Source organism: Bordetella sputigena (assembly GCF_965137885.1).
GTDB classification, from domain to species: domain Bacteria; phylum Pseudomonadota; class Gammaproteobacteria; order Burkholderiales; family Burkholderiaceae_B; genus Bordetella_C; species Bordetella_C sputigena.
Genome location: NZ_CBCSCA010000002.1, coordinates 195,351 through 425,462 on the forward strand (window position 1 = coordinate 195,351; position 230,112 = coordinate 425,462).

Genomic DNA, 230,112 nt, shown 5'->3' on the forward strand with positions numbered 1-230,112 from the left:
GTTGATAGCCAGGCTACCCGCATCGATCTGCGACACCCCGCTGACAAACGTCGACCACGTATTCGTCTGTCCCAGGCTGGAACTCGTGCTGGCCGTGGTACTCGTCAGATTGACATCCCGTCCCGCCTGCAAGGCGACCGTATCGCCCTTGATCAGCGCCGCGATGTTATTCAGATCCTGGCGCGCATTCAGATTGACGTAGCTGCCCTGGATCGTCCCCGCCGAACTGTTGATGATGTTGTCGGCCACCATGATCGTGGCGTCGCGTGATCCCACGGTGCCCGTATTGGTGATGGTCCCGCTGGCCTGCAGCGTGGTGTTGCGACCGGCCATGAGCGTGCCGTCGCCCTTCAGATCGCCGTCCTGCACGACCAGATAGACCTGCGGGACCAGCACGGTCTGCGTGCTGCCGTCCGGCAGCGTGACCGTCTGGTCGACCAGCCACACCATGTCGCTGGTCAGGTGCTTCATCTGCTCGTCGCTCAGCGGCGTGCCGATTTGCAGGCCGTATTGCTGCGCGAAGGTGGCGCCGGCGGTCAGCAGGGCCTTGTATTGGGTTTCGTTGTCGGTGTAGTCGCCAACGAAGCGCTGGCCGGTGGCGGCGATGATCTGGTCGGTGACCAGTTTCTGTTCGTAGAAGCCGTCGCCCAAGCGCTTGAGCGTGTCGGCGTTCTGTAGATAGGGATTGGTGCCCGACGATCCGGTCGTGGCCCCTGACGTCACTGCGGACGTCGCCGCGGCGGCGATCGCGGCTTGCGTGGGCGACTGGTTGGCTGCCGACGTGCCGCCAGCCGGAAACGACGTCGCCGCGGATGCGCCAGCACCCGGGCCGCGCACCGATACGGAACCCGGGGCAGCGACAGCGCCCGGCCCAGAGACTACGCCGGCACCGCCCAACAGCGCGAGCAAGTAGTCGCTGGATATCGTCGGCTTGTTGCCCGTGAAGCGGCTATCGGTCGCTACCAGATAAGGCGAGTTCGCCGCCGGCACGACGGTATAGAGCTGGTTGTTCGGCACGCTGGACGGCGGCGTGACCGTGCGGACGATGCCGGAATTTGGCAGCGATACGCTGGTGATCGTCGGCGGGCGGACCGTGCTTACCGGTGCGACGGCGCCCGGCGCAGTGACGCCAGTGGCCGGCAGCGTGGCATTGCCGCCGTAGCTGGCGACGGCCAGTTCGATGGGCTGGATGCTGAGCGTGCCGCTGTACGGGGCGATGTCGTAATGACGGCTGTCGTTCTTTTCATAGGTGTAGAGCTCGCGGCCGGTGGCGTCGACGCGTCGTTCGCCGGTGGCGCCGATGTTCTGGATCGTCGCTCCGCTGGCATTCAGCGCGCCGCCCGCCACGATCTGGCTCTTATCGTTGACGACCGAGCCGGATAAAGAGGCGTTGCCGCCGACGATGATCTTTCCGGGATCGGTGGAAACCGTGCGGCTTTCGCTGACGTTTTCCGCGACTTCGTAGATGGTGAAATCTTTCACCAGGCGGTTGTTGAAGTCCTGGTTGAAGGCCAGGACCTTGGCGTTCAATTCCAGGTAGGCATCCAGGAAAGGCTTGTGCGCGGCGTCGTAGACCGCCTGCATGGCATCGCAATTGATGGTGCAGTTTTCACCGTACACGGGCACCGGCGGGAGCGGCGCCGCCGGCGGTTGGACGCCGAATATCTGCCAGATCTTGGCGTCCAGCGGATAGGTGAATTCTTCCGGCGACGTAACGCACCAGGAATCTTCCGCCGTGCAGGACTTGATGGGTTCGTAATACGGCAGCCGGACGGGCGAGTCGTAACCCTTCTTGCCGCGTCCGCCGGCCGCGTAGTCGAATGGCGGGCCGAAACGGTCTTCCGGATAGGTCGTGGACGGCAGCAGCAGCCGGCGCTCCTGATCGTCATCCAGCCATGCCGGATCCTTGCTGCATTGGGGCGTGGTCTGGTCGCACAGCCAATAGACGCTGCCATCCAGCATGTCGGTGGAGCCGTTCAGGCGGTAGTACACCTTGTCGCCCGAACTGACCTGCACCACTTCGCTGGAAAAATGGTTGTTCTTGTTGTTGATCGCCACCGCCGCGATGCTGGCGTTGCCGTCGGCCTGTATGGTGGCGGATTCGTTGTTTACTGACTGAGCCTGGCCGATGGCCTTCCAGTTGCCGTCGACACCACCGCCGATGGCAAGGTTGCCCGCGGCATAGATCAGGCCATGTTCCAGGTTGTCCAGCCTGCCGACGCCCAGATCCATGTCGCCGCGCGAGGCAATGACGCCCGCGCCCGCGGCGCCGACATCGTTGAGCAAGTAGCCGGTGGAAATGGCGAGCGTATCGCCGTAGATGCGGCCGGTGTTGTGGACGCTGCCGGCCTGGATGCGGGTGACCTTGCCGTCGATCAGGCCGGCGTTGTCCAGCGCCTGCGAAACGCTCAGTGTGGTAATGCCCCCGGAGACGATCTCGCCGCCGGCGCGGTTAGTCAGGTTCTGCGCGCCGATGCCCAGGTTGCGGCCGGCGGATATCTTGCCGCTGTTGTCCAGGTTGCCCGCGATGGACAGCGTGGCGTCGCGCCCCGCCGCCAGTACGCCGGTGTTGTTCAGGTTGCCGTTCACCATCAAGCCCAGATCACCCTGCGATTGCAGCGTGCCGGTGCCCGTCAATGCATTGGTCGTGACGGACAGGCGCTGGCCGGCGGCGACATTGCCTGCTTCGTTCGCCAGCGTGCCCACGGTGATGTCCGCGGTGCCGCCGGAGCTGATCAGGCCCGCCGCGTTCTGCAACTGGCTGGCATTCACAGTCATCACCTGGCTCGCGGCCAGCGTGCCGCGCGTGTTGTCTATCGCGCCCGCGCTGATGGTGACGGTCTTGCCGACGACGCCCAGGGGCTGGGCGGGATTGCCGGACGGGGTGTCCGTATTGAGCAGGTTCGATGCGGACAGGGACAGCACGTTGTTGGCCTGCAGCAGGCCGCCGACGTTGTCGATCGCACCGGGCGTCGTTACAGTCAGGTCGCTGGCGATCATCTTGCCGCCGCGATTGATGACCTGGCTGCCGCTGGCCTGCAACGCGCCGTTCGTGGCGATGGTGCCCGACTGATTGTTCACCGTGCCGGTAAACGTCAGCGACATATCGCCGCCGGAGGAAAGGTTGCCGCCGCGGTTGTCCAAGGTGCTTCCCGACAGCGCCATGGTGCCGCCGTAGAGCGAAGCGCCACGTGCATCGATCGCGCCGGCGGTACTGGCTTTGAGCGCCTGCGTGGCGGATACCGTGCCGCCAGCCAACATCAGGTTGGCGGCGTTAAGGGTGACGTTAGCGCCGGCGGTGGCCAGGCCACTGTTGGTGAACGTACTGCCGGAGACGGTCAGGCTGCCCGGCAAGGCGATCTGGCCCTGGTCGTTCAGGCCGGCAATCAGCCGGCCGGTGTTGTTCACGGCTGCATTGGTGGTCACACTGGCGTTGCCCGCCGATACGACCGTGCCGCGGTTGTTCACATCGCCGCCGGCCTGCAGCGTGGCGGCTTGGCCGCCTGACAGCAAACCGTCGTTGTTCAAGCTTGAACCGGTGTTCAACGCGAGCGTGCCGGACGCCTGTGCGCGCGCATCGGCGGCGACGGTGGTGGCGCCGCCGGCTGTCGTGCGCAGGTCCCCGCCCAGCGCGGCGGTGACGCCGCCCAATGCCAGGTCACGCGCGGCGCCTAGGACGATGCCGCCGTTGGAAGACGTGGTGCCTTGGACACGCATGTCCCGCGCGGCGTTGGCCGTCAGTGTGCCTGCTGCCTGGGTGCGGGCGGCCGCATCCAGGACGATGTCGCCGGCGGTCGATGCCAGGCCAAGGGTGTTGTTCATGGACGCGGTGGTGCCGGACAGCCCCATGTTGCCCGCGGACCGCAGCGTGACCGCGCCATCGGAGACCAGCTTGCCAGCGGAGGTAAGCTGGCCAGCCGCATCGATGTTCATTCCGCTGGCCGACTGGACGACACCGGTGGCGTTCACATTCAGGTTTCGGCTATTCAGCTTCAGGCTGGCATCGCTGGAGGCGATGCCGCTGACCGTGGCGTCGCGCGCGGCGCGCAGCGTAAGGTCGCCGACCGAAGAAAGCGCGCCCGCCAGCGATAGGTCCCGGCCCGCCTGGGTATCGAGCGTCGTCGCGGCCTGGACGCGGCCAGCGCCGCCAATCAGCACGTCATTCCCGCCTGCCAGCGATAGCGCGCCACCCAGGGCGGCGATGGTGCCGTCAACGCGCGTGTCGCCGGCCGCGTTCACGCGCGCGGCTTTGTTGGCCGACAGAATGCCTGACGCGGCCAGATTGCCGCCCGACTGCACGGCAATGTCACCAGCGGCCTGCGCTCGGCCGTTGGCGCCGACGGTCATGTCGCCACCGCTGCTCAGCGCGAAGTTGCCTACCGTCGCCAATGTGGTGCCGTCGATCTGCAGATTGCGCGAGGCCGCGATGGTCAACGGACTGTTGGCGGAAACCGTGCCGGCGATCGCCATGTCCCTGCCCGCGTTCAGGGTCAGCGCGCTGCCGCTGGGGGCGACGCCCGTGGTGCCGACCAGGCCGGCGATGGACATGTTCGCCGCCGCATCGGCGCGCACGTTGCCGTCCGCCTGGACCTTGGATGCGTTGCCCAGGACGATGTCAGCGCCGGCGTTCAGCGTCGCGTTGCGGCCGCTGGCCACCTGCCCGTTGACCGTCATGCCGGCCAAGGATTGCAACGCGACGTCGCCCAGCGCGGCGGATGAGCCCGACAGCGCCATGGCGCCGCCGCTCGACGCGACAAGGCCGCCATTGGCCTGCATGCCAGCGCCCGCGAGCTGCGTCAGGCCACCGGCGGCGTTCAGCGAGATGTCGCTGCCCGCCGACACTTGTCCGCCCAAGGTCAATCCGTTAGCCGATCGGAGCGCGACGACGCCCTTTCCTACCGTGACGCCGGACAGGGCCATGGCCCCCGTCGAAGAACCTGAGATCGATCCGTTGGTCTCCAGCCGACCGTTGCTGCCCTGCGCCAGGCTGCCGCCGGCATTCAGCGCGATGCCGCCGCCCGACGACACGCGCCCGTCCACCGACATGGCGCCCGGCGAACGCAAGTTGACGACGCCGCCGGCCGACGTCGTACCCGCCAAAGCCATCGCTGCGCCGGACGTAGCGGCGATCGCACCATTGGTTTCGATGCGTCCGCCTCCGCCCTGCGTAAGGTTGCCGCCAGCATTCAAGGAAATATCGCGGCCCGCGGATAGCTGACCGTCCGCGGACATCGCGCCCGCGGACTGCAACGTGGCCGTGCCTTGTGCGACCGCCGCACCGGCCAAGGCGATCGCGCCGCGCGATGAGGCCGCCAGGGCGCCGTTGGTTTCCATGCGGCCGCTGCCGCCTTGCGTGAGGTTGCCGCCCGCGCCCAGCGAGATATCGCCGCCCGCGGATACGCGCCCGTCCATGGCCAGGCTACCCGGCGCCTGTACCGTGACGGCGCCCAGCGCCACGCTGGTGCCGGACAAGGCGATTGCGCCGCCCGATGCGGCGGACAAGGCGCCGTTGGTCTCCATGCGGCCGGCGCCGCTTTGCGTGAGGTTGCCGCCGGCATTCAAGGAGACATTGCCGCCCGCCGACACCAGGCCATCGACCGCCATGCCGCCGCGCGATTGCACGCCCACAGCGCCTTGCGATGCCGCGGTGCCGGACAGCGCCGCCACGCCGCCGGCCGAAGCGGTCAAGCCCGCGTTGGCCTGCATGCGTCCATTGACGCCCTGCACCAGGTTGCCGCCCGCGTTCACCGCCATACCGCCAACGGCGCTGACCGCGTTGCCAACCGCCACATCGCCGGCGGCGTTCAGCCGCACATCGCCGCCCGCCGCGACGGTGCCGTCCACCGTCATGGCGCGCGCGCTGTCCAACTGCAGATTGCCGGCCGCCTGCACCTTCCCGGACGGCACGATGCGCACGTCGCCCGCCGCGCTGACCTGCAGGTCGCCGGTCATCGCCGTCAAGTTGCCGCCGATATTCACGCCGACGCCGGCCTCGGTGCCGATCAGGCGGATGCTATTGGCGTACATGCCGCCCAGGGCGGCCATGTCCAGCGCGACGGCGGGCGCCGCATCCTCGCCGGCCTTGGCTTGCACGCTGCCGTCGTTGTAGCCAACGTTAGCGGGACCCGCCACCAGGTTCAGCCGGTTCGCCCACACCGACGCATTCAGCGACAGCGTACGCGCGATCAGGTCGACTTGATCCAGGTTATCGCCATACAGCCCCTTGCCTTCCACCGACAGGCGGCCGCGCGTGACATCGAAGCCCTGCACGCTGCCGTCCGGCCCGAGGATAGGCATCCCCGTCGTCAACGTGCCGCGATTCGCGTTCAGGAAACCGCAGCCGTCGCAGGTAATGCCCGCCGGGTTGGCGACGATGACGTTGGCGCGATTACCCGCGACTTCCATGAAGCCGCGCAACTGCGAAGGGTTATTGCCGGTCACCTGGTTCAGGATGACGGCCGCGCGGCTGTTGCCCAGCATCGGATTGCCGCCGATCGCGCCCGCCAGCTGACTCTGGCTGCCCGCGCCGCTGTTGTTCAACACGACCCCGGACGGCCCGACGTTGAATTGCGTAAAGCGGTTATTCGAAACCCCACCCGCCGAAGGCGGCGCGATGTTCACGATAGGCACGCCGTTCCCCGCCACGCCCACTACGGGCCGCGGCCCGCCGCCGGTCTTGTCGACGGAGATAGGCAGCGTCTGCGCCAGCACGGGCGTCCAGACCTGGGTGAATATGACGAGCGTAACGATCGCGGAGCGCAGCGAGAACATGATGTGATCCGGTCAGAATTCGAACAGCACGGAAAAGGCGATGGTGGGCGAGTCGGTCTTCAGGGCGTCGGGCTTTTTCAGCGGCCAGCCGGCGGACAAGTCGTAATTGGCGGCGACATAGGGCACCGCCACGCGCCCACGCACGCCGACCACGGCGCCGACCAGCGTCTGGCCCGCCAGGAACTGCGCGGCGGGACCGCTGACACGGCCGGCATCGATGCCGGCGTATAGCTGCTGGCCGCTATCGCCCAGCGCCAGCGACAAGTCGTTGCGCCAGGACCAGCCGCTTTCGGCGGACAAGGTCATCTGCCCGTCGAAGCCGCGCACCGAATAGCGGTTGCCGATCGTGAAGTAGTCGCTGGGCACCAGCGGTGTCTTGGCGTGCTGCCATTGCCAGCCGGCCTGATAGGCCAGACGCTGCCCCGCCAGTTGGAAAGGCAGATAAACGCCCAGGTTGGCGAGCAGCACTGTGCTGCGCCCGTTCCAGTCGGGATCGCCGATGACGACGCCCGGCTGATTCGACATGCCGGGCAAAGTGCTGCGCACCCCGCCACCGGCATCCAGCGCGGCGCTGCCGATGTACTGCCGATGCGACAAGTTCAGCTCATAACCAACGACGTCGCGGTGCTGCACGTCGATGTCGATGTCATCGATGCTGTTGCTCGACCACTTGCGGAACATCTTGGCGGTGACGGTGCCCTTGTAGTCGGTGCCGCGATACGGGACCACGCTGATGCCGCCGTCGATCTGTTTGCTCGTACCCTTGTAGAGTATGGGTTCGTCGAAGCCCGCGACGGTCTGCCGATAAGTGGATTTGCTGGCGTCGGCGAACAGCGTCCAGTAGCCGAACGGGATGCTGTAGCTGATGGAGGACGAGCGCGCGCCGGCGTCGTCGTTCTTCATGTCGGCATTGCTGTTCCACGCGACCGAAAGCTGGTCGTAAAGGAATAGCGGCGAATCCAGGACCAGGGTGGCATTGACCTGATTCTTGCCGGTGGAATCGAGGCCGGCGTTATCACCGCCGACGTAGGCATGCCAGCGTTTGCCACTACCCGGGTGCAGCACCAGGTCCGTCTCGCCCAAGGCGGCGCCGGGCACCAGGTCGATCTTGGCGTCGGCCTGGCCCGCCAGCCGGCGGATGTTTTCCAGCGCCTGGTCCAGGTCGCGCTGATCGAGCGCGCTGCCGGGGCCGCTGGGCAGCGCCATGCGCCACCAGCCGGGCATGCCCTCGCTTTGGACCTTGGCGATCGTGCCGGGGATGTAGCGCAGGGTCAGCGTGCCCGCGGCCAGCGACTGCTCGGGGACCAGGACGCGGGAGGTCACATAGCCATGGTCGATAAGGCGGGCCTGCAGGTCCTTCTGCAGCGCCTGGAGTCCACGCCCACCGACGCAGCGGTCGACGGCCTGGGTGGCGGCTTCAGCCAGCCATTCAGGCGGCTGGGGGTCCTGCCAGGTGACGGCGCGGATGGCGAAGCATGGTTTTTCTTCGGGGAACTGCAGTCCGGAAGGCGCTTTCGTTGTCGCCGGTGGTGTGAAGACGTCCGGACGTTCGGCGGCGCGTGCACGCTGCGCTTCGGTTTCCTGGTCCTGGCGGCGCTGGAGTTCGGCGCCGGCATTGGCGGCACTCGTGGCACTTGTGGCACTCGGGGCATTTGACCGGTCGGCCGTCTGCGCCGAAGTGTCATTCTCGTTCAGAACACCGGCGGCAAGTGTCAGGGCCAGGAGCCACGATAGTTTGGCGCGGGGCGCGCGCTTTATGTCCGGCAGTAGCGTCATTTCCTATTTTGTATACATTTATTTCCTTATAGTTCTTAATATATCCAAAATTGGAAGCATTATGTCGATTAGTAATCGTTTAATTCCAAAGACTAAGTCAGTGCGATTTAACGGAAGCTCCGTGCGCGAGCCTGGAAACCCGTTCCACATCAATTACTTATTCAGAATCGTCCTACCGGCCGTTCGGAATCAGACGTCACCCACAGGAACGGATCCGCCGCTCAGGCGTAGTCAACCGCCCTCTCGAGACACATCTGGCAACAACGCCGCCAGCGTCTCCAAGGTGTCCGCATCCTGCGGCGTCTTGTCCTGCCGCCAACGCAGCATGCGCGGGAAGCGCACCGCGATGCCGCTCTTGTGGCGCGCGCTGCGGGCTATGCCTTCGAACCCGAGTTCGAATACTTGTGTGGGTTCCAGGCTGCGGACCGGGCCGAATTTCTCGACGGTGGTTTTGCGCACGATAGCGTCGACCTGACGGATTTCCTCGTCCGTCAGGCCGGAGTACGCCTTGGCGAAGGGAACCAGCCGACGTTCCGGGGCTTCCGGCGGTGCGTCCCAGACGGCGAAGGTGTAGTCGGTATATAGACTGGCGCGGCGGCCGTGGCCGCGTTGGGCGTAGATCAATACGGCGTCGACCGAAAACGGATCGACCTTCCATTTCCACCAGACGCCGCGGTCCTTGGTGCGGCCGACGCCGTAGTGGGAGTCCGCCGCCTTCAGCATCATGCCTTCGACGCCCAATGCTCGCGAGGCCTCGCGTTGGCGCGCCAGCTCTTGCCAGTCCGCGCCGTGCAATAGCGGCGACAACACCAGCGCGGGATCCTGGATGCCGGCGGCCAGGCGTTCGAGCATGGCGCGACGTTCGGCCTGCGGTCTACCGCGCAGGTCTTCACCATCGAGTTCGAGCAGGTCGTAGGCGAGCAGCACGACAGGCGCGTCGGCGAGCAACCTGGCGCCGACCGTTTTACGGCCCAGGCGCTGTTGCAGGTGGGCGAAGGGCTGAACCCTGTCCTCTTTCCAGACGACAATTTCGCCGTCCAGCACCGTGCCTTCGGGCAGGCGATTGCCCAGGCGCAGCAGCTCCGGAAAGCGTTCGGTGACCAGTTCCTCGCCGCGCGACCAGACCCAGGTCTGTTCGGCGCGGCGCACCAGCTGGGCGCGGATGCCGTCCCACTTCCATTCGATCTGCCAGCGCGACGGCGGGCCGAGCAGGTCCGGAAAGGCAGCGGGATCGCTGTTCAGGGGATGGGCCAGGAAGAAGGGATAAGGCTGGCCGTCGAGGCGAGCCTGACCTTCATGCGTGACGGGTTCCAGCAGGCGCTGGAACACTTCGGCCTGCGGACGGGCGCCGATATCGGTATAGCCGATCAGCCTCTGCGCCATATGCCGGGTTTCGACGCCGGCAACTTCGGCCAAGGCGCGGGTCAGCAGGAGCTTGGAGACGCCCACTCGCATGGAGCCGGTCATCAGCTTGGCGCAGACGAAGCGGCCGTGCTGGTCCAGGCGCGTGAACAGGTCGTTCAGGCGATAGAGGATTTCGGCGGGCGGCAGGCCGCGTAGCGGCAGCAATCTTTCCTCCACCCATTCCGCCAGGCTGGCGGTGTCCGAGACGCCGGGGTCGGGCAGCAGCAGCGACAAGGTTTCCGCCAGGTCGCCGACCGCCTGGTAGCTTTCTTCGAACAGCCACTCGGGAATGCCGGCCGTTTCGGTGATGAACTGGCGCAGGACCTTGGTCGGGACCAGTTGGCGCGGCTTGCCGCCGGCCAGGAAGTAGGCGGCCCACGCGCCGTCGGCGGGCGGGGCGGTACGGAAGTAGTCACGCATCGCCGCCAGCTTGGCGTTGCTGGAGGTGGTGGCGTCGAGGCGGGTGTAGAGGTCGGCGAAGTCCTTCACGGGGCTGCGTCCTCCCGCCCGTCCGCGCCGGCGGCCGGCGAGCCGGCCGCTCCCGCGTCAGTATCGGCGTCGGCACCCGTTCCGGCGCCAGCGCCGGAACGGGCATCGACATCGGCATCTGCATCGACGGCAGCCGCATCCGCATCCGGCCCGCCGCCCTGCTCCTTATCCGGACCGCCCTCATCCTCTTCCGCACCGTATTCGGTGGTGAAGGACTCCGCCTGCAGCCCTTGCTCATTCAACCAGCGCACCAGGACGGCGACGCTGCCATGCGTGACGATGACGCGCTCGGCGCTGGTGGCGCCGATGGCCTTGCCCAACCCCGGCCAATCCGCATGATCGGACATCACGAACCCCCGATCCACGCCGCGCCGCCGGCGTGCGCCGCGCAGGCGCATCCAGCCGCTGGCGAAGGCGTCGGCATGCTCGCCGAACCGCCGCGTCCATGGCGTGCCGCGCGCCGACGGCGGCGCCAGCACCAGCGCGCGGCGCAAGTCCGCCGGATCGGCGATTTCCGAAACGGTGAGGGTCGGCGGCATGGATACGCCGGATGCCCTGTACACGCGATTCAGTCCTTCGACCGCGCCATGCGCGACGATAGGCCCGATCGACGCATCCAGCCCATGCAGAATCCGCTGCGCCTTGCCAAAGGCATAGCAATACAGGATCGAGGCCCGGCCTTCCGCGGCATTGGCGGCCCACCAGCCATTGATGGCGGCCCGCACGTCCGCCACGTCATCCCAGCGGTAGACCGGCAGGCCGAAAGTGGACTCGGTAATAAAGACGTCACACGGTACCGGTTCAAATGGGTCGCAGGTGCCGTCTTCCTGCAGCTTGTAATCGCCCGAGGCCACCCAAACCTGGCCGCCGTACTCCAGCCGCACCTGGGCCGACCCCAGCACGTGGCCGGCCGGGTACAGCGTAATGCGCACGCCGTTGTGCACCCGTGTCTCGCCATAGGGAACGGCATCCAGGTCGACATCGCCGACCCGTGCGCGCAGCACGCCGGCGCCCGGCGCCGCCGCCAGGTAATGGGCGTGGCCGGACCGTGCGTGGTCCGAATGCGCGTGCGTAATGATGGCGCGTTCCACCGGACGCCAGGGGTCGATGTGGAAATCGCCCGGCGGGCAATACAGGCCTTCGGGTCTTGCGACGATCAAGTCCATAGGTTCAACGGCAGGCTGCGCGGAGCGCGACCACAGGATGCGTGGCCGGTTGATCAATCTCAAAGCGCCCGCCTGATGGCCGACTTAGTCTGACCGGGCAAAGCGCCGCAGGCGCAGAGCAAGCCGCAAGCCGCGATGACGTCCCCCGGGTTACCAAAGTACACATCGTGGCAGGCTGTCCATGAGCAAAATAGCCAGTATTCGCCGTTCCCAACTCCCCTGGGCACGCTGCTTGCCAAGATACATGCATCCGGTCCCTGGCCGGTTGCGGATAGCAGCGAAGTATCGCGTATAGAAATTACGTTGCGTGTCATTTCCTACGCGAGAGACAGTAGCAATCGTTACCCGCGCCGTCTTCCGACCTTTCGTTGTCTTCGCCTGGCGCGTCCCACTTTTTCCCGGACGCGCTTTCTTTGGAGTAGGTAATCGTGTCGCGAAAAATCCTGGCTGTTACGTCGGAAGCGTATCCCCTGGCAAAGACCGGGGGCCTGGGGGACGCCGTCAGCGGCATGGCGCGCGCCCTGCATGAAAGCGGCACATCCATTACGCTGATGCTGCCCGCCTACCGCGGCGCCATCGACAAACTGACCCAGGTAAGGGAAATCGCCCGCTTGCGCCGCCTGCCGGGCGGCGAAGCCCGGCTGCTGCATGGCATATGTCCCGCGCTGGGCGGCGTGCCGGTGCTGCTCCTGCGGAACGACAAGCTGTACGACCGCGACACCTTGTACACCGACGCGGAAGGCCGCGAATACGAAGACAACGCCATCCGTTTCGCCGCGCTGGCGCACGCCGCCGCCCGCGTGGCCGCCGGCACCACGCGCATCCCCCGCCCCGACATTGTGCACGCCCACGACTGGCACACCGGTCTGGTGCCATTGCTGGTGCGCGATAAGGGCATCAACGTACGCACCGTGCTGACCATCCACAACATGGCCTTCCAGGGCGTGTATCCGATGGACATGGCCGGCGCGCTCGGCATACATCCCAGCCACCTGTCGGTGGAAGGCATCGAATACTGGGGCAAGCTCAGCTTCCTGAAAGCCGGCATACGCCACGCCGACCGCATCACCACGGTCAGCCACACCTACGCGCGCGAGATCCTGACGGAACGCTTCGGCTGCGGCCTGGAGGGCGTACTGGCCACGCGACTGCACGATCTGCTGGCCGTACCCAACGGGATCGATCCGGAAGAATGGGATCCCGCCAACGACATACATCTGGACGGCTATCAATTCAGCGCGGGCGACATGGACAACAAGCCGCGCTGCAAGGTCCGCCTGCAGCGGCACTTCGGCCTGACGGAAAACCCGCGCGCGCCGGTCCTGGTCATGGGCAGCCGCCTGACCTCCCAAAAGATGGCCGATCTGGCGGTACAGGCCATTCCCCGCGCGCTGGACGATTACCCGGACCTGCAGGTCGCCGTGCTGGGCCAGGGCGAAAAATGGATAGAAGCGTCGCTGCGCCAGTTGCAGCGCTGCTACCCCGGCCGCTGCGCGGCGCGCATCGGCTTCGACGAAGAAACCGCCCACATTCTGCACGCGGGCGGCGACATGCTGCTGCATGGCAGCCGCTTCGAGCCCTTCGGGCTGACCCCGCTGTACGCGATGCGCTACGGCACCATCCCCATCGGCTCACGCGTCGGCGGGATGGCCGACACCATCACGGACCCCGGCGTGCGCGCCGGCCGGGACGCCATGCGCAACGCCACGGGCGTGCTGTTCGACGGTGACAACGCGGAAGCCATGGCCGGCGCCATCGCCCGCGCGATGAGCCTGTATCGCCGGCCGGCCATCTGGCAGGCCATGCGCCATCGCGCCATGACCACCGACTTCAGTTGGGAGCGCGTGGTGCCCAGCTACGACAGCCTTTACCGCTCTTTGATGCCGGACGGTACGGTGCAGCATGCGCCCGCGGCCGCGCCCACCGTGTCGCGCCCGTCCTTGCTGGACCAGGTCACCGCCGCGGCTCGCCCGCTGGCCGTGGTCGGGATCGGCGGACGATCCAACAAGGATGGCGCGTCCAGCGCGCTGAGCGCCGGCGCCGCCTGAAGCGCATCTCCCGCGAGGCCCCGCCCACGGGCTGAGCCGGCTGTCGAACCATGCCGTGGCCCCGCCGGGTGTATTCCGCCCGGCGGGGCCGTCCTTGCAACCCCACCATCGCGTCCGGGCCCTGCGCTTGCGACGCGATCGCCGCGTCCGGGCCTCCGGCTTGCGACGCCGCGATCGCGGCCCGCGGCCTTGCCCGTCACTTATCGATCAACGAGACAATCTACGAGCCCTCAATGCGCATTTATTACGTCCATCCCGTGCTCGCCGGTCCGCTAACCAATAATGCCGCCGGGCGCTGGCCGGCCATCTGCGCGCGCGCCAAGGCGCTGGGCTTCGACACGCTGATGGTGGCGCCGCTGGGCGCGCCGGACCCCGCCGGCAATCCTTACGTGCCCAGCGATCCCGGCCGCCTGAATCCGGCGCTGGGGGAGCTGGCCCTGGACGAAACCCTGGCCACTTTGTCCTCGCTATGCGACAAACACCGGCTTGCGCTGATGGTCGATCTGGTGCTGGACCGCGTGGCCGCCGGCGGCGCGATGGCCCATGCCCATCCGGATTGGTACGAGCACCCCGACGGCGTGGATGCGCTGCGCGATCCGCGCAAGCCGTTGGAAGAACGCCATGCGCTGCCGCTGCGCCGCGATGGCGGCGTGGCGCCGGCAGGGTTCATCGCCGATTGGGTGGAACGCCTGGGCCTGTGGGTGCAGAACGGCGTCGCGGGTTTTCGGTGCATGTCGCCGCATCACCTGAACGCGCCGGAATGGCGCGATTTGATGGAGGGCGTGCGGGCGGTGCGTCCGGACACCCGTTTCCTGGCGTGGACGCCGGGCCTGAATCCCGAGCAGACCGGGCAGCTGGCCGGCGCCGGCTTCGACGGCGTGTTTTCCTCGCTGCCGTGGTGGGACTATCGTTCGCCCTGGCTGATGGAAGAGTACACACGGCTGCGCCTGGTGGCGCCGGTCATCGCCGCGGCGGAAGCGCCCTATGCCAAGCGCGTGGCGGCCTGGCGCCATGACCAGCATGGGCGCTACCTGAACGCGGCGCGCGCCATCTGGACGGCGGCCGTGGTCGGCGACGCCGGGATTTTCGTGCCCATGGGCTTCGAGGACAGCGCCGTCGAAACCATCGAGCTGGACGGCGGCGACGGCAATCCCGACCAGTGGTACGGCGAAAGCTCGGTGGAAGCCGCAAGCCGCGAAACGGCTGCCCCGGGGCGCTCGCCCAGGAAACGCGGCAGCGATATTCCCGAAAGCGATCCCCACCCTACCCTGCATGGCGACATCGCGATGGTGAACCAATGGCTGACCCGCACGGCGGGCGCGGCCGGGCCGCTGCGCAGCCTGCTGGGGCCGTTGTCGCCCGTCACCGCGCTGTTCCGCGGCGATGGCCACCCTTACGCCCTGCCCGGCAACGGCCGCGCGGCCGCGCGGCTGGTCGTGCTGAATCCGGACGACTACCGCGACGCTCCTGTCGATTGGGATGCGCTGGGCAGCCGCCTGCCCGATACCTACGCCCGCCTGGACATGTGGGACGCCGACCAGCCTGCCCGCGACCTGCCCGAGCGCCTGGCGCCCGGCGCCATCGTGCGGCTGGGCGCCAGCCGCCTGCCGCCGGTGCGCATGCCGGCCTCCGACGAAGGCCGCACGTCCGTCACCGCCGCCATGCGGGCGCCGCGCGCCGTCATCGAACGCGTCACGCCGGCGGTGGACGACGGCGCGTTCCCGGTCAAGCGCGTCGTGGACGAGCCCATCCAGGTCGAAGCCGACGTTTTCATGGACGGGCACGAGCACATTGCCGTCGCCCTGTTGTGGCGCGCGGCCGACGAACGCGAGTGGCGGCGCGAGCCCATGACGCTGCTGAATAACGACCGCTGGCAAGGCGAGTTCGTGCCGCGCCGCAACGGCCGCCATTATTTCGTGGTGCAGGCATGGTCCGATACCTGGCATTCCTTTACGGAAGGCTATGCCAAGAAACATGAGGCGGGCGTGGACGTCGCGTTGGAAACCGCCGAGGGCCGGCAGGCCATCGCCGACGCGGTGGAACGCCTGCCGGCCGATTCGCCCGCCGCGCAGGTGCTGCAACACGCGCTGCGCGTGTTGGGCCACGAGCCCGAAGCGGCCAAGCCGCGCCGCGGCCGCCGCAAGACCGATGCGGCGCCGCCGCCGGTGTTCGCCGCGCCCACGCCCGAACAGGTGGCCGTGCTGCTGGCGGAGGAAACCACCGAAGCCATGCGGCACGCCGACGCCCGCCCCTTCGAAACGACCACGCCGGTGGAGTATGCCGTGACGGTGGACCGCCCGGCCGCGCGCTTCTCCAGCTGGTACGAAATTTTCCCCCGATCGCAGACAGACGATCCACGGCGCCACGGCACCTTCGACGACGTGATCCGCGAACTGCCGCGGATACGCGCCATGGGCTTTGACACACTGTATTTCCCGCCCATACACCCGATCGGGCGGCGCAACCGCAAAGGCCGCAACAACACCCTGAAGCCGGGGCCCGACGATCCCGGCAGCCCCTACGCCATCGGCGCGGAGGAAGGCGGCCACGACGCCCTGCACCCGCAGCTCGGCACGCTGGCCGACTTCAAGCGCCTGATCGATGCGGCGCACCGCCATGAACTGGAGATCGCGCTGGACTTCGCTATCCAGTGCTCGCCCGACCACCCCTGGTTGAAAGAGCATCCGGAATGGTTCGACTGGCGGCCGGATGGTTCGCTGAAGTACGCCGAGAACCCGCCCAAGAAATACGAAGACATCGTGAATGTGGATTTCTACGGCCCGCAGGCCGGCGCGTCGCGCCAGGCCGGGCTGTGGCGCGCGCTGCGCGACGTCGTGCTGTTCTGGGTGGCCCAGGGCGTGCGTACCTTCCGCGTCGACAATCCGCACACCAAGCCGCTGCCCTTCTGGCAGTGGCTGATCGCCGACGTGCAAAGCCGCCATCCCGAAACCCTGTTCCTGTCCGAGGCGTTCACGCGGCCCAAGATGATGTACCGGCTGGCCAAGGTAGGCTTCAGCCAGTCGTACACCTACTTCACCTGGCGCGACACCAAGCAGGAGCTGACGGAGTATCTGACCGAGCTGAACGCCGCGCCGCCGGCGGAGTTCTTCCGGCCGCATTTCTTCGTGAATACGCCGGACATCAATCCGCGCTTTCTGCAGTCGTCGGGACGCGGCGGTTTCCTGATACGCGCCGCCCTGGCGGCCACGCTGTCGGGACTTTGGGGCGTCTATAACGGCTTCGAACTGTGCGAAGCCACGCCGGTGCCGGGCAAGGAGGAATACCTGGATTCGGAGAAATACCAGATCCGCATCTGGGACCATGACCGCCCCGGCAACATCGTGCGCGAAGTCACGCAACTGAATGCGATACGGCGCGCCAACCCCGCGTTGCATACGCATTTGGGCTTGCGATTCCACAGCGCATTCAACGATAACGTGCTGTTCTTTTCCAAGGCCACGCCGGAACGCGATAACGTGGTGCTGGTGGCCATCAGCCTGGATCCCCACAACCCGCAGACGGCGCAGGTCGACCTGCCATTGTGGGAGTTCGGACTGCCGGATCACGGCACACTTTATGCCGACGATCTGGTCGACGGTGGCCGCCAGTCCTGGCAAGGCAGGCAGCAAACCATTTATCTGCATCCGGGTCAGCCCTACCGGATTTGGCGGGTCGCGGGCATGGCTTGATCCCCGGAGTCGGGGCGGCCCGTGAAAACAACAGAGACACGCAAGCGAAGCAAACCATGACCGACAGCACCGTCAATACTCCCGACCGCGATGACCCGCTCTGGTACAAGGACGCGGTCATTTATCAGTTGCACCTGAAATCCTTCTATGACGCCAACAATGACGGCGTCGGCGATTTCGCGGGGCTGATCGAAAAGCTGGACTACATTTCGCAGCTGGGTGTGAATACCATCTGGCTGCTGCCCTTTTATCCATCGCCGCGGCGCGACGACGGCTACGACATCGCCGACTATCGCGGCGTGCATGCGGACTATGGCTCGCTGCCGGACGTCCGCAAGTTCATCCGCGCCGCGCACGCGCGCGGCCTGCGCGTGATCACCGAACTGGTCGTGAACCATACCTCCGACCAGCATCCCTGGTTCCAGCGCGCGCGGCGCGCCAAGCCGGGATCGGCGGCCCGCAACTACTACGTCTGGTCAGACAACGACCAGGCCTATGCCGGCACCCGCATCATCTTCCTGGATACGGAAAAGTCGAACTGGACCTGGGACCCGGTGGCGGGCGCGTATTTCTGGCACCGCTTCTATTCGCACCAGCCGGACCTGAACTACGACAATCCGCAGGTGCTGAAAGAAGTACTGGCCGTGATGCGCTATTGGCTGGACATGGGCGTGGACGGACTGCGGCTGGACGCCGTTCCCTACCTGGTGGAACGCGAAGGCACCAACAACGAGAACCTGCCGGAAACGCATGACGTCCTGAAGAAAATCCGCGCCACGCTGGACGCCGACTATACGAATCGCATGCTGCTGGCCGAAGCCAACCAGTGGCCCGAGGACGCGCAGGAATACTTCGGCAAGGGCGACGAATGCCATATGTCCTTCCACTTCCCGCTGATGCCGCGCATGTATATGGCCATCGCGCGGGAAGACCGCTTTCCCATCACCGACATCATGCGGCAGACGCCGGATATTCCGGAAAACTGCCAGTGGGCCATCTTCCTGCGCAACCACGATGAATTGACGCTGGAGATGGTGACCAGCAGCGAGCGCGACTATCTGTGGGACGTCTATGCCGCCGACCGCCGCGCGCGCCTGAACCTGGGCATCCGCCGGCGCCTGGCGCCGCTGATGGAGCGCGACCGCCGCCGTATCGAGCTGATGAACAGCCTGCTGTTCTCGATGCCGGGGACGCCGGTCATCTATTACGGCGACGAACTGGGCATGGGCGACAACGTGCACCTGGGCGATCGTGACGGCGTGCGCACGCCCATGCAGTGGTCGCCCGATCGCAACGGCGGGTTCTCGCGCGCCGACCCGGAAAGGCTGCCGCTGCCGCCATTGATGGGGCCGCTGTACGGCTATGAGGCGGTAAACGTGGAAGCGCAGCAGCGCGACCCGCATTCGCTGTTGAACTGGACGCGCCGCATGCTGGCCACGCGCCGGCAGACGCGCGCCTTCGGCCGCGGCACGCTGCGCTTCCTGTTCCCCGGCAACCGCAAGATCCTGGCTTACCTGCGCGAATACGAAGACACCGTGATCCTGTGCGTGGCCAACCTGTCGCGCGCCCCGCAGCCGGTCGAGCTGGACCTGTCCAGCATGAACGGCCGGGTGCCCGTGGAATTGCTGGGCGGCACGCCCTTCCCGGCGATCGGCGAGCTGCCTTATCTGCTGACCTTGCCGCCCTACGGCTTCTATTGGTTCGAACTGAGCACGGTGGCGTCGCCGCCATCCTGGCATGCGACCCATCCGGAACAAATGCCCGAGTACTACACCCTGGTGCTGCGCGGCCGCACCGGCTATGACCTGACGGAAGGCGCGGTGCGCTCGCTGCGGCAGGACGTGCTGCCCCTGTATCTGGCGCGTCAGCGCTGGTTCCCCAAGGACCGCAAGGTCAACTTCGCCCAGGCCGCCTATGCGGTGCAGCTGAAGGACACCGAGTACGAATGCTTCATCGCCGAGCTGGAGATGGACTTCGACGGCAAGCCGGCGCGCTTCCTGTTGCCGGTGGCGCTGATCTGGGGCGAAACGCTGCCGCCGATGGCGCAGCAGTACGCCCTGGCCCGCGTGCGCCGTGCCGCCGAAATGGGCATGCTGACCGACGCCTACACACTGCCCACCTTCATCCACGCGCTGGTGCGCGGCCTGCGCCGGCGGCTCGAACTGCCCGTGCCGCGCGCCAATCCGCCCTGCGTGCTGCACTTCCGCGGCGAACCGGGCCTGGACGCGCTGGACTTGCCGGACGATCCGGAAGTGACCTGGTTCACCGGCGAACAATCGAACAGTTCCATGACCGTCGGCGGCGTGGCGATGCTGAAACTGATCCGCCACGTCGTGCCGGGCGTGCATCCGGAAGCCGAAATGACGCGCCGCCTGACGCAGGCCGGCTACACCAACAGCGCCCAGTTGCTGGGCGAGATCGTCCGCGTCGATGAAGACGGCACGCCGCACACCCTGGCCTTGATGCATACCGTCATCACCAACCAGGGCGACGCGTGGAGCTGGACGCTGGAATACCTGAAGCGCACGCTGGAAGCCGCGGCGCTGACAGCGGAAAGCGCGGAGGATTATGCCGAAGACCTGAAGGGCTACACCGCCTTCGCCTGCGCCATCGGCAGGCGCCTGGGCGAACTGCACGCCGTACTGGCCCAGCCCAGCGACGATCCGGCCTTCGAACCGCACAAGGCCACCGCCGCCGACGCCCGCAAGCGCGCGGCCGACGTCACCGCCATGCTGGACCGCGGGCTGAAGCTGCTGAAGGAAAACGTCAGCAAGCTGGAAGCCGCTTGCGCGGACAAGGCACGACGGCTGATCGATCTGCGCGACGAACTGGCCGCAGCCGTCAAGACGCTGGCCCAGAGCGAGATCGGCACGCTGCATATCCGTATCCACGGCGACTTCCACCTGGGCCAGGTGCTGGTGGCGCAGAGCGACGCCTACATTATCGACTTCGAGGGCGAACCGGCCCGCTCGCTGGAAGAACGCCGGGCCAAGAGCAGCGCGTCGCGCGACGTGGCCGGGCTGTTGCGGTCCTTCGATTACGCCGCCGCCACCGTCGCCAATGGCTTCGGCGATGCCGAAGCCAACGTCACCGAAGTCCAACCCGCCGAAACGGTGCTGCGCCATCGCCGCCGCGATCTGATCGTGCATTTCCGCGAAGTGGCCAATCAGGCATTCCTGTCGGCATACCGCGAGGTTTCGCGCAATGCCGAGCCCCGTTGGATGGATGAAAGCCAGGAGGACGCGCTGATCGACCTGGCCCTGATCGAAAAAGCCGCTTATGAAATCGCGTACGAGGCAGCCCACCGGCCCGACTGGGTCAGCATCCCGCTGAACGGCCTGGCCGCGCTGGCGGATCGCCTGCTCGCCAAAGAGCCGGCCGGGCCCGCCAACGCTGAATAGGAACACCGGAATCAACATGACGTCCGCCTCTACCTTCGAGACCATACCCGATGCCTTGCATGGGGATATCGACGCTTTGCTTACCGGCCGGCATGCCGATCCCTTCGGGGTGCTGGGCCCGCACCGGGATGGCGACCGCACGGTGATCCGTGTCTTCGCGCCGAATGCGCAGGGTGTCGTTCTGCTGCGCGCCGGCTCAGGCGCGGAACTGGAACTGCGGCACGTGCGCAACGGCTTCTACATGGCCGACGCGGGCGATCTGCCGGTCGGCCAGCCCGACGCCTATCGGCTGCGTATCGACTGGGGCGGCGCCCAGCAGGAAACCGCGGACCCCTACGCCTTCGGCCCGCTGCTGGGCGATCTGGATCTGTACCTGATCGGTGAAGGCCGCCATGAATCGCTGGCCGATTGCCTGGGATCCCACGTCATCACCACGCAGGGCGTGGATGGCGTACGCTTCGCCGTATGGGCGCCCAATGCGCGGCGCGTTTCCGTCGTCGGCGATTTCAACTCCTGGGACGGCCGCCGCCATCCCATGCGGCTGCGGCACAGCGCCGGGGTCTGGGAACTGTTCATCCCCGGCCTGCAGGCCGGCGAACGCTACAAGTACGAGATCATCGGCGCGCACGGCAACCTGCTGCCGCTGAAGGCCGATCCCCTGGCACGCCAGACGGAAATGCCGCCGGCCACGGCGTCGGTCGTGCCCGAGCCGGGCGATTTCAGCTGGACCGACGATGAATGGATGGCCGGCCGCGGCGCGCGCCAGGCGCCCGAAGCACCCATGTCGATCTACGAAGTCCATGCCGGCTCCTGGCTGCCGCGCGACGGCGACCATGAAGACAGCGTCTGGGAGCGGCTGGGCGACCGCCTGGTGCCCTACGCCAAGGACATGGGCTTCACGCACATCGAGCTGATGCCCATCATGGAGCACCCGTTCGGCGGATCCTGGGGCTACCAGCCGCTGGGGGTCTTCGCGCCCACGGCGCGCTATGGCACGCCCGCCGAGTTCGCCCGCTTCATCGACCGCTGCCATGCGGCCGGGCTGGGCGTCATCCTGGACTGGGTGCCGGCGCACTTCCCCACCGATACCCACGGCCTGGCGCAGTTCGACGGCACCGCGCTGTACGAATACAGCGATCCGCGCGAAGGCTTCCATCCGGACTGGAACACCCTGATCTACAACCTGGGCCGCACGGAAGTACGCAACTTCATGGTGGCCAGCGCGCTGGAATGGGTGCGCCGCTACCACGTGGACGCCCTGCGCGTGGACGCCGTTGCGTCCATGCTGTACCGCGACTACAGCCGCAACGCCGGCGAATGGATACCGAACCGCTACGGCGGCCGTGAAAACCTGGAAGCCGTGGACTTCCTGCGCGACATGAATGCGACCGTGGCCAAGTTGTGCCCCGGCGCGATTACCGTGGCGGAGGAATCCACCGCCTGGCCCGGCGTGACCGCGCGTCCGGAAGACGGCGGGCTGGGGTTCACCTACAAGTGGAACATGGGATGGATGCACGACACGCTGCGCTACATGCACCACGAGCCCGTGCATCGCGCCTATCACCATCACGACATGACCTTCGGCATGGTGTACGCCTATTCGGAGCGCTTCATCCTGCCGCTGTCGCATGACGAAGTCGTACACGGCAAGGGATCGCTGCTGAACAAAATGCCGGGCGACCGCTGGCAGCAGTTCGCCAACCTGCGGGCCTACTTCGGTTTCATGTGGACCCATCCGGGACGCAAGCTGCTGTTCATGGGCGGCGAGATCGCCCAATCGCGCGAGTGGAACCACGATGCCAGCCTGGACTGGCCGGCGCTGGACGATGGCCTGCACCGCGGCGTGCAGCAGCTGGTGCGCGACCTGAACCAGCTGTACCGCGAATTGCCGCCGCTGCACCGCCACGATGGCGATCCGAGCGGTTTCGAATGGGTGGTCGGCGACGATGCCGGCAACAGCGTCTTCGCCTACCTGCGCAAAGACGGCGACCGGCATGTACTGGCCGTCTGCAACTTTACGCCCGTGCCCCGCCAGGATTACCGTATCGGCGTGCCGCGCCCGGGATGGTGGCGCGAACGGCTGAATACCGATGCCGGCGACTACGGCGGATCGGGCGTCGGCAATGGCGGCGGCCGCCATACGGAAGAGATCGGCTCGCACGGGCAGGCGCAGTCGCTGTCGCTGACGCTGCCCCCCTTGGCCACGGTGATATTCGAGCAAGAAGGATAGACCGCCCATGCCTGGTCCGCTACCCGACCGGCTTTCGCCTGGCCTGCCCTACCCTCTGGGCGCCACCAGCGATGGGCTGGGTGTGAACTTCGCCGTTTTCTCGGCCAATGCGACGCGTATCGACCTGTGCATTTTCGACGCCCGCGGCCGCAAGGAAATCCGCCGGATGCCGCTGCCGGAATGCACTGACGAGGTGTGGCACGGCTATCTGCCGGACGCCGCGCCGGGGCTGGTGTACGGCTACCGCGCCTACGGGCCTTACGATCCCAAGCAGGGGCATCGCTTCAATCCCCACAAGCTGCTGCTGGATCCTTATGCGCGGCAGCTGATCGGCCCGCTGCGCTGGACCGACGCCCTGTTCGGCTATCGCGCCGGCCACGCCCGCGCCGACCTGACGCCGGACCGGCGCGACAGCGCGCCGGCCATGCCCAAGGGGGTGGTGACGGACGACGGTTTCAACTGGGGCGAGACGCGTCCGCCGCGCACGTCCTGGGAAAACACCGTCATCTACGAAGCCCACGTGCGCGGCGTGTCGATGCGGCGCGACGATGTCTGGCCGCATCTGCGCGGCACGGTCAGCGCGCTGTCGGCGCCGCGCTTCATCGACCATCTGCACAAGATCGGCGCGACGGCCATCGAACTGCTGCCGGTGCATGCCTTCCTGCAGGATAAATTCCTGGTGGAAAAAGGGCTGAACAACTATTGGGGCTACAGCACGCTGTCGTACTTCGCGCCTGAACCCGCCTATCTGCCGCAGGACGATCCCAACGAGCTGCGCATGGCCATCCGGCGCCTGCAGGCGGCCGGCATCGAGGTCATCCTGGACGTGGTCTACAACCACACCTGCGAGGGCAACGAACTCGGGCCCACGTTGTCCTGGCGCGGCCTGGACAACGCCAGCTACTACCGCCTGATTCCGGGCGACGAGCGCTACTACATCAACGACACCGGCTGCGGCAACACGGTCAACCTGTCGCATCCGCGCGTGCTGCAGATGGTACTGGATTCGCTGCGGCACTGGGCGACGTCCTATCGGGTCGACGGCTTCCGCTTCGACCTGGGGGTGACGCTGGGCCGCGAAGGCACCGGTTTCGACCCGGGGTCCGGGTTCTTCGACGCGATACTGCAGGATCCCGTGCTGTCGCGCCTGAAACTGATATCCGAACCGTGGGACATCGGCCCGGACGGCTACCAGCTGGGCCAGCATCCGCCCGGCTTCGCCGAATGGAACGACAAGTTCCGCGATACGGTGCGCCGCTTCTGGCGCGGCGATTCGGGCCAGCGGGGCGATCTGGCCGAACGCATGGCCGGCTCCAGCGACCTGTTCGACCGCCGCCACCGGCGCCCATGGGCCTCGGTGAATTTCGTGGCCGCGCATGACGGGTTTACGGTGCGCGACGTGGTCAGCTACAACGAGAAGCACAACGAAGCCAATCTGGAAGACGGCCGCGACGGCCACAACGAAAACTGCAGCCGCAACTGGGGCGCCGAAGGACCGACGGACGATCCGCAGATCCAGCATGTGCGGCGGCGCCTGCAGCGCGCCTTGCTGGCCACGGTATTGCTTTCCTACGGCACGCCCATGCTCCTGGCCGGCGACGAGTTCGGCAACAGCCAGGACGGCAACAACAACGCCTACTGCCAGGACAACGCGGTGTCCTGGCTGGACTGGGACCTGGCCGGCACCCAGGAAGGCCGGGACCTGATCGCCTTCGTCGCCCGCATCGCCGCCTGCCGCCGGGAACATCCCAGCCTGCGCAGCACGCGCTATATGAATGCACATCAGGAAGCCGCGCCGGGCATGGCCGGGGTGACGTGGTTCGACGTGAACGGCCAACCGATGACGCAGCAGGCCTGGCACGATCCCGAAGGCCGGGTCCTGGGCTTGCGCAGGGCCATCGGCACGCGCGACGGCTTCGACGTCACCTTGACCTTGATGAACGGCAGCGACGTCGACGCCTCGTTCGCGCTGCCCCACGACATGACCTGGCGCATGCTGGCCGACTCCACGCGGCCGGACGTACCTGAACACAACGTACACGGCCACCACGTGACCGTGCACGCGCACGGTATCGCACTATTAAGCGGGTACCCCCGCAGCAGGGAGCACGCATGACTAGCACCAACACATCCGCCCGGACGGACCGACACGACGGCGCCGCGGCGCGCCAGGATGCGAGCTCATCCACCGGCAACCCAGGTCTACTGCCATGCTTTGGCGCCTGGCATCTGGCCAACGGACTCACCCGGTTCCGCCTGTGGGCGCCCAATGCCGAGCAAGGCGTCAAGCTGGAAATCGCCGACCGCGAGCCGCTGCCGATGACCGACGTCGGCGACGGCTTTTACGAGATCCAGACGCCCTGCCCGCCCGGCACGCGCTACCGCTATCGCGTCGGCCCGGAATTGAGCGTTCCCGACCCGGCTTCGCGCCTGCAGGCCGGCGACGTGCATGACGACAGCGTGGTCACCGCCCCCGACTCCTATGCCTGGACCAACACCGGATGGCGCGGCCGGCCATGGCGCGAGACGGTGCTCTACGAACTGCACGCCGGCCTGGCCGGCGGCTATGCCGGTATCGAGGCCAAGCTGCCCGAGCTGGCCGCGCTGGGCATCACGGCGGTCGAGCTCATGCCCATCGCCGACTTTCCCGGGCCGCGCAACTGGGGCTACGACGGCGTGCTGCCCTATGCGCCCGACCGCGCCTATGGCACGCCGGACGAGCTCAAGCGCATGATCGATACGGCGCACGGGCTGGGCATGATGGTGTTCCTGGACGTGGTCTACAACCACTTCGGTCCGGACGGCAACTACCTGTCGGCCTATGCCAGCGATTTCTTCCGTGACGATGTGCATACGCCCTGGGGCGTGGCGATCGATTTCCGCCGCCGCGCGGTGCGGCAGTTCTTCGCCGAAAACGCGCTGTACTGGCTGACCGAGTTCCGCTTCGACGGCCTGCGGCTGGACGCCGTCCATGCCATCAAGGACGTGGGCTGGCTGGAAGAAATGGCCGGCTTCGTGCGCACGCATCTGCCGGCGGACCGTCTTGTGCACCTGGTGCTGGAGAACGACGACAACCAGGTCCACCCGCTGGAAAACGGCTACCAGGCGCAGTGGAACGACGATGGCCACCATGTGCTGCATCAGCTGCTGACGGGCGAAAGCGAGGGCTATTACAGCGACTACGCCATGCATCCCGCGCAACGCCTGACGCGCGCGCTCAGCGACGGCTTTATCTACCAGGGCGAGGCCTCGGAGCACCGCGGCGGCGTGCCGCGCGGCGAACCCAGCGCCCATCTGCCGCCGACGTCCTTCGTGCTGTTCCTGCAGAACCACGACCAGATCGGCAATCGCGCCATGGGCGAACGCCTGCTGGCCCTGGCGCGCCACGATACGCGGCCGGTGCGCGCGGCGGTGGCGCTGCTGCTGCTGGCGCCGCAGATCCCGCTGATCTTCATGGGCGAAGAACGCGGATCGACCGCGCCTTTCCTGTACTTCACCAGCCATACCGACGCCAAGCTGGCACAGGCGGTGCGCGACGGCCGCCGCAAGGAATTCGAGAAATTCCGCGCCTTCGCCCATCCCGAGACGCGCGACCGCATCCCGGATCCGAACGACGAGGCGACCTACAAGCGTTCCGATCCTTTCCAGGCGCCGCCCGATCCAGAGTGGCAGGACTACTACCAGGCGCTGCTGCAACTGCGCCAGCGCGTCATCGTGCCGCGCCTGGACGGCGCGCATTCGCTGGGCGCCCACGTCCTGGGCCTGCGCGCGGTGGTGGCGCAATGGCTGCTGGGCGATGGCGCGGTATTGTCGATCTACATCAACCTGGGCTCGGTGGACGTGCGGCCGGACTGGCTGCAGGAAGACCGTTCCGATGAAACCCTGCTGTTCGAAAGCGAGACCGGCGCCGGCCGCGCGCTGCGCGATGGCCTGCTGCAGCATGGCGTCACGGTCGCCTTGTTGAAGGAATTGGCATGAATGCCCCAGCCATACCGGATGACGAAGCACAGGCTTTGGCGATGCTGGCCGACCGGGCCGGCATCGCCGTGGACTGGAAAGACGCCCGCGGGCGGCCGCAGCGCGTGCGCGAAGAGGTGGTCCGCACCCTGCTCCATGCGCTGGAGCTGCCCGCCGGCAGCCTCGAACAGATCAAGGACAGCATAGGCAGGCTCGCGGAGGAAGGCGGCGAGCACGACGGCTTCAGGATCGTCGATGCCGGCACGCCCATCGTCCTGCATGGCGTGCGTGACATGCGCTTCGAACTGGTCGACGAGACCGGCGAGACGCATTCCCTGAACGCCCACGGCATGGAGGGCGGCGACGCCCACTTGCCGGCGCTGGACACGCCCGGCTATTACCGCCTGCGCGGCGACGGCCGTGAATGGACCCTGGCGGTCGCGCCGCAACGCTGCCCCAGCGTGGGCGATGTGCTGGAAACGGCGACGCCGCGCGCCTGGGGCGTGGCGGTCCAGTTGTACAGCCTGCGGCGCGCGCACGAAGGCAAGGCGGCCCGCGCCGCCGGCATCGGCGACTTCACCGCGCTGGCGCGGCTGGCGGAGGCCGCGGCGGGACGCGGTGCCGAGGCCGTCGCGATCAGCCCCGTGCACGCCATGTTCGCCGCCGATCCCAGCCGCTACAGCCCCTACGCGCCATCCAGCCGGCTGTTCCTGAACAGCCTGTATGCCGACCCCTGCCAGTTGCTGGGCGAGGCGGCCGTCGGGGCCGCGCTGAACGCCCTGAACCTGGGCGAGGAAATCATGCGCCTGGACGACCTGCCCCTGGTCGATTGGCCCGCGGTGGCGCGCCTGCGCATGAAGCTGATGCGCAAGCTCTACGAAGAATTCCGTACCGACGGCACGGCCGCGCTGCACGCGGATTTCGAGGCTTTCCGCGCCGCGGGCGGCGAACCGCTGGAAAGCCACGCGCGCTTCGAAGCCCTGCATGCGCGCCACCTGCCGCCGCTGGGCGATGCCACGGACTGGCGCCATTGGCCCGCCGACCTGCGCGACCCGGCGGGCCGCGGCGTCAAGGCATGGGCCCATGGGCACGACAAGGAGGTCGCCTACCACGTGTTCCTGCAATGGCAGGCCGCGCGCGGCCTGCAGCGGGCCCAGCGCGCCGCGCTGGATGCCGGCATGGGCATAGGGCTGATCAGCGACCTGGCGGTAGGCACCGATCCGAGCGGCAGCCATGCCTGGAGCCGCCAGGCCGACATCCTGTCCGATCTGTCGCCCGGCGCGCCGCCGGACGTCTACAACCCCCTGGGCCAGAGCTGGGGACTGACCGCGTTTTCGCCTCGGTCGATGCGCCTGAACGGCTATGCCGCCTTTCGCGAAATGCTGCGTGCATCGCTGGCCTACACCGGCGGCGTGCGCGTCGACCACGTGCTGGGCCTGGCGCGCATGTGGCTGGTGCCGCGCGACGCCTCGCCCAAGGATGGCGCCTACCTGCGCTATCCGCTGGACGATATGCTGCGCCTGGTGGCCCTGGAAGCCTGGCGCCATCGCGCCATCGTCGTCGGCGAGAACCTGGGCACCGTGCCGGAAGGCTTCAACGACCGCATCGAGCGCGCCGGCATGCTGGGCATGAACGTGCTCTGGTTCCAGCGCGACGGCTGGAGCGATCCCACGCCGTTCATGCCGCCGGCCGCGTGGTCCGCATCGTCGATCGCGTTGAGCACCACGCACGACCTGCCCACCGTGGCCGGCTGGTGGACCGGCACGGACATCGGCTGGCGCGCGCGCCTGCAATTGTTGGGCGACGATGAAACCGAAGACGGCCTGCACCAGCAACGCGCCCGCGATCGCGGCGCGCTATGGCATGCGGTGCGGCAGGCCGGCTGCGCGCCGGCCGAGGCCCCCCACGAGCCCCCGCAGGAAGCGCCCATCGAGGACGTCCTGCGCTTCGTCTCGCATACGCCTTCGCCCCTGATGGTGGTCCCCACGGAAGATCTGCTGGGCCTGAACGAGCAGCCCAATCTGCCGGGCACCATAGACCAACATCCCAACTGGCGCCGTCGCCTGGGCGCCGACGCCGCCCGACTGTTCGAAAGCGAGGCCGTGCGCCGCCGCGCCGACGCCGTCGCCGATACCCGGAGCAAGCGATGACCGCGCCCCGCGCAACCCCCCGCGCAACCATAAGGCTGCAACTGCACAAGGGCTACACCCTGGCCGATGCGCGCAGCCACGTGCCCTACTTCGCCCGCCTGGGCGTCAGCCATCTCTATCTTTCGCCGATTACCCGCGCGCGTCCGGAATCCACGCACGGCTATGACGTCGTCGACCATACCCAGGTCAATCCGGAGCTGGGCGGCGAACAGGCTTTTCGCGAACTGGCCGCCGCGGCGCGCGAGGCCGGACTGGGACTGATCGTCGACATCGTGCCCAACCACATGGCGACCAGCACGGACAACCCGTGGTGGCGCAGCGTGCTGGAACTGGGCCGCGGCAGTCCGCATGCGCAATGGTTCGACATTACCTGGGACAGCACCGACAAGGATCTGCATGACAAGGTACTGGCGCCTTTCCTGGGCAAGCCCTATGGCGAGGCGCTGGCCGCCGGCGACATCGCGTTGCGCCATGATGCGGGGACGAACCGCTACTACCTGGAGGTCCATGGCACACCCTATCCGCTCGATCCGGCAAGCCTGCGCAGCCACGGGCCGCGCGATGCCGGCGCGCTGAGGGACTTCGACACGGCCACCGAGGCCGGACGCGAACGGCTGCACGCGCTGCTGGAGCTTCAGCATTACCGGCTGGCCTGGTGGCGCGCGGCGCCGGAAGAGATCAACTGGCGCCGTTTCTTCGAGATCAGCGACCTGATCGGCGTGCGGGTGGACCAGCCGGAGGTCTTCGACGCCGTGCACGCCATGATCCTAGGCTTCTATGAGGAAGGCCTGATCGACGGCGTGCGCGTGGACCACGTCGACGGCCTGAGCGATCCCATCGCGTATTGCGCGCGCCTGCGCGCCGCGCTGGAGGAGCGCGTAGGGCGCCGTCCCGCGCAGCTGCGCGACCCCGACCCGTATCTGGTCATCGAGAAAATCCTGGCCGACGACGAAACCCTGGACGATCGCTGGAAGGTGAACGGCACCACCGGCTACGACTTCATGAGCCAGGTCGGCGCGGTGCTGCACGATCCGACGGGGGAACAAACGCTGACCGAATTGTGGGAAAGCGTCTCCGGCGATCCCCGGCCCTTCGCCGCCGTCGCCAACGAGGCGCGCGACCTGATAATGCTGCGCCATTTTCCGGCGGAACGCCTGGCGGCGGCGCGCGCGCTGCACCGCGTGGCGCGGCTGGACCTGCGCACGCGCGACTGGGGCGAATCCGCCATCCTGCGTGTGCTGTGGGAGCTGCTGGCGGTGTTCCCGGTGTACCGCATCTACGCCGACGAGCGCGGCTGGCACCATATGGATCGCGTGCGCTTCGAACACGCCGCCACCCAGGCCCATGCCCGCATACGCCTGGACCGCGACGGCGACGATGGGCCGCTGCTGGAACTGATGTCGGGCTGGCTGGGCGGCGAAGCCCCGGCCGACTTCCCGCCCGAGGAATGCCTGGCGCGCCGCGAAGCCATCCGCCGCTTCCAGCAATTGACGCCGCCGTTGACCGCCAAGTCGCTGGAGGACACCGCTTTCTACCGCTACGGCCGGCTGTTGTCGCGTAACGAGGTGGGCGCCGACCCCGGACTGTTCTGCATGGCCCCGGAAGTGTTCCACCGCCGCTGCTCCTCGCGCGGCCGGCATTTTCCGCATGCCATGGTCGCCACCGCCACGCACGACCACAAGCGCGGCGAGGACACGCGCTCGCGCCTGACCGCGCTGAGCGAAGTGTCGGCGCAATGGGCCGATACCGTCCTCGACTGGATGAACCGCCACGTGCCCGCGACCTATAGCGGCGCGGGCACGTTGTCGCCGCACCCCGGGGACGTCTACATGCTGCTGCAGACCCTGGTCGCCGCCTGGCCGCTAACGCTGGCGCCAGACGATGAAAAGGGACTGCAGGCCTTCGGCGACCGCGTCTCGGCCTGGCAGCAGAAGGCCCTGCGCGAGGCCAAGCTGCGCACCAGTTGGGTGGTGCCGGATGCCACCTACGAAGCCGCTTGCGAAGACGTGCTGCGCAAGCTGCTGCAGCCCGCCACCGAGGCCGACTCGCCGGCGCGCGAAATCGCCGCCTTCGCCAACCACATCGCCCCCGCCGGCATCGTCAACAGCCTGTCGCAGACGCTGCTGCGCATGACGGTGCCCGGCGTGCCGGATCTGTACCAAGGCACGGAATTCTGGGACTTCAGCCTGGTCGATCCGGACAACCGCACGCCGGTGGATTATGCGGCCCGCATGGCGGCGCTGGATGCCGGCGACGCGCATGATCCGGATGCGCTGCTGACGAACTGGCGCGACGGCCGCTTGAAGCAGGCCATCGTCCGCGGCGCGCTGCGGGCGCGGCGCGATTATGCGGATATCTTCGAGCACGGGAACTACGTCCCGCTGCCCATCCTGGGCTCGCGCGGCGCGAATATCCTGGCTTTCCTGCGCTGCCTGGAGGATCGCTGCGTGTTCGTGTTGGCTCCGCGTCTGTGCAGCCAGGGCCTGCGGCTCGAAGCGGGCGACGATCCGTCCGCGCCGTCCACGGCGCTGCCGCGTATCGACGGCGATTTCTGGGACACGACGGCCGTCGTGCTGCCGCACCGCTACGCGGGGGCGGTGCTGCGCGACGCGCTCAGCGGCCGCGAACGCCGCGTCGGGGCCGATAGCATCCTGCCCCTGGCCGAAGCCCTGGCCGATTTTCCGGTCGCGCTGCTGGTGGCCGACTAAGCCCAGCTCCCCGGCACGGGGCACGCCGCATGCGGTTCAGCCGGACCGCATGCGGCCGCCTGCCTTCCTGGCGCCTGGCCGTGCATGCCGGGTTCTGCTCATGTGGGCTGCTCATGCCAGGCGATTTCCATAGATCCCTGCTGGGAAAAACCCCGCCAACGGGAAAGTGTTTTCCACGCGTGCAATTCGATAGGAAGCTAATAATTAGCTTAGAATCTTTTGCATGAAAAAGCCCCCCGACGCCCGCCTCGCGGTCCTGACCACTCACTTGCTCGTCATACATCGCGCCTATCGCGCCGCGGCCGACAAGGCGCTGGCCGACTACGGCCTGTCGCAGGCCACCGCCTGGCCCGTCATCTGGCTCGGGCGGCTGGGCGACGGCGTGCGCCAGGGTGTGCTGGCCGAAGCCATGGGCGTGGAAGGTCCGTCGGTGGTGCGCGTGGTGGACCAGCTGGAAGCCGCCGGTTTGGTGGAACGGCGTGAAGACCCGCTGGACCGCCGCGCCAAGACGCTGCATATGACACAGGCGGGGCATGTCCTGCGCGCGCGCGTGGAAGAGATGCTGGTGCATCTGCGCCGCCAGGTCTTCCGCGGCGTGGATGCGGCCGATGCCGAAGCCTGCATCCGCGTCTTCGAAAGCATCAAGACATCGCTGGTGCATATCGAACCCATTCCGGTCAGCGCGGCCCGGCAGGAGCGCGCGCAATGAAACTGCCGACGGCGGAAGAAACGCTGTTTTCCATCAAGGCCTATATCGGCGCGATGGCGGCGCTTTACCTGTCCATGCTGATCGACCTGCCGCGCCCGTTCTGGGCGGTGACGACGGCCTATATCGTGTCGCAGCCCTGGGCCGGCGCGGTCCGGTCCAAGGCGTTGTTCCGGCTGGGCGGCACCTTCTTCGGCTGCGCGGCCGTGGTGTATCTGGTGCCCAGGCTGGCGAATTACCCGGTGCTGATGGTGCTGGCGCTGTCCTTGTGGGTGGGCGTATGCCTGTACCTGGCGGTGCTGGACCGTACGCCGCGCTCCTATCTGTTCATGCTGGCCGGTTATACCGCCGCGATGATAGGGCTGCCCAGCGTGACGGCGCCGGAAACGGTATTCGATACCGGCCTGGCGCGGGTGGAAGAAATCACCGCCGGCATCCTGTGCGCGATGCTGGCCCATGTACTCATCCTGCCGCGCGGCATCGGCGGCGCGGTGGTCGGCAAGCTCGACCAGGCGCTGCGCGACGCCCGGCTTTGGGTGCAGGATGCGCTGCGCGGCGACACGGCCACGCAAAGCGCCAAGGATCGCCGCGCCCTGGCCAACGACATTACCCAGCTGCGCCTGCTGTCCACCCACGTGCCCTATGACACCGGCAATATCCGCTGGACGGCGGGCTCGGTGACCGCCATGCAGGACCGCATGGCGGCCCTGACGACCACCGTATCGTCGCTGGAAGACCGGCTGCGTGCGCTGCGCGCATCGGGACGGCCGCTGCCGGCGGAACTGCCCGCACTGCTGGATGACATCTCGGCGTGGATCGAGGCCGGGCCGAGCGGCGATCCCGCGCGGGCCGCGACGCTGCGCGAGCGCGCGGGCGGGCTGATGCCGGACATCGACGCCGGCGCGGACTGGCACGATCTGCTGCTGGTCAGCCTGTCGGCGCGGCTGCGCGAGCTGGTCGGCCATTGCGAACGCGGTTTCGCCCTGCGGCGCGACATCCAGGCGGGGCTGTCGGGCGCGCCCGCGCGCCTGTCGCGTTACGCGGCGACGTCGAATCGCGCCTTGCATCACGATCACGGCATCGCCCTGTTGTCTTCGGTATCCGCGGCGGTGGCCATCAGCGCGGTGTGCGCGTTCTGGATCGGCGCGGCCTGGACCAACGGCGCCACGGCGGCCATGATGGCGGCGATATTCAGCTGCTTCTTCGCCACCCAGGACGATCCGGTGCCCGGCATCCGCCAGTTCCTGACCTACACCCTCGTCTCCATCCCGATATCCGCGGTGTATCTGCTGGTGGTGCTGCCGTCGATCCATTCCTTCGAGATGGTGGCGCTGGCGATGTTTCCGGTGTGCTTCGTGTGCGGCGTCTACATCGCACGCCCGGCGCACGCCGGCAAGGCGATGGCGGTGTTCTTCGGATTTTCCGGCACGCTGGCGCTGCACGACACCAACACCGCCGATCTGGTGTCCTTCATGGACACGATGATCGCGCAGATCATCGGCGTGGGGGCCGCCGCGGTGGTGGCCGCGCTGCTGCGCCGGATCAGCGGCGAATACAGCGCCCGCCGCATCCAGACGGCCAACTGGCGCGAACTCGCGACCATGGCGGCGGCCGACCGGCCGCCGGCCGGCAACAGCTACACCGTGCGGATGCTGGACCGTATCGGCCTGCTGTATACCCGCCTGGCCGTGCGCGGCAACAACGATGCGCCTGTGGAAGAAGACACTTTGCTCGATCTGCGCGTCGGCAATGAAATCGCCGAACTGCAACGCGCACGGCGCGAACTGCCCGTGGCGGATGCGGCGATCCGGCCGGTGCTGTCCTGCCTGGCGGATTGGTTCCGCGGTCGCATCCGCGGGCGCAACGCCATGCCCGATACCTTTCTGTCGCGGCTGGATCAAGCCCTGGCGCGCGTCAACGCCGCGCCGGCGGGGTCGGCCCGCGAGCGCGCCATCGTCGCGCTGGTCGGCCTGCGGCGCGGGCTGTTTCCGCAAGCTTCCGACTATGCGCCCGCCTTCGCGACGGACACCGCCGCGCCGCGGGTCCAACCGGGAGCCCCGTCATGATCGGCGAAGTCAGTCTGTATGGCATCTATATGCCGTGGATGCTGGTACTGGCGGTCGTGACGCTGGGCGTCTCCTGGTTCGTGCGGCGCCTGCTGGCGCTGACAGGCATCTATCGGCTGGTCTGGCATCCCGCCTTGTTCGATCTGGCGCTGTACGTCGTGCTGCTGTACGGCGTGGTCCGGATTTCACCGTACGTTTTTTGAGATTGTCATGAAGGTCCCTTCCCTGCCTGGTCCCATTGCATGGGTGCGATTCGCCGTTACCGCCTTGCTGGTCGTCGCCGCCGTGATCGCCGGCCGCCATCTGTGGACGCATTACGAGCTGGATCCCTGGACGCGCGACGGTCGTGTCAAGGCCTATGTCGTCCAGGTGGCGCCGGATGTGTCCGGACTGGTCACCGCCGTGCCCGTGCATGACAACCAGGACGTGCGGGCCGGCGACGTGCTGTTCGAAATCGACCGCGCGCGCTTCCAGCTGGCCTATGACCAGGCCAAGGCCGCCGTCGGATCGCAGACGGTGGCCTTGCAGCAGGCCACGCGCGACGCGCGGCGCAATCGCGAACTGGGCCAATTGGTATCCGCGGAAATCCGCGAGCAGAGCCAGACCCGCGTCGAACAGGCCGAAGCGGCGCTGGCGCAGGCCAAAGTGTCCTTGAATGAAGCCAGCCTGAATCTGGAACGCAGCCGCGTGGTCGCCGCCACGAACGGACGCGTCACCAATCTGGATCTGCGCGTGGGGGCCTATGCCTCGGCGGGCCGGCCGGTCATGGCGCTGGTGGATTCCGCCAGCTTTTATGTCGAAGGCTATTTCGAGGAGACCAAGCTGCCGCGCATCCATGAAGGCGACGAGGCGACCATCGCGCTGATGGGCGAACCGCGCGCGCTGCGCGGCCACGTCGAGAGCATTGCCATGGGCATCGCCGATCGTGACCGCACCCGCGCGGCCAATATGCTGCCCAACGTGAATCCCAACTTCAACTGGGTGCGGCTGGCGCAGCGCATACCGGTGCGCCTGCATATCGATCATGTGCCGGAAGGCGTGCGCCTGGTCGCGGGGCAGACCGCGACGGTGTCGCTGGTGGGCGGCGACAAGCTGGCGGCACAGGGGTTCTAAGGACGATATCATGCAAGCCATACGTTTCGTCCTTGTCGCAGCCGCGGCGGCCACGCTGGCCGCCTGCACCACTGTCGGGCCCGACTACCACGTGCCGGATGCAGCCATCGCCGGACGCCCCGCGGCGTCCGCGCCTTTCGATGGCGCGCGCGACAGCGCGGTTTTCCAGGCCAACGCGGTGCCGGGCGAATGGTGGCGGCTTTATGACGATCCGGCCATGAACGCGCTCGTCGCCAAGGCCATGGACGCCAATACCGACCTGCGCGTCGCCGCGGCCAATCTCGAACGCGCCGATGCCATCCTGCGCGAAACGCAGGCGCAGACCCGGCCTTCCGCGACGCTGAATGCGTCGCCCAGCTATGGCCACGTGTCGGGCATCCAGGAGCTGGCGCCGGATTACCGGCCACCCAATGCCTGGTCGTACAGCGGCAGCGCCGGCATCTCGTATCAGGTGGACCTGGTCGGCCAGATCCGCCGCGCCATCGAGGCCGCCGGCGCCGATCGCGATGCCGCCCAGGCCGCCTACGACGCCACGCGCGCGGCGGTGGCGGCGCAGACCATCCGCGCCTACACGACGGCGTGCGCGGCCGGCATGCAATTGGCTTCGGCCCAGCATTCCGTCGATGTGCAGAATGAATCGCTGCAAGCCACCGAAAGGCTGCAGCGCCTGGGCCGCGGCACCACGCTGGACGTGACGCGCGCGCGCAGCCAGCTGGAGCAGCTGCGCGCCAACCTGCCGCCGCTGCAGGCGCAGCGGCGCACGGCCTTGTTCCAGCTGGCCACGCTGACCGGCGATACGCCGGCCCAGTTTCCGCCCGAGCTGGCCGACTGCGCCGCCGTGCCGACGCTGCGCCAACCGATCCCGGTGGGTGATGGCGCCGCCCTGCTGCGCCGCCGCGCCGACATCCGCCAGGCCGAACGCAGCCTGGCCGCGGCCAATGCGCGCATCGGCGTGGCCACGGCGGATCTCTATCCCAAGATCACGCTGGGCCTGTCGGCAGGGTCGGCCGGCCCGGCGCAGTACTTCGGCAACGCCAGCACCTTTGCCTGGAACATCGGGCCGCTGATCTCCTGGACGATTCCGAACACGGGCGCGGTGCAGGCGCGCATCGCCGAAGCGGAAGCCGGCACCCGCGCCGCGTACGCGCGCTTCGACGCCACCGTGCTGAACGCGCTGCGCGAAACGGAAAGCGCCCTGGAGAACTACGCGCGCGAACTGGACCGCGATGCATCGTTGCGCGCGGCGCGCGACCAGGGCGCCGAAGCGGCCCGGCAGGCGCGTCTGCTGTACCGGTATGGCAAGACGGATTACCTGACCGTGCTGGATGCGGAACGGACCCTGGCCAGCAATGAAAGCGCGCTGGCCGCGTCGCAGGCGCAGCTGGCCAATGACCAGATCACGCTCTTCCTGGCGCTGGGCGGCGGCTGGCAGACGGCACGCTGACGCGCGCCGATCTAATGCAGCACCGTTCCCGGCGGCGCCGCCTGGTTCAAGCCCAGCGCCGCTTCCCAGCTGCGCAGCGGCACGCAGGTCTGCAGGCGCACCACCGCGCGTTCGATCAGCGCCGGATGCAGCTCATGCCCCACCCGCGTGGCGATGTCGATGGTCGAATCGCCATGCAAGGCATCCAGCCTTGCCTGCGCCTGCCGCGCATGATCGGCCGGTATGACGTTGTCGTCGGCGCCATGCAGCAGATGGATGGTGGTGTATTGCGGCGGGCTGTGCGGCATGGACGCATAGCGTCCTGAGAACGCCAGCACGCGTCCGGCCAGGCCGTCGTGCGCGGCGGTGGCTTCCAGCGCCATGATGGCGCCCTGCGAAAACCCCGCCAGCGCGGTGTCGCTTTGCAGCAGGTGGAAGCGCAGCTGCGTGGCCCGTATGTACGCCACCAGGGCCGGCAGGGCCGACGCCACGCGCGTGGGTCGATTGTCTTCGTCGATGCCGCGCGTGGAAAACCACTGGCGGCCGTCGCCGATGCCGTCGTAGGGCTCGAAACCCGCCGGCACCACGATGGCCGATTGCGGAAACGCGCGGCGCACCGCGGCCGCCAGGTCGCGCATGTCGGCGGGTGTACCGCCGACGCCATGCAGCAGGATGAACAACTGCCGCACCTCGCCCTCGACGGGCACGTATTCGATATCGCTGGCAAAACTCATAGGCTGCTCCGGTTCGGCAGCGGCGGCCCGGGCCGCCCATGAGCGTCATTCTAGGCCTGTTCGGCGATGCGCCGGCAAGCCCCAGCCCATCAGGAGCCGAAGCCTTCCAGCACGATCTTGCCGCGCGCCTTGCCGCTTTCCTGCACCGCATGGGCGCGCCGCAGGTTGGCCGCATCGATGCGGCCGAAATGCTCGCCCAGCGTCGAACGCAGCATGCCCTCATCCAGCAGGCGCGATACGCGCTCCAGGATCTCATGCTGACGGATCATATCGGGGGTCTGGTACAGCGACCGCGTGAACATCAGCTCCCAGTGCAGGGAGAGGGCCTTGCGCTTGAGCGGCACGGCGTCCAGCGTTGCGGGATCGTCGATCACGCCCAGCCTGCCCTGCGGCGCCAGGGCCTCGATCAGTTGCGGATAGTGCGCGTCGGTATGCGTGAGGCTGGCGACATGCGTGACCGACGGCACGCCGACACGCTTGAGCTCCTCCTGCAAGCCGCGATGGTGATCGACGACGTGGTGGGCGCCCAGGCGCCGCACCCAGTCCTGGGTTTCGGGACGCGAAGCCGTACCGATGACCGTCATCCGGGTCAGGCGGCTGGCGATCTGGGTCAGGATGGAGCCGACGCCGCCGGCCGCGCCGATGATCAGCAGCGTCTGGCCCTCGCCGCCGCCTTCCGCCACGCCGAGCCGGTCGAAGAGCAATTCCCAGGCAGTCAGCGAGGTCAGCGGCAAGGCGGCCGCGTTGGCAAAGTCCAGCTTGGCCGGCTTGTGGCCGGCGATGCGCTCGTCGACCAGCGCGTACTCCGCATTGCAGCCGGGACGCACCAGGGAGCCCGCGTAGAACACTTCATCGCCCGGCTGGAACAGGGTCACCTCCGCACCCACCGCGGTGACGATGCCGGCGGCGTCCCAGCCCAGGATGCGCTGCCCATCCGGCGCCATGCCGCGCCGTACCTTGGTGTCGACGGGATTGACCGCGATGGCATGGATGCGCACCAGCAGATCGCGCGGACCCGGCGTGGGCACGGCGACCTCGGCGTCGTACAGCGCGCGGGGATCTTCCGGCTCCAGGCCGGCCTGGTCGTAGACGATGGCTTTCATGATTACCTCTGCATCAGGATGGTGGGCCGCATTATGTCCGCGCATTGGACGGCGGAAAAAGCGCGCCCGCGCGGAAAGAGCTGCTCTGGAATCAGGATAATTCCAACCGCCCGTCGATGGGGCGCGCGCGGCCCCGCGATTCAGCGGCGTTTCAGACGGCGCCGCGCGGCGCCCGGTATCCCAATTGCGCCGACAGGCCGCCGGCGGCATCGCGCAAGGCGCCAATGATGCGTTCGGCATCCGCGTGCTCCCAGCGGAAAGTGGGAATCAAGAATCCCAGGCTGCCCACGACCTGCCCTTCCGCGTCGAAGAACGGCGCGCCCACGCCGACGGTATTCGGCGTGCGGTGCGAGTAGGTGACGGCATGGCCGTCGCGGCGTATCCGCTCCAGCGCGGCCATGATCTCCGCCGGATCGGGCGTCAGGCCCCGCACCGGCGACGGGCCGCTGGCGGCGATGGCGGCGTCGATTTCCGCCGGGCTCAGATGGGCCAGGATCACCCGCGCCGTCGCGCCCCAGACCAGGGGCTCCAGCACATTCAGGCCGATGTTGTAGCGCATGGGATCGTCGGGCGATCCGCTGGCGGCATGGAACATCTTCAGTTGACGGCGCTCCAGCAGTGTCAGCAGCGACGTTTCGTGAAAGCGCTCCGACAACTGCTGCAGATAGGGTTCGGCCAGCCGGCGATAGGGCATATGCCCGCCCAGCTTGGCCGCCATGCGATAGATCTCCAGCCCCGGACCGAAGGTGCCACCGGGTTCGTGGCCGGCGTATTCGTTGTCGCGCAAGGTGGCCAGCAGGCGATGCACCGTGCTGCGGGGCAGATTCAGGCGATTCGCCAGTCCCTGCGCCGATTCGCCGGGATGGTCGACCAGGCACTGCAGCAACAGCAGGATGCGCTTGACCGTGCTGGTTTCCTTGGCTTCGCCCGCCGCGGTCCCTGCGGCGCCTGGCGTCGTCGTTTGTTTCATCGCACTCCGGTGACTGGATCGATCCGGCGGGCATTGTAGAAGCCCGCCGGGGGCCGCGAGCCGACGTTGACAAAACAGACGGGGCTCGCGCAGAATTATCATCAATCGGACATATGTCTCATTCAATGAGACAAAAGCAGAATAACACCGGGCGTGGACACCCGCAACGCCCCTACGCCGGCGCCCCGCCGGCCCACCCTTCCAGGCAGAGAGACACCATGGAATTGAATTTCGAAGGACGCACCGCCCTGGTTACGGGCGCCAGCCAAGGTATCGGCCGGACGACGGCGCGCATGCTGGCCCTGTCCGGCGCCAACGTGGTCGCGGTCGCACGGCGCGTCGAGCTGGTCGAACAAAGCGCGGCGGAAATCGCCGGGCAGGTCGCCAGGGAGGGCAAGGGCGGCAAGATCATCCCGCTGCAGGCGGACTTCTACGATGAAGCCGCGCCGGACCGCGTCGCCGCCGACGCCCAGCGCCTGCTGGGCCGCGTCGACATCCTGATGAATGCGGCGGGCGCCAGCCGTCCGGTGCCCTTCGAGGCCACGCGCGACCAATGGCACGAAGGCATGCTGCTGAACTTCTTCCGCATCCGCGAACTGACGCACGCCATCGTCCCCGGCATGAAACAGCACGGCTGGGGCCGCATCGTCACCTTCACCGGCACGTCCGAGCCGCGCATGCTGAACGCCGCCTTCACCGCCAAGGCCGCCGTGCACGTGTGGTCCAAGGGACTATCGCGCGAAGTCGCGCCCTACGGCATCACGATGAACTGCCTGCAGCCGGGCCGCATCCGCAGCGAACAGATTTCCAAGCGCTATCCCACCCCGGAAAGCGAGCGCGAATACGCGCAGGCCGAAATCCCCGTGGGCCGCTTCGGCGAGCCGGAAGAGATCGCCGCGGTGGCGCTGTTCCTGGCGTCGGACCAGGCGCGCTACGTCACCGGCACCGTCATTCCCGTGGATGGCGGTTCCAGCCGCTTCGCCTTCTGATCGACATGGCCGCGCCTTCCGCCCCCACCGTGCTGCAGCAGCTGGCCGCGTTCGTCCACGATGTGCGCTACGAGCAACTGCCGCGCGAAGTCGTCGGCTACGCCAAGCGGCTGATCCTGGACACGCTGGGCTGTGCCTTCGGCGCGCTGGACAGCGACGTCGCCACCGCCCTGCACCGCTACGCGGAAGACGCGGGCGGCGCGCCGCAGGCCACGCTGATCGGCAGCGGCCGCCGGACCAACGTGGCGCTGGCCACGCTGGTGAACGGCGGCCTGCTGCGCTATCTGGATTGCAACGACTACTACTTCGGCCGCGATCCGGCTCATCCCAGCGGCAACCTGGCGCCGGCGCTGGCCATGGCGGAACGCCAGGGACGGGGCGGCAAGGCGCTGATCGAGGCGTTGGTGGCGGCCTATGAGCTGCATCTGCGCTTGGCCGACCATGCCGGGGAACCATCGCTGTGGCGGCGCGGCTGGCATCACGGCACCAATGCGCAGTTCTCCAGCGCCGCGCTGGCCGCGCGCCTGGCGGGGCTGGATGCGGACCGCACGGCTCACGCCATGGCGATCGCGGGCAGCCACCAGAACACGCTGGCGCAGCTGCAAAGCGGCGCGATCTCCATGATCAAGGCCACGGCGGAAGCCTGGGTCGCCAAGGCGGGCGTGGAAGCCGCTTTGCTGGCGGGCCACGGCATGACCGGGCCGCTGGCGCTGGTGGAAGGCCAGAACGGCTGGGCCGCCACGGTGGCCGGGCAGGTCGGCGACCAGCTGGACCTTGCCGGGCTCACCGGCCCCTTCGACGGCCGCTATCGCCTGCTGGAAACCAGCATCAAGCCCTACCCGGTGGTCGCCACGGCGTCCGCGCCGGTACGAGCCGCCATCGATCTGCATGGACAGGGCCTGCCGGCCTTCGACGCCATAGATCGCATCGTCGTGCGGCTGCCCGGTTTCGCCTTGCGCACGCCATCGGCGAATCCCGACCGCCGCTATCCGGCCGGCATCGAAAGCGCGCAGCACAGCTTTTATTTCTGCGCGGCGGTGGCGCTGCGCGACGGCGCCTGCGGCGATGCGCAGTTCCAGGACCAGGTGCTGGACGATCCCGCCCTGCGCGACTTGCTGGGCAAAGTCGAGCTGCGGGAGGACGCCGAACTGGACACGCGCTGGCCGCGGGCCGCCGGCGGTGGCATCGAACTGCATCTGCGCGACGGCGCTGTCGTACAGCGCATGTGCCCGTATCCGCCCGGCCACCCGCGGCTGCCGATGGGCGACGAGGCGCTGGCCGCGAAGTTCCTGGGCTATGCCGAGCCCGTGCTGGGGTGCAAGCGCGCGCATGCCCTGCGCGACGCCGTGTTGCGTCTCGACGAATACCACGACCTGCGCGAATTCACGCCGCTGCTGGCGCCGGATTGAACGCAGCGCAACGACAACCACAAAGGCATCACCGCCAACAAAGGAGACAGAGATGAGGGGACAAATATTCAAACGCGCCGCGTTACTGGCGGCGGCATTGCTGCTGCCCATCGCGGCATCTGCCCAGTCCTATCCGGACAAGCCTATCCATCTGATCGTGCCCTTTCCGCCGGGCGGCGTCGCGGACATCATCGCGCGTCCCGTCGCGGAAAAGCTGTCCACCACGCTGGGCCAGCCGGTCATCGTTGAAAACCGCGGCGGCGCCACGGGGACGATAGGCGCCGCATTCGTCGCGCATTCGGCGCCCGACGGCTATACGCTGCTGCTGGGCACGACCAATGAAATCGCGATGAGCCCGACGCTGTACGGCACGCTGCCCTACGATCCGACCAAGGACTTCGCGCCGGTCTCCATCGTCGCGCAGTTTCCCAACGTGCTGGTCGTCGGTCCCAGCGTCAAGGCGGCCACGCTGGCCGACCTGACCACGCAGGCCAAGGCCAGACCGAAAAGCCTGACCTTCGCGTCTTCCGGATTGGGCAGCACCAACCATCTGACCGCCGAACTCTATCAAGGCGAAGCCGGCGTGCAGGTCACCCACATTCCTTACAAAGGCGGCGGCCCCGCGCTGGTGGACCTGACGGGCGGACACGTCGACGCCATGTTCGCCACCCTGCCCTCCGCGATTACGCTGATCAAGGCCGGCAAACTGCATGCGCTGGCGGTCACCGGCGACAAGCGTTCGCCCGCGCTGCCCGATCTTCCGACGGTGAAGGAATCCGGCCTGCCCGGCGTGGTGGTCACGACATGGAACGGCGTACTGGCGCCGGCCGGCACGCCCCAGGCCGTCATCGACAAGCTGGCGCGGGCGCTGAAGCAAGCGACCGGCGATCCCGGCATCCAGCAGAAGTTCGCCGCCGTCGGCGCCGAGACCAGCTACACGCCGCCGTCGGCGTTCGCCGGCATCATTCGCGACGACTACGCGCGCTGGTCGGCGTTGATCAAGAAGGCCGGCATCAAGGTCGACTGAGCGGCAACGATAAGGGCGTCCGCGGACGTTCGCGGCGCCCGGCGTACGGGCCGCCGCGCCGCGCGCGCGCCCATCACAAGGAATCGCAATGGCAGCAATGATAGGAAGCGGCGCGCTGGCGCTGTGGATAGACGTCGATCCCGCGCTCGATAAGGAAACCGACGCCTGGTACATCGTCGAGCACCTGCCCGAACGCATCGACATCGGCGGCTACCGCCGTGCGCGGCGCTACCAGGCGCTGGAAGGCGCGCCGCGCTACCTGACCTTGTTCGAAGCCGATACGCCGGATGCCCTGGCCAGCCAGGGTTACCTGAGCCTGGTGGGCAAAATCAGCGAACAATCCAAGCGCATCCGCGCGGGGTTTTCCAACGTCGCGCGCAATACCTTCCGCGTACGCGCCACACAGGGGCGCGGCCTGGGCGCGGTCACCATCAGCCTGCGGCTGCGCCTGGCCGCGGGCAGTGATGCAGCCGCCGCGCACCGCTGGCTGGAACAACGCCTGCGGGAAGCCATGACGCGGCATGCGATCGTCGGCGCGCACAGTCTGGAAGCCGCGCCCGAAGTACGCGCCCGCATGGACGCCGTGCGCGTGACCGGCGTGGGCGACGCCAAGGTCGAACAGGTGGTTCTCATCGAAGCCACGCGTCCCGAAGACCTGCATGCCTTGCGCGCCGATCTCTTCGCCGCGCGTGCCCTGGAAGAAGGCGGCTGGACCGAAGACGCCTACGGGATCTATGCGTTGTTGTATGAGGTTGCCGAACCAGGACGCTGAGGCGCGTCGAACAAATAATCAAAGAAACAGGAGACACTCATGACAAACGCCGCACCCTTCACGTCCGCAAGCGCGGCCGGCGACCGGCCGCCGCGCGCCGCGCGGCCACGCGCCCTGCGCTGGCTCGCCGCGCTGGCCCTGCTGGCCGGCTCGCAGGCAGGCCACGCCGCCGCCTACCCCGACCATGCCATCACCTGGGTCGTCCCCTACCCGCCCGGCGGCACCACCGACGTCATCGCCCGCAATCTGGCCCAGGCCATGGGCCCCATCCTGGGCCAGTCCATCGTGGTGGAGAACAAAGCCGGCGCGGGCGGCCAGACGGCCATGGCTTATGTGGCGCGCGCCACGCCGGACGGCTACACGCTGCTGGTCAGCGACGCCAGCGTCGCCACCGCGCCCAGCCTTTACCCCAGCATGCCTTTCGATCCGGCCAAGGATCTGCAAGCCGTCACGCTGTTCGTGACCGTGCCGCATCTGCTGGTGGTCAATCCGGCGCTGAAGGCGAATTCGCTGAAGGAGTTGATCGCGCTGACCGAGAAAGAGCCCGGCAAGATCAACTTCAGCTCCGGCGGCATCGGTTCGCCGCTGCACTTGGCCGGCGAAGCCTTGCGGCTGGAAACCGGCCTGAAGTGGACACACATTCCCTATAAGGGCGCGGGCCCGGCGCTGATGGCCGCGGTCAGCGGCGAAGCGCAGGTCGCCACGCCTTCGCTGCCGGCCGCGCTGCCACAGGTGCAGGCCGGCAAACTGCGCGCGCTGGCCGTCACCAGCCCCCAGCGCATCGCGCTGCTGCCCGATGTGCCCACGGTCGCTGAACTGGGCTATCCCAAGGCCACCGTATTCGGCTGGGTGGGCCTGCACGCGCCGGCCGGCACGCCGCCGCAAGTCCTGCAAACGCTGGACGCCGCCGCCCGCAAGGCCTTGCAGGATCCCGGCCTGATGGAACGATTGAAGGGCCAGGGCGCGGAGAATGCCTATCGCGACAGCGCCGGCTATGGCAAGCTCGTTGCTGAAGAAGCCGCGCGCTGGAAGCGCGTCGTGCAGGAGGCGGGGATCAAGCCGGAATAGGCTTTCGAGCGCCTCGCGGATGCCGCCATGAGCTCGCGCGCGGCCTGGGCTCCGCCGGCGCGCAGGCCTGCGTTGCCAACGCTGCCGGCGCTGCTGGCGCCGAACCCGCGCGGCTGGCGCGCGCGTCAGCTTTGCAGCAAGGACCGTCCCGTCAAGCGCTCCAACACCCGAAGGGGCGACAGTTCGGGGCGGGCCATCGCCGCCACGGGCACCAGCCAGGTCTGTTCCAGCATGAACTGGCCGCTCATGGCGGCATGGGCCACCTGGTCGGAGAAGCAAATCCAGCTGCTGCCTGGGCGAAACCCCACATCCGTCCATACGCCCCTGCGCTGATAATCCTCATCGCGCTTCATGCCGTCATGCAGCTGCAGCATCAGGTGATCGTATTCCGTGCGCCGGCGCTTGGTGATGCCCGCGGCGTGCATCAGCGCCGCCCGCCAGGGCCGCCATGGCTGGTCCAGCCGTGGCAGATAGCGCCGCGCGATAAGCTCGAAGGGCTCGCCCACGCGCCACGCGCGCGTCTGTTCACGATCCGGATGGATGTTGGTGAAGACGCGCAGAATGCGCTCCCCGCGCATGGGCCGCGACGGAAAAGCGTCCACATGCAAGCGACGGTCGTCCTTGCGCCAGGACGGCTGCCAGGCGCCGATGGCATGCAGCCGCAGGCTCGTAGCCGGCGCATGGCGGGCGTCCCGGTAAAGCGGGAACAACGCATCCAGCAGCATGGACGTGCAATCCCGGTAGCGTTGCAGCAGGCCCCGCAAGAGCGCCAGTTCGGCGCCCGTCGCCACCGAACCGGATACGCCAGCCGCCGACAAACTGATGTTCTTGCGCCTGGGATGCGTCAGCGCGGGATCCAGCAAGGCCGCTTCTTCCTTCATCAAGCCGAAATCGAGCAGCGGAAAATGCAGCACCTGTCCGTGCTCCAGGGCATCGATCGCGTACGCCGCCAATGCGGGCGCGCCCGGGGCGCTCCAGCTCCGCAGGGGAAAATCCACGACAGGGCCGCCACGCGGCGCATCGAACGGTGCCCGCGCGAGCCGGGCATGAGCGGTCATGGCTAGGGTCTCCTTGCCCGCCGTGGCGCGATCCGCAGGCCTTCCGGACCGCCTGGCCAGGCGGCTTCGCGCCGTACTGTAGCCATCCGATGTGACAACTCTCGGAATCAATAGCCGGTCATCTCCAGGTACCCCGTCCCGCCGGCCTGGCCGCCATCGCCCGCCAGCCGCACCGGCCCCTCCCAATACGGAAAGGACGTCGCCATCCAGGCGCGCGGCTGGACGGCATCGACCGTCACGTCCACCGCGCCGGCGGGCAAGTCCGCCACCCTGACGCGCCAGCGCGTCGGCAGCTTGCGGCCATCGTCCTGACGCGCCCAATCCAGCGGATCCAGGCTGATCTGCTCGCCCCGCAAGGGCCTCGCGCGCCCATCGGGGGCGATCCAGGTACCCGCCCGATACGGCGCACCGTCTTTCTGCCGCACCTGGAACAGCATCAGCTTGGCGCCGCCGGCCAGATGCAGCGAAAACCAGTCCCAGCCCTGCTGGTTGGCGGACAGCGGCTGGCTGCTCCACTCCCGGTCCAGCCAGGCCCGGCCTTGCACGCGATGGCGCTTGCCGGCCCGTTCTATTTCACCGGTGACGGCATAGAAAGGCTGGCTGTAGTAGTACGACGCCTGCCCTTCGCCTGACTTTTCGCTGTAGCCGGCATCGCCATGCAGCACCAGCGGTCCCTGGCTGCGCAGGGACAGCCGATAGCCGAAGTCCTTGCCGTGAGCCTGCATGGTCAGGCTGTCCATATCGGGCCCTTGCAGCGACCAGTCATCTATCCAGGCGCGGAAGGGCGCGGCCTGCGCGCCCGCCTGGCCGATACCGCCGCGCGCCAGCTTTTCGGCGAACTGATGGGCGCCGGCGTCGGTCAGCGCCGCATGGGCCATCCAGACCTTGGCGCTCTCCCATCCCGCCTGATCCGGGCCCGGCCGCAGCGCCGAGCGGAACAGCGTCCATTGCACGCCCCAGTCATGCCCGTCCTCATCCTTCAGGTCGGCGGTGACGTACCACCATTCGATACGATAGCCGTCATGCGGCCCGTGGTCCGCCGGAAAGCGTAGCGGCTTGCCGCGCTGCACCTGCTTATACGCGGATGCCTCGCCGCCCAGGCCCGCATACCCCGCGCCGGACGTAGCCGGCTTGCCGTCGTCGCACGCCGCCAGCGAGAACAGCGCGCCCGCCAACAGCATGGCGGCCATCACTTTCGCTATTGCGCTCGCGATGCTAGGACTCATGGGCGAACTGCCTTAAGAGCTCGGCGGGCTGGCGTCGCCGCAACTGCCAGACCGGCCACGCGGCGGCCAGCAGGCTGGTCAGCAGTCCCAGCGCCGCCAGGCCGGCCAACTGCGACGGGAACACGTACAAAGGCAGACGCCAGCCAAAGGCCTGCACATTGACGATGGCCACCAGCGTCCACGCCAGCAGCACGCCCAGCGGCATGGCGCACAGGACGGTCAACACGGACAAGGTCAGCACCTGGCCCAGCGCCAGCCAGGCCAGCTTGCGCCGCGGTACGCCCAGCGCCCACAGGGGCGCCAATTGGGCCAGCCTGCTCTGGCTCAAAGTGAGCAGGCTGATGAACAGCGCAATGCCCGCCACGCCCAGGGTCAAGGTGTTCAACGCGCCGGTCGCGGCGAATGTGCGCTCGAATACCTGCGTGGACCAGAGCTTGATCGAGGCCTGGTCCACCACCTGCATGCCATCCGCGCCGTAGCGCTGTTCCAGCGCCGCGCGCAGCGATGGCAGGCGTTCCGGATCGGCATAGACGTTCACGCTGCGCACCGTGGCCTGCGGCAGGTACTGGCGCAGCACGCCAGCCTGCATCAGTACATGTCCGCGCGGGTTGCCGTAGTCGGCGTAGATGGCGGAGACGATGAATGACGGCTGCCCGGCGGCAGCGCCACGCGCCGCGGCGGCGCGGTCATCCGGCGGCGCGGCACCGCCGCCGAATAGCGCCAGGCCGGCCCCCAACCCGAGATGCAGGCGACGCGCCAACTGCTCGCTGATCATCACGCCGCGTCCGTCCGCCAGCAGTTCCCACGCATCGCCCGTGCGCTCCAGCAAGGGCCATTGCCGGCGCGTCTCGGGATCATCGATCACGCCCTGCAGCTCGACCGGCCAGCCCCGCACGTGCGTGGTCGTACGCCATTGCGGAAGCGCGGCCCGCACACCCGGCTGCGTGCGCAGCCATTCCAAGGCATCCACGCCCTGCGCGCTATCGCGCGGATTCAGATAGATATCCGCGGACAAGCGCTGGTCCAACCAGGTCACGAAAGTCTTGCGGAAGCCATCCGTCATGCTGCCCACCCCGACGCTGGCGCCCAGCGCCAGCAGCAGGGCCATCAACGCCAGGCTCAAGGCCGGCAGCTGCTGGCGGCTATCGGCGATGAACCAGGAGGCCAGCGGCCCGCGCACATGCCGTGCGCTCCACGCCAGTACGCCATCCAGCAAGGACGGCAGCAACAGCGCCGCCGCCAGCAATATTGCCGCCTGCATGGCGAAGGCGCTCGCCAGGCTATCGCCCCATGCGCCGCACGCCGCCGCGCACAACACCATCACACCGGCCACGCCCAATTGCCGCTTCTGCCCCGCCGCCTGCGCGCCGCGCCAGGCTTGCGGACGCGCCACCGCCAGCAGCGGCAGCCGGGCGGCGCGCACCAGGCTGCCCACGCCGGCGGCCAGCACGCCCAGCAGTGTCATGCCCACGCCCGCCAGCCACCACCATGCGGGCAGGCTCAAGCGGCCCGCCACTTCCGCCCCATACAGGCCGCGCAAACTGGCCGCCATATCGCCCAGCAACAGTCCGGCCAACAGATATCCGCTCGCCACGCCGGCCACGCCGCCGATCACCGCGAACAAGCCCAGCTCCACCGAAAGCGCGGCAACCAGCATGCGCAGGCTGACCCCCAATGCGCGCAGCGTCCGCAACAAGCCGCGCCGCTGCTCCAGCGCCAGGCCTATGGACGCATGCACGATGAACAGCCCGACGATGAAGGCCAGCATGCCCAGGGCCGCAAGATTCAAATGGAAGCTCGCGGCCAGGCGATCGAGGTCATCGCGGTCTTCCGCGGCCGGCGCGGGCGCCAGCACGTCGGCCCACGCAGCGGGCACCGCGGGCGCCGTCTTGCCGGGCAACAGCAGGCGCGAAATCCTGCCCTGCACATGCAACAGCGGCTGTGCATGGCCGATGTCCATCACCAGGATCCCAGGAGCGAGCCCCGCTTGCAGCCGCAGCGGCGGCAGGCGTTCGCCGTCCATCGTCACAGGGCGGTCGCCCTCTTCCATGCCCAGGCGCCGCAAGGTATCCGGTCCAGCCCAGGTCTGGCCGGGCTGGCCGATGAAGTCGCCCAGATTGAAGGCGGTGATGGCCTGTCCGCCCACCGCGCTGCCCGCGGGCAGGCTGAGCGGCTCTATGCCCAGCACCCGCAAGGCCAAAGGCGGATCGCCGGCGAAGCGCAGGCGCCCTTCCAGCACCGGCGATACCTGCCAGCCGTCCAGGCGCAGCCGCACATAGACGTCCTGGTCCAGATCGCCCTCGCGCCGCGGCAGCCATTGCGCCTGCGCGGGTCCGGCCAATACCTCGCCGGCACGCGCGTAATCCTGCCGCGCCTGCGCGTTCAAGGCTTGTACGCCGCTCCACAACGCCGTCGCCAGCCACAGTCCGCAGACGATGCTGGCGCACTGGAGCGGATGGCGGCGCCAATGCCCCGCCAGGGCGCGCAGGCAGGACAGGAATGCGCTCATTGCGGGCCGTCCGATGCCGCGCCCGCCGCGGTGCGGCCCGCGGTGTAGTCCGGCGCGCCGCGATGATCCTGAGGCGCGGCAGAGTCATCGCATACCTGTCCCAGATGCAAGGTCAGCCGGCGCGACAGGCGCGCGGCCAGGCGTCCGCTATGCGTAACCATCAACAGACCGCTGCCCGCATCGCGCACCAGTTCCAGCAACAGATCGAGCACGGCATCGCCGCTTGCTTCGTCCAGGCTGCCGGTGGGTTCGTCAGCCAGCACCAGCGCGGGCCGCGCGGCCAGGGCGCGCCCGATCGCCACGCGCTGCTGCTGCCCGCCGGAAAGCTGTTCGGGATAGCGCGACAGCAAGGCCGGCAACCCCAGCCGCTCCGTCAAATGCGCGACCCAGGCGGGATCGTGGCGGCCGGCCAGGCGCGCCTGAAAGCTCATATTGCTCGACACATCCAGGCTGCCGATCAGGTCGTATTGCTGGAATATCAGCCCGATGCCCGTCCTGCGCCATTGCGCCAGGCCGGCTTCGCCGCGCACGTGCAACGGCTCGCCATCCACCAGCACGCGGCCGCCGTCCGGCGACTCCAGCCCGGCGATGACGTGCAGCAAGGTGCTCTTCCCGCTGCCGGACTCTCCCATCAGCGCCAGGCTGGCGCCGGCATCCAGGCGCAGATTCACGCCACGAAGCACCGGCAAAGGCCCTTGCGCGGTCGCGAACGATTTGTACAGATCCTCGACGATCAGCACACCCGACTCCTTGCTGCATACGAAATAGCCCGCCTATCGTACCGCCCTCGGGTACAGGAACTTTAAAGGGGGGGCCCGCACTCAGCCGTCGCCACTGACCAACGCAAGGAGTCACACGTGAGCGCTTCCACTAATTTCTCTTCCGGCGCCGCCTCGACGCCGATGAATCCCACGGTCATACATGATGCCGACCTCATCCACGCCGCCGCACAACCGGGCGGTGCGGAACACCGCGGCGGCACGTCGGACACGGCATTCGCGTCGATCCTGGCCGGCGCGGCCTTCGAATCCGTACCCCCCACGTCAGAGCAGGCCGGGCACCCCACGACACTGATCCGGTATCGGCGTGACGGCGACTCGCCGGCGGCGGGCGCCCGCAACACCGCCATGCGTTGCCATTACCCCGTAAGGCCGGTGAACAATGTGACGCCTGACGCCGACGGCAGGATTCGTGGCGCGGACTTGAAAGGCACGCAGACCTATGAGCGGCTGGTGCATGCGCTCAGCGTCGATACGCGTCATCCATCCCGGACGCCGTCGGCCGCGAAAATCGCCAGCGCGGAAGCCGCCGTAAACGGAATGAAGCTGCCTTTGGGCAGCACCGTGGTGGCGCCATGCCATGAAGGCCACGATGCGGGCGACCGCCCCGTCGGCAGGTCGGCGCCCGCCTCCACCACGACGCCGGCGGCAAGAACGCGGCGCGCCGTTCCCGAAGGCATCGCCGCGGCCATGAATAACGGCGCCGCGCCGACCACATCCGCCGGCAACCAGCCCAACATCGAGCCGGTACCGGAGCAGGCCGGCACCGCCATCCTGCGCGGCATCGTGGACCCATGCCGGCCCATCGGACTATGGCAACGTGTTTTCGATGCCATCGCGCGCTTTATCGGCCCCTATCTGCATCCGTCCACCAACGGCGATGCGCCGTCCACATCCGATAGCAAGCGTGCCGATGCTTGTCCGGCCAAACGGGAAATGACGGAGGAAGACATCCGCAACTACGATAACTACCTGTTGGCCTGGAGCACCTCGTTCACCCGCAGGCGCCGTGCGGACGCCTAACGTCGACCAACACCCGGGCAACGTCCCGTCCATGGCGCGCGCCCACGGTCATCGCTCTTCTCAGATACAGTCCCGCATCATGTTCATCCGCGTAGCCGATGGCGCCATGGAATTGGACGACCTCCTTGGTTACGCGCAGGGCGCACGCCGCGGCACGATGCTGGGCCGCCGCGGCCGCCCAATCTTCCCGCCTCCCACCCCATGCCCGCGCGGCCTCGTGGACCAGCGCGCGGCTGGCCTTGCTATCCACATGGCACATCGCGGCCCGATGCTGCAAGGCCTGGAAGCTGCCGATGGGGACCCGGAACTGCCGTCGCAGACGCATGTAATCCAGCGCGAGCTTGAGCGCCTCCTGCGCCAGGCCGCTCAAATAAGCGGCATCCAGCAGCCATAGCAGGTGGCGGCCGCGCCGCCAGGCCAGCATGCCCGGCTCTCCATCGAGCACCACGGGCGCATCCCGCCAGGCGGACGCCGTGACGCGGACATCCGCCAGCGTGCTACCGTCGACGGCCACGCGCGTCTCATATCGCGTTCCCACCGTGTCCTTGCGAACCAGCCGGGCCTCGAACGAACTTCCCACGCCCGTGGCCAGCAGCCAGTGCGTCGCCGTAGCCGCATCCGGGACCAGCGTGGCGACATGGGCGCCGTCGCCATCGCCCGTGACCGGAGCCGGCACGACCAGCGCGTCACCCCGCAACGCGTCCTCCAGGACGGCATGCGCCGCATCGCCGCCCTGCGCCAGGATACCGGCCGCCACGATGCCCGCGGCGACTGGCGGCATCATCAAGGCGCGCCCAGCCTCCTCGGCGACCACCACGGCCGACGGCGCGAACCATCCCAGGCCATCCCGCGCTTCCGGTACGGCGATGCCAAACCAGCCCAGATCGGCGATACCCTTCCAGTCCTTCATGTCCCAGGACGCGCCGCCTTCATGGATGGCACGCGCCACGGCGGGACCGGCCTGGGCCGCGGCGAAATGCGCGGCGCTCTCGCCTATCATGCGCAACTGCGCTGCATACTCCATGTTCATTCCTTGCTCCCGGCGGACGGCAGCCCCAATACGCGCGTGGCGATGATGCTCCGCTGCACCTCGCTGCTGCCGCCGTAGATGCCCAGCCGGCGCGCCTGCAGGAACATCTCCGTGGCATCCAGCAGATCGTCGCCTTGGCGCACGGGGTCGCGCAATGCCGCCGCGGGACCGGCGACACGTCGGACCAGGTCCAAGAGCAGATGCACGGTATCGGTCGCCAGCAGCTTCAGATAGGCGCTTTCCACGCCATCCTGGCGCGTGCCGCCTTGCCCCTCGCCGCCCGCCTCCGCCGCCTCAAGGTACGCGGCGCACAAGGCCTGCACCTCCACCTCGGCCAAGGCCGCGTCTTCGCGCAGGCCGGCCGGCAGCTGATCGGCCGGCGTCGCGCGCAACATCATGCGCAGGCGTTCACGAGCCCGCAACGCCTGCGCCGGCGATCCGATCCGCAGTCTTTCCTCGCTGAGCACAGCCGTGGCCACGTCCCAGCCCCGGTTCAGTTCACCCACCACGTTTTCCAGCGGCACGGCGACATCGTCGAAAAATACTTCCGCGAATTCGTCATCGCCGGCAATGGTGCGTATGGGGCGGCAGCGGATACCCGGCGCGTCCATGGGGATCAGGACAAAGCTGATCCCATCGCGGGGCTTGCCCTCATTGGAGGTACGCACCAGCGCGAACATCCAGTTCGCGTGATGCCCCCATGTGGTCCATATCTTGTGGCCATTGATGACCAGCTTGCCGTCGCGCGCTTCGGCGCGCGTGGACAGGCTGGCCAGGTCCGAGCCCGCGCCGGGCTCGGAATAACCCTGGCACCATATCGCGTCGCCGGCGAGGATGGCCGGCAGATGCTGTTTCCGCTGGGCCGGGCTGCCGCGCGCGATCAGCAGCGGTCCGATGTGGTTCAGCCCTTGCGTGGGGATGTCGGGCGTCCCCGCCCGGGCCATTTCTTCCATCAGGATCAACTGCTCCATGGGCGAAGCGCCCATGCCGCCGTAGTCGCGCGGCCAGTGCGGCGCGATCCAGCCGCGCCGCCACAATGCCCTGTACCACTGCATGGCCTGTTCGGGCGAGGGACGAAACGTCGCATGGCGCAAGGGCGCCGGCACATGGTCGCGCAGCCAGTCTCGCACCTCCCGCCGGAAGGCCGCCTGCTCCTGGGACTCCGGTCTCAGCATCATGCCGCCCGCACCAGTCTGGACAAGGCCATTTCCCGCAGATCGCGTTTCAGCACTTTCCCGACGCCGCTGCGGGGCAGCGCTTCGACGAAGAACACATGCTTGGGCTTCTTGTAGCTGGCGATCCTTTCCCGCGCGTGGGCCTGGATCGCCTCCGCGCTGAGCGTGGCGCCGGGACGCAATTCGATGAAAGCCGCCACGGCCTCGCCGTAAATGGGATCCGGCACTCCCACCACGGCGACGTCGGCCACGGCGGGATGTTCGGCCAGCGCCTGCTCGACCTCCTTGGTGTAGATATTGAACCCGCCGCTCAGCACCATGTCCTTCTTGCGATCGACGATATACAGGTATCCGTCGCTATCGAAACGGCCCATGTCGCCGGTATGCACCCAGCCGTCCACGATGGTCTCCGCGGTGGCTTCGGGGCGTCCGAAGTAGCCGCGCATGGTCGTGAAGCGTCCGGCTTCGCCCGCGCGGACCAGGATCTCGCCGACGTCATCGACCGATACCTGCTGCCCGCGTTCGTCGACCAGCTTGACTTCCACGCCGGGCGACACCCGGCCCACCGAGCCGGGGTGGGTGAACTGTTCCTCGTGATTGAGCACGGTGACCGAGCCCACCTCGGTCATGGCGAAAAACGAATGCAGCCGCGCCTGGGGCAGCTTCGCTATCATCCGCCGCTTCAGCTCGATGGGAAACGCCTCGCCCGTCACGATGATGTGGCGCAGGCTGGCGCAACGCGCCGCCTGCTCCTCCAGGACCGGCATCAGCATGCGCGCGACCGTGGGGACCATGCCGGCGGCGGTGACGCCTTCGCGTTCGATGGTGTCGACCGCCTGCTGCGCATCGAAGCGCTCCATCACCACCAGCGTCGCGCCCAGGCCCATGGAATTCATCAGGCGCGCCAGCCCGGTGCGATGCGCCAGCGGGGTCGTGACCAGGAACACATCGCGCGCCGTGATGCCCCATTCCACCGCGTTGGCAAAAGCGTTGCCGATGACGAAGTTCGCATGCGTCAGGATCGCACCCTTCGGCTGACCCGTGGTGCCCGACGTATACATGATCATGGCGTCATCGGGATGCAGCGGCGCATCCGGCAGCCGTTCGTCGGAGGGCCGCATCAGCGCGGCCAGGGCCTGCGTATCGCCCGCGGCGGCGGCCTTGCCCTTGTCGTCGCGTTCGCCGACGACGACCCGCAGCATGCCCTTGAACTCCTCGCCGACCGCATCGATGTTCGCCGCGTCATCCGCATGGAGCACCAGCATGCGCGCCTGGCTATCCTGCGCGAAATAAGCCAGCTCACGCAGCGTGTTGCGCGTGTTCACCGGGATCACCACCGCTCCCAGCCAGAACGCGGCATACAGCACCTGGGCGATCTCGACGCAGTTCGGCAGGTAGACCACCACGCGATCGCCCGGCCCGACGCCGGACCTGCGCATGCCCGCGGCCAGCGAACGCGAGGTGGACAGCAATTCCGCGTAAGTCAGGGCCCGGCTGCCGCATTTCACCGCCGTCTTCGACGGAAAGCGCAAGGCATGCGCCGCCAGGAATTGTTCGAGCCGCATGATGTCGCCTTATTCCAATTCGAACGCCGGATAGGGATGCTCGGGCGCCAGATAATCGATGGCCAGCTTGACCCGCTTGCCCACGGCCAGGTCGCCCGGCTCGCAGTTCAGCACGTTGGCGATGATGCGCACGCCTTCGTCCAGCTGCACCGTGGCCACGCACAAAGGTATGCGCCCCTCCACCCCCGGCCCCGGGATGCGCACCACCGTGGCGGCGTAGATTTCGCCCTTGCCGGACACTTCGCGCCATTCCAGGGTGCGCCGCCCCGTATAGCTGCTGACCGGCTTCGGATAATGCTGGAAGCGGCCGGCGACGGTGCAGTATTGCAGTACCAGCCTGCCCCGCGCGATGCCGTCCCAGAACGGTTGGGTGTCGACGTAGACCCCCTGTCTGGGGATGGGGCGCGCGGGCGTGCTCGTGGCTATCTTGTCGTTCATGGTTTTCATGCCTCCAGGACCATGGCCGAACTGGTACCCCAGTTGCGGCCGTAGGGAATCACGCCGATGCCGGTGACCAAGGCGTTACTCGGATCGCGCACCTGGCGGCTGCCGCCCTCGCCGAACATCTGGCGCACGGCCTCGGCCAGGTTCAGCCCGCCGCTGGCCAGGCCCGGCTGGCCGGCGGAGATCTGGCCGCCCCCCGTATTCAAGGGCAGGTCGCCATTGAAGGACAGATCGGTGTCCAGGGTATAGGCCGCGCCTTCCCCGCGCCCGCAGAAGCCGAAGGCTTCGAACTGCATCATGACGGCGATGGTGAAGTCGTCGTAGGGCTGGAACATGCGCACGTCCTTGGGATCCAGCCCGGCCCTGCCCAACACCTCGGGGCCGATCTTGCTGAAGCCCGTATGGGTAATGTCGGCCAGCGGGTCGGCGCCGTTGAAATTGGTGACCTCGCCGTACGCCACGGGATACACCATGTTCTTCAGGCCCAGCCGCCTGGCGTTCGCCTCGCTGGTCACGATGAAGGCGTTCGCCCCGTCGCAGAACATCACGCTGTCCAGCACCCGCAGCGGATCGGCGATCACCCGCGAATCCAGGTATTCCTCCATGGACAGCGGCTTCTGGAATTTCTTCAGGGCGTTCGGATTGTGCAGCGCGTGCGCGCGCTGCGTGACGGCGATCTTGCCCAGCGCGCGCGGGTCCAGGCCATACTGATGGATGTAGCGGCTCATCAACAGCCCGAAGCTGGCGGGCGGCCCCTGCACCCCGGGGGGATCCTGGAATTCGCCGCGATACGCGCCGTAATTGGACCGCCAGTCGCTGCTGGGCGCGTCGGCCGACATGACGACGGCCAGCGTACACATGCCGTCGCGGATCGCCGACATGGCCCGCGCCACGCCGCCGGTCGCGGAGCACCCGCCCATGCCGCCATAGTTGAGCCAGGTAGGCGTCAGGCCCAGGGCTTCGGTCATGTAGACGGCGAAGAACGGATTCTGGGCCTCGGACAAGGCGGTGGTGACGGACAATCCATCGATTTCGTTCTTGTCGATGCCGGTACGCTCAAGCAACTGGTCCAGGGCCTCGCCGGCCAGGTCGTAGGCGCTGCGCCCCGTCTTGAAACCGACTGGCGTTTCGGCATAGCCGGCGATCACCATATCCCTCTTCTTCATGCTCTTACTCTCCTCGGAAGTCCGGCGTTCTTTTCTCGCGGAAGGCCGACAGGCCTTCGGCGCGATCGCGGGTGAAATACAGCATGAAGGAGACGTCTCCCTCCGCCGCCATGCCCTCGGCCAGCGGCAGATCCATGCCGCGATCGACCATCGCCTTGGTGAACATCACCGACAGCGGCGCGTTGCCGCCTATCGTGCGCGCCAGCTCGCGCGCCTTATCCAGCGCCTGGCCCGCCTCCGTCACATGGTTGACGAGGCGGTATTCGCGCGCCTCCGCGGCGCCCAGTCGCCTGCCTGTCCACATCAGCTCCTTGGCCAGCGCGGGACCGACCAGGCGCGGCAAGGTCTGGGTGCCGCCGCCGCCGGGCATCATGCCCAGGCGTATCTCCGGCAAGCCGAACTTGGCATTGGCGCCGGCCACGATCAGGTCGCTCACGAGGGCCAGCTCCAGCCCCCCGCCCAGGGCGTAGCCTTCGACGACACTGATGATGGGTTTGGAGTACGCGGGCAGTTCGCGGAACAGCCGGTTGACCTTGCGCAGGCGCCGCCGCTTGCGATAGAAGTCGAAGTACTCGTTATCGGCGATGGTGAATTCGCTGGTGTCGATGCCGGTGCAGAAGGCCTTGTCGCTGCCCTTCAGGATGATGGCCGCGACGTCGCGCGCCGACTCGGCTTCGTTCAGGACATCCGTGATTTCCTGCGCGGTCTGCTCGCGCAGTGCATTCATTTTGTCCGGGCGATTCAGGGTGATTTCCAACCACCCTTCGACGCGCTCGACAATAATGTCTTCGGTGTTCATCTTCATTGGATACTCGCTGTTCCGGTGCTTGGGGGTTCAGGGCTGCCGACTTCAGTGCACGGATTCGCCAAGGCGCGCGGGCGATGCCTGTTGCGGCGCGGAATGGCCGCCGATCGCCTGCTCGATCAGGCGATGCATGTCGGCCATGCATGCCGCGTCGGCGCGCTGCGTCGCGTCGATGGACAGTTCGAGCGCGACTCGGGCCGGCGCCGCCAGGACAAGGACGCGGTCGGCGATTTCCAGCGCGTCCTCGATGCGATGGGTCACGAATACGCAGGTCTTGCGCTGCTCCCTGACGATCTCCGCGAAATCGCGCCGCAGCGTGCGCGAGGTAACGTGATCGAGCTGGCTGAAGGATTCATCCAGCAGCACCAGGGCGGGATCCACCGCCAGCGCCCGCGCCAGGGATACGCGCTGCCGCATGCCGCCCGACAGCTCGATCGGGTATTTCTCGCAGGCGTCCTGCAGCTTCACGCGCGCCAGCCAATCGCGCGCCCGCTGCCGGGCCTGCTTTTTCGGCACCCCCAGCAGCAGCAGTCCCAGTTCGACGTTTTCCTGCGCCGTGCGCCAGGGCAATAGCCGGTCCGTCTGGAAACTCACGGCCAGCTTGCCGCGCAAGGCCGCGAAATCCTCGGCGGGGTCTACGCCGGCCACCAGGACCGATCCGGCATCGGCCACCGCGGTTCCCATCAGCAGCGACATGACGGTGCTCTTGCCGGCGCCCGTCTGCCCCAGCAGGGCCACCGTTTCGCCCTCCAGCACCTCCATGGTCAGGTGATCGATGGCGGTATGGCTGCCGAAGCGCTTGACGACGTCGCGCAGGGCGATGATGGTATTCAGGGTAGGATTCATCAGCGCACCTGTGCCTCTTTGCGCCAGCCCAGGAAGCGACGTTCCGCCCAGCCGGCCAGCCATTGGAAAACCAGGTTCAGCATGACCAGCAGAAAGGTCCACGCCATCACCTGGTCGATGCGGAAAGTGGATTGCGCGAAGCTCATGCGCGACCCTATGCCGACGGCGGAAGCCACCAGCTCGGCGAAGATCACCATGCGGATCGCATAGCCTATGACCGATTTCGTCGTCAGGAAGATGTACGGGATGATGTGCGGCGCCACCAGGAAGCGCAGCATCTGCCAGCGCGAAGGCCGGAAGCTTTCCAGCATGTCGACCCATTCCGTGGACAGCGCCCGCACGCCTTCATACACATTCAGCGCATAGAACGGCAGCAGGATGACGGCCAGGATGAAAAATATCCGCGCCTCGGGATCCTTGAACCAGAACACGGCCAGCAGCATCCACGACAGCGCGGGGATGCCGGTATCGATGATCACGACCGCTTTCAGATAAGGGCCGATGCGTTTGGACGTCCCCATCAGCAGGCCGATGATCACGCCGGCCAGCGCGGAGAACACGATCGCCGCGGCCAGCCGCGCCAGCGTGATCGCGACGTGGATCAGGTCCGTGCCGAACAGCCCCGCTAGCGCCTTGGCGATCGCTTCCGGCGATGGCATGACATAGTCGGGCACATAGTTGCTGGCTACTTGCATCGCAACCAGCAGCAGGACCACGACGCAGATCAGGGCCTTCAGATCGCGCCGGTCGCGGCCGCCGCGTTTATCCGGCTTGGCGGGAACGGCCGGCGCGCGATTGGGCATGGGGGCATGGCGGGACATGGGCTTCACGCTCCGTCCGGCGGGGATGTCGGCCTGGTTCATGACGCGAAGAACCCCCTGTCGACCATCTTCGGCAAGGCGCCGCTGCGCTGCAGGAATTCGTTGGCGACGAGTATCGATCGCCGCCCTTCTTCCGTTTGCATGGAGGCGTGCTTGAATTCCAGCCGTTTCGATTCGATCGCGGTCTTCAGCACCTGCGGCGAGCTGCCGGAGTTGGCGCCGGCGATCTTGAGCGCCTCGTCCGTGTGCGTCATGATGCCTTCGATGCTTTGCTGGAAAGCCCGGTTCAGGCGCTCCACCAATCCGGGGTCGCGGGCGATCGCCTCCTTGCGCACCGCCACGCCGAAGTACGGCAGGTCCAGATGCAGCTTCTGGCGGAAAGCCTCGCCGGCGCTATAGAGCACCCGCATATCGGGCATGCGCTCCAGCCCCATGGAGACATTGGGCTCCCAGGTCAGGGCCGCATCGGCGCGGTTGGCCATGACCAGGGTCACCGATGCCGCGGGGTTGTCGACGTTCTGCACCGTCGCCACCTTCTCCAGATCGATGCCGTCGATCTCCTGCATGACGGCGCGCATCATCCGGTAGGTTCCGGTCGATTGCGGCGCGGCCACGGTCCGGCCCTGCAAATCCTGCAGCCTGCGCACCGCCTGCGCGCGGGTCACGATGTTGATCATGTTGCCCGTGGTGACGGAACAGACATATTGCAGCGGCACGCCCGCCAGGTAGCGGGAGGCGAAGGTGTCCCAGCTGCCTATGCAGACGTCGTAATTGCCGGCGACGAAATCGTTGTAGTAGGTGCTGACCGCGGTGTACGAAGTGGGTTTGCCGAGCGCCAGGTCATTCGCCTTGGCGATCTGCTTGGCCGATATATAGTCGGTCAACAACGTCGTGAAGCCCGGCGTCAGATTGGCCCACTTCAGGGGCGTCTGGGCGTGTGCGGGACGGCTGATCCAGGACCCCATCCCCAGGATGGCTGCCGGCCCCAGGGCCGACACGGTCCGTAGCAGCGCCCGGCGCGATATTGCGCGTCCGTTCATGCCTGTCTCCGTTATATTTTTTCCCTCTCGTGATCGCTGGCGCGGCCGCCGGCGTCCGGTGAGTGAGGTGAATGGTAGGATAGGCGCGCGGTTCGGAATAGCCACGGAATCGGGACGGGCGTTCCAGCACTGGAACGCTGCACTGCGGCATTTATGGTGTCATTCGGGGTCTCATGCCGCGGCTCGATCCGTGTTGCCGCGCGGGCTCGAAGCGGCGCGCGGTGCGCCGCGGGCCGGCCGGCCATAGGGCTTGCTCCGTTTGGCCTCACCTCCACTTTCCGGGTTATGGCAGAAAAGCTCGATCTCAACTCGCTGCGCCTGTTCTATGAAGTGGTGAACGCGCAGAGCATTTCGCGCGCCGCGGCCGAACTGGGCCAGCCCAAATCGTCGATCAGCCGCAAGCTGAGCGAGCTCGAACGCGACATGGGAACGGCCCTGCTCAAGAAAGGGCCGCGCAAGCTGACGACCACGGAGATAGGCGCGCGTTTCTACGAGCACTGCCGGCGGGTGGTGGACGAGGTCGAGCAGGCGCGCAACGACTCCCTGACGCTGCAAAGCGAGATGCGCGGCGTGCTGCGCGTCAGCATTCCCATCGATTTCGGCATGTCCTGGATAGGCCGCGCCCTGGCCGAATTCGTGCAGGCCTATCCGGAAATCGAACTGGAAGTCGACGTCAACAGCCGCACCGTCGATCTGCGGGAAGAGCCCTACGACCTGACCATACAGCTAGGTCCGATCAAGGATACGGATCTGATCTACCGCCGGCTGGCCACCTTGACCCGCGGGGTTTATGCCAGCCCGGAATATCTCGCGCGCCGTGGCGTGCCCCTGGCCGTGGATGACCTGCACCGGCATGACTGCATCATCACCGCCCAGCAGCGGATCGATGGCATCTGGACCCTGCGCAATCAGGCGACCCACCGCTTCGCCACCATCCATGGCAAGGTGGTGGTCAACAATATTTCCATCGCGCGGGAGATGGCCATCGGCCATGTGGGCATGTGCATGCTGCCCAACCTGATGTGCGGCAACGACCTGCGCGCGGGCCGTCTGCGCCGCGTGCTGGAAAACTGGGAAAGCCCGTCCATGCACGCCACCGCCATGGTGCTGAGCCGCAAGGGCATGCCCAAGAAGATCCGCACCTTTCTGGATTTCTTTTCCGAGCGGATCAATATCGACGATCGGGCATTGCGCTAGGGTTCCCCGTGCCGGGCGATCCGGCGGACCCGCATCGCGTCAGCCCGCGCCTTTCCGTGCATCCCGCAGAATCATATCGGCGCCCTTTTCCGCCACCATCATCACCGCCGCCTGGGTATTGCCCGACACCATGGCCGGCATCACGGATGCGTCGACCACGCGCAGTCCCGCCAGCCCGCGTACGCGCAAGCGCGGATCGGTGACGGCGCCTTCGTCCGTTCCCATACGGCAGGTGCCCACCGGGTGATAGATGGTCTGGCCGTTGCGCCGCGCGAAATCCAGCCAGTCCTCGTCGCTATCCACCCGCGGTCCGGGACTGGTTTCCTGGGCCACATAGGCGCGCATCGCCGGCTGGCCGACAATGCGCCGGGCGATGCGCATGGCTTCGACCAGGCAGTCCCGGTCGACATCCGCGCTAAGGAAATTCGGCCGTATCGCCGGCGGATCATACGGGCTGGCGCTGCGGATATGGATGCCGCCCACGGATTCCGGCCGCAACTGCGCCACGCCTATCGTCATGCCGGGATGCCGGTCCAGTATGCGTTCCGCGGCATTGGCGTAGCTGGCGTGCACGAAAAAATACTGCGCGTCGGGCGTCGGCAGCCCGGGCCGGGTCTTGACAAAACCGTGGACCAGCCCGGTGCCCAGCGTCAGGATGCCGCGCCGCATCCCGTAGTATTTGCCCAGCTGATGCCACAGCCGCCAGCCGCGCGACATCTCGTTCAGCGTCACGGTGCCTTGCACCCGCCAATTCATCCGGGTGGCGTAGTGTTCGCGATAGTTCTCGCCCACCTGGGGCTGCGCATGCACCATCGGAATGCCCAGCGCCCCCAGCCTGCCGGGATCGCCGACGCCCGACAATTCCAGCAGCTGCGGCGATTGCACGGCGCCCATGCACACCAGCGTTTCGATGCGCGCCCGCACCTGGGTTTCGGTGACGCCCCTGCGGTATTCGACGCCTATGCAGCGGCGGCCGTCGAACAACAGTCGCGTGACGTGGGCGCCGGCGACGATGTGCAGGTTAGTCCGGCGCCGCGCCGGATCCAGATAGCCGTCCACCACGGTCCAGCGGCGTCCGCGATGCTGCAGGACCTGGTAGTAGCCAAAGCCTTCCTGGTCGCCGGCGTTGTAGTCGGGATTGGCCCGCTGTCCGTCTTCACGGGCTGCCGCCAGGAAGGCGTCGGACAGGGCAAAGCGTTCGCGCACCTGGGTCAGGTGCATCGGACCGCCCTTGCCGCGCGACTCGCCGCCTTGCGGATAATCCTCCAGCTTGCGGAAATAAGGTTCGACGTCGCGGTATCCCCAGCCGGTCGCGCCCTGCCGTTCCCAGCCGTCGTAGTCGTCCGGCTGCCCGCGCACGTAGATGCCGCCGTTGATCAGGGTGGAGCCGCCCACGCCGCGCCCGCGGGGCACGGCGATGACACGGTCGTGGACGTTTTCCTCCGGCTCGGTCTGGAAGCGCCAGTTGTAGACGGGGTCCACCAGCAGCTTGCTGAAGCCGGCGGGTATGGACACCCACATATTGGCGCCGTCGCGGCCCGCTTCCAGCATCAACACCCGGTAGCGGCCGTCGGCCGTCAAGCGGTTGGCGAGGATGCAGCCCGCCGTACCGCCGCCGGCGATGATGAAGTCGTACTCGTCCATGGCTTGCTCGATTCCGCGTTCGATCCTTGTTCGACTCTTTTCCGGATGGCGCCCCGTCGCGGCCGCCAGGCGCGGCCGGCCAGGCGCGGCCGGCCAGGCGCCTCAGGCCTTGCCGGCGCCCAGGAAGTCCGCCATCAGCGCGACCTGAGCGGCCAGCATGGGCGCGCCGTAGTGGATGGCGCAGCCGCGCTCGCGCGCGGCCAGCAGCAAAGCGGTTTCGCGCGGCTGCATGATGACTTCGCACACCAGCTGTCGCGGATCCAGGCGCGCGACGTCCAGCGGCAGCGCGTCGCCCTGGCGCATGCCCAGCGACGTGGCGTTGACGACGATGTCATGCCCGCTGGGGTCGTCCGAGCCCACGCGTACGTCGGCGGCGGGATGCAAGGCCAGGATGCGCTGGCGCAGATCCTCGGCCTTGGCGCGCGTGCGGTTGGCGACCGTCAAACGGGCGGCGCCGGCGCCCACCAGCGCGAAGGCGATCGCATTGGCGGCGCCGCCCGCGCCGGCCAGATAGGCGCTCGCGCCTTCCACGCCGCGGCCTTCCGCGCGCAGCCCGCCGACGAAGCCCTCGCCGTCCAGCATGGTCGCGACCAGGCGGCCGTCGGGCTCGCGCCGCACCACATTGGCGGCGCCGATCTTGCGCGTAACGTCCGAAGCCTCATCGCACAGCGCAAGAATCGCCGTCTTGTGCGGCACCGTGACGACCACCCCGCCCAGATTCTCCATGCCGCGCAGGCCGGCGACGACCGCCGGAAGATGATCCGGCCGCACGTGCATCGGAATCATGACCCCATCGAAGCCGACGGAAGCGAAGTACTCGTTCAAGCGCTGCGGCGCCTGTACGTGGTGTATGGGATCGGCCAGGATGCCGTATACGCGGGTCTTGCCGGTGATGGGCGTCATTGCTTGTCTCCGTTGTTTCGGGCGCCGATAAAAGCAGCTTGTGATATATCATATATAACCATTCGCGCCCACCGCCAGCTCATACAGCGGCATCGCGGGGCCGCGCGATAGAATCCCGACCTTTCCACCGCGCCGCGCAGTACGTTCCATGCCCAACCTAAAACCGGTCAAGAAAGAAAACCTGTCGGTCCGGGTCTACACCGAAATACGTGAAGCGCTCATCAACGGCCAGTACGAGCCGGGCGAGCGCCTCATCATCGGCGAACTGGCCCAGGAACTGGGGGTGTCCATCACGCCGGTGCGCGAAGCGATCTTCCGGCTGATCAGCGAACAAGGCCTGGAAATGCAGGCCGCCACCGCGGTCTACGTGCCCTACGTCAATTCGGAGAAACTGCGCGAGATCCAGCAGATCCGCTTCCACCTGGAAGGCATGGGCGCCGCCGAGGCCGCCACCAAGATCACCCGCCCGCAACTGGACAAGCTGATCGCGCTGCAGCGGGAATTCATCACCTACACGTCCAGCGATCCCAAGCGGGCCAGCTATCTGAATCGCAAATTCCATTTCGCCATCCTGGAAGCCAGCCGCATGCCGATTCTGCGCAACACGGTCGAATCCTTCTGGGTCATCACCGGCCCCATCCTGAAGGTCTTTCACGTCAAGACCGCCGGCCTGGACTACTCCGGCGGCCAGCACCGCCACGAAGCCGTCCTCGCGGCATTGAAGGCCCGCGACCCGAAAGCCGCCGCCAAGGCCATCCAGGCCGACCTGGTCTGGGGCGGCAAGATCATGATCGACTGGCTGGTCGAAAAAGAAAAAGAACAGGCCGCGCTGGCCGCCGCGTCCGGCCGCGGATAAGGCTGGCGGCACGCCGCCTGCGCGCGTTTCATCCGGCCGCAAAGTATTACTCCTGGACCCGCACGCGGGCGCCCTAGACTACGCAGCGTGTTCGCATGCCCACGGAGGAGACCATGTGCATCACTCGTGCGATCAGATCGGTGCGGCTCGGCGCCGCCATCGCGGGAATTGCAATAAGCGTCAATGTCATGGCGCAACCGGCGCCGGCGTCCGCCGCCAGCAAAGTCAGCTACAAGGTGAAATGCGATCTGTTGACCACCTCGCTCACATGCAAGGCTACGGATGGCTCTTTCACCTTCAGCGCCACGATGGATCGGTCGGTCAGTGCCGGAACCAACGGTGACGGCACCATGACGTTTGATTCGGATCTATCCCGCTACAAGAACATTGTGTGTTCCATCGATCTGGACCCGCAAACCGGCAAAGTGCACGGAGACATCTGGTGCGGCGCCCGCCATGCCGTACTGGACCAGCCTATCAGGAATTCCTTGTTCGGCAACAAGGTGCGCGGCCAGGGCACGTTCAGGTAAGTGGCGGCCGGGGGCCGGCGCATCAGAAGCCGACGTCGTCCTTGCCTTTCAATCCGAGCTTTTCCCGCGCGTCGTCCGGCGTGGCGATTTCCAGGTTGAGCGCTTCCAGGATAGTGCGGATGCGCTCGACCTGGACGCGGTTGGATTCCGCCAGCTGGCCCGGGCCTATCCACAGCGAATCCTCCAGCCCGACCCGCACGTTCGAGCCCATCGCCGCGCCTATGGTGGCCAACGGAATCTGGTTGCGTCCGGCGCCCAGGATCGACCATTCGTACTCGCTGCCGAACAGGCGGTCGGCCGTGCGCTTCATGTGCATCAGGTCTTCCGGATGCGGGCCGATGCCGCCCAGGATGCCGAACACCGATTGGATGAATGGCGGCGACTTCACCAGCCCGCGGTCGACGAAGTGCTTCAGGTTGTACAGATGGCTGATGTCATAGCACTCGAATTCGAAGCGCGTGCCGTTGGCATTGCCGATGGCAAGTATGGTCTCGATGTCCTGATAGGTATTGCGGAAGATCAGCGACCGGCTGTTTTCCAGGTGCTCCCGCTCCCAGTCGTGCTCGAACTCCTTGAACCGCTCCAGCATCGGGAACAAGCCGAAATTCATCGAACCCATGTTCAGCGATGCCACTTCCGGCTTGAAGGTGGCCGCCGGCCGCAGGCGTTCTTCCACCGTCATATGCGGGCTGCCGCCGGTGGTGATGTTCACCACCGCGTCGGTCTCCTGCTTGATGCGCTTCAGGAAGGGCTCGAACAGCGCGGGATCCTGGGAAGGCTTGCCGGTATGGGGATCGCGTGCGTGCAAATGCAGCACCGCGGCCCCCGCGCGGGCCGCGCCGATCGCGGCCTCGGCGATTTCGTCAGCCGTCACCGGCAGATGCGGCGACATGCTGGGCGTGTGGATCGCACCCGTCACGGCGCAGGTAATGATCACCTTCTGCTTGGGTTTAGCCATGCTCGTCTCCGCTCTGCTGTTTATGGCGCATCAAGCGCATCAGTTGTTCGTCGCGCCAGAAACGCCGCGACGCCAGTTCTTCCTCGGGCAGCGCCGCGCGCCGTTCACGCGATAGCGTTTCCACCAGCGCGGCGTCCCATGCCGGCGCCTCGGCCTGCGATGCGCCGATGGACGCGTACATCGCGCCGTAGCGCGCGCAATAATCGGCGATGCCGCCGGGCGCGTTCAGGTCTATGGTTTCCAGCGGCCCCATGAATGACCAGCGCAGTCCCAGCCCGTCCTTCATCGTGGTGTCGATGTCCTCCACGCTGGCGACGCCGTCGCGCACCAGGCGCATGGCCTCCTGCAGCACGGCGCCCTGCAGGCGATTCAGGATGAAGCCTTCGATCTCCTTGCGCACCACCACCGGGCGCTGGCCGACGGCATTCAGGATGTCCCGCGTCCGCGCGATCGCCTGTCCGGACGTCCATGGCGCCCCGCTGATTTCCACCACGGGAACCAGATAAGGCGGGTTGACGGGATGCGCCACGAGGCAGCGTTCACGATGCGGCAGGTCGCCGCTCCACAGGCTGGCCGGAATGCTCGACGTCGAGCTGGCCAGTATCGCGTCCGGCGCCGCCAGCGCGTCCATCCGGGCGAACAGCGCGCGTTTCGCGTCGACGCGTTCCGGAGAATTCTCCTGCACGTACGCCGCGCCGTCCAGGGCGGCTTCCAGGGTGGGAGCCGTTTCCACGCGCCGCGCGACGGCCGCGGCATCCTGCAGCAGGCCTTGGGCCTGCAGGGCATGCAACTGCCGCACCACCAGATCGCGCGCTTCGGCCAATCGATCCGCGGCCACATCATGCAGGCGGACCTGCCAGCCCGCGCGCGCGAAAACAATAGCCCAGCCCTGCCCCACCAGACCCGCGCCGACGATCGCTACGATGGACATGGCATGGCCTCAATAGAGTTTCTGCGTAAAGCCATCGACCGCGATGGCCTGGCCGGTGATGCTGCCCGCGGCCGGGCTGGCGTTGAACAGCACCATATTGGCGATGTCGCGCGCGGTGACCATGCGGCCCAGCGCCGCCTGGTCCTCGTATTGCGCGGCGATTTCTTCCACGGGCCGTCCCAGCGCGCGCGCCTTCGCATCGATGACCGCGCGAATGCGCGGCCCCTCCACGGCGCCCGGCAGGACGGCGTTGACGCGAATGCCGTGCGGGCCCAGCTCCAGCGCCAGGGTCTTGGTAAAGCCCACCACCGCCCACTTGGAAGCCGCATAGGCCGATCGCCCGGGAAATCCCAGATGCCCCGCCGCCGAAGACAGATTGATCATGACGCCCGCCGTCGATTGCTTCAACAGCGGAACGGCCAGGCGCGCGCACAGGAACTGGCCGGTGATGTTCACGGCCAGCGTGCGGTCCCAATCCGCCTTGGATAGCGTTTCCACGAAACCGGTCGGACCCGCTATGCCGGCGTTATTGATCAGGATATCCAGGCCGCCCAGCTTGTCGCCGACCGCCTTGAACAAAGTGGCGACGCTGGCTTCGTCGGCCACATCGGCAAGCGCCGTATGCAGGCCGGGCAGGTGGCGGGCCGCGTCGGCGAGCCGCGCCGCATTGATATCGCAAATCATGACGCTGGCGCCGGCGCGGTGGAAGGCTTGCGTCATCTCCCACCCCAAGCCATCCGCGCCCGCGGTGATCAGGACTTTTCTGCCGCGATAATCGACGTCGTCGAACATGCGCTTGTCTCCTCGTTATGGCCGGCCCGGGTAATCCCTCATTTACCGTGCTTGAAGCGCCACGACAGAATTGGGCAGCCCTCGGTCGCCTGCGCGGAAAATATATCATATATGTATTGCCTGGCCTGAAGACGCGCGCCGGTCCGAAGCAGCTTCATACAACGACATAACGGAGCGAGACATGCACACACTCACCAAGTTCGCCTTGGCGGTCGGCACATGCGGAATGCTGCTCAGCGCCGGTGCTTCGGCGGATATCAAGGTCGGCGCCGTCTATCCCTTCAGCGGCGCGCTGGCGCTGTTGGGCCAGGAAAGCTTCCGCGGGCTGGAAATCGCGGTCAATGAAGTCAATGCGGCGGGCGGCATCAACGGCGAAAAGATCCAGATTCTGAAAGCGGACGCCGTCGATCCGAATCAAGCCGTATCGGAAACCAAACGGCTGACATCCTCGGGCGTCGTGGCGGTATTCGGCAGCTATGCCTCGGGCATCTCCTATGCGGCGACGCCGGTGACGGAACTGGCTGGCATCCCGTATTTCGAGCTGGGCGCGACGGCCCACAAGATCACGCAGCGCGACTACAAGTACCTGTTCCGCAGCAACCCGAATACCGGCAAATACGGCTACGCCGTCGTCAATGCCCTGCATGACCTGGTCGCGCCCGGCATGGGCATGAGTCCCAAGGACATCGTCATCGGCATCATCCATGAGGATGGCCCCTACGGCACCGACGTCGCCGCCACGGAGCAGCAGCGCGCCAAGGAGCTGGGCTACAAGGTCGCGGAAGTACTGCCCTATTCGGCCAAGACGGTGGACCTGTCCTCGCTGATCCTGCGGCTGAAAGGCGCCAATGTGAATGTGGTACTGCAGACGGCCTACCAGAACGACGCCATCCTTTACTTCAACCAGGCCAAGTCGGCGGGCTTCACGCCCAAGGTGGTCATCGGCGCCGGCGGCGGCTATTCCCTGGCTGATACCGCCAAGGCGGTCGGCCCGGGCATGAACGGCGTGTTCGACCTGGACTTTCCGCAGGCGTCCATCAATCCGCAGGGCGCGCCGGGCCTGGACAAATTCCTGCAGGCCTACAAGACCGCGTACAAGAGCGATCCGCAGTCCGGCCATAGCCTGGCCAACTATGTGGGCGCCAAGGCCTTCCTGGAAGCCATGGCCAATGCCAGGTCCACCGACAAGGACAAGATCCGCGCCGCCGTGCTGGCCTATAAGAAAAAGCCCGGCGAAACCGCCAACGGCTGGGGCTTCGACTTCGGCCCGGACGGGCAGAACAACGCGTCGGAGTTCTATGTGATGCAGTGGCAGGACAACGGCAGGCTGGTCACCATCGCGCCGCCGAATCTGGCGCTGGGCAAGCCCGTCTTCAACAAATAACGGCAGCGGCCCAGGCCTGCCGGCGGCCGGGCCATGGGCCGGACACGACCCGGCTACCGCATACCCGCGGTAGCCGCCTCGGGCGTCAAGCAAACCAGACCGGCCGCCAGGCCGGACACGCGCGGGCGCCGGCCCGGCGCCCATGCGGAATCACGCGATGGATATATTCGTACAGCTGATCATCAACGGACTTTTGCTGGGCGGCGCCTACACCATCATCAGCCTGGGCCTGACGCTGATCTTCGGCGTGGTGCGCGTGGTCAACTTCGCCCACGGCGAATTCCTGATGATAGGCATGTACCTGGTCTACCTGGCGGCCAGCCAGTTCGGACTGCATCCGTACATCGGGCTGGCGCCCGTGGCCATCATCATGTTCGCGCTGGGCGCCTTCACGCAGCGCGCCATCATCCAGCCGCTGCTGAACGCCGACGAACACATCCAGATCTTCGCCACCGTCGGCGTATCGACGATCTTGCTCAACCTGGCCCTGGTGGTGTTCGGCGCCAATGTATTCCGCGCGCCCGTCGAACTGGGCACGGGCCCGGTGGCGCTGGGCAAGTACTCCATGGTGAGCGGACAGCTGATCACTTTCGTGGTGGCCATCGTGCTGGCGGTGCTGCTGCACATCTTCATGCATCGCACCTATCTGGGCCGCGCCTTGCGTGCCGTAGCCCAGCATCGCTACGCCGCCATGCTGATGGGCGTGAACGTCAGGATGGTCTACGTCATCGCCTTCGGACTCGGCACGGCCTTCGTCGGCATCGCCGCCGGCCTGCTGGCGCCCCAGTACCCGGTGTTCCCGACCGTCGGCACGTACTTCGTCCTGACCGCCTTCGTCATCGTCGTACTCGGCGGCATGGGTAGCCTGTATGGCGCGGTGGCGGGCTCCATGATCATCGGGGTGGTGGATGCGCTGGCGGGCTATTACATCGCCCCCGACCTGAAGGAAGTCGTCTATTTCGGCATCTTCCTGCTGATCCTCGTCTTGCGGCCGGCCGGCTTGTTCGGCGTGGGCACGGAATAAAAGGAGCAAGGCGTGTTGCCGGATTTCCGCGATCCCAAAGCCTATGTCAGCCTGATCCTGCTGGCACTCATGTTCATCCTGCCGGTCGCGCTGGGCACGCCGTTCTGGACCAATCTCTTCATCCTGCTGTTCGTATTCGCGGCCATGTCGGTGGCCTGGAACATCGTGGGCGGCTATGCCGGCAAGCTATCGCTGGGACATGCGGTGTTCTACGGCATCGGCGGCTACACCGCCACGCTGCTGACGCAGAATTTCGCCATATCGCCGTGGATAGGCATGGCCGCCGGCGCGCTGCTGTCGGCCATCGTGGCAGTGATCGTCAGCTATCCCACGCTGCGCCTGCGCGGGCCTTTCTTCGCCCTGGCCAGCATCGCCATCCTGGAGGTCTTCCGGCTGCTGGTCATCCATGAGGAGCGTTGGACGGGCGGCTCCAGCGGCATCAGCCTGCCGCTGAACATAGGCTGGAAGTGGATCGTGTTCCGCGAAAAGGCGAACTACGTCATCATCGCGTTCGCCCTGTTCGTCCTGGTGCTCTGGATATCCTGGCTGGTGCGCAAGTCGCGCATGGGCCACTACCTGATCGCCATCCGCGAACGCGAGGATGCCGCGCGGGCGGTCGGCATCCATACGACCCGCGTCAAGATCCTGGCGGCGGTCGTCTCCGCCGTGCTGACCAGCATCATCGGCACTTTCCACATCACTTATCTGACCTTCATCGATCCGGCGTCGGCATTCTCGCTGGACCTATCGGTGCAGATCGCCATGTTCGCGCTGATCGGCGGACTCGGGACGGTGGCGGGCCCCGTCGCCGGCACCTTCCTGGTCCTGCCCATCGCCGAACTGGCGCGCGGATGGCTCAGCGCGGTGGGCAACGGCATGCATGGGCTGATCTATGGCCTGATCCTGGTCGCCGTCGTGCTGACCATCCCGCGCGGCCTGGCCGGCGCGTTCGGCCCCGGCGTGGAGCGCCTGCTGGCGCGCCTGCCCTATCTGGGCGGGCGGCCGCGGCCGCATGTGGATACGAGCGCCGCGGCCGGGGTACCGGCAGCTGCCGCCCAGGCGCCCAGGCCCCTGGGCCCGCCCGTCCTCAAGGCGGAAAACCTGCACAAAAACTTCGGCGGCCTGCGCGCCACCAACGACGTCTCGCTGACCCTGCACGAGCACGAGATCCTGGGCATCATCGGCCCCAACGGCGCCGGCAAAACGACGGTATTCAATCTGCTGTCGGGCTTCCTGAGCCCCGACAAGGGGACCGTCCGGCTGCGCGACGCCAACGGCGCCTGGATCGGCTGCGACACGCCCGACGAATTCGCCCATCACGGCCTGGGCCGCACTTTCCAGATCGCCCAGCCCTTCACCGGCCTCAGCGTGCTGGAAAACATCATGCTGGGCGCCTACATCAATACCCGCGACCACGACGAAGCCGAACGCATCGCCCGCGAGGTCGCCGAACGCACGCACCTGACCCGATTCCTGGACACCGAAGCCCGCAACCTGACGGTGGGCGGCATGAAGCGCCTGGAGGTTGCCCGCGCGCTGGCGACGCGCCCGCGCATCCTGCTGCTGGATGAGGTCATGGCCGGCCTGAACCCCACCGACATCGCGCTGGCCATCGACCTGATCCGCGGCATCCGCGAAAGCGGCGTCTCCATCCTGCTGATCGAGCACATGATGCGCGCCACCATGGCCTTGTCCGACCGCATCATCGTCATCAACGAAGGCAGCGTCCTGGTCAGCGGCGCGCCGCGCGACGTGGTGGAGAACCCGGCGGTGATCGAGGCCTATCTGGGCAAGGAGTACCAGGATGCTTAAGGTGTCCCAGCTGCGCGCCGGCTATGGCAAGACCCAGGTATTGAACGGCCTGGATTTCGAAGTGCGGCCCGGCGAAATCGTCACCTTGATCGGCGCCAACGGCGCGGGCAAGACCACCACCTTGAAAACCCTGTGCGGCATCATCCCCTGCCAGGGCGGCAGCATCGAGTTCGAAGGCCGGCCGCTGACCAACCGCGCGCCCTACGACATCGTCGACGCGGGCATCACCATGATTCCCGAAGGACGCCAGCTGTTCCCGCACTTCACCGTGCGGGACAACCTGCTGATGGGATCCTACAAGCGCGCCGCGCGCGCGCAGGTGCGGCGCAAACTGGAAGAAGTGCTGCAGATGTTCCCGCGCGTCGAGCAGCGGCTGGGCCAATACGCGGGATCGCTGTCCGGCGGCGAACAGCAGATGGTGGCGATCGCCCGCGGGCTGATGGCCGATCCCAGGCTGCTGATGTTCGACGAACCCTCGCTGGGACTGTCGCCGCTGCTGGTGCAGCAGATGTTCGACATCATCCGCGGCATCACCGCGCACGGCGTGACGGTGCTGCTGGTGGAACAGAACGTATTCCGCACCCTGCGTCTGGCCGACCGCGGCTATGTGCTGGAGAACGGCGCCATCGTGCTGGCCGGCACGGGCGAGGAATTGCTGAACAACCCGCACGTAAAGAGGGCATACCTTGGCCACTGAGACAAATCACGGCTTGGCCGCCGGACCAGGGCATGCCCCGGCCGCCGGGCATCTATCCGCCGCGGCCGGCATCGCCGGCAAAACCGCCATCGTCACCGGCGCGGCCGGCGGCATAGGCGCGGCCATCGTGCAAGCCCTGCTGGACGCCGGCGCCAAGGTAGGCCTGGTGGACCGCGACGCGCAGGCGGGCGCCGCGCTGCGGACCCATCTGGCCGGCGCCGGCCATACCGCATGCTTCGTCCAGGCGGACATCCAGGACTATGCCGCCTGCGAAGCCGCCTACCAGACGCTGGCCGGCGCGCTGGGCGGCGCGGACATCGTGGTCAACAATGCCGGCATCTCACCCAAGACCGGCGGCCGCGCGCTGAAGGTATGGGAAATGCCGCCGCAGGAATGGGACGCGGTCATGCGCGTGAACCTGAATGCCGCCTTCTACCTGACGCGATTGGCGGCGCCGCACATGATGGCGCAAGGCTGGGGCCGCATCATCAACATGTCCTCGGTGGCGGGCAAGACCTACTGCGACATCGTGGCCGGCCACTATGCCGCCACCAAGGCCGGCCTGATCGGCCTGACCCGCCATTGGGCGGGCGAATTGGGCGAATACGGCATCACGGTCAATGCGCTGGCGCCCGGCCGCATCGCCACGCCGCTGCTGAAGACCGTGCCGGCCGAAGTCAATGAGGCCGTAACGCGGGTCACCGCCCTGCGCCGCCTGGGCACGCCGGAGGAAGTCGCCGACGCCTGCGTATTCCTGGCGTCCGAGCAGGCGCGCTTCATTACCGGGCAGACCATAGACGTCGCCGGTGGGTGGTTGATGACCTGACGCGGCGCCGGCCGGCTATTCCCGGTACAGCGCCAAACGGGACGCCGCATTGTTCAAATGCGCGGTGGCCGCCGCGCTGGCGCGTTCGGGATCGCCGTCCTCGATGGCCCGCAATATGGCCTCATGCTCGCGCTGCACCTGCCACACCAGTTCCATCGAACGATTGCGCGTATTCTTGCGCGCCGTGCGTATGAGTCCCCGCACGCGCGCATCGAGAAAATTGGCGAAGCCGATGAAGTACTGGTTATGGCTGGCCTGCACGATGGCGCGATGGAAGGCCTCGTCCTCGTCCGTCCCGTCGCCGAGATCGCGGGTCGCCTGGTACAGGCGCTGGTACGCCGACCTGATGGCTTCCAGTTCCGCGGCGCTGCGGCGCTGCGCCGCCAGCCGTGTTGCCGGTACCTCCACGGCCAGCAGGAACTCGAACAATTCGCTCAGGCCCTCCTCCGTGTCCAGCGGCGGCTCCATGCGAAACACCGAGCTGCCCTGCGGATTGATGAACTGCCCGCGCCCTTGATGCGAGATCACCAGGCCATCGGATTTCAACAGCGACATCGCTTCACGGATCACCGGCCGGCTGACGCCATAGGTGCGCGCCAGCGCGGCTTCCGAGGGCAGCCGGTTGCCGTCGGCGGCGATGTCGCGCCGTTCGATGGCCAGCCGCAGGCGCTGCGCCACGCCGGCGGCCAGGCCCGCGCCGCGGGGGATGGGCTGTTCGTCCAGCGCATCGATGCCGGGAGGAATATAGGGATGCTGCATGAAACCGACCCTCACACGAGCATCGCCACCGGATGCTCCAGGTACCAGGTAAAACGCGCCAGCCAGCGAGCGGCCAGCTCGCCGTCGATGGCGCGGTGATCGACCGCCAGCGTGTAGCGCATGACCGACGCGACCCGTATCGTATCGTCTTCCACCACGGCTTCCCGGCCGATCGCGCCGACGGCCAGCATGGCGGATTGCGGCGGATTGATGATCGCGGCAAAGTCGGACACGCCCGCCATGCCCAGATTGCTGATGCCGAAGCTGCCGCCTTCGTATTCGTCGGGGCGCAGGCCGCCGGCCCGGGCGCGCTCGATCAGCGCGGCCATGGCGCTGCTGATCGCGGGCACGCCCAGCCGGTCCGCGCCGCGCACGATCGGGGTCACCAGCCCGTTGCGCGTGGCGACGGCCACGGAGATGTCCGCATGGCGATAGCGCCGCAACGCGTCCTCCGTCCAGGTCACGTTCATCTCCGGCACGTCGCGCAGCGCGCAGGCGGCGGCGCGCACCACCAGGTCATTGATGGATACGCGGCCCGGCACGACGGCCTTCAGCTGGTCCCGCAGCCCCAGCAGAGCGTCGGCGCGGCACAGTCCGCGCAGATAGAAGTGCGGGATCGTCCGCTTGCTTTCGCTCAGGCGCCGCGCGATGGCGCGGCGCATCGAGCCGTGCGGCAGTTCGTCGTAGGCGGACGGCCGCGAACTTGCATCGTCGGTTCGCCGATCAAGGCTGCCCGCCGTGGCCGGCCGCGGATGCGGCTGGGCGCCGCCGAGCAGGGCTTGTTCGACGTCCCGCTTGATGATGCGCCCGCCCGGACCCGAGCCGCTCAAATCGGCCAACGCCAATCCCGCGTCCGCGGCCAGCCGGCGTGCCACCGGACTGGCGACAATCCGGTCGGCCGTCGCGGCGGAGTCCGTCGGCGCGCCGCGCGATGGCGCCGCTGCGCCACGCACGCCGCCGCCGTCCAAGCGCCCGGTTTCCAGCGGCTCGGCCGACGACCCGCCCGCGCCGCGGCCATCCGCCGCCGCCTCGGCGCGGCTGGCGGCCTCGGCGACGTCCTGCGGCGTTTCGCCCTGCCGCAGCAACACCGCGACCGGCGCGCCCACGGCGACGCGCGTGCCGGCGGCCACCAGCAACCGGCCGATCACGCCATCGTGTTCGGCTTCCAGATCCACCACGGCCTTGTCCGTCTCGATGCCGCCCAGGCTGTCCCCGGCGCGCACCGTATCGCCTTCCCTGACCGTCCACTCCACCAGCACCGCGTCGGGCGCGTTGGCCGATACCGCCGGCATGCAGACCATCGTGGCCATCAGGCTTCCCCCTTGTTGCGCAGGATCTCGCGCAGTCCTTCCACGACCTCTTCCGTACGCGCCGCGGCCGCGCGCTCCAGCACCTTGGAAATACTGGGCGCGGCCAGGCCGCCCGTCACGCGTTGCACCGGCTGATCCAGACTATCGAAATAACGCCGCTGGATCTCGTCGGCCAGCCAGCCGCCATACGAGGTGCCGCGCGCGCCCTGCTCGACGATCAGCACGTTATTGGTCTTGCGCACGCTGGCGCCCACGGTGTCCCAATCCAGGCTGGCGCGATCCAGCCAGCGCAGGTCGATCAGGTCCGCCTCCAGGCCCAGCTGGTCCAGGGCTTCCATGGCGTGGCCGACCATGGACAGATAGGCGATCACGGTGAGCGCCCGCCCCGTGCGGCGCAAGGCCGCCTGCCCTACCGGCAGCACGAAATCGTAATTCTCGCGCGGCGCCGGCGCGGTGGCGTTGTACAGGTCCACGTGTTCGATGACCAGCACCGGATCCTTGCAGCGCAGGGCCGCGTTCATCAGGCCGACGTAGTCGCAGGGAGTGGATGGCGCCACGATGCGCCACCCCGGGCAGGTGGCGAAGATGCCCGCCGGATCCATGGAATGCTGCGAGCCATAGCCCGTTCCCATCGCCACCTTGGTACGCAGCACCAGCGGCACCGCGTCGTCGCCGCCGAACATATGCCGCACCTTGCCGATCTGGTTGAACAGCTGGTCGGCCGCCACCCACATGAAGTCCGGATACATGAATTCCACGACCGGCTTGTAGCGGCCGTCCAGCGCGATGCCGCCCGCCAGGCCCACGAAGGCGTTCTCGCTGATGGGCGTGCCCAGGCAGCGGTCCGGATAGCGTTGCGCCAATCCACGCGTCGCGCCATTGGTGCCGCCCTTCAGCCGGTGAACGTCTTCGCCCATGACGACGATGCTTTCGTCGGCGGCCATGCGGCGATCCATCAGATCGGCGACGACGTCGATGAACTTGCGCGGCTCGGTCGCACCGTCGGCATCGGGATCGAAGCCGGCGTCCGCGCCGGCCACGGGGTCGATCATCTCCGACAGATCGCCCAGTATCCCGACATCGCGAAAGTCCGGCGACGGCCAGAGTCCGGGACGGATACGGCGCGCGATCTTGCCGCTCGCCGGCGACCCGTGTAGGTCGGCGCCGGGCACAGGCTCGATCAGCGCCTCCACCGCCTGCCGCATCGCCGCCGCCACGCGCTCGCGCAGGGCATCGACGGCCGCCGGCGTGATCAATCCCCTTTGCGTCATGCGCCGCGCCAGCAGCTCGAGCGGATCGCGCTCGCGCCACGCCTGTTCTTCTTCCTTGGCCCGATAGCCGAAGGCGCTGCCCGGGAAAGGACCATTCTGGTGGAAGTAGCGGTAGACGTCGGCCTCGATCAAGACCGGCCCCTTGCCCGCCCGCATATGCGCCAGCGCCGCCTGCGTCGCCAGATGCACCGCCAACGCGTCCATGCCGTCGACGTGCCAGGCGGGGATGTTGAAGGCCATGCCGCGCGCCGACAGCCGCGGTTCAGCGGTGATCTCCTCCACGCTCGTGGCCACCGCATAGCGGTTGTTCTCGATGAAGAAACACAAAGGCAGCTTCCATGCGGCCGCCAGATTCATGGTCTCCAGCACGGACCCTATGTTGATCGCGCCGTCGCCGAAATACGTCACCATGACGGCATCGCTGCCCGCCTTGCGGTTGGCCCAGGCCTGGCCGGCGGCCATGGGCACGCCGCCGCCGACGATGGCGTTGGTGCCCAAGGCGCCGGCCTCTGGCCAGCGCAAATGCATGGATCCGCCGCGCCCCTTGCAGAAGCCCTGCGCCAGCCCCAGGATTTCCGCCAGCGTGCGCTGGAGCAGCGCCCGCACCGGCGCGCCGATGTCGGCGTGGGGGTCTATCCCCCGCGGACACAGATAGGCCAGCGCCTTGGCCAGGAACTGGTGATGCCCGCGATGCGAGCCGCTCACGCCGTCGGCCGCGCGCAGCCCCACGATCGAGCCGGCGGCGCCGCCTTCCTGGCCGATGCTGGAATGCGCCGGACCATGCACCAGGCCTTCCGCGGCCAGCGCCAGCACGGTCTCTTCGAACCCCCGTATCAGGTGGCAGTGCGCCAGCAGGGTGCCCAGCAGGCCGGGATCGGCCAGCGCCCAATCCTCGTCGGTGGTCGTCAGCGCGACCCAGGGCGCGCGCGGTGTCAGGGAAATGTATTCCGGCATGGCGATTCAAAGATATCCATTGGCGGTCCACCCGCCGTCCGACAGCAAGGCGTGGCCGGTGGTGTAGCGGGCGGCGTCGGAGGCCAGGAACAGCGCCACCTCCGCCATTTCCCCGGGCGTGCCCAGCCTGCCCAGGGGCACGCGCGCGGCGATGCGATCCGCGTCCAGCGCGCCGCGGGCGATCAGGCCGTCCACCAGCGCGGTGCGGATGTAGCCGGGGCACAGCGCATTGACGCGTATGCCGGCGGACGCCCACTCCACGGCCAGCGATTTGGTCAGGGCGATCACCCCGGCCTTGGCCGCGCAGTAGGCGGCGCGTTCGGGCGCGGCGACCACGCCGTACATCGAGGCGGTGTTGATGATGATGCCGCCGCCCTGCGCCGCCATGATGCGGCCCGCCGACTGGCAGCAATAGAACACCCCGCTCAGATCGATGTCGATGGCGCGCCGCCACTCCTCGCCGGTGAGTTCCAGCGCAGGCTTGTTCATCGATATGCCGGCGTTGTTCAGCGTGATGTCGACCCGGCCGAAGCGGGACCGCGCATCGGCATAGGCCTGCTCCACCGCCGCATCGTCGCGCACCGACGCCTGCAGACACAGCGTCTGGACGTCGGGATAGCGGTCGCTGAGCTGCGCCTGGGCCGCCGCCAGTCCTTCCGCGTCCATATCCAGCAGCGCCAGGCGGCATTCATGCCGCGCGAAGGCATCGAGCATGGCGCGCCCTATGCCGTTGGCCGCTCCCGTGCACACCACCACCTTGCCGCGCAGATCGGCATAGGCCGCCGGCGCCGGGCCGGAATCGGCCATGGCTGTCTCCTGATCGTTGTTGTGGTCGCGATGGCTTGCATCCTATCTGCTTATCAAGTTGCCTTACAACCAGGGGTAAACCCGCAACCGCACGCCGGCCGCGTGACGCGCCGGGGCGGCCTGGCGGATACGCCTTCCGCGGCCTCGGCACGCCGCCGGAGAGCACCGTGCCGGCGCATAATGCGCCCATCCACCGGTTCGCTGTCCGATCGATCCCTTCAACAGGAGCACGCATGCCCGCCATCGTTTCCGTCGAAGTATTGCTGGTCAACCTGCGGCCCAAGGTCAAACGCACCGACGCCGTCCAGAGTTTCGAATGCCAGGAGACGCCCATGGTGCGCATCCGCGACGCCGACGGCATGGTGGGCACCGGCTACAGCTACACCATAGGCACCGGCGGCTCTTCCGTCGTCCGTCTGCTCGACGACCACCTGGCCCCGCTGTTGATCGGCCGCGAAGCCGACGACATCGAAATGCTGTGGCGCGACCTGTTCTTCCGCGTCCACGCCACGACGGTGGGCGCCCTGACCTCCATCGCCCTGGCCGCCATCGATACCGCCTTGTGGGACTTGCGCGCCCGCCGCGCCGCCCTGCCCCTGCACAGGCTGGCGGGCGGCGCCAAGGACGGCATCGAGATGTACTACACCGAAGGCGGCTGGCTGCACCTGGACGAAGCCCAGTTGGTGGACGAAGCCCTGCGCGCGCAGGAAGCGGGCTTCGGCGGCACCAAGATCAAGGTAGGCCGCCCGCACGTGGCGGAAGACATGGAGCGGCTGTCCGCGGTCCGCGACGCCGTCGGCCCCGGATGGGACGTCATGACGGATGCCAACCAGGGGTTCAGCCTGAGCGAAGCCATACGCCGCGCGCGTTGCTTCGAAGCCCTGGACATCGCCTGGTTCGAAGAACCTATCCATGCCGACGACGTGGACGCGCACCGCCGCCTGTGCGCGACGACCACGCTACCCATCGCCGTCGGCGAATCCTTGTACAGCGTGTCGCAGTTCAAGGACTATCTGCAAAGCGGCGCCTGCACCATCGTGCAGGTCGACGTGGGCCGCATCGGCGGCATCACGCCCTGGCTCAAGGTCGCGCACATGGCCGAAGCCTACAACGTGCCGGTATGCCCGCACTTCCTGATGGAAATCCACGTGGCCCTGTGCTGCGCCGTACCGAATAGCCGCTGGCTGGAATACATCCCGCAGCTCGATATGGTCACGACGACAGGGATGCGCGTGCAGGGAGGCCGCGCCATCCCGTCGCCCGAACCGGGCCTGGGCATCGAGTGGGACTGGGACAAGCTCGCGCATTACCAGGTGCACCGTACGGAACACCGCTAGCGCCGCGCCCGGCGCCCGGCCGCCGTCCGACGGATCGCCGGACGGCCGGACCGCGCCGCGCCTCACACATGCGCCAGCGCCTTGATGGATGAATGCAGGAAGCCCGTCAAGGCGTCCGCTTCCCTGGCCGGTTTGCCGCGCTTGCGCCAGACGATGCCGATATCCATGGTCGGCACCTCGTCGATGAGGTCGCGGCGCAGGATGCGCCTTCCTTCCAGGGACCACGGCCGGTACACCAGATCCGACAGTATCGTCACACCCTGCTGCAAGGCCACCAGGCTGCGCACCGCTTCCGGCGACCGGCTCTGGAAACGCACCCGCGGCCGCAGGCCGTGGCGCCCCCAGTACTTGCCCACGGTCTCGATGTGTTCATCCATGTCCAGCAATACATAGTCGGCGCGCGCCACGTCGGCCAGACCGACCTTGCCGGCATGCTGCAGCGGATGGTCGGGATGCGTCCACAAGCGGCGCGGGGACTTCAGCACGGTGTCGTACTGCAGCTTGTCGAAGCGCGTCAGGTTGGACACGATCACGATGGCCAGGTCCAGCTTGCCCGCCAGCAAATCGACTTCCACCACGGCGCGATCGCGCTCCACCACGTCCAGCCGCAGGTTCGGGAAACGCTGCCCGACCGCGGTGATCACCGCCGGCATCAGGTACGCGGAAATGGTTTCCGTGACGCCCAGCCGCAAATGCCCGGCAAGGTTATCCGGCTCGGCGCGCATGTCGTCCATGGCGCGGGTGAACGCCCCCGTGACATTGCGCGCATGGCGCGCGAACCGCTCGCCCGCGTCGGTCAGGCGCAGTCCCTTGGCATGGCGGTTGAACAGGGACGTGCCCACGCTTTCTTCCAGGTTGCGCAAGGCAATGGTGACCGAGGACTGCGACACATTGCAGCGTAGCGCCGCCTTGGACACCTGGCCCGTTTCGGCCAGCGCCAGGAAGTACTCCAGTTGCCTCAAGGTGATCTGCATGACCGTCGGATTCCTTTCAATGCCGCACCGCCCTCGCCCGCCACCACGCGACGCGCCTCTCGCAACTTATATATAGATAATCTATATTGCGATTTCAAAAATTTATATTAGCAATATTGTCGGCATGGTCCTAGTATCCCGCCCATCGATATCCATGACGCGAATATGGGGTAACGCCGGTGGTCACGGAAAAACGCGGCTATTGCACGCTATGCCGCTCGCGCTGCGGCACGCGCAACATCGTCCAGGACGATGCGCTGGTGCGCGTGGTCCCCGATGCCGACCACCCGACCGGCCAGGCGATGTGCATGAAAGGCCGCGCGGCGCCTGAGCTGGTGCACAGCCCGCATCGGGTGCTTTACCCCATGCGCCGCACGCGCCCCAAGGATGGCGGCGACCCCGGCTGGGAACGCATCGACTGGGAAGAAGCGCTGCGGGAGATCGCCACCCGCCTTGACGCGATCCGGCGCGAGAGCGGCGCCGAAGCCGTGGCCTTCGGCGTGACCACGCCCAGCGGCACGCCGCTGTCCGACAGCATCGACTGGATCGAGCGCTTCGTGCGCGGCTTCGGCAGTCCGAACATCTGCTACGCCACCGAAATCTGCAACTGGCACAAGGACTACGCCCACGCCTTCACCTTCGGCTGCGGCATGCCGACGGCCGACTACGCCAATAGCGGGCTTATCGTCCTGTGGGGGCATAACCCGGCCAACACCTGGCTGGCACAGGCCCACGCCGTGGGGGTCGGACGGGCCGCCGGCGCGCGGCTGCTGGTCGTGGACCCGCGCCGCACCGCGCTGGCCGCGCAGGCGGATTCCTGGCTGCAGGTGCGGCCCGGTACCGACGCGGCGCTGGCCCTGGGCCTGGCGCATTTGCTGATCGAGACACAGGGCTATGACGCGGCGTTCGTGCGCGATTGGACGAATGCGCCGCTGCTGGTGCGAGACGATACGGGCATGTTCCTGAAGGCGGGCGAGGTGGCCACGCGGGCCATCGGCGCGCCCACGCCGGCGCGCGGGTCGATGGCGAAATCCCGGCATCCCTCGCCGGACATGTCCATGAACGCGGACACGGCCGCGGACACGCCGGCCGTCTTCGTTGCCTGGAACCGCGTGTCCTCCGCGCCCACCGCCTACGACACCCGCTACGCCGCCGCCGAACAGGGCAGCGCCCGCTATGCGCTGCGCGGCGCGTACGAAGTCAGGCTGCGCGATGGCGGCGTCGTGCGTTGCCGTCCCGTATTCGACCTGCTGGCCGCGCAGTGCGCGGTCTATACGCCCGAACACGTCGCCGATATCACCGGCGTCCCGCCCGACCAGCTGCGGACCGCCGCCCGGCTCATCGCCGAGGCGCCCAGCGTGGCCTACCATGCATGGACCGGCATCGGCCAGCAGGGCAATGCCACGCAGACCGAACGCGCCGTCGCCGTGCTGTACGCGCTGACCGGCAGCTTCGATGCCCCCGGCGGCAACCGCATCTACCCACGGCAACCGGTCGCGGCGGTCAACGGCATGGACCTGATCACGCCACGGCAGCGCGCCAAGGCACTGGGATTGGCGGAGCGTCCGCTGGGGCCGCCCGAACAGGGCTGGATCACCGCGCGCGACCTGTACGGCGCCATCCTGCATGGCCGACCCTACCGCGTGCGCGCCATGGTCGCCTTCGGCACCAACCCGCTCGTTTCGCAGGCCGACGTGGACATGGGAGAAGCCGCCTTGCGGGCGCTCGAATTCCACGTCCATTGCGATCTGTTCGAAACCCCCTCGGCACGCTACGCCGACATCCTGCTGCCGATCAACACGCCTTGGGAACGCGAAGGCCTGCGCGTGGGCTTCGAGATCACGGCGCAGGCGCAGGAACTGGTCCAGCTGCGGCCGCGCATGGTGTCGCCACGCGGCGAATCGCGTTCCGACAACGACATCGTCTTCGACCTGGCATGCCGCCTGGGCATGGCGGACCAGTTCTTCGACGGCAGCCTTGAACGCGGCTGGGACCATATGCTCGCACCGCTGGGCATCACGGTCGCCGACCTGCGCCGGGCCGAAGGCGGCATACGCATGCCGCTGGCGCACCGCGACCGCAAGTACGCCGATGCGGCATCCGCGCCGGCCGAAGTGACGGGTTTCGCGACCGAAACGCGGCGCGTCGAACTCTATTCCGAACTGCTGCTGCGCCATGGCTACGCGCCGCTGCCCGCCCACCGCGAACCGGCGGACGCCCCGCGTCGCGATGACGGCGACTACCCCATCGCCCTGACCAGCGCGAAGAGCGGCTACTACTGCCACAGCCAGCATCGTTCCCTGCCCTCCCTGCGCAAGCGCGATCCGGTACCGCGCATCGGCCTGCATCCCGCGCTTGCCGCGCGACGCGACATCGCCGCGGGCGATTGGGTCCGCGTCCGCACGCGCTCGGGCCAGGCGCGCTTCGTCGCGCAGCTTCAGGCGGATCTGCAGGAAAACGTCGTCGTCGCCGACTATGGATGGTGGCAGGCCTGTCCCGAACTGGGCCGCGACGGTTTTCCCGTACAAGGCCAGGCCAGCAGCAACTACAACGCGCTGATCGCCGCCGACATGGCCGATCCGGTCAGCGGTTCGGTACCCATGCGCGCTTTCGCCTGCGACATCGCGCGGGATCCGGCCAGCGATCCCGCGCGCCGCGCCTGGACCGGCTTCCGGCCATTCCGGGTCGCCGCGCTGACGCCCCGCACGAACGACGTACTGGAGATCGCCTTCGCGCCGGTGGACGGCAAGGGGCTGCCCGACCCCGAACCGGGGCAGCACATCACCTTGCGCGTGGCCGCGCCGGAAGATCCCGACGCGACTTCCGGCCCGGTCACGCGCGCCTATTCCCTGATCGATCCTGTCGAGGCGCCCCGGCGCGACCGCTACACCATCGCCGTACGCCGGCAGCAAGGCAACACGGACGAAGGCCAGGCATGGGAAGGCCGGATGTCCGGCCACCTGCACGCCCGCTTGCGCGTCGGCGACGTCGTCGAACTCGGTGCGCCGTCCGGCGGTTTCATCGTGCCCATGCGATCGCCGCAGCCGGTGGTGCTGTTCGCCGGCGGCATAGGGATCACGCCATTCATGGCGTACCTGGAATCGCTGGCGGCCCTGCCCGAGGCGCAACGCGCATCCATGCCAGCGGTATGGCTGCATTACGCGAACCGGACGCCGGACAGCACCGCCTACGCCGGCCGGCTCGCCGAACTGGCGGCGCGCCTGCCGCGCCTGGCCATCCTTCACTACTACAGCGACGCCCCTGACATTGCCGGCGCCACCGGCCGCTTCGCCACCGCGGCCGCGGTGCCGGATGCCTTGATCCAGGCCCGCGCCCGCTTCTACCTGTGCGGGCCGGCGCCCATGATGCGCGCCATTACCGAAGGCCTGGCGGCGCGCGGCGTGCCGGCCTTCGATATCTTCAGCGAAGCCTTCCGCTCGCCGCCGCGCGTCGACGTGGATCCGACGCGCCAATATGCCGTGCGCTTCGAGCGCTCCCGGACCGAGGCCGCCTGGTCGGCGCCGCGCGGCACCTTGTTGTCCTTCGCCGACAGCCTGGGGCTGGCCTTGCCCAGCGGCTGCCGCGTCGGCCAGTGCGAAAGCTGCGCGGTGCGTATCATGCATGGGCAGGTACGCCATCTGCAAGGCGCGGAACCCGAGGATCCGGACATATGCCTTACCTGCCAGGCCGTACCCGTGACGGACCTGGTCCTGGACGCCTGACCGTCGCAGGGCGGCACTCACGGGAAATATCCATGGAAGTGGTTCAGCAAAAATCTCTCTGGCACGAACATACAAAGGGGAAATCGTGAAAACAGAATCCGTCATTGAACGCGCCGCGCCCGCCGGGAACGGCGGCACGCTGGAACGCATGGCCGCGCCCGTCACGCGCTGGTCCGAGAAGTGGTTTCCGGACGCCTATATCTTCGCGGTCATCGCGGTGGTAGTTGTCGCGCTGGGAGCCATGGCGATAGGCGCGCCCGCCAAAAGCGTCGGCCTCGCCTTCGGCGATGGTTTCTGGACGCTGATCCCGTTCACGATGCAGATGGCCATCGTCGCCATCTCCGGCTACGTCGTGGCGGCATCGCCGCCCGCCGCGCGCCTGATCGCCTGGCTGGCGCGCCACCCCAGGACGGGGCGCGGCGCGATCTGCTACGTCGCGCTGATCAGCATCCTGGCGTCGCTGCTGAACTGGGCCATCAGCCTGATCTTCAGCGGCCTGCTGGTACGCGCGCTGGCGCGCCGCCAGGAACTGCGCATGGATTACCGCGCCGCCGGCGCCGCCGCCTATCTGGGCATGGGGGCGACCTGGGCGCTGGGCTTGAGTTCCTCGGCCGCGCAGTTGCAGGCCAATCCGGCCAGCCTGCCGCCCGCGCTGCTCAAGATCACCGGCGTCATCCCGTTCACGGAAACCATTTTCCTGTGGCAATCGTTCGCGATCGCCGTCGTCCTGACTATCGCTTCGATGATCATCGCCTTCTATTCCGCCCCGCAAGGGGACAAGGCCGTGACGGCGGAAGACCTGGGCGTGGACCTCGGCGCCAGCGTGGAAAAGGTCGACCCGCCATCGCGGCCCGGCGACTGGCTGGAATACAGCCCCGTGTTGACCATCCTGCTGGTCGCCCTGGGCGCCACCTGGATCGTCAATGAATTCGCCACCAAGAACGCCATCCTGGCGATCTCCAACCTGAACACCTACAACTTCGTGTTCCTGATGCTGGGCATGCTGCTGCACTGGCGGCCGCGCAGTTTCCTGAACGCCATCGCCAAGTCGGTGCCCTCGGTCGGAGGCGTGCTGATCCAGTTTCCGCTGTACGGCGGCGTGGCCTATATCCTGACCAAGGCCGCCGGCGCGGACGGCCACACCCTGGCCCACATGCTGTCGGCCTTCTTCGTGTCGGCATCCTCGCACGCTTCGTTTCCCGCGCTGATGGGCGTCTACTCGGCCGTGCTGGGCTTCTTCGTGCCGTCCGGCGGCGGCAAGTGGATCATCGAAGCCCCCTACGTCATGCAGGCCGCCAACGATCTGCACGTGCACCTGGGCTGGGCCGTCACCGTCTACAACGCCGCGGAGGCCCTGCCCAACCTGATCAATCCGTTCTGGATGCTGCCGCTGCTGGGCGTGCTGGGCGTGCGGGCGCGCGACGTGGTCGGCTTCACCTTCACGCAGCTGATCGTGCACACGCCCATCGTGCTGATCATGCTATGGGCCCTGGCCGCCACCCTGGAGTACAAGCCGCCGGTCATGCCGTGACCGGCCTCCGTGCGAGGACGTGCGGTTCGCGGCCCGCGCGTTGCCCGCCCGGCGCAACTTACTGTATCGGCGTATGAATATGCCCTGGCGAAAGGGCCAGGACGCATAGACTATCCGGCATACGGATAGTCAGAGGGAGCGTCCGATGAATATCGTTCGCCATGGCATATCGATTCTTGCGGCCGGCATCATGCTGGCGCAAGCCGCCGTTTCCTGGGGCCAGGGCGCCGCACGGCCGGACAATGCCGGTCCGCGCGCTGTTGCCGTTACACCCCTGAACATCGACGCCACCCGCATCGCGGTGGCCGGCATCTCGTCCGGCGCGTACATGGCCGTCCAGGCGCAGATCGCATATCCGGACCTGTTCGCGCGTGCCGGTGTGCTGGCCGGCGGGCCGTATCAATGCGCGGAAGACAGCATGGATACCATGGTCCAGCGCTGCATGGCCCAGAATGCGCCCTCGTCCGCCGATATCAGCCGCTTCGTCGCGACCACCTTGCAGCGGTCCCGGAACGGCAGCAACGGCCCGCTGGACAAGCTGAAGAACGGCATTGTGTACATGCTGCACGGGACTTACGACACAGTCGTACTGCCCGCGGTCGCCGAGTCGGCGGTGGCGTATTACACCGAACTCAAGCAGCAGGCGGGGCTTACCGGATTTTCCATTACGGACGACAAGGACAGGCCGTTCGGGCACACATTCCCCACCGCGCTGCCGCCACCCAGCGCGCCGGTCAGCGGCGGCCCGCCGACCTCGCCGGACGACTGCAAGACATCGGTCGCGCCCTATCTGGGACACTGCGGCTTCGACGCCGCCAAGGCCATACTCGCCCACCTGTATCCCGAAATCGATGCAAGCAAGGCCGAACCGTCCGGATCGGGAACGCTGCAGCAGGTGACTTTCGCCAACCTTCCGCAGAACGCGTATATGGAAAACTGGGGCTACCTGTATACCCCGGCGGCCTGCGGCAACAATCAAGCTTGCGGGCTGGTGGTGGCGCTGCATGGATGCAACCAGAACTACACCGCCGTCAAGGACCTTTTCGCCAAGGTGGCCGGCTTCAACCGCTGGGCCGAATTCTTTCGCGTTGCCGTGCTGTATCCACAAACGCAAACCTTCACCGGCAACTACGGCGGCTGCTGGGACTGGTGGGGTTATACGAACGCCGACTATGACACCCGCAAAGGCGTGCAATTGCAATGGATTGCCACCGCCGTGCAACAGCTCGGCGGTCCGGCGACTGCGACAGGACGCTGAATCGCGCTGACAGCGGGATGCGCGGGCCCGGATCCGGACCCAGCCCCCGATCCGGGCCGAAGCCCCGGATCGGGATACAGGTTACAGGCCCACGGCCCGCGTCAGCCTAGCGCACCTTGCCTTCCTTCCAGGCCTGCAGCAGCTTGTCGTAGGCGATGGTCTCGCCCTTGGGCTTTTCGTTGGCCAGTTTCTTCCAGGGCGCATGCTGGTCCGACAGCCACTTGGACGGATCGCTGCGCGGATTCAGCTTGGGCGCGCACTGCGCCATGCCGGCGCGTTGCAGCCGCGCCATGACCTGGTCCATTTCGTTGGCCAGGCTGTCCATGGCCTGCTGCGGCGTTTTCTCGCCGGTCACGGCGGTGGCGATGTTGTTCCACCACAGCTGCGCCAGCTTGGGATAGTCCGGCACATTGGTGCCGGTCGGCGTCCAGGCGACCCGCGCGGGGCTGCGATAGAACTCGATCAGGCCGCCATAGTTGTCGGCGTTCTTGGTGAAGAAGTCGCTATGGATGTCGCTGTCGCGAATGAATGTCAAACCCGTAATGGACTTCTTCAGCGACACGCTCTTGGACGTGACGAACTGCGCATACAGCCAGGCGGCGGCCATGCGGTTGGGATCGGTCGATTTGAAGAAAGTCCATGACCCCACGTCCTGGTAGCCGTTCTGCATGCCGTCCTTCCAGTACGGTCCGTACGGCGACGGCGCCATGCGCCACTTCGGCGTGCCGTCGGCGTTGACGACTGGCAGGCCCTTCTTGGTCATGTCCGCCGTAAAGGCCGTGTACCAGAAGATCTGCTGGGCGATCTGGCCCTGCGCCGGCACCGGTCCGGATTCCGAAAACGTCATGCCCATCGCCTGCTGCGGCGCGTACTTCTTCATCCAGTCCACATACTTGGTCAAGGCGTACACCGCCGCGGGACTGTTGGTGGCGCCGCCCCGCTCCACCGATGCACCCACCGGCGTGCACTTGTCGTCCGCCACGCGTATGCCCCATTCGTCCACCGGCATGCCATTGGGCAGGCCCTTGTCCGCCGTTCCCGCCATCGACAGCCACGCATCGGTAAAGCGCCAGCCCAGCGACGGGTCCTTCTTGCCGTAGTCCATGTGGCCATAGACGCGCTTGCCGTCCAGCTCCTTGACGTCGTTGGTGAAGAAATCCGCGATGTCCTCGTAGGCCGACCAGTTGGTGGGCACGCCCAGCTCGTAGCCGTACTTGGCCTTGAACTTGTCCTGCAGGTCCTTGCGCGCGAACCAGTCGGCGCGGAACCAGTACAGGTTGGCAAACTGCTGGTCGGGCAGCTGGTACAGCTTGCCGTCCGGCGCCGTGGTAAAGCGCGTGCCGATGAAATCCTTCAGGTCCAGGCCGGGATTGGTGTACTCCTTGCCGGCGCCGTTCATGTAATCGGTCAGCGGCAGGATGGCGCCATAGCGGTAGTGCGTGCCGATCAGGTCGGAATCGGAAATCCAGCCGTCGTAGATAGACTTGCCGGACTGCATGGACGTCTGCAGCTTCTCCACCACATCGCCTTCCTGGATAAGGTCATGGTTGACCTTCAGGCCGGTAATCTCCGTGAACGCCCGCGCCAGCGTCTTGGATTCGTATTCGTGGGTGGTGATGGTTTCCGACACCACGTTCACTTCGTTGATGCCCTTGGCCTTCAACTTGGCCGCGGCGTCGATGAACCACTTCATCTCGGCCATCTGCTGGTCCTTGGACAGCGTCGAGGGCTGGAACTCCGAGTCTATCCACTTCTGCGCCTCCGGCTCGCCGGCCCAGGCTGCGGGCGATCCGATCAGCGCGATGGCGGCTGCCACGGCATGCATGCGCAATTTCATGAGCTGTCTCCTCGATAGGCCTTTCCCTGTTGTGCTGCGGACGCGGCCGGGAAAGGCGATGGCCGTGGTCCTTGAAACCGGGTTGCTGCTTATCCCTTGCGCATCACCAGCGCCAGCACCAGCATGGAGATGACGAAACTGATCCACACCGACGGGGGTTCATCCAACGAAAACCACGCGGTAAAGCGTTCGCCCAGCCCGACGAAAGCCAGGTTCACCCAGGCCGCGCACATCAGGCCGATGAACAGCCGGTCGCCGCGCGTGGTGGCGATGGGCAGGAAACCCTTGCGCAGGCGCGTCGGTGATCGCACTTCCCAGACCGTCATGCCCGCCAGCATCAACACGACGCAGCCGAAGAACACGGCCACGGGCGTGGTCCATACCATCCAATCGAACATGGCTTGCTCCTACACCCGGCCCATCGCGAAGCCCTTCGCGATATACCGGCGCACGAACCAGATCACGATGCCGCCGGGCACGATAGTCAACACCCCGGCCGCGGCCAGTACGCCCCAATCCATGCCGGCCGCGGATACGGTGCGGGTCATGGTGGCGACAATGGGCTTGGCGTTGACGGAGGTCAGCGTGCGCGCCAGCAGCAGCTCCACCCAGCTGAACATGAAGCAGAAGAACGCCGTCACGCCGACCCCGGCCTTGATCAGCGGCAGGAATATCGTCAGAAAGAACCTGGGGAAGGAATAGCCGTCCACATAGGCGGTTTCATCGATCTCGCGCGGCACGCCGGACATGAAGCCTTCCAGTATCCACACCGCCAGCGGCACGTTGAACACCAGATGCGCCAGCGCCACGGCGATGTGCGTATCCATCAGACCCAGCGATGTATAGAGCTGGAAGAACGGCAGCAGGAATACCGCCGGCGGCGTCATCCGGTTGGTCAGCAGCCAGAAGAACACATGCTTGTCGCCGATGAAGCTGTAGCGCGAAAACGCATAGGCGGCCGGCAAGGCCACCGCCAGCGAAATCGCCGTATTGATCGCGACGTAGATCAGCGAATTGATGTAGCCCGAATACCAGGCGGGGTCGGTGAAGATGGTCTGGTAATGCCGCAGGGTGAACTCGCGCGGCCACAGCGTGAGCGCACCGACGATTTCGGTATTGGTCTTGAACGACATGTTCAGCATCCAGTACAGCGGGAGGATGGCGAACAGAAGGTACAGGATCAGGAAGGCGCTGCGCCAGACGATGGGTTTTTCACGCATGGTCGGTCTCCTCATCCAAGGTCCCGGACGTGCCGGCCCGCTGGATCCAGTTGTACAGGATGAAGCACAGCAGCAGGATGATCAGGAAGTACACGATGGAGAACGCCGCCGCCGGCCCCAGGTCGAACTGGCCCACCGCCTTCTGCGTCAGGTACTGCGACAGGAAAGTCGTGGCGTTGCCCGGCCCGCCGCCCGTCAGGACGAAAGGCTCGGTATAGATCATGAAGCTGTCCATGAAGCGCAGCAGCACCGCGATCATCAGCACGCCGCGCATCTTTGGCAGCTCGATGTAGCGGAACACCGCCATGCGCGAGGCGCCGTCGATGCGCGCCGCCTGGTAATAGGCCGGCGGGATCGCGCGCAGCCCGGCGTAGCAGAGCAGCGCCACCAGCGGCGTCCAATGCCAGACATCCATGACCAGCACGGTGACCCAGGCGTCCACATCATCGCCGGTGTAGTTGTAGTCGACGCCCAGCCACGACAAGGTCGCGCCCAGTAAGCCGATATCCGTACGGCCGAACACCTGCCATATCGTGCCCACCACGTTCCAGGGAATCAGCAGCGACAGCGCGACGATCACCAGGACGGCGGAAGCCTGCCAGCCCCGCGCCGGCATGCACAGGGCCAGCAGTATCCCCAGCGGGATCTCCACCGCCAGCACCGCCAGCGAAAAACCGATCTGGCGCCAGAGCGCGTTGTGCAGCTCCGGATCCTGCAACACCGAGGCGAACCATTCGGTGCCGACGAACACCCGCCGGTCCGGCGCAATGATGTCCTGCACCGAATAGTTGACGATGGTCATCAGGGGCAGGATGGCGGAAAAGGCCACGCACACCACCACGGGCAGGACCAGCAGCCAGGCTTTCTGATTGACCGGTTTCATCGCGTCGCTTCCTCTTCGCGGTAGCCGCGGCTGTACGGATTCAGTACGGACAACCAGGCCACGCTCCCGGCGGCTGGCGGATCGGCGGCGCCCATCCCGCTCCGGCCCGGGTCGAAACCGTCTTTGCCGGCGGCCGATCCGGCTGCCGCGATGTCGAGCCCGCCTTCCAGCGGCAGCCGGGCCCGCAAGGTATGGCCTTCGAAGGTGCCGGTCAACAGAAGATAGGTGCCGATGTCCTGCACACGGGTCACCGAAACCGGCAGGGCGCCCGGCGTGTCGGGCGCGCACAGGCCCGTGAACTCCGGCCGTATGCCCAGCGTGAAGGCGCCTGTCGCGGGCAGCATTCCGGCCAGTTCCGCCGGCGCCTGGCCCAGCGAGCGCGTACCGACCCGCACGCCCTCCCCTTCCCGGCGCGCCGGCAGGAAGTTCATTCCCGGCGAACCGATGAAATGGCCGACAAAGGCATGGGCGGGACGCAGGAACAGGTCGTCGGCGCTGCCGACCTGCATCACCTTGCCGCGCGACATTACCACCACCTGGTCGGCGAAAGTCAGCGCCTCGGTCTGGTCATGCGTGACATAGACCAGCGTCAGCTTGAATTCCTGGTGGATTTCCTTGAGCTTGCGGCGCAGCGCCCATTTCAGATGGGGATCGATAACCGTCAGCGGCTCGTCGAACAGCACGGCCGACACGTCGCTGCGCACCAGTCCGCGGCCCAGCGATATTTTCTGCTTGGCATCCGCCGCCAGTCCGCTGGCGCGCCGGTCCAGCACCGCGGAAAGCTCCAGCATTTCGGCGATCCGCCCCACTCGTTCGCGCACGCGGTCCTCGGGCACGCCGCGGTTGCGCAGGGGGAATGCCAGGTTCTCCGCCACCGTCATGGTGTCGTACACGACCGGGAACTGGAATACCTGGGCGATATTGCGCTGCTGCGGCGTCTGGCCCGTCACGTCACGGCCATCGAAGCGGATAGTCCCCGCGGATGGCCGCAACAGGCCCGATATGCAGTTCAACAAGGTGGTCTTGCCGCAACCTGACGGTCCCAGCAAGGCGTAGGCGCCGCCATCGCGAAAGGTGTATTGCAATGGCAGCAAGGCATAGTCTTCGTCCCGCGCCGGATGAGGGACGTAGGAATGCGATAGATCCAGTTCAATGGCCGCCATCAAAGCCCCCCCGCCCGCGGCGCGGAAACCGCGGGCACGCCCCGGTAGGCGGGCGCCGCCAGCAGTTCACCCGCGGCATCAAAGGCATAGGTCTGCGCCGGATCGAAATACAGGCGTATCGGCTGCTCCAGCGCGAAGCGATGAACCCCGGTCAACTGCGCGACCAGATTCCCCGCGGCCGTGCTGGTATGCACGAAGGTATCGGAGCCGGAGATCTCCGCCAGCCTGACCGTGCCTTGCACCGACACGCAGCCGGGTCTTTCATGCAGGTATAGCGCGCCGGCGCGCAGGCCCGCCGTGATTGCGCCCGCGCCGTCGGCGCCGGGCGGCAGGTCCCTGGCGACGCGCGTGCCGTCTTCCAGCACGAAACCCCGGCCGTCGCGCCGGGCGCGCAGCAGGTTCATGGGAGGATCGCTGAACACGCGCGCCACGCGTATGGAACGGGGCCGGTGAAAGACCTCGGCGGTCGGACCGTATTGCAGCAATTCGCCCGCATCCAGCACGGCGGTATGGCCCCCCAGCAGCAGGGCTTCGGCCGGATCCGTAGTCGCATAGACGACGGTGGCGCGACCTTCCTGGAACAGCTCGCTGAGCTCATCGCGCAGTTCTTCGCGCAGCTTGTAGTCCAGGTTGACCAGCGGCTCGTCCAGCAGGACCAGCGGGGCGTCCTTGACCAGGGCGCGCGCCAGCGCAACGCGCTGCTGCTGGCCGCCGGAAAGTTCGGCCGGATAGCGACCCAGCAAATGGTCGATATGCAGGCGCGTCGCCATCGCCCTGACGCGCTCGTCCACGCCCGGCGCGCCGCGCAGGCGCAAAGGCGAAGCGATATTGTCGAAGACGTTCATCGACGGATAGTTGATGAACTGCTGGTACACCATGGCGACATTACGGTCGCGCACGGGCACCCGCGTAACGTCGGTGCCGTCCACCCGCACTGTGCCCTGCGTAGGCCGGTCCAGGCCGGCCATGATGCGCATCAGCGACGTTTTGCCCGCCTGGGTCACCCCCAGCAGGACGGTCATGGCCCCGGGTTTCGGAGCCAGGTTCATCGGATACAGCAGGACTTGTGATCCCGCTTGCCGTTGAATCCCTTCCAGCACCAGCTGCATCGCGTCTCCTGGCGATATTGCTGCGTGATGGCCTGTAGTCAGGCTCTATCTTTCGTATTGCTTCCGTTGTACAGAAACATCGACGCCGCCGCAAGCGCGCGAGGCGTCAATCCACTTCGGCGCCCGAAGACTTCACCGCCGCGCCCCATTTGGCGATCTCGCCCTTGATGAACGTGCCCGTCTGGGCGGGCGTCATGGCCATGGGCTCGGCGCCGCGTTCGCGCAGATAGCTTTGCATGGCCGGCGAATTGAGGATGGCGCCGATGCGCTGGCTGAGGAAATCGACGATGGGCGCCGGCGTGTCCTTGGGCGCCAGCACCGCGGCCCAGCCTATGGCCTCGAAACCGGGATAACCGGATTCGGCGACGGTGGGCACGTCCGGCAGCTGCGACAAACGCCGGGCCGTCGTGACGGCGAGCGCGATCGCCTTGCCGCTCTGCACGTGCGGCAATCCCGCGGTCACCGAATCGACCATCAGCGGCACCTGGTTGCCCAGGAAATCCGCCTGCGCCGGTCCGCTGCCCTTGTACGGGATATGACGGATGTCGACGTTCGCCGCGGCCTTGAACATCTCCGCCGACAAGTGCTGCGTGCCGCCGATGCCGGCACTGGCATAGGCCAGCTCGCCCGGCTTCGCCTTGGCCCGCTCCACGAGCTGGCGCAGCGTCTTGATGCCCGATTGCGGGTTGGACAGGAACATCAGGGGTACCGAGAACACGCCGGTCACCGGCGCGAAATCGTTCGCCAGGCTGTAATCCAGCTTCTTGTACAAGGTCTGGTTGACGGCGGCGGCGCTGCCGGCGATCACCAGGGTATAGCCATCGGCCGGCGCGCGCGCGGCCTGGGCCATGCCGATATTGCTGCCGGCGCCCGCGCGGTTGTCCACGATGATGGGCTGCTTCAGCTCCGCGCCCAGCTTTTCGGCCAGCGCGCGGGCGAAGATGTCGGTCGCCTGCCCGGGCGGAAACGGCACGATCATGCGGATGGCGTGATCGGGATACTCGGCGTGCGCGGCCACCGCGGCCGCTGCCAGCATGACGCCGGCAATCGTTTGTTTGAACATGGTCCCCTCCTATAGGCCAGTCTTGCGAGGTTCGCATTATGGCCGATGAAAGGGCTCCCCACCCCGCCGCGGCGGGCGGCGCGACGGCAAGGCTGCTCTACCGTGGCGGCGGGGTGTATACCGGGTCGCGCCGCAGCAGGGTGACGCTATACGACGGCTGCTTGCCCGCCGGGCCGCACAACTGCGTCCGCAGCGGCGCCACGAAGGTGCGCGGCCCTATCGCCAGCGTGATGAACGCGGTGGCGACGCAGTTGTTGGCATCGAAGGCGTCGCTGGAGACCCAGCGCGCCTCGCCGGTCAATTCCGCGCCGGGCGGCACGGCGACGGGCGGGATGACCGGCCCCGGATGCATGCCGGGCGGCTGTTGCCGGGAGACGCCCAAGGGTTGGCGCCCGGCGTCCAGGAACCCCAGCTCCGGCCGCGCGGGCACGGTGCAGACGGTCGTACCCAGATTGCGTAATACCAGCAAGGCGCCGGAATGCGACATGCCGTCGAACTGGCCGTCTTCGCGATCGATCGCGAACGACAGCTGGCCGGGATCGCAGGCAGGCTCGGCGTGCGCGGTGCCGATGGACAGCGCTCCGAACGCCGCCACGCCCGCGCAAAAGAACAGAACGAAAGCCGGCGCCCTGCGCGTAGCCGGGAAAAACAACTGCTTCATCGATCGGTCACTCCATGCCTGCAAGCGACCATTATGCATAGGGCGCGCACGGCATCCGGCCATCGACACGTTCTGTTTTCTGAAATTACATCAACGCTTGCCGGAGCCCGCGGCCCTAATCGCCGCCCACCGCGGCCAGCGCCGCCTGGCGCGCCCGGCGCCGCCATTCATACGCCACGGTACAAAGCACCAGCACGCCCACCACGACGAATTCCATGGTCAGGACGCCCGCCGCGCCTTCCAGATAACTGCCGCCCGACGCATTCAGGAAATGCGTCAGCACGGAACCGGAGATCGCGGGCCCCAGCCCCAGCGCGCTCTGCTGGACGGTGGACAGCGTCGCGCTGCCCGCTCCGGCATGCTCGGGCGGCACCTCGGACAAGCCGATGCGGAAGAAGCAGCCCACGATGAAAGCCTGGCCGAAACCTATGGGTATCGTCGCGGCCATCAGACTCAAGACCGTGGGCTCGGGCCATACCGCGCGGAACGTGAACAGCAGCGCCAGCACGCCCGCCATCTGCACCAGGCTGCCGAAAATCAGCACCGGCGCCTTGTCGAAGCGCGCGACCGCCCTGCTGGTCACGAGCGAACCGATGAAATACGCGGTTCCCATCGCGATAAAGGTATTGCCCGAAGACAGCGGCGACATGCCCGCGCCTGCCTGCAGCGTCAGCGCCATGGCGAACATGAAGCCGCTCCAGCTGGAAAAGAACAGGACGGCGATGCAAACCCCGAAGCGTATGCTGGACAGCCGCAACAGCGAAGGCGGCAATAAGGGGAAGGCCTTGCGGCGCTCCTGCCGCAATTCCACTTTCCACAAGGCATACAGCAGGAAAGGCACCGCACCGAGCATCACCCGGTACTCCCATGGCCAATGCAGCACCGGGCCCAGCGCCACGGGAATCAGCAGGCACAGTATGACGACGGCCAGCAGCCAGGTTCCCGGCCAGTCGATGCGCGCCGGATGCGACGAACGCGTTTCAGGCAGCAGCCGCCGCGCACACGCCATCACAACCAGGCCTATGGGCAGATTGATGAGGAACACGCTACGCCAGCCCAGGCCGCCCACGTCCAGCGACACCAGCAGCCCGCCGAGTACCTGGCCGACCACGAAGGCCAGGCCGCCGACCGCGCCGTACAGGCCCAGCGCCCGCGAATGCTCGTGACCGCGCAGGCTGACGTGGATGGTGGCCAGGATCTGCGGCACCGCCAGCGCGGCCGCGACACCCTGCAGCACACGCGCCGCCAGCAACACCCAGACCTGCCCCGCCAGGCCGCACAGCAGCGAGGCCACCGTGAACAGCATCACGCCCCACCAGAACACGCGCCTGCGCCCATAGTTATCGCCGAGGCGGCCGCCCATCGCCAGGCACACGGCAAAGGCCACGCCATACACGGCGACGATCAATTCCAGCTCCATTTCGCTGGCGTGCAGCGAGCGCGCCATCGCGTCCAGCGCGACGTTCACGATGGAGAAATCGATCATGGGCAGCAGTTGGCCGGCCAGCAGCAGGTATAGGCCCGCGCGGCCGAGTTGCGCATTCGAAGTGGGTGCGGTCATGAGACGGCCGGCGCAGGCGGACCGGCATGATCCACTGCACCGCGATCGTAGGAAAATTCGAGGCTGGCAGTATATTTTGCGCTGCAGTAAATCCTGGGGAAACCCCTGACAGGTACAGGGTCGCGGCTTATTTTCAGCTACTGGTCAGTACCGGCCCAGGGGGCGGTACAGGAACCTTCCTCCCGGGCGCCATACTCACGCGACTCCTCGATCATCCCAAGGAGTCCATCATGGGCATCCCCAACACCGCCATCGGCGTTCACGCCGGCTATCTTTCATTCCACCCGCAGGCCGAAACGAAACAGGCACGGCAAGCGCCGGACACGCAAGCCGCCGCCGTGGACCTGCCGCCGGCATCCAGCGCGGACGTCATTACCGACCTGCTATCCAGAGTTACCGCCACCGATGTCTCGCAGCTCGGCGAGCTCTGGATCAATGGCGTGCGCGGCGACATACCGCAGGTCCAGGCGCCGGCCGCGGAATAAAGGCGGTGCCGGTCCCGCGCCCCGGCGGCGGGCTTTGACGTATATGAGCCGTATATGGGCGGCACGGCATCGACGCGGCGGACACCTTGCTCCACTACAATGCGCCGACTCAGTCCACGGACCCCGCCCCCATGAATGCGCCCCACCGACACCGCTGCAGCTGGGCCGACAATGACGCCTTGATGCGCGACTACCATGACCTGGAATGGGGCGTACCGCAGCACGACAGCCGGATGCTGTGGGAAATGCTGATGCTGGAAGGCTTCCAGGCCGGCCTGTCCTGGATCACGGTCTTGCGCAAGCGGGACGCTTTCCGGGCCGCCTTCGACAATTTCGATCCCGACCGCGTTGCGCGCTATGGCGATAAGGACGTCGAGCGGCTCATGGCCAACCCCGGCATCATCCGCGCCCGCGCCAAGATCCAGGCCACCATCGGCGGCGCCCGCATCTATCTGGACATGCAGCGGAACGGCGAAAGTTTCAGCGACTTATGCTGGTCTTTCACCGACGGCGCGCCGATCCAGAACGACGGCAAATCCTGGATAGCCACGTCGCCCTTGTCCGAAAGGATATCCAGGGAACTCAAGCGCCGCGGTTTCAAATTCGTCGGTCCGACCATCGTGTACGCCTGGATGCAGGCGGTGGGCATCGTCAACGACCACGCGGCCGACTGCTTCCGCCGCGCCCAGCTCGCCGCGCCGGCCGGCAAGGCCCGCCGGCGCGCGCGCTGAAGCGGCTGGCACGACCACATCAGCCATTTCATCCTGTCCGATACTCCAGCCTTGCGCGAGATCGAACGGCAGGGGAATCAGTTGCCGCCGCCGCGGCAAGGCTGACTCCCCGCCTGTCTACCCCTGGATGAAGGCCAGCAAATCCTTATTGATCACGTCGGCATGCGTCGTGCACATGCCGTGCGGATAACCCTTGTAGATCTTCAGCGTGCCTTGCTTGACCAGCTTGGCGGCCAGCAGCGCCGAATCGGCGATGGGAACGATCTGGTCGTCATCGCCGTGCATGATCAGTACCGGCACGTCGATCTGCTTCAGGTCCTCGGTGAAATCGGTTTCCGAGAACGCCTTGATGCAGTCGTAATGCGCATTGGCGGCGCCCATCATGCCCTGGCGCCACCAATTCCTGATCGCGCCTTCCGATACCTTGGCGCCGCTGCGATTGAAGCCGTAGAACGGCCCGCTCGGCACATCCAGGAAGAACTGCGCGCGGTTCGCCGCCAGCGCCTCGCGGAAGCCGTCGAACACTTCCAGCGGCAGGCCACCGGGGTTCTTCTCGCTTTTCACCATGACGGGCGGCACCGCCCCTATCAGCACCGCCTTGGCCACGCGGCCTTTGCCGTGCCGGGCCACATAGCGCGCCACTTCCCCGCCGCCGGTCGAATGGCCGATGTGTATGGCATCGCGCAGATCGAGCGCCGCGGCCAGTTCAGCGACATCGGCGGCATAGGTGTCCATTTCATGGCCACCGGTGCTCTGCGACGATCGACCGTGGCCGCGGCGGTCATGAGCAATCACACGGTAGCCTTTGTGCAGGAAGAACAGCATCTGCGCATCCCAATCATCGGCGCTCAAGGGCCAGCCGTGATGGAAAACGATGGGCTGCCCCGTCCCCCAGTCCTTGTAGAAGATTTCGGTACCGTCTTTGATCTTGATGGTGCTCATTGAAAGCCCTCTGCATAAGTGGGAAAGATCATCCAGCGCGCGCGTGGATCGCACGGCGCCCGGGACACGGCTGCGCGGCCCGCGGCCGGACCGGACATGGTCGGCCGCGGCGATGTCAGGCTTATGACGGCCGCTCGTACGCGGCCAGGCATGCGGCCCGACGGCCGGCGCTTGAAGCGTATAACGCAGGCCGTCCGATCGTCCATCCTGGAGACCCGCCTCGGCCATTGGGATATAGCCGCCGGTCCGCCGGCGATGGCGGCGCCCGCCGGCGAGGCCGTTCATGCCGCGCGCGCGTGGGGATATTGTCCATGGCCGGCGCGCTGGAATACCGGCGTGCCGCGCGCCACGGCACTTATACTTCCGCTGGGTATCCGACCTTGTCAGGCCTGCCCGGCCGGCCAGCCCTGCCGGGCCCACCTGGCCGGGCCGACCTGGCCGGGGTTGAAACCCGGCCGGGTTCCCCCATCTAGTCGTCCTTCCCTGTCCAAGGAGCACACAATGCCCAGCTACAGCAAAGATCCGGAGGCCATCGCGCGGCTCACGCCCGAGCAATATCGGGTCACCCAGGAAAGCGCCACGGAGCGCCCGGGCACCGGTGAATATCTGGACAACAAGGAACCGGGCATCTACGTCGACATCGTGTCCGGCGAACCGCTGTTCGCCTCTTCCGATAAATACGAATCGGGCTGCGGCTGGCCCAGCTTCACCAAACCGATCGAACCGGCCAATATCAACGAGCTGCGCGACACCACGCACGGCATGATCCGCACGGAAGTGCGTTCCACCCACGGCGACAGCCACCTGGGCCACGTATTTCCCGACGGCCCGCGCGACCGTGGCGGCCTGCGTTATTGCATCAACTCGGCGGCGCTGCGCTTCATTCCCCGCGACCGGATGGAAGCGGAAGGCTACGGCGCCTATCTCGATCAAGTGGAGGACATCTGATGAACCAGGAACGCGCTGTACTCGCCGGAGGCTGCTTCTGGGGGATGCAGGATCTTATCCGCCGCTTCGACGGCGTCATCGCCACGCGCGTGGGCTACACGGGCGGCGACGTACCCAATGCCACCTACCGCAACCACGGCACGCATGCCGAGGCCATCGAAATCATTTTCGACCCGGACAAGACCAGCTACCGGCAACTGCTGGAATTCTTCTTCCAGATCCACGACCCCACCACGCGCAACCGCCAGGGCAACGATATCGGGACCAGCTACCGCTCCGCGATCTACTACACCAGCCCCGAACAGAAACGGGTGGCCGAAGACACCATCGCCGACGTCGATGCCTCGGGCCTGTGGCCGGGCAAGGTGGTCACTGAAGTGGCGGAAGCCGGTCCCTTCTGGGAAGCCGAACCGGAGCACCAGGACTATCTGGAACGCATTCCCAACGGCTATACCTGCCACTTCGTCCGTCCCAACTGGAAGCTGCCCAGGCGTTCGCAAACCGCGGGCGTGAATTAAGCCGCTACCGGCAAGGCACCACGGCCGCGCCCGGCCATCGGCCGGCGCGGGCCGCGCTATCGATCCCCTTCCGGCTCCCCGGAACCTCCAGAAGACCTCGCTACTAAGGTTGGCGCCTTGGTGTACCGCACCGGCGTCCCCGGTCGCGGCTTGCCGCGACGTCAACCCAGCCAGGCGAGGCTTTCATGAAAATCGGCAATCACGCATTCGACAACATGCTGCGGCAGCTCATCGCCGAGCAGCCTTTTCCGTCGGAGCGCAAGGACTACCTGGAGCCCTTCCGGGACTATCCGTCCTACCACCTGCAGGATGCCAGCCCCGAAGAAGCCGCAAGCTTCATCGTTGGATACGTATGCGGCCATGTCAAATATTCCCCTGGAATACAGCTGTTGACCGAGGAAAACGACAAGGCGGAAACCACGCGGCTATTGATGTCCTTGAACGTCATAAGAACCCGCATCGCGAATGAGATCGGACTGGAGATCAATAGCGGTAAGGTATGCATATTGCGTCAGGGAGACCGAAGCCGTATCAACGTCGAGCAATTCCTGCGGCTTACCGATATCGTCGCCGCCGAGCGTATCGAAAACTGCGGCGGCATGTGCCTGGTGGGCGCCCGTGCCCTGAAAGAGTTCGGCTGTCCGCATCCCGTCACCGTCATGAACGTCCACGCCAGGCTGGCCAGTGGCGAAAAAGGCGATCATGCGATGATCAGGATCGGCGACGGTCCGGGAGCGTGGATCGCGGACCCGTACATGCATCACCTGAACGAGCCGCAAAGACTGAAACTGCTGGGTTTCGATTGCCCGTCCTTCTGGCCCGCCTTCGACTTCGAAGGCAAGGGCAATGCTGCCCGCTACCTGCACCTGACCTTCTACCCCGATGACCGGCACGATAGCCCGGTGGTACGTCTGCGTCGCTATGATGAGCTGCTGCAAACGGACAGCAGCGGCAAGCCGATCCACGAATCCGTGGTGTTCGATGCGTTCGAAGTCGACCGGACGCCGGACGGCGAGATCACCTTTCGCGTGGCCCAGTAGGCCGGACGCCCGCGCCTGCCGGCTCAGTGATGGCCATGGCCGTGATGGGCCGGCATGTGCCGCGCCCGGCCCGCCAGTCCGCCGAATACCGCCATGACGATGGACAATACGATGCCACCGGCCATCACCGTATTCCAGCTTCCCGCCAGGTCGTGTACCCGGCCCGCCAACGTTGGGCCGCACGCCGCCAGCAGGTAGCCCACGCACTGCGCCATGCCCGACAGCGACGCCGCCTGGTGCGCGCTGGTCACGCGCAGGCTCATGAACATCAGCGACAGGATGATCGCGGCGCCGGAGCCGATCCCGAAAAGGATGGCCCATACCGTGGACCACCCCGGCGCGTACATGAAACCCACCAAGGCGATGCCTATGGTCAGCGCCATCGCCACGGAGATGGCCTTCTGGTCACGCATGCGGCTGACCATGGGCCCGAGCACCAGGCCCGGCACGGCGCAAGCCAGCTGCATCAAGCCATGCACGGAGCCCGCCTGCGCTTCACTGTAGCCATGGGCGATCAGGATGCCCGGCAGCCAGGCCACCAGAACGTAATACAGCAGCGAGTTGATGCCCATGTACAGCGTGACCTGCCAGGCGATCGCCGACCGCCACGTGCGCCCGCCGTGCGGCATGGCCGCCGTCCCTTTCGCCGGGGCGGTATGCGCGCCGAGTTGCGTGCTCCAGATCGCCAGCGTGACCAACGGCAGCACGATGACCGCGCCCAGCGCGGCGCGCCAGCCATAGGCGTTGCTGAGCGGCACGGCCATGGCCGACACCCCGGCCGCGACGGCGCCCATCATCAGGGCGCACATCCCCGTCACGGTGGGCACCCTGGCCGGGAAGTCGCGCTTGACCAGTCCGGGCAGCAGCACATTGGCCACGGCAATGCCGGCGCCAATGGTCGCGGTGCCGACGTACAAGCTCCACAGAGGACCGAACCAGCGAATGATTATCCCGGCCGCGATCACCAGCAGCGCGCCGAACAGCGCCCGTTCGATGCCGTGGGCGCGCGCGAGCAAGGCCGCGAAGGGCGAGATCACGCCGAACGCCACCAGGGGTAGCGTCGTGAGCAGGCCCGCCTGGGCGCGCGTCATGCCGTAGGTGGACTGGATCATACCGAGCATCGGCGCCACGCCGGTAACCGGCGCCCGCAGCACGCAGGCGATCAGCAGCAATCCGGTGAGCAGCAGGAGCGGCCTTGCAACGGGAAGGCGTACCGTTTCTGTAGACATAGGAATAGCGCTAAAAGCGAAATGAAGAGCCAGACCGCAACCATACGCGTAAACCCTTACAAGGAATTTAGCTACTATGCCAATAAATCTCTAAATTCTGACAATCAGACCGAGATCTTCCCAGGATCCCGCCCATGCTTCTGGACAACTTCTCAATCTCCTCCAGCCTGGAAAGCGCCGGCCCCGTGGTCGGCATACGCCTGAAGACGGACGACCATGGCAGCGAGGTGCCCGTGCACCACCACCGGCAGGGCCAGTTGATTCTGGCCATGCAAGGCGGCGTGACCTGTGAAGTCGCCGGCGCCATCTGGATGGTGCCGCCGCGCTACGCGGTATGGGTGCCAGGCATGATGCCGCACAGCATCCGGGCCACCGCGAACGCCCGTATCTGCTACCTGTATGTCCAACCCGGCGCGGCCCGGCTGCCTGCCGAATGCTGCACGCTGGCGATTTCCCAGCTGGTGCATGCCTTGATCCTGGACATGGCCGACCAGCCACCGGATTACCACGCGGACAGCCGTACCGGGCGCAAAGCCGCCCTGCTGCTGGAAGAACTGGCGGTCATGCCCGTGGAGCGCCTGCACCTGCCGGTCTCCGACGAACCGCGCATGCGGCGCATCGCCACCATGCTGTCCAACGACCCCGCCGACCGCCGCACCCTGGCGGAATGGGCCAGCCTGGTCGCCATGAGCGAACGATCGCTGGCAAGACTGGTGCGCCAGGAAACCGGCATGACTTTCGGTCGTTGGCGCCAGCAGTTGCATCTGATCGTCGCGCTGCGGCAATTGGCCGCCGGCCAGTCCGTGCAGCGCGTGGCCGAAGAACTGGGCTACGAGTCGGTCACCGCCTTCATCACCATGTTCAAGAAATCGCTGGGCAAGCCGCCGGCAAAGTACTTTGCGTCGATAAGCTGAAGAAGTTCAGCCGCCGGCCGGCATATGGCTGCGCGCCACGTCGGCGAACACGGCGGCGAACTGGTCGACCACCGGCGACGCCGGACTTCCCGCGCGCGTAATGCAGTAATAGTCCAAGGTCACCGCCGGCGTCACGGTCACAAAGCGCACGCGCCAGCGTGAACGGGCCAAGGCGGAGAAGGACGGCACGACGGCCCGGCCCAGGCCTGCCTCCACCAGCGCCATCGCGGTCTCCAGATGCGTAACCGTACGCCCGACCGGGCCGCCGCCGGGCGGCACCCGCAGCTTGCGATCGACCAATTGCTGGATGGGATTGCCGCGCGGCAAGGAAACCAGGCCTTGCGGCTCGATGTCTTCCCACGGGATGGTCGCCGCGATGCGCCGCGTGCCTGGCGCGACGGCCAGCACGGGATGCCACTGGAACAGGGAACGTCGGCGTATTCCCGATACGCGATTGAAGAAAGCGCCGAAGCCGGCGTCCAGCTCGCCACGTTCCACCTGCCCTTGTATCAGGCTGCGATCGAGATCCGCGACCTCGACGTCCGCATGCGGCATCGCCGTGCGAAAGCGCCGCAGCACCTCCGGGATCACGCTGCAGGCGATCAATGGCGTGACGCCGATACGCGCGCGATTCCGGCCGGGCCGCTCCACGCTGGCGATCGCCGCCGCCGCGGCACCCAGGTCGTGCAGCACGCGCTCCACCACGGGCAGGAACTGCTCCCCTGCCCGCGTCAGGCGGACGGTACGCGTGGTGCGTTCAAACAACCGGCAGGCCAGTTGTTCCTCCAGTTCGCGCACCATCGCGCTCAGGCCTGCCTGCGTGATGTGGAATTGCTCGGCGGCCTTGGTGAAGCTGGAATGGCGGGCCACCGCCAGGAACGCCTGCAATTGACGCGAGGAAAGATTCATGACATCGATCGAAGCGAAACGGGGCACGCCCCCGGAATACGGCGACATGCGCGTGACAACCGCGGCAGATTAACAAATTCTTGTTGTTAACCAAGAAGATAATGCAGTTTCACTTATGTAAGGCCCTTTGGTGAAATACCGGCTGCATACACGTTCCGCGCGATGACGTCGGAACGGCGCGCCCACTCGAGGCCGTGCCCCTCCCTATAAGAACGATTGGAGACACTCATGATAAGGACGACCGCCCGCGCGCACCGCGCCAGGCCGCTGCCGGCCACCCATAGCGCAGTTGCGGAATACCGCTGGCCTGCCTCGCGGTGGGGGCACGGCCGGCGCCTGGCCGCGCTGGCAATGCTGGGAATCGCGGGTCTGGCGACAACGTCCGCGGTGCTGGCCGCGCCCGAGGCAGCAGCCGGCCCGGCAACGACGGCCGCCGGTTATCCCGCGCACCCCATTACGCTGGTCGTACCATTTCCGCCGGGCGGCCCGACCGACAGCAGCGCCCGCCTGTTCGGCAAGGTCATCGGAGAACGCCTGGGCCAGGCCGTCGTCGTCGAAAACCGCGCCGGCGCGGGCGGCACGGTGGGAACATCCACCGTAACGCGGGCGCGCGCCGACGGCTATACCCTGCTATGGGGCGGTACCAGCAGCATGGTGGTCGCACCGGCGCTCTATACCAATCTGCAGTACGACCCCATCAAATCGTTCACGCCCATAGGCATGGCGGTGCGGGGCCCGCTGATTCTGGTCGGGCGCCCGGACTATCCTCCGCGGACCCTGGCCGAGCTGGTCGCTTATGCCAAGGACCACCGCGTAACGGTGGCTTCGGCCGGCACCGGCTCCATCGGCCATCTTGGCGCGGAGCTCTTCAACAAGACGGCCGGCACCAGCCTGCTGCACGTACCGTATCGCGGCGGCGCGCCCGCCATGACGGACGTCATGGGTGGCCAGGTCGACCTGCTGTTCGATACCGTCACCCTGCTTTATCCGCAGATCGAGGCCGGCAAACTGCATGCGTACGCGACCACGGGCGCACAGCGTTACGCCAAGCTGAAGGACATCCCCACCGTCGCCGAAGCGCTGGGGCAGCCCTTTGAAGCCTATTCCTGGTTCGGCCTGCTGGCGCCGGCCGGGACGCCGCCCGGCGTGGTGGACACGCTGGCGAACGCCCTGGCGGCCGCGGCGCAAGACCCCGGCGTCATCCGGCAGATGCAGGAGCTGGGACTGGAACCCGTAGGCGGCACGCCGCAGGCCTTTGCACAGGCGATCGCGGGGGATCTGGCCAAATGGACCGATATCGTCAAGCGCGCCAACGTCAAGGCGGATTGAAGCGACGCCCATGATTCATGCCCGCGGCGCCGCGCGAGCGATACATCACTTAAGGATTTCCGATGCAAGGCAGTAGCGTGAACCCTCCTCATATCCTGATCGCCGGCGCCGGCCTGGGCGGCCTGGCCGCCGCGCTGGCGCTGCTGCGCCGCGGCTTCAAGGTGCGGATACTGGAACAGGCGCCGCAGCTGCGCGAACTGGGCGCTGGCATCCAGCTCAGCGCCAATGCCAACCGCGCCCTTTTCCAGCTTGGCCTGGGCGATGCATTGGACCGCGTGGCCAGCGCGGCCGCGGGCAAGCGCATACGCCTGTGGAACAGTGGCCAGACCTGGCCGCTGTTCGATCTGGGCGCCGAATCCATAAGCCGGTACGGCTATCCCTACCTGACGATCTATCGCGCCGATCTGCATGCCGTGCTGGTCGACGCCGTGCGGGCGATGGATCCGCTGGCCATCGAGCTGAACGCCCGTGTCGTATCCACGCGCCAGGACGAGGACGGCGTCACGGTGACCCTGGCCGACGGCAGCACGCGGCGGGGCGATATCCTGGTGGGGGCCGACGGCGTGCATTCGCGGGTGCGCGCCGATTTGTTCGGCGCCGATGAGGCCGCGTTTTCCGGGACCCTGGCGTGGCGCGGGGTCATTCCGGCGACGCGCCTGCCGGCGCACCTGCGCGAACCCTATGCGGTCAACTGGGTAGGCCCCGGCGCACACGTGATCCACTATCCTCTGCGTCGCGGCGAACTGGTCAACTTCGTGGGCATCCTGGAACGCGACGATTGGCAGGTCGAGTCCTGGACGCAGCAGGGAACGATCGAGGAATGCCTGCGGGACTTCGCCCGCTGGCACGAGGACGTGCACACCTTGATCCGCGCGCTCGACCAGCCGTTCAAATGGGCGCTTATGCTGCGTGAGCCCCTGCCCGTATGGAGCCAGGGCCGCATCACGCTGCTGGGCGATGCCTGCCATCCCACCTTGCCCATGCTGGCTTCGGGCGCGGCGATGGCCATCGAAGACGGCTATATCCTGGCGCGCTGCCTGGACGAACTGGCGGGAGATCCCGCTGTCGCGCTGGCCCGCTACGAAACGCTGCGCAAGGAGCGCACCACGCGCGTGGTGCGCGGGTCCGCTGAAAACGCACGCCGCTTCCACAATCCCGCGCTGGCACACGCCGAAGGCGCCGCCGCCTACGTCGAGCGCGAATGGAACGAGGACCGCGTGCGTGAACGATACGAATGGCTGTTCACCTACGACGTCGACGCGGTTCGCGTCGACCGGGCCGCGTAGGCCGGGCCGCGTAGGCCGGGCCGCGCAGGCCGGGCCGCGCAGGCCGGTTGGTGCATGACCGCGGCACGGGTCGCCGCCCCATCGCTCATCCGCGGCGGCCCCACACCAGGTCGATCGCCAATGCCAGCACCATGGACACGGTGCCGATGACGAACAGCAGAATGTAATTGCCGCCGCTTCGATTGAACACGAAGGACAAGGCATAGGCGGCCACCGCCTGGAACAGCGCGAAGCCGACCGTCGCGGTACGCCAGGCCGGATTGCGGTGCGTGGGGTGATGCGCCAGCAGTTCATGGACCCGGCCCAGCACGAGCGGCACCGTGCCCGTCACGAAGGCGCCGACCACCACGCTGGATGCCATCAGCCAGCCATCGCCCAGCCCCAGCGCGGGTATCAGCACGCCCGCCGCCTGCAGGGTAAAGGCCACCCGCAGCGCGCGGCCGAATCCGGTCCGATCGGCCATGGCGCCGGCCAGCACCGGTCCCACCGTCGCGCCGATACCGAATAGCACCCAATACTCCGCCCCGGCCTGCAAGCCCTGCCCCAGGCCGCGCGTTACGAAATCCACCAGGAATATCATATGCGGCACCCAGCCGGCGGCATTCAGCGCGTACTCGACGTACAAGGCGCGCAGCGACACGATGCGCGGAGCACGATGATGCCGCGCGGCGGCATGGGCCGCTTCCCGCGCGGCTGGGACCGTATCGGCGGGAGCGGCGGCGGAGACGCCAGGGACGCCGGCGGCGGCGGGCGTGGCGCCGGGCCACCCTTTCCAGGCGATCGCCGTCGCCACCAGCGCCAGCACGCCCAGGCCCAGCCAGGTGTCTTGCAGGCTTTGCCGCAGCAGCAGCGGCACCAGCGTGCCGGAAGCGACGACGCCCACACCCACGCCCATGAAGATCACCCCGCCGGCCAGGCCGCGACGCGCCGCCGGCACCAGCGGCAGCACGGTAGGCGCGGCCAGCACCATCAGCCCGCCGCCGGCCAGCCCGGACAGGAAGCGCCAGGCGAAGAACCAGGAAAAGGAAATCGGATAGGCACAGGCGAAAAACCCGATCGTCGCCAGTACCATCATTCCGCGCAAGGTCACCGCGATCGGCAAACGCGCCGCGATGGGCCGCGCCAGCAAGGCGCCCGCCAGATAACCCGCCAGGTTCGCCGCCCCCAGGTAGGCAGCCACGGACGCGTCGAACCAGTGCGCGCCGATGATCGCCGGCAACAACGGGGTATAGGCGAAACGGGCCAATCCGATGCCCACCAGGCTGGCGCAAAAACCCGCCAGGGTCGCCCACCGGGCGCCGACGGCGCGCGTCCCGATCGTGGAATCCGCCCCGATGCCGTTCTTCATACCCGCCCGCGCATCGGCCTTCGTATCGCGGCCGTCGGCTGCCATGACCCTGTCCATGATGCTGTCCCGGATATCCGATGCAGGCAGCTTACGCCCCGCCGCCTATCTCCAGAAGCGAATTGATCAGATACCAGCTATCTGCCGTGCAGATAGCCGTGCTACGCTGCGCGTATCGATGCAAACCCGGAAAAGGTGCAGCCATGGATGTAGCCGATCTCAAAACCCTGGCTGCCGTCGCGCGGCACGGCAGCATGAACAAGGCAGCCAGCGAGCTGCATACCGTGCAATCCAACGTCACCGCCCGCATCCGCGCCCTGGAAGACGAACTGGGCGTGCCGCTGTTCCAGCGCCATGCGCGCGGCGTCACCATCACGCCCGCGGGCCAGCGCATGCTGCCCTTCGTCGCGCGCATCGCCAAGCTGCTGGCCGAAGCCCGGGCCGCCGCGCAAGACGACGGCGAGCCGGGCGGCGCGCTGGTACTGGGCGGCCTGGAGACCACCACCGCATTGCGCCTGTCGCCCCTGCTGATCGAGTTCGCAAGAACCTATTCCGCCGTACGCCTGACGCTGAACACCGGCACCACGGCGAGCCTGCTGCGCGACGTGGTGGAATGCCGGCTGGAAGGCGCTTTCGTCAGCGGCCCGGTCAACCATCCCGACGTGCACCAGGAAACCATCTTCACGGAACAACTGGTGCTGGTCAGCAGCCCGGCGCTGCGATCGATGAAAGACCTGGCCAAGGTGGTCGAACTGAAAACCATCGTATTCAGCGGCGGCTGCTCCTATCGCCAGCGGCTGAACACGCTGCTGGCCAGCATGGGCGTCGTCGCCGCGCAACCGCTGGAATTCGGTTCGCTGGACGCCATCATCGGCTGCGTCGCCGCCGGCGTGGGCGTGACGCTGCTGCCCAAAGGCGTCGTCGCATCGGCCTTCGAGGCAGGCCGCGTGTCGATACACCGCTTGCCGCCCGAACAGGCGCGCGCCGAAACGCTGTTCGTCCGGCGCATGGACGGCTATGTATCCAGCGCGCTGACCGCCTTCCTGGCGCTGGCCCGGCGCTTTCACCAGATCCCCGAAAAAGACCGGGCGCCGGTGCCGATCTCGACGCTGGCGCCGCGCAAGCGCGCTTGAGCCGCAGCCCCCCTCCGCCATGCTGAAGAGCGGCCTGCTGAAAGACGGCCTGGCCGTCGAAAAGCGGTATGGGTGCCCGTATGGCGCGAGGCCCGGCGACCTATTCAATCCCCGCGAACGCGCCGCCCTTGCCATTTCGTTCAGGAAAAAGCCGGGCGCTTGATGAAATCGACAAAGGCCTTCAGCGGCGCCGGCATCAAGCGCCTGCCCGGGTAGTACAGATAGGGTCCGGAAAAGCGTGGCCACCACGGCTTCAGGACGGGCTCCAGCGCTCCTGATTCCAGGTGGGGACGCAACCACTCCTCGAACAGGTAGACGATCCCGCCGCCGCTCACCGCCACGTCAACCGCCAGGTCGACCGCTCCGCCTATCCGCACGATCAGCGGTCCGGTCGTCTCCACACGGACGGTCTCGCCGTCGCGCTCGAACTGCCAGGGCGGCATGGCCCCGCTGGGGAACCGCCCGCGCAGGCAGGCGTGCTCCATCAGGTCCCGCGGATGGCGCGGGCGTCCATGGCGCTCAAGGTAGGCCGGCGCGGCGGCCGCGGCCATGCGCTGTACACGCGGGCCGATCGGCACGGCGATCATGTCCTGTTCCAGGCGCTCTTCGTAGCGTATCCCGGCGTCGCAACCCGCGGCGAGTACGTCCACGAAGCTCTCCTCGGCCACCACGTCCAGCAGTATTTCCGGATACTCCTTCAGGAATGCCGGCACGATAGCCGGCAGGACCAGCCGCGACGCGCTCATGGGGACGTTCAGCCGCAGCGTGCCGGCCGGCCTGTCGCGAAAGCCATTCACGGTATCCAGGGCGGCTTCCATCTCGGTCAGCGCGGGCCCCAGGCGTTCAAGCAAACCCGTGCCCGCTTCCGTGGGCGCGACGCTGCGCGTCGTGCGGTGCAGCAGGCGCACGCCGAGTTGCGCCTCCAGCCGGCGCACCGCTTCGCTCAACCCGGAAGCACTGCCGCCATTCAGCCGCGCCGCGTCGCGAAAGCCGCCGGCGCGCGCTACCGCCACGAAGGCGTTCAAATCGTTCAGGTCGACTTTCAATGTCCGCCCCTTTGCACAGTCCCGGCTTGCATGGCGACGCCCGGAACGTCGAGTGAGTGATTGTTCGCCATTCCGCACAAGCCGTATGGATTGTATGGGATTATCACAAGGTCCGGCATTGGCTATCTTGCATGGGTCATCCAAACCATCGGGAAATTCACCATGTCCATCATCGATCAAGCCGGTACCTGCGCCGTCGGCCATCGCACCGTCAAGCGCCTGGGATATGGCGCCATGCAGCTGGCCGGCCCTGGCGTATTCGGTCCACCCAAGGATAAGGCGGCGGCGCTGGCCGTGCTGCGCGAAGCGGTCGCCGCCGGCGTGGACCACATCGACACCAGCGATTTCTACGGCCCGCACATCACCAATCAATTGATCCGCGAGGCGCTTGCGCCCTACCCCGACGATCTCCTGATCGTCACCAAGATCGGCGCCCGGCGCGGCGACGATGCTTCCTGGTTGCCGGCGTACTCGGCGCGCGAACTGACGCAGGCCGTGCACGACAATCTGCGCAATCTCGGCCGCGACGTCCTCGACGTGGTGAACCTGCGCATCATGTTCGACACGCACAGCCCCGCCGAAGGGTCGATAGAGGAGCCGCTCTCCATTCTGGCCGAGCTGCAGCGGCAGGGGCTGGTCCGCCATATCGGGCTGAGCAACGTCACGCCCACGCAGATCGCGCAGGGACGCGGCATTTGCGACATCGTCTGCGTGCAGAACCTGTACAACCTGGCGCACCGCGCGGACGATGCCTTGATCGACGACCTGGCCCGCGCCGGGATCGCCTATGTACCATTCTTCCCGCTGGGCGGCTTCAGCCCGCTGCAATCGTCCATCCTGTCGGATGTCGCCCATCGCCTGGACGCCACGCCCATGCAAGTGGCGCTGGCCTGGCTGCTGCGGCGCGCGCCCAATATCCTGCTGATCCCGGGCACGTCGTCGGTGGCACACCTGCGCGAAAACCTGGCCGCGGCGCGGTTGCAACTGCCGGCGGACGCGATGCACGCGCTGGAGCGCGTGGGCGCGCCGGCCTGAGTCCGAGTGTGCGGGTGGCCACGGTCGCGGCCCGTGGCCGCGACGACCCGTTACTTGAACTTCTTCAACTCATCCAGGCCCGCCGGCAGTTGCACGCCGGGGAAATGCGTGGACAGAGTGGTCGAACGCCATTCCGCCAACTCCTTGGCGCGTTCCGTCTCCGCCTGTTCGCAGATATAAAGCGCATCGCCGCCCAGCAACAGGCGCAGCGGCAAATCGTCACGACGCGATAGCTCGACGATCAGCGCGGCGATTTTCGCGGGGTCGCTCAGCTCATGGCCCGCATACGCGCCAAACAGCTTCAGCACGCGGCCGACCGACGGCTCATAGTCGCCCAGCTCGACGCCGCCGGGGGGCCTGGCCGTGCTGGCCCAATCCGTACGCATACCGCCCGGCTCGAGCGTGCAGACCTTGACGCCCAGGTGCGCCACTTCTTTCGCGACGACATCGCTGAAGCCGCCTACCGCCCACTTCGCCGCCTGATACGCCGACAATCCGGGCGTGGAGGTACGGCCGCCCACGGAAGAGATCTGGAAAATATGGCCGCGGCGGCGTTCGCGCATCAGCGGAATGACGGCCCGGGTCAGATTGACGACGCCGAACAGATTGGTTTCGATCTGGTCGCGGAAGCTGTCCGGATCCATTTGCTCGAAGGGCACGGCGTGGCCGTAGCCGGCATTGTTCACCAATACATCGAGCCGGCCGTAGGCCTGCAGCGCGGTATCGACGGCGTGCCGCGCGGCCGCGGCGTCCTTCACATCGAGCGCGACGGGACGAATGCGGTCCCCGTAGCGATCGACGAGATCCGCCAGGCGCGCGGGGTCCCGGGCGCCGGCGACCAGGCGATCGCCGGCGGCCAGTACCGCCTCGCTGATGGACCGGCCCAGGCCGCGCGCGGCGCCGGTAAGTAGCCAGACTTTGGACATGATTGACTCCTTGAAGTGCTGCAAAGAATTAAATGGTTGATTACTCACTCATTAATCAGGCATCCGGCACAGGTCCACATGCCACCTCGGAAAGACCGTACCGAGCGCGAGCCGGATCGCGCTGAACAAGGACTTCAGTGCGCCTTCAACACCGCCCACAAGGCCCGAAAGCCCTGATCCCGATAGACCTCCGTCCGCGCCGGGTCGCCGGCGCTGTACTCCATCGCGGTCTCCGCCAAGGAGGAGAACAGCGCCGACCGGTAGGCCTGCAACTGCTCCGGCGGCAGGCCCGCGCTGCTTCCGGTACGTTCGCGCATCATCGCGCTGATCTCCCCGAAGCCTTCGGCGCCGGCGATCCGGTTCCGCTCCTCGATACGCCCGCTGATACTCAACTGCCGCAAGGCCTGCCGGGCGTCGGGATTGGCCAGGCCCCAGTCGATATAGGCGTTCCATGCATGGCGCGCCCGACGCTCCAACGACGCGCCCCGAGGAAAGCCATCCAGCATTGCTTCGCGCATTCCGGCCTTCAGGCTCAGGTACAGCTCGTTCAGCAAAACATCCTTGCTGGCGAAATAGGTGAAGACAGTGCCTTCCGCGACACCCGCCAGCCTGGCGATCCGGGCCGTCGTCGCGCCCGGCCCATCGGCCGCCAATGCCTGCGCCGCGGCGGCGAGTATCGCCTCGCGCTTATCCTGACTGCGGGGACGTGCCATGGACCGACCAATTAATGAGTGATTGCTCAATCATACGTCCATGTCACGCGGCATGCAAACCCCGGTCCTTGCGGCGATGCGACGGCGTCGTTCCGGCCAGCGCGGCCAGCGCGCCATGGCGATGGGAATGCACATTGCTGAACGGCGGACTTCGCGGGCCGCTTGCGGCGGCCCGGCCACTCCCGATATCCGCGGATCAGTCATCATGCAAACCGAATCGAACCTCACCGTTGTCCTGACCGGCGCGTCCAGCGGCATCGGCTACGCCACCGCGCAGGCTTTCGCTCGGACACGCGCGAATCTGGTGCTCGCCGCGCGTGAGCCCGCCGCGCTCGAACGCGCCGCCGAGACATGCCGACGCGCGGGCGGTACGGCCCTGGCCGTGCCCACCGACGTCACCGAGCCCGATCAGGTGCTCGCGCTGGCCGAACGCGCGATACAGGCATACGGCCGCATCGACGTCTGGATCAACAACGTGGGCACCGGCGCGGTCGGCCGCTTCGAGGAAGTCCCCGTCCAGGCGCACCGCCGCGTCATCGAAGCCAATCTATTGGGTCATATGTATGGCAGCCACGCCGTGCTGCCGCACTTCCGCCGCCAGCGCCGCGGCGTGCTGATCAATATGATCTCGGTCGGAGGCTGGGCCGCCGCGCCGTATGCCGCCTCCTACGTGGCGAGCAAGTTCGGCCTGCGCGGCTTTTCGGAATCGCTGCGGGCCGAACTGGCCGACGTACCCGGCGTGGCGATATGCGAGGTCTATCCGACCTTCGTCGACACCCCCGGCGTGCGCCACGGCGCGAATTATTCCGGCAAGCGCCTGCGCCCCGCCCCGCCCATGCTGGACCCGCGCCAGGTCGCCGCGGCATTGGTGACGCTGGCCCGCCGCCCGCGGCCATCGACCCTGCTGGGCAGCGTGGCGTGGCCGGCGCGCGTGGCGCATACGCTGGCGCCCGATCTGTCGGCCGGCATTACGCGACGCATCATGGACATGGCCTTCAGGGCGGCGAAACCGGCCCCCATCACCGAGGGGAACCTGTATTCCCCGTCGACCGGGCATGGCATCGACGGCGGCTACCGGCAGAGCGCCAGGTCGGGCGCGACGACGCGCCTCATCAAACTCGGCGCCCTGGCCGTGACGGCCTTGGCCTTGTGGCGGGCCCTTTAGAAAGGGCTCAGATGATAGGCGCGCCGCCGGTGACCGCGATCGTGGCGCCCGAAATATAACTGGCCTCGTCGGAAGCCAGCATCACATAGGCGACCGCCAGCTCGGCCGGCTGGCCGGGCCGCTTCATGGGCACCTGGCTGCCGAACTGTTCCACTTTTTCCTTCGGCATGGTCGACGGGATCAAGGGCGTCCAGATCGGCCCCGGCGCGACGCAATTCGCCCGTATGCCCTTTTCCGCCAGCATCTGGGCCAGCCCGGCGGTGAAGTTCTGGATCGCGCCCTTGGTGGCGGCGTACGCGAGCAGCCCCGGATTGGGCTTGTCCGCGTTGATCGACGTCGTATTGACGATGGCCGCGCCCGGCTTCATGTGCTTGACCGCCGCGCGCGTGATGCGGAACATGGCGCCGATGTTGGTATCGAAGGTCTTGTCCCACTCCTCGTCGCTGATGTCCTCGATCGACGGGTAGGTCATCTGGTAGGCGGCATTGTTGACCAGCACATCCAGCCTGCCGAATTCCCGCACCGCGCGCTCGACGATTTCATTGCAATGCGCCGGATCCGTGATGTCGCCGCTCAGCAGCACCGCCTTGCGGCCGGCTTCTTCCACCCAGCGGGCGGTCTCGCGCGCGTCATCGTGTTCGTTCAGGTAAGCGATGAGTACATCCGCGCCTTCGCGCGCATAAGCGATGGCCACCGCCCTGCCGATGCCGCTATCCCCGCCGGTAATGATCGCCGCCTTGCCGGCCAGGCGCCCGGACCCGCGATAGGACTTCTCGCCGTGGTCGGGCTGCGGCGTCATGCCGGCCGTGCGGCCGGGCGTTTGTTCCTGCTGCTGATCCGGAAAAGGCGGTTTCGGCTTCTGTATATCGGTCATGACGGTCTCCAATACGGACAAACAAGCGCACGCCCGCAAGCGTGCCGACTGCCCGTCATAGCAACCGTCGGACCCGCGCGCCCAATCCAGCACGACAGTGACCGGCACGTGGGCCGGTCGCCGAGCCGCTACGCGGGCGCAGTGAGCGTGCGCCCTGCCGGCTATTTCACCCGCTGCCACTCGATGCGGATCCTGGTCCCGTCCGGGCGCCGGAAGTCCTCCGTCATGCGATCGCCGGCGACCGCCAGGGTCAGGTCATTGCGGGTGCGCACGCTGCCGACCCAGTTCGGGAAAGTGGACCCGTCCACCCGGTTGCCGCTGAACTCGCCGTTTTCGTCGACCGTATAGGTGCCGAAGAAGCCGATGCCACTGGCCATGGCGGCACGGTTCTCGGCGTCCGTGCCTTCGCCACGCGCATTGGAGGCGAATCGCGGCAGACTTGCGTCCGTCAGGACTTCAATGAAGCGCATATCGGAAGTGAAGGCCAGCAGGCCGTTGGGCTTTTCTCCATAGGCGGGCACGTTCCTGCCATCAGGGTCGAGCTGCGCCGATACCATGCGCCAAGTGCCTAGCACCTGATTGGGCGTCCGCCCCCCGGCGCGGACCGCGCCCGCGAGCGCCATGGAAAGAATGATGATCGAGGTGGTCATCGGGATGGTCTTCAAGATCACTGTGTCGCCTCCGGTGTTGTCCGGGCCCGCCGGCGCGGGGCCTGGGCCTCGGACAGCCCGCGCTTCCGCACTACCGCCCAGCGCCAGGATCGGCGCCACGGCCACCAATCTATTTGGTGCACGCGACCAATACAATGGGTCTATTTATTCATGCTCTATTGAGCAAAACTCATTGATTGGCGTGTCACCATGAAACAGCCGACGCTGGCGGAGCTGACCGCATTTCTGCGCGTAGCGGAGCACCTGAACTTTCGGCGTGCATCGATCGCACTGGGCGTCTCGCCCTCCGCGCTCAGCCACGCCATCAAAGGTCTCGAAGCACGCATAGGCACGCCCCTGATCAAGCGCACGACGCGCAGCGTGGCGCTGACCGAGGCCGGGCAACGCCTAGCGCAACGCCTGCAGCCGGCTATCGCCAGCATCGGCGACGCCTTCACGGAGCTCGCCGAGGCGGCCGGCACACTGACGGGGCGCATTTGCATCAGCACCATGGAATACGGCGGCCGGCTCCTGCTCGAAAACGCCGTGACCGATTTCCAGGCGCTGCATCCGGAAGTGGAATTCGAAATCCGCGTCGACCACGCGCTGGTCGACATCGTCGCCGGCGGCTGCGATGCCGGCGTCCGCTTCCGCGACCAGGTGCCGCCCGACATGATCGCCATACCGATAGGCCCGCCCGTGGCCATGGTGGCGTGCGCCGCGCCCTCCTACCTGCGCGGCCGGCCGCCCGTGGCGCAACCGCATGACCTGCTGTCTCACCGGTGCATACGCCAGCGGCTGTCCAGCGGCGCCATCCACCGCTGGCGATTCGAGCACGATGGCCGTGGCATTACCATCGACCCGCGGGGGCCGCTGATCTGCAACAACCTGAGCCTGATCGTCCTGGCGGCGCTACGCGGACTGGGTATAGGCTTTGTCCCATCCAACCACGTCGCGCCCTACTTCGAATCCGGAGCGCTGACGCCGCTGTTGGGCGATTTCAGTCCGCCATTCGACGGCCACTGTCTGTACTACCCTCGCAGCCGGCATCATGCGCCGACCTTCGCGGCGTTTATCGAGCACGTACGTTCGCGCGCATGAATCCGGCCAGCTCGCCGTTGAAGCGGCTCGCGTCCTCGTAGAAAGTGGCGTGGCCGGCATCCTCATACAGCGACAGCCGTGCCTGCGGAATCTTCGAAACGGTGTACTCGCTCATCGCCACGGCCGAGATCTGGTCGTGACGGCCATGGGTCGCCAGCACGGGCACCTTCACCCGCTGCAAGGCCGCGTCGTAGTCGGCGGGCCGTCCGCCCAGCAGCTTGCGCACCGCCACGGGCGTTTCATTGTTGAAGCGCACCATCTCGGCCATGGCCGCGGGCGCGGGCTGCTTTTCGAAGCACGCATGCAGGAATGCCTCGGTGCCGCGCTGCGCCTTGGCCGGGTCGTCCGACAACATATCCAGCAACAAGGCAAAAGAACGGCCCAGCGTGCTGCGGTCGCCGGTAGACGTCGCGGCGACGTAGTTGATGGCGCTCAGCCCCTGGTCGCCATAAACGGTCAGATAGTCGTTCACGACGCGCCCGCCATACGACCAGGGGACCACGCAGGGCTTGCCCTTGCAGGTGGCGTCGATCACCGACCGCAGATCGTCGGCCCACTTGCGCCCGTCCTTGTAGGCCTCCGGGACCAAGGGTTTGTCGGATGCCCCATGTCCGCGCAGGTCATAGGCCACCAGATGGAATTCACGCAGCAAGGCGGGATCCTGGAGCTGCCTTTCCCAGCTCTCGTGGCTTTGCGAAAAGCCGTGGACGAAAACGATGGGCGGGCCCGCCCGATTGCCCGCCTCGAACACGGCCAGGCGCACGCCGTCGCTCGCCGACGAAGTAATCATGCGCCGCTGCAAACCGTTGACCTGTTGCGCCCAGGCCATCGGCGTCACGGCGCCCGCCGCCATCAGCGCGCAGGCCTGCTGCAGTATGCGGCGGCGCGCCTTATTGTCCGGTGCCATCGTCGTCTCCTTTGTTGTCATGGCAGTTGCCGCGCGACCGTACAGCGCCACGTCGCGGCATTGCACGGCCGCCCGGCGGCGACGTAAGGCTATGCGGGAACTGCGATGGCCGGAAATGAAAAATATCTAGGGAAACAATCGATAGTGTCGATGATGCGCACCCAAGGAGCGGCAACGTCACTTCGAACCGAGCCAGGCAGCCGCGGTCTCATCGCGTGACAACGGTGAACTCATTGCCCCGGCCCTCACTGGTCGGAATAGGCTGAGATAGATACCCATTCGCGGGATCCCGCACGTAGGCCAGGTATTCGTTGTCACAATCGACCGCGTTCTCGGCAAGGATGGGCGTGCCGGCCATCAGGTGCGGTTCCAGCAGTTTCAGCACCGGCAGATACAGGCTGAAAGCGCCATCGAGCAGCACCATGTCGACCGGTCCGCCGATACCGATGTCCATCAGCGTTTCCCGGGCATCGCCCACTCTGATATCCACCAGATCGGCCAGACCCGCCGCGCGCAGATTGGCCCGCGCCCTTGCCGCCTTGCTGGGTTCGAGCTCGGTGCCGATAAGTTGTCCGCCGCCCATGTCCCGCAAGGCCGCGGCCAGATGGATAGTCGAAATGCCCATCGACGTTCCGAACTCGACGATCCGGGTCGCCTTCCGCGCGCGCGCGCATTGGTACAGGAAGCGACCGTATGCCGGCGTCACGCTCAGGAAATTATCGACATAGCCGCGGTAGACGCCACGCAGATCACGATGTTCCTCGGCGAATATCTCCGCCATCGTATCCTCGAGCGACTGCCGCGACAGCCTGGCGCTGAATTGTTCGACCAGTGCGAGGTCGGCCTCCTCGGCTTCCTGAAAAAGCCGCTGCAGGATCTGGGCGACAGGTCCGGTGCTCAATGTATCCATGAGGATTCCCCAACGGCGATGGCCCGATCCGATCGCCATCCCGCCATGGTAGAAAGCACGCGTCTTGGCGACATTGGGAAATAAGGCCAAAATATTCGGAATTCCTGCCAAACGTGGCTCTGCCCCATGCCTGTACTGACCACGCTTCCCGACGCCGTCGAATGGGTCGACCCAGACTTGGTACAGCGCCCGGTGGTAACCATCGGCGCCGCCGGCATCGACGTGGCCACCCTCGACACCGACGGCTCGAATCAAATAGAGAAGGATTTCCACCGGCACCGCAAGGGGCAGCTAATGCTGCTATTGCGCGGCGTGCTGACTTGCGAAGTGAAAGGCGCCCTATGGATCGTCCCGCCACAGAGCGCGATGTGGGTGCCGGGCGACGTGATGCACAAGATCACCGCCGCCGGCATGATCGATGTCTACGTCACTTTCATTGATCCGGCAGCCGCCTCGCAACTGCCGCCGCGGTGCTGCGCGGTCAGCACCACGCCGCTTTTGCGGGAACTGATGGTCCGTTCCGCCAGCCTGCCGGTGCTGTACGCAGAAGAAGGACCGGAAGCGCGGCTGGCCGCCCTGCTGCTGGACGAACTGGCGGCCGCGCCGATCGGAAACCTGCACCTGCCCATGCCGGCCGATGGGCGCCTGCGCAAGATCGTCCAGGCCATACTGGACGTGCCCTCGGACCGCGGCACGATGCGCAGCTGGGCGCGCCGCATCGGCCTGAGCGAACGTACGCTGGCCCGACTGCTTACCGAGGAAACCGGCATGAGCTTCGGCCGCTGGCGGCAGCAGCTGCACCTGATGCTGGCGGTGAAATGGCTGGCCACCGGCGCGCCGGTCCAGGACGTCGCCAACAGGCTGGGCTATGAAAGCGCCGGCAGCTTCGTGACCATGTTCCGTAAAGCGCTGGGGACCTCGCCGGCGCGCTATGTGGCCGAGCGGCGGGCCGGCGTACGTATGGTGTAGTCGGCCATCACCGACCAGTCCTTGTCACCGCCGCCGGCGTTCACCGCTGCCGTCATCTGCCCACGCACGGCGTCCAGCATGGGCAAGCCGCGGCCCAATTCCGCGGCAGCCGCTTCGGCCAGCCGCAGATCCTTCAGTCCCAAAAAAGCCTTGAATCCGGGTTCGTAGCGGTCCTGCGCGATGTTGGCGGAATACACCTGATAAGAGCGGCTGCCGAACAGGGTGTTCAGGATCAGCTCGAAGAAGCGGTCGCGCGCCACCCCGTTGGCCTCGGTCAAAACCACCGCCTCGGCCATGGCCTCGATCGCCATGGTGATCATCATGTTGCAGGCGATCTTGGCGGCATGGGCCATGGGCGGCTGCTCGCCCATCTCCCAGATACGCTTGCCTATGACTTCCAGCGCCGGCCTGGCCTTGTCCAGCGCGGCCGGAACACCGGCGGCCAGGATATTCAGCTCCCCCTTTGCCGCGACATCGGGCCGCCCCAGCACCGGCGCGGCCACGTAGTCTATGCCGGCGCTACGGTGGCTTTCCACCAGCGCTTTGGCGAATGCGACGGAGATCGTCGACGACACCACGTGCACAAGACCTGGCCTGGCTTGGGCAAGCACACCGCTGTCCAGCAAGACACCGCGGATGGCGGCGTCATCGGACAGCATGGTAAACGCGATATCGCCCTGCAGCACGCGCGCCGGCGCATCCACCATGCCTACGCCCTCGACCTGCCCGCCGGAGCGGTTCCACGCCGTGACCGTATGCCCCGCCGCCGCAAGGTTGCGCGCCAGCTCACGGCCCATGGCGCCAAGGCCGATCATTCCGATTTCCATTTCGACTCTCCACGGTGAACGCCACGATATATATATCGAATGGTACATTAATTGCCAGGAGACGACGCCCGTCGATGAGTTATGTATCATTTAGTATATTTATGAGGCCAGCTCTCAGGGAACAAAACATGGCGACAATGGGACGTCCCCGTACCTTCGATCGTGACAAGGCGGTCGAACAGGCAATGCATATTTTTTGGGAACATGGCTACGAATCGACGTCGCTGAGCCAGCTGAAAGCGGGCATGGGCCAGGGTATCTCGGCGCCGAGTTTCTATGCCGCGTTCGGCTCCAAGGAAGCGTTGTTCCAGGAGTGCGCGCAGCGCTATCTGTCCACCTATGCCCGGGTGACCGAGTGCCTGTGGGAAGACGCTTTGCCGCCCCGCGACGCTATTGAAACCGCGCTGCGCCGCTCCGCCGCCATGCAGTGCGGACGGGGCCATCCCAAGGGCTGCATGGTCGGCCTCGGCGTCATGAGCGCGACATCCCCGGAAAATGCCGGGGTTACCGCGCCGTTGGCGCGGTCGCGCGCACGAACGCGCGCCGGAATCGCCGCCTGCGTGCAGCGGGGCATCGACAGCGGTGAACTCGGGCGCGACGTCGATGTCCGCGCCTTGTCGACGGTATTCGACGCATTCCTGACGGGATTGTCCACGCTGGCGCGCGATGGCGTACGGCACTCCGCCATGGATACCGCCATTACCCACATCATGTCGGTCTGGGATGCGTCCAGGACAAACGCCGCCGAATAGCGCGGCCGGCGGTGAATAAGCCCTAGCCCGTCGTCCGAGCCGGCCCCGCGGGGCCGGGTCAAACCTTCAACTGCCGCATCAGCGCCAGCGCGTTCGGCAGCGCGGCTCCGCGCGCGGTATTGTCGAAAATGCACCAGACCGCCCTGCTTTCATCGCGTGCCTCGCGTATGCGCGCCGCGACCGCTTCGATGAACGCGTCATCGTAAGCCGAATAATACATGTCGGGCGCGCCGTGCAAGCGTATGTAAAGCATCGACGGATCGCCCACGGGCTCCGCCCCGGCCACCGGCAACGGGTGCGCACGCACACAGGCGATTCCGGCATCACGCAACAGAGCGGCGCCCTGCGGGGTGAACCAGCTGGGATGGCGCGGCTCGCAGGCCACAGGCACGGGCGTCGATGCTCGCAGCAAGTTGAAAAAGGCGCGCGCCTGCCGCGTTTCGAGCGCCAGGCTGGGCGGCAGTTGCACCAGGATGCACCCCAGCTTGCGCTCCAGGGCCGCGACCTCTCCGAGAAAGGCGCGTAAAGCCTCCCCGGATCGCCGCAAGCGCGACTCGTGCGTAATGGCTTTGGGCAGCTTCACGCTGAAGCGGAAGGCATCCGGCACGCTGCCGGCCCAGCGGGCATAGGTCTTTGCCTGATGCGAACGATAGAAAGAGGAGTTGATCTCCACGCAGGGGAACACCCGCGCGTATCGCTCCAGGTGGCTTCCCTCGGCGGGAAAGGGAGCGCTGTCCTGCGCCGACAGCGACCAGCCGGCGCAACCCACCAGCGCGGACGACGTCGCTACTGCGAAATGGTTCGAACGAATCATGGGACGGGCAAAAGCCGGAAGAAATCTTTCCCGATCGCATATCCCGTTCCCGCTCCCTATACCGGACGGCGCACAGGGCAAGCGCAATGGCTTGCGGAACAACGCCTCTTTATTTGGAAACGAACATTTCCTATAATGCTTCAATGATATCCAACGACGCTCAGGCTCCACGCCCCCGCTCCCCCGGACGCCCCCGGGAATTCGACATGCCCGCCGTCCTCGACAGCGCCGTGCGTATCTTCCGCGAGCGGGGTTATCACGCCACGTCGATCGCCGATCTCAGCGACGTAACCGGCCTTACCGCCGGCAGTCTCTATAAGGCTTTCCAGGATAAGCGCGGCCTGTTCGTCGCCGCCTTCGATCGCTACGTCGAACAACGCAGCCACGAGCTGCGGCGGCGGCTGGATGCGCAACCCGACGGCCGCGAGAAAATCCGCGCGCTGCTGCATTTCTATGCCGAATCGTCGCAAGGCGAAGAAGGCCGGCGCGGCTGCTTGGTCGTGGCCAGCGCCACGGCCTTGTCCACTTTCGATATGGACGTTGCCGCGCGCGTCGAAGCCAGCCTGCGGCGCATCCAGGACCTGCTGCGGACACTATTGCGCGAAGGCCAGCACGACGGTTCGATAGCGCCTGGCATATCCGTCCCGGCCACGGCCGGCGTGCTACTCGCGATCCTGCAGGGATTCCGCGTCATCGGCAAATCCGGGCGCACGGCGCAAGAAATGCGGCGCGCCGCGGACGAAGCCATGCGAATGCTATGCCAACCATCAGGAAACCCCTCATGAACGCTCCCCACCCTACGCGCGTCCTCGACTTCGGACCAGCCTCGCTGCCGGATGCCCGGCTGGACGGTGTCGAACACCGCTTCCAGACCATCGACGGCATCCGCATGCACTACGTACAGGCCGGCGGCCGCGACAAGGAAACCGTGGTGCTCGTCGCGGGCTACCCGCAAAGCTGGTACGCATGGCGCAAGATCATTCCGGCACTGATGGACCGCTATCACGTCATCGCGCCGGACCTGCCCGGACAAGGCGATTCCGATCGGCCACTGGAAGGCTACGACACCCGAACCCTGGCCGAGCGCCTGCATGGCCTGCTCGCCAGCCTGGACCTGCGCCGGTACTACCTGGCCGCCCACGATGTCGGCGCATGGGTCGCCTATCCTTATGCGATGCTGTTCGGCGATGAAGTACAGCGGCTTGCCCTGTTCGACGCCGGCATCCCGGGGATCACCTTGCCGGATGCCCTGCCGACGTCGCCCGATCGCGCCTGGCGGACCTGGCACTTCGCCTTCCATGCGGTGCCGGATCTTCCGGAGCTGCTGATCTCCGGCAAGGAAGACATCTACCTGGACTGGTTCCTGCGCCGCAAGGCCGCCAGCCCGCAAAGCTTTACGGAGGCGGACATGGCCGAGTATCGGCGTGTCTTCACCAAGGAAGGCGGCCTGCGCGCCGGGATGGCCTATTACCGGGCGGCGCAACTGTCGGCGCGGCAGAACCGTGAACTGAACAGCAAGGGCCGGCTGCGGATGCCGGTCCTGGCGGTCAGCGCCGACCAGGGCTCCATCCCCGACATGGCCGGACCGCTGCGGGCCTATGCCGACAACCTGCATGGCGCCGTCATCGCCCATTGCGGCCATTTCATCCCCGAAGAACAGCCCGCCGCCGCCGCGGCGGCGCTGCTGGACTTCTTTGGCAACGACCAGCCCACGGAGAAGCGCGCATGACGAAGACGGAACTGGAAGCCATCTACCGCGATTACATCGCCTGCCTCAACGAACAGGACTGGGAAGTCCTGCGACGTTTCGTCCATGACGACGTCCGGCACAACGACAGGCCGCTTGGCGTCGAAGGATATCGCGCCATGCTCGAAAAGGACTACGAGCAAATACCCGATCTCCATTTCAATGTCGAGATCCTGATTGCCGATCCACCGCGCCTGGCCTGCAGGCTGCGCTTCGACGTCACGCCCGAAGCCGATTTCCTTGGACTTCCGGTGCATGGCCGCCGCGTGTCCTTCTGCGAACATGTCTTCTATGAGTTCCAGGACGGCCGGATCCGGAAGGTATGGTCGGTCATCGACAAGGCCGCCATCGAAGTGCAGCTCTGAACTCACGACATGCTGGCGGCCTTGCGACGCAGGCTCACGAACAGCCATACGGCCGACACAAGAAAATACACCGCGCCCACCGCGGCATATCCCGCCACCCTGGTGATCGACATGGACGCCAGCACCGGCGTGCGGGCCTGCAGAATGAAGAAGGCGCCGGCAAGCGCCGACTGCGCGCCGCTCAGTATCATCGCCCATTGCGCGCCATAGCTTTTCCAGCGCCGGACCGCGGTCCCCAGCTGCAGCAGCCCCGAAAGAATCGCCCACACGCCGAACACCGCGAGCACCGAGTTCGTCGTCATCCGCAGCGCGATGATGACGGCTGCCGTCGTTACCAGACTGACGGCGACATTGATCGCCTGCGTGCGGTTCCCGGCCAAGCCGCCGCTGCGTGCCGCATCGATGTAATTCGCCACCGCGTCCCAGGCCGGATATAGCGCCAGCAGGATCGCCGCGATCATCGGCGATTGTTGGCCCACCGTGAATGCGGCGGCCACCCATACGGCCGAAACAAGGGCTCGGATGAAGTAATAGGTTTTCAGCCACTGTTCCTGGCTGGGGCCTGTATAGCCCAGGCGAATGTCAGTCATAAGATATCCTTGCGAGTTCATATTCCGGCGTACCACTCGTAACCCCGGTCTTCCCAATAGCCACCATTGCCGCCCCATAAGGCGGCGTAGCTGTCCACGATCTCGATGCGCATGATGTACTTGGCCTGCTTGTAGCCCAGCTGCCGTTCGACCCTGAGACGCAGCGGCGCGCCATGGCCCACCATCAGGTTCCGGTCGTTCATGGCGTAGGCCAGTATGGTCTGCGGGTGGTACGCATCGATAAGATCTATGCTTTCGTAATAGCGCCCGCTGCCGTCCAGCGTCTTCTCCAGTTCGTCGGCGCAATGGAACACCACGTATCGGGCGCCGGGCTTCGGACCCGCCGTCGCCAGGATGGTCGACAGCGGCACACCCGTCCATTTGGCAATGGCGCTCCAGCCTTCGACGCAATCATGGCGCGTGATCTGCGTACGCGCCGGCAGCTTGCGCAGATCGGCCAGCGAAAACGCCTGCGGCCGATCCACCAGGCCGTCGACCTTCAGACGCCAGTCGACGAAGTCGCCGTCCAGCAGTTGCGCATACTCCTTGCTATCCGGCGCGCTCGTGCCGTTCACGCGAAATGACGGAGAAATATCGGCCTCCGAAAACTCGCGGGCCAGCGCGTGGCGCCCTTGCAGCAGTCTCTGGGTCTTCATCGTCAGCCCTTCGGCGGAACGGATGACGCCCTCGATACCGGGATCCTGTACCGCGGCGTCGCAGCCGGTCAGCACCAGCGCGCCCGCGCCCAGGGTGCCGCCGAACAGAAAGCGGCGGCGTGTCAGCTTGTTCATGCGTCTGGCTCCTGCCGGCGGATGGCATAGCGGCCCGTGATCATCGAACGCATGTTGTTCCACAGGCCCGACAGGACGACCATGGCCACGTGCACGACGACGAACAGAACGATCAGCGATGCGGAAATGAAGTGCAGCGCGCGAGCGGACTGGCGACCGCCGAACATATCCAGCAGCACCGGGAAGATCGCGTCCACACCCGGCGACATGGTCAGGCCCGTCAACACCATCAAGGGCAACAGCCCGGCGATCACAACGATATAGGTCAGCCTCTGCAGGGCGTTGTAGCGCCGGGCTTCCTCTCCGGATGGAAAGCGCAGGCGGGCATGGTCGATGATCTCGCGCCAGAGATGCCGGGGCGCGAGATCACGCCGGCCAGGCGCCAGGTCGCGGCGAAAATGCCCGCTCAGAATGCCCCACGCCAGGTAGACCAGACCGTTGATGAAGAAGGCCCAGGCAAAGAAAAAGTGCCAGCGCCGGCCTACGGCCAGGTCCTGATACGACGGCAGCGTCAGCCAGGCGGGAAAAGCCCGCGGCGTCCATTCGCCATCCACCTTCGACACGCCCAGCACGCCGGTCGTGGACACGGACAGACTGCCGATCTTCAAGAAACCGCGCGGCTCGCCGTTGCCGTCGGTCGCGCCTACTTTCAGGAAGGCGGGATCGTCGTCCGCGCCGTACTGGCCCCAATGCAGTTGCGGATAGGCATTGAATATCTGCAGCCCGCTGAAAAGCAGGAAGCCCAGGCACAGCACGTTCAGCCAGTGCGTCAGCCGTACGGCCACGGAGTGCCGCCGGACAAGCACGGTCCGCTCGCGCGGCCTGGACTGGGAAGCTCGCGTATCGCTATTCATGGCTTACATCGGCGGGACGACGCCATGGGTGCCGACGACCACGCGTTGCGCGCTGAGCGCGCCGTCGGGCGCCTTCATCGCGGATACGAAGACGGTCGCGTTCGGCTTAAGGTCGGCCTGCGTGGCCGGTGCGAAAGTGACGACTGGCGTGCCTTCCGGAATCGCGATCTTTTTCTCCTTGCCGTGATAGGAGACCGTGACGGTCCGTCCGTTCACACCCTTCACCGCATCCGCCACCGTGGCATTGGTCATGGTGCTATTGGGCTTCAAATCCCAACCGAAGCTGCCTTCCGCGGTGCCCTTCAGCGCCGGCGGAAAAATCAGGACTTCCAGCGCGCCATCGCCGCCTTCCTTGGTCGGCAGCGAAGCGATGCCGACGTAATCGCCCGGCTTGATATCCGTGATGGCCGCGCGGGCGACGCTGGACACCATCCATCCCTGCGCCAGCGCGATGTCCACCGTCTGGCCTTCCCGGGTCTTCACTTTCAGGGCTTGGCCGCTGAACTCGACGATATCGCCACGGACGCGCACGGGCTCGGGCTCGGGCTTGGCATTCTGGGCATAGGCGGTTGAACCAATGCCCGCGGCCAGCGGCAGGCCGACGACGGCGGCGGTAAGCAGGCCTCGCATGAGTTTCTGGAACATGATGACTCCTTATACCTACTAGTAGGTAGCTCGTTGGCGCGAAAAAACAGGCTTATGCGGCGCGCCCCGCAAAAGCCGATAGAGATGCGCGGTGTCTACCGCTTGTTCTTGCCAGACGCCGTCCGCCGCGCCGCGGGGGTCGCCGCTTCGGGCCCTGCGGCCATAAGCCTTTCAATGAGCGGATCGGTGACGATCCTGAACACCTTCGCGTCGCCGTAGGCCCGGGCCGACAGCATGGCGCCGTGGACGGCGGCCATGAAGCCTTCCGCCTCGGCTTGCGCGGTACCGCGCAGAGCCAGCCTGCCTTGGCGCGCGCCCTGTTCAAGGGTGGACGTCAGCCACGCGGACAACAAGCGGAAGTGCTCGCGCACTTCCGCGGCGACCTCGGGCGGCAGCACGGGCATCTGCGTGGCGAGCAAGGCGCACACGCAAAAAGCGCTGGTCGGATCGCCGATACACGCTGCCCAATAGCCCGTGTACGCCCGCAACTGATCCACCGGATCGGGATGATGCTGCTGCATCGCGGCGATGCCGGCCTCGGCCTCTTCGTGATAGCGCTGCAGGAGCGTCCTGACCAGGTCGACCTTGCTGGGGAAGTGATGATGAATGCTGGCCTTGCGTATGCCGACGACCTCGGAAATGTCGGCATAGCTGAAGCCGTTGTACCCGCCCGCGATGATGAGGGAGCGCGCGCAACGCAGAATCTCGTCGAAGGTGTTGCCTTGGGTGACCATGGCCGTAGACTACCAACTAGTAGGTTAGCTCGTCAAGCGAATCTTCCGCGGGGCGATCCGCATGGGACCGGCACCCGCTTCAGTACGACGTCGTTGGGCACTTCCAATCCGCGCGCGTTCAGGCCCCGCGCCCGTGGCGCCGTAACGCGCTCGCGATCCGCGTTTGCATTACAGTGAGGCCTGATCGCGACCTGACCGTGGCGGCTCCCCTGCGACTTCGCACGCCGCGGGAGGCCCCGGCAGGCGCTCCACTTGCCGACGCAGCCGCTCATGCCCACCATAGACTTCGAACTCGCCCCTGGCCTTCCCTTCATCGAGGTGAATCACCTGCTCAAAGTGACGGGCGTCTGCGATAGCGGTGGCGCCGGCAAGATCCTGGTGGCCGAAGGCCTGGTCAGCGTCGACGGAGTGCTGGAAACGCGCAAGACCGCCAAAATACGCGCCGGACAGACGGTTACCTGCGGCGACGTCCGCATCGTCGTAAGCCAGGCGCCGGAAGCATGAGGCTCAAGCCGGCCAGGAATTCGATTTTCGGCGTACTGCTGCGTTCGCCGTGGTGGATAAGCGCGGGCATCGCCGCCTTGCTGGTCGTGGGCGCCGTGGCGGCCCTGCCCCGCGAATATTGGGCGATCGGCGTGTTCGCCTCGATTCCATTCGTGGTGATCGCCGTCCTGGCCGGGTGGCGGCAATTGCGCACGCCGTCCGCCACGCGGGTAGAAGCGATCGCCGCCGCTGCCGCGGCCATGTCATGGCCCGCCTTTGCCGCCGCCGTACGCGCCGGCCTGGAGCGCGACGGCTGCCAGGTCGAAAACCATGCCGGCGCCGGCGCCGACCTGGTCCTTACCAAAGCCGGTAACATCGCCGTGGTCAGCGCCCAGCGCTGGAAAGCCGCTCGCACCGGTATCGAGCCGCTGCGCGCACTGCAGGCAGCCCGCGAACGCCGCGACGCGCGCGAAGCGATCTACATCGCCTTGGGTGACATCTCGCCCTCCGCGCGGGAGTACGCCGAGACGCGAGGTATTTCCTTCATGACCGCACCGGAGCTGGCGAAGCTGCTGCGGGATTCGAAAATCTGATTCGCCGGCGTCCGCCGGCCGGCATGGTATCCGCGGGCGTAGCGGCCACAGCGGCGGGATCCGTTCTCCGCCGCACCAGGCCTAGAAACTCGTCCTTCCCAGCGAAGCGCCTCCATCCACATGCAAGGTCTGTCCGGTCATGAATGCCGCGTCCTCGGACAGTAGGAAGGCGATGGTGGCGGCAATCTCGTCCGGCTTGCCGAACCGCCCCATGGGGACGCCAGCCAGATAGCGCCGCTCGCCTTCACTCCCCAACGGATTGTTGGCCCGGAACAGTTCTGTTTCCGTCGGACCGGGAGCCACGGCGTTGACCGTGATACCGGTATCGGCCAATTCCAGCGCCCAGCCGCGGGTGAAGCTGACGAGCGCTGCCTTGGCCGCGGCGTAGGCCGTTCGCTGAGGCATGCCCAGAATGGTCAGGCTCGAAATATTGACGATGCGCCCCCAGCGGCGCTGCCTCATGCCGGGCAAGGCGGCCTGCGCCGACAACACCGCGGGGTGCAGGTTCACGCGCAATACATCGTCCAGCGTGGGCAGGTCGACATCGCCCAGCAGGGCCGGGCGAACCAGGCCGACGTTATTCACCACGCCATCCAGCGTAAAACGTTGTGCGATACCATCCAGCACGCTTCGGGTCGCGCCATCGTCGCTCAGATCCGCGGCGATGAATGTGCCCGGAAAATCCCGCGGCGCGCCGCGGGCCAGACCGATGACGTGATGTCCGCCGGCCGCAAGGCGATTCGACAGCGCCAGGCCGATGCCTTTGGTGGCGCCCGTGATAAGGAAAGTACGAGACATGGGTTCTCCTTCGCCGTCCACGACGATAATGTCCGCGCGGTTCAGGCCGTATGGCCCGCGGCTTTGCGTATGGCCGGCAGCATTTCCGACGGATCGGGCCGGCGCGTGTAGTCGGGGTTGACCTCGGCGTAAACGATCGTGCCGTCCGGCGCGATCACATAACGCGCCGGCATAGGCAAGGTCCAGCTCGGATCGCCGTTGAAAGCGGGCAGATCGTTCTTCAAGGATTTATAGAGATCCACCAGATAATCCTGCAGCTCGAAGCGCAGGCCGAACGCGGCCGCGACGTCGTTGTGGGCATCGGACAGGATCGGGAAGGCGAGCGCATTTTGACGTACCGACTTACGGCTGTTCGCCGCCACTTGCGGAGATATCGCCACCAGGCTGGCGCCGGCCTCGCGGATATCGGATAAGGCGGCTTGCAGCGCCTGGAGCTCCATATTGCAGTACGGACACCATACCCCGCGATAGAAAGTGACGACCAGCGGGCCTTTGGCCAGCAGATCGGCTGAAGACACCGGCCGGCCCTCCGGATCATTCAGCGTGAAGTCGGGCGCGCGATCGCCGGCCTTGAGCGCCCGCCGGGCCGCGCCGGAGGCCATCAGTTCCGCCGTGGCGCGATGCATGATTTCGATGACCGAATGCGGCACCTGATAAGGAGGCTTGCCAGCCTCGAAATCCGCCTTGAAGGCGTCGAGCTTGTCCTGCAGCGACATGGGATATCCTTTGAAAAGTAATGGTGGAAAAGCCTTGGGATGAAATGGCGGGCAATGCCGCGCGACATCGAGCGGCAGCCGCCGATCAGGTCGACGGGTTCATGGACCGCGCGACTTCGGCGGCGCTGATGCCTTCCAGCGCCAGGCCATAGCCCGCGCCTTCATCGATGATCCGGCGCAGCTTCTGAGTCAGCGCGATACGGGTATAGCGGCTCGTCAATGGCGGCAACTTGGCCAATCCCTCCGCGATCTCATGCGCGCGGGACAGCAGACGCCCGGCCGGCACGACTTCGTTGACCGCGCCCCATTCCTGGGCGGTGCGTGCATCCAGGCGCTGGCGCGTCAGAACGAAATACCGGCCGCGCACGCTGCCGATTACCTCCGGCCATAGCAGATTGACCCCATCGCCCGGCACGATGCCGAAGTCGAAGTGCGGCTTGTCCTGGAACACGGTCTCCGGGGTGGCGAGGACAATATCGGCGAGCAATGCGTATTCCGAATGCAGCAGGACCGGGCCGTTCAGCGCCGCGATCATCGGCACTTCGATGTCGAGAATGTTCATCAGTACCTTCTTCCCCTCGCGATAGATCTTGTCGTAGCCGAGCGGCGTGAAGAAATCGAACCCTTCCGGACTGATCTCATCCATGAAGGCATCGCCGGTACCGGTCAGGATCACCACGCGGTTTTCCGGGTCGCTGCCAACGTCATGGAACAAGTCGACAAACTGTTCATGCGTGTGGCCGTTGAATACGAGCTTGCCGCCCTGGGTATGCAAAGCGATCTCGAGCACGCCGCCGGGCGAGCGCGCCAGCCGCGCGTTGGGATAGGCATCGCGATAACGGTCGAAATGGGACATGGTTCTTTTCCTTCACAAGGTTCATCCGCCGCCATCGGCTCCAATCGCGCAGCGACGGCGTACCGAGATTCTGGCTATCTCATGGAAGGAATGGCAGATATGATTGCGCCATAACTTTTATTCCTGAAAGGAATAACCATGGACCGCCTATCGGCGATGACCCATTTCATCCGCGTCGTCGAGACCGGATCGTTTTCCGGCGCCGCACGCGTGCTGCGTGTCGGCCAGCCGGCGGTCTCCAAGACCGTGGCGCAGCTGGAGCTGCGGCTGGGCGTAAAGCTCCTGCTCCGTTCCACGCATGGCCTGACCCCTACCGAAGCAGGGCTGCGGTTCTACGAACGTGCGCGGCTGGCGCTGCAGGAAGCCGACGAGGCGGACTTGGCCGCGCGAGGCGCCGGTGCGGGCCTGTCCGGCCGCCTGCGGATCTCGGCGGCTCCGACTTTCGCCCGGCTGCACGTCCTGCCCCACCTGCCCCGCTTTCTCGATGCCCATCCCGGACTGGATATCGACGTGGTGCTCGACGATAGGACCATCGACCTCATCGCCGAGGGCATCGACGTTTCGCTGCGCATGGGCACGCTGGCCGACTCCGGCGTCGTCGCCCGCAAGCTTGCGTCGTCGCGCCGCTCGGTGCTGGCGACAGCCGAATATGTGGCACGCGCCGGCATGCCGCGGGTCCCCGGAGACCTGGCCGATCACGAAACTCTCGTGTTCAGCCAACTGAGCAACATCTGGAATTTCACCCGGGAAGGCGCGGAAGTGTCGGTACTGGTACGCGGCCGGGCGCGGTTCAACGCCGCGGAAGGTATCCGCACCGCGGTACTTGCCCACATGGGTCTCACCATTGCATCGGATTGGATGTTCGCGCCGGAGCTCGCCGACGGCCGCGTCCTGCGGCTCCTGGAAGCATGGACGTTACCGGACATCGACCTGTGGGCAGTCTTTCCAACGGGCCGCCTGGCGACCGCCAAGGCACGTGCGTTCGCCGATTTCGTCGTGACGGTAATGCAAGCGCCGGCATGCGGTGCGGCGCTGCGCGATCGAGCACTGTCAGCGTAATTGGAAGCAGGGTCATACCCGTCAACCCAGGCGCAGCGACAATTCCACGTCGTCGCCGAACGGCACGGACAGATAGCCGCTACCGGCCGCGCGCACGCGCGCCAGATAATCCGGGCTGTAGTCCGCGTTATCGGCGACGATCAGTGCCCCCGGCCGCAGCCGCGGCTCTACCAGATCGAGGATGTCGCCATAAAGCGACTTGGCGCCATCGAGCAGCAGCAGGTCGACGCCCTCGGGAAGATCGCGCGCCAGGGTTTTCAGCGCGTCACCTTCGCGAATTTCCACCAAGTCGGCCAGACGCGCCTCTTGTAGATGCTGTCGTGCCCGAGCCACCTTGGACAGCTCGAACTCGCTGCTGATCACCTGGCCGCCGCCGTTATCTCGCACGGCCGCGGCCAGGTGAATGGTAGAAATACCGAACGACGTACCGAACTCGACGATATTGCGCGCCCGGGTGCCGCGCGCCAGCATATACAGCAGCCTGCCCGTATCGCGCGATACGGGCAGCCAGAGGTCCTTCAACTGTCCATAAAAGGCCAGATACCCCGTCTTGCTACGCATCATGCGGTCACGCTCTTCGTGGGAGATGCCGGCCAAGGCGGGGCTGGTCGCCGCATCGGCTTGCTGGAAAAGGCGGTCCAGCAACGCGGCCAGATGGGTATCGGTCAAAGTCGAGCTCATGAGTGTTTCCAATGTAGAGGTACGCCGCCATCGTGCGACGCCGGAACAAACGCGATTCATCAATCGTGTTTTCGTCAGAATACGATTAATTCATCGCATTCACTATTCGCATTGGAGTTCGCATTTTCTGGACTCGGCCTTGCGCGGACCGATCGCCGGAGAATCCCCTATGAAAGGACGCCGGGCGAAGCGCATACTGCGGCGTCGCAGCCAACAAACGGCGCGCGATCATTCAGGTTCTCCATCACGAACCGCGCTATCCGCCGCGGCCGCGACAGCGGGTGCGGAAATTGACGGACCAGGGCAAGATGCGAATAATTGATCGCATACGCATATAGCCCTCCCACACGTCACCATGACCGTCCGCCGCCCGCAGATCGCTTCCCGCAAGCAACCCCAGCAGACCCGCTCCACCGAACTCGTCGCGGCCATCCTGCAAGCCGCCACCCAGGTCCTGGCAAAGGAAGGCGCGCCCCGGTTCACGACCGCGCGCGTGGCGGAGAAGGCCGGCGTCAGCGTGGGTTCCCTATACCAATACTTCCCCAACAAGGCCGCGATCCTCTTCCGCCTGCAGATGGACGAATGGCGGCAGACGACCGAGCTGCTGCGCGGCATCCTGGAAGATGCCGCGAAACCGCCCCTGGATCGGTTACGTGCCCTGGTCCACGCCTTCATCCGATCGGAGTGCGACGAAGCGGACATGCGGGTCGCGCTCAATGATGCCGCCCCGCTCTATCGCGACGCGCCCGAGGCCAAGGCAGCCAAGGCCTCGGGAGACACGATCTTCCAGGCTTTCATGCGTGAGGCGCTGCCCGGGGCAACGAAGAAAACGCGCGCCTTGGCCGGCGACCTGATCACCACGACGCTGAGCACCGTGGGGAAGGAGTTTTCCGAAAGTCCGCGCACCCCGGCGGAGATCAGGACTTACGCGGACGCGGTCGCCGACATGTTCTGCGCGTACCTGAGGGAGCTTGCAGCGAGCGCCATCAACAACGGCCGCGACAAAAAATAGCTCGCGCCATTGGCAATGGCCTCGGCGATGGCCTTAGCAACGGCCTCAGCGATGCAAGGACAGGCCCTTGGTGGCTTTGTCCACGGCTTTCCTTGGCCCGCGCAGCGCCAGGCCGACCAGGTTCATATTGTCCGGATTCTCCGCCAGGAACACCTGGCGGTTGGCCTCATCATGCCCGGTCGCGAACATCGCAAACACGTACGGCAGCATCGTGACCTGGCGCTCGAGCCCCACGCGCCGCGCCGCCTGCAGCCCCGCCAGGCCCGACTCGAAAACCAGCATGGGCTGGCCCAGCATATTCCCGTAGCGATGGCCGCTCGCATCGACATAGGGCTCGCCCATGGCCTCCGGCGCCGCCGACGCGATGCCGGTCGCCAGAAACGCCACCACGTTCAGCCGTTGCCAGACCGCCAGGTCGTCGCGGACGATAAGCGCGACTTTGGTATCGAACACTTTACTCTCCGATCACGCAGGATAAAGCAGGCATGATCGGCGGCGGACGGGGCTCAGTCTAGAACGTTTGAGCACTGCCTCTGGTATGCCGCGGGCGTCAGGCGATAGGCACGCCGGAACCAGCGGCCCAGATGGCTTTGATCCGCGAAGCCCACTTCGATCGCCGCTAGCGCGGGTGGCCTCCCTTGCGCCAACAGCGCCCGCGCCTTGCGCAGCCGCAGCCTTACCAGGTAGGCGTGGGGGGACATGCCGAAGGCGCTGCGGAACTGCCGGGTCAGGCGGAATCGATCCGTTCCGGCGTGGCGCGCCAGGTCGTCCAGGCCGATGTCATCGCACATCCTGTCGTGCAGGTAGTCCCTGGCCCGCTCCATCCTTGCCGTCGAATCGCGCCGGGCCGCCGGCGGCTCCCGCCTCGATAAGTGCGCGCACAACAGGCCTATCATGCGGTCCAGGCTCTGATCACGCGCCAGCCGACCCTCCGCCTGATGCAACGCGGCAAAAGCCTGCTGTATCGCCGCGCTCAGTGGCACGTCCTCCGCCAGCGTGCTGCGAAACGCCGGTTGAATCGCGGAAATATCCGCATGGCCCAAGCTTTGCATCGCACTTTTCAACCAATGCTGCGGAAGGTACAGCATCGCGTAGGTAAAGCCGCCCTGCTCCGGTGCGTGACCGTCATGCACCGCGCCAGGCTCGATGAGGATTGCACGCCCCGGCGTACTGGTATGCATAGACCGATGGCAGCGAAATCGCTGGACACCCTGTTGCGTGACACCCACCAGCACTTCGTCATGATCATGCGGATCGTAGGCATGGCCTTGAAAATGCGCATGCACGCTCTCGATACCGGTTTCCGCATCGCGGCGTATCCTGACCCAATCGGCGGTCGCCGCGTCCTGACTTGTCGAGTTCATATCGCTCACATGTCTCGCCGCAAGCACATCAATATGCTGCTATTTTTGCACGGCTCCGCGGCGGTACGGCGGAACGGGACGAGCATTCCGGCCGGCACGCCATCGCGGCCCGCCTATGCCCATCGCCGGTCGGCCCGATGGTTCTTGATATTGATCAAACCATCGTCGCAAAGGACGAGGCGGGCCAATGCGGGTCTCTATACTTCCGACACCAGCACGCCAACGAACGACAGGCCTGTCCGGCCGTGGCCACTGCCGGTGGGCCAAGGCGCTCGGCCATGATGAACAGAAGGAGTCGAGTATCGTGTCACCTCCGCATGTGAACCTTCGCCCGTCCCCCACGACGCAACCGCGAACATCAACCGGCGACGTCGATCCGCGGCGACGGGCGCTCGTTCTCGGCACAAGCGCGACCGCCGCCGTGCTATGCGCGCGCGCCGCGCCGGCGCTGGCCGCCGACGAGCGTGGGCGGACGCAGGCCGGGATCGATCGCTCGTGCCGCGTGACCGCCGCACGCCTGGATGCACAGGTCGCCAAGGCTTTCCCCTCGTTCAACCAGTCCGCCGTCCTGCCCGCTTTCGACGCGAAGCAAGACGGCGCGCGCTTCGATGTCGACCTGCACCGCATCGTCACCCACACGGTAGTGCCGGAGACCGGCGAACGGCTCAAGACCAGCGGCCTGCTGGCCGTGCCGGTTGGCGTCAAGGGCGAACTGCCGCTGGTGTCCTGGCAGCATGGCACGATCCTCTCCTTTGACCAGGTTCCTTCGAACCTGCTGCGACTCGCCGACCCGGCCTACGACCTGACGGACGCGGCCGATTCGCTGGAAACGCTCTTCAACATTCAGCGCTTCGCCGGCCAAGGCTATGCCGTCATCGCCGCGGACTACGTCGGCAAGGGCCCTTTCCGCGATGGCCGCGGCGAAGGCTACGCGGTCAAGGGCGTCAGCGTACGCACTTGCCTGGACATTCTGGCTGCCGGACAGAATGCCATGCGCGCATTGGGGCTACGGCCAGGCAAGCTTTTCCTGCACGGCTGGTCGCAAGGCGCGCTCAACACACAATGGCTGCATCAGGCATTGCGGACAGCATCGCGGCCGATCGCGGCCACCGCGGTCGCCAGCCCGTTCAACGACCTCAACGAAGCCTGGAACTTCTGGGCCGGCTACCAGACATTCCCGCCGCCCCAGGGCATGAGCGCCTACCCGGCAATGCCCAACTGGATATCGCTCTGTATGATCGTCGCCCTCGGCAGCTATGAACTTCAGTACCGTTTGCCAGGATTGATGCAAAGCGCCGTCCGGCCGGAATTCCACGAAATGGCGCTCGCGTATTGGCAAACCTACAACAACGCCTTCGATTCGAGTAAGCCGTTCCCGACCGGATCGGACCTGCTGGTTCCGGGATTCTTTGAACACGCGACGGATGATCGCAACAGCGCCTTTCTTCGGCACCTTGCCGCCAACCGCGCGTCTTATTGGAATTACGATGCGCCGATCCGCTTCCATTATGGGCTGGCCGACGAAGCCATCCATCCCGCCATGGTGTCCCGGGCCGTGTCTGCGGGGGGCAGCTTTGCGAGAGGAGTCCCGGTCGCGGGCGCCAGCCATCGCGCCACATTCCTCGCGGGCCTCTACGGCGGCCCATCGACGCTGGCCGGCTCCGACAACGTAGTCAATTGGTTCGGCGCTTTCCGATAGGCGGCCGGAAATTCGCCGATTTATGCCGGCTTGATGTTGCGGTCGCGGATGACGCGCCCCCACATCGCCGACTCGCGGGCGATTTCGTCGGCCAGCTCCTGCCGCGTCCCCGGCGCCGGCGGCAAGCCATGCTTGTCCAGCGCGGCCACCACATCCGGGGACTTCAACACCTTCACCAGGGCCGCGTTCCAGGCGTCCAGCACCGGCACGGGCACCTTGGAAGACGCGACGAAGGCGTACCAGTTGGTCGCGTTATAGCCCGGATAGGTCTCGGCAATGGTCGGCAAATCGGGCAAGGCGGCCATGCGCTTCAGGCCCGTGGTGGCCAGCGGCACCAGCCTGCCGGCATTGATGCCCGGCTGGGCCGTCGCCAGGGTGGAGAAATACGCCGCCACCCGTCCGCCCATCAGATCCTGGAAGGCCGGCGCGCCGCCCTTGTAGGGGATATGCACGATATCCACCTTCGCCATATCGATGAGCAGCTCCCCCGCCATGTGCGAAGCCGATCCATGCCCGGTCGATGCGAAATCGATCTTGCCCGGATTGGCCTTGGCATACGCCATGAACTCGGCAAAGGTCTTGATCGGCAAGCCGCCGTTGACCACCAGCACGTTGGGGAAATTCACCCCCATGGTGATGGGCGCCAGATCCTTGATCGGGTCGTACTGCAAGGGCATGAAATGCGGCGCAATGGCCAGCGGGCCGACCGAACCGAACAGAATGGTGCTGCCATCGACGGGGCCTTGATGCGCGGCATATTGGTGGGCGATATTGCCGCCGGCGCCAGGCTTGTTCTCGACGACCACAGGGAAGCCCAGGTCTTCCGAAAGCTTTTTGGCAATGATGCGCGCCGCCGCATCCGACGCCCCGCCGGCGGCGAAGCCAACCACGATCGTGGCGGTCTTGAAAGGCGGGAAAGCCGGGACCGGCGTCCGGGCCTGAGCCGCGGCCTGCGCGCGGGCCGGCGCGGGCGACATCGCCAGCGCGAGCATCCCCAGGCCAGTAGATAGAAACTGGCGTTTTTTCATTGTTCATCTCCTCCGCGAGAGCCGCAAGTAAACCACATTTGTGATCCGGAGCTCGCCGTATCCGACATACCCCGGCTGCGCGGCTTGCCATGCTCGTGGTTTGACGCTAATATCGGAACCGTTCAGTTCCTAAATATGCCGATCCACGTCGGCCAGACAACCATGGCCTTGCAGACTTCCCTCGGGCGTCCCCGGCAATTCGAGCTCGACACCGCCGCGCGCGACGCGATGAACGTGTTCTGGGATCGCGGATACGAAGGCGCTTCCCTGCCCGACCTGATCCAGGGCACCGGCCTATCTCGCGGCAGCCTTTACAAAGCCTTTGGCGACAAGAAGGGCCTGCTGCTCGCCGCCCTGGAGTTGTATATGGCCGACGGTATCAAACGAACCGCGGACCTTCTATCGCAACCCGGGTCCGTCAAGGAAGCCATACGCGCGTCGCTGCTGCGTTATGTGCAGTTGTCCTGCGCCGCCGCCGGGCGCCGCGGATGCCTGGTCGTCGCCATGGCCGTCGAACAGGCTTCGCACGATGCGGAGATCGCCGAACGCACCGGTCGCATGTTCCGCCGGATACAGCAGCTCTATGCCGGCGCCATCGTGCGCGGCCAGGCAAACGGGGAAATCCGCGAAGGCGATGAGCAGGCCATGGCGCGTTTCCTGGTTTGCCAGATACAGGGAATGCGCGTGCTCGGAAAGACCGGGGCCACGGAAGCCGAAATGGTCGAATTAATCGAGAACGCGATGCGCGTCCTGGACTGAGCTGAATTTTTTTTGCCTATTTTGGAACCGATTGGCTCCGAACTTGATTCTCTAGCTAACGAGGTGCTTATGGCACAACAAAACGCAGCCGCAACTCACGACCGCCGCTGGGCGATGTTCGCGGTCCTGCTCGTCGGTTCGTTCCTGCCGCCGCTGGACTTCTTCATCGTCAATGTCGCGCTGCCCTCCATACAGGGGGATCTGGGCACGTCGTCTTCGGCCGAGCAGTTGGTCATTTCTTCCTACGCCGGCCTTTATGCCGTCACGCTGATCACCGGCGGACGGCTGGGCGATCTATACGGCCGCGGCCGCATGTTCTTCCTGGGATTGACCGGCTTCGCGGTGGCGTCGCTGCTGTGCGGATTCGCCTGGTCGCCGTGGTCGCTGGTCGCCGGTCGCGCCTTGCAGGGAGTGACCGCGGCGATCATGGCGCCGCAGGCGCTCGCATCGGTCCAAGCAATCTTCCCGGAATCGGAGAAGCCGCTCGCGCTAAGCCTTTACGGCGCCGTCTTCGGCCTGGCGTCCGTCATCGGCCAGGCATTGGGCGGCATACTGATTTCGCTGAATGTATTCGGGCTGGGGTGGCGTGCGATCTTCCTCGTCAACCTGCCGGTCGCGGCCCTGGTCATCCTGTTCGGTATCCGCCTCTTGAAAGAAACGCGCGCGCCGCACGCGAGCAAGCTCGACCCTGTTGGCATAGGGCTATCCATGATCACCCTGGCTGCGCTGATCGTGCCGCTGGTAGAGGGCCGCGAGGCGGGCTGGCCGTTGTGGGCCTGGGTATCGTTGCTTGCCGCCCCGATATTGGCATGGATGTTCTGGCGCTATGAGGGCCAGCTGGCTCGCAAAGGCGGATCCCCATTGCTGGACCCCACGGCGCTGCGCGCGCCGGGCCTGGGCCGCGCCCTGGTGATCGCACTGCTGTTCTACTCGATCGCCGCCTTCTTCCTGCTGCTATCGGTGTACCTGCAGAACGCGCTGCATGTGAACGCCTTGGACGCGGGCCTGGTGTTCCTGCCTTTCGGCGCGGGGTTCCTGCTGGGTCCGCTGGCGACGCCTTCCTTCAGGCGCGTCCTGGGCGATTGGGTCAATCCTATCGGCCTGGGGCTGGAGGCGGTCGGCTTTGTCGCGCTGGCCGGTTTGATCGTCGCCACACCCACCGGCGCGGCGCCTGCGCCGGTGCTGCTGGGCCTCATTCTCTTCGCCATCGGCTTCGGGCAAGGCCTCGGCATGCCGACACTGATGCGCCTGGTGACGAGCCGCGTGGCGCCCGCCTACTCCGGCATGATCGCCGGTATCGCGAGCTCGACCCTGCAGGTGAGTACAGCGCTCAGCGTGGCCGTGATCGGCGGGATTTTCTACACCGTCCTCGGTACGCGCCACGATCCGGCCAGCATCACGCATGCCTTCCTGGTCGCCATTCTTTGCATCGCGATCTGCCTCGGGGCCGGCGCTATATTGGGCACCACGTTCGCCAGGCGGCGAGACGCCCCGGCACCTTCAACAAGCCGCGTATCAGGCGTGTGAAGGCGAAGCCGTCGAGATTAAGCGCTTCGCGCCATAGTATCGACCGCCAGATCCGCGCTAGCGTCGGGACGCGCGCTCCGCCATCTCGCCCGCCGCCTGGGTCAGGCTCCCGCTACGGGCGACGCCAGGGAAGTATCTCAGATCGTTCCAGTCCATATGGCTATATTCATTCGGGAATGGGATCTTCATTGTCTTTCCTTCAAGCCGGCAGCAGTCCCGCCTCTCGATAACTTTGAATCAACGCATCGAAGATCTTGACGTCCGAACGGCCACGGGCCATCAATTGGGCCCCTGCGATTGCCGCGAATATGGCTCGCGCCCTCTTCTTGGCATCCCTCGAACCGACGATACCCGCGGCCAACAGCATCTTCCCTAGCCACGCGACATTGACGTCGGAAAACGCCTGGACTTCTTTTTTCACCACATCCGGCAAATCGTTGTACTCGGCCGTCATAAAGCTGCATAGACAAATACGGTTTTCGTTTTCCAGGGACTTGCGAAAGGTATCCGGGTATCTGCGCAGGCACTCGGCGGGATCTGGGTAGTTGTTTGATAAGGCTTCCAGCGTCGAGGCCGAGTCTTCCCAATAACGCCTCGCGACGGCGGCGGCAAGGTCTGCCTTGCTTGGGAAATGGTGATAGAGACTCGCGGCCTTGACTCCAACCTCTTCAGCAAGACCGCGAAGGTTCAACCCGCCATAGCCGTGCGCCTGCGCGATCCTTGTCGCGACCGCCAGAATACGCTCACTGGAACTGTTGTTTCCCTGGCTTTCCACGCATCCTCCTCGCGTTCAGTCGACGATATCCGAGAACGCAGGTTGCGCATACACGCTGGGCCGTTTCTTCATTCTTTCATACCACGCCCATAACGCCGTGCACTCGGCAGGCACGGTCAGGTCCACAATCCCAGCGAACACCAGGCCGCCGACCACCGTGATATCGGCCATGGAAAATTCATCGCCCGCCACATAGGGCTGGCGTCGCAGCACGGAGTCAAAGTAGTGCATGCCACGCACCGCCTTATCACGCTGCCTGAAACCCCATTCAGGATTCTGGTACAGCTCGACCCCTGGCCCAAGCCCTGGCGTAGCGTGATGGAAGTAGACGCTGATCGCATCGAGGAGCTCGAGTTCGGCGCGTTTGCTCATCATATGGATGATGCCCTTCTCCAGCGCGTTCCGGCCGGTGAGGACGGGATTGCCGTCGAGCCCGTCAAGGTATTCCGTGATCGCCGTGCATTCGGCGATGCAGGTGCCATCCGCGAGCTCGAGCACCGGCAAGGTCCCCGAGTAGTTTTTGTTCGCGATGAAGTCTGGCTTCTTGTGTTCCCCCTTGTACAGATCCACCATCACGAACCGCACATGGGTTTGCAGATTCTTTTCCGCCAGGGCTATGCGCACACGTGTCGGATAAGGCCCTTTGGGAAAATCATAAATCGTCATTGTCGGCGGCTGATTCACGTCGACATTTCCGGCAACAGCAATCACCAGCTTCTCCTTTCCATGGCCACCTCAGGCGAACCGGCGCGGCGCCGTAGCCCCGCGGCAAAACCTAACTAACGATCGTTAGGTTGCAGAATATGCGTCACGGATTGCATTGTCAATAAGCGAAGAAGGAAGACAGCGGGCTCGGTAAAATTCTGGCCCTCCTTCTTACTAATAGGACTTACTGTGACCCATTCGCTCGGGCGTCGAAAGCTCTTGATTGGATTGCCCTTGTTGGCTGGCATGGGCGTGGTGTCCGGGCTTCATGCAGCCGAAACATCGCTCGCCGATATCGAGCGCCGGAATGGCGGCAGGCTAGGCTTGTTTGCCATCGATACCGGCTCGGGCCGCACGCTCGCGCATCGGGCCGACGAACGATTCCTGATGTGCAGCACCTTCAAGGGCATACTTGCCGCGCAGATACTGGCCCGCGTCGACGCGGGCGCCGAACGGCTCGACCGCCTTGTGCACTACACGGAAAGGGACTTGATCTTCACGTCTCCGGTTACCAAGGCCAATGTCGCGCAGGGAGCCATGTCGATCGACGCGCTGTGCCGGGCAGTCCTGGTGGAAAGCGACAACACGGCCGCGATCCTGCTGATGCGCAGTGCCGGCGGCCCCGCCGGGCTTACCCGGTTCGTCCGGGACCTCGGCGACACGGCTACACGCTCGGATCGCTACGAACCCGAATCGAACCGCCCTGGCGGCGTTCTCGACACCACGACGCCCAAGGCGATCGCCACCCTGGCGCGGCGTCTGCTGCTCAGCGACGTTCTGAGCGAGCGTTCGCGCGCGAAACTGGAGCGCGGCATGGCCGACTGCAAGCCAGGCCTGAACCGGATTCGAGCCGCGCTGCCCGCCGATTGGCAAGCCGCCGACCGGCCTGGAACCAACATCGACAACGAAACCAACGATTACGCGCTGGTACGCCCGCCCGGACGCGCGCCTTTGCTGGTCGCTGTCTACTACGATGCCCCCGGCGTCGACATGAAGGCGCGCGAAGCGGTCCTCCGGGAAGCGGCGGCGATTTTCGTGCAGTGGGCCACGGCCCAGGGTCACCAGGGTTAGGGCGGCGTCGCCGCGACGGCAAGCTATTACGCCTGCGCTGACAGGCGCCCGGCCCAGGCCAGGTGCCGGAGACGACATAGGCGAACAAGGCGCCCGTTCAGCCGCTCCACTTCGACGCCAGAATCACACTGCATATATCGACCCGGCGGAAGTCGGGATCCTTGAACGCCAGCACATCGTCGTTGAAGGTGCCGAACGTGCTCTGCGGACGGTGCTTCATGCCGTGATAGAAGGCATCGATGATCCCGTGCTTGAAATCGTGTTCGCGCGGGAAGGCGGCAACGACAGAATCCCGCTGTTCCGCCGTGTATTCATCATAGTCGCGGCCGGCGACGTCCATCCCGGCGCCGGCCTGCAACAGTGCGATCTCCGGGCGCATGAATTCCGGTATGCCGGGCGTGGTGTGCAAGGCAACCGCGTTCCAGACCACTTCGATATCGCGTTCGGCAATGCCGCGGCTTCGAAGGAAATCACGTGCGGCATTCGCGCCGTCCACTTCGAAGCGCAGCTTGCTGGATGTGTAGTGCGCCGTCAGGCCGATGTCGTGGAACATGCACGCCGCATACAGAAGCTCCGGGTCGAAGCTCAGCCCCTTCCGCTCGCCCGCCATGGCGCCCCAGAAATAGACGCGAAGCGAGTGATGGAAAAGCAACGGGCTTTCGGTATCCCGGATGAACTCGGTAATCTCGCGGGCGATCCTGCTGTCCGGAATGCGCGGGCCCGATATTTCCGTGTACATACCGCACCTCTCATTGTTGGAGCACCGCCTGCGGGGTGTTTCTGAAGCTGATCGCCATGCGGTTGTAGCTGTTCATCAGGCTGATCGCGATCGTCAGGTCGACCAGCTGCTTTTCGTTGAATACCTCCCGGGCGGCTTGATAGGCGTCGTCCGGAACGCCGGTTTCGGCGACACGGGTCACGCATTCGGCCCAGGCCAGCGCGGCGCGCTCGGTCTCGTTGAACAGGCTGCCGCCCTCATGCCACGCTTGAAGCAATGCGAGCTTCTCAAGCTTCACACCTTTTTTGATGAGCTCGCGAGTGTGCATGTCCAGGCAATAGGCGCAGTTATTGATCTGCGACACCCGCAGGTAAACCAGGTCCACCAGGTCCGCGGGCAGGCCACTCTGCATGACATAGGCATATACCCCGCCGAGCGCCTTGGCGCCGTTGGGTGCGATCTGGTTGTAATCGAGTCGTTGGGTCATTTCACTTCCTTCAATGGGATTGGACGGGGGTGGTGAGCTTTTGATCGTCAGTGTCCACGACGAAGACCGCCAGCAATTTCGCCGGCTTGGTCTTGCTGGCGTTGCGGCTGACCGAATGGACCGCGCCCGGTGCTTCGTACCAGCCCTCTCCCGCCTTGTAGATGCGCTTCTCCCCCTCGTTCACCTGCGATTCGATTGCGCCGGAAATGACATAGGCGTAGATGAAGGCGGACCGCGCATGCACGTGCGGGGGAGAGGCCGCGCCCGGTGCATAGTCGACCTCCACCGCGATGAGCGATTTGCCCGGTATGTTGGTGATCGCCCGACTGAATTTCGGGAACACCGTTTCGGCCTGATCGTGGGCCGCGGCCGGTCCCGTCATAGTCACTACGAGGGCGGCGAAGCCCCCGGCGAAGATAGTGCGGATAGTCATGGTTTTTCCTCTTCTGACCGCACTATTGTGTGCCCGCGGTGGTACAAACGAAAGAACCAAGAATCACATAAAACTCTGTACCACGAGACCATGGGCAGCGCACTGGATCTAAAGCTCAACCGCAAGGCCACCCTGTCCTTGTCGGAACAGATACGACAAGGAATCAGCGCCGCCATAGAAAATGGCGTGCTGCAACCCGGCGCGCGGCTGCCCTCCTGGCAGGATCTCGCCGCCCAGTTGGGCGTCGCGCGCGGCACAGTGCGCGTCGCCTATGAGAATCTCGCCGCCGCCCAACTGATCGAAGCCTCGCGAGCGGCCGGAACGCGCGTCGCGCAACGCCCTCGCCCCATCGAAAAGAGCGAGCCGCCGCCCAACGCCGGTTCCTTCCTCGAAACCTACCTGGAGATGACGCAGGGGCCGGCGGTCTTCCAAATGGGAACGCCGGCCGCCGAGGCTTTTCCCGCCACCCTGTTCGCGCGACTTCGCGCACAGGCGGTCCGCGCCGAAACCAGCGCCCCGCCCTCATACCCCGACCCGCGAGGCGAGCTCAGGTTGCGGCGGGAAATCGCCGCCTACCTGGCCGTCGCACGCGGCATCGAGTGTCTTCCATCCCAGGTCATGATCACCGGCGGGTTCAGCGCCGGATTGGGGCTGACGCTTAACGTGCTGGGATTGGCGGGACATACCGCCTGGGTGGAGAATCCGGGCTTTCCATGGTTCCGGAAAGGCCTGGAACTTGCCCATTTGACCATCGCGCCCATCCCTGTCGACGAGAACGGCATCGACGTCGATCACGGCATACGCCATCGCCCCGATGCCAGGCTGGTCCTGGCAACGCCTGGCCAACAAGCGCCGCTGGGCGTGACGCTGTCGCTCGACCGTCGCCTGCGCCTGCTCGAATGGGCCGCCGCGCACCGCGCCTGGGTAATCGAGGACGATTATCTGAGCGAACTGCAACTGACGGGACGCGCGGCCCCTGCCCTCGCATCGCTGGATCGCGATGGACGCGTTATCCACATCGGATCATTCAGCAAGACCATCAGCCCGACGCTGCGACTCGGCTTCGTGGTGGCGCCCATGGAACTGGCCTCGCGATTCGCCGAAACAGCCGCGTGCCTCGCACCGCCGCCCGGCCCCGCGGTGCAGACCGCGGTTGCCGAATTCATGCATGAAGGCCACTACATGCGCCATCTGCGCCGCACCAAACGGATCTATACCACCAAGCGGCAAGCCGCGCTGGACGCACTGCGGTCGTTCATCGGCGCCGAGCGGATCGCCACGCCGGGACTCGCCATACTGCTGAAGCTGCCACGGGAGATGCCGGATGTCGCCGTCGCCCGCGCGGCATCGGCGTTCGGCATGTCGCCGGCGCCGCTTTCCCCATGGTACGTCTCGCCCGATGATGCGCGGCCCGGGCTCCTGCTCGGCGTGGCGACCGCGCCCACAAGGAATCTGCTCCGTTATTGCGGGCAACTCCATGATCTCATCCGGCGCTACGCATGACCGGAAAGCCCGGATGCCGGCCATCGTGCCCCGCCCGGGCGAGACGCCGGGCCTCATGCCCGCCACACTAGCGCTGCGCGCGCTCGCCATGAAAATCGTCAACGGACGGGGCCACTTCCCGGTGCGGTTCAGGCCTTATCGCCGCCACCGTACGGCTCCTTGGCGCGAGCAAAGCGCATTCGATATTCACGTGGCGTCAGGCCCGTTTTTCGTTTGAATAGCTGTCGAAAGGTGCTGACGTCGCCATACCCGACACGCTGACTCACCTCATCCAAACCTATTGGTTTCGATTCCAGCAATTGCTTTGCCACTTCGATACGAAGGCTTTGCAGGTATTCCAGCGGCGCGAAGCCCACCGCCTGTTTGAAGCGTCGGTTGAGCGTGCGTTCGCTGACAGCCAGATGCTCGGCAAGCTCGCGCAGTTGTATTCCGCGCTGGAGCGTCGTCTCCATCCGCTGTTGGGCTCGGGCGACCAGCGTATCGGCGTGTCCATGCTCACCCAGGAGCTTTGCATAGGAAGCCTGAGAAATCCGGTTCATATCGATCAATAGCGCCTTGGCGGTCATTGAAGCCAGTTTCTCGCCGCCAAGCATCTCGACCAGCCGTATCGCAAGGTTGAGATATGACGTAACGGCGCCGCTCGAAACAATACCATCCTGTGACGTCAGGACTTCTTCCGCCCGGAGTGAAACCTTGGGATAGCGCCGCTTGAAGTCGGCCGCTTTTGACCAATGGGTCGTGGCGGCACGGCCATCCAAAAGCCCCGCTTCGGCAAGCAGATAGTTCCCCGTGCAATACGCGGCTATTACGGCACCCGCCTTGTGCTGACTGCGAATCGCGGACAGCAGCGCACTCAATCGCGCTTCTCGGGCGAGGAACTTGTCCATATCCGAGAAAAACGGGGCGGTAAGCAGGACCGCATCGGTTCGCCGGCGCGGTTCGATCTTTCCGTCCACGGCAATACTTTGCCCCGACGCCGCTTTGACCTCTCGCCCATCGAGCGACTCTACTCGCCAAACGAATCTGGACGAACGTCCGGCCTCGCCCGCGCTTAAGTGATTCGCGGCATTGAAGACATCGATGGGTCCGGCAACACCAGAAGCCAGGATTCCATCGTAGACCCAGATCCGGATTGTGGTCATCGCGATGTCCGATATTCCACCAAAAGAGGCAATCTTGCCACTCCCAATCAACGTTGGAAAGCGGAATGATTCAGGCTCGGAATAACCAATGCGAGGGCCACACCATGCCGATGATCGACGCGCTCATTCCCGCGGGTAGTTTGACTCCAGCGGCGGAGGCGCAGCTTTTCAAAGCGCTGACGGCGATTCTGATCAAAGCTGAAGGATATGATCCATGCAGCCAGCGCGCGCGTAACGTAACCGTACTCAATCTTCATCGACCCGCGGCAGTGTTCGTCGGTGGGGAGCCGTCCACGTTGCCACGTTATCGAATCGTTCCTACGGTACCCGAGGGTCAATACACCAATGAATCTCGTAAAACGCTGGTCCGGGAAATAACGGAAGCTTTCGCTCGCGCGGAGAACACTACATTCGACGAAATCGCCCCCCGCGTTTGGGTATTTCCCACCGAGATTCCCGACGGGCAATGGGGCAGCAGAGGCACCACGTGGACGATCGGCGACATTCACGCCATGCTCGTCGGTGATCCGACCAAGAGGGGCGAGGGAGAAGCGCGGCTCGCCCGGAGCCGGCGCGGCGTCACGTAGCCTTGATGCCGACGCGCATGATGATTTCTCCCTGCTTTTTCGTTTCTTTGCGCATGCGCCCGGGCTGGCGCTGCATGGCGGCGGCAGCGCCGAACAACATGAAACGCTCTTCGAATACACGCGCGAATGCATCGCCGGCAGCTTCGACGGGCTCGGCATCGCCGTAAGCTGCGCTTCCAGCGCGGCGATCTTCTGGCCAACCGCGGGCCGTGCGATGGCCAGAAGCGCCGCGGCGCGAAAAGCTGCGGGTCTTTATGAAGCGGGCGCCCTTGCGGGTGCCTTCGCAGCCGCAATAAGGTTGCGGTCCCTTTCAGATCGATCCCTTGCTTATATTATATAAAATAATATAATATAAAAATATTAATTATCAGCCGCCATGAACCCCGACGATCCCAAACTTGACTTGACCGCCCTGCAGGCCGCCGCCGGCCGTGCATGCGCGTTGCTCAAAGTGCTTGGCAATCCTGATCGCCTGCTGCTGATGTGCCAACTCTCACAGGGCGAGCTATCCGTGGGCGATCTGGAGGCGCAGTTGGGCATCCGCCAGCCTACGTTGTCACAGCAGCTCGGCGTGCTGCGCGAGCATGGCGTGGTGGCAACGCGCCGGGAAGGCAAGAACGTCTTCTACTCGGTCGAAAGCCCCCAGGCGTTGGCCGTCATGGCAGTGCTATACGAGCAATTCTGCGCATCCCCTGGAGAGGAGCCAGCATCTTGACGATCGATACCATCCATTTCACGCCTGGCTGGTCCCTGTTGGGCGGCCTGGTCATCGGCACCGCCATCGCGCTACTGCTACTGCTCAATGGCCGGGTGGCCGGTATCAGCGGCATTCTCGGCGGGCTTCCGAAGAGGCCGCGCGGCGATACCCTGTGGCGCCTGATGTTTGTGATCGGCCTTGTCGGCGCGCCATTGATCATGCGCCTGGCCGGCGCGATGCCGGTGGCTGAAATATCGGCCGGTTGGCCGACCTTATGCTGCGCGGGTTTTCTGGTCGGTATCGGGACGCGCTATGCCAACGGCTGCACCAGCGGCCATGGCGTATGCGGCCTGTCGCGCGGATCGCTACGTTCGGTAGTCGCGACCCTGACATTTATGGCGTTCGCATTCGCGACTGTGTTCGTCAACCGTCATCTATTGGGAGGCTGACATGAGCGCATTTTTCGCTCTACTCGCCGGCTTGATATTCGGCCTTGGCCTGATGCTGTCCGGCATGTCCAATCCCGCCAAAGTGCAGAACTTCCTGGACCTGGCGGGACGCTGGGATCCCTCTCTGGCGTTTGTGATGGCTGGCGCGATTGCCGTGGGTGTGCTGGCGTTCGGCGTAGCCCGGCGCCGCTCACGCAGCTTTCTGGGACTGCCGATGCTATTGCCAGCCGCGTCGGGGGTGACGCCGCGATTGGTGTTGGGTAGCGCTGTCTTCGGGATCGGCTGGGGGCTGGCGGGCTTCTGCCCCGGTCCCGCACTCGTGGTGCTGGGTCAGGGGAACGCCAAGGCGGCGATGTTCGTCGCCGCTATGCTGGCCGGCATGCTGGCTTTCGACTATGTCGAACATGTCAGATCTGGCCCCTCGGGACGCAGCCTATTCCGGGGGTAGAGTAAGGCGAAGTGATAGGGCTCCCGCCCATCGTACCCGCGCCGCCCCTGCCACGTCGCCGACAACGACTGCCTCGGCGTTGGGCAATGCACGCCGGGCGTCTTCCGCCCGGCCGGCATTGCGGGCGTGCAACACGACCCTGTGCCCTTGTTGCACCAGCAGTTCGGCGGCCATCAGGCCGAGGCCAGCGGACGAGCCGGAAATGAAAATACGAGACATAGAGTTCTCCTGGCTTGGGCCAACAGGATGCTGCCCAGGCGGCGCCGATTGGAAGTTCAAGATCGCGGGCGGCGAGATGCGGCCGCGAGCAGGACACCCAGCAGCGCGCAGGCAGTACCGAACAAATAGACGGCGGCGTAACCGAATTGTCCGGCGATGAGCCCGGCGACTGGCGCGGAAATGCCGTAGGCGATGTCGAGAAAGGCCACGAAGGCACCCATCGCGCTGCCGCGGTTGGCCGGCGGGTACGCGCTTGAGCGCTTCAACGCCCAATTCCCGGAGTGGCCAGGCGAGACTTATCCTTTGTATGTCACCCGCCCATCGCGCCGGCTCGCGCCCGCGGCAGTCGAAGCCTTCCTGGACTTCTGCTCGGAAATCTGTGCGGACTTGAAGACAGGCTGAGCCGGGGCAGGCCCTGATGGATCGTGCAATCCCCGATGGACCGGACAGCCAACTCTAAGCGCCCAATCCGACAGTAGCTTTCAAACGTCAACGGGGCGACGCTTTGTAGGGAGGCTACTCGTCTGCTTCATCTTCTTGAGCACGATGTACGACTGGACATGCGAAATCGTGTCACTTGCCAGCAACGTTTCCGACACGAAGTCGGCTAGCTCCTCCAGGGTCTCGGCCACGACCTTGAGCATATAGTCGGCATCTCCGCTCACCGCATGGGCTTCCTGGATTGCGTCGTTCGACTCCACGATGCGCTGAAACGCGCGCAAAGACTTGGAGTCGTGGGAGTTCAGGTTGATATGCACGAACGCCAATACGTCCAGCCCGATGGCCTTGCTATCAAGGCGCGCCGAATAGCCCTCGATCACGCCAGCCTCCTCCAAGGCCGCCCGGCGACGTGAGCATTGGGAGGCCGACAAACCAATATCGTTTCCGATCTCCTGGTTGGTCAGGCGCCCATCCGCCTGCAGCGCGGCAAGGATCTTCCAGTCAAAACTGTCCATCTTTGGCTCCTTATGCACAATATGTGCATATATACCCCAATCCTATGGCAAGAACGCACACAATATGCGCACGATTTGCACTAAATTATAAGCACAAAGCAGATTTATCGCACGAATGATGCATTTTTCTTGCAGAACCTATTTCCTCCGGAGTGACCTTCCCATGCGTATGCAAATCGGCGCTTTCCTCGCCCGCCGGCTGACTGAGATTGGTGTGAAACACCTCTTCGGCGTACCGGGAGACTTCAATCTCTCGTTTCTGGAACAAATTCAGGAAACGGATGGCATTGAGTTCGTCGGCAACTGCAACGAACTCAATGCTGCCTACGCGGCTGATGGCTATGCACGCACCGCTGGTCTGGGTGCTCTGGTGACGACGTGGGGCGTCGGCGACCTCGGGGCCATTGGCGGCATCGCTGGCGCATATGCGGAAAACGTACCTGTGGTGCACATCACCGGCCTTCCGCCATTGCACGCCGTCAATAGTCGAGCGCTCGTGCATCACACGCTCGCCGATGGCGACTACGACAATGTCACGCGTTGCTTAACGGAGTTCACGGTAGCTCACGCGCGCATTACTCCGGCCAATGCGAGCTTCGAAATCGACCGTGTGTTGCGTTCCTGCTGGCTGGAGCGTCGCCCTGTTCATCTGCAGCTTCCCTCCGATGTGACGCATATTCTCGTGGAGGTGCCGGACGCGCCGCTCGTCCTTTCCGATCCGCAAAGTGATCCCGAACAGCTCCGCATCGCCACTCGCCGCATCGTGGAAGCTTTGGCAATGGCGCGAAAGCCGGCCATTGTGGTGGACGCCGACGCCAATCGATTCGGAGTCACTGAGTTGGTAGAAAAGTTGGCCGCAAAGCTGGCCATCCCTTGCGCCTCATTGGCGCCCGCCAAGAGCGTGCTCGACGAGACCTCCGACTTGTACGTCGGCACATATGCCGGCGCGGCGAGTACGGAACGTGTGCGATTGATCGTAGAGAACGCAGACTGCCTAATCGGCATCGGACTCCGCTTCACAGATACAAGCAGCGCCCTGTTCACCCAGTGTCTAAACGAGGACACGTTCATCCATCTTCGTCGTCACGACCTGAGCCTGGGCCGAACGCAGATGCCAGGCGTGATGCTCAAGGAACTGCTGGTAAACGTACTCGAGGAGGTGAAGCACGAGACGCCAGCTCGGATCAGGCCGATCGCCGAAGCGCCGCCCGCGGCACGATCGACGGGCGCAGGCAATGGCAACTTGACTCAGGCGGCACTCTGGCAACGTATCCAACTCTTCCTGAAGCCCGACGACGTTATCGTTGGCGAGGCCGGCACCTCGCACTCGGCGCTTTCGTCCATGAAAATGCCCCAGGGCGCAACCTATATCGCGCAGACGATCTGGGGTGCCATTGGCTACACGCTTCCAGCACTGTTCGGATCACTGGTCGGATCATCATCGCGCCGTCACCTGCTGTTCATTGGCGACGGGTCGTTCCAACTGACGGCACAGGAACTCTCCTCCATCCTGCGACGCGGCCTGAAACCGATCATCTTCCTACTCAACAACGCCGGCTACACCATCGAACGCCTGATCCTCGGTGAGAATTCGCCCTACAACGATGTGAGCGACTGGCGCTACGCGGACCTCCCGGATGTCTTCGACAAGCAGGAGCGCGCCCTATCGTTCGTTGTGGAGACGGTCTCCGAGCTGGAGGTCGTGTTGCGCGACGCCGAGACGGCCGATCGCGCCATGTTCATAGAACTTAAGCTTCCGATGTTGGACGCCCCGGATTCGCTCAAGAAGTTCGCCCACATCTTTGCCGACTTCGACTATGGCGAACGCGGCCCTCGAAACCCCTCCGCGGAGCCCAAGCCGGTCGCGGCCAAAGATGACAGAAAGGCCAGCGAGACCGTTTAAGCGCTTGCCTTTCACAACTGGGAACGCTCGCCGGCTCAAGGAGCGACCCACGCAACAATGAGATGCGAAAATGTCAGAGATCTCTTTGCTCCCCGAAGTCCAGGTATTCCTTGGCCGTGAACATGGCCAGTTTATTGATGGGCGTGCAATTACCGGAGGCGATGTCGCCACCGATGTGGTCAATCCATCGAATCGCAAGATCATCGCGTCGGTTCACCATGCTTCACCCTTCGATGTCGAGCATGCCGTGGCCAGCGCTCACGAAGCATTTACAGGTTCGTGGCGAAAGACCTCCCCTGCGCGTCGTGGTGAACTGCTGAATCACCTGGCCGACCTGATGCAGCAGCATCGCGAAGAACTGGCGCAGATCGAAAGCGTTTCCTCAGGCAAGCTCATCGGACTGTCTCGTGCTTTCGAGATCGACTACACCATTTCGTTTTTGCGCTACTACGCGGGTTGGGCGACCAAGATCCATGGACGAACCATGGAGCTATCCTTGCCTTCAGCTCACGACGAGCGGTACACCGGCCTGACCTTGCGCCAACCTCTTGGCGTGGTGGCCGGCATCGTGCCGTGGAACTTCTCGATCATGATTGCCGCTTGGAAGTTCGGCTCGGCATTGGCCTGCGGATGCACTGCAGTAATCAAACCCAGCGAATTCACCCCGCTCACCATGCTTCGCATCGCGGAACTTGCGATCGAGGCGGGGATTCCCGCGGGGGTGCTGAACGTTGTGAATGGCAACGGCGCGACAGTCGGTCCAGCTTTGATCGCACACCCCAACGTTTCTAAGGTTACTTTTACCGGCTCCGTCCCGACTGGCCTTGGCGTCGGCATAGCGGCCATGCAGGCAGGCCTTAAACACGTCACGCTTGAACTTGGTGGAAAGAATCCCGCCGGTTTTCTTCGCGACTTTCCTGTCGACCGCACAGTAGAAGGAATCATTGAGGCGGCCTACCTTCATCAAGGCGAGGTGTGTGCATCCGCGGAGCGCTTCTACGTGCACCGCTCGCGCATCGATGACGTCCTGGACGCTCTTCGAAAAGCGCTGTCAACGCTCAAGATCGGCTCGGCTCTGGATGAGAGCGCGCAATTTGGTCCTCTCGCCAACTCCTCCCATCTGGCCAAAGTCATGAGCTACTTTGAGAAAGCCAAGGCGGAAAGTGGAAAGTTCGTCTATGGCGGTCTGGCGGCCGAAGGCGAAGGCTTCTTCGTTCAACCGACGGCCATCCTCGCTTCGTCTCAGACCGACACCATCATGAAAGAGGAAATCTTCGGTCCGGTGGCCAGCTTTCTTCCTTACGAGGACGAAGAAGAGCTGCTGCACTACATGAATGACACGCGCTTTGGCCTGACTGCCAGCGTGTGGACGAATGATCTCTCCAAAGCGCTACGCCTAGTGCCCAGTGTGGAAGCCGGGACGGTCTGGGTAAATATGCATAACTACATAGATCCAGCCATGCCTTTCGGTGGCGTGAAGTCTTCCGGCATCGGCAGGGAGTTTGGGGAGGCTTTCATCGAGCACTTCACCGGACTTAAGTCGGTGATCATCCGGTATTGATAACCGCGCCCGCGACCGCGAAATCGGCGGTCAGTCCGCGAAAGGACAATTCCACATGAACGACATAACGAAAGCCTGGAACATCGACGATCTCCGTCGAATGGCGAAGAGAAATGTCCCGAAACCCTTCTTCGACTATCTGGAAGGTGGCGCAAACAGCGAAACGACAATGCAGTCGAACCGCTCGGATTACGCCCGGTGGGACCTGAAACAGCGTGTGCTCGTGGGCATCCAGGACCACACAACGGATCTGGGAACAAGCTATCTCGGCTCGCACCATAACCTTCCGCTCCTTCTGGGCCCGGTAGGCTTCGCGGGCATGTACCATCGCCGGGGTGAAATTGCCGCCGGTCGAGCCGCGCGGAAGGCCGGCATAGCTCAGGTGCTGTCGACCTTTTCGATCGCCTCGCTCGAAGAGGTGGTTCAGTCAAACGGGACATCGCTCTACTTCCAGCTCTACATGTTCCGTAAGCGTGAACTGACGGAACATATGCTGTCCCGCTGCAGGGCCGCGCACATCGACACGATCTTTCTCACGGTCGATACGCCCTTTCCACCTTTGCGCGAACGAGACGAACGAAACGGATTCCGCGCAAGGAAGACGATTTCGCCTGGCATGCTACTTTCAATGATGAAGCACCCGGCATGGTGCCTTGGTGCCATTTCGAAAGGCATGCCGACGATTGGCAACTGCAAACCTTATCCGGATTTGGGCAAGTCGCTAATGGAACAGTCTGTCAACCTCGGGCGGATGGTCGACCCCACCCTCTCGTGGGCAGATATCCGATGGCTACGCGACCGTTGGAACGGAAAGATCGTCATCAAAGGCATCCTCGATACCGACGACGCCCGTCGCGCAATTGACGAAGGCGCCGATGCCATCGTGGTTTCCAATCATGGCGGCCGGCAACTCGACCCGGCCCCGTCGACTATCAGCTTGCTTCCAGAGATCGCAGATGCCGTAGGCGGCAAGATCGACATACTCATGGACGGAGGCATTCGTCGCGGCGCGGACATCTTGAAGGCCCTCGCCCTCGGTGCTACGGCAGTCCTCCTTGGGCGTGCCTACATCTACGGACTCGGCGCGGGCGGTGAACGGGGCGTCACTCGCTGCCTCGACCTCCTTCGACAAGAAATCGGCCCGGCGCTGAATATGATGGGCTTCCACACCATCGCTGAACTCAAAGCGGCGGGACGGAGCGCGCTACGCCCGAATCCCTTTACCCAGGCGTATTGCTAAGCAATCAACAGCTTGGGGGAAGGCAAGCGCCAACGGACGCCCCGATCGGCCGCGCTTCGCCAAGAAGCCGTGCTACCCGCCAGTAAGACTCCTAAGGCAAGTCTGCCTTACCTACTCAGAAGCGCATTCAAGTACATGAGAAAATGTCATCTGCAATCAACTGATGAGCCGGCCTCCGCGGCAGCCGCGACGCGTCACCGCGTCGTAATCGTCGGCGGCGGTGCGGCCGGACTGGAACTCGCCACTCGCTTGGGTGATCAATTCCACCGCAACGGCCAAGGCATCGTCACGCTTATCGAGCGGGCGCGGACTCATCTATGGAAGCCTCTGATTCATGCGGCCGCCGCTGGCAGCCTCAACCCGGGCGAACATGAACTCGACTATCTGGCACAGGCCTATTGGCATCATTTCAAGTATCAATGCGGCGAGATGGTAGGTCTGGACCGCGAGGCGAAGGAAGTCCTGCTTGGCGCTGTTCGCGGCGCCGATGGCAAACTCCTGATACCAGCCTGCACTGTCGGATATGACACGCTCGTCATTGCCGTTGGCAGCATGACGAACGACTTCGGCACCCCGGGGGTGGCCCAGCATGCTATCCCTCTCGAAACGCCGGCCCAAGCAGAACGCTTTCATCGCCAGATGATCGATGCGTTCCTGCGTGCGCAAAGCCAAGATAAAGCGATCGAACCTGGACAACTGCACTTGGCCATCATAGGCGGCGGCGCAACCGGGACAGAGTTAGCTGCGGAACTTCATCGCACCACACAGGCACTTTCCGCGTTTGGCAGGGATCGAATCAATCCTTCTGACATTCGCATTATTCTCGTCGAGGCTGCTCCGCGCATCTTGCCTGCTTTGCCTGAGGAAATATCAGCGGCTGCCACCCGACTGCTTCTCGACCGTGGCGTGGATGTGCGGACGCAGGCCAAAGTGACGGAGGTAAGAGGCGATGGCATCCTCCTTGACAATGGCCTGCGGATTCCAGCTGAATTAATAGTATGGGCGGCGGGCGTCCGCGCTCCGGACTTTCTACGGGATTTAGATGGTCTGGAATCGAACCGCATAAACCAACTGGTCGTCACAACAACCCTGCAAACGACACGCGACTCATCCATCTTCGCTATTGGCGACTGTGCCCAATGCATGTGGGAGGGCCGTAACCTACCTGTTCCGCCACGTGCGCAAGCCGCCCACCAGCAGGCAGCGCATCTATTCAGGCAACTGCAACGCCGAATAGCGGGAAAACCCCTCGAACGCTACGTTTACCGGGATTTCGGTTCCTTAGTAAATCTTGGCCGCTACAACACGATAGGTCATCTGATGGGTTTCCTAACTGGAAAGAACTTCCGTGTACGCGGTTTAATTGCCCGCCTCATGTACCGATTCTTGTATGCAAAGCATCAATTCGCCATCGACGGCAATCGTCGAACGCTGTTGGCAATGGTGGCACGCGGCTTTTCCCGACATGCATCCCAACAAGTCAAGCTTCACTAGAACTATCGTTCGACATCTACATCTTGCCACTCGAAAGCAGATAGTGAATCGTGAACACAGATAGATGCTTCTAACGCGGCGCCACACGGCGAAATGAAGAATGCCAATCAGGGTGAGCCAGCCATAGGTTGGCCAGGCGATATATCTGCGCACGATCGGTTCACCGAAAGACCGATTCAGTAAGCTCTTCCGACTCAACCCACAGCCGGGCAGCGACGCTCGTATCCAGTGCTTGCGGAGGAATCCTGGCAGCGGCCGGATAGCCGCGCGTTTCGCCGAGCTTGTCCGGGCCGTAATAGGCACCGCCTTGAGCCTGCGGCGAAGTCGCGGCGAAGAGCGTCGGCAACGCCCCCTGTGCTGCCGGCTGGAACAGGAACCACATGTAACGACGCGCCATACCCGGGACGCTCCACGCGCCGGCGCCATTGGGCAATAGATCGGTGCGCGAAATGCCGGGATGGGCGGCGATACTCTGGATGCCCCAGCCCGCGGCATCGCTGCGGCGTTGCAATTCCAGGGCGAACATCAGGCAAGCGAGTTTCGATTGGCTGTAAACCGGCATTGACCTGTAGCCGCGCCGAGCTTGCAGATCATCGAAGTCGATCGTTCCGCTCCCGGCGGCGACGCTTGAAAGGCTGACCACGCGCGGCTTGTTGCCCTTGCGCAGCAGCGGCAGCAATCCGGCAGTCAAGGCGAAGTGGCCCAGGTAGTTCGTGCCGAACTGCAATTCGAATCCGTCGGAAGTCACCTGCCGCTTCGGCGGTGCCATCACGGCCGCGTTGTTGATCAGCAAGTCCAGGCTGTCGCGCGAACTCCGCAGGCTCCCGGCGAACGCCTCAATGGATTCGAGGCTGGCGAGATCCAGTGTTCCGAAGGTCACATTCGCACCAGGAACGGTTTGGCGGATCTGATCGACTGCCGCCGCCCCTTTCGACGGATTCCGGCCTGCGATGATGACGTCCGCACCGGCACGGGCCAGCGCCACCGCGTCCTGGAAACCGAGGCCGCCAGTACCGGTGACGACCGCCGTGCGACCGCGTTGCGATGGGATGTCAGATGCTGTCCAATGGGCCATGATCCTTGCCTGCCGAGGAGTTGGAAGGTACACTTGGTGCATATAACTATGCACTTAGTGCAAACTTTACTGCACTTGATGCAAGAACGCAATAGGCCATTGGAATGTCGGGAACTCTCCCTCTAGCGGGTACCGCCGCCGCGGAAGGCTTGCGGGAACGCAAGCGCCGCGAAACACGGCAGCGCATCGCCGAGGTCGGCCAGCGCCTGTTCCTCGCGAACGGTTACGACGGCACAACGCTGGACGCCATCGCGGCGGAAGCCGGCATCTCGCGCCGCACCTTTTTCTCGTACTTCAAATCGAAGGACGACATCATCCTGTTCTGGCAGGACGCCGATTCGGCCAAGCTGATTGCCGACCTGCTGAAGACATCGCCCGACGTACCGCCACTCGATGCCGTCCGCGACGTGATGGTGAAGCACATCGCGCGCTATACGACCGAGCAGATGACAGCCGTGGACAATCTCATGCGTTCGAGCGAATCGCTTCTTGCGCGCAAGCAGGCGTACTACGCGGAACAGGAGCAGGCGCTATTCAACGCGCTGTGTGAGGTCTGGCGACAGCCTGAGCGCCGGTTGGCCCTTCGGATGGTGGCTGTGGTGTCTATCGGTGCGATGAGACTCGCGCTTCAGGCGTGGAGGGATCAAAGCGGCCAGCGTAAGCCGGTGGCCAAGTTCCTGCGGGACGCCTTCGACAGCCTGAGAACAGAGCTTGGACTGTAACCGCCGCGACGGGGCGTTTCGCGGGATTCCGGCGCCCGGTCGAGAATCCGCTCGCTGCTCGTCCCCTCATGCGAGTTCAGCAGGCGAAGCGTGCAGATCCGGATCGAAGACTCCGGGATCGGCGTCACTCATGATAGCTTCGAAGGTCGCTGCAAAATCTGCGGGTACGCGAGGCCACAACATTTCCCCCGCAGGCTTGGGGCTGCACGTCAGGTAGACAAGAGAAGTCCGCCAGCGCACCTGATCCGCCCGTCCGTCCTCCAGCAACAAGCCGACATCCAAGCGATCGCGGGGATGCTGCCTCGACAATGCCGCGGCCGACTTGCCTGCATAGAGGTCGGCAAAGTTCAGCACCTGGACCGAGACACCCGGCAGGCACGCACAGGCGCTGATAGCATCCGGTTGAGTGTACGGGTCTGACGGGACGTGCAAATAAATAGGGCTTTCCTGTAACCGGTACACCCGTGCCACCGAATTACAAGTGATGGGCCTCAGCCAAGCGGCGGCTGACGGCGAAGAGCACTTTGAATCGGCGCGCACAATGCACAAGAGAAGACTGCCTTTCGGACTCCTGCTGGGTACAGGTTTCGCGGTGATGGTCCTTCTGGGATGCGGAGCATCCATCCTGGCCAGGCATTACTTGAGCGGGATCAAAGACGACGTCAACCTCTTGGCCAATGTGCCCATCGACAACCTGATTTATGTGCAGCAGCTCAAGGACGGTATTGGCGCCCGTTCCCAGATAGTGCGCGACCTGCTGCTGGAGAGCGATCCCGATAAGCTGAGCCAAATGGAAAGCCGTCAAGCCGATCTGACTCGCCAGGCGGCTGCCGCCGCCGCCCAGTTGGCCGATAGGGTCATCGACACGCAAGGAGCGGAATTTGTGAAGCGGTTGAATACCGCCCGGCCCGCCTACGACAGCTTGCTGGCTAAGGCCAGCGAATATGCGCGCAAGCGCGACATCCCCGCCACCACGGACGTGCTCCTGAAAGAAATGCCGGCTATCCAGGCCAATTACCTGAACGTCTTGAGCGAGATGGCGGCATACCAGCAAGACCAGGCACTGGCCGTGTCAGGTGACGCAGAAACGGTTGTCGGCCTGGCTGTACGCATGATGACGGGCCTCGCGGTATTCGCTGCCGTCTTCGGCGCCGCGGTCGCCTTCGGCATTATCCGCACGGTGTTGCACCAACTAGGGGGTGAACCGGCCTACGCCGCCGCTGTAGCGAGGCGGCTCGCGGAAGGAGATCTGTCACTCGCCATACGATTGCGTAAGCGTGATGAATCAAGCCTGCTCGCGCACATTGAATCGATGCGGCACAAGCTGGCTACTATCGTCGATCAAGTCCGGCGCGGCAGCGAGTCGATCTCGGCCGGCACCGGCCAGCTCGCGGCCGGCAATGCCGATCTTAGCCAGCGGACGGAAGAACAGGCGGCGAACCTTCAAGAGACCGCGTCCGCGATGGAGCAGATGGCGTCTACCGTTCGCCAGAACGCCGATACGGTCCTCAAGACATCCTCCCTGGCGGTGCAGGCGAGCGAGGCGGCTGGGAAAGGCGGAGAGGCAGTAATGGACGTGGTGCAGACCATGGACGAAATCTCGGCCAGCTCGCGCAAAATTGGCGACATCATCGGCATCATCGATTCCATCGCGTTTCAGACCAATATCCTTGCATTGAACGCCGCCGTGGAAGCGGCTCGCGCGGGCGAGCAAGGTCGGGGCTTCGCCGTGGTTGCGAGCGAAGTGCGCACTTTGGCGCAGCGCTCGGCCCAGGCAGCCCGCGAAATCGCCGGCCTCGTCAAGGAAAGCGTCGACAAGGTGCACAAGGGGAGCGAAATCGTGGGACGCGCCGGGGCGGTTATCCATGATGTCGTTCAGCAGGTCCGCCACGTAGCCAGCCTGGTCGGAGAAATCGGTACTGCCACGCGCGAGCAGGAGCAAGGCATTTCGCAGGTCGGCCTTGCTGTCACGCAATTGGATCAAGTGACCCAGAGCAACGCCGCCCTGGTCGAGGAGTCGGCCGCCGCGGCCGATAGTCTGAATGCCCAGGCCGCACAACTCGTAAGCTTGGTCGGAGCGTTCCGGCTCGAAGGTCAGGAGGAAAGCACGCTCATACCCGTCCCGCCAGGATACTTATCGGCGCACGCGGCCGACGGACAGGTATAGCGTCGGGTAACGCGCGATGTCGGCACCTCGTCGCTGGCGCAAGGCCGCGGCAGCCAGGTGACGGCGGTCCAGGTCGAACGCCACGACAGCGGGTTACCGCCCATCAGGACGTTCGATCGTCCACGCGCGCCAAGGCCTCGGCCCGCGCGCCCGTTCCGACCGGGTTCAAACGATCCGCGATCTCGCGCTGCACGCGCCACAGGTGCGCGCGCATGCTCTCTTCGGCCGCATCCGGCGATCGGCGCGCGATGGCTTCGGCGATCGCCCGGTGTTCCTGGTCGCGCATCTGGATACGCTCTCGCGTGGTCTGCGCCGTGGTGGGGATGTGCAGGCGCTGGTCCGCGCCGACATGGCGCAGGAACGTATAGAGGCTCGCCCCCAACTGGTTTCCGCAGCTGTCCGCCAGCAACTTGTGGAAGGCAATGTCGCCAGTCGAACGCGCAACGCCCGACGGCGTCGTGGCGGCTTCGAGGATTTTCGCGATCTGCACCGGCGAGGCCCGGATGGCGGCCAATCGCGCGATCGCCGGCTCCAACACCATGCGCAACTCGATCACCTCCAGCGCATTCGTCTCCTGCACCACGACATCGCCTTTGAGGATGGGCGGATCGTTGCGGCGAATGGCGGGCCGCGGCAGTTCCGAGGCCTCGCGCATCTTGTCCAGTGCAAGGCGCAGACGATGGCGGTTGACGTTCAGTTGCTCGGCCAGCACCCGTTCGGAAGGCAGCTCTTCTCCCTTGCCCAACAGCGCCCGGATCTGCGTGACCAGCCTGCGTATGTCATTGGCAACCTCGGGTTGCCGCGTGCGTGCCATTGTTTCCTCTCCTCCTATTGTGAGGACCATCTTAGGTTCGAAGAAGCCCCGGTCGCAATACAGATAAACCACCGGTTGAAAATATCGGGATAAAGCGGCCACGACAACCTCTTGTTCCAAAAGGATTTTTCAGATATTCCCTATCAATCCCTGGCGTTTAGGGTTTTCCATAACGAACCACAGTTAGCATTTACACAACCATTGGTTGTTATTAGATTGGTCCGCGCCATGTCGTTCATCAATAACTTCCAAGGGGAACATGTATGCACGGAACGCATCCCGTTAGCGACGCTCGCGAAGCGGACCTGTTGTCCATGTACGAGCAGATCGAGCGGAAATCCATGTTTCCGTTCTGGGCTCGCGAAAATGAAGCACATGACGATATCAAGCAGCTCGTCAGCGGTCCCAAGGCGATACCGTTCCGCTGGTCATACAAAGAAGACATCCAGCCCCTGCTCGCCGAGTCGGCGCGACTGATCTCGACCGAGAACACCGATCGCCGTTCGCTGATCCTGATCAATCCGGGCCTGGCGCCGCGCCGCGCGACGGTATCGACTCTGTACACCGCGTACCGGCAGAACGATCCCAACGAAATCATGCCGCCGCATTCGCACACCGCCAGCGCGATCCGTTTCGGACTGACGGGCAAGCAGAACTTCACCGGCGTCGAAGGCGAAGACATCACCTTCCTGCCTGGTGACATGGTGCTCACACCACGCGACACGTGGCACAACCACGGCAACCTCGGCGACGAGCCCGCCATCAACCTGTCGGTGCTCGATTACCCGCTGGTCGAAAATCTTAATGCGCTCAGCTTCAAGCACGATTACCAGGAGAACGGTGAAATCGTGCGCAAGCAGAGCGCCCGCTTCCAGACCGAATATTCGCGCACCGTATATGGCCACGGCGGCCTGACGCCCCGCTTCGTCGACCACCGGCGCGGCGGCGGCGATTCCTCGCCCATGTTCGTCTATCGCTACGAAGCCATGCGCGAACTGCTCTACCGCTTTCGGGACTGGGACGAATCGCCGCACGAAGGCCTGCTGATCGAATATACGCATCCGTTGCGCGGCGGCCCGGTATATCGGACGATGACCTTCTTCATGCAAATGGTCCGTCCCGGCGAAACCACGCTTCCGCTGAAGCAGACGGCCAATCTCCTGGTGGCGCCGTTCTGTGGCGAAGGCTCGATGACGATCGGGACGGAGCGCTTCAAGCTCGCCCCCTTCGATACCGTCGCCGTGCCCGGCGACACGTGGGTCCAGTACCGCAATGACCATACCGAACCGCTGATTCTCTTCATCGCCAGCGACGAACCGGCGCTGCGCGCCATGGGCCTGTTTCATCAATGGGGTCGCACCGCTCAAGGCGATCTCATCGAGCTGGTCTGAGGGGACATGCTTTGGCTAAAGCTTGGAACACCTCGTTAGTGGCCCATGTGGATTGCGAGGGCGGCGGGCAAGTGTGGGTGGAGGGAACCACGATGTTCGTGTCCCACATGCGTCCACCTTATGGAACATCGATCTATGACGTCGAAGACCCGCGGCATCCACGGCTGCTGACTTCGCTCGAAGTACCGATAGGATGGCACTCGCACAAAGTGCGGGCCAAGGACGGGCTGATGATCGTCAACTACGAAAAGTTCCGCGCCGGCGCGGACGACTTCGGCGGCGGACTCGGCATCTATGACGTCAGCCGTCCCGACCGCCCCCGTCTCATCAAGCACTGGAAGACGGGAACACAGGGCGGCGGCGTGCACCGCTACGACTTCGATGGCCGCTACGCCTACATCTCGCCCACGGCGCCCGGCTTTATCGGCAATATCGTAAAGATCCTGGACCTGCAGGAGCCGTCGCGCCCGGAAGAAGTGGGCAGTTGGTGGATCCCCGGCCAGAACGCGCAGGCCGGAGAGCCCTATCCCTGGGATAACTATGTTCCGCCCCGCTGCCACCATCCGCTGCGCATGGGCAACCGGCTGTACGTTTCCTACTGGCACCACGGCATGTTCATCCTGGACATCGAGGACATGTCGCGGCCCAGCCTGGTATCGCAATTCAATACCGGCCCGGCGCATCCCCACCCGACCCATACCGCCCTGCCCATCCCCATGCGGCTGAAAGGCCGGCAGATCCTGGTCGTGGCCGACGAAGACGTCGCCAAGCTGCGCCCGTCGCCGCCGGCCTTCACCTGGTTCTTCGACATCACCGACGAACGCCAGCCCATTCCCGTCTCGACATTCCAGGTGGACGGTGTGGATCCCGACGGCCAGCCGCAAGAGGCCATGTCGGGCTGTCACCAGCCCGCGGAACGCTTCACCGGCACAGTGCTGCCCTTTGCCTGGTTCGCGCGCGGATTGCGGCTGGTCGACATCGGCGACCCCTTCAGGCCCAGGGAAGTCGGCTACTACGAACCGGACACGCCCGCCGGCTTCGAACGGGTCTCGTCCAACGATGTCACTACCGACTCGCGCGGCCTGCTCTATCTGCTGGACAGGCAACGCGGGCTGGACATTATCGAAAGCTCTGTCTATGGAAACTGAAATGGCATATCTACAGCAAGCCTTCGGCAAGAAAAACCCCAACCTGCCCTTTCATCCCGCCGTGCGCGCGGGTGACTTCGTCTTCGTGTCCGGCCAGGTGGCCAAGGACGAGAACGGCGTAATGCAGGAGGGCACGATCGAGCAGTTGACGCGCGGCACTATCGAGGCGATGCGCCGCGCCTTGCAGAGCGCCGGCTGCGACCTGGCGGACGTCGTCAAGGTCACGACCTACCTGGAGGACGCGCGCGACTTCGGTCGCTACAACGGCGTCTTCAAGGAGTACTTCCCGGACGGCATGCTGGCACGCACCACCGTGGAAGCGCGCGCCGTCATCGACACCAAGATCGAGATCGAATGCACGGCCTACAAGCCGCTTTGACGCAAGCAGGCAGCTAATACATTTCAAGGGAGTTGCATCATGTTGGAAGTTCTCGGCCGCGCCACGTCCGGCAATGTTCAGAAAGTGCTGTTCCTGCTGGAGGAGCTGAAAGTTCCGTACCTGCGCAAGGACTACGGCAAGACGTTCGAAGGCACCACGCTGACGGCGGATTACAAGGCCATCAATCCCACCCAAAAGGTGCCGACGCTGCGCGACGGCGACCTGCACGTCTGGGAATCGCACACCATCCTGCGCTATATCGCCACCACGCGCGACGGCCAGTCCCTGTATCCCACCGCCCCGGCGGCGCGCAGCCAAGTGGAGCGCTGGATGGACTGGACGCTCGCGTCGTTGAACGTCGCCTATCTGGCGGGCTTCAAGGAGGCCAAGCTGCCCCCGGACCAGCTGACCGAGGCCGCAACCGCATTGCTGGCGGCGGAGCTCTCCCTGCTCGACGCGCAGCTGGCGGACAAGACGTGGATCGCGGGCGATGCGTTCTCGCTGGCCGACGTCTGCCTGGCGCCGCTGGTCAGGCGTTGCCTGAAGTTTCCGCACGCCAAGCCCGAACTGCCCGCGCTGAATGCATGGATGAAGCGCATCGAGGACAGGCCGGCTTTTGCCACGGCCGTCGCGGCCGGTTGAGGCGGCCATGGATGCCCGTATGCACAGACCGCCGGACGACTCGCAGATCCGCGCGCGCGGACTGACTGTCGATTTCGACACTCGCGCCGGATGCGTGCGGGTACTCAACAACATCGACGTCGACATCGCCAAGGGATCCTTCACCTCCATCATCGGCCCATCGGGTTGCGGCAAGAGCACCCTGTTGAAGGTCTTCGCCGGGCTCGTGCCGCCGACCGGGGGCGAGGTCCGCATCGCCGGCGTGCCGCCCGCCGAAGCCGTGCGCCAGCGCCGCGTGGGCATGGTCTTCCAGGAAGCGGCGCTGATGCCCTGGCGCACGGCGCTGGAGAACGTCTGCTCGCTGATGCACCTGGTGCATGCCCGCCCCAGGGAGGAAATACAACAGCGCGGCCGCGACATGCTGCGGCTGGTCGGGCTGGAGTACGCGGCCGACCGGTATCCCAGGCAGCTGTCGGGCGGCATGCGCCAGCGCGTCTCCATCGCGCGGGCCCTGGCGCTGGATCCGGAGGTCCTGATGATGGACGAGCCGTTTGGCGCCCTGGATGCCATCACGCGCGAAACCATGAGCGATTTCCTCCTGGAAATCTGGCAACGCACCGGCAAGACCATTGTGTTCGTCACCCATTCCATCGACGAGGCCGTGTATCTCTCGGACCGGGTATACGTCATGGCCACCAATCCCGCGCGCATCGTCGATTGCCTGCCGGTGACATTGCCTGGGCCGCGCAGCGAAGCGACATTCGCGCAACCGGAATTCCATGAAAAGTCATATCAGCTGCGGCAACTGCTCAAGGCAGGCCACGCCCAGGGGAACCCATCATGACGACAGGCACCACAATGAAAGCCAAAGCGCGGCCACAAGCCCCGACCGTTCCCCGGCTTCCGGACAAGATCCGCTTCGCGCTCGGTTCGGCCATGCCCAGTCTGGTACTGGTGCTGCTCATCCTGGCGGCGTGGGAGGTCTGTGTCCGCGTCTTGGGCGTTCCCGCCTTCGTGGTGCCCGCGCCGACGGACATCGCCGCCATTCTGGTGGAACGACAGGCTGAACTCTTCCAGGCCTCGCTCGTCACGGGCGCCGAGATCCTGTACGGCTTCCTGTATTCGTGCCTGGTGGGCGTGGCGATCGCCCTGCTCGTCGATCGCTTCGCCTGGTTCGGCCGCGCCAGCTATCCGCTCATCGTGCTATTCCAGAACGTGCCGAAGATCGCCCTGGCGCCGCTGTTGATCCTGTGGTTCGGCTATGACCTGCTGCCCAAGATCGCCCTGATCGTGATCATGGCCTTCTTCCCGGTGACGCTCAATATGCTGGTCGGCTTGCGGTCGGCGGACGCCAACCTGGTTGCGCTGCTCCGTTCCATCGGCGCCACGCCGAACCAGATATTGCGCCAGGTCAAGATTCCGGCCTCGCTTCCGGCCTTGATGGCGGGGATGAAAGTCGCCATCACCCTGAGCGTGATCGGGGCAATCGTGGGCGAATTCGTGGGCGCCTCGGCCGGGTTGGGCTACATGATCCAGTTCGCGTCGAGCCAGATGGAAACGGCGCTGGTGTTCGCCGCGCTGGTGCAGATCTCGGTGCTGGGCGTTTTCTTCTACTACATCATCGAATTGACGGAACGCCGGTTTCTGAGCTGGGCCACTCACTAATCCGAATCAACAAGGGGAAGAACATGAGATCGAGTTGGAGATTCAGCGCGCTGTTCGGCATGCTGGCATTGTTCGGCGGCGCCGCCCATGCCAAGGACGAAGTGACGGTGCAATTGGACTGGGTGGTGCGCGGCAATCACGCGCCCTTCTTCGTTGCCAAGGAGAAAGGCTATTTCACCGAACAAGACATAGACGTCACGGCGATCCGCAAGGGCACCGGATCGACCGACGCCTTGCGGCTCGTCGCCAACGGCAATGCGGACTTTGGTTTTGCCGATCTGACCACGTTGATGGTCGGGCGGACGCAGGGGGTGGAAAATTCGGCGCTGCTGGCGGTCAACCAGAAGACCCCGCTGTCGCTCATTTCGCTGAAGAAGAACTTCGACCTGCAGAACGCCAAGCAACTCAAGGACGCCAACGTCGGCGTACATCCGAGCGGCTCCACCTATATCTTTCTGAAAGCCGTGCTGGCCAAGAACGGTCTGTCACTGACGGACATCAAACAGTCGACCGTGTCGCCACCCTATGAAAACCTGCTGCTCCTGAACCGCGTGAACGTGGTGCCGGGCTATATCGACGCAGAGGTTCCCGAGCTCGAGCACAAGGCCGGCGGCGCCGGTTCGCTGTCCATTCTCCATGGCGCGGACCTGGGCATCCAGAGCTACGGCTCAGGCGTCTTCACGTCCGACAAGAACATCGCCCAACGCGCGGACCTCGTCCAGCGGTTCGTGACGGCGTATGCCAAGGCCTTTGCCGACGTGATCCAGAACCCGGACGCCGCCGTGGACACCCTGATCAAGAACAACCCCGAGTACAAGGGCAAGAAGGACATGCTGCTGGCGCAACTGCGCGCCGACCTGGACTTCACATTCTTCAGCGAGCAGACGAAAACACACGGCATCGGCTGGATCGATCCGGCCTTGTGGCGATCATCGGCGACGCTCTTCAAGGAACAAGGCGCGCTGGCGCCCTCCTTCGACGATACCAAGGGTTTCGACACGCGTTTCCTGGATAAGGCGCAACCTCTGAAGCGGTGAGGCAACATGATGGCAACCCATACGCATAAGACCGCCTCCGGAGAACTGCGGCTTCCCGCCAGCAATGGCGTCTTCTACGGCGGCAGCTGGCACGCGCCGGTGAGCGAGCGCTGGACCGACGTCGTGGCGCCCGGAACCGGCGAACGGCTGATGGCGGTGGCCGACGCCGGCATACAGGACGTGGCTCGCGCCGCCAGCGCCGCGCGCGCCGGTGCTCGGCTATGGCGCAGGACGGCGCCGCTGGCGCGCGCCGCCGTCCTGCGCAAAATGGCCCAGCGCCTGCGGGAAAACGCCAAAGAACTGGCGCTGCTGGACGCGCTGGACTGCGGCAATCCGGTATCCGAGATGGGCTCCGACGTCATGGTCGCCGCCGCGCTGCTGGACTTTTTCGCCGGCCTCGTGACGGAACTCAAGGGCGACACCATCCCGATGGGACACGATGCGCTCGACTACACCGAACGCGAACCGGTGGGCGTAGTGGCTCGCATCGTGGCGTACAACCATCCGCTGCTGTTCGCCATGGGCAAGCTGGCCGCGCCGCTGGCCGCGGGCAACGCCGTGATCATCAAGCCGCCGGTGCAGGCGCCGCTGTCGGCGCTGCGCTGCGCGGAACTGATCGCGGATCTGTTGCCGCCCGGCGTCTTTTCGCTGGTCCCTGGCGGCGCCGAGGCCGGAGCCGCGCTGGCGGCGAGTCCCGATGTCGACATGATCGGCCTGGTGGGCAGCATTGCCACCGGCCGCCGCGTCATGCAGGCGGCGGCGGCGCGGCTCAAGCCGGTGGCACTGGAACTGGGTGGCAAGAACCCATTCATCGCCTGCCCGGATGTCGATCCGACGCGGGTCGCGAACGCAATCGTGGACGGCATGAACTTCACGTGGTGCGGGCAATCGTGCGGATCCACCAGCCGGGCTTTCGTTCATCGCGCCATCTATGACGAAGTCTGCGCCAAGGTGAGCCAGGCCTGCGCCGCATTCGTGCCGGGAGACCCCACCAACCCCGCCACCACGATGGGCGCGATGATCAGCCGCGAACACCGCGACCGGGTCAAGCAGGCGATCGACACCGCCGTGGCGCAAGGCGCCCGCCTGATCGCCGGCGGAGGCATTCCCCAGGCCGGCGTTCCCGCCGGCGGCTTCTACCTGGAACCCACCGTGTTTGCGGACGTGGCCGCCGACTCGCCTTTGGCTACCGAGGAGTTCTTCGGTCCCGTGCTGGCGCTCATTCCCTGGGACGACGAGCAAGAGATGCTCGCGGCCGTGCACAGCCTGGACGTCGGCCTGACCGCCGCGATCTGGACGGCGGACCTGGCGCGCGCCCACCGGCTGGCGCGTGAGATCGATGCGGGCTTCGTCTGGGTCAACGAAATCGGCAAGCACTTCCTCGGCGCGCCGTACGGCGGCGCCAAGCAATCCGGCATCGGCCGCGATGAGTGCATCGGCGAAATGATCTCCTTCACCCGGGAAAAGAATGTGCACATCAACTTCAGGACGGTGGGCCCCGCATGAAGCCGGAATACGACTACATCATCGTCGGCGCCGGCTCCGCGGGCTGCGTGCTGGCCAATCGCTTGAGCAAGGACCCCGCGGTCTCGGTACTGGTCATCGAGGCCGGCCCCTGGGACCGCGATCCGCTCATCCACATCCCGCTGGGATGGGGCAAGATCCTGCAACGCCGCCTGCATGACTGGGGTTACGATGCCGAACCGGCCGCCCACGCCGACGGGCGGGCCATCGAATGCGCGCGCGGCAAGGTGGTCGGCGGCAGCTCGTCGACCAATGCCATGGCGTTCGTGCGCGGCCATCCCGCCGATTACGCGCGCTGGGCGGGCCAATACGGATTGCCGCAATGGCGTTTCGAGAACGTCTTGCCCTATTTCCGCCGCCTGGAGGATTGGGAAGGCGGCCACACCGGCGACCGCGGCGCGGGCGGCCCCCTGCGGGTGCAGCGCTGCCGCTACCAGGATCCGCTGCTCGACGCGTTCTCCACCGCTGCCCGGCAGGCCGGCCATCCCTGGCTCGACGACTACAACGCCTCGCCGGCGGGGGGATTCTCGCGCCTGCAGATGTCGATCCGGCGCGGGCGGCGCTGCAGCGCCGCCACGGCCTATTTGCGGCCCGCGCTCAGGCGTCCCAACCTGACGGTGGTCACGCTGGCGCACGTGCTCGGCGTGGACTTCGAGGGCAGCCGCGCGGTCGGCTTGCGCTTCCTCAGACAGGGCCGCACCACGGCCGTCAGGGCGCGCCATGAGGTGATCCTGGCCGCCGGGGCCATCAACACGCCCGCGATCCTGATGCACTCTGGCATCGGTCCCGGCCGCACGTTGCGCGACGCCGGCATACCCATCAGACTGGACCGCGCCGGCGTGGGCGAGAATCTGCAGGACCATATCTCCGTCATCGTCACCGCGCGCCGCCGTGAGCCCGGCCCCTTCGTGCGCGGCATGCGCCTGGACCGCATCGGGGTCTCGATGGCGCGCGCCTATCTCGGCGGCGAGGGCTTCGCCGGCGACGTCCCGGGCGGCATCGTGGGGTTCGTGCAGCCGGACGGCGCCGATACGCCGGATCTGCAATTTCTGCTGACGGCGGCGCCTTTCAACGCCTACCCCTGGTTCAAACCCGTGCGCAAGCCTTTCGCCGACGGCTTTGCCGTCCGTACGGTGCTGCTGCATCCGCGCAGCCGCGGCAGAATCACCCTGAGCGGCGCGGACCCGTTGGCGGCGCCCCGGATCGACCAGAACTTCCTGGCCTGCGCCGCGGACCGGACCCGGGTGCGCGACTCCGTGCGCATCGCGCGCGCCTTGTTGGATCAGCCCGCGCTTGGCGACTACGTCGCCACCGAGCTGGCGCCAGGTGGCGGCGTGGTCGATGATGCTGCCATCGACGCCTTCGTCCGCAAGACCGCCATCACGGTCCACCATCCCGGCGGCACCTGCCGGATGGGAAGCGAGGACGATCCCATGGCGGTCGTGGACAGTCGGATGCGCTGCATCGGCGTTGCCGGACTGCGCATCGTCGATGCCTCGGTCATGCCGGACCTGACCTCGGGCAACATCAACGCGCCCGTGCTGATGCTGGCGGAACGCGCCTCGGACTGGATACTGGAGGACGCCCGCTGATGCGACTCTCGCTGCAGCGCCACCGCTGCGTCAGCCTGCTGCCGCTGGCGCGCGCCGCCCATAGTCGGCTGGACGACTTCTTCGCGGTGCAATACTGCAGCCATGCCGACGAGCTGCCCGCCGACACGGCGGCGCTGATCATCGGCGGGGACATCCTGTCGTCGCTGCAGGGTGGCCTGCCGGCGCGGATCCAGTCGGTGACCGTGGTGGGCAGCGATTCGGTGCCGCAACAGTTCGTGGAGCAGATGAAAGCCAGGCGCGTGCTGGTGACCTGGCCCCGGGTCGCCGGCGCCGAAGACGAGCAGGAGGCGATGGAAATCTGCCATGACGTCATGGCGGCATTCGGTTTCGGCCGCATGGGGTCGCGGCCGCGCAACGTGGTCAATGACGTCTTGCTTTGTGACTGCTGTTGACCGCCGTACATGAATCGCATCTAAACCAGCAACCTGTCCAGCAGCTTCAAGGCCGCGGCGGCGAACACCTGCATGTTGCGCCAGCGATCGGCATCGCCTGTTTCCACGGTGAGCGTTGCCCCCTGCGGACCACGCACCGCCAGACAGGCATGTCCCGCCGCATCGCCATAGCGATTTCCGCTTGGTCCGCTTGCGCCGGTTTCGGCCAGCACCCAGGTCGTATTCAACTTACGCTGAAGGCCCTCGGCCAGGAATGCCGCGTAGCCTTCGGTCGCCGACCGCATTCCATCCGGCAGCGTCAGCGGCAGGTCGAGCAGCGCGTGCCGCGACTGCGCCGTGTAGACAACGGCGCCGCCGATGAAATACGCCGAGGCGCCCGGCACCGCCAGCAAGCTCGAAGAAATCAGGCCGCCGGCCGAACTCTCAACCGTAGCGAGCGTGTGCCCATGCTGTTTGAGTTTACTGGCGATGGAATGTGCGGTCGCTTGCAGCTCGTTCATGGGTTCGCTCCGGCCAAAACTTGAGACAACGGCTCCCAACCGGGAAGGATGTCAGAAGAAGAGCCGATTTACGGAAGAACAGTTGGTGGACATATTACGCGAGGCCGACCTTGAGCCCGCTTGTCCGCGCTCCACACCACCTTAGCCCTTCCTCATCGACTCTTTCGATACGATGCAGCAGCGGGCTAGAAGCACAACACCGACCCGGATCAGCGGGTGGATGCCGGATAGATAGCGATCGAGCTGAACGCACGACTGTCATGCGCGGGAACCGCCGTGATCTGAGGGTAGCGCGCGGTTGCGGCGCGGATGCGCGCGATGGCTGTCCGTATTTCGGAGCGGTCTTCACCAATCAGGAACCTCATCATCCAAGGCTTCTCCGCTGGCCGCGTCAGCCCTTCCATTTGCCAAACGAGATCGCCGATAAAGGCGTAGCGCTTCCCCGTGGGCAGACTGACGAAGACGATGACCGAGTCAGGTGTATGGCCCGGCGCCGGCACGATCACGACAGAGCCGTCACCGTATACATCATGGCTGCTTGGGAAACCGAGGTAGGATCCGCCATCGAAATGATACGGCCGATAGATAACATTACGGAAGCTGTTGAGCACCTCGGTGCCCTCGCCATGCGCGCCGATGAAACGCTGGCCAGCATCGTTGACCAGCACGGGGATGCCGTGGAAATCGTCCACGCCGCTGATGTGGTCCCAGTGAGCATGGGTCGGCAAGATGGCCGTAATTGCGCCGGCGCCCGCCTCCCCCAACTGATCGATGATGGGCGTGCCAAGGTGATGAGGCGACTGTTGAAGCGAGGGAAGCAGCCGCAATTGCTGTTCGACATTCCGACCGAACCCGGTGTCGATCAGCAGGTCGCCCTTGGGATGCCGGACGAGGACGCCGGTCGCGGCGAATGCGCGCTTCTCACTCCACGAACCGCCCCGAAAGGCTAACGCCGCAGGGGTTTCATATGTCCCTGTCGGCATCGCGCTGATCGACATGGCGGCCGGAGGCGTAGCGGGCGGCAGTGCCCCGACATCGATTTGCGGCACATCGAGCCGGATCGGCGCGAATGTCCAGACGAACCAAAGCAGCCCCACCAAGAGCAATATCGCGAGCCCGATCAGCGCGCTCTTGATCGGGCGGCGACGCATCCGCAGCAAGAATGAGTTTCCGCTTTCGATAGCGAGGACCATTGATCTGTCTTCCATGTAACAATAACCTTGATTATCGCTATAACGATAATACAGACTATCGTTAGGAGTCAACGAGGCATGAAAGAGTGGTCCCCCGATCATCCGAGGGCGAAAGTGATGGCCCGCAAGCGCGCTGCAATCGTGGCGGCGGCGGAACAGGCCTTCGTGCGAGACGGCTATACCGGCAGTGGAATGGAGAGCATCGCCCGTGAGGCTGGCGTTTCAATCATGACGCTGTACCGCCATGCTCGAACCAAAGACGATCTCTTCGCTGCCGTGATGGAAAGTGCCTGCCATCCGGTTGACATGGAAGAGTCGGCCAGGATCGAGGAGGCGATGAAGAAACCGCTCGCGGACATCCTGCTCTTTATCGGCGTGATGTTCCAGGAGCGCATCCGCGGCGCGAAGACGGTCAATCTGCTTCGCGTAGTCATGACCGAGATACGACGGTTTCCTCACCTCGGAGAGTTGGCGTACAACGGCCTGATCAACGCGCACGTTGAAAGGCTGGATGCTTTTCTGTCGACTTGCGACGAGACGTCCCGTCTGCCGGTGAAGCGACGGCGCAAGATCTGCCATGACTTCTTCGATCGATTGGTTGGTCTCGATGATTATCGTGTGCTCCTTGGGCTGGCGGCTCCATCGGCGCAAGACACACGCAGGCGGGCGGAACTAGCTGCCCGAGAGCTTATTGCGGAGCTGGAGAACGATCGGCCTACTTCCAACCGGAAAAAATCTTGAAAGGACGAGCTCTTCTCCACCCAATCGGCCCGCGTGGCAGTGAAGTCCGACACGCCCGCACTAGATCGTGCGTGCGACGATCGGATCATGCACGTACTGCAACCATGCTCCCAGCTTGGAGAGATCTCCATGCACCCGCATAGCACCGGATTGCATGAAGTGGTCGGCGGCGTCGCCGTATGCGGGATCGGCGCTGAGCAACGAGTTCAATGATTTCGCAGCCGCAGTCGTGATCTCGATGGTGATGTCGCCCCGCTCATCGGGCCGCGCACCTGACCGGAAAGAGGGAACGCCATCGACAATGTCGAAACGGAGTAAGCGGCAAGCCGATGCTACCGAACTACGCGTGGTGGGCGTCAGCCAAGACGCGGCTGACGGCGAGAAACGCTTCGAAGCGGGGGCCAGGCGACGGCGGCCGGCGGACATAAGCGCAAGCCTAGCCCTTACCGGTGCGCCGCAGCTCTATGAAAGTGTCCGGCCCGTAATGCAGGGTATTGCGCGCGTAATAAGGCGGCACCTGCATGTCGAACTGGACGTGCCCATGGCTCACGTCGCTGCGCAGGAGATCAGTGCGACTGGCGATGTCGAGGCGCAAGCGCTCACCAGGCTTCAGCACCACGGGTTGCGGCGTAAGACTGAAGCGCAGCGTCACCGGCACGCCGGGTGTCAGGGGCTCGGGCGTGTCGATGTCGATCGCGATCTCAGTCATGGTGGAGCGCGCCGCTTCGACCCTGCGGCAGGCAGGTCGGATGCCGCCCATGGAGAGGATCTGGTAGCCGCCATCCGCCGAGACAATGCCGGTCCGGGCCAGCACGTAGGAGTCTATCTCGTTGCAACTGAACGAAAGGCTCATCGTCACCGGACCGGTCAACTCCATGTCCTCTTCGATCGGCAACTCGAAGGTGAGACGCTGGGTTTCCACCTCGTCGAAGCCCGCTGGCACCGTCGCGCCGAGCGGCACCGCCGCCCATCGGTTCGATCCGCCCTCGCCCGGCGCGCGGTCGAGACGATGGGTGGCGGCGTCGTCGCCATTGGACGCCGGATAGAGGCGCAACGCCGTGCTGCCGGGCAGCGGCCAGTCCTGCGCGCCGCGATACTCCTTGGCGCCTTCGGTCCAGTATCGCACCCGCGGCTGGCCGGCGTAGCCGTTGTCCGCGCCGTAGACGAGATGGTCGAAAAAGGCGAGCGCCTCGAGCTGCCAGACATAGACCGGCAGCTCATACTCCGCAGGGCCGACGATCAGCCAGCGCTGATCCTTCGGCGTGCCGGCATTCTCGAACAGGTCGTAGGCGCCGAACTGGTGCAGATTGAAGTACCCCGTGTTCTGCACCACCACGAACGGCACCTGGATGTCGCCCAGGGCGCCGGCAGGGCCGGGCGGCAGCACGCTCGTCGCCCGGGTCTTGCCGTCGAGCGTGAGGCCGGCGAACCGCTGACGCGTCTGCTCCGTCGACACCTGCCGCTGGAATGCCTTCATGATTCGCGTCATGCGCTTCTTCAGCTGCGGCCACCACATCTGCTTGAGAGGTGAGTTGGTGATGTGGCTCAACAGCGCGCGCAGCAGCGGGGGCACGTGCAGTCTGAACTGCAGGGGCGTGAAGTTCGCGCCCATCCAGAGGGCGAAGAAATCGGGTTGCGGCGCGCCGCCGAACATGGCGATGTGGCGGAAATAGTCCGTGCATATCTCGTTGGCGAAGAAGCCCTTCAGGGCCGGCGGGCGCAGCCGCGCCACCTGCGGTTGCGTGAGCGCGTAGTAGGACGTGCCGAACAGCACCACCCGCCCGTCGCACCAGGGTTGGTCCGCCACCCACTGGATGACTTTGGCGTGGTCCTCCACGTCCGTGTCGTTGAGGTAGATGGCGTCGGCTCCGCCGGAACGACCCATGCCACGGCGGGTGACGGTCACATGAACATAGCCGCGATCGGTGAAGACTGGCGGGCTGCCGGTCTCGTTGTTGCCGGTGGGGACGCCGGCGGCCTGCAACTCCTTGGAATAGGCGGCGAAGGCGACGACAGCCGGATAGCGGCCCGGCGCCTTGGGCACATAGACGTCGGCCGCCAAGGCGATGGAGGGAGCGACCTCCACCATTTGGTCGGCCAGGACGCGGCATCCGAGTCCCGACTTCGCGGCAGGTCCCGGCGTCCAACCGGCGAGCTGCGCGCCGAATAGGCCGCCCTTCGGCACGATGAGATTGTCCCAAAATCCCGGCTTCCCCTTCTTGGCCGTCATGTGCATTCTCCCCTTGTCTCAGGCTAGCCGCACCGGATCTCGATCCTGGAATCCGGATCGGGACTATAGCCGAACTCCATTCAGCCCATCCCGGAAGGGTGGGCGATGCACTTTGCGCGATATTCGGGATCGGTGGGGATGCGCGCGTGATTCTTCTCGACGAAATCGGCATTGCCGACGGCTGATCCCGATTGGTGCGGGCCGCGTTGCGCTTGGGCGTTGAGCAGGCACTTCACCACTCACCAAGGCCTGCTCCAGTGCGTCGGGCGCCAATTCAGGTGCATAGCTGACACTGGCCGTCTTGGCCGCGCTTCTTCCGCCATGGCTGCATAAGTAGCGCTAATATTGCAGCATTAGTAACAAATTGCAATGCTATTACGGCAAGGTAGCCGAGCGGATTACATGGACGAGGCACAACCTCAGGGTGAGGGGAAGGAATATTGAACGACCAAGAGAGCATCGTCCGGTATTGGCATGCCGTCGAGTTGCTACAACCACAGTCGGCACCCAAGCTGAAAAAACGTAGCGGCCCATACGAGGCGCTCATCCACGATACACCCATACAGCGCCCCATCGTTCCGTGGGTAGCGGAAAGCGTCGTCAGCAAACAGGGCCTGCCCAAGCGGCGCGTATGGAGCCATACGCTTTTCGCCCATCTGTATGACAGCAGGCTGGTGGCCAATAAGCTCAAAGAAGTCTATGGCGCCGATCAAGGCTATCGAGAGCCGCACTGCCGTGAATCGGCCCTGTTCGCGGCAAAATTCACCATGGACGGCGGATTGGTCGATGACAGCGTCGTGCTTTCCAGCGAAGCGTGGTTCCTGGGACGGGTGCTGGCCGGAAAGGACTGGACCCGAGGATTCGAGGACGATCAAAAAACCGCCGGCGACTACGCGAAGACGCTGCTCGAAGAACAGGTGTCCAGCAACGCTTTGCGCGAACTGACCCAATGGATTCGCCAGTTTCTTGGGATAGCTGACTTCTTTGGCGACATGGATCGCCATCGATTTCGCTTTCGCTCCCAGCCCGTGAATCCTGATAAGCCCGAATCGGAAGACGATCCGCTCAACAGTTTCCTGCTCGATGATCTTGCCTATGTTGCCGACAACATCGGCAAAGGCGTGAAAAGTGAGCCGTTGGCTCAATATTTACGTCGGCACGATCCCCAGCCGCGTTTGCACGTGGACGATCACCGTGCATCGCTGCCATTGATCGACCGATTGATGCCGGATGCCTATGCCGACAGCTGCTGGCCTACAGAGCATCATTTGGGGCTCGTTCATTCCCAGCAACTGGCCGTCAACACGATTCTGTCCACTCTGGCCAATGGACAGGGGTTACTGGGCGTCAATGGCCCGCCTGGCACCGGAAAGACAACCCTATTGCGCGACTTGATTGCCGCCATCATCACCAGCCGGGCTGACGTGCTTGCCACTTTGCGTCGTGCCTCCGACGGGTTCATGAGCAAGGGACGCGAAGTCGCCAACGACGGCGGCAAGCAGCAGGCCTGTTTCAAGCTAAAGCCGGCACTGTATGGCTTCGAGATCGTGGTTGCTTCGTTCAATAATGGTGCGGTGGAGAACGTCACGCTTGAATTGCCCCAGCGTGACAAGATCGACGAAAGTTGGCTCCCTGAAGCCGAGTATTTCGCCGAGTTAGGGGAACTGGTTGCCGGCAAGCCCGCTTGGGGGCTGATTTCCGGCCCATTGGGCAGCAAGGCGCGGCGGACCAGGTTCGTGGAGCGTTACTTCTATGGTCAGCGCCCCTCCGGCAGCGAAGGCAAGGCTGACTCCGCAGCCGAAGACGATACCGACCTCGAATCTGATACGGACGTCGACAACATCGTCGACAGTCTTTTCTCCGATGCTTTCACAGGAGCGAAGAGCGATGAGAGCGACGGATATCAGGAGGATGGGGCGCCACCCCCGACAGAGAAAGGGCCAAAGGGTTTCCTGGGGTGGCTCGGCGCGAATGCCAAGGTCAACGCCACTCGTTCTTCGGAGGAGCGCCAAGCCTTGTGGCAGCGAGCCGTCTCTGATTATGAAGCGGTCAAGACGAAGGCCCACAAAGCATGCTCGGATGCCAATCACATACATGAGCTGATCCCGGCTATTTGCCAAACCAGGAAGACGATTGCCGACAAGTCCAAAGCGCTTCGCGCACTCGAACAGGAGCTGACCGATGCGGTCAATCAGCTCTCGCGCTTGGATGCGGAGGAAAGCCGCCCCGCCAACACGGCACTCAAGCAGTGCCTGGACGCACTTGCGCAACACCAAACCCGCAAACCGGGTTTCTTGGCGAACCTGTTCAGCCTGTGGAGGACTCAACGCGACTGGAATAGAACGCAGGCATTGCTGGAAGGCCAGCGTGATCTGGCTAGCGCCGAGTTCGCGCGAATCGCACGCCTGACCAAGCAACTGGACGCATCGAGGGGGAGCTTGGAAAAGCAGATCGCCGATGCGCACGGGGCGCTTCAGCGATCGAAGGACAAAGAGCAAGCCTTGACCAGCGATGCCACTGGATTGGCAACTACCTACCGGGCCGATCATCTGCTCGCGTGGTTACAAGGCGGCGTCATCGGTCGCGGCGATGCGATCGAGTTGGCCGAGCCTTGGCGTATCGAAGGTTGGCGGCAAGCACGTGCGCGCGTATTCATCCAGGCATTAAAGCTCCATCAGACGTTCTTCGAGTTGGAGGCGTCCCGAATACGTTCCAACTTGTATTTCATCAATGGCCTGTTGACAGGCTCGCGCTACCAAGGGCTTTCAGGGGATGCTATTCGGTCGGCGTGGGCTTCGCTGTTCATGGTCGTACCGGTACTGAGCAGCACCTTCGCATCATTCGCTCGCTCATTTGGTTCTTTGGGTGCCAGCGAGATCGGCTGGCTGTTCGTGGACGAGGCCGGCCAAGCCTCACCACAGGCGGCGGTGGGTGCGCTGTGGCGGTCCCGCCGTGCATTGCTCGTGGGAGACCCGCTGCAATTCAAGCCCATTGTCACCGTATCCAATGCGGTGCTGGAACACATGCGCACACGCTACCGTGTCGAGCCACACTGGCTTCCCAACCATCAGTCCGCTCAGACGCTGGCCGACGAAGCCACCCCTTGGGGTCGCATGGCAGGACCGGCCGACAGCAAGACGTGGGTGGGGCTGCCGCTGGTCGTACATCGTCGCTGCGACAGGCCCATGCACGAGTTGGCCAACCGCATCGCCTATGATGGAGCGATGGTGTATGGAACGATGGCGCCGCGCGCGGACAAGGAAACACGGGCCAGTCTGCCGACAGGTTGGATACAAGCCAGCGGTTCTTCCGAAGGAAACTGGGTGCCCGCCGAAGGCCGGGCTCTACGCGAGTTGCTCGCGCTGTTGCATGAAGATGGTGTCACCGCCAAGGACATTTCGGTCATCACGCCCTTCAAGGAAGTCCAGCAAAATCTCAAGCGCATGCTTGGCAGCAAGATGGTGTCCGGCACGATCCATACGATGCAAGGCAAGGAAGCGCCGGTCGTCATCATGGTGCTGGGTGGCAATACGGCGGGATCAGGTGCACGCAACTGGGCGGTATCGGAGCCCAACCTTCTAAACGTCGCGGCGACGCGCGCCAAAAGTCGCTTCTACGTGGTCGGCGACAAAAACGACTGGAAGCAACGCCCCTTGTTCTGCGACGTTATGGATCTGCTACCACTTCAGAAGGTCCCGGCACGCGAACAAGTTCCGCAGCATCAATAGCCTGTGTCAGGAATGGCGTAGCTTGCCGGAGGAACCCCTACCGTCATTGCCTTCTTCAGGTTCACGGAAAAAAGCACCAAAATCGGTATCAGCAGATTTACCGTTTTCAATAGGCTCGGCCGTCATGCCCTTGAAGTGCGCTTCGAAGGTCGCTGCAAAATCCGCGGACACGCGAGGCGCCGGCATTTCCCAGTCGGGCTTGGGGCTATACGTCAGGTAGACAAGGAAAGTCCTTCCTCGACCCTCGGGCGCACCACCATGGTCCGCGCCGGATGCACCGTACCGCGCATAACCGGCGTCGTTTCGATCTGCACACGCGCACGGCCACGACTGGCGACCAGCCGCGTGACGTTCGCGCCCTCGCCTGCCAACAACTGCACTTGCAGTTGCAAAGGCCGGCCACGCAGCACCTCAGCCAGCCGCCCAAGCGCTTTGGCAATGAGCGTTGCGTCCTCGGCATAGTCACGCACCGGCAACCAGGCCAGATCGATGTCCACTGACAACCGAGGCAGGCATGGCGATGGCGCTCGGCCAGCGCCAAGAACAGCCGTTTGGCCTTGATGCTGTGGCAGTGGCGCAGCAACAGACCGACCCGCTGAGGCCGCAGCGGGGTCGTGGCCTGCATCAGCGCATCCACCTCCTAAATCAAGGCGGCGTCCGAGACCTCACCGCACAACGCCAACATGGCCCGCTCCGGCGTGGCGCAAACCAAGGCATCGGCGCCGGGGAAGCCTGGTGCCACGCCAAGCCTTTGTTCGGACAACGCGGCTGCGGATACCTCCACTGTGAGCGACACAGGCGGCCAATCGAACGGTCCCTTGCCCAGATATTGGAAGCGCTGCGCCAAAGACAGATGGCCGAGCCATGTCGGTGGCCGCTCCGCCTCATACAAGGTGACCGTGCCGGCATCGCCCAGACGCAGTCGGCCTCGTCAAGGAGAGCGTGGACAAGGTGCACGAGGGCAACACCGCCGCACCCGCCCTCCCCCAATTCCCAGGAAGCCGGCCTGAAGATCGGCGTCGAGTTGCTTCATCGCCGTCTTCCCTCGGTCTTCGGACTCCTGCTCATCGACGATAAGCCGTTTCGTTCATTGCGCTATGACGCCGCCCGCCGGACGGGAAGTCCAGACAGCCGTGCAAGGTCAACGCGCCTCGGAGGCCTACTTGGCGACAGGTGCCGAAACGCAACGCGGCGGCAGGCTCTGCCGCCTGGGGCATTCATTGCTTGCCGAATCAGCTCGCTTCGATGATGACCTTCAGCGCCTGTGTGCTGGCAGCCCGCGAAAAGGTGTCATAGGCGTCGAGAATCCCGTCGAGCTTGAAGTGGTGGGTGATCAGCTTTTTGGGATCGAATTTGCCCGACTGCACCGTCTTCAGCAGCATCGGCGTTGAAACCGTATCGACCAGCCGCGTCGTGATGGATATGTTCTGCGACCACAGTGTTTCGAGATGCAGGTCGGCCTTCACACCATGCACGCCGACATTGGCGATGACGCCGCCGGGCGCGATGATCTCTTGGCAGAACTCAAAGGTCGCAGGAATGCCGACGGCCTCGATCGCCGTGTCGACACCTTTTCCCCCGGTCAGGCTGAGAATACGTTGCTTGGCCTCCTCACCGTTGGCCTTGACCGTCTGCGTCGCACCGAAGCGTTTCGCCACCTCCAGCCGGTTATCATCAAGATCGACCATGATGATCTCCGACGGCGAATAGAACTGCGCGGTCAGCAGCGCGGCCAGTCCGATGGGCCCCGAACCGACGATGGCGACGGTGCTGCCAGGCTGGACCTTGCCGTTCAGCACGCCGCACTCGAAGCCCGTCGGCAAGATGTCGCTTAGCATAACCAGCGCTTCTTCATCCGCGCCGGCCGGGATGGGATAGAGGCTGGTATCGGCATGGGGAATACGTACGTATTCGGCCTGCGTACCGTCGATCGTGTTGCCGAGGATCCAGCCGCCCGTGGTGCAGTGCGAATATATGCCCCGCCGGCAATATTCGCATTTGCCGCAGGAGGAAATGCAGGAGATCAGCACATGATCGCCCTTCTTGAACTGCGTTACGCCGGCACCGATATCTTCGACAATTCCCACACCCTCGTGCCCGAGAATGCGACCGGGCGTGCAGGTTGGCACATCGCCCTTCAAAATATGCAAGTCGGTCCCGCAGATCGTTGTACGGGTCACCCTGACGATCGCATCGGTTGGCGCATCGATTTTCGGAACAGGCCTATCCTGCAGGCTTTTCCGACCCACTCCTTCATAGACGAGAGCTTTCATGACCTTTCTCCTGGTTAAGGCGAGATGTTGGCTCTGACCACGGTAGCCCCACACGGGACAATCCTCTTTGATCCTCCTCAATGATCCAGTTGCGCGCCAGGCTGCAAAACCTCCGTTTCGTCCGTCCCGTTTTCTGCGGTCAATGTGGCATAGAGGACATTCGCGAGCCTAGGTTAGCGCCATTCAAGCCCGCTCGCCGGCAATGAGGCATCCTCCGGGAACGACCGTTCGAACTCCATTTCTTGTTCCCATCAACCGCGGGTGTTCACGTCAGCCGCGTCAGCGGGCGCTTCCAGCTCTATAGCCTTGCCCTATGTCTCCGAACACATCAGACGGCATGATGATGCCTGGAGAGCAGAAGGATGGCAGGGACCAGAAGAGGTTTCACGGACGAGTTCAAGCGCGAAGCGGTACGTCTGGTCGGTCAGCGAACTGTGCCGGGTGCCGGACGTGTCGCGCATGGCCTTCGCACGCCGGCTGATCGCACAGCACCAGCGGATAACGCAGCACTTCTTCGAGCGGGATGCGCTTGTGGGCCGGCAAGGGATGCCGCGCGGGCGAAGTGCAGTTCTTCGGCCACGGCCAGGAAACAGCGAAGATGGCGCAATTCCATATAGCCGCCTCGTCTCTCACTTAGTTCATGCGCTTGGGTCCGTTGCTCGTTCCGGGGCGATGCGATTGACCAGCACCATACCGATGGTCGTCCACCATTCGCTGGCCGCTACGTCCGTCCTCGGCGCTTCGTCCTCGGCGATCGCCTTGTATTCAGGGCTGCGCAGGAAGTCCTCTAGGTCATCCACGCTGACGAAACTCATCAGCGTCACGCCGTCGATAGTGCTGGCTTGCGGGTGGTACAGCGGCTCGCCCGGCTCGGTCGGCCCGATGTTGTGGAGTTGCACATAACGCCGCACCCAACCCTTGGACTGCGCCGCCGCCCGCGGTGCATGCTCGTGCAGCCACCATTGCTGGAAGGCTGCGCGGCTGATTGCCGGATCGCGCACATGGAGCTTGACCAGCGTGACGGCATCAAAGCCCGTGACGCTCGGCACGATGACGTATTGGCGCGCCAGCACCGGGGCGATGTCGCGGAAAATCGCCCGGTCTTCGGGCAGGATTTTCTCGCGCACTCGGGCATTGCCCAGCACCACGGCGATGTCCTCGGGGCCGGCGAAGTTCAGGTAGGCGATGCCGTCCCAGCGCGGACGCCGGTAGGCTTCGACATGGCCGATGACGGTAGGCCACAACCGGCCATGTTCATCGACCGGCGCGCGATACGGCGGCGCGTCGGTGTGGGTTGGCCCCGGCGCGAAACGGTGCAACTGGTCGTAGCGCAGCAGGCGTTCCAGGCTGCGGTCGTCTGCTTCCTCGGCATGGATGAAGCGCACGCCATGCACCTTGCGCCAATATTCGCCCCAATGCTCGAAGTTGAGGTTCGGATTCCCCTCGAAGGCATTGGCGGTAGCATCGGTCGCCGGGTCGGCGATGGCGTTTCCGGCATGGTCCAGCACATGCCCGTCGGCACGCCGCCGCTCGGCCAGCGGCGTGTTGTCGGCACGCGAGAGCAATGAGCACAACACGGTGAGCGGCCGGTCGCTGCCGGGTTGGGGTTGCAGGTAGGGAGCGCGGAACAGCCGTTCTTCGACAGTCTTAGTCATGGGGATGTTCTCCAGGGAGATGGTGAAGAAAGGACATGGCCAACGCCGCCAGCCCGGCCGCTGCCGCAAAGCCGTAGAGGCCCAGCGTGCCCGCATGTGCCCACGCGGCGCTGCCGATGGCAGCACCTGCCGCCATGCCAATCATTGCGCCGGTCATCAGCAGGCCGTTGAGGCGGCTGCGGGCCTGCGGGTCCAGCCCGTTGACGATGGCTTGGTGCGAAACCAGCGCCGCCATCACGCCCAGGTCGAAGACCATGGCACCGGCCGCCAGGCTCCAGAGGCTGGGCGGCAGGATTCCCATGCCGAGGAACGCCACAATCACCAGCGCGCATCCGAGGCGGATGGCGGGCAGCGGCCCGTGGCGGTCGTTGAGGCGGCCGAACCAGGGCGCGGCCAGGGCGCCGGCCGCGCCGGCGATGCCGTAGGTGCCAGCTATGCCGGCGCCCAGGTGGAACGGCGCAGCCGCCAGCACCAGGGCAAGCGTGGACCAGAACGCGCCCAGCGTTGACGCGAGCAGGGCCTGTGCCATCACGGCCAAGCGCAAGGCCGGATACTGCCGCCAGAACGTCCACAAACTGGCGATCAGCGCGCCGTAGCGACTGCGGCTGGCGGGCGGCAGGTTCGGCACGGTGCGCCAGGCGATCACCATCACCCCCAGCATCAGGCCAGCCGCCACGAACTGCATGGCCCGCCAGCCCAGGGACTCGGCGACCCAGCCGCCCAGGGTGCGCGACAGCAGGATGCCGCTGAGCAACCCGGTCGTCACGGTGCCCACGGCCCGGCCGCGCTGTTCGTCGGGGACCAGCTGGACGGCGATGGGCACGAAATCCTGGCCGATGCTGCCCAGCAGGCCGACGGCGATGCTGGCGATCACCAGCCAGCCAAGGCCGGGGGAGACGCCGGCCGCCAGCAGGGCCAGCACCAGCAGAACCGTTTTGACCAAGATGAGCCACCGTCGCGGCACCACGTCCCCGAGCGGGGCCAGCAACAGCATGCCCAGCGCGTAGCCGATCTGCGTCAGGGTCGGCACCCAGCCGACCCGTTCCGGGCCGGCATCGAACTCGGACTGCACCAGGGACAGACCCGGTTGAAGGTAATAGATGTTCGCCACGCCCAGCCCGGCGCAGGTCGCCAGCAGCAACAGCGCGCCATTCAGACGGAATGTGGACGTAAGAGCCGATTGCGGCATCGAAGCCTCGCAAGAACATCGGCAGCCTTGATGACAGGCTGCTCCAGCGAGGCATGCTATTGACGAATTGCTATTGGATATATGATCGTCAGATCGAAAGAAAGTTGACCACAGTTCGTCAATAGGCAGGCAATGAATACACCAGACCCTTTCCAAGGCATTGCCGTCTTCATGCAGGTTGTGCAGGCAGGCAGCTTCACGTTGGCGGCCGAGCGGCTCGACATGAGCAAATCGGGGGTCGCCAAGAGCATCGCCCGCTTGGAAACCACGCTGGGCGCGCGGCTGTTCCAGCGGACCACGCGCCGCCTGAGCCTGACCGAAGAAGGTCGCCGGTTCAGCGACGGTTGCCATCGGGCCTTGGCGGAACTGGAGAACGCACGGGCGCAGGCGACGACGCAACGGCAAGAGTTGGCCGGGCGCTTACGCATCGATCTGCCTGTGGTCTTCGGCCGACGCTGGGTGCTGCCGGCGCTGCTTGAAATCGCCACGCAACACCCCGCGCTCGAACTGGACGTGAGCCTGACCGATCGCCGGGTCGATCTGGTCGAGGACGGCATCGACCTAGTGATCCGCATCGGACCGCTGCAAGACAGCGCTACGCTGGTCGCCAAGCCCTTGGGCGTTCAGCAAGCCGTGATGGTCGCTCATCCTGACTACCTGACCCGACACGGCGAACTGCAAACCCCAGACGACCTGCACCGGCACGCCTGCATCACCTTCGGTAGCGGCGGGCAGGCGCGGCCTTGGCACTTCCTCGACCGCCACGGCCGCAGTCAAGCGCTGGCAGTGCGCGGGCGGCTGGGCCTGAACCACAGCGAAGCCATCCTCGATGCCGCACTGGCGGGGCATGGCATCGCACTGCTGTCCGACTGGTTGGTTGCCAAGCACCTGCGCGCTGGACGGTTGCGGCGTGTATTGCCCGAGGTCGGAACCCAGGGCTTCCCGATCCATGCGGTGTGGCAGAAGAACCGGCACTTGTCGGCCAAGGTGCGGCGCGTAGTGGATCTTCTTGCCGAGAGGTTCGTGCCGAAAGCACCTTGGGCAGCGAAACCGGATGCTCTGTGAGAAGACGGCTCCTAGCCGCACCATGTCGTCGGGAGTCCATACCGTCTGGATCCGACCGTGGGGGCTTACCGTCAGTTCTGTCGCCGACCCGTTCTGCCGGCCGGCGATAGCCACCGATAGAAATCGCGACTTATATATTTATAACCAACTTCGCGGGCGCGCTGCAGCCTCTAGTACGCGTGCAGGCGCCTGGCCGCTGAAGCAGCAGTCAAGCACGCACAGCACCGCACGCGCCTTCGTCGCCTTGAAGGCATCGGCCAAGCCCGCCATCGACAGGCCTGTGCTGGAAAGATCGGCTGCGTTGGTATCGAATAGGACCAGGTTTCCATCGGAAGAGCCATGCTCAGCGAATGTGATGACGACCACGTCGTCCGGGCCCGCGGCCGACAGCGTTCCGAGGATGGCCTGCGACACCTCTGCATGCGTGGCGGCCTCATCGACAAGCAGTCGGCCGGCTAAGCCTTCGACAGTGTCGGTGAACAGCGCCCACAACGCTGTAGCATCGCGGCGGGCCTCGCCCAGTTCGGGGATCGTCGCGTCAAGATGTTTGTTGATACCTACGAAAATCGCTTTGATCCCACGCCGCCCCCTAGCTTCTAGCTTCTAGCTTGATAGACGCCTTCCGGCAGGAACACATCGCTCGAGGGATTCTTTGTCATTCGTGCCTTTCGAAACCTCAGAGAATGGAGCGGTAAGTCGCCAGCACCTTGGTGGTTTGAACCAAACCTTGGCGCAGCAAGATGTCGAGGTAGCGGTCCACGTCGATCGGCGGATTCTTCAATTGGGCTCGCTGGCGCTGTGCGGCCGACACGACTGCGGCCGCGTCCAGATCCAATAGGTTGTCCACGAATTCATCGGGATGCTGTGATTCGACGCCGTAGGGTGCCAGCATCTCTGCCGGAAAATCCTTCTGGTTGAAAGTCACAATCACGCTTGCCCCGCAACGAATCGCCGCCGCCAATACATGCCTGTCGTCTGGATCCGGCAACGTCAGCCCGGCCACGAGCTCCGCATATCCCTCGACCAGACCGTCAGGAATAGCGCGATCCATTAGATCGAATGTCCGGTCAACCTGCTCTCTGGTGAGATCGAAACGGTTAATCAGCAGATTACGCTTCCACTCTCATGAATGGCCTGACTCCAGCGCGCTCGAAATCTTCCTGATAAGCCAAGCCACATCAGGAAATCTCGCAGCGGTGCGGGATAAAGAACGCATGCATCGTAGACAACCGTGAAGGGGGAATGCCTTATTCGTACCCCATTCCTAACTGTTGCGACTGCTGGGCGAGTTCAGCCATCGCTTGCTCGCTGGCTTGCTCGCGTGCTTCCTTGTACTGCATCAGGTCGGCAAACCTTACCCTACGATGTTTGCCGGTCCGATGAAACGCTAGCGCCCCATCTACCAGCAATTTAACCAAATGGGGGCGGGATACATTGAGCAAATCCGCTGCCTGGGTCGTCAGTTCCGCATGAATAGGCACGACCTTCACGGCGTCGCCATCGACCAGTTCGGCCAGAATATCCACGAGCAAGCGCAGCGCCGAGGTGGGAAGCTCCACTTGGTGCGCCCGGTTCTGGTCGTCGAAGATCTGGATGTGCTGCGTCTCAAATTGGGTGGCCAGGTAGGCCGCCAAGGCACGCTGACCCTGCACAGCCGCCTTCACCTCTCCCTCAGCGGGTAGGTTCATTCTTGGATTGGGCAGTGGTGGTCATGATTTCTCCTGGGAAAAGCGGTTACCCGACCACCCTATTCGAAATATTCGAAATTCGAAATAGTCGAAAGCCACTCTCCCTACTGGGAAAAATCACTACGGGCTCCGTGCCGTTGTCAGTGAATGGCTGAAGGCTTTCCCCGCCAGCCGACAATCTGCTTGAGCGTACATGCATCGGAACCGCAGCGAGAAGTCGACTTCGATACCCATTGCTTCGACGACCGCTTCGGTGGGGACGTCAGCTTCAGAACAGCCGGTTCAGCAAAGTAGGCTCAGACGATTTAAGCCGTTCCAGCATGTTATTGACATAGAACATATCAGGAGAGGCGTTTACCGGCAGCACGACAACGGTATAGTCCGGCTGAATCTTGTTTAACACGAACGTCACTAGCCCTACCCCGTGAATGCTGCACAAGGACTTGAGCCGATTCATATCATCGCTACTCGTCGAGTTTGGAACGACTATGTAGCTTCGGTGCGAAAAAAGGCGATAAGCGACTGCTTGCCCAAATGCCACTACCGGCTGATTTGGGACGGCCTTGATTTCCGCCGTGACAATCTGCGGTTCAAATTTGAAGATATCCTGCGCACGTGGCTTCAAGACACCGATGATGTCTGGCGTGCCCCATTTCCCACCGAGACTACTTCCCCCAAGCGGGGCCGCCACAGTAGCTTCGTCATTCTCCTCAAGCCACTCTGCAAAACTGCTGTAAAAATCTTGCTCGGTGAGTGTGCCTAACTCCGGTTCATCCGCCTGAACACGCGCAATCTCCGTCTCGTGCTCTTTAGCGCTGGCGATGGCATCATCCGCCTCAACAAACTTAGCTAGTTGATACGTACCACGCGCGACCTTAACGATTTCGCCGGTGCGCGTTATAAGCAGATTATGGATACCGCCGTGAATGCTGTTGCGCGGCGTATCCGGCGCGTCTGTTCCAACTGCTCGAAGTAGATCTGACCAACGGATTCCTTGTGGGCTCGCTTCGAGCACTCGCATGGCACGCTCGTGAATCTGCTGACGATTTAGTTTCATATTTCTTCTCTCTACGTCTGGCAGACGCCGGAGTCTTAGGCTTGGGTCACGATAATGAAGGACGCTTCACAATCGGCGCCCGCATTAAGAAGGACCTTTTCACTCCCACTCAATCGTCGCAGGCGGCTTGCTGCTCACGTCATACACCACCCGATTTATCCCCCGCACCTCATTAATAATCCGCCCGCTGACCTTCGCCAGCAAGGGATACGGCAATGGCGCCCAATCCGCCGTCATGAAGTCGGAAGTCTGCACCGCGCGCAGCGCGACGACATAGTCGTATGTCCGCCCATCGCCCATCACGCCTACCGACTTCACCGGCAGGAAGACCGCGAAAGCCTGCGACGTCAGGTCGTACCAGGACTTCCCGCTGACCGGATCCAGCGTGCTACGCAGTTCTTCGATGAAAATCGCATCCGCGCGACGCAGCAGATCGGCGTATTCGGTCTTCACCTCGCCCAGGATACGTACACCCAGCCCAGGCCCAGGGAACGGATGGCGATACACCATCGAATGCGGCAGTCCCAGCGCCACGCCCAATTCGCGCACTTCGTCCTTGAACAGTTCGCGCAGCGGCTCCAGCAGCTTCAGGTTCAGCGTTTCCGGCAGCCCGCCCACGTTATGGTGCGATTTGATCGCCACGGCCTTGCCGGTCTTGGCGCCGGCCGACTCGATCACGTCGGGATAGATCGTGCCTTGCGCGAGCCACTTGGCCGCCTTCAGCTTACCGGCTTCCGCCTGGAATACCTCGACAAACTCACGGCCAATGATCTTGCGCTTGGCCTCGGGATCCGACACGCCGGCCAGCTTGCCCATGAACTGTGCGCTGGCATCGATATGCAGAATCTTGACGCCCATGTTTTCGGCGAAGGTCTGCATGACCTGCTTGCCTTCGTCCAGGCGCAGCAGGCCGTGGTCGACAAATACGCAGGTCAGCTGGTCGCCGATCGCCTTGTGGATCAAGGCCGCGGCCACGGACGAATCAACGCCGCCGGACAGGCCCAGGATGACCTCGTCATCACCGACCTGCTCGCGAATGCGCTGCACGGCTTCGGAGACGTAGTCGGGCATGTTCCAGTCGCCCTGGCAGCCGCAGATGTCGCGAACGAAGCGTTCCAGCAGCGCCTTGCCCTGGATGGTGTGGGTGACTTCGGGGTGAAACTGCACGCCATAGAAGCCGCGCTCTTCGTCGGCCATGCCGGCGATGGGGCAGGACGGCGTGGAGGCCATCAATTTGAAGCCCGGAGGCAGCTGGGTCACCTTGTCGCCATGGCTCATCCAGACCTTCAGCATGCCGTAGCCTTCCGGCGTGGTGAAGTCCTCGATGTCGGTCAGCAGGCGCGTGTGGCCGTGCGCACGGACTTCGGCGTAGCCGAATTCGCGGTGATCCGACCATTCCACCTTGCCGCCCAGTTGCTGCGCCATGCTTTGCATGCCGTAGCAGATGCCCAGCACGGGCACGCCGACCTCGAAGACCGAATGCGGCACGCGCAGCGAGCCTTCTTCATAGGCCGAGGCATGGCTGCCGGACAGGATGATGCCCTTCAGACCCTGCGATCGCTGTTCGCGCACGAAATCGTCGCCGACGTCGCCGGGATGGATCTCGCAGTACACGCCTGTTTCGCGCACGCGGCGAGCGATCAGTTGGGTGACCTGTGAACCGTAATCGAGGATAAGGATGCGCTGGTGCATGGTTGGCTCTGAATAGAAAAGCGCACCGGCGGGAAGCTGGGGCTTCCTCCGGTGCGCGGATGCTGCATGGCGGTGCGCCGTATCTTAATCGGCGCGGTAGTTCGGCGCTTCCTTGGTGATCTGCACGTCGTGGACATGCGATTCGCGGAAACCCGCTGACGTGATCTGCACGAACTGGGTCTTGGTGCGCATCTCGTCGATGGTGGCGCAACCGCAGTAGCCCATGGAGGCGCGCACGCCGCCGGCCAGTTGGTAGATGATCTGCAGGACGCTGCCCTTGTAGGGGACGCGGCCTTCGATGCCTTCCGGCACCAGCTTGTCGGCGTTGTTCGCGGGATCTTGGAAATAGCGGTCGGCCGAACCGTCGGCCATCGCGCCCAGGCTGCCCATGCCGCGATAGGACTTGTACGAACGGCCCTGGAACAAAACGACTTCTCCTGGGGCTTCTTCGGTACCGGCGAACATGCCGCCCATCATGCAGGCGAAGGCGCCGGCCGACAGGGCCTTGGCGACGTCGCCCGAGTAGCGGATACCACCGTCGGCGATCAGCGGAACGCCCGTGCCTTCCAGCGCCTTGGCGACGTCCGAAATGGCGGTGATCTGCGGTACGCCGACTCCGGCGACGACGCGGGTGGTGCAGATGGAGCCGGGACCGATCCCGACCTTGACGCCGTCCGCGCCGTATTCGAGCAGCGCCCGGGCGGCTTCGGCGGTGGCGATGTTGCCGCCAATGACGTCGACCTTGGGATAGTTCTTCTTGACCCAGCGCACGCCTTCCAGCACGCCCTGGGAATGTCCGTGGGCGGTATCGACGATGATGACATCGACGCCGGCGGCGACGAGTTTTTCGACGCGCTCTTCGGTACCGGCCCCGACGCCGACCGCGGCGCCGACGCGCAACTGGCCGAGGGCATCCTTGTTGGCCTGGGGATGCGCGGTGTTCTTGACGATGTCCTTGACGGTGGCCAGGCCGCGCAATTCAAACGCGTCGTTGACGATCAGGACGCGCTCCAGGCGATGCTTGTGCATCAGGTGCTGGGCTTCGTCCAGCGTGGCGCCTTCGCGCATGGTGACCAGGCGTTCCTGCGGCGTCATGACGGTGCGCAGGGGTTCGTCCAGACGGGTTTCGAAACGCAGGTCGCGGTTGGTGACGATGCCGACCACCTTGCGCCCTTCCACCACCGGCAGGCCGGAGATGCCATGCTGCTTCTGCAGGGCGATGGCGTCGCGCACCTTCATCTGCGGGGTAACGGTGATCGGGTCGATCACGATGCCGAATTCGTGCCGCTTGACGCGGGCGACTTCCCGGGCCTGCTCAGCCGCCGTCAGGTTCTTATGGATGATGCCTATCCCGCCTTCCTGGGCCATGGCAATGGCCAGGCGCGACTCCGTCACGGTATCCATGGCGGCGGACACGAGCGGAATATTCAGGGTGATGTTGCGAGTGAGGCGGGTGGCCAGCGACGTGTCGCGCGGCAGCACCTGGGAGAACGCGGGCACCAACAGAACGTCGTCGAAGGTGAGCGCGGTTTGGATGAGACGCATGGGAAACTCCGGGCGCAAAGCAAGATTATACGCTTTCCGTCTGGAATTTCTAGGTGTAACCCCTAACGCGCGGCGGCATGCCGTTATACGGCCGGGGCATCCGCGCAACAGTGCGCGGCATGGCTAAAAGCGGCTGAAGCAAGGCGCCGGACCAGCGGCCTGGCCGACGCCCCGTGGCAGGCGGGCACCCTGGCCGGGCGCCCCTGGCCGGGCGCCCCCCCTTACTTGCCGCCCTTGCTCGCCATCACTTCCTCGGCGATCTGGCGCGGTACTTCGGCGTAGTGCTTGAACTCCATGGTGTACGTCGCCCGGCCCTGGGTCAGGGAGCGCAGCGTCGTGGAGTAGCCGAACATCTCGGACAGCGGGACCTCGGCGCGCACCAGCTTGCCGCCGCCGCCGGCGATGTCATCCATGCCCTGCACCATGCCGCGCCGCGACGACAGGTCGCCCATGACGTTGCCCATGAAGTCCTCGGGGGTTTCCACTTCGACGTGCATCATCGGTTCCAGCAGCACCGGCTTGGCGCGCCGCATGGCTTCCTTGAAGGCCATCGAGCCCGCCATGCGGAAGGCGTTTTCGTTGGAGTCCACGTCGTGGTACGAACCGAAGGTCAGCGTGACTTTGATGTCGACCACCGGGTAGCCCGCCAGGATGCCGGACTTCATGGTGTCCTGGATACCCTTGTCGACCGCGGGGATGTACTCCCGCGGAATGACGCCGCCCTTGATGGCGTCGACGAATTCATAGCCCTTGCCGGCTTCGTTCGGCTCCAGCGTGATGACCGCATGGCCGTACTGGCCGCGGCCGCCGGACTGCTTGACGAACTTGCCCTCGACGTCCGTGGCGGTGCCGCGCACGGTTTCCCGATACGCGACCTGCGGCTTGCCCACCGTGGCCTCGACGCCGAATTCGCGCTTCATCCGGTCGATCAGGATCTCCAGGTGCAATTCGCCCATGCCGGAAATAATGGTCTGGCCGGATTCCTCGTCGGTATGGACGCGGAACGACGGGTCTTCCTGAGCCAGGCGGTTCAGGGCGACGCCCATCTTCTCCTGGTCGGCCTGGGTCTTGGGCTCCACCGCCTGCGAGATCACGGGCTCGGGGAAGACCATTTTTTCCAGGACGATGGCCTGCACCGGATCACACAGCGTGTCGCCGGTCGTAACGTCCTTCAAGCCCACCGCCGCGGCGATATCGCCCGCGCGCACTTCCTTGATTTCCTTGCGCTCGTTGGCGTGCATCTGCAGCAGCCGGCCCAGGCGCTCTTTCTTGCCTTTGCTGGAAACCAGCACGGTGTCGCCGGAATTCACCACGCCGGAATAGACGCGGAAGAACACCAGCTGGCCGACGAAGGGGTCGGTCATGATCTTGAAGGCCAGGGCCGAGAACTTTTCATCGTCGGCGGGATGGCGTTCGATTTCCTTGTCATTGTCGTCGTGGCCCTTGATGGCGGGCACGTCGACCGGCGACGGCAGGTAATCGATGACGGCGTCCAGCATGGCTTGCACGCCCTTGTTCTTGAAGGCGCTGCCGCACAGCATGGGGACGATTTCGTTGGCGATGGTGCGCGCGCGCAGGCCCTGCTTGATTTCCTGTTCGGTCAGCGTTTCGCCGCCCAGGTATTTGTCCAGCAGGGTTTCGTTGGCTTCGGCGGCTGCCTCGACCATCTTGTCGTGCCATTCCTGGGCCTGTTCGCGCAGCTCCGCCGGGATGTCGGCGTATTGGAACTTGACACCCTGGCTGGCGTCGTCCCAGATAATGGCCTGCATCTTGACCAGGTCGATCACACCCTGGAAGTGATCTTCGGCGCCGACCGGAATCTGGATCGGCACGGCCACGCCCTTCAGGCGTTCGCCGATCTGACGCTGCACGCGGAAGAAGTCCGCGCCGATGCGGTCCATCTTGTTGACGAACGCGATGCGCGGGACCTTGTATTTGTTGGCCTGGCGCCAGACGGTTTCGGACTGCGGCTGCACGCCGCCCACCGAGTCGTACACCATGCAGGCGCCATCGAGCACGCGCATGGAACGCTCGACTTCAATGGTGAAGTCCACGTGTCCCGGGGTGTCGATGATGTTGATGCGGTGTTCCGGATAGTTGCCCGCCATGCCGCGCCAGAACGCGGTGGTGGCGGCCGACGTAATGGTGATGCCGCGCTCCTGCTCCTGCTCCATCCAATCCATGGTGGCGGCGCCGTCGTGCACTTCGCCTATTTTGTGGTTCACCCCGGTATAGAAAAGAATGCGCTCGGTGGTCGTGGTCTTGCCAGCGTCGATGTGAGCGCTGATACCGATGTTGCGGTAATTCTCGATAGGGGTCTTGCGAGGCACGATTTTCTCCAAGGATGGGACCGTCCGCGGCCGGCCGGTGCCGGCGATGCGCGGCGGGCCCGGGGCGCCGGGCGCCGCGTCCGGGTAGCGCTACAACACTACGCGCGCGGAACTCCGCCCGCTATATTCGCCTTGCCCTAAGGAAAGCGCAAGCGACCGGAGAGGCCAAGTAAATGGGGCGTATCACCGGTTTTTCAAAGTTGCGTCCCTATTATTACCCGCGCAGTAAAATGATCGTCTGCCGACGCTCGACGCCGGCCCGTTTTTCCGCCGCAACATGTCCAATACCCACGAAATCCGCCCCGGCCAGTCCATCGAACTGCTGAAGGAACTGCACATCCTGACGCGCGACGGCAAGATGAACCAGGACAGCCGGCGCAAGCTCAAGCAGGTGTACCACCTGTTCCAGTTCATCGAGCCGCTGCTCAAGAATCTGAAGGAAGACGGCCGCGATGTTTCGCTGGTCGATCACGGGGCGGGCAAGTCATACCTGGGCTTTATCCTGTATGACCTGTTTTTCAAGGATCTGCACGACCGGTCGCACATCTACGGCATCGAAACGCGCGAGGCGCTGGTGCTGCACACGCGCGAACTGGCGCAGAGGCTGGGCTTCGCCGAAGGCATGTCCTTCCTGAACCTCTCGGTGGCGGACGCGACGGAGTCCACCGAGCTTCCGGCCACGGTGGATATCGTGACGGCACTGCATGCCTGCGACACGGCAACGGATGACGCCATCCGCTTTGCCCTGCGCAAGCAGGCGCGCTACATCGTCGTCGTGCCCTGTTGCCAGGCGGAAGTTGCTTCGGTGCTGAGGCAGAACAAGAAGAACGTCATGGGCGACCCGCTGTCGGAGATCTGGCGGCACCCGCTGCACACCCGCGAGTTCGGCAGCCAGGTGACCAATGTGCTGCGCTGCCTGCAGCTGGAAGCGCATGGCTACCAGGTCAGCGTGACGGAACTGGTGGGCTGGGAACACTCGATGAAGAACGAGCTGATCATCGCCCAGCGCAAGAATCCGCCGCAGCGCCGCGCGGCGGAGCGCTTGAATGCCATGCTGGAACGCATCGGCCTGCAGGAGCTGAAGGACCGGTTCTTCGCACCCGAGGCGCTGGCCGGCGCCGCAACGCAATCGGCCTGAGCGTCCGCATCGGCCTGTCGGCACCGATGCCGGCCGCCCAGCCCTATTGGCCCGTCATCAGCCTGCGCCAGCCTTCCCATCCCAGCCTGCGCATGGTTTCCTGATTGCGCTCGTAGATATCGTCCGGATCGGGGTAGGTGTCCACCGCGCGGGCGATACTGTCTTCGCGCAGCAGGTGCAGGATGGGATACGGCGACCGGTTGGTGCAGTTTTCTATATCGTCCGGATCGGTATCCGCGAACTGGTAATCCGGATGGAAGCTGGCGACCTGCAGAACGCCGCGCAGGCGCAGGCGCTTGAGCAGGCGATCGGCCTGCGTCAGGAATTCGTTGTATTCGCCGAAATCCTGCAAGGCCGACGGCAGGATGAGCAGCGTCGTGTCGATGCGTTCGGGATCGCTGTCGGCCAGCAGGCGCAGTTCGCTTTCGAGATCGGCGGCAACGCCGGCCACGTCGGTGGCCGGGCTGGCGACATAGCGTATCTGTCCCTTCACGTGCACGGCCTTGGCGAAGGGACAGAGGTTCAGGCCGATGACGGCGCGCGTCAGCCAGGCCTGGGTGGCGGCAATGACGGTATCCGCGGACACCAGCGCCGCCTCAGGCCGCCGGCATGGCGGCGATGGTTTGCGCCACCGCGGCGGTCAGCTTCTTGCCGTACGGGACATGCAGAAACTCGTTCGGCCCGTGCGCGTTCGACTTGGGCCCCAGCACGCCGCAGACCATGAACTGCGCCTTGGGAAAGCCCTGCTGCAAAGTGTTCATCAGCGGAATGGTCCCGCCTTGGCCGATATAGCCGCAGGGCGCGCCGTAGTACTGCCGGGACGCCGCATCCAACGCGGCGCTCAGCCATGGCTGCGAAGCGGGGGCGTTCCAGCCGGTGGCCTGCCCTTCGCTGGGCTTGAAAATAACCTTGGCGTTGTACGGCGCGTCGCGTTCCAGCAGGGACTTCAGTTCCTGCGCGGCCGCGACCGCATCGACCAGCGGCGGCAGGCGCAGCGACAGCTTGAACGCGGTGCGCGGACGCAGCACGTTGCCCGCGTTGGAAAGCGGCGGCAGGCCATCGGCGCCCGTGACCGACAGCGTCGGCCGCCAGGTGCGGTTCAACAAGGCCTCTTCCGGCTCGGTCGTCATGGGCAGCACGAAACCGCCGTCGGCGCCGCAGCTCCAGGGGAAGCGGCGCCAGACTTCGTCGCCCAGGATTTTGGCCGTCGCATGGACCTGCTCGATCCGTTCCGCCGGGATCTCGCAGTGGAAGCTTTGCGGCAGCAGGCGGCCGGTCGCACTGTCTTCCAGGCGGTCCAGCAGATGACGCAGGATGCGGAAGCTGGAAGGCACCACACCGCTGGAGTCACCGGAATGGACGCCTTCGTCCAGCACCTGCACTTCCAGCGTGCCCGACACCATGCCGCGCAGCGACGTCGTCATCCAGAGTTGATCGTAGTTGCCCGCGCCGGAATCCAGGCACACCACCAGCGCGACATTGCCCAGCCGGTCGCGCAAGGCGTCCACATAGGGCAGCAGGTCGTAGCTGCCGGATTCCTCACAGGTCTCGACGATGCCGACGCAACGCGGCCGCGGAACGCCCTGCTTGTCCAGCGCCAGGATGGCGGTCAGCGAGGCATAAATGGCATAACCGTCATCGGCGCCGCCCCGGCCGTAGAGCTTGCCGTCTTCATACTTTGGCGTCCAGGGCCCCAGGCCGGCGCGCCAGCCGGAAAACTCGGGCTGCTTGTCCAGGTGACCGTACAGCAGCACGGTGTCGCCGTTGTCGGCGCGCGTGGCCGGCGCGTCGAAGAAAATCACCGGCGTGCGGCCGGGCAGGCGCACGACCTCCAGCTTCAAGCCGCTGACTTTCTGTGCTTCCACCCATTGGGCGGCGTCGCGCACGACGCGCTCGATATAGGCGTTGGCTTCCCAGTCGGCATCGAAGGCGGGACTCTTGGCGGGGATGGCGATGTAGTCGGTCAGTGCCGGCAGGATCTCGTTATCCCATTTCTGGTCGACATAGGCCTGCAGGGCCTGCGGATCGATGGGACCGGAATGCGCGGAATCGGGGACTCGTGCGTTCATGGAATTTCCTTGAAATGGATTGCCGCCTGCCGATGGCGGCGGGTCGTATCGCGAGCCCTGCCGCCACCTGTACAGCGAGTTTTACTTCATCCAGACGCGGGCATTGCGGAAAGCCCGCATCCAAGGACTGAACGCGCCGCCGCTGTCGCGCTCGCCCCATTTTTCCGGCGCCCAGGACATCATGACGTTACGGGTCACCCGCTCCGGGTGCGGCATGATGGCCGTGAAACGGCCGTCCGGCGTGGTGACCGACGTGATGCCGCCGGGACTGCCATTGGGGTTGTAGGGATAGGTCTCGGTATGGGCGCCACGGTTGTCGACAAAGCGTGCCGCCACGATGGTCTGCGACGGGTCGCCCTGGCGCGCATAGTTCGCGTAGCCTTCGCCGTGCGCCACCGCGACGGGCGTGCGCGTCCCCGCCATGCCGGCGAAGAAAATCGAAGGCGATTCGGCAATCTCCACCATGGCCAGGCGCGCCTCGTACTTTTCCGACAGGTTGCGCGTGAAGCGCGGCCAGGCCTGCGCGCCGGGGATCATGCTGGCCAGGGCGGCGAACATCTGCGCGCCGTTGCAGACGCCCAGGCCGAAGGTGTCCTGGCGGCCAAAGAAGGCGGCGAACTGGTCGGCCAGCTGGTTATTGAAGCGGATGGTACGGGCCCAGCCTTCGCCGGCACCCAGCACGTCGCCATAACTGAAACCGCCCACGGCCACCATGCCGTTGACGGTACGCAGGTCGACACGGCCGGTCAGCAGATCCGTCATATGTACGTCGACCGCGTCGAAGCCGGCGGTGTCGAACGCCCAGGCCATCTCCACCTGGCTGTTGCAGCCCTGCTCGCGCAGGATGGCAACACGCGGGCGCTTGCCGGTGGCGATGTAAGGCGCCGCCACGTCTTCCTGCGGATCGAAGGTGACCAGCGGCGAAAAACCGGGGTCTTCCTTGTCCTGCCAGACGTCGAATTCGGCCTGCGCGCAGGCGGGATTGTCGCGTCGCGCCATGATGCGATAGCTGGTTTCGCTCCAGGCACGGCCCAGTTCGGCGCGCGGCTGGCCCCAGATCTTGCGTCCGTCGCGATAGAACTCGACCTCATCGCTGTCGTTCAGGCCGCCGATGACATGGGCGAACTTGGACAGGCCGGCACCGCGCAGCACCTGCATGACGGCGTCGCGCTGGGCGGCCGGCACCTGGATGACCGCGCCCGCCTCTTCCGAGAACAAGGCCTTGAGCGTCAGTTCCTCGCGCTGTACCGCTACCTGCTCGGGACGGATCTTGTAATCGCCCCAATCGGCCGAGTTGGCGTCGAAGGTCAGCATGTCCAGGTTGACCGACACGCCGGTATGACCGGCGAAAGCCATTTCGCAAATCGTGGCGAACAGGCCGCCATCGGAGCGGTCGTGGTAGGCCAGCAACGTACCGGCCTCGGCCAGCGTGCGTATGGTGATGAAGAAGGCGCGCAAGTCCTGCGGCACATCGATGTCCGGCGCTTCCGTACCGACCTGGCTGTACACCTGGGCCAGGATGGATCCGCCCATGCGATGCAGGCCGCGACCCAGATCGATCATGATCAATACGGTGTCGCCCGCGTCGGTGCGCAGGCGCGGCGTCAGGCTTGCGCGCGCGTCCGCAACCGGCGCGAAGGCCGTGACGATCAGCGAGACCGGTGCGACGACCTGGCGCTGTTCGCCGTCCTGCGACCAGGAGGTCTTCATGGACAGCGAATCCTTGCCCACCGGAATCGACAGGCCGACCGTCTGGCACAGTTCGCTGACCGCGGATACCGTGTCGTACAACGCGGCATCCTGGCCGGCCACGCCGCAGGCGGCCATCCAGTTGGCCGAGAGTTTGATGTGCTCGACCTGCCGCACGTCGGCGGCCGCCAGATTGGTGAGCGCTTCCGCCACCGCCATGCGACCGGACGCCGGCGCATTGATCATGGCGATAGGCGTGCGTTCACCCATCGCCATGGCTTCGCCGCGGAAACCTTCATAGTCGGACAGGGTGACCGCGCAATCGGCAACGGGCACCTGCCAGGGACCGACCATCTGGTCGCGCGCCGACAGGCCGCCCACGTTGCGGTCGCCGATGGTGATCAGGAACGTCTTGTTGGCCACCGTGGGATGACGCAACACGCGATAAGCGGCCTCGGTCAGGTCGATGCCCGCCAGATCCAGCGGCTCCGCCACGCCGGGCAGGCGCCGTACGTCGCGCGTCATGCGCGGGGGCTTGCCCAGGATCACATCGATGGGCACGTCCACCGGACGCACCGGCCCCGCCGCTTCACCTTGCGGGTCCACGCCAGGCAGGCCTTCGCCCTGCACCACGCGCAGTTGCCGTTCTTCCGTAGCGACACCGACGACCGCATAGGGGCAGCGCTCGCGCTTCGCGATTTCGTCGAAGCGCGCCAGATCGTCCGGCATGATGGCCAGGACGTAGCGCTCCTGCGATTCATTGCTCCAGATCTCGGCGGGCGACATGCCGGATTCTTCCACCGGCACGCGCTTCAGATCGAACACCGCGCCACGGCCGGCGTCGTTGACGAGTTCCGGGAAGGCATTGGACAGGCCGCCGGCGCCGACGTCATGGATGGCCAGGATGGGATTGTCGTCGCCCTGCTGCCAGCAGCGATCGATGACCTCCTGCGCGCGCCGCTCGATTTCCGGGTTGCCGCGCTGGACCGAATCGAAATCCAGGTCGGCGCTATTGCTGCCGACGCCCATGCTGGAGGCTGCGCCGCCGCCCATCCCGATGCGCAGGCCGGGACCGCCCAGCTGTATCAGCAAAGCGCCGGGCGGGATCTTTTCCTTGTGCGTCAGGCCGCCGTCGATGCTGCCCAGGCCGCCGGCGATCATGATGGGCTTGTGATAGCCCCACCGCGTGCCGCCGGCGGTCTGCTCGAAAGTCCGGAAGTAGCCCAGCAGATTGGGCCGCCCGAATTCGTTATTGAAGGCCGCGCCGCCCAGAGGACCATCGATCATGATGGACAGCGGCGACGCGATGCGATCCGGCAAGCCGTGATGATCGGATTCCCAGGGTTGCGGCGCGTCGTCGAAACGCAGGTGCGACACGGTGAAGCCCGTCAGGCCGGCCTTGGGTTTGGAGCCTCGGCCGGTGGCGCCTTCATCGCGGATTTCCCCGCCCGCGCCGGTGGAGGCGCCGGGGAACGGCGCAATCGCGGTGGGATGGTTATGCGTTTCCACCTTCATCAGGGTATGGACGACGGCTTCGCGGCGCCGGTACGTAAGCGCGTCCGCCGATGTACCGGCGACGTCCGCGTGGAAGCGCTGGGCCGTTCCGCCTTCCATAATGGCGGCGTTGTCGGAGTACGCCACCACGGTGCCGCCCGGCTGGGCGGCGTGGGTGGCGCGGATCATGCCGAACAGCGTCTTGTCCTGCGCCTGGCCGTCTATGACCCATTGCGCATTGAAAATCTTGTGGCGGCAGTGTTCGCTATTGGCCTGGGCGAACATCATCAGCTCGACGTCGGTAGGGTCGCGCTCCAGGCGGGTGAAGGCTTCCGCCAGGTAGTCGATTTCGTCGTCGGAAAGCGCGAGGCCCAGCGTGGTATTCGCCTGTTCCAATGCGGCGCGTCCTTGCGCCAGCACCGGTACGGTGCGCATGGGCCGGCCTTCCACCGCGGCGAACAGGGCCTGCCCGTCGAACTGCACGTCGACGACGGTTTCGACCATGCGGTCGTGCAGGCAGGCGGCCGCGCGCGCGAGCATGGCATCGTCGAACGATTTGGCGCCCAGCAGCCCACGTTCGGGAGTCAGCAGATAGCGCACCCCGCGTTCGATCCGCCGCACGCCGGCGAATCCGCAGTTATGCGCGATATCCGTGGCCTTGCTGGCCCACGGCGAGATCGTGCCCAGCCGCGGAATGACCCGCAGCACCATCGCCTTGGCGGGTTCCGCGCCTTCGTAGGGGTCGCCGTAATCCAGCAGATCGGCCAGCCTTTGCTGGTCCGCCGCGGACAATGGTGCATCGCACAGCACGAAATGCTCGTAGCGGGCCGAAATATCCGCGACGGGCAGCCCGGCCTGCTTCAATTGGGCGAGCAGCCGCTCGCGGCGAAAGGTGGACAGGACAGACGAGCCGGGAAGGTACTGAACGATGGACACGATGCGGGCGCCGTAGGAGGAAGGGCAAAAACCGGATTTTACCCGTTACGGCCGCAACTTCCGCCTCAGCCGGCGTCCGGATAATGCACTTCCAGGATGTCCAGGGTTTCCACCCCGCCCGGCGTGCGCAGCGTCACCGTGTCCCCTTCCCTGGCCTTGAGCAGCGCCCGGGCCACCGGGGATATCCAGCTGATCCTGCCGGCCAGCGGCTCGGCCTCGTCCACGCCGACGATGGTTACCTCATGTTCCTGCCCGGCCTTGTCCATGTACAGGACCCTGGCGCCGAAAAACACCTGGTCGCGGTTGGGCTGGATTGCCGGATCGACGACTTCCGCAATATCCAGCCGCCGCGTCAGGAAGCGCATGCGGCGGTCGATCTCGCGCAAGCGCTTCTTGCCATACAGGTAATCGCCGTTTTCCGAGCGGTCGCCATTGGAGGCGGCCCAGGATACGACCTGGACGACGGACGGCCGCTCCACATTCATCAGATGGGCCAGTTCGTCGCGCAGCCGCGCATAGCCCTGCGGCGTAATGTAGTTGCGCGTCCCCGGCGGCAGCGCCTGCGCCTGCGGGATATCGTCGTCCTCGTCCTGATCGGACTCTTTCACAAATGCTTTGTTCATGGCGAATGGGATGCCTGGATCGCTACGCGGACCGCGGTCAGAACCAGTCGTGCCAGACCGGCTTCAGATCGGCGGGCAGCGGGGGCAGCCTGCCGAGATCGACCCGGCTTTCATGGGGACTGTGGAAATCCGAACCTCGCGAAGCCAGCAACGAGCGCTCCCGGGCCACGTCGGCATAACGGCGGCATTCGTCGGCGTTATGGCTGCCGGTGGTGACTTCGACGCCTTCGCCGCCCAAAGCCTGGAATTCATCGAACAGTGCGGTGAACTGCAGGGGCGTGTACTTGTAGCGTCCGGGGTGCGCGACCACGGCGCGGCCGCCGGCATCATGGATCCAGCCGACGGCATCGGCCAGCGAGGCCCACTGGATGGCCACCTGCGCAGGACTATCGTCGCCCAGATACTTATTGAAGACAGTCTGGACGTCAGGGCAATAACCGGCTTCGACCAGGTAACGCGCGAAATGCGTACGGCTGATCAGTTCCGGATTGCCGGCGAAGGGCAAGGCGCCTTCGAAGGCGCCCGGCATGCCCAATTGCGCCAGTTTTTCGCCTATGCGGCGGGCGCGGTCGGACCGCCCGGAGCGAGTGCGGCGCAAGCCTTCGTGCAGCCCCTGGTGCAGCGGATCGAAGCCCAGACCGACGATATGCACCGTCTGGGCGGCCCAGGTCACGGAAATCTCGACCCCGGTGACGAAGCGCATCCCTGCTTCCCGCGCGGCGTCGGCGGCTTCGGCCAGGCCGCCCACCTCATCGTGGTCGGTCAGCGCCCAGACGTCCACGCCGTTGGCGCGCGCGCGCAACGCCACGTCGCGTGGCGACAGCACGCCATCGGAAACAGTGGAATGGCAATGCAGATCAACGTTGGATGCGGATGAGAGTCCCATGGCCGTATTGTAGGCGGCCGGCCATGGCGTGTCAGTCTACTCCGCGCAGAAAAGCGGCAACGGGCTGGATCTGGCTATCGTCCATCAGGGTCGGCGCATGGCCCACGTCCGGCACTTCGACGACGCGCGCCCTGGGGTTGCGGCGGGCCATTTCGCGCGCGGTATCCTGGCGCAGCAGGTCCGAATGCTGGCCGCGCAGGACCAGGATGGGGCAATCGATCGCCTCGTAGGAATGCCAGAGCAGTTGCTCGCCGGCCGCCAGGGACGCCTCGTCCTGTACCGCGAACGGCGCGGCCAGGCCCAGGTCGTAGTGCTTGACCCAACGGTCGCCACGCCGCAGGAATACGTGAGCGGCAAGCTCGCGCCACTGCTCATCCGTATGGTGGCCGAACGCCGCCGACACCTGGCGCAAATAGGCAACGGCATCGTCGAAACTGCCGAATTCCTGGCCCTGTCCCACATATTGGCCGATGCGCGCCAGGGCGTCGGGCGCCAGGCGCGGCCCGACGTCGTTCAGAACTATCTTGTCGAGCCGCAATCCGGCGCCTTCGAGCGGGCCGCCGCCTGCCTGCCCCACGGCGCGTGCCCGGGCGGACAAGGCGGCGGAGCCGGCCAGGATCATGCCGATCAAGCCGCCCATCGACGTGCCTATCCAATGCAGCGTGGCCGGGCGCAGCCGCGCAATCAAGGTCACCATGTCGCCGACGTACTGAGGCACGGTGTAAAAGGCCGGATTCAACAGCCAATCGGAAGCGCCCCGCCCCACCACGTCGGGGCAAACCACGCGATATTCGCCGGATAGCCGCCGCGCCAGCGTGTCGAAGTCGCGCCCGGTACGCGTCAAGCCATGCACGCACAGCAGCACCTTGTCGTTGTCGGCGTCGCCCCATTCCCAGTACGCCATGCGATGCAGGCCGGCCGGGCTGGCGCAGGTAACGAAGTCGAGGCGGGGATTCTGCATGAGAGCTCCGGGCGGGTGGGGATGGAAACCATGTTATCCCAGGCCATGGACCTGCCGGCGCCGTCCGCGGCGTTACATGGCGGCATGCCAGTAGCGGCGGGCGAGCTCGCGCTGGGACCGAACGACGAGCCCGCCCGAATCCGAAGTCGCGATCACGGCCCCATGATGGTCGGTGCGCCAGAAAACCGCCCCGGCGCGCCGCCAGCGCCGCTCCACCGCCGCGGCCGGATGCCGGAACCGGTTCAGGTAGCCGACCTGCGCGATGACATGGCGCGCCTCCGACGCCTCCACCAGCGCCGCGCCGGACGAAGTCTTCGAGCCATGATGGGGCGCCACCACCACATCGACGGACGGCAGCGTTGCCACGAAGCGGCTCTCCTGCCCCACCCCTACGTCGCCAGGCAGCAGCGCACGATGGTGGCGGCCTTCCACCAGGAGGACGCAGCCATCCGCATTCGAACCCGTAATGCGCCCCCGCCGTCCCTTGCCGCGCGGACGTATCGCCTTGCCGGCGAATTGCAGGGCTTGTGACGGCTGTCCAGCTGGCCGCGCGGGATAGACCGGCGCGATAGGATGCAGAAAAGCAAAATGCACGCCATCCATCTCCCACGCCTGGCCCGCCTCGCACATGCTTGATACGGCGGGCGGGGGCGCCGCGTGCGCCAGGCCGCGCAAGCGGGCGTCCCGTTGCAAACGCCGCGCCACATCGAAAGATGCGTACGCCCGCTCCACCGGCACCGCGCGCAGCAGGCTGTCCAGCCCGCCGGCATGGTCGTCGTCGGCATGGGAGATGACCAACATGTCGACGCGGCGGATACCGCGTGCCCGGAGATAAGGCCACAGGACCCGCTGCGCGCCGTCCGTGCCATTGCGATGCAGGGGACCGCTATCGAAGACCACGGTGTGGCTGGCGGTCTCCACCACCACCGCGCCGCCCTGCCCTACGTCCAGCGCGGTCAAGCGCCATTCGCCTTCGGCGGGACGCGCGGGTCGCCAGCACAGCGCCGGCACGATCAACAGCCATGCCCACCGGCGCGATACCATGCCCGGAGGCAGCAAGGCCCACGCGATGCCGACCGCGGCCAAGGCAAGCAAGGCGACCGGGGGCGCGGCCACATCCCATACAGACCAGCCCTGTGCCGCCAGCCAGTCGATCCAATGCATCACCAGGCCGAAAACCCACTGCGCGGCCCACGCCGTCCACGTCGCCAGATCAGCCGCGCCCGGGACCGCGCCTGGAACCGCGCATAGCGCCGTGCACAGCAGGGCGAGAGGCGTCACGATCAGGCTGACGGCGGGGATGGCGACCGCATTGGCCAGCGGCGAGGCGACCGACACCTGCTGGGTGAGGAAAGCGAGTACAGGCGTCAGGCTCAGCGTGACGACGCATTGCAGCCGGCCCGCCTGCACACAATTGCGCAGCCAGTGGCGCCAGCGCCTGGCTCCCGCATTCCGTTCGGCATCGTCAGTGGCTTCACGCGCCCCATGCCCCCATGCCAGCACCGCCGCGACGGCGCCGAACGACAGCCAGAATCCCGGCGCGATCGGTGCCCAAGGATCCAGCACGACTACTACGCATGCGGCGCACAACAGCATCGCACCGCGGGACAGCGGAAGACGCAACAATGCCGCGCCTCCCGCCACCGCCAGCATGAAGAAGGTGCGTCGCGCGGGTATGCCCCAGCCCGCCAGCAGGCAATACAGCCAGGCGATGCACAGCGCCGCGGCGATGCCGGCCAACGCCGCCGGCATCCGTTCCGCCAGGCCCACGCCGCGCCATCGCCACCGTCGCCAGCCCCACGTCACCGCGGCTCCCGCGAGTCCCGCGACCAGCGTCACGTGCAAGCCGCTGATGGACACGAGATGCGTAATCCCGGTCGCATTGAAAACCCGCCAATCGTCGCGCGCCACGCCAGCCTGATCGCCCAGCGCCAGCGCGATGATCACGGCGCCATGGCGCGTCTGGCCCATCAGCGCCCGCATACGCTCACGCAATATGTGCCGCACGCGGTGGACGCCAACCATGCCGAACGTAAAACCCTCATCCAGCAGCCATTGCGGCCTGCCGCGCACGGTGGCGGTCGCGCGCACGGCGCGTTGGAACATGCGCGCCTCACCGTCGGCCGCATGTGGGTTCCGCGCTGCATGGGGACGCTTCAGCACCAGGGCCACCCCCCAGTGCTGCCCGGGGACGACCGAGGGCCGCGCCGCGGCGTCGCCGCGCAAAGGCCATGACACCCGCAGCCTGCGCGGCACCGCGACCGGCGTCGAGGTCAGGACTTCGGCGTCGAAGCGCAGCGCGTCGGGAGCCAAGTCCCCCAGCGAAACAACGCGCACGGTCGCGCGCGTCACCTGGTTCTCCTGGTCCGGCGGCAACGCGTCGTCCAGGCGCCATTGCGCGCGTTCGACGGCGTACAGTGCGCCGCCGCCCGCGGTGCAGGCGCACAGTACCGCCGTGCGCAACCAGGCCGCGCGCATCGCCCCCCCACGACATGGCCCAGGGTGGCTACGCCATCGCAGCACCAGGGCCATGGCCACGAAACATCCCAGCGTAAACCGCGCGGCCGGCGACGGCAGCGCGGCCAATACCTGCACGCCCGCGACCGACGCAATGAATGCCAGCATGGCCAGGCGCCCTTCCATTCCGTCTCCCGCAACAAGCCGACAGCATGCTAGCCGCGGCGGCGTACCGGCTTCGAACCAAAGGGATGGAAACGACGCGCACAAATAAAGACGGCCCCGCTTGCGCGGGGCCGGGTACTGCACGAGAGGACTACTGCACAGCAACCCCGCCTCTCACCGGGGCAACCATGCGGACAGCAAATCCGCATGGCCAGGACTTCCTGGCCACACGTACGACGAAAACACGCATGGCCCGAAAGCGAGCCGGACAGTCAGGGAAGCGGCTAGCCATCACTCATCAGCGAAGCCGGTTCCCGACCGGACGCTTCAAGCGCCCTGGAACGGCTGGTTGTCGATGTCGCCGAAAGCGATATCGGTGCTGCTATTGGCATGGTCGATGTCCGCGGCGACTTGCGCGCGCGTCACGCCGCTGTCTTGCTGCGCGGCGAAGGGCGCATTGTCGATGTCGGCGTTGCCGGTCAGGCCGGCGCTGCGAGCCTGATCCAGTTCGGCGAGCACCTGGGCGCGACTGACGCTGGCCTGGCCTTGGCCGTAGGTGCCCTGGAACGGTTGGTTATCGCTATCCCCGCGCGGGGTTTGGGCTTGGGCGGCGCCGATGGCGGCGAATGACAGAATCACTGCGGTGGCGATGGTCTTGATCTTCATGGCGGTACTCCTGGTCCTGGTTGATTCGGAAGGGCCGGACGCTTCTGCTCTGCGAGCCTGGGTTCGCGGCGTCCGTTGCTGTTCCCCATGAGCTGCATTCTGCGCCGCACAGACCTAGGTATAAACCCGGATACGCGAAAATCTTTTTTCCAATATCGGATGCAATCCACCATATGACGGCGGGATTACCAATGGATGCGGATTCTGCGCAAAGTGCAGCGCACGGCTGCCCGGCGAGTCAGGCCACCACGGGCACCAGCCGCGGCAACACCCGCAACGCCGTCGCAGCCGTGCCGGCCGCCACGGCGGTCGCGTCCGTACCGCGCAGTTCCGCCAGCGCCCGCGCCACGCCCGCGACCTGAGCCGGCGTATTGCGGCGGTCAGGCTCATGCAGCCATGCCGGTGGAATGTCCGGCGAGTCGGTTTCCAGGACCAGATGTTCCAATCCCAGTTGCTGCGCATGCCGCCTGATCTGCAGGGCGCGGGGGAATGTCATCGCCCCGCCTATCCCCAGCGCGAATCCCAAGTCGATGAAACCGCGGGCTTGCTGCTCGCTGCCATTGAAAGCATGCGCGATACCGCCGCGCACGCCAGGATGCCGGCGCAGATGCTTCAAGACGATATCCTGCGAACGCCGCACGTGCAGCAGCACGGGCAAGCCAAACTCCGCCGCCAGATCCAGCTGCGCGGCGTAATAGCGTTCCTGCTTGTCGCGGGCTTCGCCGCTGGCGATTTCCTTGACGAAGAAGTCCAGGCCGATTTCACCGATGGCGACGAAGCGGGGATCGTCCATCGCGGCTTCGACGGCGGCGCGCAGCGCCGCGAGGTCGTCGTCCCATGCCGCGCCGACGAATAAAGGATGGATGCCCAGGGCATAGGCGCCGCCAGGCATGGCATGCGCCAGGTCGCGTACCGTCTGGAAATTCCCCCGGCCCACCGCCGGAATCACGACCGCGCGCACGCCGGCCTCGACGGCGCGCGCAACGACTTGCGTACGGTCCTGGTCGAACTCCTGGGCGTCGAGATGGCAGTGGGTATCGATCAGCATGGGGACTCCGGGGGCCCGTTGCCGCTATACCAGACGGCCCTGCTCCATGGCGAGTTGCCGATCGGCGCGGCTGGCCAGTTCATGGTCGTGCGTGACGATAGCAAAGGCCGTACCCGATTCCTTGTTCACGCGGACCAGCAGTTCGAACATGCTGTGGGCGGTATTGCGGTCCAGATTGCCCGTGGGTTCATCCGCCAGCACGCAGACGGGACGCGTGACCAGCGCCCTTGCCAGCGCCACGCGCTGCCGTTCCCCGCCGGACAACTGCCCCGGGAAATGCAGCGCGCGCGCCGCCAGGCCGACCTGTTCGAGTACCACCTGCGCCTGCTTTCTGGCGGCATCGCGATCCATGCGCCGCACGATCAAGGGCATGGCGACGTTGTCCAGCGCGGAGAACTCCGCCAACAGGTGATGGAATTGATAGACGAAGCCCAGGGCGCGGTTGCGCAGCGTGCTCTTGGCCCCTTCCGCCAGTCCGGCGGCGTCGACCCCATCCACAACCACCTTGCCCCGCGTCGGCACGTCCAACAGGCCAAGGATATGCAGCAGCGTGCTCTTGCCGGAGCCCGATGCGCCGACGATGGCCAGCATTTCGCCGCGCCGGATCGACACGCTGACGTCGCGCAGGACCTCGATGCGCGCGGGGCCTTCGTCGTAGACCTTGGTCAGGTTTTCCGCGTGCAGCGCGTAATCAGTCATGGCGCAGCACCTGGGCCGGTTGCAGGCGCGACGCGCGCCAGCTGGGATAGAGCGTGGCCAGCAGCGACAGCACCAGCGAGGTCACGCCTATGGTGATGATGTCCGTCATCTCGGGATCCGAGGGAAGTTCACTGATGAAGTAGATCTGGCGCGGCAGGAAATGAATGCCGAGCAGGCGTTCGATGAACGGCACGATGGTCTCGATGTTGTAGGCGATCAGCATGCCGCCGACCACGCCCAGCAGCGTGCCGACGATACCGATCAACGCCCCTTGCACCAGGAAAATGCGCGCGACTTCGCCCGGACTGGCGCCCAGGGTGCGCAGGATGGCGATGTCCGACTGCTTGTCCTTGACCGCCATGACCAGCGAAGACAAAAGATTGAAGGCGGCCACCGCCACGATCAGCGCCAGGATCAGGAACATCATGCGCTTTTCCGTTTGCACGGCGGCGAACCACGTGCGGTTGTTGCGCGTCCAGTCGCTGGCCATGATGTACGGCGGCAACTGCTTGGCCAGTTCCGCGGCGACCTGCGGCGCGCGCTGCATATCGTCGATGCGCAGGCGAACCCCGGCGGTGCCGCTATCGCGGAACACTTTCGCCGCGTCTTCATCGTCAACGAAGGCCAACGACGAATCGTATTCGTAGTGCCCGGACGAGAACACGCCGACCACCGTGAACTGGCGCATGCGCGGCGCGAACCCCGCCGGACTGATGGATGCCTGCGGCGCCAGCAGCAAAACCGTGTCGCCCACCTGCAGGCCCAGGTCCGACGCCAGGTCGCGGCCCAGCACCACGCCGAAGGAACCGGGCTTCAGGTCGTCCAGCTTGCCGGCCACCATCTGCCGCGGGATATCGGATACATGGCCCTCCGTCTGCGGATCGATGCCCCGCACCTGCACGCCGCGCAGCGCCTGGCCCCGCACCAGCATGCCCTGGGCGGCGACGAAGGGTGCCGCCGCGCGGACCTCTTTGTTGGCCTCCGCGGCCTTGGCCAAGGCCTGCCATTGGTTCAGGATGTTCTCGGGATTGCCGCCAGGCACGTACAGTTCGATATGCGGCAACACCGACAGCATGCGATCGCGTACGTCCTTCTGGAAGCCATTCATGACCGAAAGCACGATGATCAGCGCGGCCACGCCCAAGGCGATGCCCGCCATCGAACTGGCGGCGATGAACGAGATGAAACGGTCGCGGCGCCCGCGACGCTGGCGGATGCGGGCCATGCCCGCGTAGCGGGCGCCTATCCACAATTCGTAAGGTAATTTCAGCACCCGCGCATTATGGCATTAACGGCCCCACGGCCGGGCGCACTACAATCGCGGCCATGCAAATCGTCCTTCCCGGCGTGCTGCCCCCCAGCGCGCCCATCGCCGCGGAGCTGGCCAAGCGGCTGCCCACGGCGGCCCCGACCCTGTATGCCTGGATGCGCCAGGGCACGGGCCGCCAGGCGCGCTTCGATCCCCACGAACACGGCTGTACGCCTTACGAGGCCTGGCAGCTGGAGCAGGCGGGTTTCCGTCCCGTTCCGGGACAGCCCATAGGGGCGGGCCTGGGCCCCTTCCTGGCGGCGGACGTCGACCCGGGATTTGCGGCGCCAGCGGGCAACGATATCGTGGCCGGCGCGGCGCCGGACGGCGACATGGCGAGTGGCCGCACGACCGCGGCGGGATCCGCGCCCACATCCGAACCCACGGCCGAGGCGCGCGAACCGGTCTGGATCGCCGACCTGGCCCACATCGCGCTGGGCACGGACCGCGCCAGCCTGGTGCCGCCGCAGGCGTTGGACGTAACGGCCGCCGAAGGCGCCGCCTTGTTCGAAGCGGCACGTCCGCTCTTCGATGGCACACCATTCCAGGCCACACCGTTGCAGTCCTTCCGCTGGCGCGTCGCCATCCCGCACGGCATGGCGCTGCCCAGCGCCAGTCCCGCCGCGGTGGCGGGGCAGCCGCTGAACAGCTGGTGGACACAGGATGCCGCCGCCCGCCCCTGGCGCCGCCTGCTCAATGAAATACAGATGGCGTGGTACGACCATCCAGTCAACGACCAGCGCATGGCGCGCGGCCAATTACCGTTGAACGGTGTCTGGCTGTATGGCGGCGCCCTGCCCTGGCCACGCACGCCGGCGGCCACGGCGCCATCCGCCGTGCCGCCGTCGGCGGACCAGCTGCTCGCGGCGTCCCAGGCCGAAGACTGGGCCGCCTGGCTACAAGCCATCGAACGCCTGGACGCCGAAACACTGAAGCCGCGCGCCGACACCCAAGGCCGTCCGCTGCAGCCGCTGACCCTGCTGCTGCTGGGCCGAGACCGCCGCGCCACACTGGCGCTGCAACCGCGCAACCCGCTGCTGCGCTGGCTACCCGCGCGCGAACAATCCTGGAGGACCTGGTGGTCTCCCCCCGTCTGACCGTACGCTCCGGCGATCCCTCGATAAGCCGGCTGCTGGAAGCCGCCGGCATACATCCGCTGCTGGCGCGCCTTTGGGCCGCGCGCGGCGTCGCGCATCCCGACCAGACGCGGCTGGCGTGGCCCGCGCTGGTGCCGCCCGCGCATCTGACCTGCGCCGACCAGGCCGCGGTAATCCTGGCCGACGCCATCCAGCAGCGGCGGCGCCTGCTTATCGTGGCCGACTACGATTGCGATGGCGCCACCGCCTGCGCGGTCGGGCTGCGAGCGCTGCGCGCCATGGGCGCCATCGTCGATTTCCTGGTTCCCAACCGCTTCGAAACCGGCTATGGCCTGTCGCCCGCCGTGGTGGAACTGGCCTGCCGCCATCACGCCGGCAAACCCGACCTTATCGTCACCGTGGACAACGGCATCGCCAGCGTCGACGGCGTGGCCAGCGCCAACGCCGCCGGGATAGGCGTGCTGATCACCGACCACCATCTGCCCGGCGACCGCTTGCCGGACGCGCTGGCCATCGTCAATCCCAACCAGCCGGGCTGCGGTTTCCCGTCCAAGAACCTGGCCGGCGTCGGCGTCATTTTCTATTTGATGCTGGCGCTACGGGCCGAACTGCGCCGCCGCGGCGTCTATCCGGCCGACGGCGGTCCGCGCCTGGACACGTTGTCCGACCTGGTGGCCCTGGGCACGGTCGCCGACGTCGTCAAGCTCGACGCCAACAATCGCCTGCTGGTCACGCAAGGCCTGCAGCGCATACGCAGCGGCCGCATGCAAGCGGGCCTGCGCGCGCTATACGCGGTGGCCGGCCGCGAGCCCCGCGCCGCCAGCGCGTTCGACCTGGGCTTTGCACTGGGTCCGCGCATCAACGCCGCCGGCCGCCTGTCCGACATGAGCCTGGGCATCGCCTGCCTGACCACCGACGACGAGGCGCGCGCGCTCGAAATCGCCCGTGAACTGGACGCCATCAATCGCGACCGGCGCACGATCGAAGCGACGATGCGTGAACAGGCGATGGCGACCATGGAACAGGCCGAAGCGGCCGCGGGCGCCACGGTTTGCGTCTACGACGATAGCTGGCACCAGGGCGTGGTGGGACTGGTGGCCTCGCGGCTGAAGGACCAATTCTGGCGCCCCACGCTGGCCTTCGCGCCGGCCGGCGAAGACGAACTGCGCGGTTCGGGCCGCTCCATTCCGGACGTCCATCTGCGCGATGTGCTGGACCTGGTGTCCAAGCGCGATCCCACGCTGATCCGCAAGTTCGGCGGCCACGCCATGGCGGCCGGGCTCACCGTCGGCAGGGCCGATTTCCCGCGCTTTGCCCCGGCCTTCGAAGCGGCGGTACGCGAACTGACCGGCCGCGACAATTTCGAGCCGGTGCTGGAAACCGATGGCTCGCTGGAATCCGGCTACGCCAATGCGGACGTCGCTGGGCTGCTGCAGCAGCAGGTCTGGGGCTCGGGCTTCGCCGCGCCGCTATTCCTGGACACCTTCCAGATCCGCTCGCAGCGTCTGCTGGGCGACAAGCACTTGAAGCTGACGCTGGAACGCGGGTACCAGCGCTTCGACGCGATCTGGTTCGGCCAGACGCGCCTGCTGCCGGACACGGTAGACGTGGCCTACCGGCTGGAGCAGAACGTGTGGAATGGCCGCGTGTCCGTGCAACTGGTGGTCGAACACGCGGCTTGATGGGCCGGCGGCCGCCGCATGGCGCGGAGAACCGTCCGGTCGCCCCTGCCGCCGCGCGGCGACCGCTGGCCGCCGCGCAATCGGACGCGACGCCTCAGCGATTCACCAGCTTGGCCGGCTGCGCCAATGCGATCAGCGCGCCCGCGCACAGGCAGGCGGCCAACACATAGATGCCGCTGCTGGTCGAGCCCGTCGTGTCCTTCAGCCAGCCCACCAGATACGGGCTGATGAAACCCGCCAGATTGCTCACCGAATTGATCAACGCAATCCCGGCGGCGGCCGCCGTGCCGCCGAGCACCGCGGTGGGCAGGCTCCAGAACAGCGGCAGCACGGTGCAGATTCCCACGTTCGCCACCGTCAGCGCCAGAATGGCGATCCACGTATTGCCGCTATACATCGCGGACACCACCAGGCCCACCGCCCCGATCAACGACGGAATGGCCAGATGCCAGCGGCGTTCATGTCGGCGGTCCGAGCTGCGCGCGATCAGGATCATGCCGATGACCGCGAACAGATTGGGCACCGCCGTCAGCAGTCCGATCGTGAGCGGGTCCTGCACGCCGGTATTGCGGATCAGCGTGGGCATCCAGAAACCGACGCCGTACAGGCCCATGACGAAGGAAAAATAAATACTGGCCATGGCCCAGACGCGCGGCTTGGTCATCGCTTCGCGGATGGGCGGGTCCTGTTTGGTCTTTTCCTCGGCCTCGATATTGCGGGCCAGCGTGGCGCGCTCGCTTTCGGTCAGCCATTTCGCCTGGCTGATGCGATCGTCCAGGTACCACAGCACGATCAGGCCGATGATCACCGAAGGCAGGCCTTCCAGGATGAACAGCCACTGCCAGCCGGCCATGCCGTGATCGCCGTGGAAGGTATGCATGATCCAGCCCGAGATGGGCCCGCCGATCAGGCCAGACAACGGCACCGCCGTCATGAAGAAGGTCGTGATGCGGCCGCGGCGCGCGTGCGGGAACCAGTAGGTCAGATACAGGATGATGCCTGGAAAGAACCCGGCCTCCGCCAGCCCCAGCAGGAACCGCAGCAGATAGAACATGCCCGGCGTCGTTACGAAGATCATGGCCGAGGAAATAATGCCCCAGGTAATCATGATGCGCGCGATCCATCGGCGGGCGCCGACGCGATGCAGGATGATGTTGCTGGGCACTTCAAAGATGAAATAGCCCAGGAAGAAAATCCCCGCTCCCAGTCCGTAGACCGTATCGCTGAATTGCAGGTCCTGCAGCATCTGCAGCTTGGCGAAACCCACGTTTACGCGGTCCAGGTACGCCACCACGTAGCAGAGCACGAGGAAAGGCACCAGCCGCAGGGTTACCTTGCGATAGAGGGGATCCTCCGCGCTGGTCGATGGCGCCGAGGCGCCGGGGTTTATCACGGTTTCCATTCGTCTCCTCCGTTTCGGGATAGTTGTGCCACGCAGGCTAGTCGGCAAAGCTGACTTAAACCTGAACAAAACCACAGCGCGGAACAGGCAAGGCAGGCTAAAATGGTCGGTTTTCGAAATTCAGCCAGATTCCCAGTCTGGCCATCAGCCAGGATAGCCATGGAAGCCGAACGCCAGAACCAGATCGCCGCCCGCCTCGCCGACTACGCGGAGCGCGAAAAGGCGCTACGGAGGTATCTTTGACTACGATGCCAAATCCGAGCGCCTGCAAGTCGTAAACGCCGAACTCGAAAACCCCGAGGTCTGGAACGATCCCAAGCACGCCCAGGACCTGGGCCGTGAAAAGAAAAGCCTGGAAGATGTCGTCGCGACGCTGTCCGCGCTGGGTAGCGGGCTGGCCGATGCGGCCGAGCTGTTCGACCTGGCCGCGGCCGACGCGGACGACGCCACGCTGCTGTCCATCGAAACGGATGCCGACGCCTTCCAGGAAAAGCTCGAAGGCCTGGAATTCCGCCGCATGTTCTCCAATCCGGCCGATCCGCTGAACTGCTTCCTGGACATCCAGGCCGGCGCCGGCGGCACGGAGGCTCAGGATTGGGCATCGATGCTGCTGCGCCAGTACCTGAAATACTGCGAGCGCAAGGGCTTCAAGGCCGAAGTCCTGGAAGAATCCGAAGGCGAAGTCGCCGGCATCAAATCGGCCACCATCAAGGTGGAAGGCGAATACGCCTTCGGCTACCTGCGCACCGAAACCGGTGTGCACCGCCTGGTGCGCAAAAGCCCCTTCGATTCCTCCGGCGGCCGCCACACCTCGTTCGCCAGCGTCTTCGTCTACCCGGAAATCGACGACTCCTTCGAAATCGAGATCAATCCGGCCGACCTGCGCGTGGACACCTATCGCGCCAGCGGCGCCGGCGGCCAGCACATCAACAAGACCGACTCCGCGGTCCGCATTACGCACATGCCCACCGGCATCGTCGTGCAATGCCAGAACGACCGGTCGCAGCACCGCAACCGCGCGGAAGCCATGCAAATGCTGAAGTCGCGCCTGTACGAGCTGGAGATGCGCAACCGGATGGCCGAACAGCAGAAGCTGGAAGACTCCAAGACCGATGTGGGTTGGGGCCACCAGATCCGCTCCTACGTGCTGGACCAGAGCCGCATCAAGGATCTGCGCACCAACGTGGAAATCTCGAATACGCAAAAAGTCCTGGACGGCGATCTCGATCCCTTCATCCAGGCCAGCCTGAAACAGGGCGTCTGACGCCCCGCCTGTCCTCCCATCGACGTTCGCGCACAAAGGCCATTCCATGACCCAATCCGTAGTCATTCTGACCGGCGCTTCCCGCGGCATCGGCGCCGCCCTGGCGCGCCAGCTGGCCCGGCCCGGCACCCGCCTGATTACCCTGGCGCGGCGCCAGGATCCCGAACTGGCGGCCCATGCCTCCGGCCAGGGTGCGGCTTTGGAACAGATCGCCGTCGACCTCTCGGATACGGCCGCGACGACCGCCGTCGCGCAGCGCCTGGCCGCCGGGCTGCCGCGCGACGCCAAGCGCTACGTGCTGATCAACAACGCCGGCACGGTGAATCCCGTCTCATCGGTGGACAGCCTGGACGACGCGGCCGCCATCAACCAGGCCCTGAACCTGAACGTGGTAGCGGTCATGCTGCTGACGTCGCGCTTTCTGGCGGCGACGCGAGACCTGCAGGCCGACCGCCGCGTGTTGAACATTTCTTCCGGCGCCGGCCGCAACCCGACCGCCGGCTGGGGCGTCTATTGCGCCACCAAGGCCGCGCTGGACATGTATACGCGTGTCGCCAAGCAAGAACATGACGCCCACGGCGCCAGGTTCGTCTCGCTGGCCCCCGGCGTCGTCGACACCGACATGCAGGGCGTCATCCGCGGCAGCAACCCGGCTGACTTCCCGGCCCTTTCCCGCTTCCAGGACCTGCACGCCAGCGGCAAGCTGGCCGCGCCGGCCGACGTGGCCGCGCGCATCGCCGCCTACCTGGACCGCGACGATTTCGGCAACACCGAAATCGATGACATCCGCAATTACAACTAATCCGTACCATGACCGACTCTTCGACCGCCCCCACCGTACAGGACCAGGCCGGCCGCGATGAAAATCGCCTGATCGCCGAACGGCGGGCCAAGCTGGCCAAACTGCGTGAAAGCGGCCCCGCCTTTCCGAACGACTTCACGCCCGACGCCCGCGCGGCAGACCTGCACGCGCGCTATGACGACGCGGACCAGGAAACCCTGGCCGCGCAGGCCAAGGTGGTCAAGGTCGCCGGCCGCATGATGCTCAAGCGCGTCATGGGCAAGGCCAGCTTCGCCACGGTGCAGGACGCCAGCGGCCGTATCCAGATCTATCTGGACCGCGGCGTCCTGGGCGACGACAGCTACACGGCCTTCAAGCAATGGGATATCGGCGACGTCATCGCGGTCGAAGGTACGGTCTTCAAGACGAACAAGGGAGAACTGTCCATCCACGCGTCGCAGGCCCGTCTGCTGTCCAAGTCGCTGCGGCCCCTGCCCGACAAATTCCACGGCGTGGCCGACCAGGAGCTGCGCTATCGCCAGCGCTACGTCGACCTGATCATGACCGACGCCACGCGGCGTACTTTCGAGGCGCGCAGCAAGACGATAGGCGCGATACGGCAGTACATGCTGAACGCCGGCTTCCTGGAAGTGGAAACGCCCATGCTGCACCCCATCCCGGGCGGCGCGGCGGCCAAACCCTTCGTCACGCACCACAATGCGCTGGACATGGAAATGTTCCTGCGCATCGCGCCCGAGCTCTACCTGAAGCGCCTGATCGTCGGCGGCTTCGATCGCGTCTTCGAGGTCAACCGCAACTTCCGCAACGAAGGGGTCAGCCCGCGCCACAACCCCGAGTTCACCATGATGGAGTTCTACGCGGCCTACACGGACTACCGGTGGCTGATGGACTTCACGGAACAATTGATCCGCCAGGCCGCGATCGCCGCCACCGGCAGCGCCGTCCTGACCTATCAGGATCGCGAACTGGACCTTTCCCGCCCCTTCGACCGGCTGACCATCTGCGAAGCCATCCTGAAGTACGCGCCGGGATACACGCAGGCGCAACTGGACGACGCCGCGTTCGTACGCGCCGAACTGAAAAAGCTGAAGGTCGACGTGGATGCGCCGCCGCTGGCGCGTGCCGGCCTGGGAGCGCTGCAGCTGGCACTGTTCGAGGAAACCGCCGAAGCGCTGCTGTGGAACCCCACCTACATCATCGACTATCCGGTGGAAGTCTCGCCGCTGGCGCGCGCCTCCGATACCCGCCCGGGCATCACCGAACGCTTCGAGCTGTTCATCACCGGCCGCGAGATCGCCAACGGATTTTCCGAGCTGAACGATCCGGAAGACCAGGCGGAACGCTTCCGTGCCCAGGTCGAAGCCAAGGACGCGGGCGATGAGGAAGCCATGTATTACGACGCCGACTACATCCGTGCGTTGGAATACGGCATGCCGCCCACCGGCGGCTGCGGCATCGGCATCGATCGCCTGGTCATGCTGCTGACCGACAGCCCCAGCATCCGGGACGTCATCCTCTTCCCGCACCTGCGGCGCGAGGACTGAGACAACCGCCTGGCCGGCGCCCCGCCGTCGGCCTAGGCCGGCTGTCCGGCCAGGGCGGCGCCCTGGGCAGCGCCGCCCGCATCGCGCAACAGCACCGCCTGCGCCCAGCGCCGCGCCACCGCCGGCGACGTGGCGCAGGAAGCCATCCGCGACACTACCCGCACCGCCCGCTCCAGCAATTGGATATCAGCCTCGTGCTGCCGGGCCACGTGCGGGTCCTCGAAGAAAATCACTCGCTGGCACTGCCGCTCCAGCACCAGCTCGGCGATCTGCGCATCGCCTCCCAGCGGGCCGCTCAGGTGGCGGTGCGTCCACGGCTTATCCCTGGGCCAGCCGCGCGACCAGGCCAGATCGTTCAAGCGTCCTCCCGTGGTGCCGGTGGCGACGCGCCGCCTGAACCGTGACAGCACGTCGAAATGCTGATCGGCGAAGGCCACCATTTCGTCCTTCAGCGCATCGTGAGCCACCAGCGCCAGGGTCTGCGCCGAAAAATCAAACAAGTCCGCGGCCGCCGGGTCCGGGGCGAAGCCGGCGTGCAGGCGTTCCACCTCTATCCATTCGCGCGCCCCAGCCAGGGTGGAAATGAAGGGCTTGCCGTGCGTCACGCACTGGCGCTTCAGCGCCTGGGCCTCCGGAAATATCGACGAAGGGTCGACCGGGTCGATGAAATAGATCGCGCCGTCGAAAGGCACCGTACCATCGCGCCCTTCCGTCACGCGCGCCACCAGCTTCATGAGCCCGCCCTCGCGGCCGTAGGGATAACGTATCAGGCCGGCGTAGCCCTGCAGCATGCCTTCGCGCGAGATCGCGTCATGGGTGCGGCCCACGGTATAGAGATGCATGCCCATTTCGCGGATGCTGGCCGAACAGGCACGCAACCAGTCGAACAGCACGGCGTCCGGCGTCTCGTGGTGAAGCCGGTTCGCGGCCAGGCCGAAGTGCAGGATGGGAGCGGTCATGGGATGACGGGAGCAGTGAAGACGTACGAAGGCCGGATGAAAACGGGGCAGCTACGGATCATACCGCCGCCGCCCCGCATTATCGTGACGCCTGTCCTTCAGTCCTGCTCTTCGATCCAGGCCTGTTGGATGGCTTCCAGGATTTTCTCGCCGCAATGGCCCGGATCGTCATTGAATTCCGGCAGCGCCATGACCATGTCGCGCAGCGCCGTGAAACGCACCTGATTGGGATCGACGTCCGGATGCGCGTCGGCCAGCGCCGCGGCGATATCGTAAACATCGGTCCACTTCATCAGTGGTTCTCCTTGGCGTGATTGATGCTGTACCGCGGAATTTCCACGGTCAAGTCCTGATCGGTGATTTTGGCCTGGCAGGACAGGCGCGAGGTGGACGTCAGCCCCCAGGCCTTGTCCAGCAGGTCTTCTTCCATGTCGCTGGCTTCGTCCAGCGATTGGTAGCCCTGGCGAACGATGACGTGACAGGTCGTGCAGGCGCAGGACAGCTCGCAGGCGTGTTCGATTTCGACGTCGTGATCCAGCAGGACGCGACAGATCGAAACGCCGCTGGGCGCGTCCTCGATGACTTTGCCTTCGGGACAGACATCGGGATGCGGCAATACGGTCAATTTCGGCATGATGGGATCAAAAAAGTATCTTGATGGATGGCGGCCCGTCGCCAGAGCGCGGCGGGCCGCCATCCATCAGGTCAATTCATCCAGTTTGCGGCCCGACAGCGCCTTGCGGATACTGCGATCCATGCGGCGCGCCGCGAACGATTCGGTTGCTTCGGACAACGCGCTTACCGCGGCGCGCACCTGCTCCAGGTCCTCGCCCTCGCGCACGGCGTCCGCGTGCGCCAAGGCTTCGTCCACCCGGGCGCGCTCCTGCTCGTCCAGCAGATCGCCATCGACCGCCAGCGCCGCGCGCACCGATTCGACCAGCTGGCGCGCCTCGACCTGCTGCTCGCGCAGCATCCGCGCGCGCGCATCGGCATCCGCCTGATCGATGCTGTCGGCCAGCATGCGGGTGATGTCGTCATCGGACAGCCCGTACGAGGGCTTCACCGTCACGGAGGCCTCCACGCCGGTGCTCTGCTCGCGCGCGGTCACGCCCAACAGCCCGTCCGCATCGACCTGGAAGGTCACGCGGATACGCGCCGCGCCCGCCACCATGGGCGGGATACCGCGCAATTCGAAACGGGCCAGCGAGCGGCAGGCGGACACCAGTTCCCGTTCGCCCTGCACCACATGGATGCTCATGGCGCCCTGGCCGTCCTTGAAAGTCGTGAATTCCTGGGCGCGCGCAACCGGAATGGTGCTGTTGCGGGGGATGATGCGCTCGACCAATCCGCCCATGGTCTCCAGGCCCAGCGACAGCGGAATGACGTCCAGCAGCAGCCAGTCTTCGCCCGCCATGCGGTTGCCCGCCAGCAGGTTCGCTTGCAAGGCAGCGCCCAGGGCGACCACCTGGTCGGGATCCAGATCCGTCAGCGGCGGCTGGCCGAACAGCTCGCCGACGGCACGGCGGACCACCGGCGTACGCGTGGCGCCGCCCACCATCACCACGCCACGCACGTCCGCCGGTTTCAGGTCGGCATCGCGCAAGGCGCGGCGGGCGCAATCCAGCGTACGCTCGATCAGTGGCGCGGCCATGGTTTCGAACTGTTCGCGGGTAAGCGGCACATCGACCGCGGTGCCGTCCTGCAGCTGGAAGCTCACCAGGGTTTCGTCCGCGTCGGACAGCCGCTCCCGCGCCGCCCGCGCGGCCACCAGCAGCGCGCGGCGATCATGGCGCGACCAGCGATCCGAGCCGGCGACCACGCCCGCCACGCGCCGCGCGATCAAGGCGTCGAAATCATCGCCGCCCAGCGCGGTATCGCCACCCGTGGCCACGACTTCGAACACGCCCTTGGTCAGGCGCAGAATGGATACGTCGAACGTACCGCCACCCAGATCGTAGACGGCGTAGACCCCTTCGGCGGCGTTTTCCAGCCCATAGGCAATGGCGGCGGCGGTCGGCTCGTTCAGCAGACGCAGCACGTTCAGCCCGGCCAGCCGGGCCGCATCCCGCGTCGCCTGCCGCTGCGCATCGTCGAAGTAGGCGGGCACCGTGATGACGGCGCCTACCAGCTCATCGCCCAGCGCCGCCTCGGCGCGACTGCGCAGCCGCGCCAGAATATGGGAAGACACCTCCACAGGGCTGAGATCGCCCTGCGCGGTACGCAGCCGCACCATGCCCGGCGCGTCCACGAAATCATAAGCACCGCCCGATGCGCGCGCCTCGTCGGCGGTGCGGCCCATGAAGCGCTTGACCGACACGATGGTGTTGCTGGGGTCCTCGGCCTGGGCCTCCAGCGCCTCATGGCCCACCACCGGCTCGCGATCGGGGAAATAACGTACCGCCGACGGCAACAGCGCGCGGCCGGACTCGTCGAGCAAGACCTCCGGCACGCTGCTGCGCACCGTCGCCACCAGCGAATTGGTCGTACCCAGGTCTATCCCCACCGCCAGCTTGCGTTGATGCGGCGCGGGCGATTCACCCGGTTCTGAAATCTGCAGTAAAGCCATGGTTGGGTTCTATGGGGTTGATGGGTTGCGACGCGACCACCGCCGACGGCGGCGATTGTAGGCGGAGCAGGCCTGCCGGCGCGACGCGCGATCGGTGGCCTAGTCGGCGACCTGCGCGAGTTCCTGGCTTATCTTGCGCACGAACATCCACTCGCGAACCTTGATCGCGGCCGCGGCGGCATCGTTTTGCTGGTCCAGCAACCGGCCGACTTGCTGCCGCAGATCCGTCTCCGCGCCACGCAGCTCGGTGTCCAGCGCGACGGCCGCCGGGCCTGCGCCGCCCTGCTCGCGCACCTCATCCAGCATCTCGCGCCAAGCCATCTGCTGCATCAGGAAATCCGGGTCCATAGCCGTATTACTTTCCGTCTGCAGGTCCACCCCTGCCCGCTCACAGAGATAGCGGGCCCGCAACAAAGGATCGCGCAATTGCCGGTAGGCTTCGTTGGCGCGCGCCGACCATTGCATGGCGACACGGCGTTCCGCGGGCGACGCGGTCGCATAGCGATCCGGGTGCACGCGCGCGGCGACCTCGCGCCATGCCCGCTCCAGTTGCGCGGTATCGATGTCGAAACGCGCCGGCAACCCGAACAGCGAGAAATGATCGTCCACGGCCGCGGAATTCACACCGTGAAAGACTCGCCGCAGCCGCAGGTCGCCTTTTCGTTCGGATTGTGAAACTTGAACCCTTCGTTCAGCCCTTCACGCGCGTAGTCGAGTTCCGTGCCGTCGATATACGAAAGGCTCTTGGGGTCGACGAACACCTTCACGCCATGGCTCTCGAATACCTGGTCCGCCGCGTCCGGCTCGTCGACGTATTCCAGCTTATAGGCCATGCCGGAACAGCCGGTGGTCCTGACGCCCAGGCGTAAGCCCACCCCTTTGCCGCGGCGCTGCAGATAACGGCTGATGTGGTTTGCCGCTTGGGGGGTCAGAGTGATGGCCATATCAGCTCCGCGCGTGCTTCTCTTTGTAGTCCTTGACGGCTGCCTTGATGGCGTCTTCCGCCAGGATGGAACAGTGAATCTTTACCGGGGGCAGCGCCAGTTCTTCGGCAATCTGGGTATTGCGGATGCTCATTGCCTCGTCCAGGGTCTTGCCCTTGACCCATTCGGTCACCAGCGAGCTGGACGCGATGGCCGAACCACAGCCGTACGTCTTGAAGCGCGCGTCTTCGATCACGCCGCTGGCGTTGACCTTGATCTGCAGCTTCATCACGTCGCCACAGGCGGGCGCGCCCACCATCCCGGTACCCACGGAATCGTCGCCTTTCTCGAAAGAACCGACGTTGCGCGGGTTTTCGTAGTGATCCAGAACCTTTTCGCTATATGCCATGATGTTTCTCCCCTTCGCCAGGCGAAGGCAACTCGTATTGGTTCGCGCCGGACGACCGGCGCCGGACTATCCTTGCTATCAGTGCGCGGCCCACTGCACGCTGTTCAGATCCACGCCTTCCTTCGCCATTTCCCACAGCGGCGACATATCGCGCAGCTTGCCGACACGCTTCTTCAGCAGGTCGACGGTAAAGTCGATTTCCTGTTCGGTCGTGAAACGGCCGATCGTGAAGCGGATGGAGCTGTGGGCCAGTTCATCATTGCGGCCCAGCGCGCGCAGTACATACGACGGCTCCAGGCTGGCGGAGGTACAGGCCGACCCGCTCGAAACCGCCAATTCCTTCACGGCCATGATCAAGGACTCGCCCTCGACATAGTTGAAGCTGACATTCAGGTTGTGGGGCACGCGGCGATCCATATCGCCGTTCAGGTAGACCTCTTCGATCTCCGACAGGCCGGCCCACAGACGATCACGCAGCATGCGGATACGCTCGTTCTCGGTACCCATTTCTTCCCGCGCCAGGCGGAACGCCTCGCCCATGCCGACGATCTGGTGCGTGGGCAGCGTGCCGGACCGGAAACCACGTTCGTGACCGCCGCCATGCATCTGCGCTTCAATGCGCACACGAGGCTTGCGCCGCACGTACAAAGCGCCGATACCCTTGGGACCGTAGGTCTTGTGCGCCGAGAAAGACATCAGATCGACCTTCAGCTTTTGCAGGTCGATTTCCACCTTGCCGGTCGCCTGAGCGGCGTCGACGTGGAAAATGATGTTCCGCTCGCGGCAGATTTCACCCAGGGTTTCAATGTCCTGGATGACGCCGATTTCGTTGTTCACCATCATCACCGACACCAGGGCGGTATCCGGCCGCAGCGCCGCCTTGAATACGTCGAGGTCGATCAAACCGTTTTCCATCACGTCCAGGTACGTGACTTCGAAGCCTTGGCGTTCGAGCTCACGCGTCGTGTCCAGGACGGCCTTGTGTTCGGTCTTGACCGTGATGATGTGCTTGCCGCGTTCTTTATAGAAGTTCGCCGCGCCCTTGATGGCCAGGTTGTCGGACTCCGTGGCACCGGAAGTCCAGATGATTTCGCGGGGATCCGCGTTGACCAGCTTGGCCACTTCTTCACGCGCGCGTTCCACCGCGTCTTCCGCTTCCCAGCCGATGGAATGGCTGCGGGACGCGGGGTTGCCGAAGTTTTCGTACAGCCACGGCACCATTTTGTCCACCACGCGCGGATCGACGGGCGTCGTGGCGGAATAGTCTAGGTAAATGGGACGGGTAGTCATGTCGTACAGCTCCTGGTTTTCTTATACGGTGGCGGACGCGCCGGGCTGCGCCGCGGCATTGCCGGAACACGCGGCGGCAACGCCAGCCCCATTCGTCATGCGGTTGACACGCACCGTACCGTTCTGCGCCTGATTGCTGGCTTCCTGCAACTGACGCACGCGCTGTTGATCCACCAGATCCTGCAGCGAAACGGAATCCAGGTAATCCACCATCTTGCGATTCAAAGTGGCCCAGAGTTCGTGCGTCATGCACTTGCCCGACTTGCCGTCCTTGCCGCTGGTACAGTCCTGCTTGCCGCCACAGCTGGTGGCGTCCAACGGTTCATCCACGGCGAAAATAATGTCCGCAACCGTGACGTTGCGCGCCAGGCGCGCCAGCGAGTAACCGCCACCCGGGCCGCGCACGCTGTCCACGAGCTCGTGGCGGCGCAGCTTGCCGAATAGCTGTTCGAGATAAGAAAGGGAAATGTTTTGGCGCTGGCTGATGGCCGCCAGCGTGACCGGGCCGCTATGCTGACGCATGGCAAGATCGATCATGGCGGTCACGGCGAAACGTCCTTTGGTAGTCAGCCGCATATCAAGGTTTCCTGTATAGCCAGAGGCCCGGCTTGGCCGGGGGCGCAATACCTGAGTAATTGCCTCAAGTATAGCCTATTCCCGACTAATTTGCTATGAAACCCTGCCGCCGATAGGGATGAGCAGCCCCACGGCTTGATGAGGCATCGGCGCCCGCGAATGCAAAACCGCACGCGGAAATCGCGTGCGGTCTACTTGCTTCTTTCCGGGAGGGCGCCGGGACGCGAGTCTGGGCGCCGGAACTGCACTCCGGCACTGAACGCGCCATCGAATGCAGACACCTGATACAGAAACCCGGCCCAGAAACCCGAAGCCGATGCCTAAGGACTACGCCGCCTGGTATTGCGTCGCGCGCTTGCGGACCAGCTCCAGCACGCCCTGACAGGCGTCTTCCAGATAATCGAGCACCTTGCCGAAACCTTCCGGGCCGCCATAGTACGGATCTGGCACCGTGGCTTCTTCGAATTCGTTGGCAAAGCGCATCAGCAGCATTAACTTGTGCTGGTACGCCTTGGGGCACTGCTGCTGCAGAGCCGACAGGTTTTCCCAATCCATCGCCAGGATCAGATCGAATTCACGGAAATCGTCGGGCGTGACCTGACGCGCCTCGCAATGCGTGATCTCGTAGCCGCGCTTGCGGGCGGCGGCTTGGGCCCGGGCATCCGGCGCTTCACCAATATGGAAAGCATGCGTACCGGCGGAATCTATCCGCACGACATCGCCCAGCCCGGCATCATTGACCAGCCGGCGGAACACGCCTTCCGCGCTCGGCGAGCGACAGATGTTGCCCATGCAAACGAAAAGTACCTTGGTCATCATGCTTAATAGTCTGCGGGAAAACCCGCAATTAGGCAAGCTTTTTTTCCGCGAAAACCGCTCCCGCCGCGACAATTGAAGGACCGTAAAAACCGAGGCGAATTAGGGAGTTATAGAGCAAAGCTAATAAACCTATTGATATTCCCTAAAGCGGTATTCGAGGCGAATTCAATGCTCTTCGACGCCGCTTTGCAACACGTAAAGATGTCGCCCCCATTTCCGTGGTATGACAGCGGCACGACGAGCCGTGGCGCCGCGGCGCCGTCCCTTTTTTTCGATTTCAGCCCTACGCGGCGCCTCGCGATTTTCAGCGGGCGCCGTCCAGCAGGACTCTTTCCTTCAGCGCGTTCAAAGCATCCCGAGCCGCCGCGGCCTGTTCGAACTCCAGATTGCGCGCGTGATCCATCATCAGTTTTTCCAGCCGGCGGATTTCCCGCGCCAGCGCCTTCTCGTCCGTCAGCAGCTCGGCGGGCAGCGCGTCTTCGATAGTGGGATGCTGGACCGGCGCGACCACGCCATCGATGAGCTCCCTGACCGCCTTCTGTACGCCTCTGGCGGTGATCCCGTGCTCCCGGTTGAAATCCTCCTGCTTTTTGCGCCGCCGCTCCGTTTCGCCGATGGCGCGATGCATGGAGTCCGTCACCCGGTCGGCGTAAAGGATGGCCATGCCATTGAGGTTACGCGCCGCCCGACCGATGGTCTGGATAAGACTGCGCTCGGACCGCAGGAAGCCTTCTTTGTCGGCGTCCAGAATCGCGACCAGCGAAACTTCCGGTATATCCAGGCCTTCCCGCAGCAGGTTGATGCCGACCAGCACGTCGAAGGTGCCGAGACGCAGGTCGCGGATGATTTCGACGCGTTCGACCGTATCGATGTCCGAATGCAGATAGCGCACCCGCACCCCGTGTTCGGCCAGGAAGTCGGTCAGGTCTTCGGCCATACGCTTGGTCAGCGTGGTCACCAGAACCCGTTCCGATTGCGCCACGCGCAGCTTGATTTCGCCCAGCAAATCGTCCACCTGGGTGCGCGCGGGACGCACCTCCACGATAGGATCCACCAATCCGGTGGGCCGCACGACCTGCTCGACAACATTATCGGCATGCTGCTGTTCGTAGGCCGACGGCGTGGCGGACACGAACACGCATTGGCGCATGCGGGCCTCGAATTCCTGCAGTTGCAAGGGGCGGTTATCCAGGGCCGACGGCAGGCGAAAGCCATACTGCACCAGAGTTTCCTTGCGCGCGCGGTCGCCGCGATACATCCCGCCCAATTGCCCGATCGTCACGTGGCTTTCATCGATGAACATCAGCGCATCGGCGGGCAGATAATCGATCAGCGTGGGCGGCGGCTCGCCCGGCGCGGCGCCGGATAAATGGCGGGAATAGTTTTCGATACCTTTGCAGAAACCCAGTTCCTGCAGCATTTCCAGATCGAAGCGGGTACGCTGTTCCAAACGCTGGGCTTCCACCAGCTTGCTTTGCGATGTGAAGAACTGCAGGCGGTCACGCAACTCTTCCTTGATGGTCTCGATCGCGCGCAGCACGGTATCGCGCGGCGTGACGTAGTGAGAGCCGGGATAGACAGTGAACCGCGGGACTTTCTGCCGCACCTTGCCGGTCAGGGGATCGAATAACTCCAGCGTTTCGACCTCGTCGTCGAACAACGTCAGCCGCAAGGCCAGCTCCGCGCTTTCCGCCGGGAAAATATCGATGGTTTCGCCACGCACGCGAAACGCCCCGCGGGTGAAGTCCGCATCGTTGCGCGTGTACTGCATGGCCACCAGGCGCGCCAGGATCTCGCGCCGCGAAATGCGATCGCCCGTCCGCAGGATGAGCACCATGGCGTGATAATCGCCGGGATTACCGATACCGTAGATACACGACACCGTGCCGACGATAACCGTATCGCGACGCTCCAGCAGGCTTTTGGTCGCCGACAATCGCATCTGTTCGATGTGCTCGTTAATCGACGAGTCTTTCTCGATAAACAAATCGCGCGTCGGCACGTAGGCCTCGGGCTGATAATAGTCGTAGTACGAAACGAAATACTCGATGGCGTTCTTGGGAAAGAACTCGCGCATTTCCGCATATAGCTGCGCGGCCAGGGTCTTGTTCGGCGCAAGCACCAGCGCCGGCCGTCCCAGGCGCGCGATGACGTTGGCCATCGTGTAGGTCTTGCCCGAGCCGGTAACGCCCAGCAGCGTCTGGTACATCAGCCCATCCCGCACGCCGTCCACCAACGCGTTGATGGCGCCGGGCTGGTCGCCCGCCGGCGGATAGGGTTGATAGAGCTGGAAAGGACTATCCGGAAATTCGACGAATCCAGTTTCGGTCATGCTAGACTGTCTCAGGGTAAACCCCCCATTATCCGCCGCATATCCGGCTGCGTCCACCTACCCTTTTGCGTAACTTGCGATCCGATGAGCACCCTTTTCCAGAACGTCGAATTGGCCCCGCGCGACCCCATTCTCGGGCTGAATGAGCAATACAACGCCGATACCCGGCCGGGCAAGGTCAATCTGGGCGTGGGGGTGTACTACGACGACAACGGGCGCATTCCGCTCCTGGCCGCGGTCCGCAAAGCCGAAATCGCCCGCATCGAGGCCGCCGCCGCGCGCGGCTATCTGCCTATCGAAGGCATCGCGGCCTACAACAAGGGCGCCCAGGCCCTGCTGCTGGGCGCCGACTCCCCCCTCTCGGCCGAAGGTCGCGTGCTGACCACGCAAGCGCTGGGCGGCACGGGTGCGCTCAAGATCGGGGCGGATTTCCTGCGCCAGCTGCTGCCGCAATCCAAGGTGTATATCAGCGATCCCAGCTGGGAGAACCACCGCGCGCTGTTCGAACGTGCCGGCTTCCAGGTCGAAACCTATCCCTACTACGACGCCGCCACGCATGGGCTGAATTTCGAAGGCATGCTCGCCGGCTTGAAATCCATGCCGGCCGGCAGCGTGGTCGTACTGCATGCCTGCTGCCATAACCCCACCGGCGTGGATCCAACCGCCGAACAATGGCAGCAGATCGCCAATGTGGTCAAGGAACGCGATTTGGTGCCCTTCCTGGACATCGCCTACCAGGGCTTCGGCGCCGGCCTGCACGAAGACGCCGCCGTCGTGCGCCTGTTCGCCGGCATGGGCATGACGGTGTTCATCAGTTCCTCTTTTTCCAAGTCCTTCTCGCTGTACGGCGAGCGCGTCGGCGCCCTGACGGTGATCGCCGGCAGCAAGGACGAAGCCACGCGCGTGCTCAGCCAGCTCAAGCGCGTCATCCGTACCAACTATTCGAATCCGCCCACGCATGGCGGCACGGTCGTATCGACGGTGCTGAACACGCCGGAACTGTTCGCCTTATGGGAACAGGAACTGACCGGCATGCGCGAGCGTATCCGTCTGATG

General features: G+C 65.4%; 197 protein-coding genes and 5 pseudogenes (1 of these 202 cut by a window edge). 87 read left to right on the plus strand and 115 right to left on the minus strand.

Annotation, left to right across the window (positions count from 1 at the left end):
- The 4 genes from ACNA0R_RS04095 to ACNA0R_RS04110 form a co-directional block, all read right to left on the minus strand.
- Window positions 1-6,771 (minus strand): two-partner secretion domain-containing protein (locus ACNA0R_RS04095; protein ID WP_415824647.1); only part of this gene is annotated, 6,771 nt, incomplete at its 3' end.
- Between the two features lie 12 nt (window positions 6,772-6,783).
- A complete protein-coding gene (locus tag ACNA0R_RS04100; protein WP_415824648.1) occupies window positions 6,784-8,547 on the minus strand; it encodes a ShlB/FhaC/HecB family hemolysin secretion/activation protein in 1,764 nt (587 codons plus the stop codon).
- A gap of 231 nt (window positions 8,548-8,778) precedes the next feature.
- The gene (locus tag ACNA0R_RS04105) at window positions 8,779-10,440 is read right to left on the minus strand and encodes an ATP-dependent DNA ligase (RefSeq protein WP_415824649.1); all 1,662 of its coding nucleotides are present in this window, start codon (window positions 10,438-10,440) and stop codon (window positions 8,779-8,781) included.
- A complete protein-coding gene (locus ACNA0R_RS04110; protein WP_415824650.1) occupies window positions 10,437-11,606 on the minus strand; it encodes a ligase-associated DNA damage response exonuclease in 1,170 nt (389 codons plus the stop codon). Before ACNA0R_RS04110 ends, ACNA0R_RS04105 begins: the two co-directional genes overlap by 4 nt.
- Before the next feature lie 425 nt (window positions 11,607-12,031).
- On the opposite strand from ACNA0R_RS04110, the gene glgA reads away from it, so the two are divergent.
- From glgA to ACNA0R_RS04175, 13 genes are all read left to right on the plus strand, one after another.
- Window positions 12,032-13,654, plus strand: coding sequence for a glycogen synthase GlgA (glgA, locus tag ACNA0R_RS04115; protein ID WP_415825018.1), 1,623 nt, complete (start codon window positions 12,032-12,034; stop codon window positions 13,652-13,654).
- 233 nt (window positions 13,655-13,887) lie between these two features.
- The gene (locus ACNA0R_RS04120; RefSeq protein ID WP_415824651.1) at window positions 13,888-17,343 is read left to right on the plus strand and encodes a maltotransferase domain-containing protein; all 3,456 of its coding nucleotides are present in this window, start codon (window positions 13,888-13,890) and stop codon (window positions 17,341-17,343) included.
- 56 nt (window positions 17,344-17,399) lie between these two features.
- Entirely contained in the window at window positions 17,400-20,744 is a 3,345-nt protein-coding gene (gene treS / locus ACNA0R_RS04125) for a maltose alpha-D-glucosyltransferase (protein ID WP_415824652.1), read from the plus strand.
- A 16-nt stretch (window positions 20,745-20,760) separates the two neighbouring features.
- Entirely contained in the window at window positions 20,761-22,974 is a 2,214-nt protein-coding gene (gene glgB, locus ACNA0R_RS04130; RefSeq protein WP_415824653.1) for a 1,4-alpha-glucan branching protein GlgB, read from the plus strand.
- 7 nt (window positions 22,975-22,981) lie between these two features.
- Complete coding sequence (gene glgX / locus ACNA0R_RS04135; RefSeq protein ID WP_415824654.1) at window positions 22,982-25,090, plus strand: glycogen debranching protein GlgX; 2,109 nt, start codon at window positions 22,982-22,984, stop codon at window positions 25,088-25,090.
- The gene (gene treZ, locus ACNA0R_RS04140; RefSeq protein ID WP_415824655.1) at window positions 25,087-26,952 is read left to right on the plus strand and encodes a malto-oligosyltrehalose trehalohydrolase; all 1,866 of its coding nucleotides are present in this window, start codon (window positions 25,087-25,089) and stop codon (window positions 26,950-26,952) included. Before glgX ends, treZ begins: the two co-directional genes overlap by 4 nt.
- On the plus strand, window positions 26,949-29,081 hold the full coding sequence (gene malQ, locus ACNA0R_RS04145; protein ID WP_415824656.1) for a 4-alpha-glucanotransferase: 2,133 nt from the start codon (window positions 26,949-26,951) through the stop codon (window positions 29,079-29,081). Before treZ ends, malQ begins: the two co-directional genes overlap by 4 nt.
- Window positions 29,078-31,789: a malto-oligosyltrehalose synthase gene (treY, locus tag ACNA0R_RS04150; protein ID WP_415824657.1), complete on the plus strand. Its 2,712-nt coding sequence runs from the start codon at window positions 29,078-29,080 to the stop codon at window positions 31,787-31,789. Before malQ ends, treY begins: the two co-directional genes overlap by 4 nt.
- A 223-nt stretch (window positions 31,790-32,012) precedes the next feature.
- Window positions 32,013-32,498: a MarR family winged helix-turn-helix transcriptional regulator gene (locus tag ACNA0R_RS04155; RefSeq protein WP_415824658.1), complete on the plus strand. Its 486-nt coding sequence runs from the start codon at window positions 32,013-32,015 to the stop codon at window positions 32,496-32,498.
- Window positions 32,495-34,561, plus strand: coding sequence for an FUSC family protein (locus tag ACNA0R_RS04160; RefSeq protein ID WP_415824659.1), 2,067 nt, complete (start codon window positions 32,495-32,497; stop codon window positions 34,559-34,561). The genes ACNA0R_RS04155 and ACNA0R_RS04160 overlap by 4 nt, the downstream gene beginning before the upstream one ends.
- Window positions 34,558-34,764, plus strand: coding sequence for a DUF1656 domain-containing protein (locus ACNA0R_RS04165; RefSeq protein WP_415824660.1), 207 nt, complete (start codon window positions 34,558-34,560; stop codon window positions 34,762-34,764). Before ACNA0R_RS04160 ends, ACNA0R_RS04165 begins: the two co-directional genes overlap by 4 nt.
- Window positions 34,765-34,771: 7 nt before the next feature.
- Window positions 34,772-35,674 (plus strand): efflux RND transporter periplasmic adaptor subunit, encoded by a 903-nt coding sequence (locus ACNA0R_RS04170; RefSeq protein WP_415824662.1) that lies wholly within the window; start codon window positions 34,772-34,774, stop codon window positions 35,672-35,674.
- A gap of 10 nt (window positions 35,675-35,684) precedes the next feature.
- Window positions 35,685-37,118, plus strand: coding sequence for an efflux transporter outer membrane subunit (locus tag ACNA0R_RS04175; protein WP_415824663.1), 1,434 nt, complete (start codon window positions 35,685-35,687; stop codon window positions 37,116-37,118).
- Window positions 37,119-37,129: 11 nt separating this feature from the next.
- Here ACNA0R_RS04175 and ypfH read toward each other — a convergent pair whose 3' ends face one another.
- The 3 genes from ypfH to ACNA0R_RS04190 all read right to left on the minus strand — a co-directional run bounded on the left by ypfH (window position 37,130) and on the right by ACNA0R_RS04190 (window position 39,904).
- A complete protein-coding gene (gene ypfH / locus ACNA0R_RS04180) occupies window positions 37,130-37,831 on the minus strand; it encodes an esterase (protein WP_415824664.1) in 702 nt (233 codons plus the stop codon).
- A gap of 89 nt (window positions 37,832-37,920) precedes the next feature.
- Window positions 37,921-38,934, minus strand: a complete 1,014-nt coding sequence (locus tag ACNA0R_RS04185) for a zinc-binding alcohol dehydrogenase family protein (RefSeq protein WP_415824665.1) — start codon at window positions 38,932-38,934, stop codon at window positions 37,921-37,923.
- 151 nt (window positions 38,935-39,085) lie between these two features.
- On the minus strand, window positions 39,086-39,904 hold the full coding sequence (locus ACNA0R_RS04190; RefSeq protein ID WP_415824666.1) for an IclR family transcriptional regulator: 819 nt from the start codon (window positions 39,902-39,904) through the stop codon (window positions 39,086-39,088).
- A 218-nt stretch (window positions 39,905-40,122) separates the two neighbouring features.
- Between ACNA0R_RS04190 and ACNA0R_RS04195 the strand changes: the two genes are divergently transcribed.
- The 5 genes from ACNA0R_RS04195 to ACNA0R_RS04215 all read left to right on the plus strand — a co-directional run bounded on the left by ACNA0R_RS04195 (window position 40,123) and on the right by ACNA0R_RS04215 (window position 45,169).
- Complete coding sequence (locus ACNA0R_RS04195) at window positions 40,123-40,893, plus strand: SDR family NAD(P)-dependent oxidoreductase (protein ID WP_415824667.1); 771 nt, start codon at window positions 40,123-40,125, stop codon at window positions 40,891-40,893.
- Window positions 40,894-40,898: 5 nt separating this feature from the next.
- Window positions 40,899-42,302 (plus strand): MmgE/PrpD family protein, encoded by a 1,404-nt coding sequence (locus tag ACNA0R_RS04200; RefSeq protein ID WP_415824669.1) that lies wholly within the window; start codon window positions 40,899-40,901, stop codon window positions 42,300-42,302.
- 52 nt (window positions 42,303-42,354) lie between these two features.
- The gene (locus tag ACNA0R_RS04205; RefSeq protein WP_415824670.1) at window positions 42,355-43,329 is read left to right on the plus strand and encodes a Bug family tripartite tricarboxylate transporter substrate binding protein; all 975 of its coding nucleotides are present in this window, start codon (window positions 42,355-42,357) and stop codon (window positions 43,327-43,329) included.
- An 88-nt stretch (window positions 43,330-43,417) separates the two neighbouring features.
- Window positions 43,418-44,101, plus strand: coding sequence for a hypothetical protein (locus ACNA0R_RS04210; protein WP_415824671.1), 684 nt, complete (start codon window positions 43,418-43,420; stop codon window positions 44,099-44,101).
- A 39-nt stretch (window positions 44,102-44,140) separates the two neighbouring features.
- Window positions 44,141-45,169 (plus strand): Bug family tripartite tricarboxylate transporter substrate binding protein, encoded by a 1,029-nt coding sequence (locus ACNA0R_RS04215; protein ID WP_415824672.1) that lies wholly within the window; start codon window positions 44,141-44,143, stop codon window positions 45,167-45,169.
- A 125-nt stretch (window positions 45,170-45,294) separates the two neighbouring features.
- On the opposite strand, the gene ACNA0R_RS04220 is transcribed toward ACNA0R_RS04215, so the two are convergent.
- The 4 genes from ACNA0R_RS04220 to ACNA0R_RS04235 form a co-directional block, all read right to left on the minus strand.
- Window positions 45,295-46,227 carry a Kdo hydroxylase family protein gene (locus ACNA0R_RS04220; protein ID WP_415824673.1) on the minus strand — a complete coding sequence of 311 codons (933 nt, stop codon included), beginning with the start codon at window positions 46,225-46,227 and terminating at the stop codon, window positions 45,295-45,297.
- Between the two features lie 107 nt (window positions 46,228-46,334).
- Window positions 46,335-47,453 (minus strand): lipocalin-like domain-containing protein, encoded by a 1,119-nt coding sequence (locus tag ACNA0R_RS04225; protein WP_415824674.1) that lies wholly within the window; start codon window positions 47,451-47,453, stop codon window positions 46,335-46,337.
- On the minus strand, window positions 47,443-49,962 hold the full coding sequence (locus tag ACNA0R_RS04230; protein WP_415824676.1) for an ABC transporter permease: 2,520 nt from the start codon (window positions 49,960-49,962) through the stop codon (window positions 47,443-47,445). Before ACNA0R_RS04230 ends, ACNA0R_RS04225 begins: the two co-directional genes overlap by 11 nt.
- Complete coding sequence (locus ACNA0R_RS04235) at window positions 49,959-50,702, minus strand: ABC transporter ATP-binding protein (protein WP_415824677.1); 744 nt, start codon at window positions 50,700-50,702, stop codon at window positions 49,959-49,961. Before ACNA0R_RS04235 ends, ACNA0R_RS04230 begins: the two co-directional genes overlap by 4 nt.
- A gap of 117 nt (window positions 50,703-50,819) precedes the next feature.
- Here ACNA0R_RS04235 and ACNA0R_RS04240 point away from each other — a divergent pair, with 117 nt between their 5' ends.
- Complete coding sequence (locus tag ACNA0R_RS04240; protein ID WP_415824678.1) at window positions 50,820-51,764, plus strand: hypothetical protein; 945 nt, start codon at window positions 50,820-50,822, stop codon at window positions 51,762-51,764.
- Here the strand turns inward: ACNA0R_RS04240 and ACNA0R_RS04245 are convergent.
- The 9 genes from ACNA0R_RS04245 to ACNA0R_RS04285 are packed head-to-tail and all read right to left on the minus strand — an operon-like array spanning window position 51,736 to window position 60,656.
- Complete coding sequence (locus ACNA0R_RS04245) at window positions 51,736-52,788, minus strand: acyl-CoA dehydrogenase family protein (RefSeq protein WP_415824679.1); 1,053 nt, start codon at window positions 52,786-52,788, stop codon at window positions 51,736-51,738. The two genes, ACNA0R_RS04240 and ACNA0R_RS04245, sit on opposite strands and share 29 nt — an antisense overlap.
- 2 nt (window positions 52,789-52,790) lie before the next feature.
- A complete protein-coding gene (locus tag ACNA0R_RS04250) occupies window positions 52,791-53,972 on the minus strand; it encodes an acyl-CoA dehydrogenase family protein (protein WP_415824680.1) in 1,182 nt (393 codons plus the stop codon).
- Entirely contained in the window at window positions 53,969-55,534 is a 1,566-nt protein-coding gene (locus tag ACNA0R_RS04255; RefSeq protein ID WP_415824681.1) for a class I adenylate-forming enzyme family protein, read from the minus strand. Before ACNA0R_RS04255 ends, ACNA0R_RS04250 begins: the two co-directional genes overlap by 4 nt.
- Before the next feature lie 9 nt (window positions 55,535-55,543).
- Window positions 55,544-55,972, minus strand: a complete 429-nt coding sequence (locus tag ACNA0R_RS04260) for a Zn-ribbon domain-containing OB-fold protein (RefSeq protein ID WP_415824682.1) — start codon at window positions 55,970-55,972, stop codon at window positions 55,544-55,546.
- Window positions 55,973-55,977: 5 nt separating this feature from the next.
- Window positions 55,978-57,144, minus strand: a complete 1,167-nt coding sequence (locus ACNA0R_RS04265) for a thiolase family protein (RefSeq protein ID WP_415824683.1) — start codon at window positions 57,142-57,144, stop codon at window positions 55,978-55,980.
- A 4-nt stretch (window positions 57,145-57,148) separates the two neighbouring features.
- Entirely contained in the window at window positions 57,149-57,949 is an 801-nt protein-coding gene (locus ACNA0R_RS04270; RefSeq protein WP_415824684.1) for an enoyl-CoA hydratase/isomerase family protein, read from the minus strand.
- Between the two features lie 45 nt (window positions 57,950-57,994).
- A complete protein-coding gene (locus ACNA0R_RS04275) occupies window positions 57,995-58,795 on the minus strand; it encodes an ABC transporter ATP-binding protein (RefSeq protein WP_415824685.1) in 801 nt (266 codons plus the stop codon).
- Entirely contained in the window at window positions 58,795-59,616 is an 822-nt protein-coding gene (locus ACNA0R_RS04280) for an ABC transporter permease (RefSeq protein ID WP_415824686.1), read from the minus strand. Before ACNA0R_RS04280 ends, ACNA0R_RS04275 begins: the two co-directional genes overlap by 1 nt.
- 38 nt (window positions 59,617-59,654) lie before the next feature.
- Complete coding sequence (locus ACNA0R_RS04285) at window positions 59,655-60,656, minus strand: ABC transporter substrate-binding protein (protein ID WP_415824687.1); 1,002 nt, start codon at window positions 60,654-60,656, stop codon at window positions 59,655-59,657.
- 285 nt (window positions 60,657-60,941) lie between these two features.
- Here ACNA0R_RS04285 and ACNA0R_RS04290 point away from each other — a divergent pair, with 285 nt between their 5' ends.
- A complete protein-coding gene (locus ACNA0R_RS04290; RefSeq protein WP_415824688.1) occupies window positions 60,942-61,853 on the plus strand; it encodes a LysR family transcriptional regulator in 912 nt (303 codons plus the stop codon).
- A 39-nt stretch (window positions 61,854-61,892) separates the two neighbouring features.
- On the opposite strand, the gene ACNA0R_RS04295 is transcribed toward ACNA0R_RS04290, so the two are convergent.
- Both ACNA0R_RS04295 and ACNA0R_RS04300 read right to left on the minus strand, forming a co-directional pair.
- Entirely contained in the window at window positions 61,893-63,497 is a 1,605-nt protein-coding gene (locus tag ACNA0R_RS04295) for a GMC family oxidoreductase (protein WP_415824690.1), read from the minus strand.
- A 102-nt stretch (window positions 63,498-63,599) separates the two neighbouring features.
- Window positions 63,600-64,400, minus strand: a complete 801-nt coding sequence (locus tag ACNA0R_RS04300) for a shikimate dehydrogenase family protein (RefSeq protein ID WP_415824691.1) — start codon at window positions 64,398-64,400, stop codon at window positions 63,600-63,602.
- Between the two features lie 148 nt (window positions 64,401-64,548).
- Here ACNA0R_RS04300 and ACNA0R_RS04305 point away from each other — a divergent pair, with 148 nt between their 5' ends.
- The gene (locus tag ACNA0R_RS04305; RefSeq protein WP_415824692.1) at window positions 64,549-65,256 is read left to right on the plus strand and encodes a GntR family transcriptional regulator; all 708 of its coding nucleotides are present in this window, start codon (window positions 64,549-64,551) and stop codon (window positions 65,254-65,256) included.
- Window positions 65,257-65,369: 113 nt separating this feature from the next.
- Entirely contained in the window at window positions 65,370-65,786 is a 417-nt protein-coding gene (locus tag ACNA0R_RS04310; protein ID WP_415824693.1) for a hypothetical protein, read from the plus strand.
- Window positions 65,787-65,808: 22 nt separating this feature from the next.
- Here ACNA0R_RS04310 and kce read toward each other — a convergent pair whose 3' ends face one another.
- From kce to ACNA0R_RS04325, 3 genes are read right to left on the minus strand one after another with little or no spacing between them, the layout of a single operon-like run.
- Window positions 65,809-66,744, minus strand: coding sequence for a 3,5-dioxohexanoate:acetyl-CoA acetone transferase (gene kce / locus ACNA0R_RS04315; protein ID WP_415824694.1), 936 nt, complete (start codon window positions 66,742-66,744; stop codon window positions 65,809-65,811).
- Window positions 66,737-67,675 carry a 3-hydroxyacyl-CoA dehydrogenase gene (locus ACNA0R_RS04320; protein WP_415824695.1) on the minus strand — a complete coding sequence of 313 codons (939 nt, stop codon included), beginning with the start codon at window positions 67,673-67,675 and terminating at the stop codon, window positions 66,737-66,739. The genes kce and ACNA0R_RS04320 overlap by 8 nt, the downstream gene beginning before the upstream one ends.
- A gap of 9 nt (window positions 67,676-67,684) precedes the next feature.
- On the minus strand, window positions 67,685-68,467 hold the full coding sequence (locus ACNA0R_RS04325) for an SDR family oxidoreductase (protein ID WP_415824697.1): 783 nt from the start codon (window positions 68,465-68,467) through the stop codon (window positions 67,685-67,687).
- Between the two features lie 181 nt (window positions 68,468-68,648).
- On the opposite strand from ACNA0R_RS04325, the gene ACNA0R_RS04330 reads away from it, so the two are divergent.
- The 5 genes from ACNA0R_RS04330 (at window position 68,649) to ACNA0R_RS04350 (ending at window position 74,210) form a co-directional block, all read left to right on the plus strand.
- Window positions 68,649-69,851, plus strand: a complete 1,203-nt coding sequence (locus tag ACNA0R_RS04330; RefSeq protein ID WP_415824698.1) for an ABC transporter substrate-binding protein — start codon at window positions 68,649-68,651, stop codon at window positions 69,849-69,851.
- Window positions 69,852-70,008: 157 nt separating this feature from the next.
- Window positions 70,009-70,875, plus strand: coding sequence for a branched-chain amino acid ABC transporter permease (locus ACNA0R_RS04335; RefSeq protein ID WP_415824699.1), 867 nt, complete (start codon window positions 70,009-70,011; stop codon window positions 70,873-70,875).
- Between the two features lie 12 nt (window positions 70,876-70,887).
- Complete coding sequence (locus ACNA0R_RS04340; protein ID WP_415824700.1) at window positions 70,888-72,687, plus strand: branched-chain amino acid ABC transporter ATP-binding protein/permease; 1,800 nt, start codon at window positions 70,888-70,890, stop codon at window positions 72,685-72,687.
- Window positions 72,680-73,384 carry an ABC transporter ATP-binding protein gene (locus ACNA0R_RS04345; RefSeq protein WP_415824701.1) on the plus strand — a complete coding sequence of 235 codons (705 nt, stop codon included), beginning with the start codon at window positions 72,680-72,682 and terminating at the stop codon, window positions 73,382-73,384. Before ACNA0R_RS04340 ends, ACNA0R_RS04345 begins: the two co-directional genes overlap by 8 nt.
- A 70-nt stretch (window positions 73,385-73,454) precedes the next feature.
- Window positions 73,455-74,210: an SDR family oxidoreductase gene (locus ACNA0R_RS04350; protein ID WP_415825019.1), complete on the plus strand. Its 756-nt coding sequence runs from the start codon at window positions 73,455-73,457 to the stop codon at window positions 74,208-74,210.
- Between the two features lie 15 nt (window positions 74,211-74,225).
- Here ACNA0R_RS04350 and ACNA0R_RS04355 read toward each other — a convergent pair whose 3' ends face one another.
- Genes ACNA0R_RS04355 through ACNA0R_RS04370 form a run of 4 tightly spaced genes read right to left on the minus strand, consistent with a single transcriptional unit; the run spans window position 74,226 to window position 79,311 of the window.
- A complete protein-coding gene (locus ACNA0R_RS04355) occupies window positions 74,226-74,969 on the minus strand; it encodes a FadR/GntR family transcriptional regulator (protein ID WP_415824702.1) in 744 nt (247 codons plus the stop codon).
- Between the two features lie 11 nt (window positions 74,970-74,980).
- Window positions 74,981-76,279, minus strand: coding sequence for a 2-oxo acid dehydrogenase subunit E2 (locus tag ACNA0R_RS04360; RefSeq protein ID WP_415824703.1), 1,299 nt, complete (start codon window positions 76,277-76,279; stop codon window positions 74,981-74,983).
- Window positions 76,279-78,504 carry an alpha-ketoacid dehydrogenase subunit alpha/beta gene (locus tag ACNA0R_RS04365; protein ID WP_415824705.1) on the minus strand — a complete coding sequence of 742 codons (2,226 nt, stop codon included), beginning with the start codon at window positions 78,502-78,504 and terminating at the stop codon, window positions 76,279-76,281. The genes ACNA0R_RS04360 and ACNA0R_RS04365 overlap by 1 nt, the downstream gene beginning before the upstream one ends.
- Before the next feature lie 6 nt (window positions 78,505-78,510).
- On the minus strand, window positions 78,511-79,311 hold the full coding sequence (locus ACNA0R_RS04370; RefSeq protein WP_415824706.1) for an SDR family NAD(P)-dependent oxidoreductase: 801 nt from the start codon (window positions 79,309-79,311) through the stop codon (window positions 78,511-78,513).
- 233 nt (window positions 79,312-79,544) lie between these two features.
- On the opposite strand from ACNA0R_RS04370, the gene ACNA0R_RS04375 reads away from it, so the two are divergent.
- Entirely contained in the window at window positions 79,545-80,648 is a 1,104-nt protein-coding gene (locus tag ACNA0R_RS04375) for a mandelate racemase/muconate lactonizing enzyme family protein (protein WP_415824708.1), read from the plus strand.
- Window positions 80,649-80,710: 62 nt separating this feature from the next.
- On the opposite strand, the gene ACNA0R_RS04380 is transcribed toward ACNA0R_RS04375, so the two are convergent.
- The gene (locus ACNA0R_RS04380; RefSeq protein WP_415824709.1) at window positions 80,711-81,622 is read right to left on the minus strand and encodes a LysR substrate-binding domain-containing protein; all 912 of its coding nucleotides are present in this window, start codon (window positions 81,620-81,622) and stop codon (window positions 80,711-80,713) included.
- Window positions 81,623-81,801: 179 nt separating this feature from the next.
- Between ACNA0R_RS04380 and ACNA0R_RS04385 the strand changes: the two genes are divergently transcribed.
- The 3 genes from ACNA0R_RS04385 to ACNA0R_RS04395 all read left to right on the plus strand — a co-directional run bounded on the left by ACNA0R_RS04385 (window position 81,802) and on the right by ACNA0R_RS04395 (window position 88,133).
- Complete coding sequence (locus tag ACNA0R_RS04385) at window positions 81,802-85,344, plus strand: molybdopterin-dependent oxidoreductase (protein WP_415824710.1); 3,543 nt, start codon at window positions 81,802-81,804, stop codon at window positions 85,342-85,344.
- Between the two features lie 148 nt (window positions 85,345-85,492).
- A complete protein-coding gene (locus ACNA0R_RS04390) occupies window positions 85,493-86,875 on the plus strand; it encodes a short-chain fatty acid transporter (protein WP_415825020.1) in 1,383 nt (460 codons plus the stop codon).
- A 145-nt stretch (window positions 86,876-87,020) separates the two neighbouring features.
- The gene (locus tag ACNA0R_RS04395) at window positions 87,021-88,133 is read left to right on the plus strand and encodes a PHB depolymerase family esterase (protein ID WP_415824711.1); all 1,113 of its coding nucleotides are present in this window, start codon (window positions 87,021-87,023) and stop codon (window positions 88,131-88,133) included.
- A gap of 106 nt (window positions 88,134-88,239) precedes the next feature.
- On the opposite strand, the gene ACNA0R_RS04400 is transcribed toward ACNA0R_RS04395, so the two are convergent.
- The 9 genes from ACNA0R_RS04400 to ACNA0R_RS04440 all read right to left on the minus strand — a co-directional run bounded on the left by ACNA0R_RS04400 (window position 88,240) and on the right by ACNA0R_RS04440 (window position 97,630).
- Window positions 88,240-89,970: an ABC transporter substrate-binding protein gene (locus ACNA0R_RS04400; RefSeq protein ID WP_415824712.1), complete on the minus strand. Its 1,731-nt coding sequence runs from the start codon at window positions 89,968-89,970 to the stop codon at window positions 88,240-88,242.
- Between the two features lie 89 nt (window positions 89,971-90,059).
- Complete coding sequence (locus ACNA0R_RS04405; protein WP_415824713.1) at window positions 90,060-90,368, minus strand: DUF2160 domain-containing protein; 309 nt, start codon at window positions 90,366-90,368, stop codon at window positions 90,060-90,062.
- 9 nt (window positions 90,369-90,377) lie between these two features.
- Window positions 90,378-91,190 (minus strand): carbohydrate ABC transporter permease, encoded by an 813-nt coding sequence (locus ACNA0R_RS04410; protein WP_415824714.1) that lies wholly within the window; start codon window positions 91,188-91,190, stop codon window positions 90,378-90,380.
- Window positions 91,183-92,073 (minus strand): carbohydrate ABC transporter permease, encoded by an 891-nt coding sequence (locus ACNA0R_RS04415; protein ID WP_415824715.1) that lies wholly within the window; start codon window positions 92,071-92,073, stop codon window positions 91,183-91,185. The genes ACNA0R_RS04410 and ACNA0R_RS04415 overlap by 8 nt, the downstream gene beginning before the upstream one ends.
- Window positions 92,070-93,236 carry an ABC transporter ATP-binding protein gene (locus ACNA0R_RS04420; protein ID WP_415824716.1) on the minus strand — a complete coding sequence of 389 codons (1,167 nt, stop codon included), beginning with the start codon at window positions 93,234-93,236 and terminating at the stop codon, window positions 92,070-92,072. The genes ACNA0R_RS04415 and ACNA0R_RS04420 overlap by 4 nt, the downstream gene beginning before the upstream one ends.
- A complete protein-coding gene (locus ACNA0R_RS04425) occupies window positions 93,236-94,345 on the minus strand; it encodes an ABC transporter ATP-binding protein (RefSeq protein WP_415824717.1) in 1,110 nt (369 codons plus the stop codon). The genes ACNA0R_RS04420 and ACNA0R_RS04425 overlap by 1 nt, the downstream gene beginning before the upstream one ends.
- Window positions 94,346-94,451: 106 nt before the next feature.
- Window positions 94,452-95,408 carry a tripartite tricarboxylate transporter substrate binding protein gene (locus tag ACNA0R_RS04430; RefSeq protein WP_415824718.1) on the minus strand — a complete coding sequence of 319 codons (957 nt, stop codon included), beginning with the start codon at window positions 95,406-95,408 and terminating at the stop codon, window positions 94,452-94,454.
- Window positions 95,409-95,505: 97 nt separating this feature from the next.
- Window positions 95,506-96,069, minus strand: a complete 564-nt coding sequence (locus ACNA0R_RS04435) for a DUF4232 domain-containing protein (RefSeq protein WP_415824719.1) — start codon at window positions 96,067-96,069, stop codon at window positions 95,506-95,508.
- Window positions 96,070-96,184: 115 nt separating this feature from the next.
- Window positions 96,185-97,630: an MFS transporter gene (locus ACNA0R_RS04440; RefSeq protein ID WP_415824720.1), complete on the minus strand. Its 1,446-nt coding sequence runs from the start codon at window positions 97,628-97,630 to the stop codon at window positions 96,185-96,187.
- A gap of 230 nt (window positions 97,631-97,860) precedes the next feature.
- On the opposite strand from ACNA0R_RS04440, the gene ACNA0R_RS04445 reads away from it, so the two are divergent.
- Together ACNA0R_RS04445 and ACNA0R_RS04450 are read left to right on the plus strand one after the other, a co-directional pair.
- Complete coding sequence (locus ACNA0R_RS04445) at window positions 97,861-98,115, plus strand: hypothetical protein (RefSeq protein ID WP_415824721.1); 255 nt, start codon at window positions 97,861-97,863, stop codon at window positions 98,113-98,115.
- Between the two features lie 131 nt (window positions 98,116-98,246).
- A complete protein-coding gene (locus ACNA0R_RS04450) occupies window positions 98,247-98,846 on the plus strand; it encodes a DNA-3-methyladenine glycosylase I (RefSeq protein WP_415824723.1) in 600 nt (199 codons plus the stop codon).
- A gap of 117 nt (window positions 98,847-98,963) precedes the next feature.
- Here ACNA0R_RS04450 and ACNA0R_RS04455 read toward each other — a convergent pair whose 3' ends face one another.
- Window positions 98,964-99,788: an alpha/beta fold hydrolase gene (locus ACNA0R_RS04455; protein WP_415824724.1), complete on the minus strand. Its 825-nt coding sequence runs from the start codon at window positions 99,786-99,788 to the stop codon at window positions 98,964-98,966.
- A gap of 501 nt (window positions 99,789-100,289) precedes the next feature.
- Here ACNA0R_RS04455 and msrB point away from each other — a divergent pair.
- The 3 genes from msrB (at window position 100,290) to ACNA0R_RS04470 (ending at window position 102,294) form a co-directional block, all read left to right on the plus strand.
- On the plus strand, window positions 100,290-100,736 hold the full coding sequence (gene msrB / locus ACNA0R_RS04460) for a peptide-methionine (R)-S-oxide reductase MsrB (RefSeq protein ID WP_415824725.1): 447 nt from the start codon (window positions 100,290-100,292) through the stop codon (window positions 100,734-100,736).
- Window positions 100,736-101,254: a peptide-methionine (S)-S-oxide reductase MsrA gene (gene msrA / locus ACNA0R_RS04465; RefSeq protein WP_415824726.1), complete on the plus strand. Its 519-nt coding sequence runs from the start codon at window positions 100,736-100,738 to the stop codon at window positions 101,252-101,254. Before msrB ends, msrA begins: the two co-directional genes overlap by 1 nt.
- Before the next feature lie 185 nt (window positions 101,255-101,439).
- A complete protein-coding gene (locus ACNA0R_RS04470) occupies window positions 101,440-102,294 on the plus strand; it encodes a hypothetical protein (protein WP_415824728.1) in 855 nt (284 codons plus the stop codon).
- Between the two features lie 23 nt (window positions 102,295-102,317).
- On the opposite strand, the gene ACNA0R_RS04475 is transcribed toward ACNA0R_RS04470, so the two are convergent.
- Window positions 102,318-103,523: an MFS transporter gene (locus ACNA0R_RS04475; RefSeq protein WP_415824729.1), complete on the minus strand. Its 1,206-nt coding sequence runs from the start codon at window positions 103,521-103,523 to the stop codon at window positions 102,318-102,320.
- 134 nt (window positions 103,524-103,657) lie between these two features.
- Between ACNA0R_RS04475 and ACNA0R_RS04480 the strand changes: the two genes are divergently transcribed.
- Window positions 103,658-104,437: an AraC family transcriptional regulator gene (locus ACNA0R_RS04480; protein ID WP_415824730.1), complete on the plus strand. Its 780-nt coding sequence runs from the start codon at window positions 103,658-103,660 to the stop codon at window positions 104,435-104,437.
- 6 nt (window positions 104,438-104,443) lie between these two features.
- Here ACNA0R_RS04480 and ACNA0R_RS04485 read toward each other — a convergent pair whose 3' ends face one another.
- Window positions 104,444-105,346 carry a LysR family transcriptional regulator gene (locus tag ACNA0R_RS04485; protein WP_415824731.1) on the minus strand — a complete coding sequence of 301 codons (903 nt, stop codon included), beginning with the start codon at window positions 105,344-105,346 and terminating at the stop codon, window positions 104,444-104,446.
- 228 nt (window positions 105,347-105,574) lie between these two features.
- Here ACNA0R_RS04485 and ACNA0R_RS04490 point away from each other — a divergent pair, with 228 nt between their 5' ends.
- Together ACNA0R_RS04490 and ACNA0R_RS04495 are read left to right on the plus strand one after the other, a co-directional pair.
- Window positions 105,575-106,675, plus strand: a complete 1,101-nt coding sequence (locus tag ACNA0R_RS04490) for a Bug family tripartite tricarboxylate transporter substrate binding protein (protein ID WP_415824732.1) — start codon at window positions 105,575-105,577, stop codon at window positions 106,673-106,675.
- A 77-nt stretch (window positions 106,676-106,752) separates the two neighbouring features.
- Entirely contained in the window at window positions 106,753-107,961 is a 1,209-nt protein-coding gene (locus ACNA0R_RS04495; RefSeq protein ID WP_415824733.1) for an FAD-dependent monooxygenase, read from the plus strand.
- Window positions 107,962-108,046: 85 nt separating this feature from the next.
- Here the strand turns inward: ACNA0R_RS04495 and ACNA0R_RS04500 are convergent, their stop codons facing one another.
- Window positions 108,047-109,309 (minus strand): YbfB/YjiJ family MFS transporter, encoded by a 1,263-nt coding sequence (locus tag ACNA0R_RS04500; RefSeq protein WP_415825021.1) that lies wholly within the window; start codon window positions 109,307-109,309, stop codon window positions 108,047-108,049.
- Window positions 109,310-109,509: 200 nt separating this feature from the next.
- Here ACNA0R_RS04500 and ACNA0R_RS04505 point away from each other — a divergent pair, with 200 nt between their 5' ends.
- Window positions 109,510-110,439: a LysR family transcriptional regulator gene (locus ACNA0R_RS04505; RefSeq protein ID WP_415824734.1), complete on the plus strand. Its 930-nt coding sequence runs from the start codon at window positions 109,510-109,512 to the stop codon at window positions 110,437-110,439.
- 140 nt (window positions 110,440-110,579) lie between these two features.
- On the opposite strand, the gene ACNA0R_RS04510 is transcribed toward ACNA0R_RS04505, so the two are convergent.
- Window positions 110,580-111,485: a LysR family transcriptional regulator gene (locus ACNA0R_RS04510; protein ID WP_415824735.1), complete on the minus strand. Its 906-nt coding sequence runs from the start codon at window positions 111,483-111,485 to the stop codon at window positions 110,580-110,582.
- A gap of 162 nt (window positions 111,486-111,647) precedes the next feature.
- On the opposite strand from ACNA0R_RS04510, the gene ACNA0R_RS04515 reads away from it, so the two are divergent.
- Window positions 111,648-112,520 carry an aldo/keto reductase family oxidoreductase gene (locus ACNA0R_RS04515; protein ID WP_415824736.1) on the plus strand — a complete coding sequence of 291 codons (873 nt, stop codon included), beginning with the start codon at window positions 111,648-111,650 and terminating at the stop codon, window positions 112,518-112,520.
- 50 nt (window positions 112,521-112,570) lie between these two features.
- Here ACNA0R_RS04515 and ACNA0R_RS04520 read toward each other — a convergent pair whose 3' ends face one another.
- Both ACNA0R_RS04520 and ACNA0R_RS04525 read right to left on the minus strand, forming a co-directional pair.
- Entirely contained in the window at window positions 112,571-113,446 is an 876-nt protein-coding gene (locus ACNA0R_RS04520; RefSeq protein ID WP_415824737.1) for an SDR family NAD(P)-dependent oxidoreductase, read from the minus strand.
- Between the two features lie 134 nt (window positions 113,447-113,580).
- Window positions 113,581-114,159, minus strand: coding sequence for a TetR/AcrR family transcriptional regulator (locus ACNA0R_RS04525; RefSeq protein ID WP_415824738.1), 579 nt, complete (start codon window positions 114,157-114,159; stop codon window positions 113,581-113,583).
- Between the two features lie 205 nt (window positions 114,160-114,364).
- On the opposite strand from ACNA0R_RS04525, the gene ACNA0R_RS04530 reads away from it, so the two are divergent.
- Entirely contained in the window at window positions 114,365-115,324 is a 960-nt protein-coding gene (locus tag ACNA0R_RS04530; protein WP_415824739.1) for an SDR family oxidoreductase, read from the plus strand.
- Window positions 115,325-115,331: 7 nt separating this feature from the next.
- Here the strand turns inward: ACNA0R_RS04530 and ACNA0R_RS04535 are convergent, their stop codons facing one another.
- Together ACNA0R_RS04535 and ACNA0R_RS04540 are read right to left on the minus strand one after the other, a co-directional pair.
- Complete coding sequence (locus tag ACNA0R_RS04535) at window positions 115,332-116,198, minus strand: SDR family oxidoreductase (protein WP_415824740.1); 867 nt, start codon at window positions 116,196-116,198, stop codon at window positions 115,332-115,334.
- Window positions 116,199-116,359: 161 nt separating this feature from the next.
- Window positions 116,360-116,848 carry a lipocalin-like domain-containing protein gene (locus tag ACNA0R_RS04540; RefSeq protein WP_415824741.1) on the minus strand — a complete coding sequence of 163 codons (489 nt, stop codon included), beginning with the start codon at window positions 116,846-116,848 and terminating at the stop codon, window positions 116,360-116,362.
- A gap of 210 nt (window positions 116,849-117,058) precedes the next feature.
- On the opposite strand from ACNA0R_RS04540, the gene ACNA0R_RS04545 reads away from it, so the two are divergent.
- The gene (locus tag ACNA0R_RS04545; RefSeq protein ID WP_415824742.1) at window positions 117,059-117,949 is read left to right on the plus strand and encodes a LysR family transcriptional regulator; all 891 of its coding nucleotides are present in this window, start codon (window positions 117,059-117,061) and stop codon (window positions 117,947-117,949) included.
- On the opposite strand, the gene ACNA0R_RS04550 is transcribed toward ACNA0R_RS04545, so the two are convergent.
- Window positions 117,921-118,856, minus strand: a complete 936-nt coding sequence (locus ACNA0R_RS04550) for an alpha/beta fold hydrolase (protein ID WP_415824743.1) — start codon at window positions 118,854-118,856, stop codon at window positions 117,921-117,923. The genes ACNA0R_RS04545 and ACNA0R_RS04550 overlap by 29 nt on opposite strands.
- 208 nt (window positions 118,857-119,064) lie before the next feature.
- Window positions 119,065-120,039: an O-methyltransferase gene (locus tag ACNA0R_RS04555; protein ID WP_415824744.1), complete on the minus strand. Its 975-nt coding sequence runs from the start codon at window positions 120,037-120,039 to the stop codon at window positions 119,065-119,067.
- A 21-nt stretch (window positions 120,040-120,060) separates the two neighbouring features.
- On the opposite strand from ACNA0R_RS04555, the gene ACNA0R_RS04560 reads away from it, so the two are divergent.
- Window positions 120,061-120,735 carry an AraC family transcriptional regulator gene (locus tag ACNA0R_RS04560; protein ID WP_415824746.1) on the plus strand — a complete coding sequence of 225 codons (675 nt, stop codon included), beginning with the start codon at window positions 120,061-120,063 and terminating at the stop codon, window positions 120,733-120,735.
- Here the strand turns inward: ACNA0R_RS04560 and ACNA0R_RS04565 are convergent.
- Window positions 120,696-121,562, minus strand: coding sequence for an NAD(P)-dependent oxidoreductase (locus ACNA0R_RS04565; RefSeq protein WP_415824747.1), 867 nt, complete (start codon window positions 121,560-121,562; stop codon window positions 120,696-120,698). The genes ACNA0R_RS04560 and ACNA0R_RS04565 overlap by 40 nt on opposite strands.
- Window positions 121,563-121,690: 128 nt before the next feature.
- Between ACNA0R_RS04565 and ACNA0R_RS04570 the strand changes: the two genes are divergently transcribed.
- Window positions 121,691-122,314 (plus strand): TetR/AcrR family transcriptional regulator, encoded by a 624-nt coding sequence (locus ACNA0R_RS04570; protein WP_415824748.1) that lies wholly within the window; start codon window positions 121,691-121,693, stop codon window positions 122,312-122,314.
- A 58-nt stretch (window positions 122,315-122,372) separates the two neighbouring features.
- Here ACNA0R_RS04570 and ACNA0R_RS04575 read toward each other — a convergent pair whose 3' ends face one another.
- Window positions 122,373-123,128, minus strand: a complete 756-nt coding sequence (locus ACNA0R_RS04575) for a DUF72 domain-containing protein (RefSeq protein WP_415824749.1) — start codon at window positions 123,126-123,128, stop codon at window positions 122,373-122,375.
- Window positions 123,129-123,334: 206 nt separating this feature from the next.
- Between ACNA0R_RS04575 and ACNA0R_RS04580 the strand changes: the two genes are divergently transcribed.
- The 3 genes from ACNA0R_RS04580 to ACNA0R_RS04590 are packed head-to-tail and all read left to right on the plus strand — an operon-like array spanning window position 123,335 to window position 125,240.
- Window positions 123,335-123,913 carry a TetR/AcrR family transcriptional regulator gene (locus ACNA0R_RS04580; protein ID WP_415824750.1) on the plus strand — a complete coding sequence of 193 codons (579 nt, stop codon included), beginning with the start codon at window positions 123,335-123,337 and terminating at the stop codon, window positions 123,911-123,913.
- Window positions 123,910-124,857: an alpha/beta fold hydrolase gene (locus tag ACNA0R_RS04585; RefSeq protein ID WP_415824751.1), complete on the plus strand. Its 948-nt coding sequence runs from the start codon at window positions 123,910-123,912 to the stop codon at window positions 124,855-124,857. The genes ACNA0R_RS04580 and ACNA0R_RS04585 overlap by 4 nt, the downstream gene beginning before the upstream one ends.
- Entirely contained in the window at window positions 124,854-125,240 is a 387-nt protein-coding gene (locus ACNA0R_RS04590) for an ester cyclase (RefSeq protein WP_415824752.1), read from the plus strand. The genes ACNA0R_RS04585 and ACNA0R_RS04590 overlap by 4 nt, the downstream gene beginning before the upstream one ends.
- A 2-nt stretch (window positions 125,241-125,242) precedes the next feature.
- Here ACNA0R_RS04590 and ACNA0R_RS04595 read toward each other — a convergent pair whose 3' ends face one another.
- From ACNA0R_RS04595 to ACNA0R_RS04615, 5 genes are all read right to left on the minus strand, one after another.
- Complete coding sequence (locus ACNA0R_RS04595) at window positions 125,243-125,830, minus strand: DUF308 domain-containing protein (RefSeq protein ID WP_415824753.1); 588 nt, start codon at window positions 125,828-125,830, stop codon at window positions 125,243-125,245.
- Window positions 125,831-125,847: 17 nt separating this feature from the next.
- Window positions 125,848-126,621 (minus strand): molybdopterin-binding protein, encoded by a 774-nt coding sequence (locus ACNA0R_RS04600; protein ID WP_415824754.1) that lies wholly within the window; start codon window positions 126,619-126,621, stop codon window positions 125,848-125,850.
- Window positions 126,618-127,406: a cytochrome b/b6 domain-containing protein gene (locus ACNA0R_RS04605; RefSeq protein ID WP_415824755.1), complete on the minus strand. Its 789-nt coding sequence runs from the start codon at window positions 127,404-127,406 to the stop codon at window positions 126,618-126,620. The genes ACNA0R_RS04600 and ACNA0R_RS04605 overlap by 4 nt, the downstream gene beginning before the upstream one ends.
- Before the next feature lie 72 nt (window positions 127,407-127,478).
- Entirely contained in the window at window positions 127,479-128,120 is a 642-nt protein-coding gene (locus ACNA0R_RS04610) for a hypothetical protein (RefSeq protein ID WP_415824756.1), read from the minus strand.
- 95 nt (window positions 128,121-128,215) lie between these two features.
- Window positions 128,216-128,854, minus strand: a complete 639-nt coding sequence (locus ACNA0R_RS04615) for a TetR/AcrR family transcriptional regulator (protein ID WP_415824757.1) — start codon at window positions 128,852-128,854, stop codon at window positions 128,216-128,218.
- A 270-nt stretch (window positions 128,855-129,124) separates the two neighbouring features.
- Between ACNA0R_RS04615 and ACNA0R_RS04620 the strand changes: the two genes are divergently transcribed.
- Window positions 129,125-129,358: an RNA-binding S4 domain-containing protein gene (locus ACNA0R_RS04620; protein ID WP_415824758.1), complete on the plus strand. Its 234-nt coding sequence runs from the start codon at window positions 129,125-129,127 to the stop codon at window positions 129,356-129,358.
- A complete protein-coding gene (locus ACNA0R_RS04625) occupies window positions 129,355-129,930 on the plus strand; it encodes a restriction endonuclease (protein WP_415824759.1) in 576 nt (191 codons plus the stop codon). The genes ACNA0R_RS04620 and ACNA0R_RS04625 overlap by 4 nt, the downstream gene beginning before the upstream one ends.
- Window positions 129,931-130,011: 81 nt before the next feature.
- Here ACNA0R_RS04625 and ACNA0R_RS04630 read toward each other — a convergent pair whose 3' ends face one another.
- The 3 genes from ACNA0R_RS04630 to ACNA0R_RS04640 all read right to left on the minus strand — a co-directional run bounded on the left by ACNA0R_RS04630 (window position 130,012) and on the right by ACNA0R_RS04640 (window position 132,300).
- Window positions 130,012-130,728, minus strand: a complete 717-nt coding sequence (locus ACNA0R_RS04630) for an SDR family oxidoreductase (RefSeq protein WP_415824761.1) — start codon at window positions 130,726-130,728, stop codon at window positions 130,012-130,014.
- 41 nt (window positions 130,729-130,769) lie between these two features.
- Window positions 130,770-131,444 carry a peroxiredoxin-like family protein gene (locus ACNA0R_RS04635; RefSeq protein WP_415824762.1) on the minus strand — a complete coding sequence of 225 codons (675 nt, stop codon included), beginning with the start codon at window positions 131,442-131,444 and terminating at the stop codon, window positions 130,770-130,772.
- A gap of 85 nt (window positions 131,445-131,529) precedes the next feature.
- Window positions 131,530-132,300 carry an enoyl-CoA hydratase/isomerase family protein gene (locus ACNA0R_RS04640; RefSeq protein ID WP_415824763.1) on the minus strand — a complete coding sequence of 257 codons (771 nt, stop codon included), beginning with the start codon at window positions 132,298-132,300 and terminating at the stop codon, window positions 131,530-131,532.
- Window positions 132,301-132,438: 138 nt separating this feature from the next.
- Between ACNA0R_RS04640 and ACNA0R_RS04645 the strand changes: the two genes are divergently transcribed.
- Entirely contained in the window at window positions 132,439-133,359 is a 921-nt protein-coding gene (locus ACNA0R_RS04645; RefSeq protein ID WP_415824765.1) for a LysR family transcriptional regulator, read from the plus strand.
- A 21-nt stretch (window positions 133,360-133,380) separates the two neighbouring features.
- Here ACNA0R_RS04645 and ACNA0R_RS04650 read toward each other — a convergent pair whose 3' ends face one another.
- Entirely contained in the window at window positions 133,381-134,040 is a 660-nt protein-coding gene (locus tag ACNA0R_RS04650) for an O-methyltransferase (protein ID WP_415824766.1), read from the minus strand.
- A gap of 355 nt (window positions 134,041-134,395) precedes the next feature.
- Here ACNA0R_RS04650 and ACNA0R_RS04655 point away from each other — a divergent pair, with 355 nt between their 5' ends.
- The gene (locus ACNA0R_RS04655) at window positions 134,396-135,052 is read left to right on the plus strand and encodes a TetR family transcriptional regulator (protein ID WP_415824768.1); all 657 of its coding nucleotides are present in this window, start codon (window positions 134,396-134,398) and stop codon (window positions 135,050-135,052) included.
- Between the two features lie 45 nt (window positions 135,053-135,097).
- Here ACNA0R_RS04655 and ACNA0R_RS04660 read toward each other — a convergent pair whose 3' ends face one another.
- Window positions 135,098-135,505, minus strand: coding sequence for a DUF2000 family protein (locus tag ACNA0R_RS04660; protein WP_415824769.1), 408 nt, complete (start codon window positions 135,503-135,505; stop codon window positions 135,098-135,100).
- Between the two features lie 53 nt (window positions 135,506-135,558).
- Complete coding sequence (locus tag ACNA0R_RS04665) at window positions 135,559-136,416, minus strand: AraC family transcriptional regulator (protein ID WP_415824770.1); 858 nt, start codon at window positions 136,414-136,416, stop codon at window positions 135,559-135,561.
- 187 nt (window positions 136,417-136,603) lie between these two features.
- Between ACNA0R_RS04665 and ACNA0R_RS04670 the strand changes: the two genes are divergently transcribed.
- A complete protein-coding gene (locus ACNA0R_RS04670; RefSeq protein WP_415824771.1) occupies window positions 136,604-138,115 on the plus strand; it encodes an alpha/beta hydrolase family protein in 1,512 nt (503 codons plus the stop codon).
- A gap of 20 nt (window positions 138,116-138,135) precedes the next feature.
- Here ACNA0R_RS04670 and ACNA0R_RS04675 read toward each other — a convergent pair whose 3' ends face one another.
- A complete protein-coding gene (locus tag ACNA0R_RS04675) occupies window positions 138,136-139,143 on the minus strand; it encodes a Bug family tripartite tricarboxylate transporter substrate binding protein (protein ID WP_415824772.1) in 1,008 nt (335 codons plus the stop codon).
- Window positions 139,144-139,305: 162 nt separating this feature from the next.
- Between ACNA0R_RS04675 and ACNA0R_RS04680 the strand changes: the two genes are divergently transcribed.
- Both ACNA0R_RS04680 and ACNA0R_RS04685 read left to right on the plus strand, forming a co-directional pair.
- On the plus strand, window positions 139,306-139,902 hold the full coding sequence (locus ACNA0R_RS04680) for a TetR/AcrR family transcriptional regulator (RefSeq protein WP_415824773.1): 597 nt from the start codon (window positions 139,306-139,308) through the stop codon (window positions 139,900-139,902).
- A gap of 69 nt (window positions 139,903-139,971) precedes the next feature.
- Entirely contained in the window at window positions 139,972-141,429 is a 1,458-nt protein-coding gene (locus ACNA0R_RS04685; protein WP_415824774.1) for an MFS transporter, read from the plus strand.
- 199 nt (window positions 141,430-141,628) lie between these two features.
- Here ACNA0R_RS04685 and ACNA0R_RS04690 read toward each other — a convergent pair whose 3' ends face one another.
- Together ACNA0R_RS04690 and ACNA0R_RS04695 are read right to left on the minus strand one after the other, a co-directional pair.
- The gene (locus tag ACNA0R_RS04690) at window positions 141,629-142,204 is read right to left on the minus strand and encodes a TetR/AcrR family transcriptional regulator (RefSeq protein ID WP_415824776.1); all 576 of its coding nucleotides are present in this window, start codon (window positions 142,202-142,204) and stop codon (window positions 141,629-141,631) included.
- A gap of 15 nt (window positions 142,205-142,219) precedes the next feature.
- The gene (locus ACNA0R_RS04695; protein ID WP_415825022.1) at window positions 142,220-142,870 is read right to left on the minus strand and encodes a glutathione S-transferase; all 651 of its coding nucleotides are present in this window, start codon (window positions 142,868-142,870) and stop codon (window positions 142,220-142,222) included.
- A gap of 228 nt (window positions 142,871-143,098) precedes the next feature.
- On the opposite strand from ACNA0R_RS04695, the gene bla reads away from it, so the two are divergent.
- Window positions 143,099-143,980 (plus strand): class A beta-lactamase, encoded by an 882-nt coding sequence (bla, locus tag ACNA0R_RS04700; protein WP_415824778.1) that lies wholly within the window; start codon window positions 143,099-143,101, stop codon window positions 143,978-143,980.
- A 97-nt stretch (window positions 143,981-144,077) separates the two neighbouring features.
- Here bla and ACNA0R_RS04705 read toward each other — a convergent pair whose 3' ends face one another.
- From ACNA0R_RS04705 to ACNA0R_RS04715, 3 genes are read right to left on the minus strand one after another with little or no spacing between them, the layout of a single operon-like run.
- The gene (locus tag ACNA0R_RS04705; RefSeq protein ID WP_415824780.1) at window positions 144,078-144,719 is read right to left on the minus strand and encodes an HD domain-containing protein; all 642 of its coding nucleotides are present in this window, start codon (window positions 144,717-144,719) and stop codon (window positions 144,078-144,080) included.
- Between the two features lie 10 nt (window positions 144,720-144,729).
- On the minus strand, window positions 144,730-145,185 hold the full coding sequence (locus ACNA0R_RS04710; protein ID WP_415824781.1) for a carboxymuconolactone decarboxylase family protein: 456 nt from the start codon (window positions 145,183-145,185) through the stop codon (window positions 144,730-144,732).
- Window positions 145,186-145,195: 10 nt separating this feature from the next.
- Entirely contained in the window at window positions 145,196-145,618 is a 423-nt protein-coding gene (locus ACNA0R_RS04715) for a cupin domain-containing protein (protein ID WP_415824782.1), read from the minus strand.
- Window positions 145,619-145,708: 90 nt separating this feature from the next.
- On the opposite strand from ACNA0R_RS04715, the gene pdxR reads away from it, so the two are divergent.
- Window positions 145,709-147,121, plus strand: a complete 1,413-nt coding sequence (pdxR, locus tag ACNA0R_RS04720; protein WP_415824783.1) for a MocR-like pyridoxine biosynthesis transcription factor PdxR — start codon at window positions 145,709-145,711, stop codon at window positions 147,119-147,121.
- Between the two features lie 128 nt (window positions 147,122-147,249).
- Here pdxR and ACNA0R_RS04725 read toward each other — a convergent pair whose 3' ends face one another.
- Entirely contained in the window at window positions 147,250-148,263 is a 1,014-nt protein-coding gene (locus tag ACNA0R_RS04725) for a GlxA family transcriptional regulator (RefSeq protein WP_415824785.1), read from the minus strand.
- Between the two features lie 104 nt (window positions 148,264-148,367).
- On the opposite strand from ACNA0R_RS04725, the gene ACNA0R_RS04730 reads away from it, so the two are divergent.
- The 4 genes from ACNA0R_RS04730 to ACNA0R_RS04745 all read left to right on the plus strand — a co-directional run bounded on the left by ACNA0R_RS04730 (window position 148,368) and on the right by ACNA0R_RS04745 (window position 150,444).
- Complete coding sequence (locus tag ACNA0R_RS04730; RefSeq protein WP_415824786.1) at window positions 148,368-148,850, plus strand: tautomerase family protein; 483 nt, start codon at window positions 148,368-148,370, stop codon at window positions 148,848-148,850.
- A 376-nt stretch (window positions 148,851-149,226) separates the two neighbouring features.
- Window positions 149,227-149,565, plus strand: coding sequence for an ArsR/SmtB family transcription factor (locus ACNA0R_RS04735; RefSeq protein ID WP_415824787.1), 339 nt, complete (start codon window positions 149,227-149,229; stop codon window positions 149,563-149,565).
- Complete coding sequence (locus ACNA0R_RS04740) at window positions 149,562-149,996, plus strand: YeeE/YedE family protein (RefSeq protein WP_415824788.1); 435 nt, start codon at window positions 149,562-149,564, stop codon at window positions 149,994-149,996. Before ACNA0R_RS04735 ends, ACNA0R_RS04740 begins: the two co-directional genes overlap by 4 nt.
- A gap of 1 nt (window position 149,997) precedes the next feature.
- A complete protein-coding gene (locus ACNA0R_RS04745) occupies window positions 149,998-150,444 on the plus strand; it encodes a DUF6691 family protein (RefSeq protein WP_415824789.1) in 447 nt (148 codons plus the stop codon).
- A gap of 275 nt (window positions 150,445-150,719) precedes the next feature.
- Here the strand turns inward: ACNA0R_RS04745 and ACNA0R_RS04750 are convergent, their stop codons facing one another.
- The gene (locus tag ACNA0R_RS04750; protein ID WP_415824790.1) at window positions 150,720-150,929 is read right to left on the minus strand and encodes an MFS transporter; all 210 of its coding nucleotides are present in this window, start codon (window positions 150,927-150,929) and stop codon (window positions 150,720-150,722) included.
- A gap of 216 nt (window positions 150,930-151,145) precedes the next feature.
- The gene (locus ACNA0R_RS04755; RefSeq protein WP_415824791.1) at window positions 151,146-151,619 is read right to left on the minus strand and encodes an Lrp/AsnC family transcriptional regulator; all 474 of its coding nucleotides are present in this window, start codon (window positions 151,617-151,619) and stop codon (window positions 151,146-151,148) included.
- 163 nt (window positions 151,620-151,782) lie between these two features.
- Here ACNA0R_RS04755 and ACNA0R_RS04760 point away from each other — a divergent pair, with 163 nt between their 5' ends.
- The 4 genes from ACNA0R_RS04760 (at window position 151,783) to ACNA0R_RS04775 (ending at window position 157,817) form a co-directional block, all read left to right on the plus strand.
- Entirely contained in the window at window positions 151,783-153,522 is a 1,740-nt protein-coding gene (locus tag ACNA0R_RS04760; RefSeq protein ID WP_415824792.1) for an alpha-keto acid decarboxylase family protein, read from the plus strand.
- 70 nt (window positions 153,523-153,592) lie between these two features.
- Window positions 153,593-155,083 carry an aldehyde dehydrogenase family protein gene (locus ACNA0R_RS04765; protein WP_415824793.1) on the plus strand — a complete coding sequence of 497 codons (1,491 nt, stop codon included), beginning with the start codon at window positions 153,593-153,595 and terminating at the stop codon, window positions 155,081-155,083.
- Between the two features lie 55 nt (window positions 155,084-155,138).
- Complete coding sequence (locus ACNA0R_RS04770) at window positions 155,139-156,323, plus strand: alpha-hydroxy acid oxidase (RefSeq protein ID WP_415824794.1); 1,185 nt, start codon at window positions 155,139-155,141, stop codon at window positions 156,321-156,323.
- A gap of 135 nt (window positions 156,324-156,458) precedes the next feature.
- Window positions 156,459-157,817, plus strand: a complete 1,359-nt coding sequence (locus ACNA0R_RS04775) for an NAD(P)/FAD-dependent oxidoreductase (RefSeq protein ID WP_415824795.1) — start codon at window positions 156,459-156,461, stop codon at window positions 157,815-157,817.
- 160 nt (window positions 157,818-157,977) lie between these two features.
- Here the strand turns inward: ACNA0R_RS04775 and ACNA0R_RS04780 are convergent, their stop codons facing one another.
- Window positions 157,978-158,892 (minus strand): SDR family oxidoreductase, encoded by a 915-nt coding sequence (locus tag ACNA0R_RS04780; protein ID WP_415824797.1) that lies wholly within the window; start codon window positions 158,890-158,892, stop codon window positions 157,978-157,980.
- A gap of 104 nt (window positions 158,893-158,996) precedes the next feature.
- Between ACNA0R_RS04780 and ACNA0R_RS04785 the strand changes: the two genes are divergently transcribed.
- The gene (locus ACNA0R_RS04785) at window positions 158,997-159,614 is read left to right on the plus strand and encodes a TetR/AcrR family transcriptional regulator (protein WP_415824798.1); all 618 of its coding nucleotides are present in this window, start codon (window positions 158,997-158,999) and stop codon (window positions 159,612-159,614) included.
- A gap of 135 nt (window positions 159,615-159,749) precedes the next feature.
- On the opposite strand, the pseudogene ACNA0R_RS04790 reads toward ACNA0R_RS04785, so the two are convergent.
- Window positions 159,750-160,154, minus strand: a pseudogene (locus ACNA0R_RS04790) (nucleotidyl transferase AbiEii/AbiGii toxin family protein); the annotation flags it as partial.
- Here ACNA0R_RS04790 and ACNA0R_RS04795 point away from each other — a divergent pair.
- Entirely contained in the window at window positions 160,099-161,781 is a 1,683-nt protein-coding gene (locus tag ACNA0R_RS04795) for a methyl-accepting chemotaxis protein (RefSeq protein ID WP_415825023.1), read from the plus strand. The pseudogene ACNA0R_RS04790 and the gene ACNA0R_RS04795 sit on opposite strands and share 56 nt — an antisense overlap.
- A gap of 103 nt (window positions 161,782-161,884) precedes the next feature.
- Here ACNA0R_RS04795 and ACNA0R_RS04800 read toward each other — a convergent pair whose 3' ends face one another.
- Window positions 161,885-162,595: a FadR/GntR family transcriptional regulator gene (locus ACNA0R_RS04800; protein ID WP_415824799.1), complete on the minus strand. Its 711-nt coding sequence runs from the start codon at window positions 162,593-162,595 to the stop codon at window positions 161,885-161,887.
- A 263-nt stretch (window positions 162,596-162,858) separates the two neighbouring features.
- Here ACNA0R_RS04800 and ACNA0R_RS04805 point away from each other — a divergent pair, with 263 nt between their 5' ends.
- From ACNA0R_RS04805 to ACNA0R_RS04850, 10 genes are all read left to right on the plus strand, one after another.
- Complete coding sequence (locus tag ACNA0R_RS04805) at window positions 162,859-163,986, plus strand: cupin domain-containing protein (protein WP_415824801.1); 1,128 nt, start codon at window positions 162,859-162,861, stop codon at window positions 163,984-163,986.
- A 92-nt stretch (window positions 163,987-164,078) separates the two neighbouring features.
- On the plus strand, window positions 164,079-165,134 hold the full coding sequence (locus ACNA0R_RS04810) for an LVIVD repeat-containing protein (protein ID WP_415824802.1): 1,056 nt from the start codon (window positions 164,079-164,081) through the stop codon (window positions 165,132-165,134).
- 1 nt (window position 165,135) lies between these two features.
- Window positions 165,136-165,513 (plus strand): RidA family protein, encoded by a 378-nt coding sequence (locus tag ACNA0R_RS04815; protein WP_415824804.1) that lies wholly within the window; start codon window positions 165,136-165,138, stop codon window positions 165,511-165,513.
- Window positions 165,514-165,552: 39 nt separating this feature from the next.
- Window positions 165,553-166,155: a glutathione S-transferase family protein gene (locus ACNA0R_RS04820; RefSeq protein ID WP_415824806.1), complete on the plus strand. Its 603-nt coding sequence runs from the start codon at window positions 165,553-165,555 to the stop codon at window positions 166,153-166,155.
- 19 nt (window positions 166,156-166,174) lie between these two features.
- On the plus strand, window positions 166,175-166,978 hold the full coding sequence (locus ACNA0R_RS04825; RefSeq protein WP_415824808.1) for an ABC transporter ATP-binding protein: 804 nt from the start codon (window positions 166,175-166,177) through the stop codon (window positions 166,976-166,978).
- 92 nt (window positions 166,979-167,070) lie between these two features.
- Window positions 167,071-167,799: an ABC transporter permease gene (locus ACNA0R_RS04830; protein ID WP_415824809.1), complete on the plus strand. Its 729-nt coding sequence runs from the start codon at window positions 167,071-167,073 to the stop codon at window positions 167,797-167,799.
- Window positions 167,800-167,822: 23 nt separating this feature from the next.
- Window positions 167,823-168,836, plus strand: a complete 1,014-nt coding sequence (locus ACNA0R_RS04835) for an ABC transporter substrate-binding protein (RefSeq protein ID WP_415824811.1) — start codon at window positions 167,823-167,825, stop codon at window positions 168,834-168,836.
- Window positions 168,837-168,842: 6 nt separating this feature from the next.
- Window positions 168,843-170,342 carry an aldehyde dehydrogenase family protein gene (locus ACNA0R_RS04840; RefSeq protein WP_415824812.1) on the plus strand — a complete coding sequence of 500 codons (1,500 nt, stop codon included), beginning with the start codon at window positions 168,843-168,845 and terminating at the stop codon, window positions 170,340-170,342.
- Window positions 170,339-171,952, plus strand: a complete 1,614-nt coding sequence (locus ACNA0R_RS04845) for a GMC family oxidoreductase (RefSeq protein WP_415824813.1) — start codon at window positions 170,339-170,341, stop codon at window positions 171,950-171,952. Before ACNA0R_RS04840 ends, ACNA0R_RS04845 begins: the two co-directional genes overlap by 4 nt.
- Entirely contained in the window at window positions 171,952-172,365 is a 414-nt protein-coding gene (locus ACNA0R_RS04850; protein ID WP_415824814.1) for a hypothetical protein, read from the plus strand. Before ACNA0R_RS04845 ends, ACNA0R_RS04850 begins: the two co-directional genes overlap by 1 nt.
- A gap of 20 nt (window positions 172,366-172,385) precedes the next feature.
- Here the strand turns inward: ACNA0R_RS04850 and ACNA0R_RS04855 are convergent, their stop codons facing one another.
- Window positions 172,386-172,865 carry a CinA family protein gene (locus ACNA0R_RS04855; protein WP_415824815.1) on the minus strand — a complete coding sequence of 160 codons (480 nt, stop codon included), beginning with the start codon at window positions 172,863-172,865 and terminating at the stop codon, window positions 172,386-172,388.
- A 209-nt stretch (window positions 172,866-173,074) separates the two neighbouring features.
- The gene (locus tag ACNA0R_RS04860; protein ID WP_415824816.1) at window positions 173,075-174,073 is read right to left on the minus strand and encodes an MBL fold metallo-hydrolase; all 999 of its coding nucleotides are present in this window, start codon (window positions 174,071-174,073) and stop codon (window positions 173,075-173,077) included.
- A gap of 63 nt (window positions 174,074-174,136) precedes the next feature.
- On the opposite strand from ACNA0R_RS04860, the gene ACNA0R_RS04865 reads away from it, so the two are divergent.
- Window positions 174,137-174,799, plus strand: coding sequence for a TetR/AcrR family transcriptional regulator (locus ACNA0R_RS04865; RefSeq protein WP_415824817.1), 663 nt, complete (start codon window positions 174,137-174,139; stop codon window positions 174,797-174,799).
- Window positions 174,800-174,859: 60 nt separating this feature from the next.
- Here the strand turns inward: ACNA0R_RS04865 and ACNA0R_RS04870 are convergent, their stop codons facing one another.
- Both ACNA0R_RS04870 and ACNA0R_RS04875 read right to left on the minus strand, forming a co-directional pair.
- Entirely contained in the window at window positions 174,860-175,225 is a 366-nt protein-coding gene (locus ACNA0R_RS04870; RefSeq protein ID WP_415824818.1) for a hypothetical protein, read from the minus strand.
- Between the two features lie 10 nt (window positions 175,226-175,235).
- Window positions 175,236-177,029 carry a CocE/NonD family hydrolase gene (locus ACNA0R_RS04875; protein ID WP_415824820.1) on the minus strand — a complete coding sequence of 598 codons (1,794 nt, stop codon included), beginning with the start codon at window positions 177,027-177,029 and terminating at the stop codon, window positions 175,236-175,238.
- A 440-nt stretch (window positions 177,030-177,469) separates the two neighbouring features.
- On the opposite strand from ACNA0R_RS04875, the gene ACNA0R_RS04880 reads away from it, so the two are divergent.
- Entirely contained in the window at window positions 177,470-180,757 is a 3,288-nt protein-coding gene (locus ACNA0R_RS04880; RefSeq protein ID WP_415824821.1) for an AAA domain-containing protein, read from the plus strand.
- Between the two features lie 105 nt (window positions 180,758-180,862).
- Here ACNA0R_RS04880 and ACNA0R_RS04885 read toward each other — a convergent pair.
- From ACNA0R_RS04885 to ACNA0R_RS04910, 6 genes and pseudogenes are all read right to left on the minus strand, one after another.
- Window positions 180,863-181,269, minus strand: a pseudogene (locus ACNA0R_RS04885) (nucleotidyl transferase AbiEii/AbiGii toxin family protein); the annotation flags it as partial.
- 59 nt (window positions 181,270-181,328) lie between these two features.
- A pseudogene (locus ACNA0R_RS04890) lies at window positions 181,329-181,382 on the minus strand (hypothetical protein); the annotation flags it as partial.
- Between the two features lie 607 nt (window positions 181,383-181,989).
- A complete protein-coding gene (locus tag ACNA0R_RS04895) occupies window positions 181,990-183,030 on the minus strand; it encodes a zinc-dependent alcohol dehydrogenase family protein (protein ID WP_415824822.1) in 1,041 nt (346 codons plus the stop codon).
- Between the two features lie 447 nt (window positions 183,031-183,477).
- Window positions 183,478-183,591, minus strand: a pseudogene (locus tag ACNA0R_RS04900) (LysR family transcriptional regulator); the annotation flags it as partial.
- A 77-nt stretch (window positions 183,592-183,668) separates the two neighbouring features.
- Window positions 183,669-184,685, minus strand: a complete 1,017-nt coding sequence (locus ACNA0R_RS04905) for an EthD domain-containing protein (protein WP_415824823.1) — start codon at window positions 184,683-184,685, stop codon at window positions 183,669-183,671.
- On the minus strand, window positions 184,678-185,826 hold the full coding sequence (locus ACNA0R_RS04910) for an MFS transporter (RefSeq protein WP_415824824.1): 1,149 nt from the start codon (window positions 185,824-185,826) through the stop codon (window positions 184,678-184,680). Before ACNA0R_RS04910 ends, ACNA0R_RS04905 begins: the two co-directional genes overlap by 8 nt.
- A 180-nt stretch (window positions 185,827-186,006) precedes the next feature.
- On the opposite strand from ACNA0R_RS04910, the gene ACNA0R_RS04915 reads away from it, so the two are divergent.
- Window positions 186,007-186,939: a LysR family transcriptional regulator gene (locus tag ACNA0R_RS04915; protein ID WP_415824825.1), complete on the plus strand. Its 933-nt coding sequence runs from the start codon at window positions 186,007-186,009 to the stop codon at window positions 186,937-186,939.
- 138 nt (window positions 186,940-187,077) lie between these two features.
- Here the strand turns inward: ACNA0R_RS04915 and ACNA0R_RS04920 are convergent, their stop codons facing one another.
- The 7 genes and pseudogenes from ACNA0R_RS04920 to fusA form a co-directional block, all read right to left on the minus strand.
- Window positions 187,078-187,431 (minus strand): hypothetical protein, encoded by a 354-nt coding sequence (locus ACNA0R_RS04920; protein WP_415824826.1) that lies wholly within the window; start codon window positions 187,429-187,431, stop codon window positions 187,078-187,080.
- Between the two features lie 184 nt (window positions 187,432-187,615).
- Window positions 187,616-188,190 (minus strand): annotated as a pseudogene (locus ACNA0R_RS04925) (PIN domain-containing protein).
- Window positions 188,187-188,627, minus strand: coding sequence for a helix-turn-helix domain-containing protein (locus ACNA0R_RS04930; RefSeq protein ID WP_415824827.1), 441 nt, complete (start codon window positions 188,625-188,627; stop codon window positions 188,187-188,189). Before ACNA0R_RS04930 ends, ACNA0R_RS04925 begins: the two are co-directional and overlap by 4 nt.
- Window positions 188,628-188,895: 268 nt before the next feature.
- Window positions 188,896-189,684, minus strand: a complete 789-nt coding sequence (locus ACNA0R_RS04935) for a hypothetical protein (protein ID WP_415824828.1) — start codon at window positions 189,682-189,684, stop codon at window positions 188,896-188,898.
- Between the two features lie 99 nt (window positions 189,685-189,783).
- Window positions 189,784-191,376: a glutamine-hydrolyzing GMP synthase gene (gene guaA / locus ACNA0R_RS04940; RefSeq protein ID WP_415824829.1), complete on the minus strand. Its 1,593-nt coding sequence runs from the start codon at window positions 191,374-191,376 to the stop codon at window positions 189,784-189,786.
- An 84-nt stretch (window positions 191,377-191,460) separates the two neighbouring features.
- Window positions 191,461-192,921 carry an IMP dehydrogenase gene (guaB, locus tag ACNA0R_RS04945; protein ID WP_415824830.1) on the minus strand — a complete coding sequence of 487 codons (1,461 nt, stop codon included), beginning with the start codon at window positions 192,919-192,921 and terminating at the stop codon, window positions 191,461-191,463.
- 221 nt (window positions 192,922-193,142) lie between these two features.
- A complete protein-coding gene (fusA, locus tag ACNA0R_RS04950) occupies window positions 193,143-195,251 on the minus strand; it encodes an elongation factor G (protein WP_415824831.1) in 2,109 nt (702 codons plus the stop codon).
- Between the two features lie 277 nt (window positions 195,252-195,528).
- Here fusA and ACNA0R_RS04955 point away from each other — a divergent pair, with 277 nt between their 5' ends.
- Window positions 195,529-196,389 (plus strand): class I SAM-dependent methyltransferase, encoded by an 861-nt coding sequence (locus ACNA0R_RS04955; RefSeq protein WP_415824832.1) that lies wholly within the window; start codon window positions 195,529-195,531, stop codon window positions 196,387-196,389.
- Between the two features lie 43 nt (window positions 196,390-196,432).
- Here ACNA0R_RS04955 and ACNA0R_RS04960 read toward each other — a convergent pair whose 3' ends face one another.
- The 11 genes from ACNA0R_RS04960 to ACNA0R_RS05010 all read right to left on the minus strand — a co-directional run bounded on the left by ACNA0R_RS04960 (window position 196,433) and on the right by ACNA0R_RS05010 (window position 211,307).
- On the minus strand, window positions 196,433-196,975 hold the full coding sequence (locus tag ACNA0R_RS04960; protein ID WP_415824833.1) for a DUF1415 domain-containing protein: 543 nt from the start codon (window positions 196,973-196,975) through the stop codon (window positions 196,433-196,435).
- Between the two features lie 10 nt (window positions 196,976-196,985).
- Window positions 196,986-198,458 (minus strand): M20 family metallopeptidase, encoded by a 1,473-nt coding sequence (locus ACNA0R_RS04965; protein ID WP_415824834.1) that lies wholly within the window; start codon window positions 198,456-198,458, stop codon window positions 196,986-196,988.
- Window positions 198,459-198,539: 81 nt separating this feature from the next.
- Window positions 198,540-202,577, minus strand: coding sequence for a phosphoribosylformylglycinamidine synthase (gene purL / locus ACNA0R_RS04970; protein WP_415824835.1), 4,038 nt, complete (start codon window positions 202,575-202,577; stop codon window positions 198,540-198,542).
- A 65-nt stretch (window positions 202,578-202,642) separates the two neighbouring features.
- Complete coding sequence (gene greB / locus ACNA0R_RS04975) at window positions 202,643-203,200, minus strand: transcription elongation factor GreB (RefSeq protein WP_415824836.1); 558 nt, start codon at window positions 203,198-203,200, stop codon at window positions 202,643-202,645.
- A 37-nt stretch (window positions 203,201-203,237) separates the two neighbouring features.
- The gene (locus ACNA0R_RS04980) at window positions 203,238-204,086 is read right to left on the minus strand and encodes a 3',5'-nucleoside bisphosphate phosphatase (RefSeq protein ID WP_415824837.1); all 849 of its coding nucleotides are present in this window, start codon (window positions 204,084-204,086) and stop codon (window positions 203,238-203,240) included.
- A 31-nt stretch (window positions 204,087-204,117) separates the two neighbouring features.
- Window positions 204,118-205,047 carry an alpha/beta fold hydrolase gene (locus tag ACNA0R_RS04985; protein ID WP_415824838.1) on the minus strand — a complete coding sequence of 310 codons (930 nt, stop codon included), beginning with the start codon at window positions 205,045-205,047 and terminating at the stop codon, window positions 204,118-204,120.
- Between the two features lie 72 nt (window positions 205,048-205,119).
- Window positions 205,120-207,690 carry a DNA internalization-related competence protein ComEC/Rec2 gene (locus tag ACNA0R_RS04990; RefSeq protein WP_415824839.1) on the minus strand — a complete coding sequence of 857 codons (2,571 nt, stop codon included), beginning with the start codon at window positions 207,688-207,690 and terminating at the stop codon, window positions 205,120-205,122.
- Between the two features lie 306 nt (window positions 207,691-207,996).
- Window positions 207,997-208,335 (minus strand): DUF4148 domain-containing protein, encoded by a 339-nt coding sequence (locus ACNA0R_RS04995; protein WP_415824840.1) that lies wholly within the window; start codon window positions 208,333-208,335, stop codon window positions 207,997-207,999.
- 238 nt (window positions 208,336-208,573) lie between these two features.
- Complete coding sequence (locus ACNA0R_RS05000; RefSeq protein ID WP_415824841.1) at window positions 208,574-209,383, minus strand: TatD family hydrolase; 810 nt, start codon at window positions 209,381-209,383, stop codon at window positions 208,574-208,576.
- A gap of 24 nt (window positions 209,384-209,407) precedes the next feature.
- Window positions 209,408-210,082 carry an ABC transporter ATP-binding protein gene (locus ACNA0R_RS05005; protein WP_415824842.1) on the minus strand — a complete coding sequence of 225 codons (675 nt, stop codon included), beginning with the start codon at window positions 210,080-210,082 and terminating at the stop codon, window positions 209,408-209,410.
- Window positions 210,075-211,307 carry a lipoprotein-releasing ABC transporter permease subunit gene (locus ACNA0R_RS05010; RefSeq protein ID WP_415825024.1) on the minus strand — a complete coding sequence of 411 codons (1,233 nt, stop codon included), beginning with the start codon at window positions 211,305-211,307 and terminating at the stop codon, window positions 210,075-210,077. Before ACNA0R_RS05010 ends, ACNA0R_RS05005 begins: the two co-directional genes overlap by 8 nt.
- 200 nt (window positions 211,308-211,507) lie before the next feature.
- On the opposite strand from ACNA0R_RS05010, the gene ACNA0R_RS05015 reads away from it, so the two are divergent.
- Both ACNA0R_RS05015 and recJ read left to right on the plus strand, forming a co-directional pair.
- Window positions 211,508-212,488 carry a hypothetical protein gene (locus ACNA0R_RS05015; protein ID WP_415825025.1) on the plus strand — a complete coding sequence of 327 codons (981 nt, stop codon included), beginning with the start codon at window positions 211,508-211,510 and terminating at the stop codon, window positions 212,486-212,488.
- Window positions 212,470-214,170 (plus strand): single-stranded-DNA-specific exonuclease RecJ, encoded by a 1,701-nt coding sequence (recJ, locus tag ACNA0R_RS05020; protein WP_415824843.1) that lies wholly within the window; start codon window positions 212,470-212,472, stop codon window positions 214,168-214,170. The genes ACNA0R_RS05015 and recJ overlap by 19 nt, the downstream gene beginning before the upstream one ends.
- Before the next feature lie 94 nt (window positions 214,171-214,264).
- Here recJ and ACNA0R_RS05025 read toward each other — a convergent pair whose 3' ends face one another.
- On the minus strand, window positions 214,265-215,572 hold the full coding sequence (locus ACNA0R_RS05025) for an MFS transporter (RefSeq protein WP_415824844.1): 1,308 nt from the start codon (window positions 215,570-215,572) through the stop codon (window positions 214,265-214,267).
- A 159-nt stretch (window positions 215,573-215,731) separates the two neighbouring features.
- Between ACNA0R_RS05025 and prfB the strand changes: the two genes are divergently transcribed.
- From prfB to lysS, 3 genes are all read left to right on the plus strand, one after another.
- Window positions 215,732-216,836, plus strand: a protein-coding gene (gene prfB, locus ACNA0R_RS05030; protein WP_415824845.1) for a peptide chain release factor 2 whose coding sequence is annotated in 2 segments (ribosomal slippage) — window positions 215,732-215,812 and window positions 215,814-216,836 — 1,104 coding nt in all. Because the reading frame shifts where the segments join, the coding sequence is not laid out codon by codon here.
- Window positions 216,837-216,882: 46 nt separating this feature from the next.
- Entirely contained in the window at window positions 216,883-217,638 is a 756-nt protein-coding gene (locus ACNA0R_RS05035) for an SDR family oxidoreductase (RefSeq protein ID WP_415824846.1), read from the plus strand.
- A gap of 8 nt (window positions 217,639-217,646) precedes the next feature.
- Complete coding sequence (lysS, locus tag ACNA0R_RS05040) at window positions 217,647-219,182, plus strand: lysine--tRNA ligase (protein WP_415824847.1); 1,536 nt, start codon at window positions 217,647-217,649, stop codon at window positions 219,180-219,182.
- A gap of 32 nt (window positions 219,183-219,214) precedes the next feature.
- Here the strand turns inward: lysS and ACNA0R_RS05045 are convergent, their stop codons facing one another.
- The 11 genes from ACNA0R_RS05045 to uvrB form a co-directional block, all read right to left on the minus strand.
- A complete protein-coding gene (locus tag ACNA0R_RS05045; RefSeq protein ID WP_415824848.1) occupies window positions 219,215-220,141 on the minus strand; it encodes a methylglyoxal synthase in 927 nt (308 codons plus the stop codon).
- A gap of 98 nt (window positions 220,142-220,239) precedes the next feature.
- Window positions 220,240-220,434, minus strand: coding sequence for a Fe-S cluster assembly protein IscX (gene iscX, locus ACNA0R_RS05050; protein ID WP_415824849.1), 195 nt, complete (start codon window positions 220,432-220,434; stop codon window positions 220,240-220,242).
- Complete coding sequence (gene fdx / locus ACNA0R_RS05055) at window positions 220,434-220,775, minus strand: ISC system 2Fe-2S type ferredoxin (RefSeq protein ID WP_415824850.1); 342 nt, start codon at window positions 220,773-220,775, stop codon at window positions 220,434-220,436. Before fdx ends, iscX begins: the two co-directional genes overlap by 1 nt.
- A 66-nt stretch (window positions 220,776-220,841) precedes the next feature.
- Window positions 220,842-222,707: a Fe-S protein assembly chaperone HscA gene (gene hscA / locus ACNA0R_RS05060; RefSeq protein ID WP_415824851.1), complete on the minus strand. Its 1,866-nt coding sequence runs from the start codon at window positions 222,705-222,707 to the stop codon at window positions 220,842-220,844.
- A 99-nt stretch (window positions 222,708-222,806) separates the two neighbouring features.
- Window positions 222,807-223,331 (minus strand): Fe-S protein assembly co-chaperone HscB, encoded by a 525-nt coding sequence (gene hscB, locus ACNA0R_RS05065; protein WP_415824852.1) that lies wholly within the window; start codon window positions 223,329-223,331, stop codon window positions 222,807-222,809.
- Window positions 223,328-223,651: an iron-sulfur cluster assembly protein IscA gene (iscA, locus tag ACNA0R_RS05070; protein ID WP_415824853.1), complete on the minus strand. Its 324-nt coding sequence runs from the start codon at window positions 223,649-223,651 to the stop codon at window positions 223,328-223,330. The genes hscB and iscA overlap by 4 nt, the downstream gene beginning before the upstream one ends.
- A gap of 1 nt (window position 223,652) precedes the next feature.
- On the minus strand, window positions 223,653-224,039 hold the full coding sequence (iscU, locus tag ACNA0R_RS05075) for a Fe-S cluster assembly scaffold IscU (RefSeq protein WP_415824854.1): 387 nt from the start codon (window positions 224,037-224,039) through the stop codon (window positions 223,653-223,655).
- Window positions 224,040-224,117: 78 nt separating this feature from the next.
- Window positions 224,118-225,329, minus strand: a complete 1,212-nt coding sequence (locus ACNA0R_RS05080; RefSeq protein ID WP_415824855.1) for an IscS subfamily cysteine desulfurase — start codon at window positions 225,327-225,329, stop codon at window positions 224,118-224,120.
- 21 nt (window positions 225,330-225,350) lie between these two features.
- On the minus strand, window positions 225,351-225,905 hold the full coding sequence (gene iscR, locus ACNA0R_RS05085; protein WP_415824856.1) for a Fe-S cluster assembly transcriptional regulator IscR: 555 nt from the start codon (window positions 225,903-225,905) through the stop codon (window positions 225,351-225,353).
- A gap of 327 nt (window positions 225,906-226,232) precedes the next feature.
- Window positions 226,233-226,724, minus strand: a complete 492-nt coding sequence (locus ACNA0R_RS05090; protein WP_066351875.1) for a low molecular weight protein-tyrosine-phosphatase — start codon at window positions 226,722-226,724, stop codon at window positions 226,233-226,235.
- 304 nt (window positions 226,725-227,028) lie between these two features.
- Complete coding sequence (gene uvrB, locus ACNA0R_RS05095) at window positions 227,029-229,056, minus strand: excinuclease ABC subunit UvrB (protein WP_415824857.1); 2,028 nt, start codon at window positions 229,054-229,056, stop codon at window positions 227,029-227,031.
- Between the two features lie 84 nt (window positions 229,057-229,140).
- Between uvrB and ACNA0R_RS05100 the strand changes: the two genes are divergently transcribed.
- Window positions 229,141-230,112, plus strand: the 5' portion of a protein-coding gene (locus ACNA0R_RS05100; RefSeq protein WP_415824858.1) for an amino acid aminotransferase. It continues 234 nt past the right edge of the window; the window shows 972 of its 1,206 coding nt (coding positions 1-972); it begins with the start codon at window positions 229,141-229,143; its stop codon lies beyond the right edge, outside the window.

Excerpts from the sequence above, each read along its gene's own strand:
- ACNA0R_RS04100 (WP_415824648.1), bottom strand. The coding sequence starts at position 8,547 with ATGACGCTACTGCCGGACATAAAGCGCGCGCCCCGCGCCAAACTATCG.
- ACNA0R_RS04110 (WP_415824650.1), bottom strand. The coding sequence starts at position 11,606 with ATGGACTTGATCGTCGCAAGACCCGAAGGCCTGTATTGCCCGCCGGGC.
- ACNA0R_RS04120 (WP_415824651.1), top strand. The coding sequence starts at position 13,888 with ATGCGCATTTATTACGTCCATCCCGTGCTCGCCGGTCCGCTAACCAAT.
- treS (WP_415824652.1), top strand. The coding sequence starts at position 17,400 with ATGACCGACAGCACCGTCAATACTCCCGACCGCGATGACCCGCTCTGG.
- glgB (WP_415824653.1), top strand. The coding sequence starts at position 20,761 with ATGACGTCCGCCTCTACCTTCGAGACCATACCCGATGCCTTGCATGGG.
- glgX (WP_415824654.1), top strand. The coding sequence starts at position 22,982 with ATGCCTGGTCCGCTACCCGACCGGCTTTCGCCTGGCCTGCCCTACCCT.
- treZ (WP_415824655.1), top strand. The coding sequence starts at position 25,087 with ATGACTAGCACCAACACATCCGCCCGGACGGACCGACACGACGGCGCC.
- malQ (WP_415824656.1), top strand. The coding sequence starts at position 26,949 with ATGAATGCCCCAGCCATACCGGATGACGAAGCACAGGCTTTGGCGATG.
- treY (WP_415824657.1), top strand. The coding sequence starts at position 29,078 with ATGACCGCGCCCCGCGCAACCCCCCGCGCAACCATAAGGCTGCAACTG.
- ACNA0R_RS04155 (WP_415824658.1), top strand. The coding sequence starts at position 32,013 with ATGAAAAAGCCCCCCGACGCCCGCCTCGCGGTCCTGACCACTCACTTG.
- ACNA0R_RS04160 (WP_415824659.1), top strand. The coding sequence starts at position 32,495 with ATGAAACTGCCGACGGCGGAAGAAACGCTGTTTTCCATCAAGGCCTAT.
- ACNA0R_RS04165 (WP_415824660.1), top strand. The coding sequence starts at position 34,558 with ATGATCGGCGAAGTCAGTCTGTATGGCATCTATATGCCGTGGATGCTG.
- ACNA0R_RS04170 (WP_415824662.1), top strand. The coding sequence starts at position 34,772 with ATGAAGGTCCCTTCCCTGCCTGGTCCCATTGCATGGGTGCGATTCGCC.
- ACNA0R_RS04175 (WP_415824663.1), top strand. The coding sequence starts at position 35,685 with ATGCAAGCCATACGTTTCGTCCTTGTCGCAGCCGCGGCGGCCACGCTG.
- ypfH (WP_415824664.1), bottom strand. The coding sequence starts at position 37,831 with ATGAGTTTTGCCAGCGATATCGAATACGTGCCCGTCGAGGGCGAGGTG.
- ACNA0R_RS04185 (WP_415824665.1), bottom strand. The coding sequence starts at position 38,934 with ATGAAAGCCATCGTCTACGACCAGGCCGGCCTGGAGCCGGAAGATCCC.
- ACNA0R_RS04190 (WP_415824666.1), bottom strand. The coding sequence starts at position 39,904 with ATGAAACAAACGACGACGCCAGGCGCCGCAGGGACCGCGGCGGGCGAA.
- ACNA0R_RS04195 (WP_415824667.1), top strand. The coding sequence starts at position 40,123 with ATGGAATTGAATTTCGAAGGACGCACCGCCCTGGTTACGGGCGCCAGC.
- ACNA0R_RS04200 (WP_415824669.1), top strand. The coding sequence starts at position 40,899 with ATGGCCGCGCCTTCCGCCCCCACCGTGCTGCAGCAGCTGGCCGCGTTC.
- ACNA0R_RS04205 (WP_415824670.1), top strand. The coding sequence starts at position 42,355 with ATGAGGGGACAAATATTCAAACGCGCCGCGTTACTGGCGGCGGCATTG.
- ACNA0R_RS04210 (WP_415824671.1), top strand. The coding sequence starts at position 43,418 with ATGGCAGCAATGATAGGAAGCGGCGCGCTGGCGCTGTGGATAGACGTC.
- ACNA0R_RS04215 (WP_415824672.1), top strand. The coding sequence starts at position 44,141 with ATGACAAACGCCGCACCCTTCACGTCCGCAAGCGCGGCCGGCGACCGG.
- ACNA0R_RS04220 (WP_415824673.1), bottom strand. The coding sequence starts at position 46,227 with ATGACCGCTCATGCCCGGCTCGCGCGGGCACCGTTCGATGCGCCGCGT.
- ACNA0R_RS04225 (WP_415824674.1), bottom strand. The coding sequence starts at position 47,453 with ATGAGTCCTAGCATCGCGAGCGCAATAGCGAAAGTGATGGCCGCCATG.
- ACNA0R_RS04230 (WP_415824676.1), bottom strand. The coding sequence starts at position 49,962 with ATGAGCGCATTCCTGTCCTGCCTGCGCGCCCTGGCGGGGCATTGGCGC.
- ACNA0R_RS04245 (WP_415824679.1), bottom strand. The coding sequence starts at position 52,788 with ATGGAGTATGCAGCGCAGTTGCGCATGATAGGCGAGAGCGCCGCGCAT.
- ACNA0R_RS04250 (WP_415824680.1), bottom strand. The coding sequence starts at position 53,972 with ATGATGCTGAGACCGGAGTCCCAGGAGCAGGCGGCCTTCCGGCGGGAG.
- ACNA0R_RS04255 (WP_415824681.1), bottom strand. The coding sequence starts at position 55,534 with ATGCGGCTCGAACAATTCCTGGCGGCGCATGCCTTGCGCTTTCCGTCG.
- ACNA0R_RS04260 (WP_415824682.1), bottom strand. The coding sequence starts at position 55,972 with ATGAACGACAAGATAGCCACGAGCACGCCCGCGCGCCCCATCCCCAGA.
- ACNA0R_RS04265 (WP_415824683.1), bottom strand. The coding sequence starts at position 57,144 with ATGAAGAAGAGGGATATGGTGATCGCCGGCTATGCCGAAACGCCAGTC.
- ACNA0R_RS04270 (WP_415824684.1), bottom strand. The coding sequence starts at position 57,949 with ATGAAGATGAACACCGAAGACATTATTGTCGAGCGCGTCGAAGGGTGG.
- ACNA0R_RS04275 (WP_415824685.1), bottom strand. The coding sequence starts at position 58,795 with ATGAATCCTACCCTGAATACCATCATCGCCCTGCGCGACGTCGTCAAG.
- ACNA0R_RS04280 (WP_415824686.1), bottom strand. The coding sequence starts at position 59,616 with ATGTCCCGCCATGCCCCCATGCCCAATCGCGCGCCGGCCGTTCCCGCC.
- ACNA0R_RS04285 (WP_415824687.1), bottom strand. The coding sequence starts at position 60,656 with ATGAACGGACGCGCAATATCGCGCCGGGCGCTGCTACGGACCGTGTCG.
- ACNA0R_RS04290 (WP_415824688.1), top strand. The coding sequence starts at position 60,942 with ATGGCAGAAAAGCTCGATCTCAACTCGCTGCGCCTGTTCTATGAAGTG.
- ACNA0R_RS04295 (WP_415824690.1), bottom strand. The coding sequence starts at position 63,497 with ATGGACGAGTACGACTTCATCATCGCCGGCGGCGGTACGGCGGGCTGC.
- ACNA0R_RS04300 (WP_415824691.1), bottom strand. The coding sequence starts at position 64,400 with ATGACGCCCATCACCGGCAAGACCCGCGTATACGGCATCCTGGCCGAT.
- ACNA0R_RS04305 (WP_415824692.1), top strand. The coding sequence starts at position 64,549 with ATGCCCAACCTAAAACCGGTCAAGAAAGAAAACCTGTCGGTCCGGGTC.
- ACNA0R_RS04310 (WP_415824693.1), top strand. The coding sequence starts at position 65,370 with ATGTGCATCACTCGTGCGATCAGATCGGTGCGGCTCGGCGCCGCCATC.
- kce (WP_415824694.1), bottom strand. The coding sequence starts at position 66,744 with ATGGCTAAACCCAAGCAGAAGGTGATCATTACCTGCGCCGTGACGGGT.
- ACNA0R_RS04320 (WP_415824695.1), bottom strand. The coding sequence starts at position 67,675 with ATGTCCATCGTAGCGATCGTCGGCGCGGGTCTGGTGGGGCAGGGCTGG.
- ACNA0R_RS04325 (WP_415824697.1), bottom strand. The coding sequence starts at position 68,467 with ATGTTCGACGACGTCGATTATCGCGGCAGAAAAGTCCTGATCACCGCG.
- ACNA0R_RS04330 (WP_415824698.1), top strand. The coding sequence starts at position 68,649 with ATGCACACACTCACCAAGTTCGCCTTGGCGGTCGGCACATGCGGAATG.
- ACNA0R_RS04335 (WP_415824699.1), top strand. The coding sequence starts at position 70,009 with ATGGATATATTCGTACAGCTGATCATCAACGGACTTTTGCTGGGCGGC.
- ACNA0R_RS04345 (WP_415824701.1), top strand. The coding sequence starts at position 72,680 with ATGCTTAAGGTGTCCCAGCTGCGCGCCGGCTATGGCAAGACCCAGGTA.
- ACNA0R_RS04355 (WP_415824702.1), bottom strand. The coding sequence starts at position 74,969 with ATGCAGCATCCCTATATTCCTCCCGGCATCGATGCGCTGGACGAACAG.
- ACNA0R_RS04360 (WP_415824703.1), bottom strand. The coding sequence starts at position 76,279 with ATGGCCACGATGGTCTGCATGCCGGCGGTATCGGCCAACGCGCCCGAC.
- ACNA0R_RS04365 (WP_415824705.1), bottom strand. The coding sequence starts at position 78,504 with ATGCCGGAATACATTTCCCTGACACCGCGCGCGCCCTGGGTCGCGCTG.
- ACNA0R_RS04370 (WP_415824706.1), bottom strand. The coding sequence starts at position 79,311 with ATGGCCGATTCCGGCCCGGCGCCGGCGGCCTATGCCGATCTGCGCGGC.
- ACNA0R_RS04375 (WP_415824708.1), top strand. The coding sequence starts at position 79,545 with ATGCCCGCCATCGTTTCCGTCGAAGTATTGCTGGTCAACCTGCGGCCC.
- ACNA0R_RS04380 (WP_415824709.1), bottom strand. The coding sequence starts at position 81,622 with ATGCAGATCACCTTGAGGCAACTGGAGTACTTCCTGGCGCTGGCCGAA.
- ACNA0R_RS04390 (WP_415825020.1), top strand. The coding sequence starts at position 85,493 with ATGGCCGCGCCCGTCACGCGCTGGTCCGAGAAGTGGTTTCCGGACGCC.
- ACNA0R_RS04395 (WP_415824711.1), top strand. The coding sequence starts at position 87,021 with ATGAATATCGTTCGCCATGGCATATCGATTCTTGCGGCCGGCATCATG.
- ACNA0R_RS04400 (WP_415824712.1), bottom strand. The coding sequence starts at position 89,970 with ATGAAATTGCGCATGCATGCCGTGGCAGCCGCCATCGCGCTGATCGGA.
- ACNA0R_RS04405 (WP_415824713.1), bottom strand. The coding sequence starts at position 90,368 with ATGTTCGATTGGATGGTATGGACCACGCCCGTGGCCGTGTTCTTCGGC.
- ACNA0R_RS04410 (WP_415824714.1), bottom strand. The coding sequence starts at position 91,190 with ATGCGTGAAAAACCCATCGTCTGGCGCAGCGCCTTCCTGATCCTGTAC.
- ACNA0R_RS04415 (WP_415824715.1), bottom strand. The coding sequence starts at position 92,073 with ATGAAACCGGTCAATCAGAAAGCCTGGCTGCTGGTCCTGCCCGTGGTG.
- ACNA0R_RS04420 (WP_415824716.1), bottom strand. The coding sequence starts at position 93,236 with ATGGCGGCCATTGAACTGGATCTATCGCATTCCTACGTCCCTCATCCG.
- ACNA0R_RS04425 (WP_415824717.1), bottom strand. The coding sequence starts at position 94,345 with ATGCAGCTGGTGCTGGAAGGGATTCAACGGCAAGCGGGATCACAAGTC.
- ACNA0R_RS04430 (WP_415824718.1), bottom strand. The coding sequence starts at position 95,408 with ATGTTCAAACAAACGATTGCCGGCGTCATGCTGGCAGCGGCCGCGGTG.
- ACNA0R_RS04435 (WP_415824719.1), bottom strand. The coding sequence starts at position 96,069 with ATGAAGCAGTTGTTTTTCCCGGCTACGCGCAGGGCGCCGGCTTTCGTT.
- ACNA0R_RS04440 (WP_415824720.1), bottom strand. The coding sequence starts at position 97,630 with ATGACCGCACCCACTTCGAATGCGCAACTCGGCCGCGCGGGCCTATAC.
- ACNA0R_RS04445 (WP_415824721.1), top strand. The coding sequence starts at position 97,861 with ATGGGCATCCCCAACACCGCCATCGGCGTTCACGCCGGCTATCTTTCA.
- ACNA0R_RS04450 (WP_415824723.1), top strand. The coding sequence starts at position 98,247 with ATGAATGCGCCCCACCGACACCGCTGCAGCTGGGCCGACAATGACGCC.
- ACNA0R_RS04455 (WP_415824724.1), bottom strand. The coding sequence starts at position 99,788 with ATGAGCACCATCAAGATCAAAGACGGTACCGAAATCTTCTACAAGGAC.
- msrB (WP_415824725.1), top strand. The coding sequence starts at position 100,290 with ATGCCCAGCTACAGCAAAGATCCGGAGGCCATCGCGCGGCTCACGCCC.
- msrA (WP_415824726.1), top strand. The coding sequence starts at position 100,736 with ATGAACCAGGAACGCGCTGTACTCGCCGGAGGCTGCTTCTGGGGGATG.
- ACNA0R_RS04470 (WP_415824728.1), top strand. The coding sequence starts at position 101,440 with ATGAAAATCGGCAATCACGCATTCGACAACATGCTGCGGCAGCTCATC.
- ACNA0R_RS04475 (WP_415824729.1), bottom strand. The coding sequence starts at position 103,523 with ATGTCTACAGAAACGGTACGCCTTCCCGTTGCAAGGCCGCTCCTGCTG.
- ACNA0R_RS04480 (WP_415824730.1), top strand. The coding sequence starts at position 103,658 with ATGCTTCTGGACAACTTCTCAATCTCCTCCAGCCTGGAAAGCGCCGGC.
- ACNA0R_RS04485 (WP_415824731.1), bottom strand. The coding sequence starts at position 105,346 with ATGAATCTTTCCTCGCGTCAATTGCAGGCGTTCCTGGCGGTGGCCCGC.
- ACNA0R_RS04490 (WP_415824732.1), top strand. The coding sequence starts at position 105,575 with ATGATAAGGACGACCGCCCGCGCGCACCGCGCCAGGCCGCTGCCGGCC.
- ACNA0R_RS04500 (WP_415825021.1), bottom strand. The coding sequence starts at position 109,309 with ATGAAGAACGGCATCGGGGCGGATTCCACGATCGGGACGCGCGCCGTC.
- ACNA0R_RS04505 (WP_415824734.1), top strand. The coding sequence starts at position 109,510 with ATGGATGTAGCCGATCTCAAAACCCTGGCTGCCGTCGCGCGGCACGGC.
- ACNA0R_RS04515 (WP_415824736.1), top strand. The coding sequence starts at position 111,648 with ATGTCCATCATCGATCAAGCCGGTACCTGCGCCGTCGGCCATCGCACC.
- ACNA0R_RS04520 (WP_415824737.1), bottom strand. The coding sequence starts at position 113,446 with ATGTCCAAAGTCTGGCTACTTACCGGCGCCGCGCGCGGCCTGGGCCGG.
- ACNA0R_RS04525 (WP_415824738.1), bottom strand. The coding sequence starts at position 114,159 with ATGGCACGTCCCCGCAGTCAGGATAAGCGCGAGGCGATACTCGCCGCC.
- ACNA0R_RS04530 (WP_415824739.1), top strand. The coding sequence starts at position 114,365 with ATGCAAACCGAATCGAACCTCACCGTTGTCCTGACCGGCGCGTCCAGC.
- ACNA0R_RS04535 (WP_415824740.1), bottom strand. The coding sequence starts at position 116,198 with ATGACCGATATACAGAAGCCGAAACCGCCTTTTCCGGATCAGCAGCAG.
- ACNA0R_RS04540 (WP_415824741.1), bottom strand. The coding sequence starts at position 116,848 with ATGACCACCTCGATCATCATTCTTTCCATGGCGCTCGCGGGCGCGGTC.
- ACNA0R_RS04545 (WP_415824742.1), top strand. The coding sequence starts at position 117,059 with ATGAAACAGCCGACGCTGGCGGAGCTGACCGCATTTCTGCGCGTAGCG.
- ACNA0R_RS04550 (WP_415824743.1), bottom strand. The coding sequence starts at position 118,856 with ATGGCACCGGACAATAAGGCGCGCCGCCGCATACTGCAGCAGGCCTGC.
- ACNA0R_RS04560 (WP_415824746.1), top strand. The coding sequence starts at position 120,061 with ATGCTGCTATTGCGCGGCGTGCTGACTTGCGAAGTGAAAGGCGCCCTA.
- ACNA0R_RS04565 (WP_415824747.1), bottom strand. The coding sequence starts at position 121,562 with ATGGAAATCGGAATGATCGGCCTTGGCGCCATGGGCCGTGAGCTGGCG.
- ACNA0R_RS04570 (WP_415824748.1), top strand. The coding sequence starts at position 121,691 with ATGGCGACAATGGGACGTCCCCGTACCTTCGATCGTGACAAGGCGGTC.
- ACNA0R_RS04575 (WP_415824749.1), bottom strand. The coding sequence starts at position 123,128 with ATGATTCGTTCGAACCATTTCGCAGTAGCGACGTCGTCCGCGCTGGTG.
- ACNA0R_RS04580 (WP_415824750.1), top strand. The coding sequence starts at position 123,335 with ATGCCCGCCGTCCTCGACAGCGCCGTGCGTATCTTCCGCGAGCGGGGT.
- ACNA0R_RS04585 (WP_415824751.1), top strand. The coding sequence starts at position 123,910 with ATGAACGCTCCCCACCCTACGCGCGTCCTCGACTTCGGACCAGCCTCG.
- ACNA0R_RS04590 (WP_415824752.1), top strand. The coding sequence starts at position 124,854 with ATGACGAAGACGGAACTGGAAGCCATCTACCGCGATTACATCGCCTGC.
- ACNA0R_RS04595 (WP_415824753.1), bottom strand. The coding sequence starts at position 125,830 with ATGACTGACATTCGCCTGGGCTATACAGGCCCCAGCCAGGAACAGTGG.
- ACNA0R_RS04600 (WP_415824754.1), bottom strand. The coding sequence starts at position 126,621 with ATGAACAAGCTGACACGCCGCCGCTTTCTGTTCGGCGGCACCCTGGGC.
- ACNA0R_RS04610 (WP_415824756.1), bottom strand. The coding sequence starts at position 128,120 with ATGTTCCAGAAACTCATGCGAGGCCTGCTTACCGCCGCCGTCGTCGGC.
- ACNA0R_RS04615 (WP_415824757.1), bottom strand. The coding sequence starts at position 128,854 with ATGGTCACCCAAGGCAACACCTTCGACGAGATTCTGCGTTGCGCGCGC.
- ACNA0R_RS04620 (WP_415824758.1), top strand. The coding sequence starts at position 129,125 with ATGCCCACCATAGACTTCGAACTCGCCCCTGGCCTTCCCTTCATCGAG.
- ACNA0R_RS04625 (WP_415824759.1), top strand. The coding sequence starts at position 129,355 with ATGAGGCTCAAGCCGGCCAGGAATTCGATTTTCGGCGTACTGCTGCGT.
- ACNA0R_RS04630 (WP_415824761.1), bottom strand. The coding sequence starts at position 130,728 with ATGTCTCGTACTTTCCTTATCACGGGCGCCACCAAAGGCATCGGCCTG.
- ACNA0R_RS04635 (WP_415824762.1), bottom strand. The coding sequence starts at position 131,444 with ATGTCGCTGCAGGACAAGCTCGACGCCTTCAAGGCGGATTTCGAGGCT.
- ACNA0R_RS04640 (WP_415824763.1), bottom strand. The coding sequence starts at position 132,300 with ATGTCCCATTTCGACCGTTATCGCGATGCCTATCCCAACGCGCGGCTG.
- ACNA0R_RS04645 (WP_415824765.1), top strand. The coding sequence starts at position 132,439 with ATGGACCGCCTATCGGCGATGACCCATTTCATCCGCGTCGTCGAGACC.
- ACNA0R_RS04650 (WP_415824766.1), bottom strand. The coding sequence starts at position 134,040 with ATGAGCTCGACTTTGACCGATACCCATCTGGCCGCGTTGCTGGACCGC.
- ACNA0R_RS04655 (WP_415824768.1), top strand. The coding sequence starts at position 134,396 with ATGACCGTCCGCCGCCCGCAGATCGCTTCCCGCAAGCAACCCCAGCAG.
- ACNA0R_RS04665 (WP_415824770.1), bottom strand. The coding sequence starts at position 136,416 with ATGAACTCGACAAGTCAGGACGCGGCGACCGCCGATTGGGTCAGGATA.
- ACNA0R_RS04670 (WP_415824771.1), top strand. The coding sequence starts at position 136,604 with ATGCGGGTCTCTATACTTCCGACACCAGCACGCCAACGAACGACAGGC.
- ACNA0R_RS04675 (WP_415824772.1), bottom strand. The coding sequence starts at position 139,143 with ATGAAAAAACGCCAGTTTCTATCTACTGGCCTGGGGATGCTCGCGCTG.
- ACNA0R_RS04680 (WP_415824773.1), top strand. The coding sequence starts at position 139,306 with ATGGCCTTGCAGACTTCCCTCGGGCGTCCCCGGCAATTCGAGCTCGAC.
- ACNA0R_RS04685 (WP_415824774.1), top strand. The coding sequence starts at position 139,972 with ATGGCACAACAAAACGCAGCCGCAACTCACGACCGCCGCTGGGCGATG.
- ACNA0R_RS04695 (WP_415825022.1), bottom strand. The coding sequence starts at position 142,870 with ATGACGATTTATGATTTTCCCAAAGGGCCTTATCCGACACGTGTGCGC.
- ACNA0R_RS04705 (WP_415824780.1), bottom strand. The coding sequence starts at position 144,719 with ATGTACACGGAAATATCGGGCCCGCGCATTCCGGACAGCAGGATCGCC.
- ACNA0R_RS04710 (WP_415824781.1), bottom strand. The coding sequence starts at position 145,185 with ATGACCCAACGACTCGATTACAACCAGATCGCACCCAACGGCGCCAAG.
- ACNA0R_RS04715 (WP_415824782.1), bottom strand. The coding sequence starts at position 145,618 with ATGACTATCCGCACTATCTTCGCCGGGGGCTTCGCCGCCCTCGTAGTG.
- pdxR (WP_415824783.1), top strand. The coding sequence starts at position 145,709 with ATGGGCAGCGCACTGGATCTAAAGCTCAACCGCAAGGCCACCCTGTCC.
- ACNA0R_RS04725 (WP_415824785.1), bottom strand. The coding sequence starts at position 148,263 with ATGACCACAATCCGGATCTGGGTCTACGATGGAATCCTGGCTTCTGGT.
- ACNA0R_RS04730 (WP_415824786.1), top strand. The coding sequence starts at position 148,368 with ATGCCGATGATCGACGCGCTCATTCCCGCGGGTAGTTTGACTCCAGCG.
- ACNA0R_RS04735 (WP_415824787.1), top strand. The coding sequence starts at position 149,227 with ATGAACCCCGACGATCCCAAACTTGACTTGACCGCCCTGCAGGCCGCC.
- ACNA0R_RS04745 (WP_415824789.1), top strand. The coding sequence starts at position 149,998 with ATGAGCGCATTTTTCGCTCTACTCGCCGGCTTGATATTCGGCCTTGGC.
- ACNA0R_RS04755 (WP_415824791.1), bottom strand. The coding sequence starts at position 151,619 with ATGGACAGTTTTGACTGGAAGATCCTTGCCGCGCTGCAGGCGGATGGG.
- ACNA0R_RS04760 (WP_415824792.1), top strand. The coding sequence starts at position 151,783 with ATGCGTATGCAAATCGGCGCTTTCCTCGCCCGCCGGCTGACTGAGATT.
- ACNA0R_RS04765 (WP_415824793.1), top strand. The coding sequence starts at position 153,593 with ATGTCAGAGATCTCTTTGCTCCCCGAAGTCCAGGTATTCCTTGGCCGT.
- ACNA0R_RS04770 (WP_415824794.1), top strand. The coding sequence starts at position 155,139 with ATGAACGACATAACGAAAGCCTGGAACATCGACGATCTCCGTCGAATG.
- ACNA0R_RS04775 (WP_415824795.1), top strand. The coding sequence starts at position 156,459 with ATGAGAAAATGTCATCTGCAATCAACTGATGAGCCGGCCTCCGCGGCA.
- ACNA0R_RS04780 (WP_415824797.1), bottom strand. The coding sequence starts at position 158,892 with ATGGCCCATTGGACAGCATCTGACATCCCATCGCAACGCGGTCGCACG.
- ACNA0R_RS04785 (WP_415824798.1), top strand. The coding sequence starts at position 158,997 with ATGTCGGGAACTCTCCCTCTAGCGGGTACCGCCGCCGCGGAAGGCTTG.
- ACNA0R_RS04795 (WP_415825023.1), top strand. The coding sequence starts at position 160,099 with ATGGGCCTCAGCCAAGCGGCGGCTGACGGCGAAGAGCACTTTGAATCG.
- ACNA0R_RS04800 (WP_415824799.1), bottom strand. The coding sequence starts at position 162,595 with ATGGCACGCACGCGGCAACCCGAGGTTGCCAATGACATACGCAGGCTG.
- ACNA0R_RS04805 (WP_415824801.1), top strand. The coding sequence starts at position 162,859 with ATGCACGGAACGCATCCCGTTAGCGACGCTCGCGAAGCGGACCTGTTG.
- ACNA0R_RS04810 (WP_415824802.1), top strand. The coding sequence starts at position 164,079 with ATGTTCGTGTCCCACATGCGTCCACCTTATGGAACATCGATCTATGAC.
- ACNA0R_RS04815 (WP_415824804.1), top strand. The coding sequence starts at position 165,136 with ATGGCATATCTACAGCAAGCCTTCGGCAAGAAAAACCCCAACCTGCCC.
- ACNA0R_RS04820 (WP_415824806.1), top strand. The coding sequence starts at position 165,553 with ATGTTGGAAGTTCTCGGCCGCGCCACGTCCGGCAATGTTCAGAAAGTG.
- ACNA0R_RS04825 (WP_415824808.1), top strand. The coding sequence starts at position 166,175 with ATGCACAGACCGCCGGACGACTCGCAGATCCGCGCGCGCGGACTGACT.
- ACNA0R_RS04830 (WP_415824809.1), top strand. The coding sequence starts at position 167,071 with ATGCCCAGTCTGGTACTGGTGCTGCTCATCCTGGCGGCGTGGGAGGTC.
- ACNA0R_RS04835 (WP_415824811.1), top strand. The coding sequence starts at position 167,823 with ATGAGATCGAGTTGGAGATTCAGCGCGCTGTTCGGCATGCTGGCATTG.
- ACNA0R_RS04840 (WP_415824812.1), top strand. The coding sequence starts at position 168,843 with ATGATGGCAACCCATACGCATAAGACCGCCTCCGGAGAACTGCGGCTT.
- ACNA0R_RS04845 (WP_415824813.1), top strand. The coding sequence starts at position 170,339 with ATGAAGCCGGAATACGACTACATCATCGTCGGCGCCGGCTCCGCGGGC.
- ACNA0R_RS04850 (WP_415824814.1), top strand. The coding sequence starts at position 171,952 with ATGCGACTCTCGCTGCAGCGCCACCGCTGCGTCAGCCTGCTGCCGCTG.
- ACNA0R_RS04855 (WP_415824815.1), bottom strand. The coding sequence starts at position 172,865 with ATGAACGAGCTGCAAGCGACCGCACATTCCATCGCCAGTAAACTCAAA.
- ACNA0R_RS04860 (WP_415824816.1), bottom strand. The coding sequence starts at position 174,073 with ATGGAAGACAGATCAATGGTCCTCGCTATCGAAAGCGGAAACTCATTC.
- ACNA0R_RS04865 (WP_415824817.1), top strand. The coding sequence starts at position 174,137 with ATGAAAGAGTGGTCCCCCGATCATCCGAGGGCGAAAGTGATGGCCCGC.
- ACNA0R_RS04870 (WP_415824818.1), bottom strand. The coding sequence starts at position 175,225 with ATGTCCGCCGGCCGCCGTCGCCTGGCCCCCGCTTCGAAGCGTTTCTCG.
- ACNA0R_RS04875 (WP_415824820.1), bottom strand. The coding sequence starts at position 177,029 with ATGACGGCCAAGAAGGGGAAGCCGGGATTTTGGGACAATCTCATCGTG.
- ACNA0R_RS04895 (WP_415824822.1), bottom strand. The coding sequence starts at position 183,030 with ATGAAAGCTCTCGTCTATGAAGGAGTGGGTCGGAAAAGCCTGCAGGAT.
- ACNA0R_RS04905 (WP_415824823.1), bottom strand. The coding sequence starts at position 184,685 with ATGACTAAGACTGTCGAAGAACGGCTGTTCCGCGCTCCCTACCTGCAA.
- ACNA0R_RS04915 (WP_415824825.1), top strand. The coding sequence starts at position 186,007 with ATGAATACACCAGACCCTTTCCAAGGCATTGCCGTCTTCATGCAGGTT.
- ACNA0R_RS04930 (WP_415824827.1), bottom strand. The coding sequence starts at position 188,627 with ATGAACCTACCCGCTGAGGGAGAGGTGAAGGCGGCTGTGCAGGGTCAG.
- ACNA0R_RS04935 (WP_415824828.1), bottom strand. The coding sequence starts at position 189,684 with ATGAAACTAAATCGTCAGCAGATTCACGAGCGTGCCATGCGAGTGCTC.
- guaA (WP_415824829.1), bottom strand. The coding sequence starts at position 191,376 with ATGCACCAGCGCATCCTTATCCTCGATTACGGTTCACAGGTCACCCAA.
- guaB (WP_415824830.1), bottom strand. The coding sequence starts at position 192,921 with ATGCGTCTCATCCAAACCGCGCTCACCTTCGACGACGTTCTGTTGGTG.
- ACNA0R_RS04955 (WP_415824832.1), top strand. The coding sequence starts at position 195,529 with ATGTCCAATACCCACGAAATCCGCCCCGGCCAGTCCATCGAACTGCTG.
- ACNA0R_RS04965 (WP_415824834.1), bottom strand. The coding sequence starts at position 198,458 with ATGAACGCACGAGTCCCCGATTCCGCGCATTCCGGTCCCATCGATCCG.
- greB (WP_415824836.1), bottom strand. The coding sequence starts at position 203,200 with ATGAACAAAGCATTTGTGAAAGAGTCCGATCAGGACGAGGACGACGAT.
- ACNA0R_RS04980 (WP_415824837.1), bottom strand. The coding sequence starts at position 204,086 with ATGGGACTCTCATCCGCATCCAACGTTGATCTGCATTGCCATTCCACT.
- ACNA0R_RS04985 (WP_415824838.1), bottom strand. The coding sequence starts at position 205,047 with ATGCAGAATCCCCGCCTCGACTTCGTTACCTGCGCCAGCCCGGCCGGC.
- ACNA0R_RS04990 (WP_415824839.1), bottom strand. The coding sequence starts at position 207,690 with ATGGAAGGGCGCCTGGCCATGCTGGCATTCATTGCGTCGGTCGCGGGC.
- ACNA0R_RS04995 (WP_415824840.1), bottom strand. The coding sequence starts at position 208,335 with ATGAAGATCAAGACCATCGCCACCGCAGTGATTCTGTCATTCGCCGCC.
- ACNA0R_RS05000 (WP_415824841.1), bottom strand. The coding sequence starts at position 209,383 with ATGCTGATCGATACCCACTGCCATCTCGACGCCCAGGAGTTCGACCAG.
- ACNA0R_RS05005 (WP_415824842.1), bottom strand. The coding sequence starts at position 210,082 with ATGACTGATTACGCGCTGCACGCGGAAAACCTGACCAAGGTCTACGAC.
- ACNA0R_RS05010 (WP_415825024.1), bottom strand. The coding sequence starts at position 211,307 with ATGGCCCGCATCCGCCAGCGTCGCGGGCGCCGCGACCGTTTCATCTCG.
- ACNA0R_RS05015 (WP_415825025.1), top strand. The coding sequence starts at position 211,508 with ATGCGCCAGGGCACGGGCCGCCAGGCGCGCTTCGATCCCCACGAACAC.
- ACNA0R_RS05025 (WP_415824844.1), bottom strand. The coding sequence starts at position 215,572 with ATGGAAACCGTGATAAACCCCGGCGCCTCGGCGCCATCGACCAGCGCG.
- ACNA0R_RS05035 (WP_415824846.1), top strand. The coding sequence starts at position 216,883 with ATGACCCAATCCGTAGTCATTCTGACCGGCGCTTCCCGCGGCATCGGC.
- lysS (WP_415824847.1), top strand. The coding sequence starts at position 217,647 with ATGACCGACTCTTCGACCGCCCCCACCGTACAGGACCAGGCCGGCCGC.
- ACNA0R_RS05045 (WP_415824848.1), bottom strand. The coding sequence starts at position 220,141 with ATGACCGCTCCCATCCTGCACTTCGGCCTGGCCGCGAACCGGCTTCAC.
- iscX (WP_415824849.1), bottom strand. The coding sequence starts at position 220,434 with ATGAAGTGGACCGATGTTTACGATATCGCCGCGGCGCTGGCCGACGCG.
- fdx (WP_415824850.1), bottom strand. The coding sequence starts at position 220,775 with ATGCCGAAATTGACCGTATTGCCGCATCCCGATGTCTGTCCCGAAGGC.
- hscA (WP_415824851.1), bottom strand. The coding sequence starts at position 222,707 with ATGGCTTTACTGCAGATTTCAGAACCGGGTGAATCGCCCGCGCCGCAT.
- iscA (WP_415824853.1), bottom strand. The coding sequence starts at position 223,651 with ATGGCCATCACTCTGACCCCCCAAGCGGCAAACCACATCAGCCGTTAT.
- iscU (WP_415824854.1), bottom strand. The coding sequence starts at position 224,039 with ATGGCATATAGCGAAAAGGTTCTGGATCACTACGAAAACCCGCGCAAC.
- ACNA0R_RS05080 (WP_415824855.1), bottom strand. The coding sequence starts at position 225,329 with ATGACTACCCGTCCCATTTACCTAGACTATTCCGCCACGACGCCCGTC.
- iscR (WP_415824856.1), bottom strand. The coding sequence starts at position 225,905 with ATGCGGCTGACTACCAAAGGACGTTTCGCCGTGACCGCCATGATCGAT.
- ACNA0R_RS05090 (WP_066351875.1), bottom strand. The coding sequence starts at position 226,724 with ATGATGACCAAGGTACTTTTCGTTTGCATGGGCAACATCTGTCGCTCG.
- uvrB (WP_415824857.1), bottom strand. The coding sequence starts at position 229,056 with ATGACCGAAACTGGATTCGTCGAATTTCCGGATAGTCCTTTCCAGCTC.